At 73.9% G+C, this 229,017-nt stretch carries 197 protein-coding genes and 4 pseudogenes (2 of these 201 running past the window's edge); 117 read left to right on the top strand and 84 right to left on the bottom strand.

Features of this window, described 5'->3' with window-relative positions:
- A protein-coding gene (locus ACSU53_RS05210; protein ID WP_437025033.1) for a BTAD domain-containing putative transcriptional regulator crosses the window boundary here: on the bottom strand, window positions 1-876 show its beginning. The gene continues 1,350 nt to the left of window position 1, outside the view; only the first 876 of its 2,226 coding nucleotides appear in the window; the start codon lies at window positions 874-876; its stop codon lies beyond the left edge, outside the window.
- Window positions 877-1,485: 609 nt separating this feature from the next.
- Complete coding sequence (locus tag ACSU53_RS05205) at window positions 1,486-1,656, bottom strand: thiazolylpeptide-type bacteriocin (RefSeq protein WP_437025031.1); 171 nt, start codon at window positions 1,654-1,656, stop codon at window positions 1,486-1,488.
- A 262-nt stretch (window positions 1,657-1,918) separates the two neighbouring features.
- On the opposite strand from ACSU53_RS05205, the gene ACSU53_RS05200 reads away from it, so the two are divergent.
- Window positions 1,919-2,833 carry a HipA family kinase gene (locus ACSU53_RS05200; RefSeq protein ID WP_437025029.1) on the top strand — a complete coding sequence of 305 codons (915 nt, stop codon included), beginning with the start codon at window positions 1,919-1,921 and terminating at the stop codon, window positions 2,831-2,833.
- An 11-nt stretch (window positions 2,834-2,844) separates the two neighbouring features.
- Here the strand turns inward: ACSU53_RS05200 and aceB are convergent, their stop codons facing one another.
- Together aceB and ACSU53_RS05190 are read right to left on the bottom strand one after the other, a co-directional pair.
- Window positions 2,845-4,470, bottom strand: coding sequence for a malate synthase A (gene aceB, locus ACSU53_RS05195; RefSeq protein ID WP_437025027.1), 1,626 nt, complete (start codon window positions 4,468-4,470; stop codon window positions 2,845-2,847).
- Window positions 4,471-4,656: 186 nt separating this feature from the next.
- Window positions 4,657-5,271: a nucleotidyltransferase family protein gene (locus tag ACSU53_RS05190; protein WP_437025026.1), complete on the bottom strand. Its 615-nt coding sequence runs from the start codon at window positions 5,269-5,271 to the stop codon at window positions 4,657-4,659.
- Between the two features lie 228 nt (window positions 5,272-5,499).
- Here ACSU53_RS05190 and ACSU53_RS05185 point away from each other — a divergent pair, with 228 nt between their 5' ends.
- Window positions 5,500-5,817: a DUF5955 family protein gene (locus ACSU53_RS05185; protein ID WP_437025024.1), complete on the top strand. Its 318-nt coding sequence runs from the start codon at window positions 5,500-5,502 to the stop codon at window positions 5,815-5,817.
- Window positions 5,818-5,937: 120 nt separating this feature from the next.
- Here the strand turns inward: ACSU53_RS05185 and ACSU53_RS05180 are convergent, their stop codons facing one another.
- Window positions 5,938-6,747 carry an IclR family transcriptional regulator gene (locus ACSU53_RS05180; RefSeq protein WP_437025023.1) on the bottom strand — a complete coding sequence of 270 codons (810 nt, stop codon included), beginning with the start codon at window positions 6,745-6,747 and terminating at the stop codon, window positions 5,938-5,940.
- Window positions 6,748-7,314: 567 nt separating this feature from the next.
- Here ACSU53_RS05180 and allB point away from each other — a divergent pair.
- From allB to ACSU53_RS05165, 3 genes and pseudogenes are all read left to right on the top strand, one after another.
- A complete protein-coding gene (gene allB, locus ACSU53_RS05175) occupies window positions 7,315-8,655 on the top strand; it encodes an allantoinase AllB (protein ID WP_437025022.1) in 1,341 nt (446 codons plus the stop codon).
- Between the two features lie 39 nt (window positions 8,656-8,694).
- Window positions 8,695-9,810, top strand: coding sequence for an allantoicase (alc, locus tag ACSU53_RS05170; RefSeq protein ID WP_437025020.1), 1,116 nt, complete (start codon window positions 8,695-8,697; stop codon window positions 9,808-9,810).
- Window positions 9,811-9,840: 30 nt separating this feature from the next.
- Window positions 9,841-10,260, top strand: a pseudogene (locus tag ACSU53_RS05165) (dihydrofolate reductase family protein); the annotation flags it as partial.
- A gap of 99 nt (window positions 10,261-10,359) precedes the next feature.
- On the opposite strand, the gene ACSU53_RS05160 reads toward ACSU53_RS05165, so the two are convergent.
- Complete coding sequence (locus ACSU53_RS05160; protein WP_437025019.1) at window positions 10,360-10,560, bottom strand: hypothetical protein; 201 nt, start codon at window positions 10,558-10,560, stop codon at window positions 10,360-10,362.
- Between the two features lie 180 nt (window positions 10,561-10,740).
- On the opposite strand from ACSU53_RS05160, the gene ACSU53_RS05155 reads away from it, so the two are divergent.
- Together ACSU53_RS05155 and ACSU53_RS05150 are read left to right on the top strand one after the other, a co-directional pair.
- On the top strand, window positions 10,741-11,991 hold the full coding sequence (locus ACSU53_RS05155; RefSeq protein ID WP_437025017.1) for a histidine kinase: 1,251 nt from the start codon (window positions 10,741-10,743) through the stop codon (window positions 11,989-11,991).
- 163 nt (window positions 11,992-12,154) lie between these two features.
- Window positions 12,155-12,832, top strand: coding sequence for a response regulator transcription factor (locus ACSU53_RS05150; RefSeq protein ID WP_437025015.1), 678 nt, complete (start codon window positions 12,155-12,157; stop codon window positions 12,830-12,832).
- A gap of 214 nt (window positions 12,833-13,046) precedes the next feature.
- On the opposite strand, the gene ACSU53_RS05145 is transcribed toward ACSU53_RS05150, so the two are convergent.
- Window positions 13,047-14,069: a Gfo/Idh/MocA family protein gene (locus ACSU53_RS05145; protein WP_437025013.1), complete on the bottom strand. Its 1,023-nt coding sequence runs from the start codon at window positions 14,067-14,069 to the stop codon at window positions 13,047-13,049.
- A 116-nt stretch (window positions 14,070-14,185) separates the two neighbouring features.
- On the opposite strand from ACSU53_RS05145, the gene ACSU53_RS05140 reads away from it, so the two are divergent.
- The 5 genes and pseudogenes from ACSU53_RS05140 to ACSU53_RS05120 all read left to right on the top strand — a co-directional run.
- Window positions 14,186-14,935, top strand: coding sequence for a GntR family transcriptional regulator (locus ACSU53_RS05140; RefSeq protein WP_437033031.1), 750 nt, complete (start codon window positions 14,186-14,188; stop codon window positions 14,933-14,935).
- A gap of 217 nt (window positions 14,936-15,152) precedes the next feature.
- The gene (locus ACSU53_RS05135) at window positions 15,153-16,301 is read left to right on the top strand and encodes an ROK family glucokinase (RefSeq protein WP_437025011.1); all 1,149 of its coding nucleotides are present in this window, start codon (window positions 15,153-15,155) and stop codon (window positions 16,299-16,301) included.
- Window positions 16,298-16,876, top strand: coding sequence for a sugar kinase (locus tag ACSU53_RS05130; protein ID WP_437025009.1), 579 nt, complete (start codon window positions 16,298-16,300; stop codon window positions 16,874-16,876). Before ACSU53_RS05135 ends, ACSU53_RS05130 begins: the two co-directional genes overlap by 4 nt.
- Window positions 16,877-17,206: 330 nt before the next feature.
- Window positions 17,207-20,128 (top strand): DEAD/DEAH box helicase, encoded by a 2,922-nt coding sequence (locus tag ACSU53_RS05125; protein ID WP_437025007.1) that lies wholly within the window; start codon window positions 17,207-17,209, stop codon window positions 20,126-20,128.
- Window positions 20,129-21,168: 1,040 nt separating this feature from the next.
- Window positions 21,169-22,923 (top strand): annotated as a pseudogene (locus ACSU53_RS05120) (SWIM zinc finger family protein); the annotation flags it as partial.
- Window positions 22,924-23,062: 139 nt separating this feature from the next.
- Here ACSU53_RS05120 and icmF read toward each other — a convergent pair.
- Window positions 23,063-26,290: a fused isobutyryl-CoA mutase/GTPase IcmF gene (gene icmF / locus ACSU53_RS05115; RefSeq protein ID WP_437025005.1), complete on the bottom strand. Its 3,228-nt coding sequence runs from the start codon at window positions 26,288-26,290 to the stop codon at window positions 23,063-23,065.
- Between the two features lie 295 nt (window positions 26,291-26,585).
- On the opposite strand from icmF, the gene ACSU53_RS05110 reads away from it, so the two are divergent.
- A complete protein-coding gene (locus ACSU53_RS05110; RefSeq protein ID WP_437025003.1) occupies window positions 26,586-28,511 on the top strand; it encodes an ABC transporter ATP-binding protein in 1,926 nt (641 codons plus the stop codon).
- Window positions 28,512-28,670: 159 nt separating this feature from the next.
- A complete protein-coding gene (locus tag ACSU53_RS05105) occupies window positions 28,671-29,276 on the top strand; it encodes a response regulator transcription factor (RefSeq protein ID WP_437025001.1) in 606 nt (201 codons plus the stop codon).
- A 7-nt stretch (window positions 29,277-29,283) separates the two neighbouring features.
- On the opposite strand, the gene ACSU53_RS05100 is transcribed toward ACSU53_RS05105, so the two are convergent.
- The 4 genes from ACSU53_RS05100 to ACSU53_RS05085 form a co-directional block, all read right to left on the bottom strand.
- Window positions 29,284-30,516 carry a sensor histidine kinase gene (locus ACSU53_RS05100; protein WP_437024999.1) on the bottom strand — a complete coding sequence of 411 codons (1,233 nt, stop codon included), beginning with the start codon at window positions 30,514-30,516 and terminating at the stop codon, window positions 29,284-29,286.
- Window positions 30,517-30,608: 92 nt separating this feature from the next.
- Window positions 30,609-32,252: a SagB/ThcOx family dehydrogenase gene (locus ACSU53_RS05095; protein WP_437024997.1), complete on the bottom strand. Its 1,644-nt coding sequence runs from the start codon at window positions 32,250-32,252 to the stop codon at window positions 30,609-30,611.
- Window positions 32,253-32,275: 23 nt separating this feature from the next.
- Window positions 32,276-34,582, bottom strand: a complete 2,307-nt coding sequence (locus ACSU53_RS05090) for a TOMM precursor leader peptide-binding protein (RefSeq protein WP_437024995.1) — start codon at window positions 34,580-34,582, stop codon at window positions 32,276-32,278.
- A gap of 134 nt (window positions 34,583-34,716) precedes the next feature.
- Window positions 34,717-34,866 carry a hypothetical protein gene (locus ACSU53_RS05085; protein ID WP_362094981.1) on the bottom strand — a complete coding sequence of 50 codons (150 nt, stop codon included), beginning with the start codon at window positions 34,864-34,866 and terminating at the stop codon, window positions 34,717-34,719.
- Window positions 34,867-35,077: 211 nt separating this feature from the next.
- On the opposite strand from ACSU53_RS05085, the gene ACSU53_RS05080 reads away from it, so the two are divergent.
- Together ACSU53_RS05080 and ACSU53_RS05075 are read left to right on the top strand one after the other, a co-directional pair.
- On the top strand, window positions 35,078-35,899 hold the full coding sequence (locus tag ACSU53_RS05080) for an AfsR/SARP family transcriptional regulator (protein ID WP_362094978.1): 822 nt from the start codon (window positions 35,078-35,080) through the stop codon (window positions 35,897-35,899).
- Window positions 35,900-35,903: 4 nt separating this feature from the next.
- Complete coding sequence (locus ACSU53_RS05075; RefSeq protein WP_437024993.1) at window positions 35,904-36,548, top strand: ScbR family autoregulator-binding transcription factor; 645 nt, start codon at window positions 35,904-35,906, stop codon at window positions 36,546-36,548.
- 26 nt (window positions 36,549-36,574) lie between these two features.
- Here the strand turns inward: ACSU53_RS05075 and ACSU53_RS05070 are convergent, their stop codons facing one another.
- The 4 genes from ACSU53_RS05070 to ACSU53_RS05055 form a co-directional block, all read right to left on the bottom strand.
- Window positions 36,575-36,757, bottom strand: coding sequence for a hypothetical protein (locus ACSU53_RS05070; protein ID WP_437024991.1), 183 nt, complete (start codon window positions 36,755-36,757; stop codon window positions 36,575-36,577).
- A 13-nt stretch (window positions 36,758-36,770) separates the two neighbouring features.
- The gene (locus ACSU53_RS05065) at window positions 36,771-37,220 is read right to left on the bottom strand and encodes a hypothetical protein (RefSeq protein WP_362094970.1); all 450 of its coding nucleotides are present in this window, start codon (window positions 37,218-37,220) and stop codon (window positions 36,771-36,773) included.
- 87 nt (window positions 37,221-37,307) lie between these two features.
- Window positions 37,308-38,552, bottom strand: coding sequence for an MFS transporter (locus tag ACSU53_RS05060; RefSeq protein WP_437024989.1), 1,245 nt, complete (start codon window positions 38,550-38,552; stop codon window positions 37,308-37,310).
- A complete protein-coding gene (locus ACSU53_RS05055; protein ID WP_362094965.1) occupies window positions 38,549-39,640 on the bottom strand; it encodes an LLM class flavin-dependent oxidoreductase in 1,092 nt (363 codons plus the stop codon). Before ACSU53_RS05055 ends, ACSU53_RS05060 begins: the two co-directional genes overlap by 4 nt.
- 241 nt (window positions 39,641-39,881) lie before the next feature.
- Between ACSU53_RS05055 and ACSU53_RS05050 the strand changes: the two genes are divergently transcribed.
- The 6 genes from ACSU53_RS05050 (at window position 39,882) to ACSU53_RS05025 (ending at window position 45,266) form a co-directional block, all read left to right on the top strand.
- Entirely contained in the window at window positions 39,882-40,640 is a 759-nt protein-coding gene (locus ACSU53_RS05050) for an SDR family NAD(P)-dependent oxidoreductase (RefSeq protein WP_362094963.1), read from the top strand.
- 30 nt (window positions 40,641-40,670) lie between these two features.
- Complete coding sequence (locus ACSU53_RS05045) at window positions 40,671-41,423, top strand: SDR family NAD(P)-dependent oxidoreductase (protein ID WP_437024986.1); 753 nt, start codon at window positions 40,671-40,673, stop codon at window positions 41,421-41,423.
- Window positions 41,424-41,493: 70 nt separating this feature from the next.
- Window positions 41,494-42,417 carry a zinc-binding dehydrogenase gene (locus tag ACSU53_RS05040; protein ID WP_437024984.1) on the top strand — a complete coding sequence of 308 codons (924 nt, stop codon included), beginning with the start codon at window positions 41,494-41,496 and terminating at the stop codon, window positions 42,415-42,417.
- Window positions 42,418-42,490: 73 nt separating this feature from the next.
- Complete coding sequence (gene cysC, locus ACSU53_RS05035) at window positions 42,491-43,072, top strand: adenylyl-sulfate kinase (protein WP_437024982.1); 582 nt, start codon at window positions 42,491-42,493, stop codon at window positions 43,070-43,072.
- Entirely contained in the window at window positions 43,069-44,025 is a 957-nt protein-coding gene (gene cysD / locus ACSU53_RS05030) for a sulfate adenylyltransferase subunit CysD (RefSeq protein ID WP_437024980.1), read from the top strand. Before cysC ends, cysD begins: the two co-directional genes overlap by 4 nt.
- Complete coding sequence (locus tag ACSU53_RS05025; RefSeq protein WP_437024978.1) at window positions 44,025-45,266, top strand: sulfate adenylyltransferase subunit 1; 1,242 nt, start codon at window positions 44,025-44,027, stop codon at window positions 45,264-45,266. The genes cysD and ACSU53_RS05025 overlap by 1 nt, the downstream gene beginning before the upstream one ends.
- Window positions 45,267-45,280: 14 nt before the next feature.
- Here the strand turns inward: ACSU53_RS05025 and ACSU53_RS05020 are convergent, their stop codons facing one another.
- The 4 genes from ACSU53_RS05020 to ACSU53_RS05005 all read right to left on the bottom strand — a co-directional run bounded on the left by ACSU53_RS05020 (window position 45,281) and on the right by ACSU53_RS05005 (window position 48,970).
- Complete coding sequence (locus ACSU53_RS05020; protein ID WP_437024976.1) at window positions 45,281-46,423, bottom strand: LLM class flavin-dependent oxidoreductase; 1,143 nt, start codon at window positions 46,421-46,423, stop codon at window positions 45,281-45,283.
- Window positions 46,424-46,438: 15 nt separating this feature from the next.
- Complete coding sequence (locus ACSU53_RS05015) at window positions 46,439-46,945, bottom strand: flavin reductase family protein (RefSeq protein ID WP_362094944.1); 507 nt, start codon at window positions 46,943-46,945, stop codon at window positions 46,439-46,441.
- Between the two features lie 61 nt (window positions 46,946-47,006).
- Window positions 47,007-48,116: a phosphotransferase family protein gene (locus tag ACSU53_RS05010; protein WP_437024973.1), complete on the bottom strand. Its 1,110-nt coding sequence runs from the start codon at window positions 48,114-48,116 to the stop codon at window positions 47,007-47,009.
- Window positions 48,113-48,970 (bottom strand): AfsR/SARP family transcriptional regulator, encoded by an 858-nt coding sequence (locus tag ACSU53_RS05005; RefSeq protein ID WP_437024971.1) that lies wholly within the window; start codon window positions 48,968-48,970, stop codon window positions 48,113-48,115. The genes ACSU53_RS05010 and ACSU53_RS05005 overlap by 4 nt, the downstream gene beginning before the upstream one ends.
- A gap of 309 nt (window positions 48,971-49,279) precedes the next feature.
- Here ACSU53_RS05005 and ACSU53_RS05000 point away from each other — a divergent pair, with 309 nt between their 5' ends.
- Together ACSU53_RS05000 and ACSU53_RS04995 are read left to right on the top strand one after the other, a co-directional pair.
- Window positions 49,280-49,570 (top strand): antibiotic biosynthesis monooxygenase family protein, encoded by a 291-nt coding sequence (locus tag ACSU53_RS05000; protein WP_234352229.1) that lies wholly within the window; start codon window positions 49,280-49,282, stop codon window positions 49,568-49,570.
- On the top strand, window positions 49,563-50,471 hold the full coding sequence (locus tag ACSU53_RS04995; RefSeq protein WP_362094937.1) for an MBL fold metallo-hydrolase: 909 nt from the start codon (window positions 49,563-49,565) through the stop codon (window positions 50,469-50,471). The genes ACSU53_RS05000 and ACSU53_RS04995 overlap by 8 nt, the downstream gene beginning before the upstream one ends.
- Before the next feature lie 79 nt (window positions 50,472-50,550).
- Here the strand turns inward: ACSU53_RS04995 and ACSU53_RS04990 are convergent, their stop codons facing one another.
- The 4 genes from ACSU53_RS04990 to ACSU53_RS04975 are packed head-to-tail and all read right to left on the bottom strand — an operon-like array spanning window position 50,551 to window position 53,834.
- Window positions 50,551-51,027, bottom strand: coding sequence for a nuclear transport factor 2 family protein (locus ACSU53_RS04990; RefSeq protein WP_437024969.1), 477 nt, complete (start codon window positions 51,025-51,027; stop codon window positions 50,551-50,553).
- Window positions 51,024-52,004, bottom strand: a complete 981-nt coding sequence (locus tag ACSU53_RS04985) for an aromatase/cyclase (RefSeq protein WP_362094932.1) — start codon at window positions 52,002-52,004, stop codon at window positions 51,024-51,026. The genes ACSU53_RS04990 and ACSU53_RS04985 overlap by 4 nt, the downstream gene beginning before the upstream one ends.
- A gap of 31 nt (window positions 52,005-52,035) precedes the next feature.
- A complete protein-coding gene (locus ACSU53_RS04980; RefSeq protein ID WP_362094929.1) occupies window positions 52,036-52,821 on the bottom strand; it encodes an SDR family NAD(P)-dependent oxidoreductase in 786 nt (261 codons plus the stop codon).
- 41 nt (window positions 52,822-52,862) lie between these two features.
- A complete protein-coding gene (locus ACSU53_RS04975) occupies window positions 52,863-53,834 on the bottom strand; it encodes a quinone oxidoreductase family protein (protein ID WP_437024966.1) in 972 nt (323 codons plus the stop codon).
- A gap of 180 nt (window positions 53,835-54,014) precedes the next feature.
- Here ACSU53_RS04975 and ACSU53_RS04970 point away from each other — a divergent pair, with 180 nt between their 5' ends.
- From ACSU53_RS04970 to ACSU53_RS04960, 3 genes are read left to right on the top strand one after another with little or no spacing between them, the layout of a single operon-like run.
- Entirely contained in the window at window positions 54,015-55,295 is a 1,281-nt protein-coding gene (locus tag ACSU53_RS04970; protein ID WP_362094924.1) for a beta-ketoacyl-[acyl-carrier-protein] synthase family protein, read from the top strand.
- Window positions 55,292-56,539, top strand: coding sequence for a ketosynthase chain-length factor (locus ACSU53_RS04965; RefSeq protein ID WP_437024963.1), 1,248 nt, complete (start codon window positions 55,292-55,294; stop codon window positions 56,537-56,539). The genes ACSU53_RS04970 and ACSU53_RS04965 overlap by 4 nt, the downstream gene beginning before the upstream one ends.
- 53 nt (window positions 56,540-56,592) lie before the next feature.
- Window positions 56,593-56,871 carry an acyl carrier protein gene (locus tag ACSU53_RS04960; RefSeq protein WP_362094918.1) on the top strand — a complete coding sequence of 93 codons (279 nt, stop codon included), beginning with the start codon at window positions 56,593-56,595 and terminating at the stop codon, window positions 56,869-56,871.
- Between the two features lie 194 nt (window positions 56,872-57,065).
- Here ACSU53_RS04960 and ACSU53_RS04955 read toward each other — a convergent pair whose 3' ends face one another.
- On the bottom strand, window positions 57,066-58,277 hold the full coding sequence (locus tag ACSU53_RS04955; protein WP_437024961.1) for a cytochrome P450: 1,212 nt from the start codon (window positions 58,275-58,277) through the stop codon (window positions 57,066-57,068).
- 204 nt (window positions 58,278-58,481) lie between these two features.
- Between ACSU53_RS04955 and ACSU53_RS04950 the strand changes: the two genes are divergently transcribed.
- The 7 genes from ACSU53_RS04950 to ACSU53_RS04920 all read left to right on the top strand — a co-directional run bounded on the left by ACSU53_RS04950 (window position 58,482) and on the right by ACSU53_RS04920 (window position 68,861).
- Complete coding sequence (locus tag ACSU53_RS04950) at window positions 58,482-59,753, top strand: DegT/DnrJ/EryC1/StrS family aminotransferase (protein WP_437024959.1); 1,272 nt, start codon at window positions 58,482-58,484, stop codon at window positions 59,751-59,753.
- A complete protein-coding gene (locus ACSU53_RS04945) occupies window positions 59,750-60,922 on the top strand; it encodes an FAD-dependent oxidoreductase (protein WP_437024957.1) in 1,173 nt (390 codons plus the stop codon). The genes ACSU53_RS04950 and ACSU53_RS04945 overlap by 4 nt, the downstream gene beginning before the upstream one ends.
- A gap of 41 nt (window positions 60,923-60,963) precedes the next feature.
- Window positions 60,964-61,968 carry an ornithine cyclodeaminase family protein gene (locus ACSU53_RS04940; protein ID WP_437024955.1) on the top strand — a complete coding sequence of 335 codons (1,005 nt, stop codon included), beginning with the start codon at window positions 60,964-60,966 and terminating at the stop codon, window positions 61,966-61,968.
- A 47-nt stretch (window positions 61,969-62,015) separates the two neighbouring features.
- A complete protein-coding gene (locus ACSU53_RS04935) occupies window positions 62,016-62,228 on the top strand; it encodes an MbtH family protein (protein ID WP_362094903.1) in 213 nt (70 codons plus the stop codon).
- Between the two features lie 193 nt (window positions 62,229-62,421).
- Complete coding sequence (locus ACSU53_RS04930) at window positions 62,422-63,714, top strand: MFS transporter (protein WP_362094900.1); 1,293 nt, start codon at window positions 62,422-62,424, stop codon at window positions 63,712-63,714.
- Window positions 63,715-63,867: 153 nt separating this feature from the next.
- On the top strand, window positions 63,868-67,245 hold the full coding sequence (locus ACSU53_RS04925) for a condensation domain-containing protein (protein WP_437024952.1): 3,378 nt from the start codon (window positions 63,868-63,870) through the stop codon (window positions 67,243-67,245).
- Entirely contained in the window at window positions 67,242-68,861 is a 1,620-nt protein-coding gene (locus ACSU53_RS04920; RefSeq protein WP_437024950.1) for an amino acid adenylation domain-containing protein, read from the top strand. The genes ACSU53_RS04925 and ACSU53_RS04920 overlap by 4 nt, the downstream gene beginning before the upstream one ends.
- A 399-nt stretch (window positions 68,862-69,260) precedes the next feature.
- Here the strand turns inward: ACSU53_RS04920 and ACSU53_RS04915 are convergent, their stop codons facing one another.
- The gene (locus ACSU53_RS04915; protein WP_362094891.1) at window positions 69,261-69,911 is read right to left on the bottom strand and encodes a 4'-phosphopantetheinyl transferase family protein; all 651 of its coding nucleotides are present in this window, start codon (window positions 69,909-69,911) and stop codon (window positions 69,261-69,263) included.
- 77 nt (window positions 69,912-69,988) lie between these two features.
- Here ACSU53_RS04915 and ACSU53_RS04910 point away from each other — a divergent pair, with 77 nt between their 5' ends.
- A complete protein-coding gene (locus tag ACSU53_RS04910) occupies window positions 69,989-70,744 on the top strand; it encodes a thioesterase II family protein (RefSeq protein ID WP_362094888.1) in 756 nt (251 codons plus the stop codon).
- Between the two features lie 69 nt (window positions 70,745-70,813).
- On the opposite strand, the gene ACSU53_RS04905 is transcribed toward ACSU53_RS04910, so the two are convergent.
- Complete coding sequence (locus tag ACSU53_RS04905) at window positions 70,814-71,836, bottom strand: acyl-CoA dehydrogenase family protein (RefSeq protein ID WP_437024947.1); 1,023 nt, start codon at window positions 71,834-71,836, stop codon at window positions 70,814-70,816.
- Between the two features lie 2 nt (window positions 71,837-71,838).
- Window positions 71,839-73,032 (bottom strand): acyl-CoA dehydrogenase family protein, encoded by a 1,194-nt coding sequence (locus tag ACSU53_RS04900; RefSeq protein ID WP_362094883.1) that lies wholly within the window; start codon window positions 73,030-73,032, stop codon window positions 71,839-71,841.
- 104 nt (window positions 73,033-73,136) lie between these two features.
- On the opposite strand from ACSU53_RS04900, the gene ACSU53_RS04895 reads away from it, so the two are divergent.
- The 4 genes from ACSU53_RS04895 to ACSU53_RS04880 are packed head-to-tail and all read left to right on the top strand — an operon-like array spanning window position 73,137 to window position 84,050.
- Window positions 73,137-76,502 (top strand): non-ribosomal peptide synthetase, encoded by a 3,366-nt coding sequence (locus tag ACSU53_RS04895; protein ID WP_437024945.1) that lies wholly within the window; start codon window positions 73,137-73,139, stop codon window positions 76,500-76,502.
- A complete protein-coding gene (locus tag ACSU53_RS04890; protein WP_437024943.1) occupies window positions 76,499-79,744 on the top strand; it encodes an AMP-binding protein in 3,246 nt (1,081 codons plus the stop codon). The genes ACSU53_RS04895 and ACSU53_RS04890 overlap by 4 nt, the downstream gene beginning before the upstream one ends.
- Window positions 79,741-80,574 (top strand): thioesterase II family protein, encoded by an 834-nt coding sequence (locus ACSU53_RS04885; protein WP_437024941.1) that lies wholly within the window; start codon window positions 79,741-79,743, stop codon window positions 80,572-80,574. Before ACSU53_RS04890 ends, ACSU53_RS04885 begins: the two co-directional genes overlap by 4 nt.
- Entirely contained in the window at window positions 80,571-84,050 is a 3,480-nt protein-coding gene (locus tag ACSU53_RS04880; RefSeq protein ID WP_437024939.1) for an SDR family NAD(P)-dependent oxidoreductase, read from the top strand. Before ACSU53_RS04885 ends, ACSU53_RS04880 begins: the two co-directional genes overlap by 4 nt.
- A gap of 128 nt (window positions 84,051-84,178) precedes the next feature.
- On the opposite strand, the gene ACSU53_RS04875 is transcribed toward ACSU53_RS04880, so the two are convergent.
- The 9 genes from ACSU53_RS04875 to ACSU53_RS04835 all read right to left on the bottom strand — a co-directional run bounded on the left by ACSU53_RS04875 (window position 84,179) and on the right by ACSU53_RS04835 (window position 92,495).
- On the bottom strand, window positions 84,179-84,916 hold the full coding sequence (locus ACSU53_RS04875; protein WP_437024937.1) for a sulfotransferase family protein: 738 nt from the start codon (window positions 84,914-84,916) through the stop codon (window positions 84,179-84,181).
- A complete protein-coding gene (locus ACSU53_RS04870) occupies window positions 84,913-85,695 on the bottom strand; it encodes a thioesterase II family protein (RefSeq protein WP_362094865.1) in 783 nt (260 codons plus the stop codon). The genes ACSU53_RS04875 and ACSU53_RS04870 overlap by 4 nt, the downstream gene beginning before the upstream one ends.
- The gene (locus ACSU53_RS04865) at window positions 85,692-86,990 is read right to left on the bottom strand and encodes a cytochrome P450 (RefSeq protein ID WP_437024935.1); all 1,299 of its coding nucleotides are present in this window, start codon (window positions 86,988-86,990) and stop codon (window positions 85,692-85,694) included. Before ACSU53_RS04865 ends, ACSU53_RS04870 begins: the two co-directional genes overlap by 4 nt.
- A gap of 35 nt (window positions 86,991-87,025) precedes the next feature.
- Complete coding sequence (locus ACSU53_RS04860; protein WP_437024933.1) at window positions 87,026-87,286, bottom strand: acyl carrier protein; 261 nt, start codon at window positions 87,284-87,286, stop codon at window positions 87,026-87,028.
- A complete protein-coding gene (locus ACSU53_RS04855) occupies window positions 87,283-88,599 on the bottom strand; it encodes a transketolase C-terminal domain-containing protein (RefSeq protein ID WP_437024931.1) in 1,317 nt (438 codons plus the stop codon). Before ACSU53_RS04855 ends, ACSU53_RS04860 begins: the two co-directional genes overlap by 4 nt.
- Window positions 88,596-89,456 carry a transketolase gene (locus ACSU53_RS04850; protein ID WP_437024929.1) on the bottom strand — a complete coding sequence of 287 codons (861 nt, stop codon included), beginning with the start codon at window positions 89,454-89,456 and terminating at the stop codon, window positions 88,596-88,598. The genes ACSU53_RS04855 and ACSU53_RS04850 overlap by 4 nt, the downstream gene beginning before the upstream one ends.
- On the bottom strand, window positions 89,453-90,748 hold the full coding sequence (locus ACSU53_RS04845) for a DegT/DnrJ/EryC1/StrS family aminotransferase (RefSeq protein WP_437024927.1): 1,296 nt from the start codon (window positions 90,746-90,748) through the stop codon (window positions 89,453-89,455). Before ACSU53_RS04845 ends, ACSU53_RS04850 begins: the two co-directional genes overlap by 4 nt.
- 62 nt (window positions 90,749-90,810) lie before the next feature.
- Window positions 90,811-91,893, bottom strand: coding sequence for a BtrH N-terminal domain-containing protein (locus ACSU53_RS04840; RefSeq protein WP_437024925.1), 1,083 nt, complete (start codon window positions 91,891-91,893; stop codon window positions 90,811-90,813).
- Complete coding sequence (locus tag ACSU53_RS04835) at window positions 91,890-92,495, bottom strand: hypothetical protein (protein WP_362094844.1); 606 nt, start codon at window positions 92,493-92,495, stop codon at window positions 91,890-91,892. Before ACSU53_RS04835 ends, ACSU53_RS04840 begins: the two co-directional genes overlap by 4 nt.
- A gap of 144 nt (window positions 92,496-92,639) precedes the next feature.
- Between ACSU53_RS04835 and lysW the strand changes: the two genes are divergently transcribed.
- The 8 genes from lysW to ACSU53_RS04795 all read left to right on the top strand — a co-directional run bounded on the left by lysW (window position 92,640) and on the right by ACSU53_RS04795 (window position 104,514).
- A complete protein-coding gene (lysW, locus tag ACSU53_RS04830; protein ID WP_437024922.1) occupies window positions 92,640-92,828 on the top strand; it encodes a lysine biosynthesis protein LysW in 189 nt (62 codons plus the stop codon).
- Window positions 92,821-93,801, top strand: coding sequence for a RimK family alpha-L-glutamate ligase (locus ACSU53_RS04825; protein ID WP_437024921.1), 981 nt, complete (start codon window positions 92,821-92,823; stop codon window positions 93,799-93,801). The genes lysW and ACSU53_RS04825 overlap by 8 nt, the downstream gene beginning before the upstream one ends.
- Entirely contained in the window at window positions 93,798-94,817 is a 1,020-nt protein-coding gene (gene argC / locus ACSU53_RS04820) for an N-acetyl-gamma-glutamyl-phosphate reductase (protein ID WP_437024920.1), read from the top strand. Before ACSU53_RS04825 ends, argC begins: the two co-directional genes overlap by 4 nt.
- Before the next feature lie 56 nt (window positions 94,818-94,873).
- A complete protein-coding gene (argB, locus tag ACSU53_RS04815; RefSeq protein ID WP_437024919.1) occupies window positions 94,874-95,710 on the top strand; it encodes an acetylglutamate kinase in 837 nt (278 codons plus the stop codon).
- Window positions 95,711-95,927: 217 nt separating this feature from the next.
- Window positions 95,928-97,022 carry a [LysW]-lysine hydrolase gene (locus tag ACSU53_RS04810; RefSeq protein WP_437024918.1) on the top strand — a complete coding sequence of 365 codons (1,095 nt, stop codon included), beginning with the start codon at window positions 95,928-95,930 and terminating at the stop codon, window positions 97,020-97,022.
- 61 nt (window positions 97,023-97,083) lie between these two features.
- Entirely contained in the window at window positions 97,084-97,908 is an 825-nt protein-coding gene (locus tag ACSU53_RS04805) for an SDR family oxidoreductase (RefSeq protein ID WP_362094828.1), read from the top strand.
- 68 nt (window positions 97,909-97,976) lie between these two features.
- The gene (locus ACSU53_RS04800; RefSeq protein ID WP_437024917.1) at window positions 97,977-101,375 is read left to right on the top strand and encodes an amino acid adenylation domain-containing protein; all 3,399 of its coding nucleotides are present in this window, start codon (window positions 97,977-97,979) and stop codon (window positions 101,373-101,375) included.
- Window positions 101,376-101,433: 58 nt separating this feature from the next.
- Window positions 101,434-104,514 carry a condensation domain-containing protein gene (locus tag ACSU53_RS04795; RefSeq protein ID WP_437024916.1) on the top strand — a complete coding sequence of 1,027 codons (3,081 nt, stop codon included), beginning with the start codon at window positions 101,434-101,436 and terminating at the stop codon, window positions 104,512-104,514.
- Window positions 104,515-104,641: 127 nt separating this feature from the next.
- On the opposite strand, the gene ACSU53_RS04790 is transcribed toward ACSU53_RS04795, so the two are convergent.
- From ACSU53_RS04790 to ACSU53_RS04770, 5 genes and pseudogenes are all read right to left on the bottom strand, one after another.
- Entirely contained in the window at window positions 104,642-105,757 is a 1,116-nt protein-coding gene (locus tag ACSU53_RS04790) for a winged helix DNA-binding domain-containing protein (protein WP_437024915.1), read from the bottom strand.
- A 264-nt stretch (window positions 105,758-106,021) separates the two neighbouring features.
- On the bottom strand, window positions 106,022-107,113 hold the full coding sequence (locus ACSU53_RS04785; RefSeq protein ID WP_437024914.1) for a terpene synthase family protein: 1,092 nt from the start codon (window positions 107,111-107,113) through the stop codon (window positions 106,022-106,024).
- A 946-nt stretch (window positions 107,114-108,059) separates the two neighbouring features.
- Window positions 108,060-108,239, bottom strand: a pseudogene (locus tag ACSU53_RS04780) (NAD(P)-binding domain-containing protein); the annotation flags it as partial.
- A 335-nt stretch (window positions 108,240-108,574) separates the two neighbouring features.
- Window positions 108,575-109,186 carry a hemerythrin domain-containing protein gene (locus ACSU53_RS04775; RefSeq protein WP_437024913.1) on the bottom strand — a complete coding sequence of 204 codons (612 nt, stop codon included), beginning with the start codon at window positions 109,184-109,186 and terminating at the stop codon, window positions 108,575-108,577.
- A 432-nt stretch (window positions 109,187-109,618) separates the two neighbouring features.
- Window positions 109,619-109,786, bottom strand: a complete 168-nt coding sequence (locus tag ACSU53_RS04770; protein WP_437024912.1) for a hypothetical protein — start codon at window positions 109,784-109,786, stop codon at window positions 109,619-109,621.
- Between the two features lie 572 nt (window positions 109,787-110,358).
- Between ACSU53_RS04770 and ACSU53_RS04765 the strand changes: the two genes are divergently transcribed.
- From ACSU53_RS04765 to ACSU53_RS04715, 11 genes are all read left to right on the top strand, one after another.
- Entirely contained in the window at window positions 110,359-110,832 is a 474-nt protein-coding gene (locus tag ACSU53_RS04765; RefSeq protein WP_437024911.1) for a hypothetical protein, read from the top strand.
- Entirely contained in the window at window positions 110,829-112,004 is a 1,176-nt protein-coding gene (locus ACSU53_RS04760) for a zinc-dependent alcohol dehydrogenase (protein ID WP_437024910.1), read from the top strand. The genes ACSU53_RS04765 and ACSU53_RS04760 overlap by 4 nt, the downstream gene beginning before the upstream one ends.
- Window positions 112,005-112,076: 72 nt before the next feature.
- Complete coding sequence (locus tag ACSU53_RS04755; RefSeq protein ID WP_437033028.1) at window positions 112,077-113,015, top strand: Rieske 2Fe-2S domain-containing protein; 939 nt, start codon at window positions 112,077-112,079, stop codon at window positions 113,013-113,015.
- On the top strand, window positions 112,999-113,541 hold the full coding sequence (locus tag ACSU53_RS04750) for a DUF1360 domain-containing protein (RefSeq protein ID WP_437024909.1): 543 nt from the start codon (window positions 112,999-113,001) through the stop codon (window positions 113,539-113,541). Before ACSU53_RS04755 ends, ACSU53_RS04750 begins: the two co-directional genes overlap by 17 nt.
- A gap of 262 nt (window positions 113,542-113,803) precedes the next feature.
- Window positions 113,804-114,349 (top strand): hypothetical protein, encoded by a 546-nt coding sequence (locus ACSU53_RS04745; RefSeq protein ID WP_437024908.1) that lies wholly within the window; start codon window positions 113,804-113,806, stop codon window positions 114,347-114,349.
- A gap of 313 nt (window positions 114,350-114,662) precedes the next feature.
- Window positions 114,663-114,896, top strand: coding sequence for a transposase (locus tag ACSU53_RS04740; protein ID WP_437024907.1), 234 nt, complete (start codon window positions 114,663-114,665; stop codon window positions 114,894-114,896).
- A gap of 149 nt (window positions 114,897-115,045) precedes the next feature.
- A complete protein-coding gene (gene pcaDC / locus ACSU53_RS04735) occupies window positions 115,046-116,368 on the top strand; it encodes a bifunctional 3-oxoadipate enol-lactonase/4-carboxymuconolactone decarboxylase PcaDC (RefSeq protein ID WP_437024906.1) in 1,323 nt (440 codons plus the stop codon).
- Window positions 116,369-116,632: 264 nt separating this feature from the next.
- Window positions 116,633-117,268 (top strand): MBL fold metallo-hydrolase, encoded by a 636-nt coding sequence (locus tag ACSU53_RS04730; RefSeq protein ID WP_362094813.1) that lies wholly within the window; start codon window positions 116,633-116,635, stop codon window positions 117,266-117,268.
- A gap of 51 nt (window positions 117,269-117,319) precedes the next feature.
- Window positions 117,320-118,123 carry an exodeoxyribonuclease III gene (locus ACSU53_RS04725; RefSeq protein ID WP_437024905.1) on the top strand — a complete coding sequence of 268 codons (804 nt, stop codon included), beginning with the start codon at window positions 117,320-117,322 and terminating at the stop codon, window positions 118,121-118,123.
- Between the two features lie 191 nt (window positions 118,124-118,314).
- Window positions 118,315-118,722, top strand: coding sequence for a DUF6278 family protein (locus ACSU53_RS04720; RefSeq protein ID WP_437024904.1), 408 nt, complete (start codon window positions 118,315-118,317; stop codon window positions 118,720-118,722).
- Window positions 118,723-118,872: 150 nt separating this feature from the next.
- A complete protein-coding gene (locus ACSU53_RS04715; RefSeq protein ID WP_437024903.1) occupies window positions 118,873-119,616 on the top strand; it encodes an amino acid ABC transporter ATP-binding protein in 744 nt (247 codons plus the stop codon).
- 177 nt (window positions 119,617-119,793) lie between these two features.
- Here ACSU53_RS04715 and ACSU53_RS04710 read toward each other — a convergent pair whose 3' ends face one another.
- Window positions 119,794-121,362 carry a CocE/NonD family hydrolase gene (locus ACSU53_RS04710; RefSeq protein WP_437024902.1) on the bottom strand — a complete coding sequence of 523 codons (1,569 nt, stop codon included), beginning with the start codon at window positions 121,360-121,362 and terminating at the stop codon, window positions 119,794-119,796.
- Between the two features lie 114 nt (window positions 121,363-121,476).
- Window positions 121,477-122,235: a hypothetical protein gene (locus ACSU53_RS04705; RefSeq protein WP_437024901.1), complete on the bottom strand. Its 759-nt coding sequence runs from the start codon at window positions 122,233-122,235 to the stop codon at window positions 121,477-121,479.
- Between the two features lie 483 nt (window positions 122,236-122,718).
- On the opposite strand from ACSU53_RS04705, the gene ggt reads away from it, so the two are divergent.
- On the top strand, window positions 122,719-124,527 hold the full coding sequence (gene ggt, locus ACSU53_RS04700; protein ID WP_437024900.1) for a gamma-glutamyltransferase: 1,809 nt from the start codon (window positions 122,719-122,721) through the stop codon (window positions 124,525-124,527).
- 144 nt (window positions 124,528-124,671) lie between these two features.
- Here ggt and ACSU53_RS04695 read toward each other — a convergent pair whose 3' ends face one another.
- Entirely contained in the window at window positions 124,672-127,212 is a 2,541-nt protein-coding gene (locus ACSU53_RS04695) for an ATP-dependent Clp protease ATP-binding subunit (RefSeq protein WP_437024899.1), read from the bottom strand.
- 266 nt (window positions 127,213-127,478) lie between these two features.
- Window positions 127,479-128,246: a type I methionyl aminopeptidase gene (gene map, locus ACSU53_RS04690; RefSeq protein ID WP_437024898.1), complete on the bottom strand. Its 768-nt coding sequence runs from the start codon at window positions 128,244-128,246 to the stop codon at window positions 127,479-127,481.
- A 33-nt stretch (window positions 128,247-128,279) separates the two neighbouring features.
- On the opposite strand from map, the gene ACSU53_RS04685 reads away from it, so the two are divergent.
- From ACSU53_RS04685 to ACSU53_RS04650, 8 genes are all read left to right on the top strand, one after another.
- Entirely contained in the window at window positions 128,280-128,540 is a 261-nt protein-coding gene (locus ACSU53_RS04685; protein ID WP_437024897.1) for a helix-turn-helix domain-containing protein, read from the top strand.
- A gap of 214 nt (window positions 128,541-128,754) precedes the next feature.
- A complete protein-coding gene (locus ACSU53_RS04680; RefSeq protein WP_437024896.1) occupies window positions 128,755-129,429 on the top strand; it encodes a hypothetical protein in 675 nt (224 codons plus the stop codon).
- A gap of 228 nt (window positions 129,430-129,657) precedes the next feature.
- Window positions 129,658-130,500: a nitrilase-related carbon-nitrogen hydrolase gene (locus tag ACSU53_RS04675; protein ID WP_437024895.1), complete on the top strand. Its 843-nt coding sequence runs from the start codon at window positions 129,658-129,660 to the stop codon at window positions 130,498-130,500.
- Window positions 130,497-131,783, top strand: coding sequence for an aspartate aminotransferase family protein (locus ACSU53_RS04670; protein WP_437024894.1), 1,287 nt, complete (start codon window positions 130,497-130,499; stop codon window positions 131,781-131,783). The genes ACSU53_RS04675 and ACSU53_RS04670 overlap by 4 nt, the downstream gene beginning before the upstream one ends.
- A gap of 162 nt (window positions 131,784-131,945) precedes the next feature.
- Entirely contained in the window at window positions 131,946-133,517 is a 1,572-nt protein-coding gene (locus tag ACSU53_RS04665) for a PucR family transcriptional regulator (RefSeq protein ID WP_437024893.1), read from the top strand.
- Window positions 133,518-133,674: 157 nt separating this feature from the next.
- Window positions 133,675-134,517, top strand: coding sequence for a nitrilase-related carbon-nitrogen hydrolase (locus tag ACSU53_RS04660; protein WP_437024892.1), 843 nt, complete (start codon window positions 133,675-133,677; stop codon window positions 134,515-134,517).
- 121 nt (window positions 134,518-134,638) lie between these two features.
- Complete coding sequence (gene hydA, locus ACSU53_RS04655) at window positions 134,639-136,039, top strand: dihydropyrimidinase (protein WP_437024891.1); 1,401 nt, start codon at window positions 134,639-134,641, stop codon at window positions 136,037-136,039.
- A gap of 11 nt (window positions 136,040-136,050) precedes the next feature.
- Window positions 136,051-137,073 (top strand): TIGR03842 family LLM class F420-dependent oxidoreductase, encoded by a 1,023-nt coding sequence (locus ACSU53_RS04650; RefSeq protein ID WP_437024890.1) that lies wholly within the window; start codon window positions 136,051-136,053, stop codon window positions 137,071-137,073.
- Between the two features lie 68 nt (window positions 137,074-137,141).
- On the opposite strand, the gene ACSU53_RS04645 is transcribed toward ACSU53_RS04650, so the two are convergent.
- From ACSU53_RS04645 to ACSU53_RS04630, 4 genes are all read right to left on the bottom strand, one after another.
- Window positions 137,142-137,816: a hypothetical protein gene (locus tag ACSU53_RS04645; protein WP_437024889.1), complete on the bottom strand. Its 675-nt coding sequence runs from the start codon at window positions 137,814-137,816 to the stop codon at window positions 137,142-137,144.
- A gap of 202 nt (window positions 137,817-138,018) precedes the next feature.
- Window positions 138,019-139,083 carry a lipoate--protein ligase family protein gene (locus ACSU53_RS04640; RefSeq protein WP_437024888.1) on the bottom strand — a complete coding sequence of 355 codons (1,065 nt, stop codon included), beginning with the start codon at window positions 139,081-139,083 and terminating at the stop codon, window positions 138,019-138,021.
- 168 nt (window positions 139,084-139,251) lie between these two features.
- Window positions 139,252-139,611 carry a hypothetical protein gene (locus ACSU53_RS04635; protein ID WP_437024887.1) on the bottom strand — a complete coding sequence of 120 codons (360 nt, stop codon included), beginning with the start codon at window positions 139,609-139,611 and terminating at the stop codon, window positions 139,252-139,254.
- A gap of 78 nt (window positions 139,612-139,689) precedes the next feature.
- Window positions 139,690-140,457 carry an SDR family oxidoreductase gene (locus ACSU53_RS04630; RefSeq protein ID WP_437024886.1) on the bottom strand — a complete coding sequence of 256 codons (768 nt, stop codon included), beginning with the start codon at window positions 140,455-140,457 and terminating at the stop codon, window positions 139,690-139,692.
- A gap of 93 nt (window positions 140,458-140,550) precedes the next feature.
- On the opposite strand from ACSU53_RS04630, the gene ACSU53_RS04625 reads away from it, so the two are divergent.
- Window positions 140,551-141,159 (top strand): TetR/AcrR family transcriptional regulator, encoded by a 609-nt coding sequence (locus ACSU53_RS04625; RefSeq protein ID WP_437024885.1) that lies wholly within the window; start codon window positions 140,551-140,553, stop codon window positions 141,157-141,159.
- A 164-nt stretch (window positions 141,160-141,323) separates the two neighbouring features.
- On the opposite strand, the gene ACSU53_RS04620 is transcribed toward ACSU53_RS04625, so the two are convergent.
- From ACSU53_RS04620 to ACSU53_RS04595, 6 genes are all read right to left on the bottom strand, one after another.
- Window positions 141,324-141,824 (bottom strand): MarR family winged helix-turn-helix transcriptional regulator, encoded by a 501-nt coding sequence (locus tag ACSU53_RS04620; RefSeq protein WP_437024884.1) that lies wholly within the window; start codon window positions 141,822-141,824, stop codon window positions 141,324-141,326.
- Between the two features lie 40 nt (window positions 141,825-141,864).
- Complete coding sequence (locus ACSU53_RS04615; protein WP_437024883.1) at window positions 141,865-142,773, bottom strand: NADP-dependent oxidoreductase; 909 nt, start codon at window positions 142,771-142,773, stop codon at window positions 141,865-141,867.
- Between the two features lie 59 nt (window positions 142,774-142,832).
- On the bottom strand, window positions 142,833-143,231 hold the full coding sequence (locus ACSU53_RS04610; protein WP_437024882.1) for a hypothetical protein: 399 nt from the start codon (window positions 143,229-143,231) through the stop codon (window positions 142,833-142,835).
- Window positions 143,228-144,019: a cupin domain-containing protein gene (locus tag ACSU53_RS04605; RefSeq protein WP_437024881.1), complete on the bottom strand. Its 792-nt coding sequence runs from the start codon at window positions 144,017-144,019 to the stop codon at window positions 143,228-143,230. The genes ACSU53_RS04610 and ACSU53_RS04605 overlap by 4 nt, the downstream gene beginning before the upstream one ends.
- Window positions 144,016-145,272 (bottom strand): sedoheptulose 7-phosphate cyclase, encoded by a 1,257-nt coding sequence (locus ACSU53_RS04600; RefSeq protein WP_437024880.1) that lies wholly within the window; start codon window positions 145,270-145,272, stop codon window positions 144,016-144,018. The genes ACSU53_RS04605 and ACSU53_RS04600 overlap by 4 nt, the downstream gene beginning before the upstream one ends.
- A 415-nt stretch (window positions 145,273-145,687) precedes the next feature.
- Window positions 145,688-146,131 carry a MarR family winged helix-turn-helix transcriptional regulator gene (locus tag ACSU53_RS04595; protein WP_362094743.1) on the bottom strand — a complete coding sequence of 148 codons (444 nt, stop codon included), beginning with the start codon at window positions 146,129-146,131 and terminating at the stop codon, window positions 145,688-145,690.
- A gap of 420 nt (window positions 146,132-146,551) precedes the next feature.
- On the opposite strand from ACSU53_RS04595, the gene ACSU53_RS04590 reads away from it, so the two are divergent.
- The 5 genes from ACSU53_RS04590 (at window position 146,552) to ACSU53_RS04570 (ending at window position 153,093) form a co-directional block, all read left to right on the top strand.
- Window positions 146,552-147,613, top strand: coding sequence for a VOC family protein (locus ACSU53_RS04590; protein WP_437024879.1), 1,062 nt, complete (start codon window positions 146,552-146,554; stop codon window positions 147,611-147,613).
- Between the two features lie 373 nt (window positions 147,614-147,986).
- Complete coding sequence (locus ACSU53_RS04585; protein WP_437024878.1) at window positions 147,987-148,547, top strand: hypothetical protein; 561 nt, start codon at window positions 147,987-147,989, stop codon at window positions 148,545-148,547.
- Between the two features lie 112 nt (window positions 148,548-148,659).
- Window positions 148,660-150,363 (top strand): FAD-binding oxidoreductase, encoded by a 1,704-nt coding sequence (locus tag ACSU53_RS04580; RefSeq protein ID WP_437024877.1) that lies wholly within the window; start codon window positions 148,660-148,662, stop codon window positions 150,361-150,363.
- Window positions 150,364-150,438: 75 nt separating this feature from the next.
- Window positions 150,439-151,644: an acyltransferase family protein gene (locus ACSU53_RS04575; protein ID WP_437024876.1), complete on the top strand. Its 1,206-nt coding sequence runs from the start codon at window positions 150,439-150,441 to the stop codon at window positions 151,642-151,644.
- Between the two features lie 150 nt (window positions 151,645-151,794).
- Window positions 151,795-153,093 (top strand): MFS transporter, encoded by a 1,299-nt coding sequence (locus ACSU53_RS04570; RefSeq protein ID WP_437024875.1) that lies wholly within the window; start codon window positions 151,795-151,797, stop codon window positions 153,091-153,093.
- A gap of 166 nt (window positions 153,094-153,259) precedes the next feature.
- Here ACSU53_RS04570 and ACSU53_RS04565 read toward each other — a convergent pair whose 3' ends face one another.
- On the bottom strand, window positions 153,260-154,072 hold the full coding sequence (locus ACSU53_RS04565) for an SAM-dependent methyltransferase (protein WP_437024874.1): 813 nt from the start codon (window positions 154,070-154,072) through the stop codon (window positions 153,260-153,262).
- Between the two features lie 246 nt (window positions 154,073-154,318).
- Between ACSU53_RS04565 and ACSU53_RS04560 the strand changes: the two genes are divergently transcribed.
- The 5 genes from ACSU53_RS04560 (at window position 154,319) to ACSU53_RS04540 (ending at window position 159,682) form a co-directional block, all read left to right on the top strand.
- Window positions 154,319-156,142, top strand: coding sequence for a gamma-glutamyltransferase family protein (locus ACSU53_RS04560; RefSeq protein ID WP_437024873.1), 1,824 nt, complete (start codon window positions 154,319-154,321; stop codon window positions 156,140-156,142).
- 101 nt (window positions 156,143-156,243) lie between these two features.
- On the top strand, window positions 156,244-157,089 hold the full coding sequence (locus ACSU53_RS04555) for an inositol monophosphatase family protein (protein WP_437024872.1): 846 nt from the start codon (window positions 156,244-156,246) through the stop codon (window positions 157,087-157,089).
- Window positions 157,090-157,211: 122 nt separating this feature from the next.
- Window positions 157,212-158,621, top strand: a complete 1,410-nt coding sequence (locus tag ACSU53_RS04550) for a phytoene desaturase family protein (protein WP_437024871.1) — start codon at window positions 157,212-157,214, stop codon at window positions 158,619-158,621.
- The gene (locus ACSU53_RS04545; RefSeq protein ID WP_437024870.1) at window positions 158,618-159,130 is read left to right on the top strand and encodes an O-acetyl-ADP-ribose deacetylase; all 513 of its coding nucleotides are present in this window, start codon (window positions 158,618-158,620) and stop codon (window positions 159,128-159,130) included. The genes ACSU53_RS04550 and ACSU53_RS04545 overlap by 4 nt, the downstream gene beginning before the upstream one ends.
- A gap of 75 nt (window positions 159,131-159,205) precedes the next feature.
- Window positions 159,206-159,682, top strand: a complete 477-nt coding sequence (locus ACSU53_RS04540) for a VOC family protein (protein WP_437024869.1) — start codon at window positions 159,206-159,208, stop codon at window positions 159,680-159,682.
- Window positions 159,683-159,730: 48 nt separating this feature from the next.
- Here ACSU53_RS04540 and ACSU53_RS04535 read toward each other — a convergent pair whose 3' ends face one another.
- Window positions 159,731-161,074 (bottom strand): BTAD domain-containing putative transcriptional regulator, encoded by a 1,344-nt coding sequence (locus ACSU53_RS04535; protein WP_437024868.1) that lies wholly within the window; start codon window positions 161,072-161,074, stop codon window positions 159,731-159,733.
- 118 nt (window positions 161,075-161,192) lie between these two features.
- Here ACSU53_RS04535 and ACSU53_RS04530 point away from each other — a divergent pair, with 118 nt between their 5' ends.
- The 3 genes from ACSU53_RS04530 to ACSU53_RS04520 all read left to right on the top strand — a co-directional run bounded on the left by ACSU53_RS04530 (window position 161,193) and on the right by ACSU53_RS04520 (window position 163,965).
- Window positions 161,193-161,693 (top strand): hypothetical protein, encoded by a 501-nt coding sequence (locus tag ACSU53_RS04530; protein WP_437024867.1) that lies wholly within the window; start codon window positions 161,193-161,195, stop codon window positions 161,691-161,693.
- A 218-nt stretch (window positions 161,694-161,911) separates the two neighbouring features.
- Complete coding sequence (locus ACSU53_RS04525; protein WP_437024866.1) at window positions 161,912-163,435, top strand: AlkA N-terminal domain-containing protein; 1,524 nt, start codon at window positions 161,912-161,914, stop codon at window positions 163,433-163,435.
- 44 nt (window positions 163,436-163,479) lie between these two features.
- On the top strand, window positions 163,480-163,965 hold the full coding sequence (locus ACSU53_RS04520) for a methylated-DNA--[protein]-cysteine S-methyltransferase (protein ID WP_437033026.1): 486 nt from the start codon (window positions 163,480-163,482) through the stop codon (window positions 163,963-163,965).
- A 24-nt stretch (window positions 163,966-163,989) separates the two neighbouring features.
- On the opposite strand, the gene ACSU53_RS04515 is transcribed toward ACSU53_RS04520, so the two are convergent.
- The 3 genes from ACSU53_RS04515 to ACSU53_RS04505 form a co-directional block, all read right to left on the bottom strand.
- Window positions 163,990-164,733, bottom strand: a complete 744-nt coding sequence (locus ACSU53_RS04515) for an SIR2 family NAD-dependent protein deacylase (protein ID WP_437024865.1) — start codon at window positions 164,731-164,733, stop codon at window positions 163,990-163,992.
- A 70-nt stretch (window positions 164,734-164,803) separates the two neighbouring features.
- Complete coding sequence (locus tag ACSU53_RS04510; protein WP_437024864.1) at window positions 164,804-165,307, bottom strand: NUDIX domain-containing protein; 504 nt, start codon at window positions 165,305-165,307, stop codon at window positions 164,804-164,806.
- Between the two features lie 175 nt (window positions 165,308-165,482).
- A complete protein-coding gene (locus ACSU53_RS04505; protein ID WP_437024863.1) occupies window positions 165,483-166,580 on the bottom strand; it encodes an ADP-ribosylglycohydrolase family protein in 1,098 nt (365 codons plus the stop codon).
- A gap of 168 nt (window positions 166,581-166,748) precedes the next feature.
- Between ACSU53_RS04505 and ACSU53_RS04500 the strand changes: the two genes are divergently transcribed.
- Window positions 166,749-167,918, top strand: coding sequence for a glycerate kinase (locus tag ACSU53_RS04500; RefSeq protein ID WP_437024862.1), 1,170 nt, complete (start codon window positions 166,749-166,751; stop codon window positions 167,916-167,918).
- A gap of 642 nt (window positions 167,919-168,560) precedes the next feature.
- Here ACSU53_RS04500 and pssA read toward each other — a convergent pair.
- From pssA to ACSU53_RS04455, 9 genes are all read right to left on the bottom strand, one after another.
- A complete protein-coding gene (gene pssA / locus ACSU53_RS04495; protein ID WP_164337458.1) occupies window positions 168,561-169,379 on the bottom strand; it encodes a CDP-diacylglycerol--serine O-phosphatidyltransferase in 819 nt (272 codons plus the stop codon).
- 22 nt (window positions 169,380-169,401) lie between these two features.
- Window positions 169,402-170,058 (bottom strand): phosphatidylserine decarboxylase, encoded by a 657-nt coding sequence (locus ACSU53_RS04490; RefSeq protein ID WP_362094693.1) that lies wholly within the window; start codon window positions 170,056-170,058, stop codon window positions 169,402-169,404.
- Between the two features lie 171 nt (window positions 170,059-170,229).
- A complete protein-coding gene (locus tag ACSU53_RS04485) occupies window positions 170,230-171,444 on the bottom strand; it encodes an acyl-CoA dehydrogenase family protein (RefSeq protein ID WP_437024861.1) in 1,215 nt (404 codons plus the stop codon).
- 3 nt (window positions 171,445-171,447) lie between these two features.
- Window positions 171,448-171,960: a MaoC family dehydratase gene (locus tag ACSU53_RS04480; RefSeq protein ID WP_365791088.1), complete on the bottom strand. Its 513-nt coding sequence runs from the start codon at window positions 171,958-171,960 to the stop codon at window positions 171,448-171,450.
- Window positions 171,961-171,965: 5 nt separating this feature from the next.
- The gene (locus ACSU53_RS04475) at window positions 171,966-172,940 is read right to left on the bottom strand and encodes an HpcH/HpaI aldolase/citrate lyase family protein (protein WP_437024860.1); all 975 of its coding nucleotides are present in this window, start codon (window positions 172,938-172,940) and stop codon (window positions 171,966-171,968) included.
- Window positions 172,937-174,985 (bottom strand): protein meaA, encoded by a 2,049-nt coding sequence (locus ACSU53_RS04470; protein ID WP_437024859.1) that lies wholly within the window; start codon window positions 174,983-174,985, stop codon window positions 172,937-172,939. The genes ACSU53_RS04475 and ACSU53_RS04470 overlap by 4 nt, the downstream gene beginning before the upstream one ends.
- A gap of 8 nt (window positions 174,986-174,993) precedes the next feature.
- Window positions 174,994-176,337 carry a crotonyl-CoA carboxylase/reductase gene (ccrA, locus tag ACSU53_RS04465; protein ID WP_360594219.1) on the bottom strand — a complete coding sequence of 448 codons (1,344 nt, stop codon included), beginning with the start codon at window positions 176,335-176,337 and terminating at the stop codon, window positions 174,994-174,996.
- Window positions 176,338-176,968: 631 nt separating this feature from the next.
- Complete coding sequence (locus ACSU53_RS04460) at window positions 176,969-177,784, bottom strand: TetR family transcriptional regulator (protein ID WP_437024858.1); 816 nt, start codon at window positions 177,782-177,784, stop codon at window positions 176,969-176,971.
- A gap of 163 nt (window positions 177,785-177,947) precedes the next feature.
- Window positions 177,948-179,753, bottom strand: a complete 1,806-nt coding sequence (locus ACSU53_RS04455; protein ID WP_437024857.1) for a 3-hydroxyacyl-CoA dehydrogenase family protein — start codon at window positions 179,751-179,753, stop codon at window positions 177,948-177,950.
- 381 nt (window positions 179,754-180,134) lie between these two features.
- On the opposite strand from ACSU53_RS04455, the gene ACSU53_RS04450 reads away from it, so the two are divergent.
- The gene (locus tag ACSU53_RS04450) at window positions 180,135-180,746 is read left to right on the top strand and encodes an adenylosuccinate lyase (protein ID WP_437024856.1); all 612 of its coding nucleotides are present in this window, start codon (window positions 180,135-180,137) and stop codon (window positions 180,744-180,746) included.
- 213 nt (window positions 180,747-180,959) lie between these two features.
- Here ACSU53_RS04450 and ACSU53_RS04445 read toward each other — a convergent pair whose 3' ends face one another.
- Entirely contained in the window at window positions 180,960-182,555 is a 1,596-nt protein-coding gene (locus ACSU53_RS04445) for an alpha/beta hydrolase (protein WP_437024855.1), read from the bottom strand.
- A gap of 250 nt (window positions 182,556-182,805) precedes the next feature.
- Window positions 182,806-183,858, bottom strand: a complete 1,053-nt coding sequence (locus ACSU53_RS04440; protein WP_437024854.1) for an Rv2578c family radical SAM protein — start codon at window positions 183,856-183,858, stop codon at window positions 182,806-182,808.
- Between the two features lie 172 nt (window positions 183,859-184,030).
- Between ACSU53_RS04440 and ACSU53_RS04435 the strand changes: the two genes are divergently transcribed.
- From ACSU53_RS04435 to ACSU53_RS04405, 7 genes are all read left to right on the top strand, one after another.
- Window positions 184,031-184,474 carry an SRPBCC family protein gene (locus tag ACSU53_RS04435; RefSeq protein WP_437024853.1) on the top strand — a complete coding sequence of 148 codons (444 nt, stop codon included), beginning with the start codon at window positions 184,031-184,033 and terminating at the stop codon, window positions 184,472-184,474.
- Between the two features lie 210 nt (window positions 184,475-184,684).
- A complete protein-coding gene (locus tag ACSU53_RS04430) occupies window positions 184,685-187,129 on the top strand; it encodes an MFS transporter (protein ID WP_437024852.1) in 2,445 nt (814 codons plus the stop codon).
- 479 nt (window positions 187,130-187,608) lie between these two features.
- Window positions 187,609-188,442, top strand: a complete 834-nt coding sequence (locus tag ACSU53_RS04425) for a M55 family metallopeptidase (protein WP_437024851.1) — start codon at window positions 187,609-187,611, stop codon at window positions 188,440-188,442.
- Window positions 188,435-189,739: a M20/M25/M40 family metallo-hydrolase gene (locus ACSU53_RS04420; protein ID WP_437024850.1), complete on the top strand. Its 1,305-nt coding sequence runs from the start codon at window positions 188,435-188,437 to the stop codon at window positions 189,737-189,739. Before ACSU53_RS04425 ends, ACSU53_RS04420 begins: the two co-directional genes overlap by 8 nt.
- A gap of 3 nt (window positions 189,740-189,742) precedes the next feature.
- On the top strand, window positions 189,743-191,707 hold the full coding sequence (locus ACSU53_RS04415; RefSeq protein ID WP_437024849.1) for a prolyl oligopeptidase family serine peptidase: 1,965 nt from the start codon (window positions 189,743-189,745) through the stop codon (window positions 191,705-191,707).
- Complete coding sequence (locus tag ACSU53_RS04410) at window positions 191,704-192,636, top strand: S66 peptidase family protein (protein ID WP_437024848.1); 933 nt, start codon at window positions 191,704-191,706, stop codon at window positions 192,634-192,636. The genes ACSU53_RS04415 and ACSU53_RS04410 overlap by 4 nt, the downstream gene beginning before the upstream one ends.
- A 229-nt stretch (window positions 192,637-192,865) precedes the next feature.
- Window positions 192,866-193,417, top strand: a complete 552-nt coding sequence (locus tag ACSU53_RS04405) for a GNAT family N-acetyltransferase (protein WP_437024847.1) — start codon at window positions 192,866-192,868, stop codon at window positions 193,415-193,417.
- A gap of 177 nt (window positions 193,418-193,594) precedes the next feature.
- Here the strand turns inward: ACSU53_RS04405 and ACSU53_RS04400 are convergent, their stop codons facing one another.
- Complete coding sequence (locus ACSU53_RS04400; RefSeq protein ID WP_437024846.1) at window positions 193,595-193,942, bottom strand: VOC family protein; 348 nt, start codon at window positions 193,940-193,942, stop codon at window positions 193,595-193,597.
- Between the two features lie 121 nt (window positions 193,943-194,063).
- Between ACSU53_RS04400 and ACSU53_RS04395 the strand changes: the two genes are divergently transcribed.
- A complete protein-coding gene (locus ACSU53_RS04395; RefSeq protein ID WP_437024845.1) occupies window positions 194,064-194,627 on the top strand; it encodes a phage holin family protein in 564 nt (187 codons plus the stop codon).
- 257 nt (window positions 194,628-194,884) lie between these two features.
- Here ACSU53_RS04395 and ACSU53_RS04390 read toward each other — a convergent pair whose 3' ends face one another.
- Window positions 194,885-195,838 (bottom strand): TIGR03557 family F420-dependent LLM class oxidoreductase, encoded by a 954-nt coding sequence (locus ACSU53_RS04390; RefSeq protein ID WP_437024844.1) that lies wholly within the window; start codon window positions 195,836-195,838, stop codon window positions 194,885-194,887.
- Window positions 195,839-195,982: 144 nt separating this feature from the next.
- Here ACSU53_RS04390 and ACSU53_RS04385 point away from each other — a divergent pair, with 144 nt between their 5' ends.
- The 13 genes and pseudogenes from ACSU53_RS04385 to ACSU53_RS04325 all read left to right on the top strand — a co-directional run bounded on the left by ACSU53_RS04385 (window position 195,983) and on the right by ACSU53_RS04325 (window position 206,435).
- Window positions 195,983-197,563, top strand: coding sequence for an FAD-dependent oxidoreductase (locus ACSU53_RS04385; protein WP_437024843.1), 1,581 nt, complete (start codon window positions 195,983-195,985; stop codon window positions 197,561-197,563).
- On the top strand, window positions 197,560-199,407 hold the full coding sequence (locus ACSU53_RS04380; RefSeq protein WP_437024842.1) for a transketolase: 1,848 nt from the start codon (window positions 197,560-197,562) through the stop codon (window positions 199,405-199,407). Before ACSU53_RS04385 ends, ACSU53_RS04380 begins: the two co-directional genes overlap by 4 nt.
- Window positions 199,404-200,396: a non-homologous end-joining DNA ligase gene (gene ligD / locus ACSU53_RS04375; protein ID WP_437024841.1), complete on the top strand. Its 993-nt coding sequence runs from the start codon at window positions 199,404-199,406 to the stop codon at window positions 200,394-200,396. The genes ACSU53_RS04380 and ligD overlap by 4 nt, the downstream gene beginning before the upstream one ends.
- A gap of 613 nt (window positions 200,397-201,009) precedes the next feature.
- Window positions 201,010-201,381 (top strand): annotated as a pseudogene (locus ACSU53_RS04370) (gas vesicle protein); the annotation flags it as partial.
- A gap of 53 nt (window positions 201,382-201,434) precedes the next feature.
- Complete coding sequence (locus tag ACSU53_RS04365) at window positions 201,435-201,863, top strand: gas vesicle structural protein GvpA (protein WP_437024840.1); 429 nt, start codon at window positions 201,435-201,437, stop codon at window positions 201,861-201,863.
- Window positions 201,860-202,633, top strand: a complete 774-nt coding sequence (locus ACSU53_RS04360) for a GvpL/GvpF family gas vesicle protein (protein ID WP_437024839.1) — start codon at window positions 201,860-201,862, stop codon at window positions 202,631-202,633. Before ACSU53_RS04365 ends, ACSU53_RS04360 begins: the two co-directional genes overlap by 4 nt.
- Window positions 202,634-202,637: 4 nt before the next feature.
- Window positions 202,638-202,904, top strand: coding sequence for a gas vesicle protein GvpG (locus ACSU53_RS04355; protein WP_437024838.1), 267 nt, complete (start codon window positions 202,638-202,640; stop codon window positions 202,902-202,904).
- Window positions 202,901-203,539: a DNA primase gene (locus ACSU53_RS04350; protein ID WP_437024837.1), complete on the top strand. Its 639-nt coding sequence runs from the start codon at window positions 202,901-202,903 to the stop codon at window positions 203,537-203,539. The genes ACSU53_RS04355 and ACSU53_RS04350 overlap by 4 nt, the downstream gene beginning before the upstream one ends.
- Entirely contained in the window at window positions 203,536-204,819 is a 1,284-nt protein-coding gene (locus tag ACSU53_RS04345; protein ID WP_437024836.1) for an SRPBCC family protein, read from the top strand. The genes ACSU53_RS04350 and ACSU53_RS04345 overlap by 4 nt, the downstream gene beginning before the upstream one ends.
- Window positions 204,816-205,154, top strand: a complete 339-nt coding sequence (locus ACSU53_RS04340) for a gas vesicle protein (RefSeq protein ID WP_437024835.1) — start codon at window positions 204,816-204,818, stop codon at window positions 205,152-205,154. Before ACSU53_RS04345 ends, ACSU53_RS04340 begins: the two co-directional genes overlap by 4 nt.
- Window positions 205,151-205,927 carry a GvpL/GvpF family gas vesicle protein gene (locus tag ACSU53_RS04335; protein WP_437024834.1) on the top strand — a complete coding sequence of 259 codons (777 nt, stop codon included), beginning with the start codon at window positions 205,151-205,153 and terminating at the stop codon, window positions 205,925-205,927. The genes ACSU53_RS04340 and ACSU53_RS04335 overlap by 4 nt, the downstream gene beginning before the upstream one ends.
- Window positions 205,924-206,112 (top strand): gas vesicle protein, encoded by a 189-nt coding sequence (locus tag ACSU53_RS04330; RefSeq protein ID WP_164338050.1) that lies wholly within the window; start codon window positions 205,924-205,926, stop codon window positions 206,110-206,112. The genes ACSU53_RS04335 and ACSU53_RS04330 overlap by 4 nt, the downstream gene beginning before the upstream one ends.
- Before the next feature lie 59 nt (window positions 206,113-206,171).
- Window positions 206,172-206,435 carry a gas vesicle protein K gene (locus tag ACSU53_RS04325; RefSeq protein WP_437033024.1) on the top strand — a complete coding sequence of 88 codons (264 nt, stop codon included), beginning with the start codon at window positions 206,172-206,174 and terminating at the stop codon, window positions 206,433-206,435.
- A gap of 26 nt (window positions 206,436-206,461) precedes the next feature.
- Here the strand turns inward: ACSU53_RS04325 and ACSU53_RS04320 are convergent, their stop codons facing one another.
- Both ACSU53_RS04320 and ACSU53_RS04315 read right to left on the bottom strand, forming a co-directional pair.
- Window positions 206,462-206,632: a hydrophobic protein gene (locus ACSU53_RS04320; RefSeq protein ID WP_164338052.1), complete on the bottom strand. Its 171-nt coding sequence runs from the start codon at window positions 206,630-206,632 to the stop codon at window positions 206,462-206,464.
- Window positions 206,633-206,678: 46 nt separating this feature from the next.
- Entirely contained in the window at window positions 206,679-207,509 is an 831-nt protein-coding gene (locus ACSU53_RS04315) for a methyltransferase domain-containing protein (protein ID WP_437024833.1), read from the bottom strand.
- Window positions 207,510-207,875: 366 nt separating this feature from the next.
- Here ACSU53_RS04315 and ACSU53_RS04310 point away from each other — a divergent pair, with 366 nt between their 5' ends.
- Window positions 207,876-209,495, top strand: coding sequence for an ABC-F family ATP-binding cassette domain-containing protein (locus ACSU53_RS04310; protein WP_437024832.1), 1,620 nt, complete (start codon window positions 207,876-207,878; stop codon window positions 209,493-209,495).
- Window positions 209,496-209,658: 163 nt separating this feature from the next.
- Here ACSU53_RS04310 and ACSU53_RS04305 read toward each other — a convergent pair whose 3' ends face one another.
- On the bottom strand, window positions 209,659-210,855 hold the full coding sequence (locus tag ACSU53_RS04305; protein ID WP_437024831.1) for a Vms1/Ankzf1 family peptidyl-tRNA hydrolase: 1,197 nt from the start codon (window positions 210,853-210,855) through the stop codon (window positions 209,659-209,661).
- A gap of 61 nt (window positions 210,856-210,916) precedes the next feature.
- On the opposite strand from ACSU53_RS04305, the gene ACSU53_RS04300 reads away from it, so the two are divergent.
- Window positions 210,917-211,204, top strand: coding sequence for a DUF6158 family protein (locus ACSU53_RS04300; protein WP_437024830.1), 288 nt, complete (start codon window positions 210,917-210,919; stop codon window positions 211,202-211,204).
- Window positions 211,205-211,580: 376 nt separating this feature from the next.
- Here the strand turns inward: ACSU53_RS04300 and ACSU53_RS04295 are convergent, their stop codons facing one another.
- The 3 genes from ACSU53_RS04295 to ACSU53_RS04285 form a co-directional block, all read right to left on the bottom strand.
- Window positions 211,581-212,132, bottom strand: coding sequence for a type 1 glutamine amidotransferase domain-containing protein (locus tag ACSU53_RS04295; RefSeq protein ID WP_437024829.1), 552 nt, complete (start codon window positions 212,130-212,132; stop codon window positions 211,581-211,583).
- Between the two features lie 80 nt (window positions 212,133-212,212).
- Complete coding sequence (locus tag ACSU53_RS04290) at window positions 212,213-212,641, bottom strand: CBS domain-containing protein (protein ID WP_437024828.1); 429 nt, start codon at window positions 212,639-212,641, stop codon at window positions 212,213-212,215.
- A gap of 84 nt (window positions 212,642-212,725) precedes the next feature.
- Window positions 212,726-213,118 (bottom strand): DUF2795 domain-containing protein, encoded by a 393-nt coding sequence (locus ACSU53_RS04285; protein WP_437024827.1) that lies wholly within the window; start codon window positions 213,116-213,118, stop codon window positions 212,726-212,728.
- A 201-nt stretch (window positions 213,119-213,319) separates the two neighbouring features.
- Between ACSU53_RS04285 and ACSU53_RS04280 the strand changes: the two genes are divergently transcribed.
- From ACSU53_RS04280 to ACSU53_RS04260, 5 genes are all read left to right on the top strand, one after another.
- Window positions 213,320-213,469 (top strand): hypothetical protein, encoded by a 150-nt coding sequence (locus ACSU53_RS04280; RefSeq protein WP_437024826.1) that lies wholly within the window; start codon window positions 213,320-213,322, stop codon window positions 213,467-213,469.
- Window positions 213,470-213,702: 233 nt separating this feature from the next.
- Window positions 213,703-214,503, top strand: coding sequence for an RNA polymerase sigma factor SigF (locus tag ACSU53_RS04275; RefSeq protein WP_437024825.1), 801 nt, complete (start codon window positions 213,703-213,705; stop codon window positions 214,501-214,503).
- Window positions 214,504-215,438: 935 nt separating this feature from the next.
- Window positions 215,439-216,383 (top strand): hypothetical protein, encoded by a 945-nt coding sequence (locus ACSU53_RS04270; RefSeq protein ID WP_437024824.1) that lies wholly within the window; start codon window positions 215,439-215,441, stop codon window positions 216,381-216,383.
- 282 nt (window positions 216,384-216,665) lie between these two features.
- Window positions 216,666-217,913, top strand: coding sequence for an aminotransferase class I/II-fold pyridoxal phosphate-dependent enzyme (locus tag ACSU53_RS04265; protein WP_437024823.1), 1,248 nt, complete (start codon window positions 216,666-216,668; stop codon window positions 217,911-217,913).
- Entirely contained in the window at window positions 217,910-219,214 is a 1,305-nt protein-coding gene (locus tag ACSU53_RS04260) for an MBL fold metallo-hydrolase (protein ID WP_437024822.1), read from the top strand. Before ACSU53_RS04265 ends, ACSU53_RS04260 begins: the two co-directional genes overlap by 4 nt.
- A 36-nt stretch (window positions 219,215-219,250) precedes the next feature.
- Here the strand turns inward: ACSU53_RS04260 and ACSU53_RS04255 are convergent, their stop codons facing one another.
- Both ACSU53_RS04255 and ACSU53_RS04250 read right to left on the bottom strand, forming a co-directional pair.
- Window positions 219,251-219,868 (bottom strand): DedA family protein, encoded by a 618-nt coding sequence (locus tag ACSU53_RS04255; protein ID WP_437033022.1) that lies wholly within the window; start codon window positions 219,866-219,868, stop codon window positions 219,251-219,253.
- The gene (locus tag ACSU53_RS04250) at window positions 219,868-220,641 is read right to left on the bottom strand and encodes an MBL fold metallo-hydrolase (protein ID WP_437024821.1); all 774 of its coding nucleotides are present in this window, start codon (window positions 220,639-220,641) and stop codon (window positions 219,868-219,870) included. Before ACSU53_RS04250 ends, ACSU53_RS04255 begins: the two co-directional genes overlap by 1 nt.
- An 83-nt stretch (window positions 220,642-220,724) precedes the next feature.
- Between ACSU53_RS04250 and ACSU53_RS04245 the strand changes: the two genes are divergently transcribed.
- The 5 genes from ACSU53_RS04245 (at window position 220,725) to dnaK (ending at window position 227,005) form a co-directional block, all read left to right on the top strand.
- On the top strand, window positions 220,725-221,126 hold the full coding sequence (locus ACSU53_RS04245) for a hypothetical protein (protein WP_437024820.1): 402 nt from the start codon (window positions 220,725-220,727) through the stop codon (window positions 221,124-221,126).
- A 312-nt stretch (window positions 221,127-221,438) separates the two neighbouring features.
- Window positions 221,439-223,553, top strand: a complete 2,115-nt coding sequence (locus ACSU53_RS04240; protein ID WP_437024819.1) for a phage holin family protein — start codon at window positions 221,439-221,441, stop codon at window positions 223,551-223,553.
- Between the two features lie 165 nt (window positions 223,554-223,718).
- Window positions 223,719-224,147: an OsmC family protein gene (locus ACSU53_RS04235; RefSeq protein WP_437024818.1), complete on the top strand. Its 429-nt coding sequence runs from the start codon at window positions 223,719-223,721 to the stop codon at window positions 224,145-224,147.
- Between the two features lie 83 nt (window positions 224,148-224,230).
- On the top strand, window positions 224,231-224,971 hold the full coding sequence (locus tag ACSU53_RS04230; RefSeq protein WP_437024817.1) for a glycerophosphodiester phosphodiesterase family protein: 741 nt from the start codon (window positions 224,231-224,233) through the stop codon (window positions 224,969-224,971).
- Between the two features lie 114 nt (window positions 224,972-225,085).
- Entirely contained in the window at window positions 225,086-227,005 is a 1,920-nt protein-coding gene (gene dnaK / locus ACSU53_RS04225; protein WP_437024816.1) for a molecular chaperone DnaK, read from the top strand.
- Between the two features lie 99 nt (window positions 227,006-227,104).
- On the opposite strand, the gene ACSU53_RS04220 is transcribed toward dnaK, so the two are convergent.
- Complete coding sequence (locus tag ACSU53_RS04220; protein ID WP_437024815.1) at window positions 227,105-227,968, bottom strand: helix-turn-helix domain-containing protein; 864 nt, start codon at window positions 227,966-227,968, stop codon at window positions 227,105-227,107.
- A 249-nt stretch (window positions 227,969-228,217) separates the two neighbouring features.
- Here ACSU53_RS04220 and ACSU53_RS04215 point away from each other — a divergent pair, with 249 nt between their 5' ends.
- Complete coding sequence (locus ACSU53_RS04215; protein WP_437024814.1) at window positions 228,218-228,643, top strand: hypothetical protein; 426 nt, start codon at window positions 228,218-228,220, stop codon at window positions 228,641-228,643.
- Here the strand turns inward: ACSU53_RS04215 and ACSU53_RS04210 are convergent.
- Window positions 228,625-229,017, bottom strand: partial view of a helix-turn-helix domain-containing protein gene (locus ACSU53_RS04210; protein ID WP_437024813.1) — the 3' end only. 459 nt of this gene lie beyond the right edge of the window; only the last 393 of its 852 coding nucleotides appear in the window; its start codon lies off the right edge, out of view — the gene reads right to left on this strand; it ends in the stop codon at window positions 228,625-228,627. The two genes, ACSU53_RS04215 and ACSU53_RS04210, sit on opposite strands and share 19 nt — an antisense overlap.

Genomic DNA, 229,017 nt, shown 5'->3' with positions numbered 1-229,017 from the left:
GGGGAGACCCGGACCGCCGCAGAACGCGTGGACGTCGGAAGGGCAAACAGTGCCGGGAGCGCCGAAAGTGCCGGGAGCGCCGGGGGTGGCGCCGGGAGCGCCGGGAGCGCCGGGCGTGGCGCCGGGCGGTGCGCTGCCTGCGGCCGCCGCGGAAGCCGCGGCGGGGGCGGCGGCCTCGCCGCGCGGAAGACCACGCAGCTCCTCGCCCCGCAGGATGGCCAGTTCCAGGGCTTGCAGCGGAGGGCCGGGGTCGATCCCGAGTTCCTCACGGAGCCGGCCGCGGATCCGGCGGTACTCGGCCAGCGCCTCGTTCTGCCGTCCCGCTCCGTACAGGGCCCGCATCAGCTGCGCCGACAGCCCCTCGTGCTGGGGGTAGGCCCCCGTGGCCTCCCAGAGGTCCACGAGGACCTCACGGCATCGGCCCTGCGCCAGATGCAGCTCGCAGACCCGCTCCAGCACGCGCAGCCGCTGCTCGGCGAGCCGGGGCACCTCGTCGCGGTGCAGCAGCTCCGAGGGGACGTTGGCCAGGAGCGGCCCGCGCCACAGCCCCAGGGCGGTGCGCAGCAGCGGCAGTTCGGCCTCGCCCGCACCGGACGCCTCGGCCGTCAGGCGGCGGAAGTGCAGCAGGTCCAGGGTGTCGGCGTCGGCCGCGAGGCGGTAGCCGCCGGCGACCGCGACCACCATCCGTTCCGCGATGCCGTACTTGGCGAGCAGACGGCGCAGGCGCAGCACACAGCTCTGCAGCGCGGACTTCGCGGTGGCCGGCTGCTTCTCCCCCCAGACCGCTTCCAGGAGGCGGTCCGTGGGGACCACCTCGCCGGGCCGGAGCAGCAGCGCCGCGAGCAGCGACGTCGGCTTCGCCGGTGGCAGGACCACCGCGTCACACCCGTCCGTCACGCTCAGCGGGCCGAGCAACTGAAAACGCACAGCCTTCCCCCGTTGACCCTCGAACTCCTGCCGCATCGGCCGGCAACCGGCTCCTCGCGGAGCGGTGGTCCTGCCGCCGTGCCTGACCCACCGGGGAGCGGTGGCTCATTCGTGTTCCGTTCTTCTCGCCCCCGGCGGGGGTGAGGCGGAAGTTGTGAAGCGGTTGCGTGTATCCGCCTTCGTTCTTGTGGCAGTCGTGAGTGTCTACCGGCGTAGAACGGGGGTCAAGGGGTGGTCGTGGAATCACTTGTGGACGAGTTCCGGCCGCTGACGCCTCGTCAACTCGGTTGTCTGTCAGCATCGTTACAGGTGGACGCACTGGCGACGGTCCGGGTCCGAGGCGTCGAGGAGGCGTCCGCCGTGTGAAAAGCAAGCGCGGACGCGGCCCGGCGTTCGCCGAACCGTGCCGAGGAGTTCACCCCGCGTCTGTCGGCGTCTGTCGGCGTCCCGTCGGCGCCCCGGCACCGGCGGACGGCCCGCGTCCGGGCACGCCTGACACCCGGCCCGCCCCGTCCTCGGCGAGGACGGCGCGAACCGGGTGTCACCGCACCGCCGGGGTCAGGCGGAGCAGGAGGTGGTGCTGCAGGTGGAGCTGGACGTCGAGGTGGAGCTGGTGCTGGTGCAGCCGGCCAGCACGACCTCGCTGGCGTCCGAGTAGTCGGAGATCTCGAAGGTCTCGGCCTCGAGCTCGAGGATCTCGTCGGCGAGGGTGCTGAGGTTGTTGTCCATGACGTCTCCCGAAGGGTCGGGGCGGACCCGTGACCGGGCCGCCGTGGCTACCTCGCCCAGTCCAGCGGACCCCGCTCACCGTTCGGCATGCCTCCCGCTGTCATACCGCTGGCACGCCGCGCCAGCGCGAGCGGACACCGGAGCCGTGCCGGCGGGAGCGGCCCCGCGCGCCGCCGCCGACGGCGACCTTGCGCACCCTCCCCCGGGGCGCGGGGGTGCCCGGTCCGGGCGCCGGGGCCGGGGCGTCGCGTAGCCTGGCGGGATGCTCACCGAGGTCACCGCCACCCGCTACCTCACGCACCTGCGGGAGGGCGGATCCGTGCCCGGGCTCGTCGAGGCCGACGACCTCGGGACGTACGTCGTGAAGTTCACCGCGTCCGCGCAGGGCCGCAAGGCGCTGGTCGCCGAGGTGATCGTCGGTGAGCTGGCGCGGGCCCTCGGGCTGCGGTTCCCGGAGCTGGTGCTGGTGCGCTTCGACCCGGCGATCGCCGCCGGCGAGCCGCACCAGGAGGTGCGGGAGCTGCACGCGGCCAGCGCCGGGGTGAACCTCGGCATGGACTACCTGCCCGGCGCGCGGGACTTCACCCCGGAGGTGGCGGAGGTCTTCCCGGTCGATCCGCTGGAGGCCGGCCGGATCGTCTGGCTCGACGCGCTCACCGTGAACGTCGACCGCACCGTGCACAGCTCCAACCTGATGGTCTGGCCGACCCTCGGCACGGTGCCGCCGCGCCTGTGGCTCATCGACCACGGCGCCGCGCTGGTGTTCCACCACCGCTGGGACGGGCTCGACCCGCGCAAGCGCTACGACTTCCGGCACCACGCGCTCGGCTCCTACGGCCCCGACGTGCGCGCCGCCGACGCCGAACTGGCGCCCCGGGTGACCGAGGAACTGCTGCGCGCCGTCGCCGCCGAGGTGCCCGACGCCTGGCTGGCCGACGATCCCGCGTTCGCCACGCCGGACGCGGCCCGGGACGCCTACGTGCGGTACCTCCTGGCCCGGGTGCGGGCGTCCGGGGAGTGGCTGCCCACGGACTTCCCGAGCGCCGGGGAACTCGCGGAGGAGAACGCCCGGCGCGCCGCCCGCACCCGGCAGGGGCGGCCCGACTGGCTCAAGCAGGTCCCCGACCTGCACGGCAAGCCCGCCGCCCGCCAGGACTGGTCGGTGCACCTCGGCTGACGCGCGGGGCCTCAGCCCCGGAGCTGCTGGTAGGCGGGCAGGGTGAGGAAGTCGGTGTAGTCCTCGTCGAGGGAGACCCGCAGCAGCAGGTCGTGGGCCTGCTGCCAGGCGCCCGCCGCGAACGCCTCCTCGCCCGCCTCGGCGCGCAGGGACGCCAGTTCCCCGGCGGCCACCTCGCGGACCAGGTCGGCGGTGACCCGCTCGCCGGTGTCGAGGACGACGCCCGCGTTGATCCACTGCCAGATCTGGGAGCGGGAGATCTCGGCGGTCGCCGCGTCCTCCATCAGGTTGAAGATGGCGACCGCGCCGAGCCCGCGCAGCCACGCCTCGATGTAGCGGATGCCGACCTGGACGGCGTTGACCAGACCGGCGTGCGTCGGCCTGGCGTCCAGCGAGTCCACGGCGATGAGGTCCTCGGCGCGCACGTCGACGTCCTCGCGCAGCCGGTCCTTCTGGTGCGGCCGGTCGCCGAGCACCCGGTCGAAGGACTCCAGGGCGATCGGCACCAGGTCGGGGTGGGCGACCCAGGAGCCGTCGAAGCCGTCGCCGGCCTCCCGGTCCTTGTCGGCCCGCACCTTCTCGAAGGCCACCCTGTTGACCTCCGGGTCCCGGCGGGACGGGATGAACGCGGCCATGCCGCCGATCGCGTGCGCGCCGCGCCGGTGGCAGGTGCGCACCAGCAGTTCGGTGTACGCGCGCATGAACGGCGCGGTCATCGTCACCGCGTTGCGGTCCGGGAGGACGAACCGGGGCCCGGCGTCACGGAAGTTCTTGATGATGGAGAACAGGTAGTCCCAGCGCCCGGCGTTCAACCCCGAGGCGTGGTCGCGCAGTTCGTAGAGGATCTCGTCCATCTCGTACGCGGCCGTGATCGTCTCGATGAGGACGGTGGCCCGGATGGTGCCCTGCGGGATGCCGAGGTGGTCCTGGGCGAAGACGAACACCTCGTTCCACAGGCGGGCCTCCAGGTGCGACTCGGTCTTCGGCAGGTAGAAGTACGGGCCCTTGCCGAGATCGAGCAGCCGCCGGGCGTTGTGGAAGAAGTACAGGCCGAAGTCCACCAGCGCCCCGGGCACCGGGGTGCCGTCCGCGTCGGTGAGGTGGCGCTCGTCCAGGTGCCAGCCGCGGGGGCGCACGACGACCGTCGCCAGTTCCTCCGCGGGGCGCAGGGCGTAGGACTTGCCGGACACCGGGTCGGTGAAGTCGATGGTCCGGGTGAAGGCGGCGGTCAGGTTCAGCTGGCCGGTGACCACGTTCTCCCAGGTGGGCGCGGAGGCGTCCTCGAAGTCGGCGAGCCAGACGCGCGCCCCCGAGTTGAGCGCGTTGATGGTCATCTTGCGGTCGGTGGGCCCGGTGATCTCCACCCGGCGGTCGTTCAGGGCCTCGGGGGCGGGGGCGACCCGCCAGGAGTCGTCCGCGCGGATCGCGGCCGTCTCCGGGAGGAAGTCCAGGGTGGCGGTCCGGGCGATCTCGGCGCGGCGTTCCGCGCGGCGGGCCAGGAGTTCGTCACGCCGGGGGGTGAACCGCCGGTGCAGCTCGGCCACGAAGGCGAGCGCGGCCTCGGTGAGGACCTCGTCCTGCCGGGGCAGCTCGGGGGCGTCGACGACGGCCAGCGGGGACGGCGCTGGTGCGGACATGTGCTGTCACTTCCTTCGCGAGCGTGGCACCGGGTGCCGGGCGACCCGGGGTGGGGCGGGAGCGCCCGGAACGCACGCCGGACGCTTCTGAGCAGTGGATAGTAGTTTCCTCATAGTGGAAGTTCAATGTTTTGTTGATGCCGTCCCGTGCGGCCGGGCGGAGGCTGGCTCTCCGTGCCACCCCGCTCACTCGAGGTGTGCGAGGTCCGCCTCGGTGTCGATGTCGTACGCCGCCGCCACGTCCCCGCACTCGACCGTCACCAACTCGCCGGCGTGCTGCCGCAGATGGGCGCGCGCCCCCTGGTCCCCGGTCGCGGTCGTGGCGATGCCCGCCCAGTGCCCGTCGCCGAACAGCACCGGGTGGCCGCGTACACCGTCGTAGGCGGCCGAGACCAGCGAGGCGCCCAAGCGGTGCGCGTCGAGGACCCGGGTGACCGCCTCCGGCCCGATGCCCGGCTGGTCCACCAGCAGCACCAGGGCCGCCCGCGCTCCCGTGCCGGCCAGCGAGTCCAGCCCGGCCCGCAGGGACGTGCCCATGCCGCGCTCCCACTCCGGGTTGTCCACCAGGACGCAGCCGGTCAGCTCGGCGCGGGCGCGCACCTCCTGCGCGGCGGCGCCGAGCACCACGTGCACCCGCGCGCAGCCCCCGGCGCGCAGCACCCCTGCCGCGTGCTCCACCAGGGGCCGGCCCCGGTGGGTCAGCAGCGCCTTGGGCCGCCCGCCGAGCCGCCGCCCGCCCCCCGCCGCCAGCAGCAGACCCGCCACCGCCGGTACGTCCTCGCCCTCGCGCAACTCCGTCATGAGCCCTGCATACCGCACCCGCCGGGGCGTGCGCGGGCGGCGCGAGCGGGGCGCGGGCGCGGCGCGCGCCGATGGGTGCCCCGGGCCACGGTGTCACGCTGCGGAGCAACTCGATGACGCAGCGGGCTGGCGCAACGGGCCCGGGGTGGCGTTTACTGGCGCGCACCGGCCGGGCGCGACGCCGGGCCGGGCAGGGGAGGCGCACACCGGCGTGCGAGGGGGAGGACCGTGTTGCGGAGCGTCGAGCAGAGGCGGGTGGCAACAGAGGGCCGCGAGGATCCGCGGGTGACGGGGCTGCGCACCGCCGTCGCCCGATTGCGCCGCCAACTCGCCGCCCATCCAGCGGAGTTCCCCGACCGGAGCATCGCGGAGGAGGAACTCGCCACCCTCGACGCCCTGGCCGCCGACGGCGGCCGGGACCTGCCCCGGATGCGGCGCTCGCTGCTGCTGGTCGCCGGGGCGATCGGCTCGATGAGCGCCCTGCGGCGGGGCGTCCAGGACGTGCGGGCCGCCGTCGAACTCCTCGCCGCGCCCCCGCGCGGCTGATCCCGCCGGGCAGCCTGTCGCGGCCCCGACTGCCACCGACTGCCGCCTTCCGCCGTCGAGTCAACGGACGGGCGTGGGGCGTCCGTCGCGCCGGGGAGCCCGCCGCCTCGGATGCCGCCGTCAGCCGGTGGTGGTGCCGCCCGCCGCGGTCAGGACCTCCGAGAGCTCCGCCGCCACCTGCTGCAGCACCGGCACGATCCGCTCCGTCGCCGACTCCGTGACGCGGCCGGCCGGCCCGGAGATGGAGATCGCCGCCGCGGTGGGGGAGTCGGGCACCGGCACGGCGAGGCAGCGCACGCCGATCTCCTGCTCGTTGTCGTCGATCGCGTACCCCTGGCGGCGCACGTCCTCGAGCGCCGCGAGGAAGCCCTCCGGCGTCGTGATGGTGCGCTCCGTCGCGGCCGGCATCCCGGTCCGGCCGAGCAGCGCCCGCACCTCCTCGGGCGGGAACCCGGCGAGCAGCGCCTTGCCCACACCGGTGGAGTGCGGCAGCACCCGCCGCCCGACCTCGGTGAACATCCGCATCGAGTGCTTCGACGGCACCTGCGCCACATAGACGACCTCGTCGCCGTCCAGCAGCGCCATGTTGGCCGTCTCGCCGGTGACCTCCACCAGGCGGGCCAGATGCGGGCGCGCCCACGTGCCCAGCAGCCGGGCCGCGGACTCGCCGAGCCGGATCAGCCGCGGACCGAGCGCGTAACGGCGGTTGGGCTGCTGGCGCACGTAACCGCACGCCACGAGGGTGCGCATCAGCCGGTGGATGGTCGGCAGGGGCAGGCCGCTGCTCGCGGACAGCTCGCTGAGGCCGACCTCGCCGCCCGCGTCCGCCATGCGTTCCAGCAGGTCGAAGGCCCGCTCGAGGGACTGGACGCCACCGCTGGGGGCGGACGGCCGGGCGGACTCGTGGGTGCTGGCGCTGGACGACGGCACGACGCGTTCCTTTCGGGGCGGACGGGCAGGCACGCGGGAAGCTAGAAGCCTACCCGGCGGCCGGACGGCCGCCCGCTCGTACGGAGGCACGTTCTGGGTGGTGGAAGTCTAATTCCGATGAGTGGAAACATCCAGAGTCGCGGATGCGGACGGCTCCGGTCGTCCGTGACTCTTGACGGTGAGCGGGCGGGAGTGAAGACTCCTTCAACAGAATGTTGAATCCGCCGTCGGTATCACGGCCGCCGGTATCCGGCCTTCGGTATGCGGCCTTCGACGTTCGGCAATCGGCAGGTGGCCGAGGAGCCGAGGAGCCGAGGGGCCGACGGACCGCCCCCGCCGGCCCGTGGGCGACCCGCGCGCCGACGTCGAACACGGGTCACGGCGGGCGCCCGTCGCCGGAGTCGGTGCCCGGCGCCGGTGCCCGGTGTCCGACGCCACGCGCCGGACACCGGGCCGCCGCCACCGGGCGCCGGATGCCGGATGCCGGGGGCGGCGTGCACGACGCCACCGAAGCACCACGGCCAGACCATCGCGGTAGCAGGGAATCGACCGAATCAGGGGGTCCGGGTGTCCGACACCGAACTGGTGCTGCGCTCGACGCGCGTCATCACACCGCAGGGCCGGCGTGCCGCCTCGGTCGCCGTCGCCGGCGGCACGATCACCGCCGTCCTGCCGCACGACGCCCCCGTCCCCCGGGGAGCGCGCCTGGAGGACGTCGGCGACGACGTCGTGCTGCCCGGCCTGGTCGACACCCACGTGCACGTCAACGACCCCGGCCGCACCGAGTGGGAGGGCTTCTGGACCGCCACCCGCGCCGCGGCGGCCGGCGGCATCACCACGCTCGTCGACATGCCCCTGAACTCCCTGCCGCCCACCACGACGGTGGACCACCTGCGGACCAAGCAGCGGGCCGCCGCCGGACAGGCGCACGTGGACGTCGGCTTCTGGGGCGGCGCGCTGCCGGACAACCTCAAGGACCTGCGCCCGCTCCACGAAGCGGGGGTGTTCGGCTTCAAGGCGTTCCTGTCACCCTCCGGGGTCGAGGAGTTCCCGCACCTCGACCAGGACGGGCTGGCCCGCGTCCTGGCCGAGATCGCCGCCTTCGACGGTCTGCTGATCGTGCACGCCGAGGACCCCCGCCACCTCGACGCCGCCCCGCCCTGCAGCGGTCCCCGGTACGCCGACTTCCTCGCCTCCCGCCCCAGGGACGCCGAGGACAGCGCGATCGCGCACCTCCTGGACCAGGCCCGCCGGTCCGGCACGCGCGTGCACATCCTGCACCTGTCCTCCGCGGACGCCCTCCCCCTGATCGCCGAGGCCCGGGCCGACGGGGTGCGCGTCACCGCCGAGACCTGCCCCCACTACCTGACCCTGACCGCGGAGGAGGTCCCGGACGGCGCCAGCGAGTTCAAGTGCTGCCCGCCCATCCGGGAGGCCGCCAACCAGGACCTGCTCTGGCAGGCCCTGGCGGACGGCACCGTGGACTGCGTGGTCACCGACCACTCCCCGTCCACCGCCGACCTGAAGACCGCCGACTTCGGCACCGCCTGGGGCGGCATCTCCGGTCTCCAGCTCAGTCTGTCCGCGGTCTGGACCGAGGCCCGCCGGCGCGGCCACGGCCTGGAGGACGTGGTCCGCTGGATGGCGGAGGGCACCTCCCGGCTGGCCGGCCTCGACGACCGCAAGGGCGCGATCGCCCCGGGCCGGGACGCCGACTTCGCCGTCCTCGACCCCGACGCGGCGTTCACCGTCGACCCGGCGGCACTCCAGCACCGCAACCGCGTGACCGCCTACGCGGGCCGGACCCTCCACGGCGTCGTCCGGTCCGCCTGGCTGCGCGGCCGGCGCATCACGGCCGACGGCGATTTCACCGCACCGGAAGGCCGCCTGCTCACCCGACACCCCTGACCCCGGCACCCGACTCCCGAAAGGCAGGACCCGATCCCCGTGACGGCGAATCTGAGCTTCACCGGCGACGCGCACCCCTACAGCGGCGGCGACCCGTACGCGGACTACCGCACGGCCGACCTCCCCTTCCGCAGGCTCACCGACCTCGCCGACCGGCGGCTCGGGGCCGGTGTCATCGCCGCCAACGACGAGTTCTTCGCCCAGCGCGAGAACCTGATCCGGCCGGAGCGCGCCGAGTTCGACCCCGAGCACTTCGGCCACAAGGGCAAGGTCATGGACGGCTGGGAGACCCGCCGACGCCGCGGCACCTCCGCCGACCACCCCTGGCCCGCGGACGACGACCACGACTGGGCGCTGATCCGGCTCGGCGTGCCCGGCATCGTCCGCGGCATCGTCGTGGACACCGCCCACTTCCGCGGCAACTATCCGCAGGCCGTGTCCGTGGAGGGCACCTCGGTGGGGGGCTCCCCGTCCCCCGAGGACCTGCTCTCCGACCACGTGAAGTGGACGACGCTCGTGCCGCGCACCCCGGTGGGCGGCCACGCGGCCAACGGCTTCACGGTCTCCGCCGAGCAGCGCTTCACCCACCTGCGCCTCAGGCAGTACCCCGACGGGGGCATCGCCCGGCTGCGGGTGCACGGCGAGGTCGTCCCGGACCCGGCCTGGCTGACGGCACTGGGCACCTTCGACGCCGTCGCCCTGGAGAACGGCGGCCGGGTCGAGGACGCCTCCGACCGCTTCTACTCGCCCGCCGACCACACCATCCAGCCCGGCCGCTCCCGCAAGATGGACGACGGCTGGGAGACCCGGCGCCGCCGCGACCAGGGGCACGACTGGATCCGCTACGCGCTGACCGGCCAGGTGGCGGTCCGCGCCCTGGAGATCGACACCGCCTACCTGCTCGGCAACAGCGCGGGCTGGGCCTCGGTGTCGGTCAAGGACGGCGACGACGGCGACTGGCGGGAGATCCTGCCCCGCACCCCGCTCCAGCCCGACACCAACCACCGTTTCGTCCTCCCGGACACCGCCGTCGGCACCCACGCGCGCGTGGACGTCTACCCCGACGGCGGCATCTCCCGCCTGCGCCTCTTCGGCTCCCTGACCGAGCAGGGCACGGCCGCCCTCACCGCCCGCCACCAGGAACTGGGCGGCTGACCGACGGCGACCGCGCGGACCGGACCGGACCGGCGTGAACGGCAGCCGGCGGACCCCGCCCACCCGATCGCGGGGCCGCTCAACACGCTGCCGAAGTACGTCGTCTCCAGCACCCTCACCGACCCGGACTGGTCCCCGACGACCGTGCTCACCGGTGAGCTCGTCGAGGAGGTGGCGGCGGTCAAGGAGCGCACCCAGGGGGAGCTTCAGGTGCACGGCAGCGCGGCCCTCGCCCGGTCGCTGTTCGCCCTCGACCTGGTCGACGCCCTGCACCTGGTCACCTTCCCCGTCGTGCTGGGCGCCGGGCGCCGTCTGTTCGAGGAGGGCTTCCTGCCGACCGCCTTCCGCCGCACCGGCGGCAGCGTCACCGGCACCGGCGTCTCCATCCAGACCTACGCCCCGGCCGGCCGCCCCGAGTACGGCGCGTTCGAGCTCCCGGAGGACGCCTGACCGGACCTGACCGGTCCGGACCGGCCCTGACCGGTCCGGACCGGTCAGGGCACCGGCTCCCGGCGGGCTCCCGGCCGGGAGCCGTTCAGCACGCCGCGGTCAGCCGGACGCCCGGCTCTCCGCGGCGGCGAACAGGGCACCGCCCAGCACCAGCAGGGCGATGCTCGCGTAGAGCTCGTGGCCGTCGAGGAAGCCGAGGCGCTGCACCACCCCCCAGCGCCAGTTGGTGAACTCGCTCACGAGACCGGCCAGCCCCTGCACCACGGCGAGAAAACCCAGGACCTCCAGCGTCTGCTTCATGCCGTCGACCCTCGCGCGGTCGCGCCCCCGCCCGGATCGGCCGGGGGACGGTCCCGGGGCGACGAAGGATCATGATCCGCGGCGGCCGGTGCGACGAAAGTCCGTGCCGCCGCGACTTCGGTATCCGATACCGCCCGGGAGGCGGCGCGCCGCCCGGCCCGCTGCGTAGATTTGTCGACCGTGACTGGTGACAAGGCGGCGCAGACCGCCCCGGTGTTCACGGGGCGCCGGTGGTTCTTCCCGTCCGCGCTCCTGCACGAACTCGACCCCGGCGCCGGCCCCTCCGGGCGCCGTCCCCGGCGCACCGTGCGGGACTGGATCGTCGACTTCGCGGCCTTCCTGCTGGCCGTGCTCGTGGGCCTGCTGGGCGCCGAGACGCTGATGCACAGCCACGACATCCCGCCCGCGCTGATCGCCGTCGACCAACTGCTCGGCGCGCTCTCCTGCGCCGCCGTCTGGCTGCGCCGCCGGTGGCCGCTGGGCCTCGCCGTCGCCATGGTCCCGGTCAGCTTCGTCTCCGAGACCTCCGGCGGGGCGGCCATGATCGCCCTGTTCAGCCTGGCCGTGCACCGGCCCTTCCGCTCCGTGGCCTGGGTGAGCGCCGCCCTGCTGGCGCTCGTCCCGCTGTACTTCTGGTGGCGCCCCGACCCGGACCTGCCCTACACCGCCTCGCTCGTCCTCCTCGTGGTGCTGACGGGCGCCGTCGTCGGCTGGGGCATGTTCGTCCGGTCCAAGCGGCAGCTCCTGCTGAGCCTGCGGGACCGGGCCCGGCGGGCGGAGACCGAGGCCCGGCTGCGCGCGGAACAGGCCCAGCAGCTGGCCCGGGAGGCCATCGCCCGCGAGATGCACGACGTCCTCGCGCACCGGCTGACGCTGCTGAGCGTGCACGCCGGCGCGCTGGAGTTCCGTCCCGACGCCCCGCGCGAGGAGATCGCGCGGGCGGCGGGCGTGATCCGGGAGAGCGCCCACGAGGCCCTGCAGGACCTGCGGGAGATCATCGGGGTGCTGCGGGCCGGGGAACAGGAGGAGGGCGGCCGGCCGCAGCCCACGCTCGCGGCACTGGACGCACTCGTGACCGAGTCCCGCCAGGCCGGGACGAAGGTCGTCCTGGCGCTCCACGTCCGCGAGAGCGACACCGTGCCGGCCGTCGTCGGCCGCACCGCCTACCGCATCGCCCAGGAGTGCCTGACGAACGCCCGCAAGCACGCCCCCGGCACCGAGGTCACGGTGACCGTCACCGGCGGCCCGGGGGAGGGGCTCACCGTGTCCGTCACCAATCCCCCTCCCGGCGACGACGTACCGCCCGTCCCCGGCGCCGGGCAGGGGCTGATCGGCCTGACCGAACGCGCGACGCTGGCCGGCGGCACCCTGGAGCACGGGCCCACCCCCGGCGGCGGGTTCGAGGTACGGGCCCGGCTGCCGTGGCCGTGACCACCGGCCGGCCGGTCACCGGCGCGGCCGGCCCGCGGCGGACGGGCGCCGGGGCCCGCCCCGGCGTGGCATGCGGCGGTCCGCGGCCCGCCGCACGCCTGTGCCGGTCCGGCCGGGGGCACCTCGTGTTCCGGCCCCGCCGCCCCGTGATTACGTACCGCCCATGACTGCGATCAGAGTGCTCCTGGTGGACGACGACCCGCTGGTACGGGCGGGGCTGTCCTTCATGCTGGGCGGCGCCGACGACATCGACATCGTCGGGGAGGCCGCCGACGGCCGGGAGGTGGCCGCCCTCGTCGACCGCACCCGGCCCGACGTCGTCCTGATGGACATCCGGATGCCGACGGTGGACGGCCTCGCCGCGACCGAGGAGCTGCGCAGCCGCTCCGAAGCCCCGCAGGTCGTCCTGCTCACCACCTTCCACGCCGACGAGCAGGTGCTGCGGGCGCTGCGCGCCGGGGCCGCCGGGTTCGTCCTCAAGGACACCCCGCCCGCCGAGATCGTCGCCGCCGTGCGCCGCGTCGCGGCCGGTGAGCCCGTGCTGTCGCCCGCGGTCACCCGGCAGCTGATGGCCCACGCGGCCGGGACCGCCGCCGACACCCGCCGCGACCGGGCCCGCGACCGGATGGCGGTCCTCAACGAGCGGGAGCGCGAGGTCGCCGTCGCCGTCGGCCGGGGCCTCGCCAACGCGGAGATCGCGGCGGAGCTGTACATGAGCGTGGCCACCGTCAAGACCCACGTCTCCCGCATCCTGGCCAAGCTGGACCTGAACAACCGGGTGCAGATCGCCCTGCTGGCCTACGACGCGGACCTGCCGGAGGACCCGCCCCGGCGGTCGTAGCACCCGCCCGCCGGACCACCGGATCGCGGACCGCCGGACCGCCGGACCGCCGGACCCTCGGCCCTCGCTTCGCTTCACCACCGACCCTCGCTCCGCTCCCCCCTCCGACCGACCGCCGCGGGGGCGGGCCGGTCCGGCGGGCCAGGCCGGCGGGCCGGGACGGGCGCGGCCGGGGCCGCCGCCCCGCCCCGGCCGGGGACGGCCGTCCCCGGCCTCAGCCGAAGGCCGCCTCCGCCCCGCCGGGGATCTCCGCCGGCCGGACCGCCCGGCGCTCCCGCCGGGACAGCTCGCACGCCTCCGCGATGCGCAGCGCCTGAAGGGCCTCCCGTCCGTCGCAGGGGTTGGCCCGCTCACCGCGCACCACCTCCACGAAGGCGATCAGTTCCGCCTCGTAGGCCGGGGCGAACCGCTCCAGGAACCCGGTCCACGGCTTGTCCGCGGCCGGGGGCCCGGTCGGCTCCGTGGACGCGATCGGCGTGCGGTCGTCCAGCCCCACCACGATCTGGTCCCGCTCCCCGGCCAGCTCCATCCGCACGTCGTACCCGGCACCGTTCATGCGCGTCGCCGTGACGGCGGCCAGGGTGCCGTCGTCGAGGGTGAGGAGCACCGCCCCGGTGTCGACGTCGCCCGCCTCCCGGAACACCGCGGGCCCGGCGTCCGACCCGGCCGCGTAGACGTCGACGACCTCCCGGCCGGTCACCCAGCGCAGGACGTCGAAGTCGTGGATCAGCGTGTCCCGGTACAGGCCGCCGGACTGCGCCAGGTACCCGGCGGGCGGCGGCTCCGCGTCGCTGGTCATCGCCCGCACCGTGTGCAGGCGGCCGAGCCGTCCGGACCGCACGGCCTCGCGCGCGCCGGTGTAGCCCGCGTCGAACCGGCGCTGGAACCCCATCTGCAGGACCGTCCCCGCCGACTCCACCTCCGCGATGGCCTGTAACGTCCCCGCCAGGTCCAGGGCGATGGGCTTCTCGCAGAACACCGGCAGGCCCGCGCGGGCCGCCCGGCCGATCAGTTCGGCGTGGGCCGGCGTGGCGGTCGTGATCACCACGGCGTCCACGCCCCAGGTGTAGATTTCGTCCACCCCGGGCGCCGCCGTCTCCCCGAGCCGGTGCGCGAGCGCCTGCGCGCGCGCCGGGTCGGCATCCGTGAGGATCAGCGAGCCGACGTCGCGGTGCCTGCTGAGCGTGTGGGCGTGAATGGTGCCGATGCGGCCTGTACCGATGACCCCGATGCGCATGGAATCAAGGTGCGGCCCCCGACCCTCCCTGTCAATCCGTATGTCCGGACAACCGAACTACACTACTTCCCGTCAACCACCAGCGGGGCTACGCTCGGGCCGTGCCGAAACCAGGAGTGGACCCGACCGGCCGGCTGGAGCTGCGCGTCGACCGCAGTTCCCCCGTCCCGTTGTACTTCCAGCTGTCCCAGCAGCTCGAAGCGGCCATCGAGCACGGCGCACTGACCCCGGGCAGCCTGCTGGGCAACGAGATCGAGCTGGCGGCACGGCTGGGGCTGTCCCGGCCCACCGTCCGCCAGGCCATCCAGTCCCTGGTCGACAAGGGGCTCCTGGTGCGGCGCCGGGGCGTGGGCACCCAGGTGGTGCACAGCCAGGTCAAGCGCCCGCTCGAACTGAGCAGCCTCTACGACGACTTGGAGGCCGCGGGGCAGCGCCCGGCGACCCGGGTCCTGGTCAACACGGTGGTGACGGCCTCCGCCGAGATCGCCGCCGCGCTGGGTGTGCCCGAGGCGGTCGACGTGCACCGCGTCGAACGGCTCCGGCTGGCGCACGGCGAACCGATGGCGTACCTGTGCAACTACCTGCCCTGCGGCCTTCTCGACCTGGACACCGGGCAGTTGGAGGCGACGGGGCTCTACCGTCTGATGCGGGCGGCCGGCATCACCCTGCACAGCGCCCGTCAGACCATCGGGGCCCGCGCCGCCACCGCCACCGAGGCCGAGCGGCTCGGTGAGGAGACCGGCGACCCGCTGCTCACCATGCAGCGCGTCACCTTCGACGACACCGGCCGCGCGGTCGAGTACGGCACCCACACCTACCGGCCCGACCGCTACTCCTTCGAGTTCCAGCTGCTCGTCCGGTCCTGACCCCCGGGCCGCCGCACCCTGTCGGCCCGGCGCCCGGCGGCGAGCGGTCATATTGTCCGGACAAGGGGGTGTGAGGCCCCGCGGCGCGCTCCGGGCGGGGTCCCGTGACGCTCCGTACCGCACCGGGCAACCGACGGTCCGCGGCGGAAAATGATCCGCACCACCCTGACCTTTCGCGTACCGCAATCGGGCCACGCGTGCGGCAGAATCGCACCCGATGAGCACCTACCGCGACCTCACCGCCCCCATCGGCTCCCGCCGTGCCCCGGTCCTGAGAACCGTCGGCACCCGGGAGCGACGCTCACACCTGTCGGCGCCCCGGGTGCCGACCGTGGGCATCGACATCGGCGGCACGAAAGTCATGGCGGGTGTCGTCGACGCCGACGGCAACATCCTGGAGAAGCTGCGCACGGAGACGCCGGACAAGTCCAAGAGCCCCAAAGTGGTCGAGGACACCATCGTGGAACTGGTGCTGGACCTGTCCGACCGGCACGACGTGCACGCCGTCGGCATCGGCGCGGCCGGCTGGGTCGACGCCGACCGCAACCGGGTGCTCTTCGCCCCCCACCTGTCCTGGCGCAACGAGCCGCTCAGAGACCGCCTCGCCGGCCGTCTCGCCGTCCCCGTCCTGGTCGACAACGACGCCAACTCCGCCGCCTGGGCCGAGTGGCGCTTCGGCGCCGGGCGCGGCGAGGACCACCTCGTGATGATCACGCTGGGCACCGGCATCGGCGGTGCGATCCTGGAGGAGGGCCAGGTCAAGCGCGGCAAGTACGGCGTCGCCGGCGAGTTCGGGCACATGCAGGTCGTGCCCGGCGGCCACCGCTGCCCGTGCGGCAACCGCGGCTGCTGGGAGCAGTACAGCTCCGGCAACGCCCTGGTCCGCGAGGCGCGCGAACTGGCCGCCGCCGACTCGCCGGTCGCCTACGGGATCATCGAGCACGTCAAAGGGAACATCGCCGAGATCAGCGGTCCGATGATCACCGAGCTGGCCCGGGACGGCGACGCGATGTGCGTCGAGCTGCTCCAGGACATCGGCCAGTGGCTCGGCGTCGGCATCGCCAACCTCGCCGCCGCCCTCGACCCCTCCTGCTTCGTCGTCGGCGGCGGCGTCTCGGCCGCCGACGACCTGCTCATCGGCCCCGCGCGGGACGCCTTCAAGCGTCATCTCACCGGGCGCGGGTACCGTCCCGAGGCGCACATCGTCCGCGCCCAGCTCGGCCCCGAGGCCGGCATGGTCGGCGCCGCCGACCTCGCGCGCCTGGTCGCCCGCCGCTTCCGCCGCGCCAAGCGCCGCCGGGTCGAGCGGTACGAGCGCTACGAGCGGTACGTGGAGGCGCGCCGTACCGCGAAGGAGGCCATGTGACCGGCGACCTTCCCCTCCGGAGCGGTCCGCCCGGCAGGCCCCGGCCGCCCGAGGACCGGCGGCACATGATCCGTCGCCGGGCCCTCACCCTGCTCATCATCGTGCTGCTGATCGGCATCCCCGCCGGGTACCTGGTGGTCTCCGGCGCCCAGAGCCGTGCCAGCGGCAAGGACAAGGCGGCCAAGTACGCGGCCACCGGCCTGACCGAGGGCTGGCCGTCGAAGGTGCAGCGCCGCATCTACCAGGTGCCCATCCCGCACCCGGCGTCGTGGGTGGCGTACTACGAGACCAACAACTGGAAGACCAGCCGCCTCTACGTCGAGTTCGAGACCACCGACGCGGGGCTGAACACCTTCCTGACCAGCCTCGGCGCCACCGTGGACGACCTCGGCGAGGGCAAGATCCCGATCAACGAGCGGGACCGCGGGATCACCGGCTGGCGGTTCGACGGCCCCGGCGCCTGGTCGGGCCTCACCCGCGAGCGGAAGGACCCGGCGCCCTCGCACGACATCGTGGTCAACCGGTCCAAGCCCGGCCTGCCCCGGGTGTACGTCGTCGCGGAGACGGTGCCCTGATCCGCTGACGGACGGTCGAGCGGTCCCTGGGCCCCCACCTCCGGCCCGTGACCGGGGCTCCGGTCCGGCGGCGGCCCGAGCGGCCCGAGCGGCCCGGGCGGTCTGTGCGGCCCGGGCGGCCCGAACGACTCGAGCGGCCTGTGCGGCCGTCGCCGCAGCGGGCGGGCCGGGCCGTGGCCCGGCACCCCGCGCCCCGGCCCGGTGGCCGCCCGCCCCCGTTGTCGGACCCCGCCCGTAGAGTCGAGGACGGGTGAACCGGTACGCGGCCCACGTGCCGACAGGGCCCACGTGGAGGAGCGGGGCACACGAGGGCGGGAGGTGACAGGAGCGATGAGCGGCGACAGTGCACGGGCCGGCAGCAGGGCGAGGACCGGCACCGGGGCGACGGACGCCCCCGGGGGCGAGGCCCCGGTTCCGGTGCGGCTCGCGGCCGTCTTCCTGCCCGCGCCGGTGCCGCGCGAGGGCCGCGTCGCCTTCTGGGACCCGCACCTCACGCACGGCGCGGCCGGCCCGGAGGCAGCCGGCCCGGAGGGCGCCGACGCCACCGCCCTCACCGTCGTCCGCCCGCACGGCTCAGGCGTACGGCGTCGCACCGCACCCGCCCGCACCCTCCCCCTCGACGAGGCCCTGCCGCTGCTGGTCGCCGCGCGCCACGACCCCGCCGCCCACCCCGCCACCGCCTGCTGGGGCGCCGCCGCCCTGCACGCGCTGCGGCTCACCGCACGCGGGCGGCTCCTGCCCGGCCTCACCGCCGACGGCCACGACGCCTGGCGCGCGGGCCCCCTCGACCCGGACGACGTGGCCCACCTGCGCGCGGTGGCCGCCGCCCTGCCCCCGGAGGGACACGCCGTCCCGCTGCCCGGCCCCGGACCGATCCGGCTGCCCGGCCCGGAAGCCCTCGTCCGCGCCTTCCTGGACGCCGTGGCCGACCTCCTGCCCCGCTCCCCGGCGGCGGCCCACGCGTGCGGACCGGCGTTCGCCGCCCGGGAGCCCCGGCGCCTGCCCGATGCCCGCGACTGGGCCGCCGAGGTCGCCGCCGGGATGGACGCGGGCGTCCGCGTCTCGCTGCGCCTGGACCTGTCGGCGTACGACCTGTTCGACGGCTCCGGCGACACGGCGGGTGAGGGGGAGGGCCGCCGCGCCTCCCGGCACGCGGGCGCGGCGGTCGTGCAGGTGCACAGCCTGGCCGACCCGACCCTGGTCGCCGACGCGGCGTCCCTGTGGGCGGGCGAGGCCGAGGGCGCCTTCGGACCGCGGGCCCGGGTGGACGCCGCCCTCGCCGTCCGCCGCGCGGCCCGCGTCTGGCCGCCGCTGGACCGGCTGTCCGACCAGGACGTCCCCGACGTACTGGCCCTGTCCGAGGACGAGTTGACCGACCTGCTGGGAGTCGCCGCGACCCGGCTCGCCGCGGCCGGCGTCGCCGTGCACTGGCCCCGGGACCTCGCGCAGGACCTCACCGCCACCGCCGTCGTCCGCCCGGCCCCCGGCTCCGCGACCGATGGCAGCGCCTTCTTGGAGAGCGAACACCTGCTGACCTTCGGCTGGCAGGTCGCGCTGCGCGGCGACCCGCTCACCGAGGCCGAGATGGACGTCCTGGCCGAGGCCCACCGCCCGGTGGTGCGGCTGCGCGACCAGTGGGTGCTCGTCGACCCCGCCCTCGTCCGCAAGGCCCGCAAACGGGATCTGGGCCTGCTCGACCCGGTCGACGGGCTGTCCGTCGCCCTCACCGGCAGCGCCGAGGTCGACGGCGAGACCGTCGAGGCCGTCCCGGCCGGCGCGCTCGCCGTCCTCCGCGACCGCCTGACCGCGGGCGTCCGCCCCGCCGAACCACCCCCCGGCCTCGCCGCCACCCTGCGCGACTACCAACTGCGCGGCCTGGCCTGGCTGGAGCTCATGACCTCCCTCGGACTCGGCGGCTGCCTGGCCGACGACATGGGCCTGGGCAAGACCGTCACCCTCATCGCCCTCCACCTCGAGCGGGCCCGCCCCGAGCCGACGCTGGTCGTCTGCCCGGCCTCCCTGCTCGGCAACTGGCAGCGGGAGATCACCCGCTTCGCGCCGGGCGTCCCCGTACGCCGTTTCCACGGCCCCGACCGCAGCCTGGACGGCCTGGCCGGCGGCTTCGTCCTCACCACCTACGGCACCATGCGCTCGGCCGCCCCCGCCCTGGCCGAGCGGAGCTGGGGCATGGTCGTCGCCGACGAGGCCCAGCACGTCAAGAACCCGCACTCGGCCACCGCCAAGGCCCTGCGCACCATCCCGGCGCCCGCCCGCGTCGCCCTGACCGGCACCCCCGTCGAGAACAACCTCTCCGAACTGTGGGCCCTGCTCGACTGGACGACCCCCGGCCTCCTCGGCCCCCTGAAGTCCTTCCGCGCCCGGCACGCGCGCGCCGTGGAGAGCGGCGAGGACGACGAGGCCGCCCAGCGGCTGGCCCGCCTGGTGCGCCCCTTCCTGCTGCGGCGCAAGAAGTCCGACCCGGGCATCGTGCCCGAACTCCCGCCCAAGACCGAGACCGACCACCCCGTGCCCCTCACCCGCGAACAGGCCGCGCTGTACGAGGCGGTGGTGCGCGAGTCGATGCTCGCCATCGAGACCGCCCGGGGCATGGGGCGCCGCGGCCTGGTGCTGAAGCTGCTGACCTCGCTCAAACAGATCTGCGACCACCCGGCCCTGTACCTCAAGGAGGACCACGCGGCGGCGGACGACGGCCGGCTCGCCCAGCGCTCGGGCAAACTGGCCCTGCTGGACGAGCTGTTGGACACCGTCCTCGCCGAGGACGGCTCGGCCCTGGTGTTCACCCAGTACGTCGGGATGGCCCGTCTGATCACCACGCACCTCACCGGGCGCGCGGTGCCCGTCGAACTCCTCCACGGCGGTACGCCGGTGGCCGAGCGCGAGCGGATGGTGGACCGCTTCCAGAGCGGAGCCACCCCCGTCCTCGTCCTCTCGCTGAAGGCGGCCGGCACCGGCCTGAACCTCACCCGGGCGGGCCACGTCGTCCACGTCGACCGCTGGTGGAACCCGGCCGTCGAGGAACAGGCCACCGACCGCGCCTACCGCATCGGCCAGACCCAGCCCGTCCAGGTGCACCGCCTGGTCACGGAGGGCACGGTGGAGGACCGCATCGCCGAGATGCTGGAGGCCAAGCGCGCCCTCGCCGACGCGATCCTCGGCTCCGGGGAGTCCGCGCTGACCGAACTGACCGACCGTGAGCTGACCGATCTGGTCTCCCTGAGGAGGCCGTCATGACCCCGCCCTCCGCAGCCGACGCCCCCCGCCCGTCGGACCGGGCCCGCGAGGCCCTCCGGGCGGCCCGCGCGGCGATGCGGGCACGCGAGGAGGCGGGCTCGTTCCCCGACGCGGACGCCCCTGCCGACGTGGCCGGCGCGGCGGCGGACACCGGCGCCGTGGACCCGCCCTCCCCGGAGCCGGCCGGTCCCGCCCACCGGGCTGCGGAGGCCGCCGACTCGAGGGCTCCGGCCCCGGCCTCGAACACCGGTACGCCGGGCGCGGGGGGACCGCGCGGGCGGGAGGAGGACCGTCGGGAGCCCGGCCGGGCCACGGCCGCACACCCCGCGGCACACCCCGTCGGCAGCACCGCAGCGCCGGGGCCCGCCCGCGGCGACAGCCGGCCGGCGGACGTCGCCCGCGAGGCACTGCGCCGCGCCAGGAGTGCCCGGCGGACGGCCGGGCCGGGTACGGAGGCCGAGCCGCGCCCCGGGGCCGCGGAGCACGGCGCCACCGCCGTGCCGGCGGCCTCCGGCACCCGCGAGGCGCCGGCGGACCGGGCCGGCACGGTGCCCCGCCCGGGCACCGCGTCCGGCTCCGCCGACGGAACGCCCGGCACCGCCGGCACGGCATCCCGGGCTGCCGCCGAGACGCCCGGTGCTGCCGCCGAGGCGCCCGGGGCCGCCGCCGAGGCGCCCGCGGCTGCCCCCCGGGCCTCCGGAGACGACCCCGCGTCCGAAGCCCCGCCGGCGGAGCGGACCGGGGCCGGACACCGGGCGGAGGGGGAGCAGCGGCCCCCCACACCCGCCCCCGGCCCTACCGCCCCCGGCCCCGCCGACGCCCCTGCCCCCGGCCCCGCCGACGCCCCTGCCCCCGGCCCCGCCGACGCCCCTGCCCCCGGCCCCGCCGACGCCCCTGCCCCCGGCCCCGCCGATGCCCCTGCCCCCGGCGCCCCCGCGTCCCACGGGGCGCCTCCCGGCCGGACCGCCTCCGGCCCCACCGCATCGGACGGCCCGGCAGCTCCGCCTCCGCCCGCCCCCGACGCCGCCGAGGACGAGGCCCCGGCCGGGCGCACCGGCGGGGCGGCCCCGGAGCGACGCCCCGCCGACATCGCGCGCGAGGCGCTGCGTTCGGCCCGTCAGGAGGCGCTGCACGCCCGCGCGGAGGCCGGGCGCCACGGCGACCGTCCGGCGCCCCGTCGCGCGGGAGCCGCACCCGCCCCGGCCTCCCGGCTGCCCCGTTCCTCGCGCGGTGACCGGGTGGCCGACGCGCGGGCCCGGGCGGTGCGGGAGGCGCTCGCGGACGCCTTCCGCATGCCGTCGGATCCGGACGCAGCCCCGGACCCGGACCAGCTCTCGGCTCCGGACGGGCCCTCGGTTCCGTACGCGCCCCCGGCTCCTGAACCGCGCCCGGGGGACGCAGCCGCCGGAGCCTCCCGGGTCCCGCCACCGGACGAGGGCGCCCCCGGTACCCCGGTGCCCACCGGGCGGCAGCCGTCCGCCGGGACGGCGGCCCCGATGGGTGCGCCCGCCCCGGGCGCGGAGCCCCGCACGCCCCGTTCCATGGCCGCCCCCGACCGCGACGGCGACCACCGCCGCACCTTCCCGGCGTTCCCGCCCCGCGAGAGCGGCGCGGACGGCATCGCCGACACCTGGTGGGGCAACGCCTGGGTGACCGCGCTGGAGGAGGGCGCGCTGGACGCCGCGCGACTGGCGCGGGGACGGGCGTACGCGCAGCGCGGACACGTCGACGCGATCACCGTGACGCCGGGCCTCGTCCTCGCGTACGTCCGGGGCAGCCGCCCGCGGCCGTACCGCGTGCAGGTGCGGCTGCGGACGTTCTCGGACACCGAGTGGGACAGGTTCCTGGACGCGGCCGCCGACCGGCCCGGTCACATCGCCGCCCTGCTGGACAAGGTGATGCCCCAGTCCCTCGCCGACTGCGGCGTCCCGCTGCTGCCGGGCCCCGGCGACCTCGCCCCGAGGTGCAGCTGCCCGGACTCCGGTCACCCCTGCAAGCACGCCGCCGCGCTCTGCTACGTGACCGCGCGTCTCCTCGACGCCGACCCGTTCGTCCTGCTCCTCCTGCGCGGCAGGGGCGAACGCGAGGTGGTCGACGACCTGTCCCGGCGCAGCGCCGCGCGGGCGGCCCGGGACACGCGGCCCGAACCGCTCCCCGGAGTCCGCGCCACCGAGGTCCTCGCCCGGCGCGACCGGCCGCCGCTCCCCGCGCCGCTGCCGCCGCTCCCGCACCCGGAACAGCCGCCGGTGTACCCGGGGGTGCCGGGCGGGCCGGACGCGTTCGCGCTGGACCAGCTGGCCACCGACGCCGCCGCGCGCGCCCACGCCCTGCTGAGCACCGGCCGCGACCCGGTGGGCGGTCTCACGCTGTGGCAGGACGCGGTGCGGCTCGCCGCGGCCCGCCCCGGTTCCGGGCTCACCGCGGCGACCCGCTCCCTGTACGCGTCCCTCGCCACCGCCGCCGGACGCAGCCCCGCCGATCTGGCCCGCGCGGTCGCCGCCTGGCGCCAGGGCGGTCCGGCGGGACTCGACGCGCTGGAGGAGCCCTGGGACCCGCCGGCCGGGCGGTTCGACCGGGCCCGCCCGCTGCTCCTGGCCGCCGACCTGCCCGCGTTCCGCCCGTGGCGCAACCGTCTCACCCACCCGCGCGGCCATGTCCAGCTCCGCCTCGGACGCGACCACCTCTGGTACGCCTACGAGTCCGAGCCCGGCCGCGACGACTGGTGGCCGCGCGGCACCCCCGACCCCGACCCGGTCGGAGCCCTGACGGGGATGGACACCCCGGGCCCGTTGTAGGCACCCCCGGGCAGCGGCGAGCGGGACGCGGCGAGCCACCGGCCCGCGGCGGGACGCCGAGGACCACCGGTCCGCCCTCCCCGACGAGGGGCGCCGCGCCGGCACGGGGACGGCGCCCCCGCGGCCTGCCGGCCGGCCGTCAGACGTTGCGCCGGTACTGCCCCCCGACCTCGAAGAACGCCTCGGTCACCTGCTGCAGCGAGCAGACCCGCGCGGCGTCCATGAGCACCTCGAAGACGTTGTCCCCGTTGATCGCGGCCTCCTTGAGCCGGGCGATCGCCCGCTCCGCCTCCTCCGCGTGCGTGGTCCGGAACTCGTGGACCCGCTTGAGCTGGGACTCCTTCTCCCGCTCGGTGGCGCGGGCCAGTTCGAGCTCCTGGGGCTCGGCGTCGCCGCCGGGCCGGCGGAAGGTGTTCACGCCGATGATGGGCAGCGAGCCGTCGTGCTTGCGCTGCTCGTAGAGCATCGACTCGTCCTGGATGCGGCCGCGCTGGTAACCGGTCTCCATGGCGCCGAGCACACCGCCGCGCTCGTTGATCCGGTCGAACTCGGCGAGCACGGCCTCCTCGACCAGATCGGTGAGCTGGTCGATGATGAACGAGCCCTGCAGCGGGTTCTCGTTCATCGCGAGCCCCCACTCCCGGTTGATGATCAGCTGGATCGCCAGCGCACGGCGCACCGACTCGGCGGACGGGGTCGTGACGGCCTCGTCGTAGGCGTTGGTGTGCAGCGAGTTGGCGTTGTCGTAGATGGCGATCAGCGCCTGCAGCGTGGTGCGGATGTCGTTGAAGTCCATCTCCTGGGCGTGCAGGGAACGTCCGGAGGTCTGGACGTGGTACTTCAGCTTCTGGCTGCGCTCGTTGGCGCCGTACTTCTCCTTCATCGCGATGGCCCAGATGCGCCGGGCGACCCGGCCGAGGACCGAGTACTCGGGGTCCATGCCGTTGGAGAAGAAGAACGACAGGTTCGGGGCGAAGTCGTCGATGTGCATGCCGCGCGCCAGGTACGCCTCGACGTAGGTGAACCCGTTGGCGAGGGTGAACGCGAGCTGGCTGATGGGGTTCGCGCCGGCCTCGGCGATGTGGTAGCCGGAGATCGACACCGAGTAGAAGTTGCGGACCCGCTGCCGGATGAACCACTCCTGGATGTCGGCCATCATCCGCAGGGAGAACTCGGTGGAGAACAGGCAGGTGTTCTGGCCCTGGTCCTCCTTGAGGATGTCGGCCTGCACGGTGCCGCGCACGGTGGCCAGGGCGTGCGCGCGCAGTTCCTCCGCCTCCGACGGCGAGGGGTCGCGGCCCTCGGCGGCGCGGAACCGTTCGATCTGCTGGTCGACGACCGCGTTGAGGAAGAAGGCCAGCACCGTGGGCGCCGGGCCGTTGATGGTCATCGACACCGAGGTGGTGGGCGCGACCAGGTCGAAGCCGTCGTACAGCGCCTTCATGTCGTCCAGCGTCGCGACGGAGACACCGGAGGTGCCGACCTTGCCGTAGATGTCCGGGCGCGGGTCGGGGTCCCGCCCGTACAGGGTCACCGAGTCGAAGGCGGTGGACAGCCGGGTGGCGGGCTGGTCCTCGGACAGCAGCTTGAACCGCCGGTTGGTGCGGAACGGGTCGCCCTCGCCGGCGAACATCCGGGCCGGGTCCTCGCCGTCGCGCTTGAACGGGAACACCCCGGCGGTGAACGGGAAGCGGCCCGGCAGGTTCTCCCGCCGCCAGAACCGCACCAGCTCCCCGTGGTCGGTGAACGCGGGCAGCGCGACCCGCGGCACCTTGTTGCCCGACAGGGACTCCCGGGTCAGCCTGGTGCGGATCTCCTTGTCCCGGATCGTCACGACCTGCTCGTCACCCGAATAGGACTCCACGACGGCGGGCCAGTCGGCGATCTGCTGCGCGACCTCGTGCGGGAGCTGCCTGCGCGCGCCCTCCAGCAGCGACTCCACGTCCCCGCCGTCGGACCCGGCCCGGACCAGTTCGCCGTGCACGAGGTCCAGGCGCTGCACCCGCCGGGCCGCCTCGGCGAGCCGTTCCGTCTCGGCGTGGTAGGCGCGCACCGTCTCGGTGATCTCGGAGAGGTAGCGCACCCGCTCGGCGGGCACCACCTGCCGGATGCCGGAGGAGTGCCGCACGTCGACGGCCGGCAGGGTCCCCTCGGTCAGCGGGAGCCCCTTGGCGCCCAGGGCGTCCCGCAGGTGCTGGTAGAGGGCGGTCACGCCGTCGTCGTTGAAGGTGGCCGCCGCGGTGCCGAACACCGGCATGTCCTCGGGCCGCTTGTCGAACGCCTCACGGTTGCGGACGAGTTGGCGGGCCACGTCGCGCAGGGCGTCCTTGGCGCCGCGCCGCTCGAACTTGTTGATCGCCACGACCTCGGCGAAGTCGAGCATGTCGATCTTCTCGAGCTGCGAGGCGGCGCCGAACTCCGGCGTCATCACGTACATCGGGATGTCCACGAACGGCACGATCGCCGCGTCGCCCTGGCCGATGCCCGGGGTCTCCACGACCACCAGGTCGAACCCGGCGGCCTTGACGACGTCGATGACCTCCGCCAGGTGCTCGGGCAGTTCGTGGCTGCCGCGGGTGGCGAGGCTGCGGAAGAAGATCCGGTCCCCGTCGAGGGAGTTCATCCGGATCCGGTCGCCGAGCAGCGCGCCGCCGCCGCGCCGGCGGGTCGGGTCGACGGCGATCACCGCGATCCGCAGCCGGTCCCGCTGGTCGACCCGGAACCGGCGCACCAGCTCGTCCGTCAGGGAGGACTTGCCGGAGCCGCCGGTCCCGGTGATCCCGAGCACGGGCACGACCCGTCCGGCCGCCGCGGCACGCAGTCGCCCGAGGAAGTCCGCGGGCAGCTTGCCGAGTTCGGCGCCCGTGATGGCCCGGGCGATCGCGAACCGGTCGCCGGCCAGGACGGCGTCGGCGTCGGCCGCCCCGCTCTCCCACAGGTCGGTGTCGCAGTCCCGGATCACGGAGTTGACCATTCCGGCCAGGCCCATCCGCTGGCCGTCCTCCGGGGAAAAGATGGTCACGCCGCTGCCGCGCAGCCGGTCGATCTCCTCGGGCACGATCACGCCCCCGCCGCCGCCGACCACCCGGATGTGGCCCGCGCCCCGCTCGCGCAGCGACTGAACGAGGTACTCGAAGTACTCGACGTGCCCGCCCTGGTAGGACGAGACCGCCACGCCGTGCACGTCCTCCTCCAGCGCGGCGTCCACGACCTCCCGCACCGACCGGTTGTGTCCGAGGTGGATCACCTCGGCGCCCTGGGACTGGAAGATCCGCCGCATGATGTTGATCGACGCGTCGTGCCCGTCGAACAGCGCCGAAGCGGTGACCAGGCGGACGGGGTGCACGGGGCGGTGCAGAGCGTTCATCGGTGCCTTCCCGGACAGGACGGGGGGAGTGGTGGCCGAAGAGATACTAGGACGTCCTAGTAAATTGCCGAAGGTGAGAGGGGTGTGACGGCGAGCACAGGCGAGCGGAGGCCGGCGCGTGCGGGCGCCCGGGCGACCCGGTCGTGCGCCCTCTTCGCGGGGTCACCACCTGATACTTCCCCTGCAATCCCCTGCGCTCCGCTATGTCCATTTCTGGCCGGTGCGCCATAAATGCGTGGACCGTCACCTCGCCCCGAGGAGACACTGCCTCCTTTCACGAACCCCGGGGAGAGTGATGGCAACCACACAGACACCAGGGCCCGCGCCGGGCCGGAGCGCGGTCCTCCTGGCGCTGCGCCTCTACGGCCGGGAACTGAAGCGCTTACGGCGGTTCGCCGCGCCCGCACTGCTGCTGCCGGCCGTGGGCAACATCGGCATCCACTACGTCGCCCCCCTGCTCATCGCCAAACTGGCGGGGCGGGCCGCCGCCGACGGCGGTCTCACCCTCGCCTCGGCGGCGCCCTACGTGCTCGGGTTCGGCGTGACGCTGCTGCTCGCCGAGGCCGTCTGGCGGGTGGGGCTGCACTGCCTCAACCGGGTGGACGCGCTCGGCATGGAGCACCTGTACGTGCGCGGCATGGACGAACTCCTGGCGAAGGACGCGACGTTCTTCCACGACAACTTCGCCGGCTCCCTCACCAAGCGGGTGCTGAGCTTCGGCAAGCGCTTCGAGGACTTCGTCGACACCCTCACCTTCCGGATCGTGGGCAGTCTCGTCCCGCTGGTGTTCGGCGCGGTCGTGCTGTGGAGCTACCAGCCGATGCTGGTCGCCGGCCTCCTGCTGATGATCACGATCACGGTCGTGGCCGTCGTTCCGTTGATCCGCCGGCGGCAGCGGCTCGTCAACAGCCGCGAGGCCGCCCTCGCGCGCGTTTCCGGCCATGTCGCCGACAGCCTCATGAACATGGAGACCATCCGGGCGTTCGCCGCCGAGGAGCGGGAGGCCGACGAACACCGCGGCCGGGTCGCGCACGCCCGGCGCCTGACGCTGAAGTCGTGGGACTACGGCAACCTGCGCGTCGACGTCCTGATCGCCCCCATGTCCGTGCTGACCAACGTGCTGGGCCTGCTGGTCGCCGTGGCCTTCGGCGGCTCCGGGCAGGGCGTGGAGGAGGTCGTGGTGGCGTTCACGTACTACTCCAACGCCACCCGGATCATGTTCGAGTTCAACCAGATCTACCGCCGCCTGGAGAGCTCGATGACCGAGGCCGCCCAGTTCACCGAGCTGCTGCTGGACCCGCCCACGGTGCTCGACCCGGCGGACCCCGAGCCGCTCGCACCCCGCGACAGCGGCATCGGCTTCGAGGCCGTCACCTTCGCCCACGAGGGAGAGCGTCCGATCTTCGAGAAGCTCGACCTGGACGTTCCCCCCGGCACCAGGATCGGCCTGGTCGGCAGGTCCGGCGGCGGCAAGACCACCCTCACCCGGCTCCTGCTGCGGATGTCCGACCTGGACGGCGGACGCATCCTCGTCGGCGGACAGGACATCAGCCGCCTGCGCCAGAGCGACCTGCGCTCGCTGATCGCCTACGTCCCGCAGGAACCGGCCATGTTCCACCGCAGCCTGCGCGACAACATCGCCTTCGCCCGGCCCGGCGCCACCGACGAGGAGATCCACGCGGCGGCGGACGCCGCCCACGTCACGGAGTTCGCGAACCGGCTCCCCGACGGTTTCGCCACCCTGGTGGGGGAGCGGGGCGTCAAACTCTCGGGCGGCCAGCGCCAGCGCGTCGCGCTCGCCCGGGCCATCCTGCGCGACGCCCCGATCCTGCTCCTCGACGAGGCGACCAGCGCGCTCGACTCGGAGAGCGAGATCCTCGTCCAGGACGCCCTGTGGCGCCTGATGGAGGGCCGCACCGCCCTCGTCGTCGCCCACCGCCTGAGCACCGTCGCCGGCATGGACCGCCTCGTCGTGCTCGACCGCGGCACCGTCGTCGAACAGGGCAGCCACGACCAGCTCCTCGCCGCCGAAGGCCCCTACGCCCGGCTCTGGCGCCACCAGTCGGGCGGTTTCCTCGGCGCGACCGAGGAGAGTGCCGGCGACGAGGCGGACGGCACCGGGCCGGGGCACCGGGAGCCGGGCGGTTCCGCGCCCCGGGCCGCGATGGTGCCGACCGGAGCCGGGCAGGACGGCGCCGGCCCGGCGGCCACCGGCCCGTGAACGGCCGGGCACGGTCCTGTGCACGACCCCGGAGTGCCGTCCCGGGGCGGACCGTGCCCGGCACCCTGCCGCACGGTCCTTCGGGGGAGTTCTCCTCGCGCCACTAGGATCAGCCGACATCGAAGGGATCGCCCGCTTACGTGGCGTCATGGGGGGACAATGGTCAGAATCCTGCTTGCCGAGGACATGCTCATGCTGCGCAGAGCGCTGGTGGCCCTGCTGGAGCTGGAGCCCGACCTGGAAGTGGTGGCCGAGGTGGACGCGGGGGACAAGGTCGTTCCCGTGGCGCTCGACGTACGGCCCGACGTGGCGGTGCTCGACATCGACCTGCCGGGGATGGACGGGATACGCGCCGCCGGTCTCCTGCACGAGCGGCTGCCCGAGTGCCGGACCGTGATCCTGACCAGCCTGGGGCGGCCCGGCAACCTCATGCGGGCCCTCCAGGCGCACGCCTCGGGGTTCATGCTCAAGGACGCCGATCCGAACCAACTGGCCGCGGCCATACGGGCCGTGGTGGCCGGACAGCAGGTCATCGATCCGCAGCTGGCGGTCGCCGCGCTGCAGGCCGGCGACAATCCGCTGAGCGCACGGGAGACCGAGGTGCTGCGGCTCGCCGCGGAGGGGGAGAACGTGCCGGAGATCGCGCGGCGGCTGTTCCTGTCCGCCGGAACGGTGCGGAACTACCTGACGACCATCGTCACCAAGCTCAACGCCCGCAACCGTATGGACGCGGTCCGCATCGCCCGCGACCTCGGCTGGCTCTGAGGGCGCCTCAGTGGTCCGGGAGCGCGGCCGCGTCCTGTCCGCCGTCCGGGGGCGCGCCGCCGCCGGGCCGCAGCGGTGCCTCCGCGGTGAGCTGGAACCAGCCGTCCTCCCGCACCCCCGCCGTGAGCCGGCCGCCCAGCGCCCCGACCCGGGTGATCAGATTGTTCAGGCCGCTGCCGCCGCCCCCCGGCCGGACCGGGTGCAGGATCGAACGCTGCGCTCCCACCCCGTCGTTGGCGACGGTGATCCGCACGCGGTCGTCGGTCGTGGTCGCCTCGATCACGCAGTGCTGGGCCTTGCTGTGCTGAAGCAGGTTGGTGATGCCCTCACGGAGGACCGTCGCCAGGGTGGTGTCCACGTTCCCCGCCGGCAGGTCGGCGTCGACGCGTATGTCGGTCCGGATGCCGACCGTCTGCAGCAGGGTCTCCGCGGAGGCGACCTCCCGGCGCAGGCTCATGTGCAGGTAGCTGCTGGCCACGGCGCGGACATCGGCCAGTGCCTGGCGGGCCGTCCCAAGGATCTCCGTGATCTCGGTCTCCGCGCGCTTCGGGTCCAACGAGACCAGCCGATAGGTGAGTTCGCACTTCAGCGTGATGGTCGAGAGGCTGTAGCCGAGCAGGTCGTGCAGATCGCGGGCGAAGCGTAAACGTTCCTGCGTGATGGCCAGGCGGGCGAGCTCCTCACGCGCGGTCTGCACCTCCCGGATGAGGTCGGCCAGCCGGCTCAACCCGTAGACGACCAGACCGGTGAGGCTGGTGGCGACACAGTTGTACGCCAGTTCCCCCATGCCGAAGCCGACCGTGAACTGGATCAGTCCGGTGCTCGCCACGATGGCGCCGAAGGCGAGCCAGCCCAGTGCGGTGCGCAGCACGAGCAGCGAGGACGCCGCCAGGAACCCGGGCATGCCCAGCCAGGCGGCGCCGAAGACGGGGAACGGCGCGTAGGTGAGCAGCGCCTGGGCGGCGAGGGTCCAGCGGCTGTGCCGGGCCACCGCCCGTGGCATCGACGAGGGGAAGGAGTGACACAACTGCAGGCCCAGCAGCAGCAGTTGCAGCGCGAAGCAGAGCACCAGGCTGAGCGTGGTGTGCGGAGCCTGCAGCACATAGGTGACGGCGACCGCGAAGAAGCCGCAGATGACCACGGTCGTGATGGCGACGGCGACCCGTGGCGCCATGTCGGCCCCGGGGGCCGGTCCTTCCTCCGGGGGAGTGCCACGGGAGACCGATGCCGTCCGACGCATGAAGGCTCCTCACCTGACGTGATGCGGGTGCGCACAGGATAAGTGCAGACCCGGACTCCCAGTGGCCGGAAGGAAGCGTTCCTCGGACGGGGTCAGTCGGTGCTGTGAGCCAGGGCGCGCCGCAGTTCCTCCGTGCAACGGATGTGCCAGTCGTGGCCGTTCACCTCCACGGCGTCCGTCGGCGGGTGGCCGGCGTCCGGCTGCGACGGCGGCGTGCCCAGGACGAACTCGCCCACGGCCGACTCCGTCCGCCAGTCCAGGCCGAGCGCGCGGGCGGACAGGTCGCTGTCGCCGAACGCCAGGGCGCACGGCCCCAGACCCATCGCCGTGCAGACCAGGTACAGGGTCTGCTGGAGCACGCCCACGTCCTTGAGCAGCCCGCTGTACGCGAGTCCGCTGTATCGCAGCGTCATGCGGCGGAACCGGGCCGTCATGGTGATCAGGACGTGCGGCTCGGCCCGCAGGCCGGCCGTCGACTGCGCCTCGGCGAGCAGTTCGTCCAGGCTCTCGGCGGCCACGTCCACCGGGACCAGGGCGTGCGCGACCGGGTCGTAGTGGTACGTGCCCCGCGCCAGGTCCGCGCAGTGGGTCACCGTGACGTACAACTCCAGCGCGTACGTGCCGCCCGTGCTCGGGTACGGGCGGCTGGTGGGCACCGGCGCGCCCTCGCCGCCCCCGAGGCCGCCCATGGACCGCACCCGGGCGCAGCGGTAGAGCAGCTCCCCCAACTGGGCGAGGTCCAGCGGTCGTCCGCCGTGGTCGCGCACCGAGCGGCGCGCCTCCAGGGCGACCGTGAGGGGCGGATCGCGGTCGAGGACGTCGTCCAGGTCGGGGACGGGCAGCGGCACCCGGGCCGGCCCGTGCCGGTCCGGGGCGAACGGGGGCTCCGCGGCCAGCTCGCCCGAGAAGTCGTCCGTCGCACCCAACGGGCCGTCGTGGCGGCCCTGCCGGCTGCGGGCGTGCAGCATCAGGTCGTGGGGCGACCACGGCAGGAGCGCCGGATCCCGGTCCTCGGCGAAGGCGTACTTCTCCTTCGGCCCGCTCTCCTGCCCGCCCGCCGCGGGCGGAGTCCCCCGGACCAGCATGCCGGACGCCTCCAGATACGCCACGACCCGGCGCACGTCGTCCACCGGCATGCGCAGCCGCTTCGCGGCCTCCCGCGGCGTGGAGGGGCGGGCGAAACAGCTCACCAGCCAGGCGGAGCGGTGCTGGACCAGGACCACGCGCTGCCCGGAGAGCGGCGATTCCGCGCACAGCCCCTCCTCATGGGTGCGCAGGACGGTGAAGCGGGAGAGCCGCAGCACGGCGTCGGCGGGCGTGGCCGGGGGCCGGAAGCGGGCGTACCGGGAGATCGGGACCACCGACAGCAGCGTCCTGCCGTCCGTGGTGGCCAGCGAGCGTACGAGGACGTTCTCCAACGACCGCAGGAGGGGCGCCAGGGCCTCCCGCTCGGGGCTCCCCGGCCCGTCCGGCACACTGATGCCGGCCACCACGTTGTCCAGCGACACCGGACCGTACGACAGACGCTCCAGCGCGCGGAGGACCACCGGGTCCGTGATCGGCAGCCGCGTCTCGCCCCAACGGGACGACAGCAGCGCCGCCCCGTCGGGGGAACCGGCCGCCGCCGGGGCCGCGGTGGTCTCGTCCGGCAGTTCCAGCAGGGTGTCCTGACGCAGTGACCACAGCTCGACCAGACCGGCTTGCGGCCCGGTGAGGGACGAGGGAGGAGCGGGCACGGCACAGGACCTTTCTGACGACGTCAAAGAAACAGCGGAACCGGATTGAGGTCCTCGTAACGGGTGGGCGCGGACAGCCGGCCGAGCCGTACCGGGACGTCGTAGAGCCGTCCGGGCCCGAACCGCGTCCACAACGTCCGCAGCCCCGGCACGATCACCTTCACCACGGGCAGGGCGACATCGGGACGCGTCTGGTCGAGGACGAGCAGTTCCATGCCGTGCGCGGAGACGAGGTCCTCGATCGCCGCGACGTCCTCCCGCAGATCGCCGCGGCGGACCGGCACGTAGGAGCCGGGGACGGTGACCGGCAGCGCCGGACCGGGGAGCAGATAGGGCTGGTTCGCCGTGGTGGCGCCCTGCCACCAGGCCAGCGCGGCGGGGTCGTCGCAGGCGTATCCGCTGCCGTCGGTTCGCACCCGGGCGACCGGCGGCAGCATCTGGTTCACTTCCGCCAGCGCCCGGCGCAGCGCCGTCCGCGGGTCGAAGTGCGCGCCGAACCCCAGGGTGATGTCCTGCGCCGGCTTGTCCGTGCGCCGTGAGAGGGCCGCGAAGACCGGGATCCCGAGATCGCTGGTGAGGTCCAGGACCCACAGCTCCCGATGCAGGGCGGCGTGGCCCTCCCGCACCTCCCGCACCCACGGGTCGTCGAACGCGTCTAGGTCGACCGCCGCCTGCCGGGTGCGGTTGTACCACCACAGACCGACGGCGTCCCGCTCGACCAGCTCGAGGAAGCCCTGGACGATGGCGTCCTCGACGCAGCTGCCGGCGGCCGAGCCGTTGGAGTTGGCCGAGCAGAAGCGGCTCCCCGGTGTGCGGGGTGCGTTGTAGTACAGCATCGAGGTCGGCAGCAGCCGGTGGCGGCGAGCGGTCAGCGACCACGTCGGCGTCCAGTCCAGCGGCACCCCCTCGTCGAAGGGCTCGCAGATCCGGTGCGCCGGCCCGTGGGAGGCGTTCCACGCCTCGCGGTCCTCGAACTGCCGCGGGTGGAAGAGCTGCACCTCGTCCGGGTGCACGGCGCGGTCGGCGACCTCCCGGTAGCTGGCCCGCACCGTCGGTTCGTCGCCCTGGAAGAAGCCGCTGTGCCGCTCGACCGCCTCGCACAGCGCGCTGACCCGGGCGTTGAGCGCCGTGGTGCCCTTGCCGGAACTGGTGCTGCGCAGCCCTGCCCGCACGGAGGCCAGGCCGTCCGGCGAGTGCACCGGATTGTGCCCGGCGTGGAAGCAGTTGAGGAACTCCGGTCCGCGGGTGTCGCGTCGCAGCTCCTTGACGACACCGGTCAGCGGATCCACCAGGTGACCGTACCGGTGGAGCGTCTCCCGGGGTGAGAGCCACCGGTCACCGCAGTCCGCCTCCGCCTCCGCCTTGCGGCGGCTGCGCACGACCAGCGGAGCGCCGACCCGGCGGGCGACGGCCCCGGGGTCCCCGCACACGGGGCACTGCGGGCGGCGGCGCACGGGGTGATGGCGGCCGGTCAGGGTGAGCGGGTCGAGCCGCCAGATGGCGTCCTGGCCGGGATGACGGTGCCCTGCGACCCACTTGACGGCCTCCAGCGCCGCCAGATGCAGCCCGGCGGCACGGCCGGCGGCCAGGGACGACGCAGGGGTGACGGCACGCCGGCCCAGTGCCCGGTCCAGATAGGTCTCGGCCGGACGGTTGCGCCGCAGCGCGTCCCTGAGACAGGTCCAGCAGGCACCCTCACCCGGCTGGAACACCGGCCCGATCCAGGGCTGGTCGCCCACGAACCGGGCCGGCAGCCACGGCACTCCCGACTCCCGGTGGGCGGCGTCGATGTCGCCGAGCGCCGGGTCGGTGTAGTCGTCGCAGACGGCGAGGGTGAAGCCGGCGGGCTCGACGGGTACCGCCGCGCCGGCGTCTCCGGCCGGCGGACGGTACAGCCGCAGGCCGGCCGCCCGGAGCGCGTCGGACAGCTCCGCGACGCTCGAACGGCTCCTCTCCCCGACGCCGACGACCTCCACCGGGGTGCCGCGGACCCGCCGCATCGCGGTCGCACCGTCGATCCCGGCCAGTTCCCAGAACGCCAGATCGGCGGAGTCCGCCGCCGACGGTGCCCGGTCGTCGACCAGACCGGCCGCCCGCAGCCGGGACACGACCGCCTCCACCTGCCGGGCGGGGACGGTCCGCTCCGCGTCCGCGACCAGCCGGTCGAGGCTGCGGGAACCGTCGAGCAGGGGCGCGAGCGCGGTGACACCCGGCCCGCGCAGGGCCGTCACACCGCGTTCCGAGACGAGATAGACCCCTTCACCGGGGACGACCTCCGCTGTGAGATGGGGCTTGAAGGCGAGACCCGGTCTGCTCGGCTGTGCATCCATCACTGTCTCCCCCTGTGACGTGGACGGGACTTCGCTTCGGTGTGCGTGCCGCGCGCCCGGGCCGTCCGGCCGGCGGCTGCGGAACGGCCGGCGGGCGCGCGGCGGTGATGCGTCTGCGGGAGTGGACCCGGGCCTCAGTCGCTGTAGACGTCGATCCAGCAGATGCAGGTACCCGGCTGGGCCTGCTCGGCGTTCTGCCAGACCAGCTCCTCGACGACCAGGTCCTCGCACCCGGCGGGAGCGGCGGCGGAGGCGACGGCGACGACTGCGTGCGTGAGGTTCATGCATCCCCCTTGGACGGATGGCCCGGCCGCACCTTGCGGCGGTGACCAGGAGTCTGACCCCGGCCACGGGGGTGTGGGCAGTGTCTGGCTCACGAGCCTCGTATGAAGTTCTCATGGTCGTTCCGGGTGTGCTTCATCCCCGCCTGAGGAGCCCTGCACTGGCCCTGGAGAACGCCTTTTGGAAGCCTCCATGGGGTGGAGAGGAGAAGCGATGGACCTGAAGGTTCTCGGCATGTTCGACGTGAGCGTGAACGGGGTTCCGGTGGCGCCGTCCGCGCCGAAACCGCGTCAGCTGCTGGCCACGCTGGCGGTGCACTCCGGCCAGGTCGTGCCCGTGGCGGCGCTGATCGGTGAGCTGTGGGGCGCGAAGCCGCCGCGGAGCGCGCAGGCCACGCTGCAGACGTACGTGATGCAGTTGCGGGGTGCCGTCGGCGCGGCACTCCAGGCCGACGGCCGGCCCGGCGGGGACGCGAAGCGGATCCTGGCGACGCGTGCCGGCGGGTACCTGCTCGACCGGGGTGAGGGCACCAGCGACGCCCAGGAGTTCGAACGGCTGTCCGGCCTGGCCTTCCAGGCGCTCGCCGACCACGACACGGACACGGCGGCGCGGACCCTGCGGGCGGCGCTCGCCCTGTGGAGGGGGCCCGCCTTCGGCGACGTCCAGGCCGGACCGCTCCTCGCTCTGGAGGCCAGGCGGCTGGAGGAGGCACGCCTGTGCGTGCAGGAGCACCGCATCGAACTGGACCTGCGGCAGGGGCGCCACCGTGAACTGATCGGGGAACTCAGCGTGCTGGTGCAGCAGCACCGCACGCACGAGAATCTGCACGCGCATCTGATGCTCGCGCTGTACCGGTCCAGCCGGCGCACCGAGGCGCTCGACGTGTACCAGCGGCTGCGGGGCACGCTGGTCCGCGAACTCGGTCTGGAACCCTCGGACCAGCTCCGTGAGCTGCAGCACGCGGTCCTCACCGCCTCGCCGAAGCTGCTCGACGGACCGGAGGCGGACGACCGACGGCTCGTGCGGGCGGGGTGAGGGCGTGCAGGAGCGATCCGAGCGCACCCGCACCCGTCTCGTCGAGGCCGCGGCAGAACTCTTCGACCGGTACGGATACGCCGAGACCAGTCTGGGGGCCATCAGCCGGGCCGCCGGAGTGACCAAGGGGGCCCTGTACTTCCATTTCGCCAGCAAGCGGGAACTGGCCGTCGCGGTCCAGGAGAGCGGCTGCCGACTCCTGGAGGACACGGTCCTGGCCCTCGGCCGCGGCGGACAGCCGGCCCTGCAGTCGCTGATCGACACCACCCACGCCCTGGCCGCGTGGGCGTCGGCGGACCCGGTCGTGCGGGCCAGTTTCCGCGTCGGACGCGAGCGGGCCGGCGGCGAACACCCGGTGCTGGACTTCCACCTGGTGTGCGTGGCCGCGACGGGGCGGCTGCTCGTGCGGGCCGCGGCCGAGGGTGCACTGCGACGCGGCGTGGCGGAGGACGCCGCGCGGGCGCTCGTCGCGGCGGTGGTCTCCGGTGTCGAGGCGGCCGCGTGGAGCGGGGCGCCGTACCCGGAGCTCGCCGCTCAACTGGGCAAGACCTGGGCACTGGTGCTCCGGGCGGTCGCGGAGGAGCATGCGGCGCGGGGGCTGCGCACCACGGCGCCCGCCGTTTGCCGCCCGGCACCGGCCGCCGGCTGAGGAGGGGCACCCGGGGGCGGTGGCCCTCACGGGGAGGGGGCGGTCTGCCTCCTGCGCTGCGGCAGCCGCCCGGCCCGATAGGTGATCACGACCGGCGCGTCCTCGGGCTCCGTCGTCCGGAGCAGGCCGGCGAGCAGGGCGGTCTTCTCCGTGCGCCCGGAGGCCGAGGCGATCTCCCGGGAGGTCCGTGCGAGGTCGGAGAGTCTCACGAGGAATGCCCTCTCAGTCGATGTGGCCCTGCTTGCGCAACCGGCCCACCCACGCCTGCGCGGTGTGCCGCGGCACACCGAACCGCTTGGCGACCGCCCCGACGCTGCCGCCGAGTTCCTGGTAGGCGGCCACCACGACCTCGGTGTCCGGCATCTTGCGGTAGGGGCGCGGCCGGTCCTCGCCGGGCGTCGCAGGGGTGACCGGGGCGAGGGGGACGGGGGCGGGAGCCACCGACTCCGGCTGCGGGGCGGACGGACCGGGACTGATGGCACGGACCAGCAGATCGAAGTCGATCAGCGGAAGCGCGCGGTTGTGCAGGCCCTTGCCGCCCGCCGCGCGCACGGTGAGTTCGACGATGCGCGGCCCGTCCGTGGTGTCGACCCGCACGGTGGTCTGAGGCCCGGTGGGATCCGGTTTCCCGTCACTGCCGGTGGGAGTGATGTCGATGACGTATTCGCTCACTTCGTGCCTCCTCGAGAGATCTTCAGTCTACTCTCGATGGAGACTGTGGTGGGTCCCGTCACTCCGCCGGGACCCACCGGGCGGACGTCAGTGCGGACCGCCGCGCAGGCGCGGCGCGTCCACGAGCACGGCCACCAGAACGGACGCCGCGGCGATCAGCACTCCCGCTGTCACCGCCGCCGCCCGGGCGTCGAGCGCCAGCATCAGGGGTACCCCGACGGCTCCGCCGAGCTGCGTGGTGATGTTCACCATCCCGCCCGCCGTCGCCATGTCCCGGGGCTCGGTCCGCTGGGCGAGGGTGCCGTTCGCCGAGATCATGATCCAGGTGATGCCGAAGCCCATCAGGAGGACGGAGGGCAGCACACCCGCGGCGTACGGCGTGCCCGGTGCGGCCACGGCGAGCCACGCGGTGCCCGCCGCGACCAGCGCCGTTCCCGAGGCCAGCAGGGCCTTGGGAGTGAGCGTGCGGAGCAGGTGGGGGGCGGCGAGGACCGAGTTGGCCACGACCACCGCGGCCAGCGGCAGGATGGCCAGACCCGCTCCGGTGGGGCTCCAGCCGGCGCCCTCCTGCAGGGTGTAGCTGATCACGGTGAACCCGCCGAAGGTACCGATGTTGGCGGTGAACACGGCCAGGAAGACCCCGGCCCGGGTGCGGTCGCGCAGCACCCGCAGCGGCAGCAGCGGGCCCGTGGTGCGGTGCTCGGCCGGGGTGTCGGCGGGGATGGCGTACAGCGCCACGCCGACCGCGAACGCGGCGAGCGGCGCGAGCCCGTACATGCACCACCGCCAGCTCGCGTGGTCGGTCAGCAGGCCGCCGAACAGGACACCGAGCCCGCCCCCGCCGCCCGCGACCGCGGTGAACACCCCGATGGCGGTGCCCCGTTCGCGCGGATCCGGGAACGTCCTGGCCACCAGTGCCATGCTCGCGGGAGCCAGGGCCAGGGCTCCGAAGGCGCCCTGCACGGCGCGCAGGGCGAGCAGGTGGCCGGGGCCGTCCGCCGTGCCGGTCAGCAGGGAGGCGGCGCCGAAGCCGGCCAGGCCCACGACGAAGGCGCGGCGCCGGCCCAGGCGTTCCGAGAGGCGGCCGGCGGGCAGGAACAGCAGGCCGAAGGCCACGGTGTAGACGGAGACCACCAGCGCCCGCTCCGCGCCGGTCAGTCCGAGGTCCCGCTGGACCGAGGGGAGGGCCACCGGCACCAGGTTCATCTCCATCACGACGGTGAGCTGGGCGGCGGCCAGGGCGGCCAGGGCCCACCAGCGCAGGGGAGAGGCGGCCGGGGGCGTCCCGGGGGGCTGCGCCTGCGCGGCGGGGGCAGGACGGGCCGTGGTCATCGGTCCTCCCTGATCAGCCGGGCGAACGGCAGCCGGGGGGCGACGTCCTCGGCGAAGAGGGTGAGCGAGCGGGCGGATTCCTCGTAGGGAAGGTGCCCGGAGTGGGTGGTGAGCGTCAGGTCGACGTCCTCGCCGTACCAGCCGGCGATCCGTTCGATCTGCGCGGCCACCTCGGCCGGGCTGCCGGCGAGCACCCGGCCCGCCTCGACCCGGTCGTCGAAGTCGGCGGAGCCGCGGGTGGCGGCGTCCGCGAGCTTCTCGTACCCCGGATAGGCGGAGCTGTGGGTGTCCGCCCAGGACAGCGTGGCCGCGGAGATCTTCTCGCCGTACCGGCCCTCCACGAAGCGTCCCGTGGCTCGGGCGGCGTCGCCGTCCTCGGCCACGTAGCAGGGGTAACTGAGCTCGATCCGGCCGGTGTCCGGCTCCAGGCCCGCCTCCACCCGGCCCTTGCGGTAGGCCGCGATCAGTCCCTGCACCCGCTCGGTGGGGGAGACCGCCGCGATGATCTGCAGTCCCCGGCCCGCGCGCCCGGCCGCGGCGCAGGACTCGACGCTGGTGGTCACCGCGGAGAACACCGGCGGGTGCGGCCGCTGGGCGGGGCGGGGCAGCAGGGTGACCGGGCCGAAGCGGTGGAAGCTGCCGTCGACGACGACGTCCTCCTCCGCCCACAGGCGGACGCAGGCCTCGACGCCCTCCTCGAACCGTTCGCGGCTCTCGTCCATGGGGATGCCGAAGGCGGCGAACTCGTCGGGGAGGAAACCGCGGCCGAAGCCCACGTCGAGCCGGCCGTGGGAGATGTTGTCCAGCATGGCCAGCTGACCCGCCAGCTTGACGGGGTGCGCGAAGGCCGGGATCACGGCACCGGTCCCGAGCCGGATGCGCGTGGTGCGCGCGGCCGCCGCGGCGAGGAACGTGGTGGGGGAGGGGCTGTAGCCGCCGTAGTCGAAGAAGTGGTGCTCCACCACCTTCAGCTGGAAGTAGCCGAGTTCCTCGGCGAGCCGGACCAGGCGCAGTCCCTCGTCGTAGTACTCGGCCGGGTTCTTCTCCCCGGGGCCTGTCGTCGGGAAGTACAGGATGCCGAACCTCATACCGCTCCTCGTTCCGTCCGCCGGTGTCGGGTCTGGTGTGTCGTTCCGAGGCTGCCAAGCCCCGCTGGACGGGATGTCGACGCGGGAGCGGGGCGTGCTGGGGTCTCGCTGGAAACACTTCACGTATTTGGTGTTGTGTGTGCAGAGTTTGAGTGTAGCCTTTGGTGTGTTCTCGCGCTGGAGGACCGCTGGGGGACCGCGACTCGAGACTCGGAGGAGTGCACCTGTGGGAGTGACACCTGTGGGAGAGACCGGGAACGACCGCCGCTCGGTGGTGATCACCGGTGGGGGCACCGGCATCGGCCGGGCCGCCGCGCACGCCTTCGCCGACGAGGGCCACGACGTACTGATCGTCGGCCGGGACGGGACGGCCCTGAAGGAAGCCGCCCGCGGCCGGCCCGCCGTCCGCCACCTGGCGCTCGACATCACCGCACCGGGCGCTCCCGAGGAGATCGTGCGCACCGCCGTCGCCGAGTGCGGCGGCATCGACGTCCTCGTCAACAACGCGGCCGTGGTCCGACGACAGCCGCTGGAGGACATCGACCGGCGGATCGCCGAGGAACAGATCGCGACCAACCTGCTGGCCCCGCTGCTGCTCACCCAGGCCGCGCTGCCCCACCTGCGCACCAGCGGCGGCGTCGTCGTCAACGTCAGCGCCTCCGCGGCCGTCCGCGGCTGGGCGGGCAGTTCGGTGTACGGCGCCACGAAGGCCGGTCTGGACTTCCTCACCCGCACCTGGGCCGTCGAGCAGGCCCCGCACGGAGTCCGGGTCGTCTCGGTCTCCCCGGGCCCGGTGGAGACCGGCATCGCCAAGGCGTCCGGACTGGACGACGAGCAGATCGCCCGGCTGCGCGCGGCCCAGAAGGCCGGTGTGCCGATGGGCCGCATCGGCACACCCGAGGAGATCGCCTGGTGGATCGTCACCATGGCCCGCCCCGAGGGCGCCTTCGCGACCGGTGTGGTGCTGCCGGTCGACGGCGGGGCCGCGACCAAGCTCTGACCGGCTCACGACCTCGCTGAGGAGACAGGCATGAGATTCACCGGACCGCGCCTCGACGGCCGTGTCGCCGTCGTCACCGGCGCCGGCCGCGGCCTCGGGCGGCGCATCGCCGAGGCGTTCACGGCCCAGGGCTGCCGGGTGGTGGCCTCCGCCCGCACCGTCGAGCAGCTGAAGGACTGGGTGGAGGCCCACCCCGGCCGGGCCGCGGCCGTGACCGCCGACGTCCGCGACCCCGAGGCGGTGGACGCCCTCATGCGGACCGCCCGCGAGCGCTTCGGCGGCCTGGACATCGTGGTGGCCAACGCCGGCGTCAGCAGGCCCGGGCCGGCGGCGGCGCTCGCCCCGGAGCACTGGGACGAGGTACTGGGCACCAACATCGGCGGCGTCGTCAACTGCACCCGCGCCGCCGTGCCCCACCTGCGGGACTCACCCGCCGGCCGGATCATCAACCTCTCCTCCGTGCTCGCCTCCCGGCCCGTCGCGGGCGGAGCCGCCTACTGCGCCTCCAAGGCCGCGGTGGAGGCGTACACCAAGGTCTGCGCGCTCGAACTGGCCGGCCACGGCATCACGGCCAACTGCCTCGCCCCCGGCTTCATCGACGAGGGCATGGGCCGTGCACTGCGCGCCAACGAGGACGTGTGGGCGCGCTACCGCGGCAAGCTCGCCGCCGGACGGATGGGAACGGGTGACGAGGTCGCCGGCGCCGCGGTGTTCCTCGCCGGCGGTGACAGCGGCTACGTCAACGGCCACGTCCTCGAAGTCAACGGAGGCCTGTCGTGGTAGCCGGGCCCCTCCCCACGGTCCCGCCCGGCCGTCCCGCGCTATGCCGCCCCGACCGTCAGGAGACCCCCCGATGAAGACACTGATCACCACCGGCGAGGGCCCGTTCGGCCTGCGGCACGCGCAGGCTCCGGACCCGGTACCGGCTCCGGACGAGGCGCTCGTCCGCGTCCGGGCCGTCTCCGTCAACCGCGGCGAACTGGCGCTCGCCGCGGTCTCCCCGGCCGGTACCCGGCTGGGGTGGGACGTCGCCGGTACGGTCGTCGAGGCCGCCGCCGACGGCTCCGGCCCGCCGCCCGGCACCCGGGTCGCCGGCCTCGCCGACGGCGGCGGCTGGGCGGAACATGTCGCCCTGCCGGTGTCCCGGCTGGCGGAGATACCCGGCACCGTCACCGACGAACAGGCCGCCGCCCTGCCCGTGGCCGCGCTCACCGCCTGGTACGGACTGCGCAAGGCGGGCCCTCTGCTCGGCCGCACCGTCCTGGTGACGGGGGCCGGCGGCGGTGTCGGCCGGATGGCGGTGCAGCTGGCCGCGGGGGCCGGCGCGCGGGTCGTCGCGTGGACCGGCTCCCCCGGCCGGGGGCAGGGTCTCGCCGGACTCGGGGCGGAGGTCGTCTCCACCTACGAGCAGGCGGAGGGCGGCGCCTCGGACGTGGTGTTCGACAGCGTCGGCGGAGAGGTGCTGACCCGCGCCTTCGTCACCCTCCGGCCCGGCGGGGCGGCCGTCGTGTACGGGAACACCACCCGCTCCGCACTGGTGCTGCCGGCCGACTGGGGGCGGGCCCGGCCGGGGGTCTGCCTGCACCACCTGTTCCTCTTCGACGAGATCGGACGCCAGGACCCCGCGGCCGACCTGGCGACCCTGCTCCGGCTCTGTGCGGACGGCCGGCTCGATCCGCAGGTCGCTCTCACGTCCTCCTGGGACGACCCGGCCGAGGCGCTGAAACGCCTGGAGGGCCGAGCCGTCAACGGGAAGGTCGTCCTCCTGCTGACCTGACCCCCCGCGTGACCCGAGTGACCCACGAGTCAGCGGCCCGCCCCGAGCGGCGGGCCGCCGAGGAGCTGAAGCCATGGTTGTGACGGCAGACCGTCCCGCCCCCGCCTGCACCTGCCCCCGGACCCGCGGAGCCACGATCTGGCTCACCGGTCTGCCGAGCGCCGGCAAGACGACGATCGCGCGCGAAGTGGCCGGCCGGCTGCGCGGAGAGGGGCACCGGGCCGAGGTGCTCGACGGCGACGAGATCCGGTCCTTCCTCTCGGCGGGACTGGGGTTCGGCCGCGAGGACCGCGACACCCACGTACGGCGGGTCGGCCTGGCCGCCGAGGTCCTGGCCCGCAACGGGGTGAAGGTCCTGGTGCCGGTCATCGCTCCCTACGCCGCCGGCCGTGCCGCCGTGCGTGGACGCCACCGCGCCGTCGGCGTCCCGTTCCTGGAGGTGCACGTCGCCGCCCCGGTGGAGGTGTGCTCCGTACGGGACGTGAAGGGCCTGTACGCCAAGCAGGCCGCCGGCGAACTCACCGGGCTGACCGGCGTGGACGACCCCTACGAGGAGCCTTCGGCGCCCGACCTGCGCATCGAGTCCCACCGCGAGAGCGTGCGGGAGTCCGCGGCGTCGCTCCACGCGCTTCTCGCCGAGAGGCGCCTGCTGTGACCGCCGCCGTCAGCACCGCCGAGCCCGCGTCCGCCGGCACCGTCCCCGCCCGGAACCCGTTCACGCTGTCGCACCTGGACACGCTCGAGTCCGAGGCCGTGCACATCCTGCGTGAGGTGGCGGGGGAGTTCGAGCGGCCGGTGATCCTGTTCTCCGGCGGCAAGGACTCCGCCGTGATGCTGCACCTGGCGCTCAAGGCGTTCGCCCCGGCGCCGGTCCCCTTCCCCCTGCTGCACGTCGACACCGGGCACAACTTCCCCGAGGTCCTCGACTACCGCGACCGCACGGTCGCCCGGCACGGGCTGCGGCTGCACGTCGCGTCCGTGCAGGAGTACATCGACGCCGGAAAGCTGCGGGAGCGACCCGACGGGACGCGCAACCCGCTGCAGACGCTGCCGCTGACCGACGCGATCCGCCGGCACCGGTTCGACGCCGTGTTCGGCGGCGGACGGCGCGACGAGGAGAAGGCCCGCGCGAAGGAGCGGGTGTTCAGTCTGCGGGACGAGTTCTCGCAGTGGGACCCGCGCCACCAGCGCCCCGAGCTGTGGCAGCTCTACAACGGCCGTCACGCGCCGGGCCAGCACGTGCGGGTGTTCCCGCTGTCGAACTGGACGGAGCTGGACGTCTGGCTGTACATCGCCCGGGAGGGCATCGGCCTGCCGGAGATCTACTTCGCCCACGAGCGCGAGGTGTTCGCCCGCGACGGCATGTGGCTGACGGCCGGCGCGTGGGGCGGCCCGCGGGACGACGAACCGGTGGAGAAGCGGACCGTGCGGTACCGGACCGTGGGCGACATGTCCTGCACCGGCGCCGTCGACTCCGGCGCCGACACCATCGAGAAGGTGATCACCGAGATCGCCGCCTCCCGGCTCACCGAGCGCGGCGCCACCCGCGCCGACGACAGGCTCTCCGAGGCCGCGATGGAAGACCGCAAGCGTGAAGGGTACTTCTGATGACTGTCGACACACTGCGTCTCGCGACCGCCGGCTCGGTGGACGACGGCAAGTCCACCCTGGTGGGCCGCCTCCTCCACGACTCCAAGTCGGTCCTCGCCGACCAGCTGGAGGCCGTGGAGCGGGCGTCGGCGAGCCGCGGGCAGGAGGCGCCCGACCTGGCGCTGCTCACCGACGGCCTGCGGGCCGAGCGGGAGCAGGGCATCACCATCGACGTGGCCCACCGCTACTTCGCCACGCCCCGCCGGCGGTTCATCCTCGCCGACACCCCGGGCCACGTGCAGTACACCCGCAACATGGTCACCGGCGCCTCCACCGCCGACCTGGCCGTCGTGCTCGTCGACGCCCGCAAGGGCGTCGTCGAACAGACCCGCCGGCACGCCGCCGTCGCCGCCCTGCTGCGCGTCCCCCACGTCGTCCTCGCCGTCAACAAGATGGACCTCGTCGACTACGCGGAGCACGTGTTCGCCGCCGTCGCCGAGGAGTTCACCGCGTACGCGACCGAACTGGGCGTGCCCGAGGTCACCGCCATCCCGGTCTCGGCCCTCCGGGGCGACAACGTCGTGGAAGCGTCCGCCCGGATGGACTGGTACGGCGGACCCACCGTCCTGGCGCATCTCGAGAACGTCCCCGTGGGAGCCGATCCGTCCCTCGTCCCGGCCCGCCTGCCGGTGCAGTGCGTGATCCGTCCGCGGACGGCCGACCGGCCCGACTACCGGGGCTACGCCGGCCGGATCGCCGCCGGCGTCCTGCGGGTGGGCGACAGGGTCAGCGTGCTGCCCTCCGGCCGGACCACGCGCATCACCGGGATCGACCTGCTCGGCCGGGCCGTGGACACCGCGTGGGCACCCCAGTCCGTGACGGTGCTGCTCGCCGACGACATCGACGTCTCCCGCGGCGACCTGATCGCTCCCGCCGACGCCGCACCGGCCGTCACCCGGCACATCGAGGCCACCGTCTGCCACCTCCACGAACGGCCGCTCGGCCCCGGCGACCGGGTCCTGGTCAAGCATGGCACCCGGACCGTCCACGCCGTGGTCGAGGACCTGCCGCCCGGCACGGGCCGGTCCGGCCGGCCCGGCAGGCCGGACCGGCTCGGCGTCAACGACATCGGCCCGGTGGTGCTGCGCGCCTTCGAGCCGCTGCCGCTGGACCCGTACGCACGCTCCCGTGCCACCGGCGCCTTCCTGCTGATCGACCCGGCCGACGGCGCCACGCTCGCCGCCGGCATGGCCGGCTGAGCCGCGGGTCCGGCTCAGCCGGTGAGCACCGTGCCGGACGCCGACGCCGGGGAGGCGGGGGCGGCCCCGGCGTCCGCGGCCTGCGCGGTGCCCGGCTCCGGTACGGTGAACCCGGGCATCACCTCACGCGCGAACAGCCGCATGGTGCGCGCCGACTCCTCGTACGGCATGTTGCCGGAGATCACCTGGAGGCTGACCGTGCAGTCGCCGTACCACTCCCGGACCTGCCGCAGCTGCGCCCGCACCTGCTCGGGCGAGCCGACCAGCGCCTTGCCCTCGTCGACCTGCTTGTCGAAGTTGGCGCTGTTCACCTTGGCCACGATGCGCTGGTAGCCGTCGTAGTCCCCGCTGCGGGTGTGGGCCCAGGCGGACACCGCCTCCACCATCTTGGCGTTGGTGTACGCCGAGTAGCGGCGGCCGCGTTCCCGGGCGGTGCCCGCGTCCTCGTGCAGGTAGCTGCTGTAGCTGAGGTGGACCTCCCCGGCGTCCGGGTCGTGGCCGGCCTCCGCGCGGGACCGCCGGTACAGATCGATCATCTCCCGGGTGCGCTCGGGCTTGTTGATCGAGGGCACCAGCATCAGCCCGCGGCCGGCCCGGCCGGCGGCCGCGCAGGACTCCGGGGTGATGGACGCGGCGACCAGCACCTTGGGGTACGGGCGCTGCGCCGGGCGCGGCAGGAGGGTGACCGGGCCGAAACGGTGGAAGCGGCCGCTGAAGACGACGTCCTCGCCCGCCCAGAGGCGCTCGCAGGCCTCCACGCCCTCCTCGAACCGCTCCCGGCTCTCGTCCATGGGTATCCCGAACGCGGCGAACTCGTCCGGCAGGAAGCCCCGGGCGAAGCCCACGTCGAGGCGGCCGTGCGAGAGGTTGTCCAGCATCGCCAACTGCCCGGCCAGCTTCACCGGATGGGTGAAGGCGGGGATCACCGCACCCGTGACCAGCCGGATGCGCCGGGTCCGGGCGGCGGCCGCGGCGAGGAAGGTCACCGGGTCGGGACTGTAGCCGCCGTAGTCGAAGAAGTAGTGCTCCACCGTCTTCACGTGATGGAAGCCCAGTTCCTCGGCGAGGACCGCCAGGCGCAGCGCGTCGTCGAAGTGGTCGACCGCGCTCTTGTCGGCGGGCCCGATGGTGGGGAACAGGTTGATTCCGAACTTCATGGCGTCTCCGGGGCCTCAGGGAGTGGTGACGAGTCGGGGCGCGGACGGGGCGTCGTACGCCCGCCGGTAGTACGTCAGGGGGGCGGCGTCCGGTGTGTGACGGCCGTGCTCGATGCTGCCGACGACGATCCAGTGGTCGCCCACGAGGTCGGCGGAGCGCAGCCGGCACTCGGCGACCGCCACGGTGTCCCCGGTCAGGACCGGGGCGTCGCACGCGTGCGGTGAGGGCGTCCACGCCGTCCCGGTGAACTTGTGCGCGTCGGACGACGCGAAGCGGTCGGCCAGGGCACCGCGGCCCGCGGCGAGGAAGTTCACCGCGAAGCCCTGGGAGGCGAGGATGGCGGGCAGGGTGCGGGAACCGCTGTCCGCGCACACCAGCAGCAGGGGCGGGTTCTTCGACACCGCGGTCACCGCGGTGCAGGTGAACCCCTTCGGGCCGTCGGCGCCCGCCGTGGTGATCACGGCGACGGAACTGGAGAGTGCTCCGAAGATCTTCCGGAACTGTTCGGCTTCGACAGGCATGGACGCTCGCCCCCAGTGGTGGCCTGAGATCTGGACAGGGTGACTGGACCCGTTCAGCGTGTCAGGGGCGGCTGGAGCGCAGGTCGAGGGCGGCTGGCCGTGATCCCGAGGAGCCGGTGACCCTGGCCAGCGCACGTTCCAGCTGCGCCTTGGCGTTGGCGTGCAGGACGAGGGGCACACCCGGCGGCATCACGCGCGCCGCCAGCACGACCCGCTCCACCCGGCTGGTGACGAGGGCGAAGCGGAAGCCGGCCAGGATCTCGTAGAACGGCAGGGGGGCGAGGGGGCGGCCGAGGAGTTCACCGTGGCGCAGCGCGGTCTCCTCGTGCCCGGGCAGCCCGGCGAGCCGTTCCGCGCCGATGCCCTCGCTCAGGAACCGGTCCATCCACAGGAACCACCCGAGGTCCACCTCGGCCGGTCCGAATCCGGTCATCTCCCAGTCGAGCAGGGCCGCGGGACGCAGGTCCTGCCCGTAGACGATGTTGCCGAGCCGCGCGTCGCCCCACAGCAGTCCCGGCGGGCCGGGTTCCGCGGGCAGGTGGGCGCGCAGCCAGGCCAGCACCGACGTCAGCAGGGGGTCACCGGCGCAGCCGAAGAACTCCATGTGCCGCGCGTAGTGTTCGAGCTGTCGGCCGGTCGGGGACGGCCCGCCGTCCGGCGGTGCCGCGAGTCGGGGACCGAGCCGCCGGGTGTCGACCCGGTGCACCCGGCTCATCGCCTCCAGCGACGCCCACCACAGGCGCGCCCGGTCCTCGGCCGGCAACTCGGCGATCCAGCCCTGCCGGTGGTACGAGGGGAAGTCCGAAGGGACCCGGCCGGGAATCAGGTCCATGACGAAGAAGGGGCCGCCGAGCAGGCTCCCGGAGGGTTCGCAGTGGTGGACCGCCGGGACCGGGACACCGGTGTCCCGGCCCAGGACGCGCAGCAGTTCGTACTGTTCGGCGATCCGCGGCTCCGGGTAGACCCGGGTGTCCCGCGGCGCCCCCTTCACCACGAACCTCCGCTCGGTGCCGTCGGGTTCCTCGGCCGTCACGAACAGGGTCAGGCCGGCGAAGCCGGTGGCCGTGGGCCGCTCGGCGCCGGTGATGCGCAGGCGGTCGAAGGGAGGCACCCCGGCCAGTGCCCCGACGTACGCGGAGCCCGGCGCGGCGTGCTGTGCCCCGGCGGTCACCGCCGGACCGCTTCCAGGTGCCCCGGGGCCCCGTGCGGGGCGAGGAGGTCCAGGGAGAGGGCCGCGTCACGGGTGGTCTCCACGCTGAGCGCGGGGTGGGCGGCGAGCATCGCCGTCTGCAGGTGGCGCAACCGGGGCGAGGGCTCCAGGCCCAGCTCGTCGTTGAGCTTCTCGCGCAGCGTGTGGTAGACGTCCAGGGCCTGGGCCACCCGGCCCGAGCGGTACAGCGCGAGCATGTACTGGGCGTGCAGGTTCTCGTGCGTGGGGTGGTCGGCCGTCAGCGCGCGCAGCTCGCCGAGCAGCCCGTGGTGCAGGCCGAGGCGCAACTCCGCCTCGGCGCAGCGCTCGAACGTGGTCAGCCTGGTCTCCTCCAGGCCCGCGATCCGCGCCTCCAGGCGCGGCCCGGCCGGCACGTCGACCAGCGTCGGTCCCCGCCACACCGCGAGCGCCGCGCGCAGCGCGGTGGCCAGCCGCTGGTCGTCGCCGGATGCCTGGGCGGCGCGGGCGTCGCTCATGTGCCGCTCGTAGTGGTGCAGATCGAGGCTGCCCGGGGCGACGTCCATCAGGTAACCCTGGTGTCTGGTGACGAGGATCTGCTTGGGCTGTTCGGGAGTCATGACCGAGGGGCAGCCGGCCAGCGCCCGCCGGATGTGCAGCACGTAGGTGTGCAGTGTCTGGACCGCGCTGCGCGGCGCCCGCGTCCCCCACAGCTCCTCGATGCACACCGAGGCCGGTACGGGCGTATTCGCGTTGAGCAGCAGCAGGGCGAGGAGCTGGCGCGTCTTCGGCGCGGACGGAAGATGCGAAACTCCGCCGTCGTTCATGACGACAGGACCGAGAACTCCGAATTCCACGAGGTCTCCTCTGGAAGGTGTTGTCCGGTGCATCCGAGAACGACCGCGACGCTAGCAATCGGCTCGGACGGATGTCCATGGTCGAACTAATGCTTCGGGCAGGGCTTTTTCGCCCACGCCGACCTACCGGCCGGCCGGATTTGTCGCGGCTCTTGATGAAATCCCAGGTGAGGTGAGATGGAGGCGGACTGGCGCATGTGGAATGACCAGATCTTTTCCATGTGTTCTCACCTGGCCTTCCAGTGGCTTCTCCTAGCGTTTCCGGAGTCGGACACCCTCCGGATGGGAGTTACTTCTGTGGTTGTTTTCATGAACCGTCTCACGATGATCGGGGAGCCCTCGGAGTTCGAGAGGATCTACGCGGAGATCGGCAAAATAATGAGCGCCCGCCCGGGCCTCATCCGATTCCGGCTCGTGCGTTCCACCAAGGAGGCGGACGTCTACTTCAACATCGCGGAATGGGAGTCCGAGGAGGCGTTCCAGGACGCCCTCAGGACCCCCGAGTTCCGTGCCCAGTTCGAGCAGCTGCTGCCGATCATCAAGGGTGACCCGCACGTCTGCGAGGTCGTCCAGGAGGGTCTGCCGGCCGTTCATGCCTGACCTCGGCATGGAGCGGGTCGCCGACGGCGTGCACGCGTGGGTCCAGCCCGATGGCGGCTGGTGCCTGAACAACGCGGGTGTCGTCGTCGGCGACCGTTCCGTTCTCCTCGTCGACACGGCGGCCACCCGGGCCCGGGCCGAACGGCTCCGCGACAGCGTGCGCCGGCTGACCCGGCTCCCGGTACGGACCGTCGTCAACACCCACCACCACGGCGACCACACCCACGGGAACCTCGTGTTCTCCGACGGTGCGGTCGTCGTCTCGCATGAGCGGACCCGCGCCGAGATGGCGGAGCGCGGGCTGGCCCTGACCCACGTGTGGCCCGAGGCGGACTGGGGCGACCTCAGCGTCGTCCTGCCGGACCTCACCTACACCGGGTCCCTGTCCGTGCACCTCGGTGCGGGCCGGACCGCCGAGCTGCTGCACCCGGGCGTGGCCCACACCACCAACGACACCGCGGTGTGGCTGCCCGACACCCGGGTGCTGTTCGCCGGCGACCTGCTGATGTCGGACTGCACCCCGTTCGCCCTGATGGGCTCCGTGCGCGGGCTGGTGCGGGCCGTCGGCCGGCTGCGCGCACTGGGGGCCCGCAGCATCGTCTGCGGTCACGGACCGGTGTGCGGGCCGGAGGTGTTCGAGCTGACCGAGGCGTATCTCGCCCGGGTCCTCGACCTCGCCGCGTACGGAGTGCGGCGGGGCAGGGACCCGCTGACCGTCGCCCGCGACGCGGGCTACGGCGAGTTCGCGGAACTCCGCGACCCCGAGCGGCTGGTGGCCAACCTGCACCGGGCCTACGCCGAACTGGAGGGGGCGCCCGAAGGGGCGTACCTCCCCTCGGCACCGGTGTTCCGCGAGATGGTGACGCTCAACGGCGGACGCCCCCTGACCTGCCTCGCCTGAGGCAGGCCGGGGGCGTCCCCCTGGCCACCGCCGCGCCGGAGCACCGTCGCTCCGCCGCCGCGTGTCACCGGGCCGTACGTCACACCGCGCCGTCGTGCTCCACCAGGCGGTGCCGGATCCGCAGCCGGCCGTCCTCCCCGCGGACCAGCAGGTCCTCACCGGGGGCGCTCAGGTGCGGCCGCGGATCGCCGCCGTCGGGGATCTCGAACACCAGGGCGTAGAACCGGCAGCGCCAGGTGCCGGGCTCCTCGCCCTCGTCGACGATCAGCATGCCGAGCCAGTGGCGACGGGTCACCGGGCGCGCCGCGAGCCGCTCCAGACCGGCTCGCATCCGGGCCACGATCTCCTGGCGGCCGCGCCAGGGTTCCGGCTTGACGTTCTGCTCGAAGACACCGTCCCGGGTGAAGGTCTCGGCCCACTCCTCGGCCCGGCCCTCGTCGAGCAGCCGCATCTGCCGGGCGTAGAAGTCCTGGACCTCCACCTGGATCTCCGGCGGCGCCGGCCGCCGGTACCCGGCGGCTCCCGCGGGCGCGTCCGTCCGCGCGGGCGCGCTCACGACGCGTCCACCAGGGCGGCGCGGGACTCGGCGTACGACTTGGCCAGGGCCAGCGTGGCCAGGCTGTTGGTGCCCAGCGCCTTGCGGACGTACGCCTTGGCGTCGGCGAGCGTGCGGTCCGCGCCGAGCACGGCCGTCACCGTCTCGGGCCGGACGGTCACCGTGTGCCGGGACGTCGCGACGACCCCGCCGTCGGTCTCGGTGAACGTCCACCGGCCGGTGTGCGCGGCCAGCATCCGGGGCAGGACCAGCTGCTTGTACACGATGCGGTCCGGCGCGAGGCTCAGCCGGACCGAGCGGGTGGTGTGGACCGAGCCGTCCGGAGCCCGGGTGTCCATCTCCAGGATCTGCACCCCGCCCGGCTGCTCGGTGAAGTCGACGCGGGCCACGTGCGGAAGGCGCTCGGACCAGGCGTCCGCCCGGTCCACGAAGGAGAACAGGTCGGCGACCGAGCCGGCCACCGTGACCGAGTCCTCGAACGAGAAGGTGACGGGCTCGCCGCCGGACACGGCGTTCTCCACGACGTCCTTGAGCCGGGCGAGCTCGGCGGTGCTGTTGTCCTCGACGGCACGCGCGATCCACCGCTGGTGCTCGGGGGAGTCGTCCACGGCACGGTAGTCGTGCGTCAGACGGACGAGCGTGCCACCGTCACCGGAGGGCTCGACGAACCAGTCACCGCCCATCGCCGCCACCGGATGGGCGCTGAGCCGCTGGCGGAAGCCGACCCGGAGGTTCTGCGGATCGAGGGTGCGGCGCGACGTCCAGTCCTTCACCTCGCCGTTGGCCTGCGCCCACAGGTGGATCAGTTCCTCGCTCGTCCCGTCGTCGTGCGCGGTGCTCTCCAGCACCTCCGCGTGCACGGTCGGGGTGAACGCCGCCGGCCACCGGGTCACATCGGCGATCACCGCGTAGACCTCGGACGGCGGCGCGTCGATCAGGACGGTGTGCTCGGTGTGATGCTCCACTGCTGCTGCCATCTGCTGCTTGTCCTCTCTCTCCTCGGCGCGGTCAGTAGTTGCCGAGTCCGCCGCAGACGTTGAGCGCCTGTGCGGTGATGGAGGCCGCGACGTCGCCGGCCAGGTAGCGGACCAGGCCCGCCACCTCCTCCGGCGTGGAGTAACGGCCCATGGGGATCTTGGCGTTGAAGCGTTCCTGCACGTCCTCGACCGTGGTGTCCCAGGCGGCGGCGTACCCCTGCCGGACCCGTTCGGCCATCGGGGTCTCGACATAGCCGGGGCACACGGCGTTCACGGTGATCCCGGTCTTCGCCAGCTCCAGACCCACCGCCTTGGTGAAGCCGACCACCCCGTGCTTCGACGCCGAGTACGGTGCGCCGAGCACCACGCCCTGCTTGCCCCCGGTGGAGGCGATGTTGATGATCCGGCCGCGGCCGCTCTCCCGCATCCCGCCGGTGCCGAGCACCTCGCGGGTCGCCCAGAAGACGCTGTTGAGGTTGGTCGCCATGACGTCGAGCCACAGGTCGTCGGCGATGTCGGCGGTGACGCCGCCGCCGCTGCGCCCGGCGTTGTTGACCAGCACGCCGACGGGGCCGTGGCGTTCGGCGGCGGTACGGACGAAGGCGTGCACCGACGCGGGGTCCCGCACGTCCGCGGCGACGCCGTCCGCGTCGATCCCCTCGTCGAGCAGTGTCTTGACGGTGGCGTCGACGTTCTCCTGGGTCCTGGCGCACAGGAACACCCGGTGGCCGTCCTGGCCGAGGCCGCGTGCGACCGCCAGTCCGATGCCGCTGGTGGCACCGGTGACCAGGGCGAGACGCTGAACCGTTTCGGGCATGATGGTCCTTCCGTTCGAGGTACGGACGTCGGCGGGCCGGGTCACGGCCGGAGCAGGATGCGGCCGAGCTGGGCGCGGTCCTCGATGATCCGGTGGGCCGCGGCGGCCTCGGTGAGCGGCAGTTCGGCGTGCACGTGCACCTTCAGCCGGCCTTCGGTGACATGGCCGATCAGCTCCTGCAGACCGGTCCGGATGTCGTCCGGGCGGTGCTGCCACCACTGGTCGAGGCCGCAGCCCACGACGTGCTTCATCGGGATGAGCCGCATGGCCGGCACCTGGGGCAGGGTGCCGCCGGCGGCGCCGTAGAAGACGAGCCGGCCGAACGGCTTGAGCACGTCCAGGCCGGCGAGCAGGATGTCGCCGCCGACACTGTCGAGGATGACGTCGGCGCCCTCGCCGTCGGTGGCCTTGAGGACGTCGTCGGTCCAGCCCTGCGTGCTGTAGTCCACGACGATGTCGGTGCCGTGCTCCCGCGCGAAGGCGGCCTTCGCGGGCGACCCGACCGTGCCGATCACCCGGCCCGCCCCGTAGTGGCGGACCAGCTGCGTCATCAGGTGCCCGATCGCCCCGGCCGCCGCGTGCACGAGCACGGTGTCGCCGGGCCGGATGCGCGCGGTCTTCAGGACGCACAGGGCGGTCTGCGCGGGGGAGGCCAGGATGCTGGCCTGAGCCGTGTCGATGCCGTCCGGCAGGGGGGCGAGGAACGTGGCGTCCGCCAGGACGAAGTCCGCGTAGGCGCCGCCCATCACCGGTGCCGCCACGCGGTCGCCGACGGCGACGGTGGTGACCTCGGCCCCCACCTGCTCGACCCGTCCGACGACATCACCGTTCGGGGTGGCCGGCAGCGGCGGCGGGAACGGGCCGGTGCCCCGGCGGCGCTGGGTCTCGACGAAGTTCACCCCGATCGCCTCGGACCTGATCAGGACCTGTCCGGGACCGGGGGACGGCACCGGTACCTCCTCGACGGTGAGGACGTCCGGGTTCCCGTAGTCGTGGTAGCGGATCGACCGCATGCTTGGCCTCCCTGGGTGGTCTGCGGGCTTCACCGGACCGTAGGCGGGCCTGCTGGAGGCTCGCTCGCCGTCCCATGGAGGACGGCGGGCGGCGACGACGTGCAGCCTCTCTCCAGTCCGGCTCCATGACCCGGTGCCACCGTCGAAGCACCAACGACGGGTACAACGGGAGGAGTACGGATGACTCGACGAGTCGTCATCACGGGGCTGGGGGTCGTCGCCCCAGGCGGAATCGGCGCCAAGGCGTACTGGGACGTGCTGGCGAACGGCCGTACCGCCACCCGCGCGATCAGCTCCTTCGACGCCTCCCGGTACCGGTCGAGGATCGCCGCCGAGTGCGACTTCCACCCGGAGGAGGCGGGCCTGACCCCGCAGGAGATCCGGCGGATGGACCGCTCCGCCCAGTTCGCGGCCGTCGCCGCGGACGAAGCCGTGGCCGACAGCGGTCTGCTCTTCGCGGAGCTGCCCCCGCACCGCACGGGCGTGTCCATCGGCACCGCGGTCGGCTGCACCACCAGCCTGGAGGAGGAGTACGTCGTCGTCAGCGACGGCGGCCGCCAGACCCTCACCGACCACCGCTACGGCGTGCCCCACCTCTACGACTACCTGGTGCCCAGCTCGGTCGCCGCCGAGGTCGCGTGGCGGGTGGGCGCGGAGGGACCGGTCGGCACCGTCTCCACCGGGTGCACCTCCGGTCTGGACGCCGTCGGTCACGCCGCGGCGCTGATCCGGGAGGGCTCGGCGGACGTCGTGGTGGGCGGCGCCACCGACGCCCCGATCTCGCCCATCACGGTGGCCTGCTTCGACGCGATCCGGGCGACCTCGCCGCGCAACGACGACCCGGCCCACGCCTCTCGCCCGTTCGACCGGAGCCGCAACGGCTTCGTCCTCGGCGAGGGAGCGGCCGTCTTCGTCTTCGAGGAACTGGAGCACGCGATGCGCCGCGGCGCGCACATCCACGCCGAGGTCGCCGGCTTCGCGACCCGCAGCAACGCCTACCACATGACCGGTCTGCGCCCGGACGGCGCCGAACTGGCCCAGGCCGTCACCGCGGCACTCGCCCAGGCCCGGGTCGCACCCGGGGACCTCGACTACGTCAACGCGCACGGATCGGGGACCAAGCAGAACGACCTGCACGAGACGGCCGCCATCAAGGCCAGCCTCGGCGCGCACGCACGGACCACACCGGTCAGCTCGATCAAGTCGATGATCGGCCACTCACTGGGCGCGATCGGTTCCCTGGAGGTGGCCGCCTGTCTGCTGGCCATGCGGCACGGCCTGGTACCGCCCACGGCCAACCTGCACGACCCCGACCCGAGCTGCGACCTGGACCACGTGCCGCTGACCGCGCGGGAGACGCCGGTCCGCTCGGTGCTCAGCACCGGAAGCGGTTTCGGAGGGTTCCAGAGCGCCGTGGTCCTGACCGGCAACGGCACCGAGAAGGGGGGACTCGCCCCGTGAGCGGAACCGCAGGCACGACGGTCGTCACCGGTCTCGGCGTGGTGGCCCCCAACGGCCTGGGCACCGAGGAGTACTGGGCGGCGACCCTGCGCGGCGAGAGCGGCATCCGCCGCCTCACCCGCTTCGACCCCGCTCAGTACCCCTCCCGGCTGGCCGGCGAGATCACCGGCTTCGACCCGGCGGCACACCTGCCCGACCGCCTGCTGCCGCAGACCGACCACATGACCCGGCTCGCCCTGACCGCAGCGGACCTGGCGGTCCTCGACGCGGGGGCGGGCCCCGGGGAACTGCACACCCTGGAGGCGGGCGTGGTCACCGCGAGCGCCTCCGGAGGGTTCGAGTTCGGCCAGCGCGAGCTGGAGAACCTGTGGAGCAAGGGCAACGAGTACGTCAGCGCGTACCAGTCCTTCGCCTGGTTCTACGCCGTCAACACCGGTCAGATCTCCATCCGCAACGGGATGCGCGGGCCGAGCGGGGTGCTCGTCGCCGACCAGGCCGGCGGACTCGACGCGGTGGCGCACGCCCGCAGGCAACTGCGCGGCGGGGCCCGCCTGATGGTCACCGGGGGCGTGGACTCGGCGCTGTGCCCCTGGGGGTGGACCGCGCAGATCGCCACCGGGCTGCTCAGCACCTCGCAGGACCCGGCCCGCGCCTACACCCCCTTCGCCGACACCGCGAACGGCTACGTGGCGGGAGAGGGCGGGGCCATCCTCGTCCTCGAACCGGAGGAGTCGGCGCGCGCCCGGGGAGCACGCCCCTACGGGTCGGTCGCCGGACACGCCGCCACGTTCGATCCACCCCCCGGCAGCTCCCGCGGGCCCGCCCTGCGGGCGGCGATCCTGGGGGCACTCGCCGATGCCGGGTGCACGCCCGGTGACATCGACGTGGTGTACGCCGACGCGGCCGGCCTTCCCGACAAGGACGCCGCCGAGGCCGCGGCGCTGTGCGCGGTCTTCGGACCCCACGGCGTCCCGGTCACGGCGCCCAAGACGATGACCGGGCGGCTGTACTCGGGCGGCGGGCCGCTCGACCTGGCCGCCGCGCTGCTCGGTTTCCGGGACGGCGTGATCCCGCCGACCGTCAACGTGGCCCTGCCCGACCCCGCCCACCGCATCGACCTCGTCACCGGCCGGCCGCGCGCCGTGCCCACCCGCACCGCGCTCGTCCTGGCCCGGGGACACGGCGGCTTCAACTCCGCGATGGTGCTGCGCGCCCCGACCGCCCGCCGCACCCCGTCCCAGTGAACCTCCCTCCGCGCCGGAGGGGCCAGTTGCCACAACTCACCGGAGGAAATGCCATGGCAGTACAGGAGTCCATCACCCTTCAGGCCGTCGTCCGCGCCCTGCGCACCGCAGCGGGGGCGGGGGACGGAGTCGACCTGGACGGGGACATCGCGGACGTGACCTTCAGCGAGCTGGGGTACGACTCGATCGCGGTTCTGGAGACCGTCGGCGCGCTGGAGCGCGAGTACGGGTTCAGCCTGGGGGACGAGGCCGTCCATGAGGCGCAGACGCCGGGTCAGCTGCTCCGGCTCGTGGCCGAGGCCGCGGGAGAGGCCACCGGTCTGGCGGCCTGACCGCGGTGAGGGACGGGGGGCGGCCCGCACGACGTGGTGTCGTGCGGGCCGCCCCTGTTCCGCGCCCCCTGTTCCGCGCCCCGGCCGGGTCACGTGGGCGGGGCACGTGGACGGGTCACCCGGGCGGAGACACACGGAAGCCCGTGGCCCACGGGGGTGTTCCCATGGGCCACGGGCCGGGCGGGGCGGGTGGGTCACCAGGTGACCGGTACCTCGGTGAACCCCTCCACGAGCACTCCGGTGTGACGGGTCAGCTCGTGCGCCGGGACCGTCAGCCGCAGGTCCGGGTAGCGCCGGAGCAGGGTGCCGATCGCCGTCTGGAGCTCCATCCGGGCCAGCGCCGAGCCGGCGCAGAAGTGCGGGCCGGCGCTGAACGACAGGTGCTTGTTGTCGTCGCGCTCCACCCGCAGCGCCTCGGGCTCCTTGAAGACCTCCTCGTCACGGTTGGCGGACTCCAGGGCGAGGAAGACGGCGGAGCCCGCCGGGATCGTCGTCCCGCCCACCTCGATCTCGGCGGAGGTGTACCGGACGGCGGCCAGCTGCGAGAAGAGCACCTGGTAGCGCAGGAGTTCCTCCACCGCCGCCGGCACCAGCGAGGGGTCCCGGCGCACCTTCGCCAGTTCCTCCGGGTGCGCGAGCAGGGTGACGACGGCGGCGGACAGGTGGTTGGCGGTGGACTCGTACCCGCCCATCAGCAGCCCCTGCACCCAGTACAGGAGTTCGTACTCGCTGAGCCGGCTCTCGTCCTCGTCCCGGACCGCGATGAGGGAGCTGATCAGGTCGTCCCCCGGCTGCTCGCGCTTGGCCGCGACCAGACGCTGGATGTAGCCGAACAGTTCACCGCGGTACCGGGCGACCTCCTCCGCGGTGTAGCGGTTGACCGACAGATAGGCGTCGGTCCACAGCCGGAAGTCCTTCTGGTCCTCCGGCGGGACCCCCAGCAGTCCGCACAGGGTGCGGATGCCGAGCGGGAAGGCCAGCGCCTCGGCGAGATCGGCGGTGGGCCCGGCGGCCTCCATCGCGTCGAGCAACTCGTCGACCAGCGCCTGCACATGCGGCCGCATCTTCTCGACCCGGGCGGCGCTCAGGGCCTTGGTGACCAGCCGGCGCATCCGCGGGTGCTCCGGCGGGTCCAGGCTCACGTTCGGATCCTGGAACATCGAGTTGTCCTTGGTGATCCGCGGCAGGTCCTCGCTGGTGCGGTCGCGGTGCAGCCGCGGGTCGGAGAGCAGGACGCGGATGTCCTCGTACCGCGTGACGACCCATCCGGGGTCCCCGCTGGGCAGGGTGACCCGGACGACGGGCCGTTCGCGCAGACCGCGCAGTTCCAGGGGGGCGTCGAGCACCGACGGGCGGTTGCCGAACGGGTAGGCCGGGGGACTCTCGTGCATCGGGCAGGTCGTCAAGGCGGCGTCCTCTCCTCAGGGTGAACCACACTGCCCGCAGGGTCGCAGCGGCCTCTGGAGAGACAACGGAACCACACTGGAGACTTTCTAGATTTCGGTGCTTTGCTTGAAGTCTCTCGTGTAGCGTGTTTGTTTAGTGGTTGCCATTGTGTTGTGTCGCCGGTCCAGAGGTCGACACAGGTCCATCAGACGATGCGGGGAATCATGGAAAGAGCACCATCCGCAGTCGTTCCGCTCGGCTCCCACACCAGACCGACCCGGGGGAGCATCCTCGGCGACGACGAGCTGGCCGTGATCGAAGAACTGTTGCGGTCCGGCAGCCCCCTCTCCGGGGGCGTCTGGCGGGAGCGCTTCGAGGAAGCGTTCCGCGACCACCTCGGCGCCACGCACGCGCTGTCGGTCACCAGCGGGACCACCGCCCTCCGGCTGGCCTTCCACCTGCTCGACCTGCGCCCCGGCGACGAGGTCATCGCCACCCCCCAGACCTATCTCGCCACCGTGCAGCCGCTGCTGGACTACGGCGTACGGGTCCGCTTCTGCGACGTGGAGCCCGACTCGCTCAACATCGACGCCTCGCGCATCGAGGAGTTGATCACCGCGCGCACCCGGGCCGTCGTCCTGGTCCACTACGGCGGCCGGGCCGCTGACATGCCGCGCATCATGGCGCTGGCCGACCGGTACGGCCTGACGGTCGTCGAGGACGCGGCGCACGCCATCGGCGGCTCGCTGCACGGCCGCCCGCTCGGCTCGTTCGGGCACTTCGGGATCTTCAGCTTCCACTCGTCCAAGAACATCACCACGCTGGGCGAGGGCGGCATGCTTGTCGTGCGCGACGACGACCACGCCGCGCGGGCGGCCGCCCTGCGGGACAACGCGGTCGACGCCGTCTACGTGCCCTCCCGGCACACCTTCGCCGCCACCCGGCGCCCGCCCCCCGGAGCCATGTTCCCGGCCGGCTCCTACACCGCCGACTGCCTGATGCTCCGGGGAACGGGCATCAACGGGACGCTCGCCGAGCCGGCCGCCGCGGTCGGGTTCGTGCAGCTCGGCAGGCTGCCCGAACTGCAGGCCAGGCGCCGGGAGCTGGCCCGGCAGTACACCGAGCGCCTCGCCGGCGTCCCCGGCGTGTACGTGCCGCCGGTGCCGGAGGGCACCGACCACCCGTACCACCTGTTCACCGCGTTCGTGGATCCCGGACTGATCGACCGGGACGCGGTGCTGAGCGCCATGGACGAGGCCGGCGCGCAACTGCCGCTGCGCTACTTCCCCCTGCACCTCATGCCGGAGTGGCGGGCCCACGGTCACCGCGAGGGCGAGTGCCCCGTGGCCGAGCGCCGCTGGTTCCGGGAAATGATCAACATCCCCTGCCAGCCCGGCATCGACGACGACCAGGCCGCCCAGCTGATGGACTTGCTGGAGCGCGCGATCAGCCGGTCGTGGCGACGCGGGCGGACCCCTCTCGGGAGGACCGCATGACCGCACCCCGCACCCCGCACCCCTCCTACGACCTGGTCGTGGTCGGCGGCGGCGCCGTCGGACTCAGCACCGCCTGGTACGCCGCGCGCCGCGGCGCCTCGGTCCTCGTCCTGGAGAGCACCGACGGGCCGGAGAACACCGGCAGCAGCGCCGGCGCCGAACGCCAGTGGCGCGTCCAGTACAGCCAGCGCGACCTCACCGAACTGACGGTGCGCGCCCTGCCCCTGTGGCGCGGCATCGAGGAGGCGTGCGGCCGACGGCTGGTGCACCACACCGGCAGCCTGTGGTTCGGCGAGACCAAGGAGTCCACCAACGAGGGTCAGATAGCCGCCGCGGCCCAGGTCCTCGACGACGCCGGCCTGCCCTACGAGTGGCTCACCGCGGCCGCCATCGAGGAGCGCTTCGGCTTCACCGGACTGCCGGCCCACTACGAGGGCTTCCACCAGCCGGACGGCGGCGTGGTCGACGTCCGCGGCACCCTGTGGTCCCTGGCCCACCTCGCCCGCTCGGCAGGGGCGAGGATCCACACCGGCCGGCGTGTCCTCGCCCTGGAGCCGCACCCGGAGCGCGTCGAGGTCGTCACCGACGACGCCCGCATCACCGCCGGCAAGGTCGTCGTCACCGCCGGCCCCTGGACCAACGAGCTGACCGGCCCGCTCGGCGTCCGTCTCGACGTCGAGGTGTACGAGATGGCCACGGCGTACTTCCGGCTGCGCGACCCGGCCCGTGACCTGCCCACCTGGTTCGCCTTCCAGACCCCCACGGACACCGACTCCAACCTGTTCTACGGATTCGGCGTCAACCCCTGGAGCCCCGGCCGACTGGTGCGCGTCGCACCGGACTTCGAGAGCGACCCCGCCACCGAACCGCCCGCGTCGCGCCCCGGGCCCGACCCGCACCAGCTGCGCCGCACCGCGGACTTCGTCGCCCGGCACCTGCCGATGCTCGACCCGGAGCCCGTGCAGCCGGGGTCGTGCCTGATCGCCCTGCCCCGGGACCACGAGCGCCAGTTCTACCTCGGTGCGCTGCCGCCCGGCGGGGGCCGCGACCGGGTGCTCGTCCACGCGGCCGGGTGGGCCTTCAAGTTCGTCCCCGTCTTCGGCAGCGCCCTCGCCGGCCTCGCCCTCGACGGCAGCACCGAGTACCCCCTCGGGCGCTTTAGCCCGTGACCGGTCACCACCACCCGACACCGCCATCCGAGGAGAAGCCGGTGGGACACCTGCATGTGATCGACGCAGCCGCGGTACGCAAGCTGCTCACCTACGACGACGCGATCCCCGCCATGGAGGACACCATGGTCAGGGCGTCCCGGCGCGAGCTCTACGAGCACCCGCGGGTGACCGTCGAGCCGCCCGGTCACGGCGGCATGGTGCTGCTCATGCCCGCCGTCGGCGGCCCCGCCGAGGAGCCGGTGCTCGGCCTGAAGATGCTCAGCATGTTCCCGCGCGCCGTCGAGCGGGAACTGCCCAGCGTCCAGGGCCTGGTCATCCTGGTCGACGCGGTCCACGGGCAGCCGCTCGCCCTGGTGGACGCCGGAGCCCTCACCGAGATCCGTACCGCGGCGGTCACCGCGGTGGCCACCCGCGCGCTGGCCCGTGCCGACGCCCGTGAACTCACCGTCATCGGCGCCGGTGTGCAGGCGCGCGGCCATCTGGAGGCGCTGTCCCGGATACGCGAGTGGGACCGGGTGCGCATCCACAGCCGCACCCGCGCCACCGCCGAGGAACTGGCCCGCTGGGCCGAGGGGTTCTACCCGCGCGCCGAGGTGTGCGACTCCACCGCGCAGGCCCTGACCGGCTGCGACGTCCTGTGCACCGCCACGTCCGTGGCCGGCGACGAGCCGGTGTTCGACGCGGCGGAGCTGCCCGTCGGCCGCGGCGTCCACATCAACGCGATCGGCGCGTTCGGCCCCGGCTGCCGTGAGCTGCCGACCGAGACGGTCGCCTCCGCACGGCTGATCGTCGACAACCGCGAAGCGGCGCTGCGGGAGGCCGGGGACATCCTGCTGCCGATCGCGGAGGGGGCCCTCACCGAGGACGCCGTCGCCGCCGAGATCGGCGAGGTGCTGGCCGGCACCCGGTCCGGCCGCCTCGACGCCACCTCGACCACCGTCTTCGAGACCCTCGGCCTGCCCGTGCAGGACGCGGTCGCCGCCGCCCTCGTATACCGGCGTGCCCTGGAGCACGGCATCGGCGAGCGCATTTCCTTCCCCTGACCCCGGCCGACCGGCCCGGTGACCCGGACGACAAGGAGCTGACACCCATGAGCAACGACGATGGCCGCACCTACCTGGTCGTGGTCAACCACGAGGAGCAGTACTCGATCTGGGCCGAGGGCCGCGCCGTCCCGCTCGGCTGGACCGCGACCGGGTTCTCCGGCCCGAAGGACGCCTGCCTGGCCCACATAGCGGAGGTGTGGACCGACATGCGCCCGCTGAGCCTGCGACGCCGCCTCGCCGCGGCCGAGTCCCGCTGACCGGACCCGGCCACGCCGACCGGCAGACCGGCGAACCGACAGACCGGCAGACCGGCGAACCGGCAGACCGGCAGACCGACAGACCGACAGACCGACCGACCGAGCACGACACGGCCGCCCACGGACCGCTGCCGCCCCCGGTCCCCCGCACCACCCCGACCCCCGTCCCCTCACCGCAGAGAGGTACTACCTGATGACCACCCAGGAGCAGCCTGGAAGGGCGGCCGAAGCCCCGCGCAGGCCCGGGCTCACCCGCAACAGCGACTTCATGAAGCTGTGGACCGGCGAGTCCGTGAGCCTGCTGGGCAGCGAGGTCTCCCTGATCGCGCTGCCCTCCATGGCAGTCCTCGCATTCGGCGCGTCCGCCGGGTCCGTCGGTCTGCTGATCGCCCTGCAGTGGATCCCCTTCGTGGTCCTCGGCCCCGCGGTCGGCGTGCTCACCGACCGGATGCGGCGCCGGCCCCTGATGATCGTCGCCAACCTCGGCCGTGCCGTCGCCCTCGGATCGCTGCCGCTGGTCGCGGTCCTGGGCTCGGTGAGCATGGCGCACCTGTACGTGGTGGCCGTGGTCAAGGGCGCCCTCGACGTGGTCTTCCAGCTCGCCTACCAGGCGCACTTCCCGGCGCTGATCGAGCGCGAGGACCTGGCCGAGGCCAACGCCAAGACACAGATGAGCCGTTCGCTCGCCGCGGTCTTCGGCCGCAGCATCGGCGGCGTGCTCGTCGGCGCGCTCGGCGCGGCCAAGGCCGTGGCCGTCGACGCCCTGTCGTACGTGGTGTCGACCTTCACGATCTGGGCCATCCGCAAGCCGGAGCCCGCCCCGCAGCCCAACGGCAAGGGCGTCGGCGCGGCCGTCACCGACCTCAGGCACGGCTTCACCACGCTGGTCGGCAACCGGCTGCTGCGGAACCTGACCCTGATGGGCTTCTTCGGCAACCTGGCCGTCTCCATGACCATGGCCATGCTGGTCGTGTACGCCTACGACGACCTGGGCTTCAGCCCCGCACAGCTCGGGTTCGTCATGAGCGCGGGCGGGGCCGCCTTTGTCATCGGCGCGATCTTCTCCCGCAAGGCCCTGCACCACCTGGGCATGGGACGGACGCTGATCGTCACGCACGCCCTGCTCGGTCTCGCCGTGCTCCTGATGGTGCCGGCCGGCAAGGGCACGGCGGGCGTCGTGGTGGTGGGACTCTCGCAGTTCCTCGCCTCCCTCACCACGCCGATCGCCAACGTCGGCATCATGACCATGGTGCAGAAGGCCACCCCGCTGCACCTCATGGGCCGGGTCGGCGGCGTCTCCCTCCCGCTGGTCTGGGGTGCCAACGCGCTCGGCCCCGTCCTCGGCGCCGCCGCGGCCTCCGTGTGGGGGAACGCCGCGGCGTTCGCCCTGGCCGCGGTGCTCGCCTGGGCCGCCATCGGCTGGCTGGTGGCCGGCTCGGTGCACGGCATCAAGGACGAGGTCCCGGCGGAACTGCAGGCCGCCTAGGACCCGGCCCTCCGACCGGCCCCTCCGACCGCACGAGGTCCGGCCGCACCAACCCCCCCGTCGGCCGGACCTCGTGCTTCCCCACGCATCACCGCGCTGCTCCAGAGCGCCCCACCCATTGGCCCGACGGCGACGAGGAAGACGGGTAGGCCCGTGACCGACCAGATATCGACCGATGCCCTGGAAGACAAGCGGCGCCGGCTGGCCAGGCTGCTCGCCGAGCGCGGCCGCGACGAGGAGACCCGGACGGGACCCGTCTCCTTCGCCCAGCGGCGGCTGTGGATCCTCGACCGGCTCGTCCCCGGCAGCTGCGCGTACAACATCCCCATCGTGCTGCGCACCCCCACGGCCCCCGACGGCCGGGCGCTGGCCCGCGCCCTCGCCCGGGTCGTGCGGCGCCACGAGGTGCTCAGGACCGTGTTCCCCGCACCCGACGGCATGCCGGTCCAGCAGGTGCAGCCGCCTTTCGAACCGGCGGTCGAGGCGGTCGACGTCTCCACCGCAGGCGATCCCGCGGCGGCCGCCGAGGACTGCGTCAGGCAGTGGTCGGGGCAGCCCTTCGACCTCGCGACCGGTCCCCTCCTGCGCGTCATGACCGTCCGGGTCTCCGCCGACGAGCACCTGATCGCGCTCTGCGTGCACCACATCGTCTGCGACGGCTGGTCGGTGGGCACCCTCTTCCGTGAACTCGACGCCTACTACCACGAGTTCACCGGAGGCCGGGCCGCCTCGCTGCCCGAGCTGCCGCAGCAGTACATCGACTACGCGATCTGGCAGCGCGGCCGCCTCACCGGCGAGCGCGAGAAGGAACTCACCGCGTACTGGCGCGAACGGCTCAGCGGCGCCCCGGGCATCCTCCAGCTGCCGATGGACCGTGCCAGGCCCACCGGCCACCGGGTCAACGGCGGCAACGAGGAGTTCGAGTTCTCCGAGGACCTGGCGCGCGCCGTCCACGACTTCGCCCTGCGGGAGCGGACCACCCCGTTCACCGTCCTGCTCACCTGCTTCTCCGCCCTGATGGGGCGCTACAGCGGCCAGGAGGACGTCCTTCTGGGCGTACCGGTCGCCGGACAGAGCCACCAGGAGCTGGAGGGGCTGATCGGCTTCTTCGTCAACACCCTGGTGGTCCGGTCCGACCTGACCGGGGCGCCCACGCTGCGGGAGGCCGTGGGGCGCGCCAAGGACGCCGTGCTCGGCGCCTTCGCCCACCAGGACATGCCCTTCGAGAAGCTCGTCATCGACTTCCAGCCGGACCGCAACCCCACCGTCAGTCCCGTCTTCCAGGTGCTGTTCAACTACCAGACCGCGGGCGACGAACGGGTACGCCTGCCGCACCTCGGTGCGGACCTCGTGCCGTTCGACAGCGGCATCGTCCGCTTCGACCTCGAACTGAACCTGTACGCGCACGAACGGCGCCTCGGCGGCTCCTGGGTGTACAACGCGGAACTCTTCGACTCCGCCGTGATGCACCGCATGAGCCGGACGTTCGGACGCCTGCTGACCCGGGCGCTCGCCGAACCCGACCGGCCGCTCGGGGAGATCCCCCTGCTCGACGAGGCCGACCTGGCCGAACTCGCCCGGCTGGCCGCCCCCGCGACGGACGCCGTGGAGCCGGCGGTCCGCGCCGAGGAGGTCCTCGACGCGGGCGCCGACGTGCGTGCCGTGCTCGACGCGCTCGCCACCGACGCGCCCGGGGCCGGCGCGATCACCGAACTGCGCATCCGCCCGGGCCTGCTGCACCAGTTCGTCGCCGCGATCGAGGACGGCGCCGCCGTACGGGCCCCCCGGCGGATCGTCTGCTCCGGCGAACCCCTGCCGCTCACCCTGGAACGGCGCTGCCTGGCGGCCCTGCCGGCCACGGAGCTGCACACCCGTTACACCAGCCCCGCGGCCGGTGAGATCGCCGGCCGCCGCTGCGCCGGTGACGTGCCGGCCGGCCACGACATCGCGGGCCGCCCGCTGGCCGGACGCCGCGTCCGGGTGCTCGACGACCACGGCAACCCGGTGCCCGTCGGCGTGCCCGGCCGCGTCCACGTCTCCGGGCCGGCCACCGACGGCGGCCCGGAGATTGACACCGGCGACCTCGGGCGCTTCCGCGAGGACGGCGCCCTGGAGATCCTCGGCCGCCGCGACGAGCAGGTCCACCTCAAGCAGGTCAGGGTGCCGCGCGCCGAGATCGAGGCCGTGCTCCTCACCCACGAGGGCGTCGGCGACGCCCGGGTCGACGCCCGCCTCGACGACACCGGGAACCTGGTGCTGGTGGCGTACCTCGTCCCGCACCGTCCGCACCGCCCCGGCTCCGAGGAGACCGGCCGGCTGTGCGAGGAGCTGCGCGCCCACTGCCAGCGCCTGCTGCCCGAGGTCCTGCTGCCCACCTCCTACGTCGTCCTCGAGGCGTTCCCGCTCACCCCCGACGGCCGGGTGGACCGCGCCGCCCTGCCCGCCCCCGCCGCGGAGCGGCCCGGCGCCGCACCCGTGCACACCGAGCCGTCCACCCCGCTGGAGGAGACCCTCGCCGGGATCTGGCGCTCCGTCCTCGGTCTGCCGTCGGTGGGCGTGCACGACAACTTCTTCCTGCTCGGCGGCCATTCGCTGCTCGCCGTGCAGGTGATGTCCCGGCTGCGCCGCGCGACCGGTGTGGACCTGCCGGTCAGCGTCCTGTTCCGCTACCGCACCATCGCCGATCTGGCGGTGCGGATCGGCTCACTGGGCGCGGGCGCCCAGGAGCGGCCCGGGGCCCTGGCCCGCATCCAGTCCGGCACCGCCGCGCCCGCGCTGGCCCTGGTGCACCCGGCGGGCGGCAGCGTCTTCTGCTACGCCTCCCTGGCCACGGCGCTCACCAACCGCACCGTCTACGCCTTCGAGGGAGGACAGGAGGCACCCTCGCACGAGGCCCGCGCCGCCGCGTACCTGGCCGAACTGGAGGCCGCCGACCCGGGACCGTACCTGCTGGGCGGCTGGTCGCTGGGCGGCACCCTCGCCTTCGAGATGGCGCGCCGGCTGCACGCGCGGGGCCAGGATCCCGGACCGGTCGTCCTCATCGACTCCTTCCTGTACGACGGCGACCCCGACAGCCCGGACACCCACGCCTACCTGCTGCACAGCTTCCTGCGGGACCTCACCGCCGACCTCGGCATGCCGGTCCCGGCCCTCCCACCGGGCAGCGAACTGCTCACCGTACGGCGCCTGTTCGCCGACGTCCTGGACGGCTGGGGCGACGCGGTGCCCGCCGGACTGGACCTCGACGAGGTGGTGCGGCGGTACGGCATCTACCGGGACAACATGCTCGGCCTCGCCGCCTACCGGCCGACCGGCCCCCGCTACCCGGGTGAGGTGCACCTGGTGCAGGCGGAGCGGTCCCCGGAGGCGGTCGAGGGCTGGCGGGCGGTCGCCGAGAACATCGTGGTCCACCGGGTGCCCGGCGACCACTACAGCATCATGCGCAATCCCGAACTGACCCGCGTGGCCCGGATACTGGACGGCGTGCTGGGTGCCGCCGGCCGCATGACGGAGGAGGCGCACCGCCGATGAGCATCGACATCCGACTTCCCGCCGCACCCGCGCCGGCCGCCGGGCGGACCCGCGCCGGCGGCGCGCCGAGCGTGCTGCACCTGGTGGCCGACGCGGTGGCCCGCCACCCCGACGCCCCCGCCCTCGCCGGACACGGCGCCACCGTCACCTACCGGGACATGTGGCTGCGGGCGGGCGCGGTCGCCGCCCGCCTGCGGGCGGAGGGCATCGGGCCCGGGGACGTGGTGGGGCTGGCCGCGCTGCGGTCCACCGAGCTGATCGTCGCCCTGATCGGAGTGCTGCGCTCGGGCGCGGCGTTCCTGCCGCTGGACTCCGGCTACCCCCGGGCCAGGCTGGAGCACATGCTCGACGACGCGCGGGTGGGCGTGGTCCTCGGCCATCGGGAGACGGCGGAGCGGTTCGCCACCGCGGACCGCACGGTGCTGCTGCTCGACGAGGATCCCGCCGCGCGCACCCGGACCCCGGCCCGGGGCGCCGCCGGAACCGCCGGGCAGCCCCTGCTCCCCGAGCTGCCGGCCGCGGGGGACCTGGCGTATGTCCTGTACACCTCGGGCACCACCGGAGCCCCCAAGGGCATCGCCATGCCGCACGGCGCGCTCGCCAACATCGTGGAGTGGCAGACCGGTGCCTCCGAGGCGTCCGTCGGCAGCCGCACCCTGCAGTTCTCGGCGATCTCTTTCGACGTCGCGTTCCAGGAGATCTTCGCCTCGCTCGCGGTCGGCGGCACCGTGGTGTGCGTGAGCGACGAGGAACGGCGGGACCCGCTGCGCCTGTGGGAGGCGGCGGCACGCGAGCGGGTGGACCGGCTGTTCCTCCCGTACGTGGCGCTCCAGGCGCTGGTCCTGGTGGCCGAACCGGGGGCGCCCGGCGCGCCGCCGCTGCGCGAGATCGTCACCGCCGGCGAGCAGTTGCAGTGCTCCCGGGCCCTGCGCGCCCTGCTGGCCGCACTGCCGGGCTGCCGCCTGATCAACCAGTACGGGCCCTCGGAGGCCCACGTGGTCACCTGGCACTCCCTGGAGGGCGACCCGGACGGCTGGCCCGCCCTGCCGCCGATCGGTCTGCCGGTGCCCGGCAACCGGGTGTACGTCCTCGACCCGATGGGCGAGGAGGTGCCGCCCGGCGGCATCGGCGACATCCACGTCGGGGGAGTGCAGGTCGCGTACGGCTACTGGAACCGCCCGGACCTGACGGCGGACCGCTTCCTCCCCGAGCCGGGGCACCGGGGGAGCCGCATGTACCGCACCGGAGACCTGGCCCGGCGGCGGCCCGACGGCTTGCTGGACTACCTCGGCCGGGCCGACGACCAGGTGAAGATCCGCGGCTTCCGGCTCGAGATCCCCGAGGTGGAACGGGTGCTGGGTGATCTGCCGGGGGTCTCCTCGTGCGCGGTGGCGGTGCGGGGCGAGGACGGCATCGAGAAGTCGCTGGTCGCCTTCGTCGTGCTGGAACCGGGGCTGGGCCCGTCCGCCCTCGCCTCCCTGCGCGCGGACCTCGCGGACCTGCTGCCGGACTACATGGTCCCGGGCCGGTTCCGCGCGGTGACCGGCCTCCCCGCCATGCCGAACGGAAAACTGGACCGTCCGCGCCTGCGGGCGATGGCGGAGAACGCGGAGTGAGAACCCCGGTGCGCGGCGGGGCCCACCGCGCGGGCCGTCCGCCCGTGGCATCGCGGGGCGTTCGGGGCGGCCGGGGAGCCGTGGCGCCCCGGGGCTCCGCGGACGTCCGGTGCGTCGGGCGGCCCCCGGTCCCGGGCCGCGCGGCTCCGGCCGGCTCCCTCCGCGACCGGCTCCGGCCGCTCCCTCCGGGGGCGGCCGGGACCAGGAGGTGAGGTGCGTGCACGGTCTCCGGCCGGGAGGCGTCCGCCGCTGCTGTGGACGGCCCTCCGCGCGCACACCGGGCGGCGGGGCGGCGGCTCGGCGTTCCCGGGGCCGCGGGACGTGCCGCGGCGCGCGTACGCCGGCGGGGCGGGCAGCCCGGTCCGCCGCCCGCCCCGCCGGCGTCACCGCGCCGGACGCTCAGGGCGCCGTGACGACCACCACCGTGCGGACCAGGCCGGGGGAGACCGCGAACCGGCCGTGCAGCACCTGTGGTGCCGGGCCCGGGCGGCCGCGGGCGCCCAGGACGCGGGCGGTGAAAGTGCCGTCGCGCGGATCGGGTTCGACGCGGACGTCGTGGAAGCCGAGCCGGCCGCCGGCCAGGGGGAACCAGGCCTTGTACACGGACTCCTTGGCGCTGAAGAAGACGGTCGGCCAGTGGGGGGCACCGCCCCCCGGACCGTGCCACCAGTCCTCTTCCTCCGGGCGGCAGACCAGGCGCCGGGTGGACGCGTCCAGGCACATGCTGTCCTCGGCGTCGATGCCGATGGACCGGAAGCGGTCCGCACGGGCCGTCGCCGCCGCGCAGTAGTTCCCGGTGTGCGAGATGCTGCCGACCACCCGCGGCGGCCAGACCGGTGCCCGGTCCCGGCCCGCGGGTACGGGCACCGCGGGCAGGCCCAGGGCCGCCAGGGCGCGACGCGCACACGCACGGCCGGCCCCGAACTCCCGCCGCCGGGCGGGGACCGCTCGCTCACCGAGCGTCGCGGCCTCCTCGGGCAGCGGTTCCTCGGCCCAGTCCGAGGCGTCCGCCACCGCCACGGCCACGGCTCCGGGAAGCAGGTCACGCATGCACATCACCCCGGCATTCCACTGTGCCTACGGTTGACTTCTCCACAGTCTCTATAGTGCTTATGTAGTATGTGGTCATGAATACTGCAAAGTCAACGTCGTCCCCCTGGTTCCTCACCCCGCCCTCCGAGGACGCGGAGGTGCGGCTGTTCTGCTTCCCCTACTCCGGCTGCGGCGCCTCCATGTTCCGCAACTGGCCCACCCGCATCGGCCCGGCCGAGGTCGTCCCGCTGCAGCTCCCCGGCCGGGAGAACCGCACCCGGGAACCGCACTTCGGCACCTACGAGGAGCTCGCCGACCACCTCGTGGCCGGCATCGCCGGGCACCTGGACCGCCCCTACGCGGTGTTCGGGCACTGCGGAGGCGCGCTGCCGGCCTTCGAGAGCGTCGTGCGGATCGTGGAGCGCGGACTGCGGCCGCCCGAGCGGGTCTTCGTCTCCTCCCAGGTCGCCCCACAGGACGGCCCCTACGGGCGGTTCCTGGGACTGGACGAGAAGGGGCTGCGCGCGGAGCTCGTCGCCCTGCTCCGCGCCCTCGGGGCGGCCGAGCCGCCGGAGGAGATCCTCGACCTGTACCTGGAGGTCCTCGTCGCGGATGTCGAGGCCAACAGGAAGTACCGCAAGGACGCGGCCGGTTCGCTGCCGTGTGCCGTCACCGGGATCGGCTGGGACGCCGACGTCGAGGTCCCGCACACCCTGATGGGCGGCTGGGCCGACTGGGTCCCCGAGGGCGCGGCCCGCAAGGAGGTCCTCGGCGGCACGCACTACACCTTCCTGGACGCCCCCGCCGACCTGGTGGCCTGTCTGGCCCGGGACCTGACCGCCATGGCCTGACGTCCCGCGGCCCGGGTACGGACGAGGCCCCGCCGGCGCCCGGCGGGGCCTCGTCCGTACCCGGGCCGCTCAGCTCCCCGTGGCGGCCAGCCTCCCGCGTCCCGCGTCCAGCCAGAGACCGGCCGGCGGACCGAGCCGTACCGCTTCCACCGTCGCCAGCCGGTAGGCCGTCGCCGGGACCGAGTGCGCCAGCATGCCCCGCACGCCGTGCAGCTGGAGCGAGAGCCGCGCGGCCTTCAGCGCGTGCTCCGCCGCCGCCGCGAGGATCTGCGGTGCCGCGGCGGGCGCCCCGGCGTCCCGGTCGTGCGCCCAGGCCGTCTCGTTGAGCAGCAGGTTCCAGCCGTCCGCCTCGCCGAGCAGCGTGGTGATGCGGTGGCTCACGGTCTGGAACTCCAGCAGCGGCTTGCCGAACTGCAGGCGCCGGCCCACATGCGCCCGGGCCGTGTCCAGGGCCCGGCCCGCGATCCCCAGGAGCAGCGCGGCCTGCCGCACCCGGGCCGCGGCGACCGCCCGCCGCCGCTGCGCCTCCACGACCGGCACGGGCTGGCCGGCCGCCGCTTCGAACCGCCAGCGCGCCGCCGGAGTGCCGAGCAGCCTGGCCTCCTCGCGCCGCACGGTCGCCGGGTCCGGCCGCACCAGCAGCCAGCGGTGACCACCGCCGTCCGTCGCGGCCCGTACCAGGGCGACGTCCCAGTCGGCCGCGGGCAGTGCCCCGCTGGTGCCCCACAGCAGCCCGTCACCGTCCAGGCGCACGGTCGTCGGTCCGTGCAGGCCGATGCCGACGGCGGAGCCCACGCCCTCGTGGATGCGGGCGAGCACGTCCTCCAGGCCGTCGACGCCGGCATCGGCGAGCAGTTCCAGGCACAGCACGGTCTCGCGCAGCTCCGGAACGGTCTCCAGGGCGCGGCCGAGTTCCAGGTGGACCGCGATGTCGGCGGTCAGTCCGAGGCCCATGCCCCCGAGGGAGAGCGGCAGCCCGACGGACGGCACGCCGACCGCGGCCAGTTCGCGCCGCGCCCGACCGGTGTGGGTGAGGGCGAGCGCGACGGCGTCGGCGATCCGGCTCTGGATCGGATCCTGATGCAGGTCCATGGTCAGCGCCGCCCCCCGCCGGCCCGGAGGGGTCCGGGGTCGGATTCGTGGTGCAGGCGGGCGCCCGCCACGATCTCCAGCAACACCTCGGAGGCACCGCCCGAGATGGTCATGCCGGCCGCCTCGCGGTAGGCGGCCTCCAGCACCTCGGTGGGCGAGGACGGCGGTCCGCCCGCCGCGACCGGCAGGCCGAGGCGTTCCAGCGACCACCACGCGATCCGCTGCGCGGTGTCGGAGTTGTGCCACTTGGCCAGCGACGCCTCGGCGATGTCCGGCTCGCGCTCCTGCAGGCGCTGCAGCGCCCGGCTGGTGAGCAGCCGCCCGGCGTCGAGCCGCGCCCAGTGCCGGGCCAGCTCCGAGATCTCGTCCTCACCCGCCTGCCGGCCGCTCGCCGTCAACTGCTCCTCGGCGAGCCGCAGCCAGTGCAGGCCGCGGGCGTAGTAGTCGACGCCGCTGCGCTCCGCCGAGAACATCCCGGTGATCAGGGACCACCCCTCGCCCGGTGCGCCCAGCAGGGCGTCGGCCTCCAGCCGGACCCCGTCCAGCAGCACGTCGTGGAACTGCTCGTCGGCCAGGCTGGGCAGCGGACGGACCGTCACCCCGGACGCGGACAGCGGGGCGAGGAAGAGGCTGATGCCCTCGTACTGGCTGACCGAGTCGTCGGTGCGGGCGGCGATCAGCGCCACGTCCGCGTAGGCCGTCTTGAGGTTGTACTTCTTGCGGCCGTGCACCGTCCACACACCGGTACGGGGGTGCTGCTCGGCGCGCGTGACGACTCCCGCGAGGTCGGATCCGTTGTCCGGTTCGGTGAACAGGATGCACGCCGCGAGGTCGCCGGAGGCGAGCCGGGGCAGCAGATCGCGCTTCTGCTCCTCCGTCCCGGACTGGAGGATGAGCGACCCCACGATCTGAACGGAAATGAAGTAGAGACTCTGTGGAACACCACGCCGTACGAGTTCCTCCATCAGGACGACGGTCTCGGTGAAGTCACCGTCCCGGCCGCCGTACCGCGAGGGCCAGGCCGGGGCCAGCACCCCGTGCTTGCCCAAGTGGCGGTAGAGCTCACGGGCATCGCCGTCCATGCCGTCCGCCCGCAACGCGACCGCGTTGAGCAGGTCGTCGACCGCGGGCGAGTACAGCACCTCGCGCAGCTCACGGCGAAACTCGTCTGTTGTCCGCAGAATGCTGAAGTCCATGGCCTCACCCTTGTCGAGACTTTCCTCACCGTACTAGAGTCAACATAATCAACGAAGACTGTTGATGGAAGTCGACATGACACCCGAGTTGGGGGAAGACCGCGATGACACAAGAGAGCGAGCTCCTGCGCCGGTTGCGGAGTCTGCCCGCCGAACGACGAGAGCAGTTCCTCCGGGGAATCGGCACGGTGGAGCGCGGGACCAGGGTGTCGCCCCTCACCTTCCGCCAGGAGCAGTTGTGGGTCTTCGACAAGGTGTCACCGGGCGACAGCCGGTACGCCCTCGCCTTCGCCTACACCCTCAACGGTGACCTGGACCGGGACGCGCTCTCCGCCGCCCTCGACGAGGTGTTCGACCGGCACACGGTGCTCCGCTCGGTGTTCCCGCACGACCACCCCACCGGCGAGCAGATCGTCAGGGGGAGGCCGAGCGTCCGGCTCACCGCCGAGACGGTCGGTGAGGAACGGCTGCCCGAACGCTGTGAGGCCCTGGTCCGTGAGGAACTGCGGCACGGCTTCGACCTGGACGGCGGGCCGATGATCCGGCTGAGGCTGCTGAAGGTCGCCGAGGACCGGCACGTCCTGCTGTGGTTCGCCCACCACCTGGTCTTCGATCCCCGGTCCGCCGGCGTCGTCCTGCGCGACCTCGCCGCCGCCTACGCCGACCGCACCGCCGGCCCTTCCGCCGGACGTCCAGAAGCCCGCGGACACGGCGCCCAGCGGCCCCAGTTCGGCGCCTACGCCGCCTGGCAGCGGGACTGGGCGACCTCCGAGGAGGCGGCCGGCCACCGGAACTGGTGGCGCGCAGCCCTCTCCGGCTGGGAGAGCACCGAGATCACCCCCGACCGGCCGCGCGGGCTCGTCCTCGACCTCACCGCGGGCACCGTGCAGCGCACCCTGGACGAACCGCTCGCCCGCTCGGTCGGCGCACTGGCCCGCCGGCTGGGCGTACCGGACCAGGACGTGCTGCTCGCCGCCTGCTTCGCGCTGGTGAGCCGCCTCACCTCACGCACCGATCTGCTCATCGGGGTGCCCGGTGACGTCTTCGGTGCCTTCGACCCCGACCTGCTGGTCGGCGACTGCGGTGAGCTGCTGCCCGTGCGCGTCGACACCGACGGCGCCACCTCCTTCTCGGACCTGGTCCGCCACGCCCACGAGGCCCGCACCGCCGCCGCCGACCACGGCGGCCTGCCCTTCAAGGAGTTGCTGGCCGCCGCCGGGGTCGAACCGGACCAGGGCAGGCTGCCGCTGGTCCAGCTCGGTTTCGAGGTGACCCCGCCCGCGGTCCGGCGGGCCGATGCCGGGGACCTCACGATCACCCTGGAGCAGCTGGACACCGGCAGCTCCCCGTTCGAGTTCGCCCTCTCCGCCGAACTCGGCTCCGCCGCACCCGTCCTGCGGGTCCGGTACGCCACCAGCCTCTACACCCCCGAGACGGCCCGGCTCTTCCTGGACCGCTACCTGGGGCAGCTGCGCACCCTCTGCGACGCCCCCGAGGAGCCGTTCACCCGTGCCCCGCTGGCCACCGAGGACGAGCGGCGCGCCATTCTGACCCGGTGGAACGTCCCCGCCGGTGACACGGACACCCCGGGAGACCCGGACGGGGCGGAGACCGTGCACGAGGCGTTCGCCCGCACGGCCGCCGGCCACCCCGACCGCACGGCGGTCACCGGCCCGCACGGCACCCTGACCTACCGTGAGCTCGACCGGCGGGCCAACGCCCTCGCCCACCGCCTGGCCGACATGGGCACCGCCCCCGGGGAGCTCGTCGGCGTGGCCATGCGGCGCACCCCGCGGCTCGTCGAAGCCGTCCTCGCGGTCCTCAAGTGCGGTGCCGCCTACGTGCCGCTCGACCTGGGCAACCCGGCCGCCCGCAACGAGGCCGTCCTCACGGACGCCGGGGTGCGCGTGGTCCTGGGGGACGCCGCGACCGCGGGGGAGCTGCCCGACGGCCCCTGGCAGCTGATCGACGTCGAGACCCTCGGCGCGCAGGAGCGGCAGTCCCCGCCGGCCGTCGCGGCCCACCCGGCCGACCTGGCCTACTCGATCTTCACCTCGGGCTCCACGGGCCGCCCCAAGGGCGTCCTCGTCGAGCACCGCAACGTCACCAACTTCATCCGCACCACCCAGGAGATGTTCGGCCTCACCGCCGACGACCGCTTCCTCGCCTTCGCCTCCACCGGCTTCGACGTCTCCGTGTTCGAACTCTTCGGGGCGCTCCTCACCGGCGCGAGCGTCTACCTGGCCGACGAGGACCAACGCCGGGACATCTCCGCACTGGACCGCATCCTCGCCGACCAGCGCATCACCGTGATCGACCTCCCCCCGGCGATCATGGACCTGCTCACCCCGGAGAACTACCCCGAGCTGCGGGTCTGCTTCGTGGGCGGGGAGGCCTTCAGCGGCGAGCTCACCACCCGCTGGGCGGCCGGCGGCCGGGCCTTCTGGAACGGCTACGGGCCGACGGAGACCACCGTCACCGTCATCGCCAAGCGCTGCGAGGGAACCTGGCACGCCTCTCCGCCGATCGGGCGGGCCATGCGCAACCACCGGGCGTACGTCCTCGACGAGAAGCTGGACCTGCTGCCGCCGTCGGCCTGCGGCCAGCTCGCCGTCGCCGGCGCCGGCCTCGGCCGCGGCTACCTCGGACGCCCCGACCAGACCGCCGAGCGCTTCCGGCCCGACCCCTACGGGCCGCCCGGTTCCCGGATGTACCTCACCGGCGACCTCGCCGGCTGGCAGAGCGACGGCGACCTCGTCTTCCGCGGGCGGATCGACCGCCAGGTCAAGGTCCGCGGCGTGCGCATCGAACTGGGCGAGGTCGAGGCGGCGCTGCTCGCCGTGCCCGAGATCGGACAGGCCGTGGCCCACGTGGTGACCGGCCCGCGCGGCGACAACCTCCTGGTCGCCTACGTCACGGGGGCACCGGAGAGCCCGCTGCACCTGGACTCCGTGCGGACCAACCTGGCCGACCGGCTGCCGCCGACCATGGTCCCCACCTTCCTGGTGCCACTGGACGACATCCCGCTCACCGCCAGTGGCAAGGTCGACCGCAAGGCGCTGCCCGCCGTCGAATTCGCGCCGGTGGACGACGACACCGACGACGGCGAGCGCACCGAGACCGAACGGCTCCTCGTGGACGAGGTGTTCAAGCCGCTGCTCGGCACCCCCCGGGTCGGCGACCACGACAACTTCTTCGCCCTCGGCGGCACCAGCCTCCAGGCGATCCGCATCGCCCCCAGGATCAAGGCCGTCTTCGGCGTCGAACTCCCCATCGCCGACTTCTTCCGCAACCCGACCGTGTCCGGCACCGCCCTGGCGGTGGACGCGCTCCTGGCGCGGACCCGCAGCCATCGGCAGAGCGTCCTCGACGTGCTCGCGATGGTGGAGAGCCGCGACGACGAGGAGGTCGCCGCGCTGCTCGGAGCGGGTGACGCCGCCGGAGCGACGACGAAGGGAGTGACCCCGTGAGTGACCGAGGGACCGTGTTCCCGGCCGCCGCCAGGACGGCGGTGGACCCCGCGCTCGACCGGTTCCGCACCGTCGCGCGGACCTCGCGGGTGCGCAGGCTCGCCCTGCGTCTCGCACCGCCCGCGCACATCGGCGAGGAACGCCTCGACGCGGCACTGCACGCGCTGGCCGCGCGGTACCCGCACAGTTTCGCGGCGACCCTGCGGCGGCCCGACGGGTCGCTCACGGTCGATCCCGACGCGGCGGGCATCACCGTCCGCCGGGTGCACCTGCCCGAGGACGCCGCCGCGCTCCTCCTGGAACGGTTCGAGAGCGAGCCGGAGGAGCACGAGGCCCCGGCCGGCAGCGGGCCCTCCCTGGCGCGCGCCCTGATCGCCACCACCCCGGCCGGCCTCCGCCTCTCCCTGGTCCTCGACCGCATGCTCGTCGACCACGCGGACGCGGCCCTGCTGCTGTCCCGGCTCGCGGAGCTGTGCGGGCAACCCGAGGACGGGACCCGCCCCGGGCCGGCAACGGCCGGGACGCCTGCGCCTGCGACCGCGACCGGCCCGGACCCGGTGCCGGGCCCGTCGCCGGCTCCCGCCGAGGACCCGCCCCCCGCCCCGACGGACGAGCAGGTCGGGCGGTTGCGCAAGGAACTGCTCGGCGTGCCGTTCGACCACGCGCTGCCGCGCCTCCCCGCCGTCGGTGACTCCACGCGGGTCCCGGCCTGGTCGCGCCACTCCTTCGCTCTCCCCGCGGACCTCCTCACCGCTGCCGCGCGCCTCGCCGCACCCGGCGGGGACGGTTCCGCCGCCCCGCTCGCCGGCGGCCCCGCCGTCCCCGTGACCGGCGGCGAGGTGCTCGTGGCCGCGTGGGCGCTGGTGCTGCAACGCTGGTCGCGGCTGGAGGAACTGGCGGTCGGCGTGGAGACCGACCGGACCCGGCCGGGGCGGCGGCCCCGGGGGGCCGTCGCCGAGGTGCTGCCCGTGGTGACCCGCACGGGCGCACTGCGGACGGTCGCCGGTCAGGTGGCGGACGCGGTGCGCCGCGGGCTCGACGAGGCGACGCTGCCCGTCCCGCTCCTCGCCCAGCTCGCCGGACGGCCGCTCTCCGAGGAGAGCCCCAGCCCGTACGCCTCCGTGGTCGCCCTGCGCCCCGCACTGCCCGCCGAGTGGCACGCGACGGAGGCCACCGACCCGGCCACGGAGACCGAACTCGAACTGGTGATCACATCCGGCGGTGCCGCCGAGATCCGCTACCGCCGCGACGTGTTCACCCGGCGCACGGTCACCGCACTGGCCCGCCACTTCGTCCGGCTGCTGCGCTCCGGACTCGACGCCCCCGACGCACCGCACCACCGGCTGGCCATGCTGGACGAGCAGGACACCCGGGAACTGCTCCACGAGTTCAGCGACCTGCCCGACCGCTGGGAGCCGCGCGCCGCCCTGCACACGCTCGTGGAGCGGCACGCCCGGCTCTCGCCCGGCACACCCGCCGTGGTGCGGGGCGCCGAGCGGATCACCTACGCGGAGCTGAACGCCCGCGCCAACCGGCTCGCCCACCACCTGACCGCCCGGGGCCTGCGCCGCGGCGACGTCGTCGCCCTCAGTCTGCCCCGCTCGGCCGAGTGGATCGAGGCACTCCTCGCCGTCCACAAGACGGGCGGTGTGGTCCTCCCGGTCGATCCGTCGGCACCGGCCGCCCGGCTGGCGAGCGTCTTCGCCAAGGTGCCGCCCCGGCTGGTGATCACCACCACCGCGGCCCCCGCGGCCGGGCTCCTGCCCGACGGCACCCTGCTCAGGGACACCCTCGACGGTGAACTGGCCGGTCTGCCCGACCTCGACCCGGGGCTGGACGTCCGCCCGGACGACCTGGCCTACGTCATGCAGACGTCCGGCTCCACCGGCGAACCCAAGGCCGTGTACGGCCAGCACCGGGTGATCGTCCACGCCGGCGCCTCGTTCGCCGACGCGACGCTCCTCGGGCCGGGGGACCGCGGCAGCTGGACGACCCCCACCGGGTTCGGCACCACCATGGCCGAGGTCGCCCGGATGCTCGTCGTCGGCGCCACCGTCCACGTGGCCGAGCCCGGCACCGTCGCCGACCCGCCCGCCTTCCGGGACTGGGTCGTCGCGAGCGGCATCCACTCCGTGTTCGTCGTCACCTCCGTCGGCAACAGCCTCCAGAACCTGCCCTGGCCGCCGGACACCGCCGTCCGGGTCCTCATCATGGGCGGCGAGAAACTGCACCGATGGGGGCCCTCCGGCCTCCCGTTCGAGGTGGCCGTCGGCTACGGCTGCCACGAGGCGCTGTTCGTGGCCAGCCCGCTCCAGCCCTGGGAGAAGCGCCTGACCGCGTCGACCGCCACCGCCCGGGACCGGCTCACCCCGCCGCCCATCGGGCGGCCCAACCCCGGGGTCCGGATGCGGATCCTCGACGACGAGGGCGAACTCCTCCCGGCCGGTGCCCTCGGCGAGATCTGGTTCGGCAGCCCCGAGGCCGCCCTGGGCTACTGGGGGGACCCCGCACTCACCGCGGACCGGTTCCGCCCCGACGCGCACGGCCCCGCGGGCAGCCGCCTCTACCGGTCCGGCGACCTCGGCCGCTACCGCCCCGACGGACTGCTCGAACACCACGGCAGGACCGACGACATGGTCAAGGTCCGCGGCTGCCGTGTCGAACTCGGCGACGTCGAGACCGCGCTGCTGACCCACCCCGGCACGGCGGAGGCGGCCGTGGTCCCCGTGCGCTCGGCGGCCGGTGACCTCCAGCTGGTCGCCTGCCTGGTGACCAGGCCCGGCCACGACGGGCTCGACGGCACCGAGCTGCGGGACTTCCTCGCCGAGCGGCTGCCCGACTACATGATCCCGGTCGCCTTCGTCCGCCTCCCGGAACTTCCCCGCAACGCCAACCGGAAGGTCGACCGGCGCGCGCTGCCCCCCGAGGACTGGCCGCTGTGGCGGGTCCGCGCCCCCTACCGCGAGCCCGCCGAAGGACTGGAGGCGACGATCGCCGGACTGTGGGCCGAGGTCCTCGGCGAGATCCGCTACGGGGCCGACGACGACTTCATGGACCTCGGCGGCGGCTCCCTCGACGCCGGACGCATGCTGGTCAGACTGCGACAGCGGGTGCCGCAGGAGGTGTCCCTGCAGGACCTGTTCCTCTTCCCGACGCCCGCGGCGCTCGCCCACCTGCTGTCGGGCCGCGCGGCCGCCTCCGCACCCGCCCTGCCGGCCATCACCCGCAGGCGGGCCTCATGACCGCGCCCGCCCCCGCGCCCGGGGCTCCCGCACCCTCCGTGTTCACCGCCGAGTCGCCCTGGGTGCGCCGCGCCGCGCGCCCGGGGCGGCCCCGGCTGCGACTGCTGTGCTTCCCGTACGCCGGCATGGGCGCGTCCCTCTACCGGTCCTGGCCGGCGTTGCTGCCCGAGGACATCGAGATCGTCGCCGTCCAGCCGCCCGGCCGGGAGGACCGCGCGCGCGACCCGCTGCCCTCGGGCGTCCCGGCCCTCGCCCGCGCGTGCGCCTTCGCCCTGCGCCCGTACACCACCGTGCCGTACGCGGTGTACGGGCACTGCGCGGGCGCCGTACTGGGCGCGGAGACCGCCCGGGAACTGGTGCGCCGCGGCGCCGCACCGCCCCGGCTGCTGATCGCCGCCGGACACCGGGCCCCGCACCTGCCGGCCCGCGCGAAACCCCTGCACACCCTGCCCGACGCGGACTTCCTCGACGGGGTCCGTGCCCTCGGCGGCATCCCCGGACGACTGCTCGGCAACGCCGCCTTCATGGAGTTCCTGCTGCCCCTGCTGCGCGCCGACTTCGCCCTGTGGGAGACCCACCGGCACGCGCCCGGCGCACCCCCGTTGCCGTTCCCCGTCCTGCCGGTGCGGGGCGACGCGGACACCGTCGTCACCGAGGCCGAGGCCGCCGCCTGGCGCGAGCACACCACCGCGCCGCCACGGGACGTCGCCCAGGTGCCCGGAGGCCACTACTTCGTCAACGACATGACGCCGCAGGCCGTGGCGGTCCTGGTCGCGGCACTGGAGACCACCCGGCTCCACCCGCCCGCCGAGTTGGAGGAAGCCTCATGACCCAAGCCCCGCCGCGGCCCGCTCTGGTCGTGGGACCCGAACCCGTGGTGCCGCCCGGTGCCGCGCGCACCCTGCAGGAGGCGCTCCTCAAGGCGGCCGCCGACGCCGGCGGACGCGGAACGGTCTACGTGCGTGCCGACGGCACGTGCGAGCGGCAGACCTACGCCGAACTCCTCGACGAGGGTCTGCGCGTCCTGGGCGGCCTGCAGGAGCTCGGCCTGCGCCCCGGCGACTCCGTGCTGCTCCAGTGCCACGACAACCGCGCCTTCGTCACCGGCTTCTGGGCCTGCGTGCTGGGCGGCTTCCTGCCCACTCCGGTGGGCGAGGCCCGTGACTACACGCGGGAGAACGCCGTCACCCGCAAACTCCACGCCGCCTGGACCCTGCTCGAACGGCCCGTCGTCCTCACCGACCGCGCACTGCGCGAGCCGGTCCGCTCGCTCGCCGCGCAGTGGGGCGAACCGGCGATCCGGGCCCACGCCGTCGAGGACCTGATGGCCCACGCGCCCGGCCGCGTCGAACCGGTCACCCCCGGCCAGGATGTGCTGAACCTGCTCACCTCGGGAAGCACCGGCGTCCCCAAGTGCGTCCGGCACGCCAACCGCTCCCTGGTGGCCCGCACCTACGCGGCCATCGACGCGGGCGGCTTCACCGAACACGACGTCGCCCTCAACTGGATGCCTCTCGACCACGTCGGCGGCATCGTCATGTTCAACGTCCGGGACGTCTTCCTGCGCTGCGAGCACATCAACGCCCGCACCGAGAGCGTCGTCGGCCGCCCGCTGACCTGGCTCGACCTGATCGACCGGTTCAAGGCGACCAACACCTGGGCGCCGAACTTCGCCTTCTCCCTGGTGAACGAGCACGCCGACGCCATCGAGCGGGGCAGCTGGGACCTGTCCTCCCTGCGCGACATCTGCAACGCCGGCGAGGCCGTGGTCGCCCGCACCGCCCGCCGCTTCGTCCGGCTGCTGCGCCCCCACGGCCTGCCCGCCGACGCCATGGTGCCCTGCTGGGGCATGTCGGAGACCTCCTCCGGAGTCACCTACTCCCGGCTCGACCCCGACGACCCGGCCGTCGGCACCTTCAGCGTCGACTCCGCGACCCTCGACACCCGCCTCGTCGAGGTGCCCCACGACTCCGAGCGCGCCGTCACCTTCACCGACGTCGGCGCACCCGTCGCCGGGGTCCGCCTGCGCATCGTCGACGAGGACGGCCGGCTGCTGCCGGAGGGGCACGTCGGACGGCTGCACGTCTCCGGCACGACCCTGTTGCGCGAGTACCACGGCAACCCCGCCGCCAACGCGTCCTCCTTCACCGAGGACGGCTGGTTCGACACCGGTGACCTGGGCTTCCTGCTCAACGGCCGGCTGGCGCTCACCGGGCGGAGCAAGGACATGCTCATCGTCAACGGCGCCAACTACCCCTCCCACGAGGTCGAGGCCGTCGTCGAGTCCGTCCCCGGCGTCCGCGCCACCTGGGCGGCGGCCTGCCCCGTGCGGGACGGCGACACGGACGGTGTGGTCGTCTTCCACGTACCGGCCGAGCACGCGCCCGACACCCTGGAGCAGGACATCGCCTCCACCCTGGCGCGGGACATCGGCCTGCACCCGCGCGCCGTCGTCGCCCTGTCGGAGGACGAGTTCCCGAAGACCGCCAGCGGCAAGATCCAGCGGGCCGAACTGGCCACGGCGTACGCGCAGGGACGCTACGACCGCCACCCGGACGACGAGGCCGACAGCTGGCTCCTCGAACCCGTCTGGGAGCCCGCGCCGCGGGCCGGGGGCGGCACCGGGCAGGACGTCCCCGCCCGCCCCCCGGCCGAACCCCTGCTCGTCTACGCGCCCGAGGGCAGCGCCCTGCCGGTCGCCCTCGCCGACGACACGACGGGACCGGGATGCCCGATCGCCGTCGTCCGGGCGGGCGCGCCCGGCTCCCCGTTCCTCACCGACGGCGCGCTGAGCGTCACCATCGACCCGCTGGACGCCGGTCAGCACGCCCGCGCGCTCGACCACGTCGCCGCCGGTCTCGGACGCGTGCCCGAACACGTCCTGCACGCCTGGGAGTACACCGCGGACGTCCCCGGCGTCCCCGATCCGCAAGGTGCCGTGACCGGGGTCCTGCTGGCGCTGCGCGCGCTGGCGGCCGGCTGCCCGCACGCCAAGGTCACCGTACTGACCCGCCACGCCGCCGCCGTCGGCGACGGCGACACCGTCGACCCGGGCCGGGCCGCGCTCGGCGCCCTGGTGCGCACGGCACGCGCCGAGCGGACCGTCGCCGCCGTACGCCTGGTCGACATCGCCGCGGACGCCGACGACACGGCGGCCGTCGCCGCCGTGCGCGGCGCGCCCGCCGAGGACGTCAGCGCCGTGCGCGCGGGCTCCGTCGTCCATGTGCAGCGCCTGCGGCCCGTGCCCGAACCCGGCACGCTCGCCGTCCCCCGCGAGATCCTGCCCCCCGGCGGCACCGCGCTGGTCACCGGCGGGCTCGGCGGGATCGGGCGCGAGGTGGCCGGCCACCTGCTGTCCGCGCTCGGTGCCCGGCTGCTGCTCACCGGCCGTACCCCGGAGGCGGAGCTCACCGGCGAACGCCGGGCGGCACTGGAGGAGTTCAGGGAGCTCGGTGACGTCGCGTACGCCGCCGTGGACGTGGCCGACGGCGCCGCGCTGGAGGCCGCGGTGGCCGCCGCCGAACGACGCTGGGGCCGTGCCGTGGACGTCGTGCTGCACCTGGCCGGGGCCGACGTGCGCGGGCAGTGGGACGCGCTCGACGCCCACACCCTGACCGCGCAGACCACGGACGGCCTCGCCGCCATGATGCGGCCCAAGGCGGGCGGCGCCCAGGCCGTCGAGCAGCTCATCGCGGGCCGGCCCGGCACGGCGGTGGTGCTCTTCTCCTCCGTCAACGGCTTCTTCGGAGGCAGCTCCTTCGGCGCGTACGCGGCGGCCAACGCGGCGCTCGACGGCTACGCGGCACGCTGGGCGGCCCGGGGCCGGACCGTGCGCTGCGTCGCCTGGAGCATGTGGGACGGCACCGGCATGAACGAGGGCAGCCCGCTGGCGGCCGCCGCCCGCCACCGCGGGCTGCGGGGCATCGACCCGGCGCGGGGCGTGCAGCTCCTGCTGGCCGCTCTCGCACGGCCGGAGACCTGTCTGCTCGCCGGGCCCGACCCGGCCAACGAGCACATCGCGCCCTACACCACCGGTGTGCGCGGGCGCGGCCCGGCGGGGCCGGCCCGGGCCGCGTACAGTCCCCCCGAGGGCGAACTCGAGCGCGAGATCGCCGCGGTGTGGGCGGACGTCCTGGGTGTCGACCGCGTCGGCCGCGACGACACGTTCTTCGTCCTGGGCGGCGACTCCCTGCGCGTCATGCGGATGATCGGACGGCTGAACGAACGCTTCGCCGCGTCCCTCCCGGTCTCCGCCGTCTACGACCACCCCACGGTCCGCGTCCTCGCGAGCGCCCTGGCGGCCTGAACCGCGCCCCTCCCGGCGACGGCGGCACCCACCCCCGGGTGCCGCCGTCGCCTTCGTGCGCGGCGGCAGGGCGACGCCCCCGGCGGCGGACGCTGCCGGGGGCGGGTGCGGTGCGGGGTGGCGTGCCGTCAGCCGACGCGCAGCCGCCGCTGCCACAGGTGCTCGTAGTGCGGGAGGTGGTGCAGATAGAACGGGCCGAGCACCGGATGGCGCGGGACGTCCAGCGCCGGGCGGCTGGTGACGGCGGGACTGATCGTGCCGCTGGCGCTCGCGTCGCGGTGCCAGCGGGCGGTCTTGCGCCAGCCGGGCAGTCCGCCCGGGCGCCACGTCAGGGCGTGCTCCAGGAACGGGACACCGATCGCCGCGCAGTACGCCCGCAGCGTGTCCGCCGGCGCGGCGACCAGGTCCGCCGCGTCGACGACGGCCGGCTCGGTGCCCGTCACCGCGACGACCCGGTCGTGGATCTCGCGGAGCCACGCGAAGCCGATCTCGTCCCGCCCGAGCCCGGGGTTGAGCCCGTAGTGGGAGGCGATCGCCTCCCGTGGGTCGCGCACGATGAAGGTGTGCCGCGCCTCCGTCAGGAACCGGGTGTCCGCCAGCACGCCCGGGAAGCGGAAGTCGGTGGTGTCCTTGACGAACACCCGGCGCTCCCGGCCCAGCGCGAGCAGCCGCGCGATCACCTCCGCCTCCGTCCGGCACTCCACGCCCTCGATCTCCTCCCGGCCGAAGTCCGCCAGGTGCGAGAACGGCTCGTGCAGGACGAGGAAGTCACCGCGCTCGGCGATGCTGCGCGAGAACACGGTGGACCGGCAGCGCGGCGCGCTCCACAGGACGACCAGCCGGCCGTCGCCGTCGCGGCCGTTCACCGGCCCGCCCCCCGCAGCAGCTCGTGCACGGCGGACACGATCCGCGTCCGGTGCTCGGTGAGGAAGAAGTGACCGCCGGAGAGCACCTCCAGCGCGAACGGGCCCGACGTCTCACGTCCCCACCGCGCCATCAGCTCCGGCGGCACCTCCGGGTCCCGGTCTCCGCACCAGGCCGACACCGGGCAGGTCAGCGGGGGCGGCGAACCGATCTCCGGCTCGTACCGGTAGTTCTCGATGAGGTGGAAGTCCGCGCGGATCATCGGCAGCAGCACGTCCAGGAGTTCGTCGTGGCACAGCACTTCCTCCGGCGCCGCCCCGTAGTCCCGCAGCATGTCCACGAACCGCTCGCGCGGCAGGTCGCTCACCCGCGACGGCGGACGCACCACGGTCGGGCACGGCCGCCCGGACACGAACAGGTGCTGCACGGGATGCCCGCGGCGCTCCAGCCGCCGCGCCGTCTCGAAGGCCAGCACGGCACCCATGCTGTGGCCGAACAGGGCGGCCGGCACGGGCGAGCGGGCGATGGCCGCCGCCGCCAGGTCGGCGGCCACGGCCATGCTCGGCACCGGCTTCTCGGCCATCAGGGTCCCCCGGCCCGGCAGTTGCACGGGCACCAGTTCCACGTCGGACCGGAACTCCTCGGCCCAGGCGTGGTAGTACGCGGCGGAGCCCCCTGCGAACGGGAAGCAGTACAGCGCCACCCGGGGCGGGGCACCGGCCGCCCGGTGCCTGCGCTCCAGCCAGCTCGCGGACGTGGGGGACGGGACCGTGACGCTCATGCGACCGCCCCCGCCGCGGCGCGGGAGCGTGCCGGAGCCGTCCGGGCGCGGGGCGTCAGCCGTACCGGCAGGTGCTTGAAGCCGGCCACGAAGTTCGACGCCAGGTGCACCGGCTCGCCGGCCGTCTCGACCGATTCGACCCGCTCGGCCAGCTCGTCGAGGAACACCCGCAGGGCGAGGCGGGCGAGGCCGGAACCGATGCAGTAGTGCGGCCCGACCCCGAACGCGATGTGCCGGTTGGGCCGACGGGCGATGTCGAAGGTGAACGGGTCCTTGAAGACGCGCTCGTCACGGTTGGCCGAGCCCAGCCAGACGCTGACCGGGTCGCCCGCCCGGATCGTCCGCCCGCCCAGTTCCACGTCGGCCGTGGCGTACCGCATGAAATGGCTAGCGGGCGAGGACCAGCGCAGCAGCTCCTCCAGGGCGGTGCCGCGCAGCTGCGGGTTCTGCTGCAGCGCCCGGAACTGCTCCGGGTGCTGGGCCATGGTCAGGGCGGTGGTGGAGACCACGTGGGGCGTGGTCACGTTGGCGCCGAGGAGCAGGCTGTAGCAGTTGAGCATGATCTGCCGCTCGGTCAGCGGCTCGCCCTCCAGGTTCATCCGCAGCAGGATGCCGATCAGGTCGTCGCCGGGGTCCGTGCGGTCCCGGCGGGCGATCTCGTCGCTGAAGAAGGAGAACAGCTCGTGGTGCGCCTGGCGCAGGGTGGGCTTGGGCGCCTTCTCCATGTAGTCGGGGTCGTCGTAGGCGATGGTCATCGTGGTCAGCCTCGACATGCGGTCCCAGGTCTCGCGGGGGAGGCCCATCATGGAACCGGTGAACGCCATGGGGAACATCAGCGCGGCCTGCGCCAGGTCGAACACCTCACCGTCCAGGGCGGGTTCGAGCATCTCGCGGACGATGCCGCGGATCGAGTCCTCCTGGGCGGCGACGGCACGGGGCGTCATCACGCGGTTGAGCGGGTCGCGCAGCTGGCCGTGCCGGGGCGGGTCGGTGTCCGGCATCATCTGGTCGGAGGCGATGTCCGGCATGGACAGGTCGATGATGCAGAGCATGGTCCCGCGCCGGGAGGAGAAGACCGTGTGGTCCTTGAGCACCCGGCTGACGTCCGCGTGCCGGGTGACCACCCAGAAGGGCTCCCGGCCGTCGGAGGGCGTGAAGTGGTGGACCGGGTCGTGGGCCCGCAGGTGGGTCCACAGCGCGTGCGGGTCGCCCTCGGTGTAGTACGTCGAGGCGAGGAAGTCCACGTCCGTCACATCGGTGTCCGCCGGGGCGAACGGCGGTGTCGAAAGGCGCATTGCTTGTCTCCTCCGGGAAGGGCCGGACGGCCGGGTCAGGCCGAGGTGTCGGACAGCTGATCGAGGGTGGCGGCGAGTTCGGCGACGGACGTGCCGCGGTAGAAGTCGCGGACGGGCAGCCGCACTCCGCGCTCCTGCTCGATCAGTGCGATCAGGTCCATCGCCGACAGCGAGGTCCCGCCGAGGACGAAGAAGTCGTCGTCGGGACCGGGGGTGCCGACGCCGAGCAGCCGGGCGAACAGGGCGGCGACGTAGTCCTGCGACGCCGGGCCGGCGGACGTGGTCTGCGTGCTCATGAGGGCCTGCTTTCCGAGGGGGTTGCGGACGTGATCGGTGTGGCCGGACGGGTACGGTCCGGGGCTGCGGACGGCTGTGCGCGACGCCCGGGCGCCGGAGAACCCGGCGTCCCGCGGTAGGGCGTCCCGTACGGCTCACCGCACGGGTTCGGGTGGGGGGCCGGGCGGACCGGACGCGGGAGCGGGTCCGCGTCGGACGCCCGGCCGGCTGCCGGCTCCGGTCGCGGGGCCGGGGGAGGGCCGGTCCGGTGCGGCGCGGGCACCCCGGGGGCCCCTCCGGCGGGCCGGGGCCGCACCGGACGGCCGGCGGGCCGGCGGTCGTCGGCGGGCGGGGCGAGGGCCAGCGCCCGCAGCGCGGCGTCGTGGACGGCCTGCGCGCTCACCCCGGTGCCGGCGAGCAGCCCCGCGTGGTCGTCGACGAGCCCGGGCAGCGGGCCCGTCACCGCGACCCGCAGTACGGGCCGGGGGGCGTGGGCGGCGACGACGTGCGTGACGGCGTCCCCGAGACCGCCCTGCGGCCGGTGCTCCTCCACCGTGACGAGCGCGGCGGTCCCGGCGGCCGCCGCCGCGACCGCCGCCTCGTCGAACGGGGCCAGGGTGTGGACCTGCAGCACCCGGGCCGTCACCCCGTCCCCGGCGAGCCGGTCGGCGGCGGTCAGCGCGAAGTGCACGGGGAGCGGGCCGCACGCCACCAGCGTGACGTCGTCACCGGCCCGCAGGGTCACGGCCTCGCCGATCCGGAACGGCGGGACCGGCCCGCCGTGGACGGCAGGGGTCGCCGACCGTCCCAGCCGGAGGTAGGAGGGCCCGTCCAGCTGGTGCAGTGCCGCCAGGGCGGGGCCGATCTCCCGGACGTCGGCGGGCACGACGACGGTCAGCCCGTGCAGCGCCCGGGTGACGGCGAGGTCCTCCAGGCAGTAGTGCGTGCTGCCGAAGTGCGCCGCGGACAGGCCGGCGTGGGTGGCCACCACGCGGACCGGCAGGCCGGTGCCGACGATGTCGAGCTTCAGCTGCTCGGCCGCCCGGGTCGCGGCGAACGTGGCCATGGTGTGGGCGTACGGGCGCAGTCCGCGGGCGGCGAGTCCCGCCGACACGGTGAACAGGTTCGCCTCGGCGATGCCGGTGCTGACGTAGCGCTCGGGGAACCGGCTGCCGAAGGAGGTGTCCAGGCCGCCCAGGTCGGAGTCGAGGCAGAGCACGCGCTCGTCGTGGGCGGCGAGGGCCGTCAGGGCCTCCCGGTACACCTCCCGGGGACCGGAGGGCGCCGGCCGCGGCCCGGCGGGCGTGGACGGGCCGGTGGCCGGGGCGGTCACCGGGCCACCTGCCCCGCTGCGCGCAGCGCGGCGAGCGCCCGCCGGTGCAGTGCCGGGCTCAGCGTCACGTAGTGACTCGCCACCCGGCGCTCCAGGAACGGGATGCCGCGTCCCTTGACGGTGCGGGCGACCACGGCGACCGGCCGTCCGCTCCCGGAGGGGGTGGCGAGTGCGGTGCGCAGTGCGGTGTGGTCGTGGCCGTCGGTCTCCCGGACCTCCCAGCCGAACGACCGCAGCCGGTCCCCGAGCGGCTCCAGGGACACCGACCCCTCCGTCGCCGCGGCCTGCTGCAGGCCGTTGCGGTCGACGATCGCGGTGAGGCGGGACAGCCGGCGGTGGCCGGCGAACATCAGGGACTCCCACACGGAGCCCTCCTGCAGCTCCCCGTCCCCCATCAGGACGAAGACCCGTTCCCCGGTGTCGCGCCCCAGCTGCCCGGCGAGCGCCAGACCGCAGCCGAGTGCCAGACCGTGTCCGAGCGAGCCGGTCGCGAACTCCACACCGGGCAGGCCGCGGGACGGGTGCCCGAACAGCCGGCTGCCGGGCGAGGCGTACCCGTCCAGTTCGGCCGCGTCGAGCAGTCCGCGGGCGGCGAGCGCCGCGTACAGGGCCGGTGCCGCGTGGCCCTTGCTCAGCACGAAGGAGTCCCCGGGCAGGTCGAGCACGTCGAAGTAGAGGACGGCCAGGATGTCCGCGCAGGACAGGCTGCCCCCGAGATGGGCGCCCTGGCGGCCGGCGGCCATGCCGACGATGCCGCGGCGGATGCGCAGCGCGGCCTCCTCGGTGGCCCGGCGCGCGGCCCTGTCCGGCGCTTCCGCGGGGGCCGGCGGGTGCCCGGTGGCGGTGGGGGAGGTCATGCGGTGCTCACCTCCCGCCTGCCGCGAGCGGCCGGGGAGGCGGAGCGCACCATCCGGCGGATCAGCCCCAGGTGCTGCCAGACCTTCTCGAAGCCGTCGGCGTACGCCGCGAGCACCGGGCCGGAGCCGGGGTCGAGGTGGCGCCGCTGCAGGCACAGCGAGTCCGTGAGCACGGCGCGGGCCACGGGGAACCGCGCGCCGGCCGGGACGTACGGGGCGAAGGCGGGGTGCGCCGGCAGCGGCTCCTCCTGGTAGCGCGACACCGGTACGCCCTCGGCGCGCAGCGCCCGGTGCAGGGCCCGGCGCAGGTCCGCCGCGTCCCCGTCCGCCAGCCCCAGCGCCCGCGGCTCCAGCCGGAACCGCAGAATGTGCCAGACGTGGACCGAGCCCTCGGGCACCGTCGGTACCCGCAGGCCGGGCAGCCGGGCGAGCCGGTCGAGGAAGGCCAGGATCCCGGGCGTCCGGAGGCGGCAGTACTCGTCGAGACGGGTGAGCTGACTGCGCGCGAACGCCGCCTCCACCGGCCCGATGCGGTGGTTCCATCCGGCGACGTGGGACACATAGCTGCGGGTGCGCCCAGGACGCGGGTCCTCACCGAACTGCCGCAGCCGCAGGACGCGTTCGTGCAGCTCCGGGTCGTCGGTGGTGAGCAGGCCGCCCTCGCCGCAGGTGGGCAGGTTCTTGCTGGGGTGCAGACTGAAGCAGCCCACGGTGCCCAGTGAGCCGGTGCGCCGGCCCCGGTGGACGGCTCCGTGCGACTGGGCGGCGTCCTCCACGACCGCGGCGCCGAGTCCCGCGGCGACCGTCCGCAGGGCGTCCATGTCGGCGGGCAGCCCGTGCAGGTGGACCGGGAGCAGCGCCCGGGTGCGCGGACCCGCCACGGCGCGCACGGCGTCCGGGTCCATGGTGTACGTCCGCGGGTCGATGTCCGCGAAGACCGGCCGGGCTCCCTGCTGGACCACGGCCAGGGCGGTGGCGTTCATCGAGACGGCGGGCACCACCACCTCGTCGCCGGGGCCCACGCCGATCGCGGCGAGGGCCAGCTGCAGCGCCGCGGTGCCGGAGCCGACGGCCGCGCAGTGCGCGGTGCCGGTGTAGGCGGCCCACTCCCGTTCCAGGCCCGGCACCTCCTCCTCGCCCTCGGCCGTGGCGGTGAGCCGTCCGCCGCGCAGGACCCGGCCCACGGCCTCTTCGTCGTCCCGGGTGACCACCGGCCACCGGGGGGCCGCGGTCTCCGGCGGGACCGCGCGGGGTCCGCCGAGCATCGCGAGCTGGTGCGGTCGCTCCGTCATGCCTGTCGGTCCGCCTCTCTCGGTTCCCTCGGTCATGGGGGTGTGCGTCGGGCGTGCGGCGGTCACGGCCGGTCCAGCGCGGACTCGACCGCCTGCAGCGAGGCCTCGTAACCGCGCAACAGGGCGTGGGCGTGTTCGGTGACCTGGCGGACCGCCTCGCGGGGGTTCTCCTCGCCGTGCGCCGCGCTGATCCGGACGCCGGTCCAGGCGTGGGAGACCAGATCGACGGCACGGCCCGCCTCGGCGAGGCGGAAGCGGCCCAGCCGCCGGGCGGTCGCGGCGAGGAACCGGGCGTGCAGCCCGGCCTCGGCCTGCGCGGGCCAGCCGACGCGGTAGGTCCGCAGCAACGGGCCCGCCCCCTCGGCGGCGACGGCGCCGGGCAGGGCGTCGAAGTAGGCGGCGAGGGCGGGCAGGCCGTCGCCCTCCGCGCCGCGCAGGGAACGCACGTTGGTCTCCAGCGCGGTCCGCACCCAGGACCAGGTCGGCTCCGGCTGCGGTCCTTCCGTGCGGACCTCCAGCCAGCGCCTGGCGGGCCCCGACCCGGCGAAGAAGGGGTCGCTGCCGTCGTCCGGGTTGGCGGACGAGCGGCTGCGTTCCAGGACCTCGCGGGGCAGCGGCCCGCGGTAGGCGGGCGGCATCGGGTCGAGCACCCGGTAGGTGCGGGTGTCCGCGTCGTAGCCGGTCACCATCAGGAGGTGTCCGGCGTGCACGTCGTGGTAGGCCGGGCGGAACGGCAGATGGTAGTTGTCGACCGAGACGATGGGGACGACGCCGTCGGCGAGCGCGGCGGCCACCTGGTCGTGGGCCTCGGCGTCGTCGGCGGGCCGGTGCCAGCGCAGGGTCAGCGGGTGGTAGAGGCCGAAGGAGGAGGCCAGGTCCTCTCCGGCGGGGTGGAAGAACTCGACGGGTTCGCACTCCTCGGGCACTTCCCGCAGCCGCCATCCGGTGCCCAGGGCCTGCAGCGGGTCCCAGCCGCCGAGCCGCAGCACGTGCATCAGGTCGACCTGGAGGCAGCTGCAGAGGTCGTCGTACCAGGCGGGGGAGGAGGTCACCGGCACCGCGCCCGTGTACGGCCCGGTGGGGGTCGTGCTGACGGGGCCCGGGGCGCCTCCCGCGACGGGGCCCGCACTCTCCAGGACGGTCATCGGACTCCCTCCACGGTCATGGCGAAGAGGTGCAGGGCGGCGTTGTCGGGCAGCCGCACGCTGCGCAGTGGTTCCCGGCGTACGGCCGGGACGCGCACCGACCAGACCTGACCGCCGAGGTCGGGCTGGATGTGGTGCGGGTAGTGCATGCCGGCCGAGCGGGCCGCGAGCACCTCGCCGAAGTGCCCGGTGGCCGGCCAGAAGTCCGACACCCGGATCCACTCGGGGTCCACGGCCCCGGAGGCGTAGTGCAGGTGGACGGTCTCCTCGCAGCGCCGCTCGGAGGTGATCAGCAGGTGCAGCCAGTCGGCGGCGGTGCCGTCCGGAAGGTGGACGAGCTGACCGGTGCAGCGCACGTTGTCGGGCGCGACGCCGTCGGGCGCGCAGACGTCGAACTCGACACCGGAGACCCGGATCCGGCCGGTCGGCAGGGTGCCGATGGGCAGGCTGTTGCCCCACACGTTGAGCCGGCCGTTGCCCAGGGTGTCGGGACCGGTGAAGGCGACGTTGTTGAACAGGTCGGTGAGCCGCAGCGGCAGTTGTATGTGCTCCTTCGCCTCCCTGCTTCTCGCGTCGGCCGGTTCGATGACTTGTAGCGTCACTTCGGTCCCCCTCCACGCACAGAGTGATACTGACCCCTGAACTCTACATAGAGTCTCGCTTGACTTTGAAGAGTCTGTAGCTTTTAGATGGAGTCAATCGCCCGGATCGGGCAAGATGCTTCATGAATCGATGTGGAGTGAGTGATGACTCTGGACACCATGACCGAGCGAGCCGCCTGCCCGGACTGCGGCGCGGAGGTCGGCCTGGCCGCGGACACCGAGGTCACCGAGATCGTCGTGTGCACCGGCTGCGCCGCGGAGCTGGAGGTCGTCGCGGTGGGGCCGGTCACCCTCGCGCTGGCCCCCGAGATCGAAGAGGACTGGGGTGAGTGACCCGACCCGGACCGGGGCGGAGCCCGGTACCGGCGACGGCGGGCCCGTCGCGCTGATCGCCTCCCGGGTGCGTTTCGAGGAGAAGCTCCTGCTCGAAGCGTTCCGCAGGCGCGGCGCGGCGGTCGTCGTGATCGACGACCGGACGCTCTGCCACCGGGTCGGCGACCCGGCGCCCGCCTGGCGGGCGGTGTGCAACCGCTCCCTCGCCGGCACCCGGCGCCTCGAAGTGAGCCGTCTGTGCGAGGCCCTGGGCATTCCGGTGACCAACTCGGCGTCCACCGTGGCCGTCTGCGACAACAAGATCCACAGCACCCTGGTCCTGCACCGCGCGGGACTGCCCGTCCCCGACACGGCCGTGGCCCTCACCCCGGCCGCCGGCGGGGAGGCGCTGCGCCGGGTCGGACTGCCCGCGGTGGTCAAGCCCGTCAACGGCTCCTGGGGCCGGGGACTGTGCAAGATCAACGACATCGACGCCGCCGAGGCCGTGCTCGCCCTCAAGGAGACACTGCCCTCGCCGCAGCAACAGCTCGTCTACGCCCAGGAGTTCGTCCGCACCCCGCAACGGGACATCCGGGTCGTCGTCGCCGGCGACCGCGCCGTGGCGGCCGTCCACCGGACGGGGGAGCACTGGATCGGCAACGTCTCACGGGGCGCCCGCACCAGCCGCTGCCCGCTCACCCCCGAGATCGAGGATCTCGCGCTGCGGGCCGCCAAGGCCGTCGGCGGCGGTCTGCTCGGGGTCGACCTGCTGGAGAGCGACGACGGGCGGCTGCTCGTCAACGAGGTCAACAGCGGCGTCGAGTTCCGGGGCGCGGCGGTCGGCGACGAGTCCACCGCCCGTGCCATCGCCGGGGCCTTCGCCGACCACGTGCTGAGCGGGGCACTGCCGGCCGGGGGCCCTCCCGGCGAGCAGGCGCGCAGCGCCGCCCCCGCGACCGGACCCGCACCGCGTCAGGAGGGCGACCAGCCATGAGAGCCAGCATCCTGGGAGGCGCCGGCTACGTCGGAGGCGAACTGGCCCGGCTCCTGCTCGGCCACCCCGTCCTCGACCTGGTGCAGGCGACGTCCCGGAGCCACACGGGCCGGCCCCTGCACACCGCCCACCCCAACCTCCGCGGCACGCACGGGCCGTCCTTCACCGATCCGGCCCGCCTGGAGCGCGTGGACGTCCTGTTCAGCGCCCTGCCGCGCGGGGAGTTCACCGCCCGGCTCGACGAACTGCGCGGCACGGCCGGACTCCTGGTCGACCTCAGCCCCGACTTCCGGCTCCACGACCCCGAGGCCGCCGAGCGGCACTACGGCGCGGGCTCCGCCGCGCGGGCCGCGGACGCCACCGCCTTCGTCCCCGGCCTGCCCGAGGTCTACCGGGACCGGCTGCGCACCGCGGACCGGATCGCGGTGCCCGGCTGCATGGCGACGGCGGCCGTCCTCGCCCTGCGCCCCCTCGCGGACGCCGCACTCGTGGAGGGGGACGTCCTGGTCGACGCCCGTACCGGCTCCAGCGGCTCGGGGCACACCCCCGGCGCCGCCGGACACCACCCCGAACGGGCCTCCGCCCTGCGGGTGTACGGGCCGGTCGGCCACCGGCACGAACCGGAGATCACCCAGCACACCGGCGTACGGGCCCGGATGACCGTCACGGCCGTACCCGCCGTGCGCGGCGTCCAGGTCGTCGCCCAGGTCCGTCCCGGCCGCACGGTCACCCGGGCCGAGGTCTGGTCCGCCTACCGCAAGGCGTACGCCGGCGAGCCGTTCGTGCGGCTCGTCGCACAGCGCCAGGGACTGCACCGGCTGCCGGAACCACGGGTGCTGCTCGGCTCCAACCACTGCGACATCGGCTTCGACCTCGACGACGACCGGATCGTCGCGGTCGCGGCACTCGACAACCTCGTCAAGGGCGCGGCGGGCGGAGCCGTGCAGAGCGCGAACATCGCCACCGGCCTGCCGGAGCGGTCGGGGCTGGACTTCCCCGGCCTGCACCCGCTGTGAACCGGCCCGGGGGCCGGCCACCCGGGACGGCCCGCCCGACGTGAAGGGAGGACAGGATGACACTCGTCGTGAAACTGGGCAGCGGCACCGACCGGGACGCCGTCCTCGACGACATCGCCGCACTCACCGTGCAGGGCACCCGGGTCGTGCTCGTCCACGGCGGCGGAGCGGAGGCCGACCGGCTGAGCGGCCAGCTGGGCCGCACCGTGGAACACCTGCGGTCGGCCGACGGCACCAGCGCCCGGCGCACCGACCCCGCGGCGCTCGACACGCTGACCATGGCCCTGCTCGGACGGGTCAAGCCCGCCCTGCTGAGCGGGCTGCGCCGGCGCGGCATCGCCGCCACCGGGCTGTCCGGCGCGGACGGCGGCACGCTGACCGCGGTCCGCAAGACGGCGCTGCGCGTGGACGACGGCGGCGGCCGGGTACGGATCGTCCGCGACGACCTCAGCGGCCGGGTCGACCGCGTGGACCCGGCCCTGCTGCGCGCCCTGCTCGCCGCGGGGCACCTGCCGGTGCTGTCGCCGCCCGCCGCGGCCGAGGACGGCACGCTGCTCAACGTCGACGCCGACCGCGCCGCGGCCGCCGTCGCCCGCGCGCTGGAGGCCACCGCCCTCGTGCTGCTCACCCGCGCCCCGGGAGTCCTCGGCGACGCCGGCCGCCCCGACACCCTGCTCCCCGACCTGGACGTGGGCCCGGCCGCACCGCTTCCGCCGTCCGTACACGGCCGGATGCGTCACAAACTGCGCTCCGCGGCGGACGCGCTGGCCGGCGGGGTGGAGCTGGTGGCCATCGCCCCCGGTCACGGCCCCGCCCCCGTCCGCGCGGCGCTGCAGGCCCGCTCGGGCACCCGACTGCACCTGACCGCCACGACGCACCGGAGACCCGCGTGAACACCCGCGAGCGTCCAGGCCGCGTCGTCCGCGGCGCGGACCGCACCGTCCCGCACGCCGGCCGCGTGGGACGCACCCGCCCCGGTTCGGCCCCGGCCGCCGGACCGGCGTCCGGCACCCGCGTACCGGGCCGCGTGCCGCCGCGCGGGCCCCTCCCGCCGGCCGGCCCCTGGGCCACGGTCCGGAGCCCGGCAGCGCGTGCGGGGAGGGGGACCGGGTGAGCGGCGGCGACATCTGTCCGACGCGGCTCCTGCGCGGACTCGTGGGGATCCCCTCCGTCTCCGGACGGGAGGAACGGGCCTCCGCGTACCTCGCCGGACAGATGGAACGGTTCGGCATGCGCGCCGGGGTGGACGCCGTGGGCAACGCCGTCGGGGAGATCGGCCCGCCCGACGGGCCCACCGTGCTGCTCCTGGGCCACATCGACACCGTTCCCGGCGACATCGCGGTCTGCCAGGTCGGCGATCTGCTCTACGGCCGCGGCACCGTCGACGCCAAGGGCCCGCTCGCCGCCATGACCTGCGCCGCCGTCCGCGCCGCGGCCGCCCGGCCGGGGCTGCGGATCGTCGTGGCTGGCGCCGTCGGTGAGGAGGTGCCCGGCTCACGGGGGGCCCGGCACCTGCTGCGCACCCTGCCCGCGCCGGACGCCGTCGTCATCGGCGAGCCCAGCGGCTGGGACGGGGTCTGCCTCGGCTACAAGGGCCGGGTCGGCGTCGAGTACGAGGTCAGCCGCCCGCCCATGCACACCTCCAGCCCCGAGGAGACCGCCGTCGAGGCGGCCGCCGCGTTCTGGCGCGGGGTCGACGCCTACATGCGGCGGGTCTCCGGCACGCACGAGGGCGTGTCCTTCGACGCGGCCGCCGCCACCCTGGTGCGGCTCGACGGCGACATCCGGGACGCCACCGCGTCCATCACCTGCCGGGTCCCGGCCGGATTCGACTTCGAAGACTTCCAGCGGTTCGTCCACGACACGGCCGTGCACGCCGCGGCGCGCCTGGACGAACGCGTGCCCGCCGTGCGACGCGACGTCTCCGACCCGGTGGCCCGCGCCCTGCGCAAGGCCATCAGGCAGCACGGCGGACACCCGGTCCTGCGCCTGAAGGCCGGCACCTCGGACATGAACGTCGTCGACCACCGGTGGCCCGTCCCGATGGTCGCCTACGGCCCCGGCGACGCCCACCTCGACCACACCGACGACGAACACATCGACCTCGGGGACCTCCACCGGTCCGTCGACGTCCTGACCCGGGCACTGACCGACCTGGCCGGCGTGCTGCGCCGCGCACCGGCCGCCGCCCTCACGCACGTCTAGCCGACACCCAGGCCCCGCGGGCACCCGCGCGGGCGGATCACATGCGAAGGAGCGCGTCACCATGGGGCGAGCCGACAACAAGACCGTCATGATCACCGGTGCGGCCCGTGCCCTGGGCCGCTCGCACGCCCTGCTGTTCGCCGAGGAGGGCGCGGACCTGGTGCTCGTCGACCTCGGCCGGGAGGACGGCGGGCCGTACGCGATGCCGGGCCGCAAGCTCCTGGAGGAGACCGCACGGGACTGCCGCCGTCTCGGCAGCCGCGTGGTCACCGCGGTCGCCGACGTCCGGGACCAGGCCCAGGTCGACGCGGCGGCGGCCGCCGGGATCGAGGAGTTCGGCGCCGTCGACGTCCTCGTCAACAACGCCGGACTGCTCGCCCCCGGCGGCGTCATGTCGCACGAACTGTCCGAGGAGGACTGGCAGCTCGTCATCGACGTCAACCTCAACGGCACCTGGCGCTGCGCCCGCGCGGTGCTCCCGCACATGGCGGCGCGGCGCAGCGGCGTCATCGTCAACACCGCCTCCACCGGAGGGCTCGTCGGCTTCGAGATGTTCTCCAGCTACGTCGCCTCCAAGCACGCCGTCGTCGGCCTGACGAAGGCCCTCGCCCTGGAGTACGGCCGGCTCGGCATCCGCGTCAACGCCGTCTGCCCGACCACCGTCGAGGCCGATCCGGCGCTGCGCACGGAGAGCACCACGGCCGTCGCGGCCTCCATCGGCAGCTCCCTGGAGGACTACGAACGCAGTTCCGCCTCCTACCACGCACTGCGCCGGCTGGTCACCGCCCGCGAGGTCTCCGAAGCCGTCCTCTGGCTCGCCGCCGACAGCGCCGGCGGCGTCACCGGCACCTGCCTCGTCGTCGACGGCGGCTTCACCGCCCGCTGACCGCCGGGACGCGCCCCGCCGGCCGTCCCGCCCCACCTCGAAGACCGGTTCACCCGATGGAGCCCGCCATGACCGACCTGGCCCTGCCCCTGGACGACGACGTCGCGCGACGCCTCGCCGCCCTCGATCCGCAACGACGCGACCTCGCCCTGCGGATGCTCGCCGAGACCGCCGCGGGACGCCCGGAGCGGGGGATCGGACGGCGGCCCGGCGACGTCACCGAGCCGCCCCTGTCCTACGAGCAGGAACGCCTGTGGTTCATGGACCGGCTGGTGCCCTTCCGCGAGGTCTTCCACGTGCCGACCGCCCTGCGGCTGCACGGGCCGCTCGACCCGGACGCCCTGCGGCGCGCCCTGCGGCGCACCGTGCAGCGGCACGAGTCGCTGCGGACCGTGTTCACCGAGACCGCGCGGGGCCCCGTGCAGACCGTGCTCGACCGGGTCGACGTCCCGATGACCGTCGACGACCTGACCGGCCGCCCCGACGCCCGCCGGCTGGCGGAGCAGCGCGCCGCCGACGCCGTCCTGGAACCCTTCGACCTGGAACGCGGCCCGCTCCTGCGCGTCCGTCTCCACCGCACCGCCGCCCAGGAGTGGCTGCTGCTGATCGTGCAGCACCACATCGTCTCCGACTACTGGTCCCTCGGCATCCTGCTCGACGAGATCGGGGCCCTGTACGCCGCGGAGCGCGACGGCACCCCCGCCCCCGCCGCACCGCCGCTCCACTACCCCGACTTCGCGCACTGGCAGCGGCAGACCCTCACCGGCGAGAACCTGCGGCGCGAACTGGACTTCTGGCGGGACACCCTGGCCGACGCCCCCGAACTCCTCGAACTGCCCGTCGACCGCCCCCGCACCGCGGAGCGCCGCACCCGGGGCCGCTTCCACCCCGTGCGCTTCGCCCCCGCCCTGACCCGCTCCGTGCGCGACCTCGCCGCCGCCGAGGGCGCCACCCTCCACCAGGCCTTCCTCACCGCCTACTTCGCGGCCCTGTCCCGGCACGTGCGCCAGGACGACATCGTGGTCGGCGTCCCCGTCGCCGGACGCAGCCGCCCCGAAGTGCAGTCGATGATCGGCTACTTCCTCAACTGGCTGCCCATCCGCGTCCGGTTCGGCGACCGGCCCTCGTTCCGCGAACTGCTGCACCGGGTCACCCGGGCGTCGAACGAGGCCTTCGCCCACCAGGACCTGCCGTTCGAGATGCTGGTGCAGGCCCTCGGAACCCGCCGCGCCCCCGGCACCACGCCCGTCTTCCAGACCTCCTTCAGCCTGCGCGACGCCCCTCCCGCACCGCCGACGTTCCCCGGCACCACCGTCGAGTACGCCGACCTCGGCGGCGGCGCGACGCACTACGACATGATGGCCGAGCTGTGGGCCGAGGGCGGCACCGTCACCGGCTACCTCCCCTACAACGACGAACTGTTCGACGACAGCACCATCGGATCGTTCTTCGACCGCATGCACCGCCTGCTCGAGGACGCCGTCCGGCGCCCCGACACCCCCGTCGCCGGCCTCGACCTCCTCGGCGTCCGGGAACGCGCCCGGCTCCTCGCCCCACCCGCGGCCCCGCCGTCCGGCGCCGGCACCACCCTCCACGACCGGTTCACCGCCACCGCGGCCCGCTGCGCCGACCGCACCGCCGTCACCTTCGAGGACGAACACCTCACCTACGCGGACCTGGACCGCCGCTCCAACCGCTTCGCCCACGCGCTGCGCGCCCTCGGCGCCGGCCCCGGCCGCAACGTCGGCGTCCACCTCGACCGGTGCGCCGACCTGCCGGCCGCCCTCCTCGGCGTGCTCAAGACCGGCGCCGCGTACGTCCCCGTCGACGCCGACAACCCGCCCGAGCGGACTGCCGTCCAGTTCGCCGACGCGCACTGCGCGGCCGTCGTCACCACCTCCGACCTGGCCGCCCGGTACCCGGACTCCACCCCGCCCGCCCTGCTGCTCGACGACGACGGCGACCCCCTCGCCGGCTTCCCCGACACCCCCGTGGCCGTCCCCGCGACGGACCCGGGCGCACCGGCGTACATCATCTACACCTCCGGCTCCACCGGCGTGCCCAAGGGAGTCGTCGTCAGCCACGCCAACGCGCTGCGCCTGTTCACCGCGGCCGAGGAACACTTCGACGTCGGCCCCGACGACGTCTGGACGATGTTCCACTCCCACGCGTTCGACTTCTCGGTGTGGGAACTGTGGGGCGCCCTCCTGCACGGCGGCCGTCTCGTCGTCGTGCCCCACTGGGTGACCCGCGCCGCCGACGAGTTCGCCGCACTCGTCGCCGCAGAAGGCGTCACCGTCCTCAACCAGACACCCTCCTCCTTCTCCCAGTTCAGCCGGATGGTCCTGGAACGCAGGCCGGAACTCTCCCTGCGGTACGTGGTGTTCGGCGGCGAGGCCCTCGACCCGACCGCCCTCGCCGCCTGGTTCGCCGCCTACGGCGACAGCGCGCCGTCGCTCGTCAACATGTACGGCATCACGGAGACCACCGTCCACGTCACCCACCGGCGCGTCACGGCGGCCGACGCGGCCGGGACCGACTCGGTCATCGGCGACCCCCTGCGCGACCTCGCCCTGTACGTCCTCGACGACGACCTGAACCCCGTCCCGCCCGGCGTCCCGGGGGAGATCTTCGTCGGCGGAGCGGGCGTCGCCCTCGGTTACCTCGGCCGGCCCGGCCTCACCGCCGACCGGATGCTCCCCGACCCCTTCGGCACCGAACCCGGCGCCCGGATGTACCGCAGCGGCGACCTCGCCCGGCGCACGCCCGGCGGTGACCTGTGCTACCTGGGACGCGCCGACGGCCAGGTCAAGATCCGCGGCCACCGGATCGAGCTGGGCGAGATCCGCTCGGCCCTGCTGGCGCTCCCCGGCATCGTCGACGCGGTGGTCGTCACCCGGGCCGACACCACCGGCGGCCGGCGGCTGATCGCCTACGTCGTCCCGTCCGACGGGAGCGAGGTCAACGGCCGCGAGCTGCGCCGGGCCCTCGGCCGCGGACTGCCCGAGTGGATGATCCCCACCGTCTACGAGCCCCTGGACGCCATCCCCCTCACCCGCAACGGCAAGGTCGACCAGCGGGCCCTGCCCGCGCCCGGAGCCGGCCCCGACGCGGCGGCCCGGGCCCACGTGCCGCCGCAGACCGACACCGAGAAGGCACTCGCCGCCATCTGGCAGGAGCTCCTCGGCGTCCCCCGGGTGGGCCTGGACGACGACTTCTTCCAGATCGGCGGCCACTCCCTGATGGTCGTCCAGCTGGTCTCCCGCATCCGCGAACGGCTCGGCCGCGAAGTGCCGATCGCCGGCATGTTCCAGCACCCCGGCCTGCGCGAGATGGCCACCGAGATCGACGCGGGCGCGGGTTCCCACGACGCGGGCGCCGCCATGGAAGCGGACCGCGAGACCGCCCTCGCCGGGATGAGCGAAGCCGAGATCGACGCCATGCTCGCCGCCCTCGACGACGCCTGAGCCCCGCCCCGCCGCAGACCACGGACGACCGACCCCAGACCGAGGAGAACCCCCTGCGATGCGCCCCGAAGACGAGCAGCTGCCCCTGACACCCGTCCAGGCCCAACTGTGGTTCGCCGAAACCATGGAGACGAGCCGCACCCTCTACACCGAGTCCGGCGGACTGCGGCTGACCGGCCCCGTCGACCGTGCGGCCCTGGGGCGGGCGGTGCTCGCCGCCGTCGCACGCCACGAGGCCCTGCGCACCGTGGTGCCCGCACCGGACGGCGTTCCCGTGATGAGGGTCCTGCCCCCGCCCGAGACGCCGCCCCTGACCTTCGCCAGCGTCCTCGGCATCCCGCCCGAACACCGGGACGAGGCCACGCGGGCCGCCGCCACCGACTTCGTGGAGCGCGCCGTGGACCTCGCCGAGGGGCCGCTCCTGCGCGCCCTGCTCATCGACGCCGACGAGGGCACGTCGGTGTTCGTCCTCGCCTGTCACCACGTGGTGTGCGACGCCACCTCCGCCGCCCTCGTCCTCGACGAGATCGTCCGCGACTACGAGGCGTTCACCGCGGGCCGGATCTCCTCCGTCCCCGAACCCGCCCTGCAGTTCGGCGACTTCGCCGTGTGGGAGCGCGACACCCGCGACGCGGCGGAGCCCGCGGAGCTGGCCCACTGGCGGGAGACCCTGCGGGACGCGCCGGACGTCCTGGACCTGGGGGCGGGCCGTCCGCGGCCCCCTCGGAAGGGCACCACCGGCACCCGGGTGGAGTTCCGCCTCGGCGACGATCTCGCCGACCGGCTGCTCGCCCTCGCCCGGAGGCACCGCACCTCCGGCTACGTCACGGCACTCGCCGCCTTCGCCGGGCTCGTCGCCCGCCGCACCGGCCGCGACGACTTCCTCCTCGGCACCATGGTGCCGGGCCGGGACCTGCCCGAACTCGAACAGGTCGTCGGCCAGTTCGCCAACACCGTCCCCGTCCGCCTGGACGCCTCCGCGGACCCGGACTTCGAGGAGCTGATCCGCCGCACGGGCCGCGCCGTGTCCGCCGCCGCCGGCCACGGACGGACCAGCCTCGGCAGGATCGTCGAGACGGCGCTCCCCGGCGGCAGCCGCTCCGACAGCCGCAACGCCCTCCTGCAGCACCTCTTCCTGCCCCGTCTCTCCCCGGTGTCCACACCACGCTTCGGAGCCGCGGCCGCCGAGCCCTTCGAGGTGGACCGCACCCGCGGCCGCCTCGACACCATCACCGAGATCGACCTGAGTCCCGGACGGCTGCGCGCCTGGGTCGAATACGACACCGAACTGTTCACCGCGGACGAGATCGGCCTGCTGTTCACCGAGTACGCGGCCGTGCTCCGCGCCTGGGCCGAGGACCCCGCCGTCGCGCTGTCCGCCCTCCCCGTCACCGCCGTCGAGCCGGTCGGCGAGGACACCCGGCCCGAGGAGGAGGGCGGCGCCCGGACACCGTCGGCCGACTCGGTGCTGCTCTCCCTGGTCCGCGAGGTCTGGGCACGGGAACTGGGCCTGCCCGACGTCGGCCCCGACGACGACTTCTTCGTCATGGGCGGGCACTCCATGCTCTCCGCGAAGCTCGTCGGCCGGCTGGGGGAGACCTTCGCGGTGCGCCTGCCGCTGCGCACCCTCTTCGAGAACCCCACGCCCGCGCTGCTCACCGCCGAGATCCAGCGCATGTACCCCGAGATCGACGAACTGGTCCGCAGCGTCGCCCAGCTGACCGGCAGCCTCGCCGACACCGAGCCCGCGGCGGACGCGGAGGGGACGGCCGGGACCGGACCGGCCGGGGACGCCGCCGAGCGGCTCGTCCCGCTCGCCGCCTCACAGCTCCAGATCTGGCTGGCCGAGCAGAAGAACCCCGGGACGCTCACCCACACCGTGCCGATGCTGCTCACCCTGAACGGCCCGCTCGACACGGCTGCCCTCCGGGGCGCGGTCGCGGACGTCGTCGCCCGGCAGGAGGCCCTGCGCAGCACCTTCGTCGAGGTCGACGCCGAACCCCGCCAGCGCATCGTCCCGCACCTGGACGTGCCCGTCCCGCTGATCGACCTGTCCGGGACGCCCTCCCGGACGGAACGCGCGCGGGAAGCCGCCAGGCTGCGCCAGGAGACCGCCCACACCCCCCTCGACCTGGAGAACGGACCCCTGCTGAAGGTCCGCCTGGTCCGGCTGGGCGAGGAGGAGCACGTACTGCACCTGCTGTTCCACCACCTCGTCACCGACGAGGTGTCGATGACGCTGTTCATGCGGGAGCTGTCCGAGTTCTACCGGGCCCGCACCGAAGGACGCGCCCACCGCCTGCCGCCCCTGACCACCGGCATGGCCGACATCGTCGCGGACGAGCGCGCCATGCTCGCCGGACCGGAGGGCGAACGCCTGCGCCGCTACTGGGTGCGGCGGCTGACCGGGGCCCGCGAACTGCGCCTCGACACCGACCGGCCGCGCACGGCGGACATCGGCCAGGTGGGTGAGTTCCTCCAGGGCTGGGCACCGGGCGACCTGCTCACCCGCATGTCCGAGGCGGCCAGGGAGCGGCAGAGCACCGTCTTCACGGTGTTCCTCACCGCCGTCCTCACCGTGCTGCACCGGCTCAGCGGCGAGAACGACATCGTCATCGGCGTCCCGTGCGAGAACCGCACCCAGCCCGGTGCCGACCGGCTCATGGGGTGCTTCCTCAACGTGCTCCCGTTGCGCGTCGACTGCTCGGGGGACCCGACGTTCGCCGAATTCCAGCGCCGCGTCGGCGAACGGCTCCTCGACGCCTACGACCACCAGCGGCTCCCCGTCGCCGACATCGTGGACGCCCTGCGGCCGGTCCGCTCGGGCGACCGCCAGCCCCTGTTCCAGGTCACCTGCGAACTCCAGCTCGCTCTGTGGATGCCGCTGGACCTGCCGGACATCACGGTCGAGTACGAACTCGTCTCGCACGGCACCGCCCGCTACGAGATGTCCTTCCACGGCCAGGCCCGGCCCGACCGGCTGAGCGTGGCCCTGGAACTCAACACCGGCCTGTGGTCCCGGGAGACGGGGCTCGCACGCATCGACGACGTCCTGACGGTGCTGCGGCAGGCGACGGCCGAGGGCGGCGGCACGACCCCGCTGTCGGCCTTCCTGCCGGGCCGGCCCCTGGCTCGCTGACCGGCGAGAACCGTACGACGGGCAAGCCCGGTGCCACCGCGCCCGGCTGCCTCAGGGGCCCGGCACGGCGGCGGGGAGGAGGCGGCGATCCCGCTCCCTCCCGCCGCCGTGGGACCCGGTACGGGCGTCAGACGGTCCGCACCGACATCGTGTACGACTGGCCGTGGCACGTCTCCAGGTGCGCGACCTCCGCCTCCAGCGCCTCCTTCGGCACCTCGGCGCTCTCGGAGAACAGCTGCACGTCCACGGTCCCGTCGGAGACCTCCCACACCCCGGCGACCCGCCCCCGGTGCACCACCACGGGCGTGATCCAGCCGGACGTGCGGCTCACCGCCTTGCGCCGCTCCGACCGCAGGACGCGCGTGTCGGCCGTGCCCGGACCCAGGACGTACTGGTCGAACCCGGCCAGCAGCCGCACCTCCTCGGACGGCTCGGTGGCCGCCAGCGCGTCCACGTCCTCGGCACGCAGGTAGCACGCCGTCCCGTCCACCTCCACCTGCGCCAGCTCCTCACCGAGCGAGGCGAACCAGCCGCGGACCGCGGTCTTGCGGTGCGCGTTGCGCGTGAGCCAGGCGTCGAAGGTCTCCGGTGTCGCCGGCCCGTGCGCCCCGAGATACGCGGGGATCACGATGCGGGCCGCCTCCTCCGGCTCCATCGTCCCGGACCAGCCGGGCACCCGGTCGCGCGGTGAGGCGAAGGTGATGCGGTTGCCCTGGTTCGGTCCGTGACACAGCTTCCCCGTCCAGGCCAGCGGCTTGAGCACCGTCCCCCACCCGGAGGTCAGCTGCCCCTCCAGGGACGCGAACTCCTTCTGGGCGACCAGTGCCTCGGTGAGTTCCTGACGGGTGAGGGACCGGCCGGCGAGGAGCTCGTCGACGGCTTCGCCCAGGGCCGTCATCTGCTCCGGCGTGACCCCGAAGGTCCGCTGCCAGGCGGGCTTCTCCCAGGTCTTGGCCGCCGCCATCAACGACAGGTAGGCCGCCACGTGTTCCACCGCCACGAGGTGCAGCGTGCCCCGCATGACCCAGGTCTTGACGACCTCGCGAGCGTCGAGCGCCTGCTGGACGGCGTCGGCCTTCGGCTTCCGCTGCCGGAGGGCGAGGGCGAGCTCCGCCGACGAGGCCACCTGCGCCTGAACGCCCGCCAGTTCCCGCACGAGAGTGGCGACGGACGACGTCCCCCGCGGGGCCAGGCTCTGCTGTCGCAGCCGCCAGGCGAGCACCTGGTCATGGGTCACGTGCATGAGCGCTCCTCGGTATAGGTCGCGGATCGCCTGCCATCCTGCCCGAACGGCGCCCCGGGACGCGTCCCATCCACTGGAGAACGGCTGGAGTCGCGCTGGGCCGGGCAGGCCCGCGGGCCGCGGTCGCCACGCTGCCGGAATCCGCCCGTGGTTCCCGGTGGGACAGCCGTCCATCACCGCGGCAGCCGGTTCCGGGGGCAGGAGGGACGGGGGGACGGGGGGAAGGAGGCGGGGCTGGGCAGAAGGGCCGGCCGGAGCGTTGGGTCATTCGGCGAGGTGCTGCCAGAGCCATGCGAGGTCGGGGTACGGCGGTGGAGTCAGGTCGGTTGCGTCGGTCAGGAGGGGTGTGTCGCGTGTGGTGATGGTCGGGATGGTGATCTTCGCGGTGGTTCCCGCACGGTTGAGGGCGAGGAAACGCAGGCTTGTTGCTGTCCAGTGGAGGTTGGCGGCCACCCACTGCGGGAGCTCGCGAGCGTAGCGGGCGACGGCGGGGCGCGGGTCGGACAGGAGCTGTTGCTGCAGCCGGAGCATGAGGGCAACCAGCCGTTCGTAGAGTTCTCCCGCCTTGATCAGGGCCTCGGTGGTGCTCAGGTCGTGCTCAGCGGCCAGGACGGAGACAAGGTTGACGTGGGCTTGGCCTGCCGCTCGTTCCTTGAATACGCTGGCCAGGTCGTTGAAGATGGTGCAGGGCAGTAGGACGGTGTGACTGAAGGCCCGCACGACGGGGTCGTACAGCTCGGCGGGGGACATGGGATACCCGGCACCGGGAGCGGTAAAGGCAGCGAGGACGCCACAGCCGGCTTTGACCCAGCGCATGCGCAGGTATTCGCCCAGGCCGGGCGGGGTGCTGCGCTGCTGGAGGGCGGCCTTCCACAGTTGGCCGCCACTCCAGTGCGCGTGTTCGCTGCGCATGATGTTCCAGCCGTCCGGGTGCAGGCAGCTCTCCAACTGGTGCCGCACTTCGCGCAGGCTGCTCAGGAAGTGGTTGGCGGGCACCGGGTGGGTGACTGGCTCGTACAGGACCCGGTTGGCTTCCGAGGTCAGGGCGACCGCCTTGCCTAAGCCGCCAGGGAGGGTGTCCAGGGCGTCGTCCCAGGCGAACGTCCAGTAGGCGTAGCAGGTCATCGCCCTGGCTGCGTCGGTGGTGATGAACGGCATTCCGGCGGCGATGAACTCGCCGACATCGGTGTGGGCGAGTACGGAGTCAGGGCTGCACAAACCGTGGCGGATCGCCCAGCGGCGGGCCGGCTCGTCGATCGCCGAACCGCCGGCCGGATGCAGGCGCAACGGGACGGGGCACCAGACGTCGAATTGGTCGACAGGAAGGTCCGGTGCCTGGCCGGATGACGCGGGCATGGATGCTCCAAGGGGGTGATGGGTGGCCAGGGGGAAGGAAGGGACGCTCAGGAGAGGCGGTCGCGGGTGTGCCGGCGAGGGCTGTCAGGGTGGCGGCCGCAGTGGGCTGGGGGCCGTGCGGTGCAGTTCGCCCAGCGCGGCCTCGATATGACGCTGTGCCTCCTTGGGTGGCCCGGTCGCGGCCTCCGGCAGCTTCGGCCAGTGCGGCGACACATGCGGCTTGGTGCTGATCAAGCGGGTCGGATGCTCCAGGTGTCGTGGTACTCGCTCTCGATCAGCTCCTGCACCGCATGAGTCCCGGCCGCGACACCGGCTGTGGCCCTTTCGCCTGGGCTGGGGCAGGGCGGGCTTTCGGTGGTCCTCCTTACCAGAGTCCGCGATACCGCCGCACCGGTGATCATGCTTAAGCATGAAGAGGTTCACCTGGTTGAGTCAGGAATCTCCTGTCCGCCGGGGAGGGCTCGACCCGATCTGTGAGAGTCCGGCTGAGCAAGCCAGTCGAGGGAGGGGTTCGGGTGCTGGTGCGACGCTGGCTCGACGCGGCCGGAATCACTGATCCGGTGCTGCGGGAGTGTTACACCCTCTGTGTCCGCCGGAGTGTGAGAGGCCGCTCCGGTGTCGGCTGGGTGGTGACGAACATGGCGCCGCCACAGGGGCGCGTGGGCACCGCCGCCGTGAGCGGCCTGCAAAGCAATGGACGCAAACAGCCTTCGCAGGGTCCGTCTGTGCGATGCTCGGGCATCTTGCCTCACGTCTCTGGCCGACAACGGGGTGCCGGATCACTTGCTCGCCAGGTGGGCCGGGCACACCAACGTGAAGACGACGAAGAACTGGTACGTGAAGCCGGACGGGGCGGACCTGCTTCCCGCGGCGGAGGCATGGGGAGGTCTCGCGGGGGCGTGCGACAGATCATGACAGATGAAGGTGTGAACCCATGACCGAAGGCACAACCGAGACGCTGGCGGCACATGGGGGCGAGCAGCGGGCGGACGGTGTCCCGGGTGGCCGGGTCGCCGGCCAGCATCGCGACCAGTTGCCCCTGCTCGGCGGGCACACGGGAGCCGGACACCGGCGCCTCGGCGTACGCGCCGCCCGCCGCGCGGACGTCCGCCTCCAGGCCCCATGAGACGAAGATGCACCGGAGTGCTCCGGTGCATCTTCGTCTTGACCTCAAACTGTGCTGGCACGCATGAGACGTCGTGCTGCTCATTCAGTTCGTGGTCCTCGCTGCTCTGGGGGACGCCGGATTCGCGATCGCAGCCGCCAGGACGGGTCCACGAGGCGACAAGGCCCCGCGGGAAGCCGGGCGGGTTGTGTCGTGAGGTGGTTGACGCGGTGCGCCCTGCTCCGACGGTCCAGTGGTATGCCGCCTGCCCGGGGATATGTGGCGTCGTGGCCACCTCGCGCCTGCGAGCGGAAGGCAGCATTGTCATGAGTGTGGGAGATCCGGCGACCGGCCCGTCACCGGTTGGATCGACCGCTGCGCTGGAGAAAGCCCGTCGTGAACACATCGCGTATCCGGTCGTAGAGGCTCAGCGGTACGCCCAGCATCGCGTTGGCCGGCGGCCGCCGGGGGACGACGGGGTGAGGACGGGTCGGCGCGGTTCGCCGTACCGCCTCCCATGCGATGCCCAGGCGCTGGAGCTGCGCGGTGTCCGTCGCGTCCTGCAGTTTCGGCAGCAGGAGGTCTTCCTCGTCCCTGATGTCCTGCCGGACCAGGGCGAACGCCCGCTGCACCTTGTCCTCGCGTTCCGTATCGCCGGGAGGGAGGCGTTCGATGTCGGACACGAGATCGTTGATCTGCTGGTGTTCCTCCTCGACCCGGGCGGTGAGCTCCTCCCCGTCCGGTACCCAGCGCCGGACAGCCGGCCAGAGCACGGTCTCCTCAGCGAAAGCGTGGCTGAAGACCAGCTGAATGACGTCTTTCAACGCTTGCTGGCGTCCTCGGCCGGTACCGGTGCGGTAACGGTCCATGAGGCGGTCGATCTCCGCGTGATCACGGCGCTGCCGCGCCAGTACGCTGCCGTGGCCGCCCAGCTGCTCGAGTGTCTGGTCCTTGATGCTTGTCGGCATGGTCGCTCCTCGACCGGATTGATCATGGACGCGAAGATCCGGTGGTCGTCCGTGCGGAACGTCCCCTCTGACAGCCCCGGCGCCGTCACCGTTCAGCGTCACGGACCCACCCGAAGGCTGTCACCGCAGGCTTTGCTGTATCACCGGCATCAGCCCGCGGTCACCTCGGGACAACCCACCGTGTCACGGCAAACGGCAGGAGCGCCTCGCTGCCGGGAACGGGGATCCCGAGCCGGACCACGGGCGTGGGGCTGCGGCCCCGGCGGCTCCTGCGCTTGCACCAGGACCGGAGGCCCGCCGGTGGAGACAGACCACAATCCCCGTCGCCAGGACTTCTCTCGCGGCCATGCCAAGCCGGCGAACTCGGGCAGGGAGGGCGAAGGACAGCGGGACAGGAGCGCCGACGGGCGCTGACTGCTGCTCCCCGCGGTGTCAGCCGGGACCCTCCTCGGACTCTGCTCGTTCCTTCAGGGTCTGGTCGGTGGCCCCGCCGGACGTGTCGGGCTCGGGGCGTCCTTCCTCCTCCGGGTGGACGTCCCGCTCGTCCGTCTCCTGCTCCAAAGGCGACGTGTGTTCGCGCTCTTCTCCGGAACTGCTCATGGCTGCCTCCCTCGGGGCGCCGCTGGGACGTACCGGGTTCCCCGGTCCATGGCGTGAAACGAGGCAGGCCGAGGCTGAGGGAAGCTGGATGTTGGTCTTGCGTGGTAGGAGAACCGTCCGACATGCTCTGCGGTCCGTACGCCGGATCCTCGCGGTGGTGGGGCAGGCGACGCCTGGTCCTGGGTACGCGTGGCGGCAGTGGCCGGGTGACGGGTCGGGCGACGCACGTCCTCATGGTGGGGCACGTTCGCGGCCGAGGGTCGGCGGGCTGAACGCGGTCGCGGAAGCACATACCGCCTGGTGGAACCGCCGCCTCATGGCGACAGCACGGTGTGGCAGCGAACGGCGCGTCCGGCACCCCCGACTGATCGAGGCCACTGGGTGACGGCTCACGGCCGGCCGACTTCTTCGCAGATCCGCCAGTACCGCGCGGCGACTCTCCGATGAGCCACGCCCGCACGCCGGGCAGATAGCGGAAAGGAGTGGGGGTACTCGCCGCGCACAGGCGCTCGCCCTCCCGCATGGTGCGCGCTCACCCGTACGACTTCCGCCTCTCGAGGATGTGACCGCGCATGAGTGCCGCTGGGAAATCGCTGACGGTGGCCACCGCCGGGCTGGCCGCCGGGGTCTTCGTCGCCATACGGCGAGCGAAGGCACGGCCGCCCCGCGCAGCCGCCGGGGAGCGCTGGCTGACGGTGACGGTCAACCGCGCGCCGCACGACGTGCAGGCCGACAAGCTGCCGTCGCCGCTGCAGGAGTACGCCGACCGTATCGAGACGCGCATCCGTCCGGCGCCCGGCGACCGAGGCACGGAGCTGGGTGTGCGGCTGAAAGAAGCCGAGCCGGATGCCGCACACTCGGTGCCCGCGCGGCTCGCCGGCGCCGACCCGCGCCAGGATCTGCGCCGTGCCCTGCGCGACGCGAAGGCGCTGCTGGAGGCGGGAGAAGTGCTGCAGCCCGACGCACCGCCCACCACGCACGACACCCCGGGCGGCAAGCTCGTGGGTCTGCTCAGCCGCCGCGCCGGTGGGGAGGGAGTGCTGTGAAGGCCCTGTGCTGGGAAGGCGTCAACAAGCTCTCCGTGGAGCAGGTCCCGGACCCCGCGCTGCGCAACGACCAGGACGTGATCGTACGGCTCATCGCCGGCACCACCTGCGGCTCGGATCTCCATCTCATCGGCGGCTACATCCCGTTCATGCGCGCCGGGGACGTCATCGGCCACGAGTTCCTCGGCGAGGTCGTCGAAGTCGGTCCGGCCGTGCGCCGGCACAAGGTGGGCGACCGGGTGGTGGTCTGCTCGTTCGTCGGCTGCGGCCGCTGCTGGTACTGCGCCCACGACCTGTGGTCCCTGTGCGACAACACCAACACCAACCCCGGCATCGGGCAGACCCTCTTCGGCGCCGACACCGGCGGCATCTTCGGCTACTCCCACGCCATGGGCGGGCTTCGCGGCAGTCACGCCGAGTACGTGCGCGTCCCCTTCGCCGACTACGGAGCCTTCCCCGTCCCGGAGGGCGTCGACGACACAAGCGCCCTGTTCGTGTCCGACTCGGTGCCCACGGGCTGGATGGGCGCCGATCTGGCAGGGATGAAGCCCGGCGACGTGGTCGCCGTATGGGGCTGCGGGGCCGTCGGCCAGATGGCGGCGCGCGCAGCGATCCTGATGGGCGCGGAACGTGTGATCTCCATCGACCGGATCCCCGAACGCCTTCAGATGACCGAGCGGCACATCGGCAGCGAGGTCATCGACTACACGAGCACCGACGTCGGGGCGGAGCTGCGCGAGCGCACCGGCGGCCGCGGCCCCGACGTGTGCATCGAGGCCGTCGGCATGGAGGCCCACAGCGACAGCCCCGTGCACCTCTACGACCAGGTCAAGCAGCAGCTGCGGCTCCAGACCGACCGTCCCACCGCCGTACGGCAGGCCATCCACGCCTGCCGCAAGGGCGGTACGGTCTTCATTCTGGGGGTGTTCGCCGGCGCCGTCGACACGTTCCCCCTCGGCGCGGTGATCAACAAGGGCCTGACCGTGCGGGGTGCCCAGCAGCAGGGTCAGCGCTACCTTCCGATGCTGCTGGACCGGCTGGCGGCCGGAGAGCTGAGCACGGCGCACCTGGCGACCCACACCGTGTCCCTGGAGGAGGCGCCGAGGGCCTACGAGATGTTCAAGGAGAAGGAGGACGGCTGCGTGCGCGCGGTGATCCGGCCGGGCGACTGACCGCTCCGTTTGCCGTCCGCGCGGGTGGGGACCCGGCCGACCATGAGCACTACGCCACTCCGCCGCCCCCGGATGCGGCAGAGCCGCCTTCTGTGGCTGCTGGACCGCTTGGAGCGGGAGCCCAGGGCCGACGCGGTGATCGACGCGGTCCGCAAGGGGGTGCGGGCCCTGCCGCTCGGCGAGGGGCGGGACTTCCTGCACGGCAGGTGGCTGGGGCACCCGGTACATCCGTTGCTGGTGCAGGTACCGGTCGGCAGCTGGCTGTCGGCGGCGGTACTGGACCTGTACCCCGGCCGCTCCCGCGAGGCGGGCCTGCTGGTCGGCGTCGGCCTGGCCTCCGCCGCGCCCGCCGCCCTGGCGGGCTGGGTCGACTGGGCGGAGCTGCACCGCCGGCAGCAGCGCGTCGGACTGGTGCACGCCCTGGCCAACTCCACGGCTGTCGGCCTCTACGCCGCCTCGCTCACCTGCCGCGTCAAGGGCCGGCACGCCACGGCCCGGGCCTACGGCTTCCTCGGCCTGACGGCGGTCGCGCTCGGCGGCATGCTGGGCGGTCACCTGGCCTACCGCCAGGCGTCCGGCGCCAACCACGCCGAAGAGGTCCCGCACGTCGTCACCCAGGGCTGGCACCGGATCGGAGCCGTGGCCGAGTTCCCGGTCGACCGGCCGGTGCGGCGCAGCGTGGACGACGTCCCGATCCTGATCGTCCGGGAGACCGGCGGGGCGATCCACGCCCTGGCCGAGCGGTGCAGCCACCTCGCCGGACCGCTCTCCGAAGGAGAGGTCAGCGACGGCTGCGTCCAATGCCCCTGGCACGGCAGCGTCTTCCGGCTCTCGGACGGCTGGAACGTCCGCGGCCCGGCCACCGCACCCCAGCCCTCCTTCGACACCCGGATCACCGACGGCCACGTCGAGATACGCCTGCGCGAACAGCTCCGGGACGGGCAGGCGCCGGACGAGGCCGGCGAGGGACAACAGCGTACTGAGACGGGAACCCATGAACACCGCAGCTGACGGCCGCCTCGCAGGACGTCTGCACGGCCTGCTGCGGCGGACCGGCAGGCGGTACGCGGCAGGGCACGACCGACCGCTGGGCGGCTACCTCGCGGCCATGGCGGGCTTCGCCACGTACACGACGGCCTGGGCGACCGCCGTACGGCTGCGCGGTCGGCCGCTGCCCGAGCGGCCCGAGCCGTGGGACGTGGTCCTGACTTCGGTCGCCACGTTCCGGCTCAGCCGGCTGCTGACGAAGGCGTCGGTCACCAGCCCGCTGCGCGCGCCCTTCACCCGGTACGTCGCCGCGCAGGGCCCGGCCGAACTGCACGAGGAAGCACAGTCCGAGGATGCCAGGCACACCGTCGGAGAATTGGCCACCTGCCCCTTCTGCATGAGCGTCTGGGTGGCCTCCACCCTGACCGCCGGCCAACTGCTCTGGCCGCGCGGGACACGCACCGCCATGGGCGCGCTCGCCGCTCTGGCCGGCGCGGACACGCTGCAACTGGCCTACAGCGCGCTCATCGAGAAGACGACCGGCGAGTGACCCGGCAGCGGACCGCGGTGGGTCTGCACTTCTCGCCCCGGAGCTGGGCCGCGGACGGACGTGCGGGAGCGGCAGGCGCGCCCGCCCGCTGCGGGCCGCGTGGACGGTCGGCGCCACACCGACGAGAGGCAGATCGGGGCGTGGGCAAAATCCCCCGGGCAGAGGCGGCCCGCGACCGAGGCCGACTGGCTCTTCTGGGCGTCCGCTTGGTGCGGGGCACCGACCACGGGTGAAGGCGGTCGCAGCGGGTACTCGCCGGGGCATGCTCAAGCGCGCACTGTGGCAGGGACTGCTCGCCGGCACCGCCGGGGGAGCCGTGATGACCTTGGGTGAGAAGATCGAGCAGGCCGTCACCGGCCGCCCCGACTCCCATGTGCCCGCACGGGTTCTCCAGCGGCTGACCGGCCTGCCCGAACGTTCCGGCAGACAGCCGGTGCCGGTCAACTGGGCCATGCACTACGGCCAGGCGGCCCTTCTCGGAGTCCTGCGGTCGGTCATGGCGCAGACCGGACTGCGCGGACCGATCGCGTCCGCCAAGTTCACCGTCGTCCGCCTCACCAACGACCAGATCCTGGAGAACGCGACCGGCGTCGGCGCCCCACCGGCCACCTGGCCCCGCCGGGAGCTCGCCGTGGACCTTCTCCACAAGGCCGTCTACGCCTTCACCACCGGCGCCGTCGCCGACGCCCTCGCCGCCCTCGGCGGGCCCGGCCCCGGGCAGCGCCACGCTGCCGCCCACCCCGGCCGCCATGCCGACGTCGGCCCCCTGCCGCGCGGACACGCCTACGGAGCAGACGGCGGAAAGTGAGTGGGCGTCGAGTGTGTCCACCGTCGCCCGAGCAGTACCTGCCAGACGCCAGGGGGCCGCGGCCGGTCCGGGCATGCTCCCGGCGGTGATCAGATCGGTGACGGCGGGCACGCCGCCGTGGGTCAAGGGGGCGCGTTGCCGGTCGGCGCCGGTGACGGCCCTGCAGCAGCCGGTGGACCAGGGCCGCTCCACGGACACGACCGGGCGTTCATGTCGCCGCCGTGCGCTCTTGGGCCGGTGAGGTACTCGGCAGGGCCACCACCTTCGTGATCACGATGACTGACGACCCGGACGGGGACAGCTGCTCGACGGAGTGGGCATCGGTCCGGACACGGCCGTCACTGTGCTGATCACGATCGGGGACGACCCGGAACGCCTGGGCAGTGAGGCGTCCTTGGCGGCGCTGTGCGGGGTCGGCCCGTCGAGCGCTCCTCGGGCAGTCGGCAGTACCGGCGTCTCAACCGCGGCGGCGACCGGCAAGCGAACGCGGCCCTGCACCGAGTGTGCAGACCCGCCTGCGCGTCGACCCGCGCACCCAGAAGTATGACGAACGCCCCAGCAAGGAGGGAAGACCCGGCGCGAGACAGTCCGCAGCCTCGAGCGCTACGCGGCCCCGAAGGTCTTCCACCTGGTCAGACTTGTGCAGTCGCAACCTCCGTTATAGGGGCAGTCGTGAGACGTGAGAAGGTCTGGTGCGTGAGCGAGACACCACCGAACACCCTGCAATACCGCTGTGACGGGCCGGAAGACGCCCCGGTCCTGATCCTCGGACCCTCCCTGGGCACGACGTGGCACATGTGGGACCGCCAGGTGCCCGAACTCGCCCAGCAGTGGCGCGTGTTCCGGTTCGATCTGCCCGGGCACGGCGGCGCTCCCGCCCGGCCGGCGGACTCCGTGGGCGAGCTCGCCACCCGGCTGCTGGCCACCCTCGAAGGGCTCGGGGTGCAGCGGTTCGGGTACGCCGGGTGCGCGCTCGGCGGCGCGGTGGGCATCGAGTTGGCGTTGCGCCACCCCGAACGCCTCGCCTCCCTCGCGCTGATCGCGGCCTCACCGCGCTTCGGTTCGGCCGACGAGTTCCGGCGGCGCGGGGTGATCGTCCGGACCAACGGGCTCGACCCGATGGCGCGCAGTGCGCCCGAGCGCTGGTTCACCGGCGGGTTCGCGGCGGCGCAGCCCGCCATCACCGAGTGGGCCGTGCAGATGGTGCGCACGACCGACCCCGGCTGCTACATCGCCGCCTGCGAGGCCCTCGCCTCCTTCGACGTGCGGGCCGGGCTCGGCAGCGTCGGTGTGCCCACGCTCGTCCTGGTCGGTTCCGAGGACCAGGTCACCGGGCCGGCCGAGGCGCGCAACCTGGTCGCCGGGATCCCGGACGCCCGGCTCGCCGTCGTCCCCGGCGCCTCCCACCTGGTGCCGGTCGAGCAGCCCGCCGCCGTGACCGATCTGCTGGTGCGGCACTTCTCGACCGCCTGGCAGCCGGCCTACGACAGCAGCACCGGGCAGGTCGCCCTGCCCACCGGCGCCGTCGCCCGCCCGGTCCCCGCCCCGGCGGCCGCCCCCGTCCCGCATCCGGCGCCCGCCGCGCCGGTCGCCGAGATCGCCCCGGCCGTCGCCCCCCAGCAGCCCGCCCACGGCCCCGCGGACGCGTACGACGCGGGGATGAAGGTCCGCCGGGACGTGCTGGGGGACGCGCACGTCGACCGCGTGCTGGCACAGGCCGACGACTTCTCGGCCGACTTCCAGGAGTTCGTCACCCGCTACGCCTGGGGCGGTGTCTGGGACCGGCCCGGCCTGGACCGGCGCACCCGCAGCTGCGTCACGCTGACCGCCCTGGTCGCCGGCGGTCACCTGGAGGAGCTGGCCTCCCACACCCGCGCGGCCCTGCGCAACGGCCTGACCCCCGACGAGATCAAGGAGGTCCTGCTCCAGGCGGCCGTGTACTGCGGCATCCCGGCCGCGGGCAGCGCCTTCCGCGTGGCCCAGCAGGTCATCCGGGAGGAGACCACACCGCAGGAGTGAGCAGGGGGAGCACGGGAGCGAGCGGGAGGCCCGGATCCGGGCCCGGCGGCCGGCGGAGCCCTGCACGACGGCCCGGCGGCGCGGGGAGGAGCAGCCGCGTGGACTCGTCGCCCCGCCCGGTCGCCGGGAGCCCCCGCCCGCCCGGCGGCAGCGATCCCTCCCCTCGGCCGGTGGCACCGACCGCTCGCCCCGGCCCGACCGCCCCCCCCTCGCCCCGGCCCGGCGTCCCGGCCGCGCTCCGCGTGGCGGGGGCAGGATGGAGACATGAAGCTCACCAAGATGTCGCACTCCTGCGTCCGTCTGGAACGGGACGGCCGTGCCCTGGTCATCGACCCCGGCGGGTTCACCGAGCCGGACGCCGCCGTCGGCGCGGAGGCCGTGCTGGTCACGCACGAGCACCCCGACCACTTCGACGAGGGACGGCTGCGAGCGGCCCTGGAGGCCGACCCGGCGACCGAGATCTGGACCCTGCGGGCGGTCGCCGAGCAGCTCACCGCGGCCTTCCCCGGGCGCGTGCACACCGTCGGGCACGGTGACACCTTCACGGCCGCCGGCTTCGACGTCGAGGTGCACGGCGAGCTGCACGCCGTGATCCACCCTGACATCCCGCGCATCACCAACGTCGGCTACCTCGTCGACGGCGGCGCGGTCTTCCACCCCGGCGACGCCCTGACCGTCCCCGGCCGTCCCGTGGAGACGCTGATGCTCCCGGTCATGGCCCCCTGGAACAAGATCGCCGAGGTCATCGACTACGTCCGCGAGGTGCGCCCGGAACGCGCCTACGACATCCACGACGCCCTGCTCACCGATCTCGCCCGCCCGATCTACGACCGGCAGATCGGGGCCCTCGGCGGCACCGATCACCTGCGGCTGGAGCCCCGGGCGTCGGTCGAGCTGTGAGCGAGCGGCGGCGGATCCGGGTTGTCACAGGTGCCGGGTAGGTTGGGGGGCATGCGCATCGCGACCTGGAACGTGAACTCGATCACCGCCCGCCTGCCGAGGCTCCTGGCCTGGCTGGAGAGCAGCGGCACGGACGTGCTGTGCCTCCAGGAGGCCAAGGTCGCCGAGGAGCAGTTCCCCGTGGAGCCCCTGCGCGAGCTGGGGTACGAGGCGGCGGTGCACGCCACCGGCCGGTGGAACGGCGTGGCGGTGCTCTCCCGCGTCGGCCTCGAGGACGTCGTCAAGGGGCTGCCCGGCGACCCGGGGTACGAGGGCTCCGTGGAGCCCCGCGCGGTCTCCGCCACCTGCGGCCCGGTCCGCGTCTGGTCCGTGTACGTGCCCAACGGCCGTGAGGTGGAGCACCCGCACTACGCCTACAAGCTCCAGTGGCTGGAGGCGCTGCGGGCCGCCGTCGCGGGGGACGCGGAGGGCAGCCGCCCGTTCGCCGTGATGGGCGACTACAACGTGGCGCCGACCGACGACGACGTCTACGACCGGGCGGCGTTCGAGGGTTCCACCCACGTCACCCCCGCCGAGCGGGCCGCCCTCGCGTCCCTGCGCGGCGCCGGGCTGACCGACGTGGTGCCGCGTCCGCTGAAGTACGACCACCCGTTCACGTACTGGGACTACCGCCAGCTGTGCTTCCCGAAGAACCGGGGCATGCGCATCGACCTGGTGTACGGCAACGCGGCGTTCGCCAAGGCGGTCACCGACTCCTACGTGGACCGCGAGGAGCGCAAGGGCAAGGGCGCCTCCGACCACGCACCCGTCGTCGTCGACCTGGACGTCCCCGTGGACACCGCCCCGGACGCCTGAGCCGCGTCCAGCCCCCTGCCCCTGTCCCTGCCCCGGCTCCCGGCTCCCGCCGCCCCGGCCCGCCCACCCGCCGGGGCGGTGCCGTGGCCGCGCCTCGCCGGGCCCCGCCCGTCGCGCCGGGAGGTCGCGCACGCCTCCGGGGCCCGCGCGCCCTGTGGTGCACCACGCGGTACGAATGCCAGGCTGGAGGTATGAACTTCCCCTTCCTGGGCAGCCGGCGCCGGAAGCCGGGGTTCCCCGATGCCGAGGGCCTCGCGGACCCCCTGGCCGAGTGCGAGCTGCTGCGCTCCCAGGCGTCCCGGGCCGGCGTCCGACTGGACGACTCCCCGGCCTCGTTGGAGGCGCTGGACCAACTGGTGCCGGGCTGGCGGGACGACGAGGACACCCTGAACTGGCTGGGCAACGACGCCGGTCTCTACCTCGGCACGGTGATCGTGCGGACCGTGCCGGGTGCCCGCTGGGAGATCCGCGGCGACGGGCAGCCCGTCGTACGGCTCGCCTCCGGCCGCGAGTTCGACGTCGTGGAGTCGGGGCACGCGTGGGCGTCGAGCGGAGCGCCCGAACTGTCCCAGCTCTATGCCGAGGTCGCGGAGGCGTGACACCCTGACCGCCCGGCCCGCCGTGGAGGGCGGTGAGGCAAAGGGCGGTAAATACGGCTATTGGCCGGAAAGTGCGTGTCGCGCCCTCCGTGCGATCTTGCCTGGATACGTTGCGGCAGCACCACACGGCTGAGAACGAGTAGGGGCGGTATGGCCGTCGATCCGCTGATCGAGCTGCAGGACGTCAACAAGTACTTCGGTGACCTGCACGTCTTGCAGGACATCGATCTCACCGTGAACCGGGGGGAGATGGTCGTCGTCATCGGCCCCTCGGGCTCGGGGAAGTCGACCCTGTGCCGGGTGATCAACCGGCTGGAGACCATCCAGTCCGGCACCGTCCGGCTCGACGGCCGGCCGCTGCCGGACGAGGGGAAGGAACTGGCGCGGCTGCGGGCCGACGTCGGCATGGTGTTCCAGTCGTTCAACCTCTTCGCGCACCGCACGGTCCTGCAGAACGTCTCGCTGGGCCAGATCAAGGTCCGCGGCCGCAAGAAGGAGGAGGCGGACCGGCGTTCCCGTGAGCTGCTCGACCGGGTGGGCGTCGCCGACCAGGCCGACAAGTACCCGGCGCAGCTCTCCGGCGGGCAGCAGCAACGGGTGGCGATCGCGCGGGCGCTGGCGATGGACCCCAAGGCGATGCTGTTCGACGAGCCCACCTCCGCCCTGGACCCGGAGATGATCACGGAGGTGCTGGAGGCCATGAAGGCCCTGGCCGCGGACGGCATGACGATGATCGTCGTCACCCACGAGATGGGCTTCGCCCGTTCCGCCGCCCACCGCGTCGTGTTCATGGCCGACGGCCGGATCGTCGAGGACCGCGCGCCCGACGACTTCTTCGCCCGCCCGAGCAGCGACCGGGCCAAGGACTTCCTCTCCAAGATCCTCAAGCACTGAGCAGGGTGGCGCCGAGCCGTCCGCCCGTCCGGACCTCGACTACGATGGCTCCTCCGCCCCGGTGGAGGAGGGGACTTCACGCCGGAAGCGGGGACGCCGCCGCAGGGAGGGGCCCACCGCACCCCGCCCGTCGGGCGGCGGCCACATCGGCCAGTCCCGTCCGGCCGCAGCCGGAGATCACTGCTCGCCCAGCGGCACCGACACGTACGACGGGTCGTGGGCCGGCGAGGAGAAGGTCAGCTGCGCGCCGGACGGGTTGTGCTCGATGTAGAGCGGATCGACGGTGTCGACGACGAGGGCGAGCCGGTGGCCGGCCGGCACGTCGTAGGCCGTCGCGAACAACTCCAGGTCGACGCCGAACGCCCGGCCGGGAGTGCGGCCGTGGAAGGTGTACGGCGCGCTGCTGACCAGTCGGCCGACCCCGAGCGGCCCCACGTCGTACAGGTAGGCGATGAAGGTGCCGCTGCCGGCGGTCGGGGTGAGGGTGGTGTGCAGCGTCGGCGTGCCGCGCACCGTGCGGGCCGTCGGGTACCGCTCCGACTGCCACACGGCCGCCCAGCGGCGGGGCAGCAGCGGCACCCACGCCATCGGGGGCAGCCGGGCCACCTGGTCGAGGATGCTCGACAGGAAGACGACGCCGCCGTCCGCACCGGAGTTGACGTTCGTGCGGAGGGTGGTGGAGCCCGCCAGCTCGATCTTTCGGGTGGTCGCGGCCACCGACTTCCAGTCCGGGTAGGTCTCGTAGCGCCCGGAGGACCGGGACGCGAGCCGGACCGGCTGCTCCTCGCCGACCCCGTTGGCGACGCCCCGCAGATGGTGGTCGAACCAGCGCCGGGTGTCGCTCCACACGTCGTTGGGCAGCCCGAGCAGGCCGGTCACCTCCGGGGTGGCGTGGTCGCCGGGACGCAGCTGGAGGCGCTTGGGACCGGACAGCTTCTCGTACAGGTCGGCGTACTGGTTGGGCGGGAACACGGTGTCGCCCCAGGCGCCCGCGAGCATGACGGCCACGCCGCTGTCGTTGAGCCGGTCGACGTACGTCGCGGGGGAGCGGACCTTCCCCCAGGCGATCATCTCCTGCTCCCGGGAGAGGTCGGAGGCGTAGAGGGCGTCGAAGATGCGGCGGAGTTCGGGGCTCGGGCGGCCGGTCAGGCGCCCCACGCCGTCCAGCATGGCGGCGGCCTGCACGTGCTGGGTCCGCTCGGAGTAGACCGACTCGATCAGGTCGGCCCAGCCGCTGAGCGCGGCGACCGCCCTGACCCGCCGGTCGTGGGCGGCGGCCAGCAGGCTGATCCCGGCGCCGTAGGAGACGCCCGCCATGCCGACGCGGTCGCCGTCCGCCGGTGTGTGCGCGAGGGCCCAGTCGATCACCCGGGAGGCGTCGGCGGTGTCGGCCGGCCCGGCGACCTCGATCTGCCCGCCGGACTGCCAGAAACCGCGCACGTTGTACGACAGCACCACGTAACCCGAGTCGGCGAGCCGCTGGGCCTGGGCCAGGTACTCGGCCTGCGGGAAGCCCCAGCTGGTGGGCAGCACGACGAGCGGGTACCGGCGGCCGGCCTGGGTGCGGGCCGGGGTGACGACGTTGGCCTTGAGCACAGTGCCGCCCTCCCCGGCGATGTCGACGAAGCGGACCGGGTGCGGCGCCGCGTGGGCGGCGGGGGCGGCACCGAGTGCGCTTCCGGCGATCAGGGTCGCCGAGGCGGCCCCCACGGCGGTGGTGCGCAGAGCCCTGCGAGGTCGTCGCACGGTCACTCCTCACTCGTGTCAGTGCAAAGTGACCAGACGGTAACCTCGGGCGCCGACCCGAGGTAACCCGTCGGTAAGTTACGTGCCAGTAAAGAATGTTGAGAGGTGGAGGGGTCAGGGCGCCCGGTGCGCCCCGCGTTCGGCCGGCACCGGCAGCGGAGCCTGCGCGGCCCGCGTCACGTCGCCGACCAGCTCGACCACGTCGGGCCCGTACGCCTGGGAGTTGACCACCTTCAGCAGCAGGACGAAGGGGCTCTGGCCGTGCTTGCGGGCCAGCCGCTCGTGATGGCGCGCGAGATACCGGGTCGCCGCCTGGTTGGTGATCGCCCGCTGCCCGCAGAACAGGAACACCGGCCGCGCCTCCTGCCGGTCCCCGGCCGTCAGCCGCGCCAGCAGCACGTACTCGGTGACCCCCGGCTCCATCCGGTAGCGCTCGCCGCCGATCTGGAACGCGCCCCGGTCCGGGCCCGGTTCCGGACCGACGTTCACCCGCACCCCCGGCAGCATGGCCGCCATGTGCGCCACCATCCGGCGGTTCGTCCCCGGGCCGCCGATGCAGAACTCCGTGCGCTCACCGAAGCCCTGATGGGCCGTGTCCTGCGTCACCACCTGCACGTTCGCCCCGCACTCCTTGATCAGCGCGGAGAGTTCGAGCAGCGAGAACACGTCGAAGCGGTGCACCGCCGGTTCCGCCGTCGCCGGGTCCCGGTTGACGACGAGCAGCGACTCGGCGTTCTCCGGCAGCCCGAAGAACGCCTGCTTGCGCCGGAGCCTGCGCCGGTACAGATACGTGCGGGCCATCCAGCCCAGCGCGGCGCCGACCACGGCGGCGACCACCACACCCAGCACCACGTTGCGTATGTCGTCCGTCATGGGCGCGCATGCTAGCGGGCCCCGGCAAACCGGTGTTCGACCCACCCGCTCCGGCCGGTCCCGATCCACCGGCCGAAGCGACGATCGTGGGGCGCCGGGACACCCCTCGGTCACCACCGCCGTCCGCCTGCCGAGCCGGGCTGCCGTTGTGCGGGATACAGGGACAGCAGGAGCCTGGAGGTGATGGCCCACGCCTTTCAGGGCGGGCTGAAGGTCGGTGACGCGGTCGGCATGGGGGGGCGCGCTTCAGGACATCCGGCGGCTGAGAGACCTCGGCGGCCTCACCTGTTGACCGGCCCCGTCGAACGGCCGGGGGAACACCCGCCGAACGCCTGCGGAACGCCTGCCGAAGCCCTGGCTTGTTGCCCGCCGCCGGACGCCCGGGGGAACCGGCCGGCGCCACCGCATCGCCCGGCGAGGCGTTCCTGACGGGGGCATGGCGAGGACGTAGGCTGCGCCAACGGTCCCTCACCGGAGGTGCGCATGCGTCGTCCCGTCGCACGGAATCTGGCCGTCCTCGCGGTCTGTGCCGTCGTGGTCCCGTTGACCGCGGCCGCGCCGCCCGCCGGCCCCCACGACCCCGGTCCGCCGCCCGCCAAGGTCCCGGTGGCCGTCGGACACGGCGGCGCCGTCTCCAGCGTCGACGCCGACGCCTCCGCGGCCGGCATCGAGGTCCTGCGCAAGGGCGGCAACGCCGTCGACGCGGCCGTCGCCACGGCAGCCGCCCTCGGCGTCACCGAGCCCTACTCGGCCGGCATCGGCGGCGGGGGCTACTTCGTGTACTACGACGCCCGGACCCGCTCCGTGCACACCCTCGACGGCCGGGAGACCGCGCCGCTGACCGCCGGCCGTGACCTGTTCCTGGAGGACGGCGAGCCGATCCCGTTCGCCGAGGCCGTCAGCAGCGGCCTCGCCGTCGGCACCCCCGGCACCCCCGCCACCTGGCAGCGGGCGCTGGACGCATGGGGCCGCAAGGGACTCGGGACGGTGCTGAAGCCCGCCGAGCGGCTGGCCCGCGACGGCTTCACCGTCGACGCCACCTTCCGCTCCCAGACCGCCGCCAACGAGACCCGCTTCCGGTACTTCCCCGACACGGCCGAACTGTTCCTGCCCGGCGGCGACCTCCCGGCCGTCGGCTCCACCTTCAAGAACCCCGACCTCGCCCGCACCTACGCCGAGTTGCGCCGCAAGGGCGTCGACGCCCTCTACCGGGGCGGCATCGGACGGGACATCGTCGACACGGTCAACAAGCCCCCGGTGGACCCGGATTCCGGCTGGCACGCCCGCCCCGGCGACCTGTCCGCCCGCGACCTCGCCGCCTACCGCGCGAAGTTCCAGCCGCCCACGAAGACCTCGTACCGCGGCCTGGAGGTCCACTCCATCGCGCCGTCGTCCTCCGGCGGCACCACGGTCGGCGAGGCACTCAACATCCTGGAGCGCACCGGCCTCTCCGAGGCGAGCGACGTCCGGTACCTGCACCGGTTCATCGAGGCGAGCCGCATCGCGTTCGCGGACCGGGGACGCTGGGTCGGCGACCCGGCCTTCGAGGACGTACCGACCCGCGCCCTGCTCTCCCAGCGGTTCGCCGACAGCCGGGCCTGCCTCATCCGGGACGACGCCGTCCTCACCAGCCCGCTCGCCCCCGGCGACCCGCGCGATCCGGAGCCCTGCGCGACGCGCGGCACGCCCGCCCCGACGACGTACGAGGGGGAGAGCACCACCCACCTCACCACCGCCGACCGCTGGGGCAACGTCGTCGCCTACACCCTCACCATCGAGCAGACCGGCGGCAGCGGCATCACCGTGCCGGGCCGGGGCTTCCTGCTCAACAACGAGCTGACCGACTTCTCCTTCGCCCCCGCTGACCCCGCCGTCCACGACCCGAACCTGCCCGGCCCCGGCAAGCGGCCCCGGTCCTCGATCTCCCCGACGATCGTGCTCGACCGCCACGACCGGCCCGTGGTGGCGCTCGGCTCACCCGGCGGCTCCACCATCATCACGACCGTGCTGCAGACCCTCACCGGCTTCCTGGACCGCGGCCTGCCGCTGGCCGACGCGATCGCCGCGCCGCGCGCCAGCCAGCGCAACACCGCCCGCACCGACCTCGAACCTGGCCTGTACGACGACGCCGTCCGGCAGCGGCTGGAGGCGATCGGGCACTCCTTCACCCGGAACCCCGAGATCGGCGCCGTCACGGCCGTGCAACGCCTCCCGGGAGGCGCGTGGCTCGCCGCCGCCGAACCCGAGCGCCGCGGCGGCGGCTCCGCGATGGTGGTCCGCCCCTCGCGCTGACGGCCCCCGCACGAACGCCGACGGAGCCCGGGCCCGCCCCCGCCCCGTACGCCCCGCCGCACGGGCGTGCGGGGCGCGGGGCGTCCGTGCGCCTCGGTCCCGCACCTCCGTGCCGGCCGCCGGGCCCCCGGCCGGCGGTGCCGCTCAGAGTTCCGGCGCCGGCGTCTGCGCCACGCGGAAGGCCAGGCGTCCGTCCTCCGTCGCCACCGTGACCCGGCCGCCCTCCCGGAGCGTGCCGTCCAGGAGCAGCCGGGACAGCTCGTTGTCGACCTCCCGCTGGATGGTGCGGCGCAGCGGCCGGGCCCCGTACTCCGGCTGGTAGCCGCGCCGGGCCAGCCAGTCCACGGCGTCCTCGGTGAACTCCACGCCGATGCCCTGCCCCTTGAGGCCGCGACGGGTTCCCTCCAGCAGCAGGTCGGTGATCCGGCGCAGCTCCTCGGGGGTCAGCTGGCGGAAGACCACCACCTCGTCGATCCGGTTGAGGAACTCGGGGCGGAAGTGGTCCCGCAGCGGGCGCAAAATCTGTTCGCGCCGCGCCTCCTCGTCCGCCTCCGTGCCGCCCGTCGCGAAGCCGAGGGTGGCACCCCGGCGGGTGATCACGTCCGAGCCGAGGTTGCTGGTCATCACGATGACGGTGTGGGTGAAGTCCACCGTCCTGCCCTGCGCGTCGGTCAGCCGGCCGTCGTCGAGCACCTGCAGCAGGATGTTGAAGACGTCGGGGTGGGCCTTCTCCACCTCGTCGAGCAGCAGCAGCGAGTACGGGTGCCGCCGCACCACCTCGGTCAGCTGGCCGGCCTCCTCGTGACCGACGTATCCGGGCGGGGCGCCGACCAGGCGGCTGACCGTGTGCCGCTCCTGGTACTCGCTCATGTCGAGCCGGACCATCCGGTCGTCGCTGCCGAACAGGGCCTCGGCGAGCGCGCGGGCCAGTTCCGTCTTGCCGACGCCGGTCGGTCCGAGGAAGAGGAAGCTGCCGATCGGCCGGTCCGGGCTGGCGAGCCCGGCCCGTGAGCGCAGGACCGCGTCCGAGACGACCCGTACGGCCTCGTCCTGGCCGACGACCCGCTGGTGCAGGTTCTGCTCCAGGCCCAGCAGCCGGGACTTCTCCTCCTCGGTGAGCCGGCTGACCGGGATCCCGGTCCGGCGGGACACCACCTCGGCGATCGCCTCCGTGTCCACCACCAGGCTCTGGCCCTCGTCCACCTCGCCGCCGCCCCCGGCCTCCTCGATGCGGCGCTTCAGGTCCGCGATCCGGTCCCGCAGCTCGGTGGCCCGCTCGTACTGCTCGTCCGCGACCGCCTGGTCCTTGTCGCAGGTCAGCTGCTCGGCCTCGCGCTCCAGGGCCCGCACGTCGGTGCCCTTGGTCCGGGCCCGCAGCCGCACCCGGGCGCCGGCCTGGTCGATGAGGTCGATGGCCTTGTCGGGCAGCCGGCGCTCGCTGATGTAGCGGTCGGACAGTTCCACGGCCGACACCAGCGCCTCGTCGGTGTACCGCACCTGGTGGTGCGCCTCGTACCGGTCGCGCAGACCGCGCAGGATCTCGATCGCGTCCGCGGGGGCGGGCTCCGGCACCAGGATGGGCTGGAAGCGCCGGGCGAGCGCGGCGTCCTTCTCGATCCTGCGGTACTCCTCCAGCGTGGTCGCGCCCACGATGTGCAGCTCGCCCCGGGCCAGGGCCGGCTTGAGGATGTTCCCGGCGTCCATCGACCCGCCCTCGCCGCCGCCACCGGCGCCGACGACGGTGTGCAGTTCGTCGATGAAGACGATCAGCCGGTCGGAGTGGCCGCGGATCTCGTCGACGATGGCCGTCATCCGTTCCTCGAAGTCGCCCCGGTAGCGGGTGCCGGCGACCACGGCCGTCAGGTCGAGGGCGACCACCCGCCGCCCGAGCAGCACGTCGGGCACGTCGCCGTCGGCGATGCGCAGGGCGAGCCCCTCCACGACGGCCGTCTTGCCGACGCCCGCGTCCCCGATGAGGACCGGGTTGTTCTTGCCGCGCCGGGAGAGCACCTCGACGGTCTGCTCGATCTCCTCCTCCCGGCCGATCACCGGGTCGACGCGGCCCTCGCGGGCCAGCTCCGTCAGGTCGCGCCCGTACTTGTCCAGGGTCGGCGTACCGGTGGCGGGGCGCGGGCGCTCGGCGCGCGGCGCCGGGCCCTCCGGCGTCTCGGAGGGCGCCGGGGACGGGGTGTAGCGGGCCGCGCTGAGGATGTGTCCCGCGGCCGAGTCGGGGTTCGCGGCCAGGGCGCTGAGCACGTGCTCCGGGCCGATGTAGCCGGCGCCGCCGGCCCGCGCCATCTCGTGCGCGTCCAGCAGGGCGCGCTTGACGGCCGGGGTCAGGGACAGGGAGGTCGGCGGGGGAGCGGAGTCGGGCGCGTGCTGGGCCGGGCCGGACCGCTCGTCGATCTGGGACGCCAGCGCGTCGGGGTCCGCGCCCGCCCGGCTCAGCAGGCCGCGGGTCGGCTCACTGGCGAGGGCGGCCCGCAGCAGGTGCTGCGTGTCCAGGTCCCGGCTGCCGTGCTCGGCGGCGTACTGGGCCGCGCCGCGCACGAGTTCCCGGGCCGGCCGGCTCAGCAGCCGCCCGATGTCTATCTGCCGGGGGCGCGGCCCGCCGAAGAAACGTGCGAGGAATTCTCCGAAGGGGTCCGAGCCGTAGCCCTGCGGACCTGTGAACCCGCTGGTCATGGCGATCCGTTCCGGCGCCTCGCGGGATCCCCCTGGCGGGCGGAGCCGGGACCGGAGGACCCCGGGGCGCGCTCACTGCTCGACGTACCGGTCCGGACGCGGGTGCCCGGCCGGTTCCCGGTTACACGCGTGCGGGTCGTGCGGGTCGTGCGGGTCACGCGTGTCCCTGCGGCGCCCCGAGGGCGCCCACCCCGTCACCTTCGCACGATCGCCCCCGGGCGGCACCCCGGGCGGGCGGGGCGGCCCCCCGGGGCGGGCGGCGGTCGTCAGCGGGCGGTGAGGATCCGCGGGCCGTCCTCCGTGACCGCCACCGTGTGCTCCGCGTGCGCCGCGCGGGAGCCGTCCTCGGTGCGCAGCGTCCAGCCGTCGGGATCGGCGCGGTACCCGTCGGTGCCGCCGCCGATGACCATCGGCTCGATGGCGAGGACCAGGCCGGCCCGCAGCCGGAGCCCCCGGCCCGGCCGCCCCTCGTTCGGCACCGACGGCTCCTCGTGCATGCGCCGTCCGATGCCGTGCCCGCCGAAGTCCTGCGGGACGCCGAGGCCCGCTTCCCGGCACACGGTGCCGATGGCGTGCGCGATGTCGCCGATGCGGTTGCCGACCACGGCGGCCTCGATGCCGGCCGCGAGCGCCCGCTCCGCGGTCTCGATCAGCCGCAGGTCCGCCGGGCGCGGGGTGCCCACGACGAAGCTGAGCGCCGAGTTGCCCGCCCAGCCGCCGAGCTCCGCCCCGAAGTCGACGGACACCAGGTCGCCGTCGCGCAGCCGGTAGCCGGTCGGGATCCCGTGCACGATCGCGTCGTTGACCGAGGTGCACAGGACGGCCGGGAAGGGGGTCGGCGCGAACGACGGCCGGTAGCCCAGGAACGGGGAGCCGGCGCCCGCCGCCCGCAGCGCGTCGTGCGCGACCTCGTTCAGCTCCAGCAGCGACACGCCGACGTCGGCAAACGCGCGCACGGCGGTCAGCGCACCCGCGACGACCTGGCCGGTCTCGTACATGGCATCGATCGATGCCGGGGTCTTGAGCTCCATCATTCCAATTACTATACCGGTATTAGAATGGGTTCCATGGTGCGCACTCCTCTGACCCCGGAAGAACGCAGGCGCGGTGAACGGCTCGGCCGGCTGCTCCGCGAGGCGCGGGGCGACCGCAGCATGGCCGACGTCGCGGCCGGCGCCGGCCTCTCTCCCGAGACCCTCCGCAAGATCGAGACCGGACGGGCACCGACACCGGCGTTCTTCACGGTGGCGGCGCTGGCCGGGGAACTGGGGTTGTCCCTGGACGACCTGCTGCGGCGGTGCCCGCCGGAGGTCCCGCTCGCCGCCTGACCCCGCGCGCCCGGCCGCCTGACCCCGCGCGCCCGGTCCCGGACCGCCCGCCCCGGCCCCTCGCCCGGCCGGCCCCGGCGCCCGCACCGCGCCGGCCGCCGCCTCCGCGCCCGCCCCCGGCGTCCCGGCCCCCGACCGGCCGCGCAGGCGGCGCCGCGGCAGTGCGCGGTTCGCCGGGGACGGCAGCGCCGGCGAGGGGGCCGCCCCCGCCGCCGTGCCGCCGGGGGCCGAGGCGTGGCTCGCACCGCCCGCACCCGCCCCGGGACGCGGCCCGCGCGGCGCCCGGTTCGCCGGAGCCGCCGACGACGAGGACGCGCGGCCCGGCCCGCCCCGGACCTCGGTGCCGCCCGCCGACGCGGGGGACCTGGAGGCGGTCGCCCGCACCGTGCGGACCCTGGCCCGGCTGCGGGCCGCGGGGCGCAGCGGTGCGGCCCACGCCCTGCTGGCGGAGGCGGTGCGGGGTCCCGCCGCGCGCTTCCCGCTGCTCGCGGCCGGACTGCGGGAGGCGGGGCTGGGGGCCGACTGGACGACCCTGCTCTGGGAGGCCGCCGCCCTGCCCCTCGGCCGGCTGGCCGCCGCGGCCGACGCCCTGACCGCGGCGGGCCGCGCCGACGACGCGCGGGAGATCCTCCGCCAGGGCGTCGTGCGGCCCGCCGAGGCCCTCGGCCGCGAGGTCCTCGCCCTCGCCGCCGACGGCCGCCACCGGGAGGCCGGTGCCGTCCTCGACGCCTACGTCCGGGTGCGCACCCCCCCCAGGAGGCCGCCCGCAGCGCCGCTCACGACCCGCCCCGCCTGGTGCCGCTGCTGCTGGCCGCCGCCCGCGGCGTCTCGAACGAACGGCACGCGGACGTCCTGCACGCCCTCCGCGTCACCGGGATTCACCGCCTGACCGGCCCTCCGGCCCTCCGGCCGGCCCTCCCCGCCCGGCCGGTCCCGTGGCCCACCGCCGCCCCCGCTCCCCGCCCCCGCCGGCTCACCCACCGGAGTGCGAAACGCCAGGACACCCCGGCCTGCACGACGATGGTCTTGGCAAGGGCGTCCGAGAGGCTTACGTTCGTCCCTCTACGGCCGTTTCTACGGGCGTAGAGGCGCTGACCCCGCGTCGAAGGAGCAGCTCATGGCCAACGTCGTACGCGCCGCTCTGGTCCAGGCGACCTGGACCGGCGACACCGAGTCCATGCTGGCGAAACACGAGGAGCACGCCCGGGAGGCGGCCCGGCGGGGCGCGCGGATCATCGGGTTCCAGGAAGTCTTCAACGCCCCCTACTTCTGCCAGGTCCAGGACCCGGAGCACTACCGCTGGGCGGAGCCGGTGCCCGACGGGCCGACCACCCGCCGCATGCGGGAGCTGGCCCGGGAGACCGGCATGGTGATCGTGGTGCCGGTGTTCGAGGTGGAGCAGACGGGCTTCTACTACAACACCGCCGCCGTGATCGACGCCGACGGCACCGTCCTCGGCAAGTACCGCAAGCACCACATCCCGCAGGTCAAGGGCTTCTGGGAGAAGTTCTACTTCAAGCCCGGCAACCTCGGCTGGCCCGTCTTCGACACCGCCGTCGGCAAGGTCGGCGTCTACATCTGCTACGACCGGCACTTCCCCGAAGGCTGGCGCCAACTCGGCCTCAACGGAGCCCAGTTGGTCTACAACCCGTCGGCCACGCACCGCGGTCTGTCGTCCTACCTCTGGCAGTTGGAGCAGCCGGCCGCCGCCGTCGCCAACGAGTACTTCGTCGCCGCCATCAACCGTGTCGGCCAGGAGGAGTACGGGGACAACGACTTCTACGGCACCTCGTACTTCGTCGACCCGCGGGGGCAGTTCGTCGGGGACGTCGCCAGCGACAGCAAAGAGGAACTCGTGGTCCGCGACCTGGACTTCGACCTCATCGAGGAGGTGCGGCAGCAGTGGGCCTTCTACCGCGACCGCCGCCCCGACGCCTACGAAGGGCTGGTGCTGCCGTGAACGACGACCTGCTGGGCCGCCACCGCGCGGTGCTCCCCGACTGGCTGGCCCTCTACTACGACGAGCCCCTGGAGATCACCCACGGCGAGGGACGCCACGTCTGGGACGCCGCCGGCAACCGCTACCTCGACTTCTTCGGCGGCATCCTCACCACCATGACCGCGCACGCCCTGCCCGAGGTGACCAAGGCGGTCGCCGACCAGGCCGGGCGGATCGTGCACTCCTCCACCCTCTACCTCAACCGGCCGATGGTGGAACTCGCCGAACGCATCGCCAAGCTGAGCGGCATCCCGGACGCCCGGGTGTTCTTCACGACCTCCGGGACGGAGGCCAACGACGCCGCCCTGCTGCTGGCCACCACCTACCGGCGCAGCAACACGGTCCTCGCGATGCGCAACAGCTACCACGGCCGTTCCTTCAGTGCCGTAGGCATCACCGGCAACCGCGGCTGGTCCCCGACGTCGATGTCCCCGCTGCAGACGCTGTACGTGCACGGCGGCGTCCGCGGCCGGGGGCCGTTCGCCGCGCTGGACGACTACGACTTCGTCGCCGCCTGCGTCGACGACCTGAAGGACCTGCTCGGCCACACCCGCCCGCCCGCCGCCCTGATCGCCGAACCGATCCAGGGCGTCGGCGGCTTCACCTCACCGCCCGACGGGCTGTACGCGGCGTTCCGCGAGGTGCTGGACCGGCACGGCATCCTGTGGATCTCCGACGAGGTGCAGACCGGCTGGGGCCGCACCGGGGAGCACTTCTGGGGCTGGCAGGCCCACGGCCGCAGCGGCCCGCCGGACATGCTGACCTTCGCCAAGGGCATCGGCAACGGCATGTCCATCGGCGGCGTCGTCGCCCGCGCCGAGATCATGAACTGCCTGGACGCCAACAGCATCTCGACGTTCGGCGGCACCCAGATCACCATGGCCGCCGGCCTCGCCAACCTCACCTACCACCTCGAACACGACCTCCAGGGCAACGCCCGGCGGGTCGGCGGACTGCTCATCGAACGGCTGCGCGCCGCCGCGGCCCACGTGCCGCACGTCCGCGAGGTGCGCGGCCGCGGGCTGATGATCGGCATCGAACTGACCCGGCCCGGCACCGACGAGGCGGACCCGCAGGCCGCGTCCACCGTGCTGGAGGCGGCCCGGGCAGGCGGGCTGCTCATCGGCAAGGGCGGCGGTCACGACACGAGTTGCCTGCGCGTCGCGCCGCCGCTGTCCCTGAACGTCGCGGAGGCCGAGGAGGGCGCCGCCATCCTGGAGACCGCCCTGCGCAGCCTCCTGTAGCCCGCCCGGCCCCGGCTCACGCCCCGGCCCCCGGCCCCCGGCCTCTCCCCTCACCGCCCCGCGCCCCCACGACGTCCTCCGCCCCGCGCCCCCACGACGCCCTCCGCACCCACGATCACGCGGCACACCGATCAGCGGCACACCGATCAAGGGAAACCCGCCATGACCACCGCCTCGCAGTCCTGGGAAGCACCGGCGCCGGCCCTGTCGGTCCGGCAGGTCCTCGCGCTGGAACGGGTGCTCGCCGGGGAGCCCGAGGTGGTGGCCGGGGCGGGCCTGCTGGACCGGCCGGTGCGCTGGGTGCACGTCGCCGAGGCCGCCGACGTGGGGGTCATGCTCAGCGGCGGCGAAATGGTCCTCACCACCGGCGTGCTCCTCGCCGGGGACCAGGAGAAGCAGGCCGAGTACGTGCGGTCCATGCACCGCGCCGAGGCCGCCGCCGTGGTGCTGGGGCTCGGCCGTGCCTTCCCCTCCCCGCCGGACGTGATGCGCCGGGTCGCCGAACGCTGCGGGATCCCGCTGGTCGTGCTCCACCGGCCCTCCCCCTTCGCCCAGCTGACCGAGGAGGTCCAGTCCCGGCTGGTGCGGCGCAAGTTCGCCGCCGTCAGCCTCTCCGAGACCGTCCGCACCGACCTCACCGCGCTGATCACCGCCGGCGCCCCCCTGCAGCGCCTGCTCGACGAGGTCGCCCGGCACAGCGGCTGCCCGGTCGTCGTCGCCAACCTCGCCCACCGGGTCCTGGGCACCGCGGGCGAACGGGCCGCCGTCGACGACGTGCTGCGCGACTGGGAACGCGTCGCCCGGCAGGCCGGCGGCGGCGAGGGCGGCGGCTGGATCCGCGCCGAACTCGGCGGGCGCGGCGAACGGTGGGGCCGGATCGTGCTGTGCGGCTACCGCGGCGACACCGCCACCGGACGGCTGCTCGCCGACCGGGCCGCCGAGGCGCTCGTCCTGCACCGCATGCTCGGCGGCACCACCGACTGCTCCTGGGAGGAGCAGTCGGCGCAGAGTCTGCTCACCGACCTGGTCAGCGGGGTCGTACCGGCCCGGCAGCTGCTGCCCCGGGCCCGCGCGGCCGGGCTGCCGGTCAACCGCCGCACCTTCGTGCCGCTCGTCGTGCGCGGCCTCACGCCCACCCGGCTGGACCGGGTCCTGCGCCTGCTGGGGCTCTCCGGGATCGTCGCCGAACTGACCGACGGCACCAGCGCGGTGCTGCTCAGCCTCGCCCGCGACCAGGACGCCGACGCGCTCACCACCCACTTCGCGGCCCGGCTGCGCACCGAGGGCCCGGCCCCGGCCGTGGTGGCGGCGGCCGGGGCGCGCACCGCCTTCGACGACGTCCCCGCCGGGCTGCGGGAGGCGCGGCACGTCGCCGACGCCGTCGCCGGGTCCGCCGCCGCGCTCGACCTGCCGCCCGTGGTCCGGCTGCGCGACGTGCACCTGCGGGGTCTCGTCCGGCTGCTGCGGGACGACCCCGAGGTGCAGTCGTTCGCGGAACGGGAACTGGACGGCCTGCTGCGCGACCCCGACGAGGACCTGCTGTCGGTGCTGCGGACGTACCTCGCCACCGGCCGCAACAAGTCCCGCACCGCCCAGCTGCACCACGTGTCCCGGCCCGCGCTCTACCGGCGGCTGGAGGCGATACAGGCCCGCCTCGGCGCGGACCTGGACGACTTCGAGCAGGCCGCCTCCGTGCACATCGCGCTCCTCGCGCACGATGCGCAACAGCAGTGACCGGACGGGACGACGGACGACAACGGCGGTGCGGCCATGGGCAGTCGGGAAGGTGACACAGTGGTACGCGGAGGCGCCGCAGACGTGACACGGTGCCACTCACCGCGCACGCGGCGCGTTCCTAGGCTCACCGGACACCGAGCGACCGGAGGTCCCGATGAGCCCAGTGATCCGTGCCGCCGTCTTCCAGACCGCGTGGACCGGCGACAAGGAGTCGATGATCCAGGTCCACGAGCAGGCCGCCCGCGACGCCGCCGCGCAGGGCGCCTCGGTGCTGTGCTTCCAGGAGCTGTTCTACGGGCCGTACTTCTGCCAGGTGCAGGACCCCGCGTTCTACGAGTACGCCGAGCGGATCCCCGACGGACCGGTGGTGCGCCGCTTCCAGGCCCTCGCCCGGGAACTGGGGATCGTCCTCGTCCTGCCCATGTACGAGGAGGAACAGCCGGGCGTTTTGTACAACACGGCCGCCGTCATCGACGCGGACGGCACCTACCTCGGCAAGTACCGCAAGCACCACATCCCGCAGGTGAAGGGCTTCTGGGAGAAGTTCTACTTCCGCCCCGGCAACGGCGGCTGGCCCGTGTTCGACACCAAGGCGGGCCGTATCGGCGTCTACATCTGCTACGACCGCCACTTCCCCGAGGGCTGGCGGGCGCTCGGACTCGCGGGTGCCGAGATCGTGTTCAACCCCTCCGCCACCTCCCGGGGACTGTCCGCCTACCTCTGGCAGCTGGAGCAGCCGGCGGCGGCGGTCGCCAACGAGTACTTCGTCGGCGCGATCAACCGGGTCGGGGTGGAGGAACTCGGCGACAACGACTTCTACGGGACGTCGTACTTCGCCGACCCCGAGGGGCAGTTCGTGGGCGAGGTGGCGAGCGACAAGGAGAGCGAACTCGTCGTCCGCGACCTGGACCTGGCCAAGCTGCGCGAGGTGCGCGACCGCTGGCAGTTCTACCGCGACCGCCGCCCCGACGCCTACCCCCCGCTCACCGCGCCCTGACCGTCCTCCCGGCCCCCCGCGCCCGCGGGCGCGACACCACCCGCCCGCGGGCGCGGGGGAGCGCGCCGGCCGCCCCCGGCGCACTGCACCGTCCGACCACGACCCAGCGGAGCGTGCACGCATGAGCCGTACCGTCATCCGGGGTGGACTCGTCATCACCGCCTCCGACGAGATCCACGCCGACGTCCTGATCGAGGACGGCCGCATCGCCGCCCTCGCCGCCTCCGGCACCCCGGCCGCCGAGGCGTTCACCGCCGACCGCACCCTCGACGCCACCGGGAAGTACGTGCTCCCGGGCGGGGTGGACGCCCACACCCACATGGAGCTGCCGTTCGGCGGCACCTTCGCCTCCGACACCTTCGAGACCGGTACCCGGGCCGCCGCCTGGGGCGGCACCACCACCGTCGTCGACTTCGCGGTGCAGAGCGTCGGCCGCTCCCTGCGCGAGGGGCTCGACGCCTGGCACGCCAAGGCCGAGGGCAACTGCGCCGTCGACTACGGCTTCCACATGATCGTCTCCGACGTCACCGACGAGACGCTCAAGGAGATGGACCTGCTGGTGGGGGAGGGCGTCACCAGTTTCAAGCAGTTCATGGCCTACCCGGGCGTCTTCTACAGCGACGACGGCCAGATCCTGCGCGCCATGCAGCGCTCCGCCGACAACGGCGGCCTGATCATGATGCACGCCGAGAACGGCATCGCCATCGACGTCCTGGTCGAGCAGGCCCTGGCCCGCGGGGAGACCGACCCCCGCTACCACGGCGAGGTCCGCAAGGCGCTGCTGGAGGCCGAGGCCACCCACCGCGCCATCCGGCTCGCCCAGGTCGCCGGCGCCCCGCTGTACGTGGTGCACGTCTCGGCGGCCGAGGCGGTCGCCGAACTGACCCGGGCCCGCGACGAGGGACTGAACGTCTTCGGCGAGACCTGCCCGCAGTACCTGTTCCTGTCCACCGACAACCTCGCCGAACCGGACTTCGAGGGCGCCAAGTACGTGTGCAGCACCCCGCTGCGGCCCAGGGAGCACCAGGCGGCCCTGTGGCGGGGCCTGCGCGGCAACGACCTCCAGGTGGTCTCCACCGACCACTGCCCTTTCTGCTTCGTCGGCCAGAAGGAGCTCGGCCGCGGCGACTTCTCCAAGATCCCCAACGGGCTGCCGGGCGTGGAACACCGCATGGACCTGCTGCACCAGGCCGTGGTCGACGGGCACATCTCCCGCCGCCGCTGGATCGAGATCGCCTGCGCCGCCCCGGCCCGGATGTTCGGCCTGTACCCGAAGAAGGGCACCCTCGCCCCGGGCACCGACGCCGACGTCGTCATCTACGACCCGCACGCCGAGCAGGTGCTGTCCGCCGAGACGCACCACATGAACGTCGACTACTCGGCGTACGAGGGCAAGCGGATCACCGGCCGCGTCGAGACCGTCCTCTCGCGCGGGGTGCCCGTCATCACCGAGCGGGAGTACACCGGGCGCGCCGGGCACGGCGCCTACACCCCGCGTTCCACCTGCCAGTACCTCACCTAGGAGTGGTGCGCATGGACTTCGGACTCGTCCTGCAGACCGACCCGCCGGCCTCGCGGGTCGTCGACCTGATGCAGCGCGCCGAGCGCAACGGCTTCAGCCACGGCTGGACCTTCGACTCCGCGGTACTGTGGCAGGAACCCTTCGTGATCCACAGCCAGATCCTCGCGAACACCTCGACCCTGACGGTCGGCCCGATGGTCACCAACCCCGGCACCCGCACCTGGGAGGTGACCGCCTCCACCTTCGCCACCCTCAACGACATGTTCGGCAACCGCACCGTCTGCGGCATCGGCCGCGGTGACTCCGCGATGCGGGTCGCCGGACGCGCCCCCAACACCCTCGCCCGCATCAGCGACGCCATGAAGGTGATCCGCACCCTCGCGAGCGGCGGCGAGGCCGATCTCGGCGGCGGCACCGTCGTCCGCTTCCCCTGGATCGGCCCGGACGCCCGCCTCCCGGTGTGGATGGCCGCCTACGGTCCCAAGGCACTGCGGATGACCGGCGAGGAGGCCGACGGGTTCATCCTGCAGCTCGCCGACCTCTACCTCACCGAGTACATGGTCAAGGCCGTCAAGGACGCGGCCGTCGCCGCGGGACGCGACCCCGCCGAGGTCACCGTCTGCGTCGCCGCCCCGGCCTACGTCACCGCCGACGACTCGCCCGAGGCGCTCGCCCACGCCCGCGAGCAGTGCCGCTGGTTCGGCGGCATGGTCGGCAACCACGTCGCCGACCTGGTCTCCAAGTACGGCGCCGACGGCAGCGTCGTCCCGCACGAACTCACCGACTACATCAAGGCCCGCCAGGGTTACGACTACTCCCACCACGGGCGCAGCGGGAACCCGGACACGCGGTTCGTGCCGGACGAGATCGTCGACCGGTTCTGTCTCATCGGCCCGCCCGAGAAGCACATCGAGAAGCTGAAGGCCCTGCGCGCGCTGGGCGTCGACCAGTTCGCCCTCTACGACATGCACGACGCGCAGGAAGCCGTGATCGACGCCTACGGCGAGCGGATCATCCCGGCGCTGACCGGCTGACGGGCGTAACGGGCCGACCGGGCGCCCCACGGAGGGCCGGGTGCCCGGGCCGGCCAAGGCCGGCGGGATCAGCCTCCGGTGCCCTTCTGCAGGGCGGCCATCGCCTCCTTGGCGGCCTTGATGGCGCCCTTGTTGATCTCGTCCGTGCCCGGCGCCTTCTTCGACTCGAAGTCACTGCCGTTGTACGTGACGACCACCAGGGCGTTGGAGGCGCGGGCCAGCACCACGCCCTCCCGCGTCTCCTGCTTGTCCTCGGTGGTCAGATTGACCACGGAGTAGGCCTCGTCGCCCAGCCCGGGGACGGCGCCGCCGCCGCTCTTCTCCTCCACGCGGCCCGCGTAACTGCGCTCCGCCGCCTCGTCGGACGCCAGCACCTCGTAGGACACGTCCAGCCAGCGGTACTCGTAGCCCTTGAGCGCGTTCCAGGAACAGGTGCGGCGCAGCTTGGAGTCGGTGGACGCGATCTCCTTGCCGGCCGTCTTGGCGCCCGGCACGAGGGACTTGACGCTCTTGGCGGCCAGGGACTCGCAGGGCGAGGGCGCGGCGTCGTACGTCCTCGACTCCTGGGTCGTCGACGGGCCCGGCTCGGACCGGCTCTGGGTCCGGGTCTCTTCGACCGGCTTGTTCTCGGCGGCCTGCGGTGCCGCCAGAGGACCGGACGACAGCGCCCAGCCCGCCGCGGCGAGGACGACCACCGGGGACAGACGTGCGGTGAGGGCGAGCGGCAGAGGCAAGGAACGCACGGCGCACTTCTCGTGGGGGACGGTGCGGAAGGGTCCCGCACTGCGGACGGGACGGCCAGTCTCACACGAGTCCCGGTGGGGCGGAAGGGCGAACTCGCTCCGTAGGGACGCGGTGACGGCAACGGACCGAAGGGCGCCCCCATTCGTCCCGTTCGGTCCTGATAGCAGTCGTTCCGTCCCTCTGCCGTCCCTCGCCGGCCGGTCAGGGCACCCGGGCGGTCCACTCCGGGGAGGAGAACTTCGTCCGGGCCAGCTCCTCGGCGCGCGCCATTTCCTCGTCGGTCACCTTGTCCGCGCCGAGGCCGTACCGCTCCCGGAAGGAAGCGATCATCCGCTCGATGACGGCCTCGCGGGGCAGCCCGGTCTGCCGGCGCAGCGGGTCCACCCGCTTCTTCGCGCTGCCGGTGCCCTTGTCGGACAGCTTCTCCTTCCCGATGCGCAGCACGTCGGTCATCTTGTCCGCGTCGATGTCGTAGGCCATCGTCACGTGGTGCAGCACCGCGCCCGGACCGCCGCCCGGCCCCACCAGGCGCTTCTGCGCGGCGCCGGCGATCTTGCCCTGGTCGGTCGCGATGTCGTTCAGCGGCTGGTACCACGCCCGGATCCCCATGTCACCGAGGGCGCCCAGCACCCAGTCGTCGAGATAGGCGTAGCTGTCCTGGAACGACAGCCCCTGCACCAGCGACTCCGGCACCGACAACGAGTAGGTGATCGTGTTGCCCGGCTCCACGAACATCGCGCCGCCGCCGGAGATCCGGCGCACCACCTCGATGCCGTGCCGCCGCGCGCCCTCGGGGTCCACCTCGTTGCGCAGGGACTGGAAACTGCCGATGATCACCGCCGGGCGGCCCCACTCCCACACGCGCAGCGTCGGCGGGCGCTTCCCCGCCGCGACCTGGGCGGTCAGCACCTCGTCCAGGGCCATGTGCAGCGCCGGGTCCTGCGGGCCGTCGTGGATCAGCTGCCAGTCGTAGTCGGTCCAGTCGGTGGCGTGGGCGAGCGCCCGGCGCACGGCGATGCCGACGCCCTCCGAGGTCAGCCCGTACATCACCGTGCCCGCGGGCAGCGCCGCGTCGATCCGTGCCGCCAGCCCGGGCGCGTCCGTCCCCGCCGGCGCGCCCTCCAGCGCGCCGTTCACGGCGTCGAGCGCCTCGTCCGGCTCCAGGAAGAAGTCACCGGCCACACGCACCCGGCGCAGCACTCCGTCCTCGACATCGACGTCCACGACGACCAGTTTGCCGCCGGGGACCTTGTATTCACCGTGCACGCTCGACGCCTTTCCCTCCGGTCCGCTCGCGGCCCCTCGGGCCCCGCCGTCCAGGTCAACGCCGGACGCCGGCGCCCTGTTCCCGGCGGCCTCCACGGCCACGGGGGCCGGCGTCGTGGTGACGCCGGCCCCCGATGCGCCCGGGTGCCGGTGGGCGGCCCCGGTCCGTCAGGCGTGGAGCAGCAGGTCCAGCTCCGCCGGGAGGTCCGTCACGTCCTCGTGCCGCGGTGCCGCGTCGGGCAGCTCGAAAGACCATCGATGGGCGGGAGCGCAGCCGAACGCACTGTCGAACAGCGTCCCAAGGGAGAGTTCGGCACTGTGCGCCGAATCCCACACCAGCGCGAGCCCGCTCAGGCCGGCGGCGGGGTCCGTGATCCACCGGCCGGTCCGCAGACCGGGAAAGGGGAACTCCGGGACGAACGGGCGCTGTTGTGCCGACCGGGCCCGGGCACTCCGGGAGCGGTGCGGCCGGACGGCGTCGGCCGGGGCGGTGCGCCGCTCGTCCCACCAGGCGATGACGACGTGCATGGGGCCTCCAGTGCAACCAGCGTGTACGGGGTCGGGGTGTCGCCGTTGACACCGTGGCGTGCGGGCGGTCCCGCGAGGTCAGAGCTGGGATCCGCCGGTGGCGTCGATGACCTGTCCCGTCACCCAGCGGGCGTCGTCGGAGGCGAGGAAGGCGACCACGTCGGCCACGTCCTCGGGACGCCCGACCCTGCCGAGCGCCGACAGGTCCGCCGCGGACTTCTGGGCGGCCTCGTTGCCGCGCAGCCAGGTGGCGTTCATGTCGGTGTCGATGATGCCGGGCGCGACCGCGTTGACCGTGATGCCGCGGGGACCGAGCGTCTTGGCCAGGGTGAGGGTGAAGGCGTCCACGGCGCCCTTCGTCATGGCGTACGCGATGATGTCGGTGAGCGCGATCCGGGTCGCCCCGGAGGAGATGTTGATGATCCGCCCGCCGTCGTGCAGGCGCTTGAGCCCCTGCTGGGTGAGGAAGAACGGCGCGCGCATGTTGACGGCGACGGCCGCGTCGAACGCTTCGGCCGTGGTCTCCTCGATCTCCCCGCGCGGGGTGATGCCGGCGTTGTTGACCAGGATGTCGAGGCCGGCGCCGTCCGCGTGCTCCAGGACCTGCCGGTCGTAGCCCTCCCAGAGGGCCGCCACGCCCTCGGGTCCGCTCAGGTCGGCCCGCACGGCGAACGCCTTCCCGCCCCCGGCGCGGACGCTGCCGACGACCTCGTCGGCGGCAGCGGCGTCGCGCCCGTAGTGCACCGCCACCAGCGCGCCCTGGGCGCCGAGGCGCTCGGCGACCGCGCGCCCGATCCCCCGGCTGCCGCCCGTGACCAGTGCCGTCCGGCCCGTCAGAGCACCCATGACCTCTCCTCTTCGTGTCGCGTCAGCAATGTGTAGCGATCGCTACGCAATGAGGTTACACCAATTTCCTAGCGATCGCTGTAAAATTCAGGGATGACCACGACGAAACGCGGCAGACCGCGGAGTTTCGACCGGGAGGCGGCCCTCCGTCAGGCCACGCTCCTGTTCTGGCAGCACGGCTACGAAGGCACGTCCGTCGCGGACCTGACCGCCGCGATGGGCATCTCGCCGCCGAGCCTCTACGCGGCCTTCGGCGACAAGCGCACCCTGTTCAACGAGGTCGTCGAGCGCTACGGCGGCAGCTTCGGCGCCTTCATGGACCGGGCGCTGGACCAGGAGAGCGACCCGCGCACCGGCTTCGCCAGAATGCTGGACGAAGCGGCGGTGTCCTACACCGCACCGGACCATCCCGCGGGCTGTCTGATCATCACCGCGGCGGCCAACTACTCGCCCCAGACGGCCGACGTCGAGCAGGACCTGCGCGCCCGCAGAGTGGCCAACGTCCGGGCCTTCGAGGAGCGGCTGGCGCGCGCGAGGGACCGCGGGGCGCTCGCCGAGGAGGCCGACGTGCGTGCGCTGGCGGTCTACTTCGCCGCAGTGATCCAGGGCATGTCGCAGCAGGCCCGCGACGGGGCGACCACGGAGGAACTCCGGCGCACGGCCGCCTACGCCATGGCGGCCTGGCCCGAGCCGCACGCCTGAGCCGCATGCCCGAGCTGCACGCCTGAGCCGCATGCCTGAGCCGCATGCCTGAGCGGCATGCCCGAGCCGCACGCCTGAGCAGCGGCCGGGCCCGCCGGCCGCGGGGGCCCGCCTGCGGGACGTCCCCACGGCGGCCGTGTGCGCGGGGGAGAGCGGCCGCGGCCTCAGGGCGCGGGCGGCTCGTCCTCCGCCCGGCACAGGCGTGCCGCCACATGCGCGTATCTCTCGTCGAAGCGCAGGGTCCGGAACGCGGCCGACAGTTCGCGGTCGAGCGTGCGGCTGGCCTGGGTCCACAGGCGGGAACCGGCCTCGGTGGCCGTGACCCGGCCGGCCCGGCGGTCGCACGGCCAGGCCACCCGGACCGCGCGGCCCTGCTCCTCCAGCCGGGCGAGCACCCGGCTCGCGGCCGAGACGCTCACCCCGAGCCGTCCGGCGACTCCGCTCACCGACAAGGGCGCGGGCGAGCTCTTCACGAGCAGCCCGAGCGCCATCAGCGGCCCCAGGCCGATGCCATGACGGTGCGCCAGCACCCGGTCCAGTCTCCCCTCCAGCAGGGAGTACATGGGCACGATCCGCTCCCACAACCGCGAAATGCCATCGACGCCCGCGTCGGGAGCGCCCTCGTCGTGCGACTCGGTCACGTGGGACTGGTCTCGGTTCGTCACGTCCGCGCCCCGGTGGGGCTCTGCTGCACCGGGCATGGCGTCAGGGCAGCAGGACGAGCTTGCCCCGCACGCCCCCGGCCGCCAGCAGCCGGTGGGCCTCGGCCGCGTCCGCGAAGCCGAGCCGGCGTGCCGTGCGCAGCCGCAGCTCTCCGCTGTCCACCAGGGCGCAGAGCGTGGCGAGGTCGGCGCCGCTCTGCTCGACGTAGGAGACCGCGACCTCGATGTCGCGCTCCGGCGCGGGCACCCGGGTCGGGACGATCGAGACGGCGCGTCCGCCGTCCCGCACGGCGGTGATCGCGTGGGGCAGACCGGCTGTCTCCAGCAGGCCGTCGACGCCGGCCTCCGGGAGCTGCCGGGCGTCCACCACCCGCTCGGCACCCAGAGCGCGCGCCTGCTCCGTCTCGCGGGCGGACCGGACGTGGGCCAGCACCGTCAGGCCACGCCGTCGGGCGAGCTGGACGGCGAGACCGCCGACCGACCCGAGAGCGCCGGTGATCAGCACCGAGGCCCCCTCGGGCAGGGCCAGGAGGTCGAGGGCCTGCCAGGCGGTCAGACCGGCCAGGGGCAGTCCGGCCGCGTCGGACAGCGGGACCGAGGCGGGAGCACGGGCGACCGTGCTCGCCGGCAGCGCCACGCTCTCGGCGTGGGTCCCCCGTCCCGTGGCCAGCTGGGCGGACATGGCCACGACGGGGTCGCCCACGGCGAAACCGGTGACCGCCTCGCCCACGGCGGTGACGGTGCCGGCCAGGTCCCAGCCGAGGATCATGGGCGGGCCGCTCGGGGTGCGCTCGGCGTGGAGGCCGGCCCGGGTCTGGAGGTCGACGGGGTTGACCGCGACGGCGGCGCTCCGGACGAGGACGCCGTCCGGCTCCGGGCCGTCGGGCTCCGGGACCTCGCGGACCGTCAGGACCTCCGGCCCGCCGTACGTGGTCAGGACCACGGCGCGCATGTGTCTGCTCGCTTTCGTAGGGGGTGCGGCGCGCCGCCGTGACGGCGCGCCGCCTTCTTTCAGGAGCGGGTCAGCTCGGGCACCCGGGGCGGCAGCCGGTCGGTCACGGAGGCGGTGAGCCCCCGGACGGAGACCAGACGCGCCGTGTGGGAGTCCGCCGTGATCCGGGCCCGGCATTCCCGCGGCACCAGGGCCAGTTGGCCCGCGCGGAGGGTGTGCTCGTGGGAGGGCGTGGTCAGTCGCAGCACGCCCTCCAGGACGAGCAGCGCCTCCTCCACCCCGTGTTCGGGGTTCGTGGTGAGGACCGAGCCGCGCGGGAGCAGCCAGTGCTCCGCCGCCTCGCACTCGCTGTGCAGCATGCCCCTGCGCACCAGGCAGGTCCAGGCCGCCTCGGCCTCGCCTCCCGCCGCGGTGTCCACCGTGGCACGTACCGCCTCGGACGTCGTCGTGAGGATCACGCGACCTCCTCGGCGCGTTCGGGGACGGCCAGCGTCACGATCAGCAGACGCAGCGGAGCCGTTGCCTCGACGGCGGTCGAGGTGGCCGCGCCCAGGGTCAGGCAGGTGTCGGCCACCAGCTCGGCCGCGTCTGCTCCCGAGGTGGCCCGGCCCTCGCCGCTGTGCACGAACACGGCGAGTTCCGCGTCGGGCGAGCCCAGCACCGTGCGTTGGCCGGCGTCGAGTTCGAGCACCTCCACCCGGCGCAGCGGCCCGCTGAAGACACCGTCGGTGGAGACGGTCCGCTCCTTGAACAGGTCGTGGATGACGACATCGCCCATGGGGGGAACTCCTGGATGACTGTGACCGGTCGAGGACAGCACGGCACGGGTGCCGGGTGCGAGGGTTTCGATGACCCACCAGTCGAGGTCGGCCTCGCCCGTGTTGCGCAGCCCGTGCACGTTCCCGGGGGCGGTCAGCGCGAGGGACCCCGGCCCCACCCGATGGGCGACGCCGTTGAAGAGGAACTCCCCTCGCCCGTGCAGCACGAGGTAGATCTCCTCGGTACGGGTGTGACGGTGTTCCCCGCTCAGGCCGCCCGGCGGGACGGACGCCCACTCCACGGCCTCGGAGGCGGAGTCGAGCTGGCGGCGGCCGGCGAAGCACTTCCAGCGGGTGCGCCCGGCGGCACCGTGCACTCCGTGGACCGTGGCGGCACCGTGCACGGTACCGATCGAGCGGAAGGCGCGGGGCGGTGCGCCGACCGGGGCGGCGACCGTCCCGGGTCGCGCGAGGGACGCCGACGTCATCGCGCGACCCCGGCGGCGAGCCCGGCGAGCGCCTCGGCCGCCGCCTTGAGTTCGGCTTCGGTGACGTCGTTGACGAACACGGCGCTGCCGATCCCCACCGGCAGCGGCAGCCGCTGCTTGCCGTCGCGGTGGCGCACGGTGTCGCGCAGGGCGTCCGTGAGCACCTCGGCCGTGCACAGGGGATGCCAGGCCGGCAGTCCCAGCCGTTCCATCACGGCGAGCACGCGTTCCCGCTGATAGGCGCTCACCAGGCCGCGCTGCTCGGCCATCACCGTGGTGAGCGCCATGTCGACGGCCACGGCCTCCCCGTGCAGCAGGGCGGGAAGGGCGTGCATCTCGATGGTCGGGCTGAACGTGTGGCCGTAGTCGACGACGCGTTCCAGCACCTTCTCCCAGAGGTTCGGCTGGAGCTCCTCCAGCATCCCGTGGATGGCGCGCTCGGTCACCTCCGTCGCAGGGTCGAGGTGCAGGCCTCGGGCCGCGAGTCGCTGCTCCACCGGGGCGTCGGCGGGGGTGGGGCCCACGTTCCCGGGGCTCTGCAGCTTGGTGCGCAGGAGGTCGGCTCCGTGCTGCTCCAGCAGGTCGAACAGTCGCGCGTCCTTGATCAGGGCGATCTTCAGGATCTCGGACAGTCCGTTGCTGATGTGCCGGGTGTCGAGGGTGGCCAGGAAGGAGCGGTCCAGCAGGGTGCGGTCCGCGGGGAAGTACGTGCCCAGCCGGTTCTTGTGTCCGTTGTGGTTGACCCCGGTCTTCGCCCCGACGCCGGCGTCCACGAGGCCGATCAGGGTGGTGGGGATGCGGATGAACGGTGTGGAGCGCCGGTAGAGGCTGGCGGCGAAACCGACGATGTCCATGAGGACGCCCCCGCCGATGGCGATGACGGGCTCACGGCGGCGGTCGACGCCGAAGTCGTCGAGTGCCTCGGCGACCCGCAGCACGGCGTCCATCGACTTGTGCGTCTCGCCGTCGTCCAGCACGAGCAGGCGGTGGTCGACGCCGTGGTGATCGAAGTAGGCGCGGATCCGCTCACCGTACAGGGACGCGACGACCCGGTCGGTGACGACGAAGCGGCGCCGGGGCACGGTGCCCGAAGTCCCTTCCAGGATCGCGGTGTTCGCCGGGTCCAGCAGGTTGTCGCAGGCCTGGATCTCGTACTGCACCGGATTGCTGGTCTGCACCGACCAGTGGGTGACCGGGCTGCCCACGGCGAAGAGGCCGTCGTTGGTCGTTGTGGTCTGGGTTCGCTGCTGCATCAGGCTTCTGCCTCCGGCGAAGAGTCTCGATCCGGGTGCTCGGGGCATCCGGTCGGGGCAGTTCTCTCGTGTCCGCGTCGCGGCCCTTCGGGTCGTCCGCGCGGACTTCGGTCACCGTGTCGTGACCCGCCCCCGTTGTCGGCAGTGACCCTGACACAGGAATCATTGCGTACGCAAGAACATCTCGCCGTGGGTGGGGTGAGTGGTGGCTGAATCCGGGCACCTTCCGCACGGTGAGGCGGCCTGATCTGCTGGTTCACAACATGGACGGCCTTCAGGGATGTCCGGAAGGTGGTTTCGATGCATGCCTGCGCAAGGACGTCCGGCCTGTTTTCCGCTGTGCCCAGCCCGTGCGGAGGGGTGGGGGCGACGACGCCCCCGCCGAGGGGCGGGGGCGTGGGCGGGGCGGCCGGGGTCAGCGGTCGAGGGTGGGGGCGTACCGCAACCGGGCGACGACGGAACTGGTCCGGCTGTCCATGGAGGCGACCTCGAGCGCCATGCCCACCTCCCGCCGGAAGAGGCCCCCTATGTCCGCGACCAGGTCGCGGCCTGCGTCGGTGACGCGGACCACCACGCCCCGGCGGTCCGTCGCGTGTGCCGCCTTCTCGACCAGGCTGCGGCCCTCGAGCCGTTGGACGGCACGGGTGGCGGACGACTGATTGAGGCCGAGGAGTTGGGCGAGTTCGCTCATGCGGATGCCGGCCGGGTCACCGTTGCTCAGTGCCCGCAGGGCCAGGAAGTCGGTGAGGCCCAGTTCGAAGTCCTCGGACAGCCGTCTGTCCAGCGCGGTCCCGACCTCCGCGACGAGAACCGATAGTTGGCTCCACAGCTCGACACTGTCTTCCTTGCGCGTTCGCATGATGCCGCCTTCTTCAGGATGCCCCGGGATCCGCCGGCCGTCGGGGGAACCCTTCCGGGCGCGGTGGGGGGAAACGGGCTCGGCACGCGACAGCCGGCACGGCCGGTCCATGCCCAGAATACGAGACCGTGGAGGCCGGGGAAACCCCCGGTCAGCACGAGGTTTACATGCCCGGACAAGCAGATCCGCAGGTCCTTGAATTCGGTGACGATTCAAGCAACGTCTACAAGTGGTCCAATGACCAGCTCAGGGCTGCTGCGTGGGTCCACCTCCGGAGTGCCCGTCGGGAAGCAGTCCTTGCGTGCGCAATGACATTGTCGTACTGTCCCCTCGGTCGGTCCCGGTCGTCGGCATGTTCCGGCGTCGGGGCATCGATGTGTCGTGGTGTCCATCACTCGCCGCACGACATCAGGGGGAGACATGCTCAACGCCGCCGCCGCGTCGCCGGGGCTCTTAGGCCTGCCCACCGCACGGGCCGTCGACCACTACGCCTTCACGGTGCCGCGACTGGAGGAGGCCATCGCCTTCTTCACCGGCGTCCTCGGAGGGCGACTCTGCTACCGGGAAGGGCCGGTGGAGGACACCACCGGCGACTGGATGCGCCGGAAGCTCGGGGTTCACCCGAGGGCCCGAGCCCACGTCGCCCTCGTCCGGCTCGACGCCTTCACCAATCTCGAACTCTTCGAGTACGACGCGCCGGACCAGCGCACCTCGCCACCCGGCCCGAACGACGTCGGCGGACACCATCTCGCCCTGACGGTGAGCGACCTGGAGACGGCCGAGCAGCAGCTGGGCCGGGCCGGTGCCGTCCGGCTGGGTCCCTCGGGGCCCGCCGACGGGAGCCGCCGCTGGTTCGCGACCCCCGTGGGTCTGCTGCTCTCCCTGAGCGCCCCCGGCCGGCGGGACGGCCGGCTCTTCGCCCCCGGCCCCGCGGCGGGTGACGCTGCCGCCCGGCACGGCCTGGGACCGTTCTGCGTCGAGTACGCCAGTTACACCGTCGCCGACCTCGACGCCGCCACGGCGTTCTTCACCACGGTGCTGGGTGCCGAACTCGTGGCGAGCCACGGGGGCGCCCCCGAGCCGGACGGCGGGCACTGGCCCCCCGGTGCCGAGAGGTGCCGCCGGGTCATGCTGCGCCTGGGGCCCACGGCCAATTGCCAGCTGACCCAGAGCGCCGAGGGCGCCCTGCGGACCCGCCCCCCGCGCAACAGCGACGTCGGCGGTCACCACCTGGCGCTCTACGTCGACGACGTGGACGCCGCCGCGGCCCGTCTCCGGGAGCAGGAGGGTGTGACGCTGATGGGCGAACCGGAGACGATCCGCACGGGGCCCATCGCCGGTGACCGCTGGCTGTACTTCACCACACCGGCCGGTATCCAGATGGAGATCATCAACATGCCGGACGGCGCACTGCCGTACGAGAGCCGGACCGAGGCCCGTCGTGCCACTCCCGGCGCCCTGCGCTGGCAGGACCGCCCCTGAGCGGCGCCGGCACCGGTCCCTCCTGCCTGAACGTTTCCTCGCCGTATCCCGAGCCCTGTCACCCGGGCCGCTCACGCCTGCACCGGCGCCCCGCGACCGGGAGGTCCGGCGTCCCGGCGTGACGGCCCACACCCCTGAGGCAGCCTCCATGCATACGCTCCTTCCGCCGGCGGCCCGACCTTCCGGACGACCGGCCCGATCCTCCGTACCGCCGTGCGGGGCAACGGCCGGCACCGGGCTCTGGCTCGACTGTCGGCACCTCGCACCGGATGCGGTGGCCGAGGCGCACGCGGCGGCACCGCACGCCGTCGATGACGTTCTGCCGCCCGCGACGGGGCAGGCAACCCCCGAGTACCGGTCGCGGGGTGGTGTCGTGATCACGGGCCCCGTGCACGGGCCCGCCGCGGCCCGACGGCTCCTGCGGAGACTGCTGACCGCGCAGGCGACCGCGGGCCCGGCCCCTCGGTACCTCGTGGAATATCCGGCTCCCGCGGTCGACGCCCTGGTCAACGCCGGTCTCGACCGGATCGGCGGGTGGGAGGCCAAGGCCATGCGTGACCGGGCCGGTGTCGCCGGAGCCCACCTGCTGCACGACGCGCTGCGTCGCGAACTGGACTCGCCGCAGTGGCTGCGGGCCCTCGACCGCGGATGGCCCGCTCCCGGCCTGCTGGTGTCCACCCGGCCGATGGCCGGCCCCGACCGGGGCGCCGGGTACGCGCGGCAGTGCCTGCTTCCCGGGACGGCCGTCGCCCTGGCCCCCGGAGCGCTGCGGAGCTTCACGGACGACGACAGCGCCGTACTGCGGCCCTCCGTCGACCTGGTGGAAGCCCGGCGCGTCGTGCGGGTCCTCGACTGGTTCGGCATCCGTCTCGACGCACTGCACGCTCCGGCAGCCCCGGCGGCCTCGTCCCGCTGTTCCTGCTCGTCCCGCTGACCTTCCGGGCGCGCCCCGGACGGGTTCCGAGGACGAACCCCGGATCGGCGTCCACCGCACCTTCCGCGTCCTTCCTCATTCCCTTTCATCCCGTTACCCGAGGAATGCACTCATGCCTTCATCAGCTACCCAGCCCTCCATGCCCGCCTCCCCGTCTCCCGCGACCGCCCCGGACCGGCGAGCCGGAACCGCCGGCGGGGTACGCGTGCAGCGCAGAACCTTCCTGTCCGGCACGGCCGCCGCGGGCGGCGCCCTCGCGGTCACCGCGGCCGGCCTGAGCCCCGCCCTCGCGGCCGAACCGGTCCGGCGCCCCGGCACCCGGGGCGCCGGACCCGTCACCGTCCGCCCGGACGACCGGCGCTACGCCGATCTCCGGCGCGGCACCAACCAGCGATGGGTCGGCAGCCCGGAGAAGATCGTCCTCGCCGAGACCACCGCCGATGTCGTCGCGGCCGTGCAACGGGCCGTCGACTCCGGCAGACGACTGGCCGTGCGCAGTGGCGGCCACTGCTACGAGGACTTCACCACCAGCCGGGACATCGAGGTCGTCCTCGATCTGTCCCGCATGGACGACATCTCCTACGATCGCGACCGCCGGGCCTTCTCCGTCCAGCCCGGCGCGCCCCTCGGCCGGGTCTACGACCGCCTCTACAAGGGCTGGGGCGTGTACCTCCCGGCCGGCAACTGCCCCACGGTCGCGGCGGGAGGCCACATCCAGGGCGGCGGCTACGGGTCCATGAGCCGGCGCGACGGCCTCGCCGTCGACCATCTGTACGGCATCGAGATCGTGGTCGTCCGGGCGGACGGCACCGCCCGCACCGTCGTGGCCACGCGCGAGCCCGACGACCCCCACCGGGAGCTGTGGTGGGCGCACACCGGAGGGGGCGGGGGGAACTTCGGTGTCGTCACCCGGTACTGGCTGCGTTCGCCCGGAGCGACGGGGAACGATCCGGCCGCACAGCTTCCCACTCCACCGCGCGAGGTGTGGCTGAGCGAGGTCGCCTGGCCGTGGGACCGGCTGTCCGAGGCACGCTTCACGCGGCTGATGCGCAACCACGGCGACTGGCACACCCGCAACAGCGGGCCTGACTCCCCTTACACCGCGCTGTTCAGCCAGCTCAAACCGTTCCACAGGTCGGCCGGAGCGGTCGTGCTCGACTCGCTGGTGGACGCCGGCGCCCCCGACGCCGAGGGGATGCTGCGACGCTACGTCGCCGCGGTCGGGGAAGGGCTCGGGATCCGGCCCCAGGTCCGCCAGTACCGGCGGATGCCGTGGCTGCACGCCACGCACTGGTCCGGGTTCACCGGCCCCGATCCGACGATCCGGTTCAAGGGCAAGTCCGTGTACGCGCGCAGCACCTACACGGACGCGCACATCGCGGCCGCCTACCGCCACCTGACGCGTGACGACTTCGACAACCCCGGCGCGCTTCTCATGATCGCGTCGTACGGGGGAGCGGTGAACCGCGTCGCCCCCGATGCCACCGCGGTGCCGCAGCGGGACTCCGTGCTCAAGTACCAGGTCGTCTCGCTGTGGGACGACGCGGCCGACGACGCGGCCAACATCGCCTGGGTGCGGGAGTGCTACCGCGACATGTTCGCCGCCACCGGCGGCGTGCCGGTGCCGAACCGGACCACCGACGGCTGCTTCGTCAACTACGCCGACGCCGACCTGGGCGACCCGCGCTGGAACAGCTCGGGAGTGCCCTGGCACGACCTCTACTACAAGGACGGCTACCGGCGGCTGCAGCAGGTCAAGGCCGCTTGGGATCCCACCGGATTCTTCCGCCACGCCCAGTCCGTCCGTCCCGCGTGACCTCCGGCCGGCACCGCCGGCCGACCTGCCACACGGGGCCACGCCGCCCCACCGACCCCTGCCGAGGTGATCTTCGTGTCCACTGCTCCGGCCGCGCCGGAACGCTCCTCCAGGCTGCCCTCACTGACGGGACTGCGCTTCTTCGCAGCCTTCCTCGTCTTCCTGTTCCACCTTTCGCTGCTCGACGCCTACTCCACCGACGGGGAGGGCAACGGGCCGTTCGCGTCCGCCCTCCGCAACGGCGGATGGGCCGGTGTCACCTTCTTCTTCATCCTGAGCGGATTCGTCCTGACCTGGTCCGTCCGCGACGGCGACACCACCCGCGCCTTCTGGGGACGCCGCCTGGCCAAGATCCTCCCCAACCACGTCGTGACCTTCTTCCTCGCCCTGGCCTCCTACGCCTACGTGTCGGCCACCTGGGGCCAGGGCATCCCCAACTTCCTGCTGTTACAGGCGTGGATACCCCGCGACGACGTCTTCTTCAGCATCAACAACCCCAGTTGGTCGCTCTCCTGCGAACTGGTCTTCTACCTGCTGTTCCCGGCCCTGCACCGGCGGGTGTCCCGCATCCGCGCCGACCGGCTGTGGTGGTGGGCCGCGGGGACGGCGGCGGTCATCGTCCTGCTCCCCCTCGCCGCCCAACTGCTGCCCACAGGGGAGAGGTTCGGTCCGAACCACGCCAACTCTCCGCTGTACGGCCACTCGATCACCCAGATGTGGTTCGTCTACATCTTCCCGCCCATCCGGGTGCTCGACTTCCTGCTCGGCATCCTGATGGCGCGCATCGTGCTGTCCGGCCGGTGGATCGGCCTCGGCGCCCGGCCCGCACTGGCCCTCACGGCCGCCGCGTACGCGGTGAGCCTCGGCGTCCCCTTCCTCTTCTCCCTCAACGCCGTCGTCGTCGTCCCGTTCGCCCTGTTCATCGCGGCCGTGGCGGCCCGCGACGCCCGGGGCCGGCCCACCGCGGTGAGCGGGCGGGTCTGTGTGTGGCTCGGTGAGGTGTCGTTCGCCTTCTACCTCGTCCACCAGATCCTGCTGTCCGTCACGCAGGAACGGTTCGGGTTCCGGGAGGCGGACTCGCTCGGCGAGGCCGTCGGCGTGGCGGTGCTGGCCGCCGCCGTGAGCCTCCTGCTGGCCTGGCTGCTCTACATCGGCGTCGAACGGCCCGTCATGCGGGCGTGGGGACGCCGGAGCCGGACGCCTCGTGAGACCAAGCGGCCGGAGCCCGCCCGTCCGATGCCGGACGACACCGACCGTCCCGTCACCGTGGGCACGACCTGAGACATCCGTCGCGGCGTCGCCCCCGACGGGGCCCCGACGCCCGCGGGCACGGGTTCGGCGCCCCACGACAGGCGCCGTACCGTGCCCGCGGGCCACCGGGACAGCCCCTCGCCGGGCGGGGCCACCGGGGCGACGACGAAGGAGATCCCCATGCCCCTGCCCGTCTTCGCGATGATGGCCTGCACCTTCTGCATCGGCACCGCCGAGAGCGTCATCGCCGGCATCCTCCCGTCCATCGCGCGGGAGGTCGGCGTCTCCCTCCCCGCGGTCGGCCTGCTGATCAGCGCATACGCGCTCGCGGTCGTTCTCGCCGGCCCGCTGGTCACGGCGGCCACGGCAGGCCTCCGCCGTGCCGTGCTCATGCCCGCCCTGATGCTCGTGTTCGTCGTGGGCAACGTGCAGGCGGCGCTGGCCCCCGGGTTCGGCTGGCTGATGTCGGGCAGAGTGGTGAGCGCCGTCGTCCACTCCACCCTCATCGCGGTCTTCGTGGCCACGGCGCGCGACATGGCGCCCCCGGAGCACAGGGCGGCCTGGGGGGCCAAGGTCACCCTGGGCATCGGCCTGTCGAGCGTGGCCGGTGTTCCCGTCGGAACCCTGGTGGGGGAGGCCTTCGGATGGCGCGCCACGTTCTGGTCGCTCGCCGGGCTGAGCCTGGCCGCCACCGTGCTGCTCACCCGGTGCACCGTGCCCGAGGCCGTGCCGCTGACGGTGCCGCGCCGGCCGGAGGCGCCCGGCGCGGACCGACGGCGCGCACCGGCCCTGCCGGGCCCCGTCCTCCTCGTCGCGCTGGTGATCACGCTGGGCACGGGAGGGGTGTTCGCCCTCTACACCTACGCCTCGCCCTACCTCACACAAGCGGTGGGTCTCGACCCGCGCGCCGTCACCGTGCTGTTGCTGCTCTACGGGGCGGGCGGCGTCGTCGGCAACTCGCTCGGCGGCCGGGCGGCGGACCGCTTCCCCCACGCGGCGGTGCCCGTGACCCTGGGCACGGCCACCGCGGGGCTCCTCCTGCTGGCGCTGCCGCCCGGCAACGGGTGGGTCGTCGCCGCGCTGTTCTGCCTGCTGGGAGCGGCCTACTTCGCCGGCATCCCGGCACTCAACACGCGCATCGTGGCCGCGGCGGGGCCCTCGTCCCCCACGATGGCCCTGACCGTCAACAACTCGGCCTTCTGCGTCGGCATCGCGCTGGGGAGCTGGCTCGGCGGCCTGCTGCTCTCCCATGGCCACGGCCTTCCGTCCGTCGCCGCCGCAGGCGCGGCACTGACCGCGACGGCCTGGGGGCTCTCCCTCGCGCGTCCCGGTCACGGGGCTGGACGGAGGACGACGCGGGTCACGGCCGTCGGCACGACCGCCGGCCTTCCCGACCCCTTCCCCGCGGGCGGAGACCGCCCCCGCACCACCGGCCGGCGGGAGCACGAGGTGCACACACGGACGCCCCCGCCGACGTAGTTCCGGCGTTGCCCCGGTCGGCCGGTCCGCCGGTCCGTGCGTCGCCCGCCCCGGCAGGCTGCCGTCGCGAGCCCCCGGCCGTCACCCGCCACCGGGCACGACGAAGCCCCGGTCCGCCTCCCCGCGGGGCCCGGCGGGCCGGGGCTTCGTCGTGCCCGTCAGGGCCTCACGGCTTGCGGGCCAGGCCCCCGTGCTCGCCGATCAGCTCCGGGGCGGGGCCGTCCGGGTCCGGGCGCCACTCGGTCACCGGGACCACACCGGGCTCGACCAGCTCCAGACCGTCGAAGAACGCCGTGATCTCGTCCACGGTCCGCAGGATGTACGGGGCGGCCCCGCTGTTGTTGTACGCGTCCTGCGCCTGCTCGAACTCCGGGTCGATGCCCCGCGATCCGTCGTTGATCGACAGGTAACTGCCCGACGGCAGCCCGGCCATGAGCCGGGTGACGATCGCACGCGCCTGGTCGTAGTCCGGGATGTGCCCCAGGATGTTGCTCAGGATCAGCGCCGTGGGACGGCTGAAGTCCAGCGTCCTCGCCGCCGCCTCCAGCACCCGCTCCGGGTCGCGCACGTCCGAGTCGACGTAGGCGGTCGCCCCCTCGGGCGTCGAGTACAGCAGCGCGCGGGCGTGCGCCAGCACCATCGGGTCGTTGTCGACGTAGACGATGCGGGCCTCCGGGGCCAGGCGCTGCGCGACCTCGTGCGTGTTGTCGGCCGTCGGCAGACCCGTGCCGACGTCGAGGAACTGCCGGATGCCCGCCTCCTCGACCAGGTACGTGATGTTGCGGCGCAGGAACGCGCGGCTGCTGCGGGCGATGGTGACGATGCCGGGGAACACGGCGGTGTAGGCGTCACCGGCCTGCTCGTCCACCGGGTAGTTGTCCTTGCCGCCCAGCCAGTAGTTCCAGATGCGGGCCGAGTGCGGCACCGACGTGTCGATGTTCTGCTGCGAAGGTCCGGGCGGGGTAGCGGGGTCGCTCATGGGTACGGTCCATCTCTCAGCCGAGGCACGGGTGATCCAGCACAACCTATGCCCCAACGGGGAGAGTGCGCACTTCAGTTCGCACACTCCGCGGGTCGCGTCGTCCGGCCTGCGCGCCGCCCGGCTCCCGCGCCGCCCGGCTCCCGCGCCGCCCGGCTCCCGCGCCGCCCGGCTCCCGCGCCGCCCGGTCCCGGCCGGCCCGCGGGCGGGTGCCCGCCCCCGGCGGGTGATCGGTACCCTGCCGGCATGTTCACGACCCGCCCCACCCTTCAGGGCACCTTCGGCATGGTGTCGAGCACCCACTGGCTCGCCTCGCAGTCGGCGATGGCGGTCCTGGAGGACGGCGGGAACGCCTACGACGCGGCCGTGGCGGGGGCCTTCGTGCTGCACGTCGTCGAGCCCCACCTCAACGGTCCCGCCGGAGAGGTGCCCATCCTCCTCGCCCCGGCCGGCGGCCCGGTGCGGGTGCTGTGCGGGCAGGGCGTCGCCCCGGCCGGGGCGAGTGCCGCCCACTACCGCGGCCTCGGCCTGGACCTCGTCCCCGGCACCGGACCGCTCGCCGCGGCCGTGCCCGGCGCCTTCGACGCCTGGATGCTGCTGCTGCGCGACCACGGCACCAAGCCGCTCGCCGACGTCCTGAAGTACGCCATCGGCTACGCCGAGCACGGGCACCCCCCGGTGGAGAACGTCGGCGCCACCGTCGAGACCGTGCGCCACCTGTTCGAGACCGAGTGGACGTCCTCGGCCGAGGTCTACCTGCCCGGCGGCCGCTCCCCGCGCCCCGGCACCCCGCTGCGCAACCCGGCCCTCGCCGCCACCTGGCGCCGCCTGCTCATCGAAGTCGGCGGCGCCGGGGACCGCGAGGCGCAGATCGAGGCGGCCCGCGCGGTCTGGCGCACCGGCTTCATCGCCGACGCCCTGGTCCGGCAGGCCGCCCGGCCCACCCTGGACACCAGCGGCGAACGCCACCGCTCCACCCTCACCGGAGACGACCTCGCCTCCTGGTCGGCGACCTACGAGGACCCGGTCACGTACGACCACGACGGCTGGACCGTCTGCAAGGCCGGACCTTGGAGCCAGGGGCCGGTCCTGCTGCAGCAGCTCGCCCTGCTCCCGTCCGCCCTGCCGCCCCACGGCTCCGCCGAGTACACCCACCTGCTGATCGAGGGCTGCAAGCTGGCCATGGCCGACCGGGAGGCCTGGTACGGCGACGCCGCCGAGGTGCCGCTCGGCGACCTGCTCTCCGACGCGTACAACGCCGAACGCCGGACCCTCGTCGGTCACCGCGCCTCGCACGCACTGCGCCCCGGCAGCCCCGGCGGACGCACCCCGCGGCTCGCCGCCCACGCCCGGGATGCCGCCGTCGGCCCCGGCGGCACCGCGCCCGGCGCCGGCGAACCCACCGTCGCCAAGCACCCGACGTCGCCCGTGCCCGGCGAACCCGAGGTCGGCGGGGACGGCGCCACCCGCGGCGACACCTGCCACCTGGACATCGTCGACCGCTGGGGCAACATGATCGCGGCCACCCCCAGCGGCGGCTGGCTCCAGTCGAACCCGGTCGTCCCCGAACTCGGCTTCCCCCTCGGCACCCGGCTGCAGATGACCTGGCTGGAGGACGGCCTGCCGAACACCCTCACCCCCGGCCGCCGCCCCCGCACCACCCTCAGCCCCAGCATCGCCCTGCGCGACGGGCGGCCCGTCCTCGCCTTCGGCACGCCGGGCGGGGACCAGCAGGACCAGTGGCAGCTGCACTTCTTCCTCGGCGTCGCGCTGCGCCCGCCGGTGCGCGGCGGGCTCGACCTGCAGGGCGCGATCGACGCCCCGAACTGGCACAACGACAGCTTCCCCGGCTCGTTCCACCCGCGCGGCATGCGCCCCGGCAGCGTCACCGTCGAATCCCGCACCGACCCGGCGGTCGTCCGCGAACTGCGGCGCCGCGGCCACCACGTCACCGTCTCGGACGCCTGGTCGGAGGGCCGGCTGTGCGCGGTCGCCCGCGACCCGGCCACCGGCGTGCTCTCCGCCGCCGCGAACCCGCGCGGCATGCAGGGCTACGCGGTGGGCCGCTGAGCCCATACCCCCGCGGTCCGACAGCCCATTTTTCCCCGGGCCGTCGCCGCTAGCACACCGGGCCGCTGGGGTTTGTCAAGCGGGCATGGTCTCATGGAGGAATGATCGAGGACAACGAAACCATCGAGGAGTTTCTCGCCCGGCACGCCGACGACGTGGAGGAATCCGTCCGGAAGGCCGCCGCGCAGGAAATCATGCCGCGCTGGCGCCGACTCACCGAACACGAGGTGGACCGCAAGAGCGGCCCGCACGACCTCGTCACCGACGCCGACCGCCAGGCCGAGCTGTACCTGACGGACGCCCTGCGCGCCCTGCTGCCCGGCTCCGCCGTCGTCGGCGAGGAGGCGGTGCACGACAACCCCGGCATCTACGGCGCGCTGCGCGAGGACGCACCCGTCTGGATCGTCGACCCCGTCGACGGCACCCGGCAGTTCGTGCACGGCGACACCGGGTTCTGCACCCTGGTCGCCCTCGCCCACCGCGGCGTCGTGCACGCCTCCTGGACCTACGCCCCCGCCCGTGACCAGATCGCCACCGCCGTCCGCGGCCAGGGCGCCTTCCTGGACGGTGAGCGCCTCGACGCCGGCTCCCCGGAGCCCGGCCGCGACCTGCGGGTGGCCACCTCCCACCCGGACTTCACCACCGACGAGCAGAAGCGCGCCCTGCTCGGCCTGAACACCGAGGGCGTCGCGCCCCGCTCCTGCGGTTCGGCCGGACTGGAGTACCTGGACATCGCGCGCGGCGCCTGCGACGCCACCGCCTTCTGCTGGGAGGCAGCCTGGGACCACGCCGCGGGCCTGCTCCTGGTCGAGGAGGCGGGCGGCGCCCACCTGACCCGCGCCGGCGTCCCCTTCCGTATCACCGGGGACAACGTCCTGCCCTTCACCACGGCCCGCGACGAGGCCACCGCCCGCCGGGTCGTGGACCTGCTGTCGGCCGGCGCCTGACCGGCACCCACGCCCCGCCCCCGCCCCAACTGCCCGCCGCCCGCGGCAGGTGGGGCGGCGCGGCCCCGCCTATGCTGATCCCCCTGGCCGTCGGCTGACGAAGGAGTCCGAAGGTGCCGTCGATGCTCGATGCGGTCGTCGTGGGTGCGGGACCGAACGGCCTGACCGCCGCCGTGGAGCTGGCCCGGCGCGGCTTCTCCGTCGCCCTGTTCGAGGCGAAGGAGACGGTGGGCGGCGGCGCCCGCACCGAGGAACTGACCCTGCCCGGCTTCCGCCACGACCCCTGTTCCGCCGCGCACCCCCTCGGCATCAACTCGCCCGCCTTCCGGGCCCTCCCGCTGCAGCGGTACGGGCTCGAGTGGCTGCACGCCGACCTGCCCATGGCCCACCCCTTCCCGGACGGCACGGCGGCCGTGCTGTCCCGGTCGGTCGCCGAGACCGCGGCCTCCTTCGGCCCCCGCGACGCCGGCACCTACCGCCGTCTGGTGTCGCCCTTCCTGCCCCGGTGGGACACCCTCGTCCGCGACTTCATGTCCCTGCCGGCGACCGCGCTGCCCCGCGACCCCGTCACCCTCGCCCGCTTCGGCCTGGCCGGCCTCCCCCCGTACAGCTGGCTGATGCGCCGTTTCCGCGACGAGCCGGCCCGCACCCTGCTCGCCGGCCTCGTCGCCCACGTGATGGCCCCGCTGGGCGGCTTCGCCACCAGCGCCGTCGGCCTCGTGTTCGCCCTCGCCGCGCACGCCCGCGGCTGGCCGGTCGCCCGCGGCGGCTCCCAGTCCCTCTCCGACGCCCTCGCCGCCCACCTCAAGGACCTCGGCGGCCTGATCCACACCGACTACGAGGTCAAACGCCTCGACGACCTGCCCCCGGCCCGCGCCTACGTCTTCGACACCTCGCCCACCGCACTGGCCCGCATCGCCGGCCTCGGCACCGCCTACGCGGGCTACCGCTACGGCCCCGGCGTCTTCAAGATCGACTACGCGCTGGACGGCCCCGTCCCGTGGACCGCCCCCGAGGCCCGGGCCGCCGGAACCGTGCAGATCGGCGCCGACAGCACCGAGATCGCCACCGCCCTGCGCTCCGCCGCCCGCCAGGACCGCGCCCCCGACGCGCCGTTCCTGATCACCGTCCAGCCCAGCGTCGCCGACCCCACCCGCGCTCCCGAGGGCAAGCACGTCTTCTGGGCCTACGGCCACGTCCCGCACGGCTGGACCGGCGACCTCACCGACGCCATCGAACGCCAACTGGAGCGCTACGCCCCGGGGTTCCGCGACCTCGTCCTCGCCCGCGCCACCGCCGGGCCCCCCGAACTGGCCGCCCGCAACGCCAACTACGTCGGCGGCGACATCGGCACCGGCGCCGCCTCCGGGCTCCGGCTGCTGCTGCGCCCGAAGCCCACGCTGTTCCCGTACGCCACCCGGCACCCCGCCGTGTACCTGTGCTCGTCGGCCACCCCGCCCGGCCCGGGCGTGCACGGCATGTCGGGCCACAACGCGGCGAAGGCGGTATGGAGGAGGCTCCGCCGGACATGAGCGCCACCCTCACCCTCGTCCAGGGCGACATCACCCGCCTGCGGGTCGACGCCATCGTCAACGCGGCGAACTCCTCACTGCTCGGCGGCGGGGGAGTGGACGGCGCGATCCACCGCCGGGGCGGCCCGGAGATCCTCGCCGAATGCCGCGCCCTGCGCGCCTCCCGCCTCGGCAAGGGCCTGCCCACCGGCCGCGCGGTCGCCACCACCGCGGGCCGCCTGGACGCCCGTTGGGTGATCCACACCGTCGGCCCGGTGTTCAGCGCGGACGAGGACCGCTCGCACCTGCTGGCGTCCTGCCACCGGGAGGCGCTCCGCGTCGCCGACGAACTCGGCGCCCGCACGGTGGCGTTCCCCGCCATCTCCACCGGCGTCTACGGCTGGCCGCTCGACGACGCCGCCCGCATCGCGGTGGACACCGTACGGGCCACGAGCACCGAGGTGGAGGAGATCACCTTCGCCCTCTTCGACGAGCGCGCGTACGAGGCGTTCGCGGCCCGGGCGGGCTGAGCCCCGCCCGCCCCCGGAATGATCCACCCGGGCCCCGGGTTCATGTCTGGTACCGACGATCTCCGAGGAGCCGACATGTCCGACGCGCCCGCGGTCCGCGAACTCCGCCTGGTGGTCACCGCACCCGACTACGACGAGGCACTGCGCTTCTACCGGGACGTCCTCGGTCTCACCGAGCGCGCCGCGTTCAGCTCCGCCGACGGCCGCGTCACCATCCTCGAGGCCGGCCGGGCCACGCTGGAGCTGACCGACCCGAACCACGCCGCCTTCATCGACGAGGTCGAGGTGGGCCGCCGGGTGGCCGGACACGTGCGGGTCGCCTTCGAGGTGGACGACTCCACCGCCGTCACGGCCCGACTGGCCGCCGCCGGCGCCGAGGTGATCGCCGAGCCGGCCCGCACCCCCTGGAACTCCCTCAACTCCCGCCTGGAGGCCCCGGGCGCCCTCCAGTTGACCCTGTTCACGGAGCTGGACGGGACGGAGGAACGAGATGCCGACGGGACGGAGGTCCCAGACGTCGACGGGAGGGAGGAACGGGAAGGGGACGCCTAGGCTCGGCACGGGCACCGGACAGGGACGGTTCCCCACGACGCCTCGGCGTCAGCACGCCTCCGCGTCCCGCCCGGCCCCGCAGGTCCCCAGGCTGCACCACCTCCGCCGTCCGTCCTCGTCGAGGAACAGCCAGCCGCAGTCCGGGCTCGGACAGGTGCGGACGGTGAACCGGCGGGGATCGGCGAGCAGATCGCCCGCGCGCAGGGCGACGGCGCGCAGGGGCAGGTGCAGTCCCGACGACGGGGACGGCTGCCAGCGCCCCAGACCGTCCTCGCGCCGGACGAACACGGACGACCGGGCGGCCCGCTGCACCTCCTCGGCGACCGCACGGAAGGCGCGGCCGTCCCGCGGGTCCCTCAGGCAGGCGCGCAGTTCGCCGCGGAAGCGCCGGGCCTCGTCGAGCGCGGCGGCGGCCTCCTCCGGCCGCCGGTCCGCCTGCTCGCGCAGCACGGCCACCTGCCGGGCGTCGATCAGGTTCAGGTGCCCGGCCCACACGGCGAGCGTGGCGTGGTCCCGCAGCCATTCCGATCCGGGCCGTGGATCCCCGCCCCAGCCGGCGTAGGTGTTGCAGAACTCCAGCGCCGGGTGCCCGCCCGTGCTCCACGGCAGCCACCGGCCGTCGACCCGCACCGCGTGGACGGGCCCCGGCGGCCGGTCCAGCCGGGGGTCGGCGCGCAGCACGCGCTCGTGCAGGGTGCGCAGCCCGGGGTGGGGTGCGACGCCGAGTTCCGCCGCCAGCAGGCGGCGGGTGCGGTCGTACAGCTGGAGCGCCTCGGCCTGGCGTCCCGCGCGGTACAGGGCGGTCATGCCGGCGGCGACCAGGGACTCGCGGGTGGGGTGCTCCGCGACCACCGGGAGCAGGTCCACGACCACCCGGTCGTGCATCCCCATGTCGAGCCGGTCCTGCGCCCGGTGCTCCACGGCGGACAACCGCAGCTCGGTGAGGCGCACCCCGAGGCCGCCGCGCAGCCGGTCGTCCGCGACATCGGCGAGCAGCGGGCCCCGCCACAGTGCCAGGGCCGCGTCGTAGTCGCGGATCCGCTCCACCGGATCGGTGGCCGCGGCCGCCTTCCCGGCGAGCGCGGTGAACTCCCGCACGTCGGTCGAGTAGGGCCCCGGCTCCACGACGTACCCGTCATGCCGGGTGCCGACCTGCACCCCGTACGGATCCAGCGCGGCACGCAGCCTGCCCACGTAGGTGTGGACGGTCGCCCGGGCCGACGCGGGCGGTGCGGCGTCCCACAGCAGCGCGATGAGGCGTTCGGTCGTCACGACGCGCCCCGCGTGCAGCAACAGCACCCCCAGCAGGCACCGTTCCTGCCGGCGGTTTCCCAGTGCCACCGGCTGTCCGTCGTGGCGGGCGGCGAACGGGCCGAGCAGCTGGAACTCCATGGTGGGCCCGGAGCCTAGCAGCGCGGTGCGCCGGGCAGGATGGTCAGCTCTTGGTCAGGGCCCGGGGGAAGACTGCGACGTGCCACCCCCTCCGAGCCCCGACACCAGGGAGAACCCCATGCGACGAGCCGCCCTCGCCCCGCTGGCGCTGACCGCCGTACTCCTCGGCGCGACCCCGGCGAACGCCGGGACGGACACCGGCTGGGAACCGGCCCCCTCCGCCCCCTGGGACGTCGCCGCCGGCGCGCGCTGCGACTTCCCCGTCCACGGCGAGCCGGTGGTCGACGAGGTGGTGCAGCGGGTGCTGAGCACCCACCCCGACGGCTCCCCGAAGCGGGTCGCGTACCAGGGCGACCTGGTCGTACGGGTCACCAACACCGACACCGGCGCCCACCACGACGCCGACGTGAGCGGCTCCGCCCTGGTCGAGTACCGGCCCGACGGCTCCCAGTTCTGGGCCGTGCACGGTCCGGTCCTGGTCGGCGTGGGCGAGGGCAGCCTGCCGCGCGGGCTGTACGTCGTCGACGGGGTCTACACGATGGACATCAGCGCCACCGGCCACAAGGACGTCCACCTCCTCCACGGGACCACCGACGACCTCTGCGCACGCATCGGCTGACGGCGTCCGGGCCACCCGCCCGCGCCCATGGGCGCGGGCGGAGCGGCCCGGGCGGTGACGCGGGTCCGGGGACGCCGGCGCGTGGATGCGGGCGGCCGGACGCGGACGAGTGGATTCGCCGGGACGGTCCGGCAGGCGATCCGCCCCGGCGCAGGACCGCCGACGTCCATGTCGGATTTCCGCCGGAACCGGGCCGCCCCATGCCGGATCCTTGAGGCATGCGGAAGGGCATGCACACCGACACCGAGCGCTGCGTGCGCGCCGTGCGGTCCAAGGACGCGCGGTTCGACGGCTGGTTCTACACCGCCGTCCTGACCACCGGCATCTACTGCCGGCCCAGCTGCCCGGTGGTGCCGCCGAAGGCCGAGAACATGGTCTTCCACCCCAGCGCGGCGGCCTGCCAGCAGGCCGGCTTCCGCGCCTGCAAGCGCTGCCGGCCCGACACCAGCCCCGGCTCCCCGGAATGGAACCACCGGGCCGACGCGGTCGCCCGCGCCATGCGGCTGATCACCGACGGGGTGGTGGACCGCGAGGGCGTGCCCGGGCTCGCCGCCCGGCTCGGCTACAGCACCCGGCAGGTCGAACGCCAGCTGCTCGCCGAGCTCGGCGCGGGCCCCCTGGCCCTCGCCCGCGCCCAGCGCGCCCAGACCGCCCGCCTGCTCATCGAGACCACGACGCTGCCCATGGCGGAGATCGCCTTCGCCGCAGGGTTCTCGTCCGTGCGGACCTTCAACGACACGGTGCGCGAGGTCTTCGCGCTCTCCCCGAGCGGCCTGCGCGCCCGGGCGCCCCGCCAGGACGCCCGCCACACCGCCGGCGCGCTGTCCCTGCGGCTGCCGTTCCGGACCCCGCTCCACCCCGACAACCTCTTCGGCCACCTCGCCGCGACCGCCGTACCGGGCGTGGAGGAATGGATCCCCCACAGCCTTGAGGGCGTGGGAGGTGCCCCCAACGGCGCCTACCGCCGCACCCTGCGCCTGCCCTACGGGCACGGCATCGTCGCCCTCGCCCCGCGCGCCGACCACATCGCGTGCCGCCTCACCCTCAGCGACCTGCGCGACCTGCCCGTCGCCATCAGCCGCTGCCGCCGCCTGCTCGACCTGGACGCCGACCCCGTCGCCGTCGACGGCCACCTGCGCACGGACCCCGTCCTCGCGCCCCTCGTCGACCAGGCCCCCGGCCGGCGCGTGCCGCGCACGGTCGACGCGGCGGAGTTCGCGATCCGCGCGGTCCTCGGCCAGCAGGTCTCCACGGCCGCCGCCCGCACCCACGCCGCCCGCCTGGTCAGCGCCCACGGCGAACCGGTCCACGACCCCGAGGGCGGCCTCACCCACCTCTTCCCGACACCGGGCGCCCTGGCCGCGCTCGACCCCGACGCCCTGGCCCTGCCACGCGCCCGCCGCACCACCCTCACCACCCTGGTCCGCGCCCTCGCGGACGGCGACCTCCCCCTGGGCGTGGACAGCGACTGGCCCGAGACCCGCGCGCGGCTCCTCGCCCTGCCCGGCTTCGGCCCGTGGACCGCCGACGTCATCGCCATGCGCGCCCTCGGCGACCCCGACGCCTTCCTGCCCACCGACCTCGGCATCCGCCGTGCCGCCCGCGGCCTGGGCCTGCCCTCCACACCCGCCGCCCTCACCGCCCGCGCGGCGGCCTGGCGGCCCTGGCGGGCCTACGCGGTGCAGTACCTGTGGGCGACGGACAGCCACCCGATCAACGTCCTCCCGGCACGAGAAGCCTGAGAAGCCCCTACGAGCCCGGCATGAGCACTGGAGAATCGAAGCCCATGAAGCAGCACACCGTGATCGACAGCCCCTACGGCCCGCTGACCCTCGTCGCCGACGACGACGGCGTCCTGTGCGGCCTCTACATGACCGGGCAGCGCCACCGCCCGCCCGAGGAGACCTTCGGCGACCGCGACGACACGCCCTTCGCCGAGGCGCGCGAGCAGCTGTCGGCGTACTTCGCGGGCGAGCTGAAGGAGTTCACCCTCCCGCTGCGCCCGCACGGCACCCCGTTCCAGCGCCGCGTCTGGGACGAGCTGAGGCGCATCCCCTACGGCGAGACCCGTTCCTACGGCCGGCTCGCCGAGGCCCTCGGCAGCCCCAAGGCGTCCCGCGCCGTCGGCCTCGCCAACGGCCGCAACCCCATCGGCATCGTCATCCCCTGCCACCGCGTCATCGGCGCCTCCGGCGGCCTCACCGGCTACGGCGGCGGCCTGGAGCGCAAGCAGCGCCTGCTGGACTTCGAACGGGGCGCGGGCCTGTTCTGACCGGCGGGGCCGGTGCCGCCGGTGTCAGCCGGTCCCGCCCTCGGCGCCGATCCGGTGCAGCAGTGCCGGCAGCGCCGTGCCGATGGGTTCGCGGACCACCTCGTCGGCGATCTCGTCGTACGGGGTCGGTTCCGCGTTGACGATGATCAGCCGGGCCCCGTGGTCGGCCGCGACGCCGGCGAGACCGGCGGCGGGCTGGACCTGGAGGCTGGTGCCGACGGCGAGGAACACCGAGCAGCCCTTGGCGATCGCGAGGGCATCCGCCAGCACGGCGGGATCGAGCCGCTCGCCGAACATCACCGTCGCGGACTTCAGGATGCCGCCGCATTCCCGGCACGGCGGATCCGGCTCCCCGGCCTCCACCCGCGCCAGCGCGTCCGCCATCGGCCCCCGCGCGGAGCAGTCGGTGCACACCACCTCGCGGACGGTGCCGTGCAGCTCCAGCACCTTGCGGGCGGGCATCCCGGCGAGCTGGTGCAGACCGTCGACGTTCTGCGTGATCACCCGCACCGCCGCCGCCCCGGACCGTTCCAGCTCGGCCACGGCACGGTGCGCGGCGTTCGGCTCGGCGGTCAGCGCGTCGTTCTTCCGTCGCAGCTGCCAGGACCGGCGCCGGATGTCCGGGTCACCCATGTAGTACTCGTAGGTCACCAGCTTCTCGGCCTCGGGGTCGCGACGCCAGACACCGTTCGGCCCGCGGTAGTCCGGGATTCCGGAGTCGGTGCTGATCCCGGCACCGGTGAGGAGCGCGACAAGGGGCTTGCTCATGCGGCCGAGGGTAGGCGGCCGGGCCCCCGTCCGGCGACCGCATATCCGCAGGCCCGGCCCGGCCTCCCGCTCAGTGCACCCGGTGGCCGTCCTCCAGCTCCGCGGTGCCCGAGCCCTCGTCCAGGACGTCCAGCGCGGCCAGCACCCGGCGGCCCAGCGCGCCCGGCAGGTGGGAGGCCAGCTCCGCGCGGGGCACCAGCCGCCAGGACAGCAGCTCCTCCTCCTGCAGCCGGATCGCCCCCAGCTCCTCCTCGCCGAGCACCCCGCCGTCGTACAGGTACGCCACCAGCGGCGGCCGCCCCGCACCCCGCACCCAGTCCACCGCCAGCAGCCGCCCCAGCTCCCGGTCCAGCCCGATCTCCTCGGCCGTCTCGCGCCGCGCGCCCTCCCGGGGCGTCTCCCCGTCGTCGGACTCGATCGTGCCGCCGGGCAGCGCCCAGCCCTCCCGGTAGTTCGGCTCCACGAGCAGCACCCGCCCCGCCCCGTCCCGGAAGAGCGCACCGGCTCCGGCGAGGACACGGGGGAGGGAGGCGATGTAGGAGGCGAAGTCCTGGACGTCCTGCGTGGTGGTCATGCCGGGAAGGGTAACCAAACGGCCCGTCCGCATTCCGCACCACCGGAGGCCCCCGTCCCGGCGCACGGCAGCACGCGCGGGTCCCCGGCCGGCACGGGGCGGCGCACACGCGGGGCGCACGGGGGAGGGGCACGCGGGTGGGGCACGCGGATGGGCATCCTCCCCGTTCAGCGGATCAGCCGTCCGCTTCCCGCGCCTCGCGGGCCAACCGCACCGTGCGCTCCGCCAGTTCGGTGATGCTGACGCCGTCGCAGCCGAAGACCGCGCTGCGGACCGTGTCGGCCAGCGGCGCACGCCACTGCTCGGGCACGGCCGCCGCGCCGCACAGGACGCCGGCCACCGAGCCCGCCGTCGCGCCGTTGGAGTCGGTGTCCAGGCCGCCGCGGACGGTGAGGGCGAGGGTGCGGGTGAAGTCGCCGTCGCCGTAGAGCAGCCCGGCGGTGAGGACGGCGGCGTTCGGCACCGTGTGGATCCAGCCGAGACCGGCCGTCTCGCGTTCGAGCGTGGCGAGGGTGTCCTCCCAGGCCAGTCCCGTCCCGTGCAGGGAGGCCGCGCGGCGCACGGTGCGGGCCAGGCGGCTGCTCGCCGGGATGACGGTCAGCGACGCCTCCACCGCCTCGCGCACCGTGTCCGCCGTGAACGCCGCCGCGATCAGCGCCGCCGCCCACATCGCGCCGTACACCCCGTTGCCGGTGTGCGAGAGCACCGCGTCCCGGCGGGCCAGCGCGGCGGCGCGGCGCGGGGCGCCGGGGGAGGTCCAGCCGTGGATGTCGGCGCGGATGAGGGCGCCGATCCACTCCTGGTACGGGTTGTCGTACGTGGCCGTCAGCGGGGGCTTCAACCCGTTCGCCAGGTTCCGGTACGCCGCCCGCTCCGCGGTGAACGTCTGGAGGTACGGCAGCCGCAGCAGCCACAGGTCGCCGACCTGCTCCGTGGTGAAGGCGAAGCCGTGCGTCTCCAGCAGGTGCAGGCCGAGGATCGAGTAGTCGACGTCGTCGTCGCGGCAGCTGCCGTGCACCCGGCCGCGCACGCAGGCCCGCCACTCCGGCCGCAGCAGGGCGGCCTCGTTCTCGCCGGGCGGCTCGGGCAGGTAGTCGGTCAGCGGCAGCGCGTCGGCCGCCCGCAGGTACCGGTCGATGCGGTCCCGCGTCCACACCTCGCCCTGCTCGACCGGCTTGCCGAGCATGTTGCCCGCGATCCGGCCCAGCCAGCCCCCGAGGACGCGATCGGCCAGCGCCGGGTCCGTGCCCACATCCGTGCCCACAGCGGTCATGGGTCCGGTCTACCCGAATCCGGGCCCGGCCGCCCTGGTCACCACGCGGGTCACCCCGTTCCACCGGCTGGTCGCCGCATGACGGCGGACGCGCCGGGCGGTTAAGGTCGCAGCGGCGCGACTGGTCCCGGACGGATGTGCGGGACCCGGACAGCGAGGGGATGGCAAGTGGCGGACACTGCAGTGGGCGGCACTCGATCGGCACGGTCGATCCAGCGGGTGCTCGTCGCCGCGGACAAGTTCAAGGGCTCGCTGACGGCCGTGGAGGTCGCCGACCGCGTGACGGCCGGGCTGCGCAGCATCGCGCCGGGCCTGGAGGTCGAGGCCCTTCCGGTGGCCGACGGCGGCGACGGCACCGTGGCGGCGGCGGTCGCGGCCGGGTTCGACCGGCGGGAGGTACGGGTCCAGGGCCCGCTCGGCGACCCGGTGACGGCCGCGTTCGCGCTGCGCGGCGACACCGCCGTCGTGGAGATGGCCGAGGCCAGCGGACTCCAGCGGCTCCCGCAGGACACCTTCGCGCCGCTCACCGCGTCCACGTACGGCTCCGGCGAGCTGCTGCGGGCCGCGCTGGACGCGGGCGCGCGCACCATCGTGTTCGGGGTGGGCGGCAGCGCCACCACCGACGGCGGGGCGGGGATGCTGGCGGCGCTCGGCGCCCGTTTCCTGAAGGCCGACGGCGAGCCGGTGGCGCCCGGCGGGGGCGGACTGGCCGAGCTGGCGTCGGCCGACCTGGCCGGTCTCGACCCGCGGCTGGGCGACGTCGAGCTGGTCCTCGCCAGCGATGTCGACAATCCGCTGACCGGCCCGAAGGGCGCCCCCGCCGTCTACGGGCCGCAGAAGGGCGCCTCACCGGAGGACGTGGAACGGCTGGACACGGCCCTCGGCCACTTCGCGAAGGTCCTGGAGGGCGCCGTCGGCTCCCGCGCCACCGAGTACGCCGCCTCCCCGGGCGCGGGCGCGGCGGGCGGCATCGGTTTCGGCGCGATGCTCGTCGGTGCCCGGTTCCGGCCCGGCATCGAGGTCATGCTGGACGTGCTCGGCTTCGCGCCGGCTCTGGAGCGGGCCGACCTGGTGATCACGGGGGAGGGGTCGCTGGACCAGCAGACCCTGCACGGCAAGGCCCCGGCCGGTGTCGCCGCCGCGGCCCGCGCCGCGGACCGGGAGGTCGTGGCGGTGTGCGGCCGGCTGGCCCTGCCCCCGGAGGAACTCGGACGGGCCGGCATCCGCAGGGCGTACGCCCTCACGGACCTCGAACCGGACGTCACCCGGTGCATCGCCGAGGCGGGCCCCATCCTGGAACGCACGGCGGCGCGCATCGCCCGCGATTTCCTGACCTGAGTCCCGGGGCGGGGCGGGGCGGGGCGGGGCCGGGCCGGGGCCGGAATGACCCCGGTGCTGTACCTGAGCCGCGGGGGCCGGGCCTGCGGGCCGCCGGCGCCCGAGCCGGTGGAGCCCTCGCCCACCCGCCACTCGACTGGGCCGGCAGCCGGCGTCTCCTTGCCCGAGCTCGCCAGGACGGTGCACAGCCGTTCCGGCGGGCTCCGGCACAGCAAAGGGCGCGGAACCCAACAAGGGGCGGCGGAGGGCCAAGGCCGGACCGGCCCGGTGCTGCGCCTGCGCCGCGGCGGCCACGGCCCCTGGGCTCCTCCGGGCTCCGGGCTCCGGCCTCCGGGCTTCGCCCACCCACCCCCTCGACTCGACCGGCCGCTCGGCCCCCGACCCGAGCCCGCCCACGACCGTCGAGGAACCGCCCCGCCGTGTTCGGGCACAAGGGCCACGCCCCCCTGCCTTCGGGCCCCGGCCCTCCGGGCCAACCGGCAGCCGGCAGCCGGCAACCGGCCCCCGGCCCGAGCCGCCCGGAACCGTCGGAGAACCGCCCCACCGCGCTCGGGCACAGCAAAGGGCCCCCGAACCCAAAGGGTCCGGGGGCCCACAGCCACACCGGCCAAGCCGAGCCGGCCGCTCCGGCCGAGCGCAGCGCTACGGCATCTGCGCCGCCCGCGCCTCCCGCCGGTTGTCGCGGAAGTTGTTCACCCGGCGTGCCGTGGCGAACAGCGGGATGACCGCGCCCATCACCAACTGCAGCGCGCACCCCGTCTGGAGCAGCAGCTGGCCGCTGGGCGCGTCGAACGCCCATGCCGCGAGCAGGCCCATGGACAGGACGATCCACGACAGCATGGCCACGGCGAGGCGCCCGCGCGGCTTCGGGTACTCGACCCGGCTCACCATCAGCCAGGCGGTGCCCAGGATCGCCAGCAGCGTCGCCACGAACGGCAGCTCGAGGAGCACGATCGAGACGACGGTCAGCGCGCCGAACGGCGAGGGCATGCCCTGGAAGGTGCCGTCCTTGACGGTGACGCAGGAGAACCTCGCGAGCCGCAGCACCACCGCCAGCAGCACCACGATCGCCCCGACCGCCGCCACTCTCTGGTGCGCGTCGTCGGCGACCATGCCGTAGACGAGGACGAAGTACGCCGGCGCCAGGCCGAAGCTGATCAGGTCGGAGAGGTTGTCCAGCTCCGCGCCCATCGGCGAGGAGCGCAGCTTGCGCGCGACCAGGCCGTCGAAGAGGTCGAAGACCGCCGCGCACAGCATCAGGATGACGGCCGTGGCCGCGCTGTGGCGGGCCATGCCGGTCTCCTGGCTGCCCGTGAGGTGCGGGATCAGGATGCCGGTGGTGGTGAAGTACACCGCCATGAAGCCACAGGTGGCGTTGCCCAGGGTGAGGGTGTCCGCTATCGACAGGCGGAGCGAGAGCGGCATCTCCTCCTCGTCCTCGTCCTGGTCGGCCTCGGGCACCCACCCGGCCTGTGTGTCGGGATCAATCACGGTCAATGCGAGTCACCCCTGCCACGGTCTTCTGACCGACCTCGACCGCGACCTCCACGCCCTCGGGCAGGTAGAGGTCGACACGCGAGCCGAAGCGGATGAGACCGATCCGGTCGCCCTGCTCGACCTTGGTGCCCTGCGGCACGTAGGGGACGATGCGGCGGGCGACGGCGCCGGCGATCTGGATCATCTCGATGTCACCGAGCTCGGTGTCGAAGTGCCAGACGACGCGCTCGTTGTTCTCGCTCTCCTTGTTGAAGGCGGGAACGAAACCACCGGGGACGTGCTCGACCGACGTTACGGTGCCATCCAGCGGCGCGCGGTTGACGTGGACGTTGAGCGGGCTCATGAAGATCGCGACACGCGTGCGGCCGTCCTTCCACGGCATGATGCTCTGCACCACTCCGTCGGCGGGCGAGATGACCCGGCCCCGGGTGATCTCGCGCTCGGGGTCGCGGAAGAACCACAGCATCCCCGCCGCCAGGGCGGTGGCGGGGACGGCTACGGCCTTCGCGGCACCCGAGCGGCGGGCACGCAGCAGGCTGACGGCCGCCGTGGCCACGGTCGGCAGAAGCCACGGCGAGGCTCCGCGCGCGAGGCGTACGCCGGTGCGGCTGTCGCGGGGTGCAGAGGTTTGGCTGTGGGGCATGGATGACCTTCGTAGCGGATCGTGCCGCGCACTGACGGGGGACGGCGGCTTTCCGGCGATCGTAGCGGCTCCGGGCGGCAACTGGGTAAGCCAGGCAACCGAGTCGACAGCCGAGGAGTGCTGACGGGGTGTGATCCTGTTTTCCAAGAAAACACCCCGTATCCGGACAAGTCAGCCCTGGAATCGATACTCTTCGAGCAGTCGCCGGCCGATGATCATTTTCTGGATCTCGGCCGTCCCCTCACCGATCAGCAGCATCGGCGCCTCACGGTAGAGGCGCTCGATCTCGTACTCCTTGGAGAAGCCGTAGCCGCCGTGGATCCGGAAGGCGTCCTCCACGACCTCCTTGCAGTACTCGGAGGCGAGGTACTTCGCCATCCCTGCTTCAAGGTCGTTTCGTTCCCCGGAGTCCTTTTTGCGTGCTGCGTTCACCATCATCGCATGCGCCGCCTCCACCTTGGTAGCCATCTCCGCCAGCTTGAACTGGATGGCCTGGTGCTGGGCGATCGGCTTGCCGAACGTGTGACGCTGCTGGGCGTACTGGACGCCCAGTTCGAACGCACGCTGAGCGACGCCGCAGCCACGCGCGGCGACGTTCACGCGGCCGACCTCGACCCCGTCCATCATTTGGTAAAAACCTCGGCCGGTGACCCCGCCGAGCACCCGATCGGCGGGAACCCGCAGGCCGTCCATGATGAGCTCGGTCGTGTCGACGCCCTTGTAGCCCATCTTGTCGATCTTGCCCGGGATGGTGAGGCCGGGACGCACCTCACCGAAGCCCGGCTCCTTCTCGACCAGGAAGGTGGTCATCGACCTGTGCGGCGCCGTGGCTGTTTCCGCAGGGGAGTGTCCTTCGTCACTGCGGACCAGAACGGCCACCAGCGACGAGGTTCCGCCGTTCGTCAGCCACATCTTCTGGCCGTTCAGGACGTACTCCTCGCCGTCCTTCACCGCCTTGGAGGTGATCGCCGACACGTCCGAGCCGAGGCCCGGCTCCGACATGGAGAACGCGCCGCGGATGTCGCCGGCCGCCATCCGGGGCAGGAAGTGGTCCTTCTGCTCCTGCGTGCCGTGCTGCTTGAGCATGTACGCCACGATGAAGTGGGTGTTGATGATGCCGGACACCGACATCCAGCCGCGGGCGATCTCCTCCACGCACAGCGCGTAGGTGAGGAGCGACTCGCCCAGACCCCCGTACTCCTCGGGGATCATCAGACCGAACAGACCCAATTCCCTGAGCCCGTCGACGATCTGCTGCGGATACTCGTCACGGTGCTCCAGCTCGGTGGCGACCGGGATGATCTCCTTGTCCACGAAGTCGCGGACGGTGGAGAGGATCTCCTGCTGGACGTCGGTCAGACCGGCGGTCTGGGCGAGACGGGCCATCGCTTACTTCCCCTGTTCCTTCAGCTCGGGGCGGCCCGGCTGCTCGCCGCCGCGCTCCTTGATGTACGTCTCGGTCGGCACCATCACCTTGCGGCGGAACACGCAGACCAGCGTGCCGTCCTGTTTGTAGCCCTTGGTCTCCACGTACACGATCCCGCGGTCGTTCTTCGACTTCGACGGCCACTTGTCGAGCACGGTCGTCTGGCCGTAGACCGTGTCCCCGTGGAAGGTCGGCGCCACGTGCCGCAGCGACTCGATCTCCAGGTTGGCGATGGCCTTGCCGGAGATGTCCGGCACCGACATGCCGAGCAGCAGCGAGTAGATGTAGTTCCCGACGACGACGTTCTTGCCGAAGTCCGTCGTCTTCTCCGCATAGTTGGTGTCCATGTGGAGGGGGTGGTGGTTCATCGTGAGGAGGCAGAAGAGGTGGTCGTCGTACTCGGTGACCGTCTTGCCGGGCCAGTGCTTGTACGTCGCCCCGACCTCGAACTCCTCGTAGGTGCGTCCGAACTGCATGGCGCTCAGCCCTCCGGGATCTCGAACGTGCTGGTGCGCTGCATGCCGGCGGCGCGCCCCTTGCCGGAGATGACCAGGGCCATCTTGCGGCTGGCCTCGTCGATCATCTCGTCGCCGAGCATCGCGGAGCCCTTCTTGCCGCCCGCCTCGGAGGTGTAGTAGTCGTACGCGTCCAGGATCAGCTCGGCGTGGTCGAAGTCCTCCTGCGAGGGGGAGAACACCTCGTTGGCCGCGTCCACCTGACCCGGGTGCAGCACCCACTTGCCGTCGAAGCCGAGGGCGGCGGCCCGGTCGGCGACCGCGCGGAAGCCGTCGACGTTGCGGATCTGCAGGTAGGGGCCGTCGATCGCCTGGAGGTTGTTGGCGCGGGCGGCCATCAGGATCTTCATCAGGATGTAGTGGTAGGCGTCCGCCGGGTAGCCGGGCGGCTGCTCGCCCACGACCAGCGACTTCATGTTGATGGACGCCATGAAGTCGGCCGGGCCGAAGATGATGGTCTCGACGCGCGGGGAGGCCTGCGCGATCTCGTTGACGTTGTTCAGGCCCTGCGCGTTCTCGATCTGCGCCTCGATGCCGATCCGGCCGACCTCGAAGCCCATCGTCTTCTCGATCTGCGTCAGCAGCAGGTCCAGCGCGACGACCTGCTGCGCGTCCTGCACCTTCGGCAGCATGATGCAGTCGAGGTTCGGGCCGGCGCCCTCGACCACGGTCACCACGTCGCGGTAGGTCCACTCGGTGGTCCAGTCGTTGACCCGGACCACGCGCGTCTTGCCGGTCCAGTCGCCCTCGTTGAGGAACTTCACGATGGTGTGCCGCGCCTCGGGCTTGGCCAGCGGCGCGCACGCGTCCTCCAGGTCGAGGAAGACCTGGTCGGCGGGGAGGCCCTGGGCCTTCTCCAGGAAGCGCGGGTTGGAACCCGGCACCGCCAGACAGGAGCGCCGGGGGCGCAGACGGTTGACCTGGGGAGCGGGGCTGGTCATGCGGGGACCTCCAGGGGGTCGAGCTTGTTCGCTGTGCGGATCTCGTCGACGATGCGGCCGATGATCCCGGTGATGTCGAAGTCCTTCGGGGTGAAGACCGCGGCCACTCCCGCGGCCCGCAGCGCCTCGGCGTCTCCGGTGGGGATGATGCCACCGGCGATCACCGGTATATCTGTGGCACCGGCCACATGGAGGCGCTCCAGCACGTCCGGCACCAGCTGGGCGTGCGAGCCGGAGAGGATGGACAGGCCGACGGCGTGCACGTCCTCCGCGAGGGCGGCGTCCACGATCTGCTCCGGGGTGAGCCGGATGCCCTGGTAGACCACCTCGAACCCGGCGTCGCGAGCCCGCACGGCGATCTGCTCGGCGCCGTTGGAGTGACCGTCCAGGCCCGGCTTGCCGACCAGGAAGCGCAGCTTGCCGACGCCGAGGTCCTGGGCCGTCAGCTCCACCTTGCGGCGCACCCGGCCGAGCGCGGTGCCCTCCTCGGCAGTCACCGCGAGCGGCGCGGACGACACGCCGGTCGGCGCGCGGAACTCGCCGAACACCTCGCGCAGAGCCCCCGCCCACTCGCCGGTGGTCACGCCGGCCCGGGCGCACTCCAGGGTGGCCTCCATCAGGTTGTCCGTGCCCTTCGCGGCCTCCTTCAGCCGCTCCAGCGCCTTGCAGGGGCGCGGGTGGTTGAACGGCGGCTGGTAGCGGGTGTCCCGCCACTCCTGGAGGGCGGCGACGACCCGGGCCTCGACCGCGGGGTCGACCGTCTGGATCGCGGTGTCCAGATCGGCGGTCAGCGGGTTGGGCTCGGTGCCCTCGAAGGCGTTCACACCGACGATCTTCTCCTCGCCGGACTCGATCCGGGCGCGGCGCGCGGCGTGCGAGGCGACGAGCTGCGACTTGAGGTAGCCGGACTCGACGGCGGCCATCGCGCCGCCCATCTCCTCGATGCGTTCCATCTCGGCGAGGGAGTCCTCGACCAGCTGCGCGACCTTCGCCTCGACCACCTTCGAGCCCTCGAAGAGGTCGTCGTACTCCAGCAGGTCGCTCTCGTAGGCGAGGACCTGCTGGATGCGCAGCGACCACTGCTGGTCCCAGGGGCGGGGCAGGCCCAGCGCCTCGTTCCAGGCGGGCAGCTGCACGGCGCGGGCGCGGGCGTCCTTGGAGAGGGTGACGGCCAGCATCTCCAGCACGATCCGCTGGACGTTGTTCTCCGGCTGCGCCTCGGTCAGCCCGAGGGAGTTGACCTGCACGCCGTAGCGGAAGCGGCGGTGCTTGGGGTTCTCGATGCCGTACCGCTCGCGGGTGATCTGGTCCCAGATGCGGCCGAAGGCGCGCATCTTGCACATCTCCTCGACGAAGCGGACACCCGCGTTGACGAAGAAGGAGATGCGGCCGACCACGTCGCCCATGCGTTCCTGCGGCACCTGGCCGCTGTCGCGCACCGCGTCGAGCACGGCGACGGCGGTGGACATCGCGTACGCGATCTCCTGCACCGGCGTGGCCCCGGCCTCCTGCAGGTGGTAGCTGCAGATGTTGATCGGGTTCCACTTCGGGATGTGGGAGACCGTGTACGCGATCATGTCCGTCGTCAGGCGCAGGCTCGGCCCGGGCGGGAACACGTGGGTGCCGCGGGACAGGTACTCCTTGACGATGTCGTTCTGCGTCGTGCCCTGGAGCTTGGTGATGTCCGCGCCCTGCTCCTCGGCGACGACCTGGTAGAGCGCCAGCAGCCACATGGCGGTGGCGTTGATCGTCATCGAGGTGTTCATCTGCTCCAGGGGGATGTCCTGGAACAGCCGGCGCATGTCACCGAGGTGGGAGACCGGCACCCCGACCCGGCCGACCTCGCCGCGGGCGAGGACGTGGTCGGGGTCGTAGCCGGTCTGGGTCGGCAGGTCGAAGGCGACCGACAGACCCGTCTGCCCCTTGGCGAGGTTGCGCCGGTACAGCTCGTTGGACGCCTCGGCGGTGGAGTGGCCGGCGTACGTCCGCATGAGCCACGGCCGGTCCCGTTCCCTGGGCGCCTGCGGCGCCTGACGCTCTGTCATGTCCGACCTCAGATGTTCCGGAAGCGGTTGATGGCGTCGATGTGCTGGGCGCGCTTGGCGTGGTCGCGCACGCCCAGGCCCTCCTCGGGCGCCATGCACAGCACGCCGACCTTGCCCTGGTGCAGGTTGCGGTGGACGTCGTAGGCGGCCTGCCCGGTGTCCTCCAGGGAGTAGGTCTTCGACAGGGTGGGGTGGATCTTGCCCTTGGCGATGAGGCGGTTGGCCTCCCACGCCTCGCGGTAGTTGGCGAAGTGCGAGCCGATGATGCGCTTCAGCGACATCCACAGGTAGCGGTTGTCGTACTCGTGCATGTAGCCCGAGGTGGAGGCGCAGGTGGTGATGGTGCCGCCCTTGCGGGTGACGAAGACGGAGGCGCCGAAGGTCTCGCGGCCGGGGTGCTCGAAGACGATGTCGATGTCCTCGCCGCCGGTGAGCTCGCGGATGCGCTTGCCGAAGCGCTTCCACTCCTTGGGGTCCTGGGTGTTCTCGTCCTTCCAGAACCTGTAGCCCTCGGCGTTGCGGTCGATGATCGCCTCGGCGCCCATCTTCCGGCAGATGTCCGCCTTCTGGTCGCTGGAGACGACACAGATCGGGGTGGCGCCGCCGGCCAGCGCGAACTGCGTGGCGTAGGAGCCGAGTCCGCCGCTGGCGCCCCAGATGAGGACGTTGTCGCCCTGCTTCATGCCGGCGCCGTTGCGGGACACCAGCTGCCGGTAGGCGGTGGAGTTGACCAGGCCGGGGGCGGCGGCCTCCTCCCAGGTGAGGTGGTCCGGCTTGGGCATCAGCTGGTTGGACTTCACCAGCGCGATCTCGGCGAGGCCGCCGAAGTTGGTCTCGAAGCCCCAGATGCGCTGCTCGGGGTCGAGCATGGTGTCGTTGTGCCCGTCGGACGACTCCAGCTCGACGGACAGGCAGTGGGCGACGACCTCGTCACCGGGGCGCCAAGCGTTGACGCCGGGGCCCGTGCGCAGCACGACGCCGGCGAGGTCGGAACCGATGATGTGGTACGGCAGGTCGTGGCGCCTGGTGAGCTCGCTGAGCCGGCCGTAGCGCTCCAGGAAGCCGAAGGTGGGCAGCGGCTCGAAGATCGAGGTCCACACGGAGTTGTAGTTGACCGAGGAGGCCATGACGGCCACCAGGGCCTCGCCGGGGCCGAGTTCGGGCAGCGGCACGTCGTCGAGGTGGAGCGACTTGCGCGGGTCCTTGTCGCGGGTCTCGAGGCCGGCGAACATCTCCGTCTCGTCCTTGTGCACGGTGATCGCGCGGTACGACTCGGGCAGCGGCAGGGCGGCGAAGTCCTCCGACGTGGAGTCGGGCGACTGGATCGCGGCCAGGATGTCCTTGACGGTCACGGTGTTGCCTCCGGCGGTGAGCGCCCTGAGGGAGGGGCGCTGAGGGTTACGTCGGTGTGCTGCTGGGGGTTTCGAGGGTGTGCCGTCGGTTCGGCGGTGGTGCTTCGGCAGCGCTGGTGGCGCGGGAGGTGCCTGTGACGCAGGCGTCCGGGCGGGCAGGCCGGGGGATCCGGCTTGCTGGGACAGCCGGCGCGCGATCGGTCTCTGCGCGCCGGCCGCCCGGACTTCCTTCAACGTATGGCACGCCGTGTCATCCGGCAAGGCACTGCGTGCCAGAACTTGCTCTCAGATGAAATCTTTACGTGACACATGAGCGATGATCGATCGAACGGGGTCCGCGAGGCGCCAGAAAAGGGCCCCTGACATGCCAAAACGGCCACCCCGTGGGGTGGCCGTCATCACAGGCGCTCCGCCGCGTCGTCTGCTCGCTGTGGGCTGTGCCGCGAGGTTCCCAGCGTCTGGTCCGGCGCCGTCCCGGCCTCTTCTCAGCGGCTCTCGGTGTCTCTCGCTGCCTCTCGCTGCCTCTCAGCGGCTCTCGGGGTTCTCCCGGCCGCACCGGCGCCCGCGCGCCCCCGCGCCGTCCGTCGTGAGGGGCGCCCGGTGGTTCCGGCGTGCCCGGGCGGGCTCGCGGTCAACGCTCCTTGAGTGCCTGCTCGATGGTCCGCATGACCTCGTCCAGCGGGGCGTCGGTCCGGGTGACCGTCACCAGCACCTCGCCCTGATCAACCGCCGGCGCCGCCGGACGCGGCTGCGGAGCGGTGCGGCCGCGGCCCGCCATGATGCCGCTGCCGAAGGTCTTGCGGACGATGGCGAAGGCGTGGTCGAGCTGGGCCTCGACGTCCCCCCGGCCGCCGGCCCGCAGCCAGCGCCGCAGCACGTGGTTGTGGGCGGTCACCACGGCGGACGCGGCGACCTCCGCCAGCAGCGGGTCGTCGTTGCCCGCGTCGTGGTGCGCGTGCTCGTCGAAGTGACCGAGCAGGTAGCGGGTGAAGAGACGTTCGTAGCGGGCCACCGACGCGATCTCCGCCTCGCGCAGGGTGGGCACCTCACGCGTGAGCTGGTAGCGGGCGACCGAGATCTCCGGGTGCGCCGCGTACATCTTCATGACCTCTTTGATGCCGCGGCACACCGTGTCGAGCGGATGCTCGTGGGCCGGCGCGGCGTTGAGCACCGCCTCGGCGCGGACCAGGGTGTCGTCGTGGTCCGGGAAGATCGCCTCCTCCTTGGACCGGAAGTGCCGGAAGAAGGTGCGGCGCGCGACCCCGGCCGCGGCGGCGATCTCGTCGACGGTGGTCGCCTCGTACCCCTTGGACGCGAACAGCTCCATCGCGGCGGCCGCCAGTTCCCGGCGCATTTTCAGCCGCTGGGCTGCGGCACGGGACCCTGCTGTGCTCTCCGGCGCCTCGGTCGTGGCGGGTGGACGTACGGACTTGGCGGGCTGGGACATGCCCCGAACGTACTGCATGGGCGCAGCTCGGTGCGCGTGGCCGGGGGCTCCCCCGCCCTCCTCGGGCGGGGGAGACGTGCCGTTCGCGGACGGCGGGGACCGGTCGGGACCGAGCAGCCCGCCCCATTCCGCCCCGGCCCCGGACCAGTCGCCGGGGCGATGCTCAGCGCTTGGCATATTCGCGGAAGCCACGGCCGGTCTTGCGGCCGAGGCAGCCCGCGGCCACCAGGTGCTCCAGCAGCGGCGCCGGGGCCAGACCCGGGTCGCGGAACTCGCGGTGCAGCACCTTCTCGATGGCCAGCGACACGTCCAGCCCGACCACGTCCAGCAGCTCGAACGGTCCCATCGGGTAGCCGCCGCCCAGCTTCATCGCGGTGTCGATGTCGTCCAGCGACGCGTAGTGCTCCTCGACCATCTTGATCGCGTTGTTCAGGTACGGGAACAGCAGCGCGTTGACGATGAACCCGGCCCGGTCGCCGCAGTCGACGGCGTGCTTGCGGATCGTCCCGCACACCTCGCGCACGGTCGCGTGGACGTCGTCGGCGGTCAGCACGGTCCGCACGACCTCCACCAGCTTCATGGCCGGCGCCGGGTTGAAGAAGTGCATCCCGATCACGTCCTGCGGGCGCGAGGTGGCCCGCGCACAGGCGATGACGGGCAGCGAGGAGGTGGTCGTGGCGAGCACCGCGCCCGGCTTGCAGACCTTGTCCAGCGCGGTGAACAGCTGCCGCTTGACCTCCAGGTCCTCGGCGACCGCCTCCAGCGCCAGGTCGACGTCCGCGAAGTCGTCGTAGGTGCCGGTCGGGGTGATGCGCTCCAGCGCCTCGGCGGCGGCCTCGGCGGTCATCCGGCCCTTGTCGACCGAGCGGGCCAGCGACTTGCCGATGCGGGCCTTCGCGGCCTGGGCCTTCTCCTCGCTGCGGGCGGCGAGGACCACGTCGTAGCCGCCCTTGGCGAACACCTCGGCGATGCCGGAGGCCATGGTGCCCGAGCCCGCGACACCCACCGAGCGGACCGTCCGGCCGCCGGTGCCGGCGCCGTCCTCGCGCGGGGTGAGCGCGTCCGGCACGACCGTGCCGCTGCCCGGCGCCTCGTACGTGTAGAAACCGCGGCCCGCCTTGCGGCCCGTCAGTCCCGCCTCGCTGAGCTGCCGCAGGATCGGGGCGGGCGCGTGCAGCCGGTCCTGCGATGCCGCGTACATGGCCTCCAGGACGGTGCGGGCGGTGTCGATGCCGATCAGGTCCAGCAGCGCCAGCGGTCCCATGGGCAGACCACAGCCCAGGCGCATCGCCGCGTCGATGTCCTCGCGGGAGGCGTAGTGCGACTCGTACATCGCCGCGGCCTGGTTGAGGTAGCCGAACAGCAGACCGTCGGCGACGAATCCGGGCCGGTCGCCGACCGCGACGGGCTCCTTGCCCAGGTCCAGGGCGAGATCGGTGACCGCGGAGACGGCCCCCGGGGCGGTCAGCACCGAGGAGACCACCTCCACCAGCTTCATGGCCGGCGCCGGGTTGAAGAAGTGCAGCCCCAGCACGCGCTCCGGCCGCGCCGACTCCGCGGCGAGCCGGGTCACGGACAGCGCGTTGGTGCCGGTCGCCAGGATCGCCTCGGGCCGCACGACGGCGTCGAGCTCACGGAACACCTGCTGCTTGACCTCGTACGACTCCGGCACCACCTCGATGACCAGGTCGGCGTCGGCCGCGAGGGTCAGGTCGGTGGAGACGCGCACCCGGGCGAGCAGGGCGGTGCGCTCCTCCTCGGTCAGCCGGCCGCGTCGCACGGCGCGGGCGGTGGAGGCCTCCAGGGCGGCGAGGCACCCGGCGGCCTGGGCCTCGCTGATGTCGATGCCGACGACCTCGCGGCCGGCCCGGGCCAGGACCTCGGTGATGCCGGTGCCCATGGTGCCGAGGCCGACGACGGCGACGGTCCGCAGCGCGGAGGGAGGAGTGTGGGACAGGGGAGTGGCCATCGCGGGACTCCAGGAATGAGGGTGACGACGGAAGACGCCGCCCGGGTACGTCCGTAGGACGCACCGGGGCCTGCGTGCGGAGTGCGGGTGGTGGTGCCGGGCTGCGAGCGCACACGCCCGGTGCCGGTGCGGGAAGGGCGTGCACACGCCCCGCCCGGCGGCGGATCCGGCCGGCCCTGTCCCGGGGCCGGGCCGTACTGCGGTACACGGAGTACCGAACCGACTGCGACTCGCGGCGGCTGCGTCACCAAACCGCCACGAGGAGGGTCTGCGAGTGGGTAACTCGCTCGTCTGAGCTTAACCGGCCGGTAACGAGCGCGCCAGCCCCCACCTTTGTGATCTGGCTCCCGAACGCCCCGGCGCACACCTAACCTCGGGACCATGGACGAGGAGTGGCGACAGCTCACGCAGCGCTTACGGACCGAGGCCGGCGGCTCGACGGCCTTCGACGACCTCGTGGCGACCCAGGACCCCGACACCCTCGCGGGCGTCCTCACCGCACCCGGTCAGCCCCTGTGGGCCCGCGAACTGGCCGCCGTCCGGCTCGGCCTGGCCGGTGACCGGCGGGCCTTCGAGTCCCTGGTGCTGTTCCTCAACCACCGCGACCCGCCGCGCTGCGCCGCGGCCGCCCTCGCGCTCGCCCGCCTCGGCGACCCGCGCACCGCCCGTGCCGCCGCGGCGCTGGCCACCAACGAACTCCGCGTCGCCTACGCCCTGCATCCGGTCCGCCTGCTGACCGCGCTGCGCGCCCCCGAGGCGGTCCCCGCCCTCATCACCACGCTGCGCCGCCGTCTCGGCCCCGAGGACCCCCACCGCCACGTCGCGCTCGCCTGCGTCGAGGGACTGGGTGAACTCGGCGATCCCCGCGCTCAGTCCGTACTGCACGAGGCCCTGGCCCACCCGGCGCTGACGGAGGCCGCGAGCCGGGCCCTGGCCCGCATCCCGCGCCAAGGGGGCGCGCACGGGCGGATCCCGGGCCAGCGGTGGAGGTGACGGGCAGTCACCCTGTGCCCCGCACCCTGGCCCTTCACCTCGGCCCGTCACCCCGGCCCGTCGCCTCGCTTTGTCACCCCGGCCCGTCACCTCGGCGCGGGCCCCCGGCGGCCGGTGGCTCCGGTCCCCGAGGGCCGGACTCCCCGCGGTGTGCCGACGGCCGGCCGCGGATGCCGGGCAGGCCGTGACGGGGCGCCGGCGGGGTGACGGCGGTCAGCCGCGGGAGCCGAGCAGGCCGTGCAGGATCGTGCCGCGGGACGTGGCCGGGGCGGCCTTCGACGTCGGGGGTTCCGGGTCCGGCAGGGCCTCGCACACCGCGTCGGCCACCCCCGCACCGCCGCCGCGCGGCACCGTGCCGTCGGCCAGGTAGGCCGCCAGGTGCCGGTCCAGGCAGGCGTTGCCGCTCAGCGTGATGCCGTGGTTGCCGCCGCCCCGCTCGACGACCAGGCTGGAGCGCGCCAGCAGGCGGTGGACCGTGACGGCGCCCCGGTAGGGGGTGGCCGCGTCGCCGGTCGCCTGGAACAGCAGGGCGGGCGGGATCAGCCCGTTGGCGACGGACGGCGGACGCAGCGACCGCGTCGGCCAGAACGCGCACGGTGCGTTGTACCAGGCGTTGTTCCAGGTCATGAACGGCGCCTCGGCGTGGACCGCCGCGTTGTCCTTGCGCCACTGCCGCCAGTCGCGCGGCCAGGACGCGTCCCGGCACTCGACCGCCGTGTAGACGCTGTAGCCGTTGCCGGCGCCGGGCTCGGCGGCGCCGAAGTTCTCGTAGACGGTGAGCAGCGGCCCGGTCTCGTCGTCGTTCACGTACGCCGCGAACGCCTCGGCGAGATAGGGCCAGTACCCGTTGTAGTAGCCGCCCGGGATGAAGGTGTCCTCCAGCTCCGCCGCGCCGACCCTGCCGCCGGCCGGCTCCTCGGCCAGTGCTGCCCGCATCGCGTACCAGCGGGCCTCGACCCGCTCCGGGTCGGTGCCGAGCCCGTACGTCGCGTCGTGCTCGGCGATCCAGGCCATCAGGGCCCGGTGCCGCTCGTCGAAGGCCCGGTTCTGGTGCAGGTTGGCCTCGTACCAGACCTCGTTCGGGTCGACCACCGAGTCCAGCACCAGGCGCCGCACCCGCTCCGGGAAGAGCTTCGCGTACACCGCGCCGAGGTAGGTGCCGTAGGAGTAGCCGAAGTAGCTGATCCGGTCGGCGCCGAGGGCCTCCCGGACGACGTCCAGGTCGCGCGCCGTGCTGGTGGTGTCGATGAACGGCAGCAGATCGGCGTACTTGGCCCGGCAGGCGTCGGCGAAGGACTTCACGCGGGCCAGGTTGGCCTCCTCCACCGCCTCACCGGCGGGTACGGAGTCCGGCCGCACCGGGTCGAAGTGGTCCGGCGCGCAGTCCAGCGCGGGGCTGCTCGCCCCCACGCCGCGCGGGTCGAAGCCGATGACGTCGTACTGCGCCGCCACCTCCCGCGGCAGCGAGGCGGCGACGAACCCGGCGAGCGTCCGCCCGCTGCCGCCGGGGCCGCCCGGGTTGACCAGCAGCGGCCCCTGGTACGTCGACGCGGTGTGCGGGACCCGGGACAGCGCGAGCGTGATCGTGCGCCCGCCGGGATCGGCGTGGTCCAGCGGCACCTCGACGCTCGCGCACTGCAGCGTCGGGTAGTGCTCGGTGGGGCACTTCTTCCAGGCGGGCGCGGCGGGGGTGGCTGCGGCCGGGGCGGATCCGGCGGCCGACGGGGTGCCGGCCGAGGCGGGCAGGGCCGTCAGGCTTCCGGCCACGACGGCGGCGGCACCGCACAGCACGGCTGCGCGCTTCCTCATGAGGAGCTCCCGGGACGGAGGGTCGGCGGGCCGCACGGCGCACGGCCCTCGCCGGATCGTCCCGGGTCCCGGGCCCCGGACCAACGCGTTCCGCCGGTACGTGACCCGAACGGGTCGCGGATGCGCTCCAACGTGCCCAACGCGGTGGTGCGTCCGAGCGCCGGCGCGGCGACCCTGCTACGGAAACGGGCGCCCGCGGCGGAGCGCCCGCGTGGCCTTGGACCTCGCCGGCCCTTTCACCCCCGCGCGGCTACAGCAGCGTCAGCTGAGTCGGCTCCGGGTGTGCGGACTCCACGGACCCTGTGGCCGTAGGGGCGGCCGGGCCGATCCGGCGGGGCAGGCCGGGCGCCGCGGGGCCGATGCCGTGGGCGCGGGCCAGCTCGTGCACCTGGCGGGTGATGCGGCGCTGGTACCACTTCGGGGCGTAGGCGCCCTCCGCGTACAGCCGTTCGTAGCGGCTCACCAGGTGCGGGTGGTGCCGGCCGAGCCAGGACATGAACCACTCGCGCGCCCCCGGGCGCAGATGCAGCACGAGCGGTGTGACGGACGTGGCTCCCGACGCGGCGATGGCCCGTACGGTGGCGCGCAGTTGGTCCGGGCGGTCGCCGAGGAACGGGATGACCGGGGCCATCAGCACCCCGCAGCCGATGCCGTGCCCGGCCAGCGTGCGGACGACGTCGAGGCGCCGCTCGGGGGCGGGTGTGCCCGGCTCCACGGTGCGCCACAGCGACTCGTCGACGAAGCCCACGGAGACCGAGACGCCGACGTCGGTCACCTCGGACGCCTGCTTGAGCAGCTCCAGGTCCCGCAGGATCAGCGTGCCCTTGGTCAGGATCGAGAAGGGGTTGGCGTGGTCGCGCAGGGCGGCGATGATGCCCGGCATCAGACGGTAGCGGCCCTCGGCGCGCTGGTAGCAGTCCACGTTGGTGCCCATGGCGATGTGCTCGCCCTGCCAGCGGACGGAGGCGAGCCGGTGGCGCAGCAGTTCGGGCGCGTTCACCTTGACCACGATCTGGGTGTCGAAGTCCAGGCCGGAGTCGAGGTCCAGATAGCCGTGGGTCTTGCGGGCGAAGCAGTACACGCAGGCGTGCGAGCAGCCGCGATAGGGGTTCACGGTCCATTCGAACGGCATCCGGGAGGCACCCGGCACCCGGTTGACGATCGAGCGGGCGCGGATCTCGTGGAAGGTGATCCCGCGGAATTCGGGCGTGTCGACGGTCCGTGTCGTGACGGCGTCCGCGCCGAACAGCGCGGCGTCGGCCCGGCTGTGGCCGTCCCCGGTCGAGAGGTTCTCCCAGCGCATGACGCCTCCTCGGTAGTGCAGGACCACAGAATAGAACAAGTGTTCCCTTGATCGTGCGGGTGACAGGTTCGATCACGCTTCCGATCAGTTGTGGACTCCCGATTTGGGTGGCCGGGTGCGGGGGTGGTTGGCTTGGCCGGACCCCCGACACACCAGGTCCTGGAGGAAAGTCATGGCGCAGGTCGAGGCCACTACGGAGCGGATCGTCGCGGCGGACGCGGAGACGGTGTTCGACGCCCTCGCCGACTACAGCGGAACCCGGGCCAAGGTGCTGCCCGAGCACTTCAGCGAGTACGAGGTCCGCGAGGGCGGCGACGGCGAGGGCACCCTCGTCCACTGGAAGCTCCAGGCCACCAGCAAGCGCGTGCGGGACTGCCTCCTGGAGGTGACCGAGCCCAGTGACGGCGAACTGGTGGAGAAGGACCGCAACTCCTCCATGGTCACCGTCTGGCGCGTCACCCCGGCCGGTGAGGGACGCTCACGGGTGGTCGTGACCACCACCTGGCAGGGCGCCGGAGGCATCGGCGGCTTCTTCGAGAGGACCTTCGCGCCCAAGGGTCTGGCCCGCATCTACGATGCGCTGCTCGCCAAGCTGGCCGCCGAGGTCGAGAAGTAGCCCCGTCCGTCGGGCACTTCCGTCGTCCCCCGGCTCAAGGAGCCGCTCCACGGGGGGACATGGTGAGGGCGGCCGGCCCCGATGTCGGCCGCCCTCACCGGTTCGGGTGATCTCCGGCCGACCTCTCCGTACGCCGTAACTCGCCGTGCTTGCTCGTAGTTGTCGCTTTTACGCGGGAATGGTGCGGCAGGGCGACGAGGGGAGCGGTACGTGGGCGGGATCACTCTGACGAAGGACGAACCGGCGGTCGCGGCTCCGCCGGTCCCGGACCCGCCCCCGGCGTCCGGCGGCCCCGCCGGGCTGAGCCCGCGCCGGGTCCGCCTGGTCTTCGTCGCGCTCATGCTGGCGCTGCTGCTGGCCGCCCTCGAGCAGATGATCGTCGCCACCGCGCTGCCCCGGATCGTCGGTGACCTGCACGGCCTGGACCGCATGTCCTGGGCGATCACCGCCTACCTGCTCACCTCCACCATCGGGCTGCCCGTCTACGGCAAGCTGGGCGACCTGCTCGGCCGCAAGGGCGTCTTCCAGTTCGCCATCGTGGTCTTCGTCGTCGGATCCGCACTGGCCGGCCGGGCCCAGACCATGGACCAGCTGATCGCCTACCGGGCGGTGCAGGGGGTCGGTGCGGGCGGACTGATGATCGGCGTCCAGGCGATCATCGCGGACATCGTCCCGGCGCGGGAACGGGGCCGCTTCATGGGCCTGATCGGCGCCGCCTTCGGTCTCGCCTCCGTCGCGGGGCCGCTGCTCGGCGGGTACTTCACCGACCACCTGTCGTGGCGCTGGTGCTTCTACATCAATGTGCCGTTCGGGATCGTCACCCTGATCGTGGTCGCCCTGGTGCTGAAACTGCCCCGGCCCGCCGCCCGCCCCCGCCTCGACGTCCTCGGCACGCTCCTGCTGGCCGCCGCCTCCACCTGCCTGGTGCTGCTCACCAGCTGGGGCGGCACCGAGTACGCGTGGGACTCGCGCGTGGTGCTCGGCCTCGGCGCCGGCGCCCTCGTGGCCACCGTCCTCTTCCTGGCCGCCGAACGCTTCGCCGCCGAACCCCTCATCCCGCTCCGGCTGTTCCGGGACTCGGTCTTCAACATCACCGGTCTGGTCGGCCTGGTGATCGGCGTGGCCCTCTTCGGCGCCGCGAGCTACCTGCCGACCTACCTCCAGATGGTCGACGGGGCCACGGCCACCGAGTCCGGGCTGCTGATGCTGCCCATGATGGCCGGAATCGTCGGTGCCTCGGTCATCTCCGGTCAGCTCATCAGTAGGTCCGGCCGATACCGGTCGCATCCGATCATCGGGTCCGCGCTCTCGGTCGTCGGCATGGCGCTGCTGTCCCGCCTGGAGACCGGTACGCCCCGGCTGCACTACAGCATCTGGATGGCCGTCCTCGGTGCCGGCATCGGCATGGTGATGCCGGTGCTCGTCCTGGCCGTGCAGAACTCCGTGCGCCCCGCCGACCTCGGCACCGCCACCAGCGCCAACAACTACTTCCGCCAGATCGGCGGCAGCGTCGGCGCCGCCGTCTTCGGCACCCTGTTCGCCTCCCGCCTCACCGACGCCCTGGCCGACCGCCTGCCCGCGTCCGGGGGCGGAGGTGCCCTGCCCGACGCCGAGTCCATCACCCCGCAGGCCGTGCACGCGCTGCCGCCCGCCCTGCGCGACGCCTACATCCAGGCCTACGCCGACGCCATGCCGCGCATCTTCCTCTTCCTGGTGCCGGTCCTCGTCCTCGGCCTGCTGCTCGCCTTCTTCCTCAAGGAGAAACCCCTGGTGTCCCACAACGCCCCCGCCGCAGCCCCGGCCCCGGACGCGTCCTACGCCCCCGGCACCGTCCCGCAGGCCCGCCTGCACGCCGCCGGCGCGGCGCACACCGCCGCGGCCCGGCCCCCGCACGCCGGGGGCGTCCCGGTGTGCGGCACCGTCCAGCATCCCGACGGCACCGTCGTGCCGCGGGCCGCGCTCACCCTGATCGACGTCGGCGGACGGCAGATCGGGCGGGGCGCCAGCGGCGACGACGGGCGCTACGCCCTGGCCACCCCGGGCTCGGGGTCGTACGTCCTGATCGCCGCCGCGGGCGGCCACCAGCCGCAGGCCGTCTCGGTCACCGTCGGCGAACGCCCCGTCGAACTGGACGTGGTCCTCGGCGGCGCGGGCCGCCTCGCCGGTTCCGTCCTCACCGCCGACGGCACCCCGGTGCGCGACGCCGCCGTCACGCTCACCAACGTCCACGGCGAGGTCGTCGCCACCACCCGCAGCGGCCGCGAGGGCGGCTACGTCATCACCGAGCTGGTCGCCGGGGAGTACACCCTCGCCGCCAGCGCACCCGCCTTCCGTCCCGCCGCCCTCCCCGTCACCGTCCAGGCGGCGCGCGAGACCCGCCAGGACGTCGAACTCGCCGGCGGCGCCGTGCTGCGCGGCACCGTCCGGGGGAGCGGGGGGCGCGCCGTGGAGGACGCCCGGGTGACCCTGCTGGACGCGGCGGGCAACGTCGTGGACACCCTCACCACCGGCGCCGACGGGATCTTCCGCTTCGTCGACCTGTCCTCCGGCGAGTACACCGTGATCGCCGCCGGGTACCCGCCGGTGGCCACGGTGCTGCAGATGGCCGGAGGGGGCCGCACCGAACGCGACCTCCAGCTCGGACACGAGGACTGAGGCCGCCCGCCGGGGGCGCGGCGGGCCGGCCCGGCGCCGGATGTGCCGTGCGCCGGTGCCCCGGGCCGGGGATGTGCCGTGCGCCGGTGCCCCGGAGTCGCCTGCGCGCGGTCCGTGCGGTGATCGTCGGCTTCCGGGCCGCGCGTCGGGCAGGCTCTCCGGCACGGTTTCTACAGTGCAGAACGTGGCGATCGACTGTGCGGACGCCCACGGACTCGCCCGCTTTCTGGAGCGGGGTGACCGGCCGCCCGGTCGACCCGCAGGACCGGCGACGGGGGCGCGCGGGCCGCTCGCCACCGCGGGTGCCCGCGCACCTCCGGCCGGTCGGCGTTCCCGGTCGTTCCCCTGCTCGCGTGGCACCCCGGCGACGGTGCTCCGGGCCGTCCCGGCGAGGCCGCGGCGCGTCCCGCGGGGCCGGTGCGGTGAGAGTTTTCCACAGGCCTGGCCGTGGTTCGTGCCGAGCACGTAGCGTGCCAGGCATGAAGATCCTCATCAGCGCCGACATGGAGGGCGCCACGGGCGTCACCTGGCCGGCCGACGTGCTGCCGGGGACACCGCAGTGGGAACGCTGCCGCTCCCTGTTCACCTCGGACGTCAACGCGGCCGTGCTCGGCTTCTTCGACGGCGGCGCGGACGAGGTGCTGATCAACGAGGCCCACTGGACCATGCGCAACCTCCTGCTGGAGGAACTGGACGAGCGGGCCACGATGCTCACCGGGCGGCACAAGGCGCTGTCCATGGTCGAGGGCGTACAGCACGGCGACGTGGACGGCATCGCGTTCGTCGGCTACCACGCGGGCGCCGGCATGGAGGGCGTCCTCGCCCACACCTACCTCGCCAACTCCGTCACCGGGGTGTGGCTGAACGGGGAGCGCGCCAGCGAGGGCCTGCTCAACGCGCACGTCGTCGCGGAGTACGGGGTGCCGGTGGTCCTGGTCACCGGGGACGACGTGGCTTGCGAGGACGCCCTCGGCTACGCGCCCGGCGCGCTGAAGGTCGCCGTCAAGGACCACGTGTCGCGGTACGCGGCGGTGTGCCGCACACCCGGCAGAACGGCGGCCGACATCCGGGCCGCGGCGAAGGAGGCGGCGGGACTGGCGGTGCGTCAGCCGCCCGCCGACGCCGGGCCGTTCACCGTGGAGGTGGAGTTCGACGCCGCGCACCTCGCCATGGCGGCCACCGTGGTGCCCGGAGTGCGCCACACCGGGGAGCGGAAGGTGGCGTACACGAGCGCCACGATGTACGACGGGATCCGCGTCTTCAAGGCGGTCACCACGATCGCCTCGGCCGCGGTGGAGGAGCAGTATGGCTGACCGGCAGGCACGGGAAGAGGTCGTGACGTTCACGTCCGACCTGATCAGGATCGACACCACCAACCGCGGCGGCGGGGACTGCCGGGAGCGTCCCGCCGCCGAGTACGCCGCCGCGCGGCTGGCCGAGGCGGGCCTCGAACCCACCCTCCTGGAGCGCACGGCGGGCCGCACCAACGTGGTCGCCCGCATCGAGGGCACCGACCCGTCGGCGGACGCCCTGCTGGTGCACGGCCACCTGGACGTGGTGCCCGCCGAGCCCGGCGACTGGAGCGTGCACCCCTTCTCGGGGGAGATCCGCGACGGGGTCGTCTGGGGGCGGGGCGCCGTCGACATGAAGAACATGGACGCGATGATCCTCGCCGTGGTGAGGTCCTGGGCCCGGGAGGGCGTCCGGCCCCGCCGGGACGTCGTCGTCGCGTTCACCGCCGACGAGGAGGCGAGTGCCGTGGACGGCTCCGGATTCCTCGCCGACCGGCACCCCGGACTGTTCGAGGGCTGCACCGAGGGCGTCAGTGAATCCGGAGCGTTCACCTTCCACGACGGCGCCGGACGGCAGATCTACCCGATCGCGGCCGGGGAGCGCGGCACCGCCTGGCTGCGGCTCACCGCGCGCGGCCGGGCGGGACACGGCTCCAAGGTGAACCGGGAGAACGCGGTGACCCGCCTCGCCGCCGCGATCACCCGCATCGGCGAGTACGAGTGGCCGCTGCGCCCCACCCCCACCGTGCGGGCTGCCCTCCGTGAACTGGCCGCGCTGTACGGCCTGGAGACCGACCTCACCGACATCGACACGCTGCTGGACAAGTTGGGACCGGCCGCGAAGCTGGTCGAGGCCACCGTCCGCAACAGCGCCAACCCGACCATGCTGGACGCCGGATACAAGGTCAACGTGATCCCCGGAGCGGCCGTGGCGCAGGTCGACGGACGCTTCCTGCCGGGCACCGAGGACGAGTTCCGCGCCACCCTCGACCGCCTCACCGGGCCGGACGTCGACTGGGAGTACGAGCACCGGGAGGTCGCCCTCCAGGCACCGGTCGACTCGCCGACGTTCGCCGCCATGCGCGCCGCGATCGAGGAGTTCGCGCCCGAGGGGCACGTCGTGCCGTACTGCATGTCGGGCGGGACGGACGCCAAGCAGTTCTCCCGGCTCGGCATCACCGGGTACGGCTTCGCACCGCTGAAGCTGCCCGAGGGCATCGACTACCAGGCCATGTTCCACGGAGTGGACGAGCGCGTGCCCGTCGAGGCACTGCACTTCGGCGTCCACGTCCTCGACCGGTTCCTGCGGACGGCCTGACGAGTGGGGGAGACAGTGCGGACACTGGAGTACGGGGCGTGGCCCTCGCCCATCGACGCGGCCACCGCCGCCGCGCAGGACGGCAGCCCCGAGTACGCGGGCTTCGTCGGCGACGAGGTGTGGTGGACCGAACCCCGGCCCGCCGAGGGCGGCCGGCGCACCCTGGTCCGGCGGCACCCGGACGGCCGGGAGGAGAGCGTCCTGCCCGCACCGTGGAACGTGCGCAGCCGCGTCCACGAGTACGGCGGGCTGCCCTGGGCCGGCGTCATGACGGACACCGGACCGCTGGTGGTCTTCGTCAACTTCACGGATCAGCGCCTGTACCGCTGGGAGCCGGGCACCACGCCCCGCCCGCTCACCCCCGTCTCCCCTGTCGGGCAGGGCCTGCGCTGGGTCGAACCGGTCTGCAGGGCGGACCGCGGGGAGGTGTGGTGCGTCCTGGAGGAGTTCACCGGGGACGGGCCCGGCGACGTGCGCCGACTCCTGGCCGCCGTCCCGCTGGACGGCTCCGCCGCCGGCGACCGGGACGCGGTGCGTGAACTCACCGACGACCGGCACCGGTTCGTCACCGGACCGCGTCCCTCGCCCGACGGCCGGCGCGTCGCCTGGCTGGCCTGGGACCACCCGCGCATGCCGTGGGACGGCACCGAACTCCTCGTCGCCGACGTCGCCCCCGACGGCACCTTCGGCGAGCCGCGGACCGTGGCCGGGGGGCCCGAGGAGTCCGTCGCCCAGGCCGACTGGACCCCCGACGGCCGGCTGCTCCACACCAGCGACCGCACCGGCTGGTGGAACCTGTACCGGGACGGCGAGCCCGTCTGCCCGCGCGAGGAGGAGTTCGGCGGTCCCCTGTGGCGGCCCGGCTCACGCTGGTTCGCCCCGCTGGACAGCGGGCTCGTCGCCGTGCTGCACGGCCGCGGCGCCGCGGTGCTCGGAATCCTCGACCCCGACACCGGCGAGGTCGTCGACGCGGCCGGACCCTGGACCGAGTACGCCTCCTTCCTCGCCGCCCACGGCGAACGCGTCGTCGCCGTGGCGGGCAGTCCGCGCAGCGCTCCGGAGGTCGTCGAACTGGACACCCGCACCGGCAGGTCCCGGGTCGTCGGCGCCGAACACCGGGACCTCGTGGACCCCGCCCACTACCCCGAACCGCACCTGCGCACCTTCACCGGCCCGGACGGCCGCGAGATCCACGCCCGCGTGTACCCGCCGCACCACCCCGGCTGCACCGCGCCCGGCGACCGCCTGCCCCCGTACGTCATCCGGGCGCACGGCGGCCCCACCGGCCGGGCGCCGCTCGTCCTCGACCTGGAGATCGCCTACTTCACCTCCCGCGGCATCGGCGTCGCCGAGGTCGACTACGGCGGCTCCACCGGCTACGGGCGCGCCTACCGCAACCGGCTCCGCGGACAGTGGGGCGTGGTCGACGTCGAGGACTGCGCCGCCGTCGCGCTGGCCCTCGCCGAGGAGGGCACCGCGGACCGCGACCGGCTGGCCCTGCGCGGCGGCAGCGCCGGCGGCTGGACCACGGCCGTCTCGCTGACCACCACCGACGTCTACGCCTGCGGCACCATCCTCTACCCGGTGCTCGACCTCACCGACTGGAGCACCGGCGGGACCCACGACTTCGAGTCCCACTACCTGGAGAGCCTGATCGGCCCCCGCGACGAGGTGCCCGCCCGGTACACCGAACGCTCGCCCGTCACGCACGCCGAGAAGCTCACCGTGCCGTTCCTGCTGCTCCAGGGCCTGGACGACGTGATCTGCCCGCCCGTGCAGTGCGAGCGCTTCCTGGCCCGGCTGGCCGGCCGCCGCGTGCCGCACGCCTACCTCACCTTCGAGGGCGAGGGCCACGGCTTCCGGCGCGCGGAGACCATGGTGCGCGCGCTGGAGGCGGAACTCGCCCTCTACGACCAGGTGTTCGGCCTGAACGCGCCGGACGTCGAACCGCTGGAGCTGACCGTATGAAGCGTGTGGAACCGCTGCGCAGGCCGCCCCGCCTCGCCCCCGGCGCGCGGGTGGCCGTCGTCGCCCCCAGCGGGCCGGTGCCGCAGGACCGGCTCCGGGCCGGTCTGGACGTCCTGCGCGGCTGGGGACTCGACCCCGTGGTGGCCCCGCACGTCCTGGACCGGCACGACCGGTTCGACTACCTGGCGGGCACCGACGCCGACCGGGCGGCGGACCTGCAGGCCGCCTGGTGCGACCCGGCCGTCGACGCGGTGATCTGCGCGCGCGGCGGCTACGGGGTGCAGCGGATGACCGAGCTGCTCGACTGGACCGCGATGCGCGCCGCCGGACCCAAGGTGTTCGTCGGCTTCAGCGACATCACCGCGCTGCACGAGGCGTTCGCCACCCGGCTGGGCCTCGTCACCCTGCACGGACCGATGGCCGCCGGGTTCGACTTCATCAAGAGCACCCGCGCCCAGGACCACCTCAGGGCAACGCTCTTCGCGCCGGAGACGGTCCGGGTGCTGGCCACCAGAGGGACCGCGCTCGTGCCGGGCCGGGCACGCGGGGTCACCCTCGGCGGCTGCCTCGCCCTGCTCGCCGCCGAGCTGGGCACCCCGCACGCCCGGACCTCCGCGCGCGGCGGACTGCTGTGCCTGGAGGACGTGGGGGAGGAGACGTACCGGCTCGACCGCTCCCTCACCCAGCTGCTGCGCGCCGGGCTGCTGGACGGGGTCGCCGGGGTGCTGCTGGGCTCCTGGGCGGACTGCGGTCCCCCGGACGAACTGCGCGCCCTGTTCGCCGACCGGCTCAGCGGCCTGGGTGTGCCGGTGGCCGGGGAGTTCGGCTTCGGGCATTGCGACGGGGCGATGACCGTGCCCTTCGGCGTTCCGGCGGAACTCGACGCAGGGGCGGGCACCCTGACCCTGGAGCATCCGGCGCTGAGCTGATCGGGGGCCCGGACGGGGGCCGGGCCGGGGCCGGGCGACGGGGTGTTGCCGCTGCCGGGGCGGCTTCGCTCCCCGGCAGTCGGTGCGCGCGGGCGTGGGGGACACGGGCACCCCGCAGGAGACGTGCCGCCGGCGGATCGGGCAGAGCGGGAGCGTTGTGGCGGGGGCGTGGTGGCGGGCGGTGCCCATGGCCGGAGCGGGGGCGGTGGGCCCGTCGTAGGGTGGCAGAGTGCCGCCTTCCGTTCCTTCCCCCTACCTCGCCGAGGGCCCCCGCGTGGGGTTGCGCCCGTTCACGTTCGAGGACGGTGCCGAGTTCACCGCCCGCGCGCGGGAGAGCAGGGACCTGCACCACCCCTGGCTCTTCCCGCCGGACACCGCCGGCGCCTACCGGGCGTACGCGAAGCGCCTGATCGACGATCCGGCCAGGGCTGGTTTCCTGATCTGCGAGAAGGACGACGGCGGCGCCATCGCCGGGTTCGTCAACATCAACAACATCGTCCGGGACGGCTTCCAGAGCGGCGCGCTCGGCTACGGCGCCTTCGCGCACGCCGCCGGGCGGGGACTGATGAGCGAGGGCCTGGACCTCGTCGTGCGGCACGCCTTCGGACCGATGCGCCTGCACCGGCTGGAGATCAACGTGCAGCCCGGCAACGCCGCCTCGATCGCGCTGGCCCGTCGGTGCGGCTTCCACCTGGAGGGGTTCTCGCCCCGGATGCTCCACATCGACGGGGCCTGGCGCGACCACCAACGCTGGGCGCTCACCCGCGAGATGCTCCGCTGACGCTCGGCGCTCGGCGCTCGGCGCTCGGCGCTCGGCGCTCGGCGCTTGGCGCGCGGCAGCAGGCGGCAGGCGGCAGGCGGCAGGGGGCAGGAGGCAGGGGGTCGGCGGCCGGCCGGGGGCCGGTGACCGCTCACCTGGGGCGGTACGCGGTCAGCGCCGCCGGCGCCGTTCGCCTCGTCAGGAGCGGCGGTCGGCGTACTCGTAGATCGCGCCGTCCGGGTGACGCACGATCAGGTTGCGGCCCACCGGGGTGGGGACCGGGCCGGCGATGATGTCGGCGCCCATCGAGGTCAGCACCTCGTGGGCCTCCTCCACGTCCTTCACCGCGATCGTCGCCGCGACCTTCCGCAACACCTCCAACTCGGCCGCGGGGCCGCTCATCAGCAGGAAGCAGCCCACTGCGGCGACGTGGACGCCACCCCGCTCGAAGCGGAGGGCCGGACCGCCCGCCAGCCGCTCGTAGAAGGGGATCGCGGTCTCGATGTCCTCGACGCAGACACGCAGTGTGGCACCCATAATCTCCATGGGCACGAGCCTAGTTGCGCCCGCCCGGCGCCGGGAGCGGACGGTGGGTTCCGAATGGCCGACCTCGGGCGGCCGGTTGAGGCGGCGTTACGCGACCGCCCGGACGGGTACCCGGCCCGCCATGCAGCGTTTGGAGCACTTGCAGCACTTGGACAAGCACCTGGTCGACGAACTGGCCCAGGTGGCACGTGAGACGGTGCGGGACGAACTGCGGGAGCAGACGCGCAAGCAGCGCCGCAAGGCGGCCCTGTACGCGGCCTCCGGCGCGACCGCCCTCTACGCGGGCGCCGCACTGGCGCTCGCGGTGGGGCTCGCGCTCGCCCTGGTCCTGCCGGACTGGGCGGCGGCACTGATCACCGCCGTGCTCCTGGCCGCCGCGGCCTACGCCCTGCGGGGCGCGGCCCGCCCGGCGCCCGCCGGTGGCCCGTCGCACGGTACGCCGGCCGCGCCGACCGTCCCCGGTCAGGCGGGCGCGTCGGGTCCGTCGAGTCCGTCAGGTTCATCCGGTCCGTTCGGTCCGTCCGGTCCGTCCGGTCCGTCCGGCGGTCACGGTGTTCCCGTGCCGCCGGCCACTCCGCCGACCACGGGTCAGGTTCCGCCCGTCCCGCCCGCTCCGCCGACGGCGGGCGCCGAACGGCCGCAGTTCCGTGACGCCGGACCCGGTACGCACGATCCCCGGGCGTGATCCGTCCCGGCACCCGCAACACCCCACCGGCAGGACCGTTGCCCCTGGTCCCGCCGGTGGGGTGTTCTGCTGAGGCTGAGGCGGCTCACACGGACGGCGCCTGTCATGTCCGGCTCCGGCCATGTCCCGCTCGACGATCCGCGGCGCGGTCTCGCCGTAAGAGCCGTAAGAGCCGTGAAGCCGTGAAGCCGTCACAGCCCCCAGAGCCGTGACCACGGGACCGCGCCGCCCCCACCGCCCCGCCCGTGACACCGCCGTCACTGCAGCTGAGGCAGCACCTTCGTGCGGTAGAAGTCGAAGAAGCCCCGCAGGTCGGGCCCGATCTGGCTGACGTAGACCCGGTCGAAGCCGGCGTCCGCGAACTGGCGCAGCTCCGCCACGTGCTGGTCCACGTCGTCGCCGCACACCCGGTTGTCCCGCACCATGTCCTCGGTCACCAGCGTCTGGGCCTGCTCGAAGTGCTTCGGTGAGGGCAGCACCTGCCCCAGCTCACCCGGCAGCTGTTCGTTGGCCCACAGCCGGTGGACGGTGCGCACGCACTCCTCGCGGTCGATGCCGTAGCAGACCTTGGTGCCGCCGCTCACCGGTTTCCCGCCGCCCCCGCCCTTGCGGTACTGCTCCACCATGGAGGTGTCCGGCATCATCGTGATGTAGCCGTCGCCGACCCGGGCGGCCAGCTTGGTGGCGGCCGGCCCGAAGCCGGAGATGTCGATGGGCACGGGCTCGTCCGGCACCGTGTAGAGGCGGGCGTTCTCCACCGTGTAGTGCGTGCCGTGGTGGTTGACCTCCTCGCCGGAGAACAGCCGCCGCATGATCTGCACGGCCTCCTCCAGCATGTCCAGGCGGATGTGGGCGGGCGGCCAGGGGGCGCCCAGGATGTGCTCGTTGAGCAGCTCCCCGGTGCCGACGCCCAGCCGGAACCGGCCGTCCGCCATCACCGCGGCCGTCGCGGCGGCCTGCGCCACCACCGCGGGATGCGTCCGCACGGTGGGGCAGGTCACCGCCGTGCCGACCGGCAGCGACACCGCCTCGGAGAGGGCGCCGATCACGGACCACACGAAGGGGCTCTGCCCCTGCGCGTCGTTCCAGGGGTGGTAGTGGTCGGAGATCCACAGGGACTCGAATCCGGCCTGTTCGGCCATCCGGGCCTGCTCGATCAGCTCCGCCGGGCCGTACTGCTCGCACGAGAGGAAGTAGCCGTACTCGGGCATGGGGGGTGCCTTCCGCGACGAGGGCGGGTCGGTTCCGGACCCGGGTACCCGGGGCCCCGGGCGGAAACCGGGCGACGTTTGGCCCTCGCGGCCAGGGGGACGCGGAAGTCTCCCGAGGTACGCCGACAGCGCCGGAGGACCACCGTGAGCCGACCCTCGAGCCGACCCCGCATCCTGATCGTCGGAGCGGGCTTCGCCGGGTACCGCACCGCACAGACCCTGTCCCGGCTGGCCCGGGGCCGGGCCGAGATCACCCTGTTGAACCCGACCGACTACTTCCTCTACCTGCCCCTGCTGCCCCAGGTCGCGGCGGGCATCCTCGAGCCGCGCCGCGTCACGGTCTCCCTGTCCGGCACGCTGCCGCAGGTCCGCCTGGTGCTGGGCGAAGCCGGCCGCATCGACCTCGACGGGCGCACGGTGCACTACACGGACCCGGAGGGCGGGGAGGGCAGCCTCTCCTACGACCGGCTGGTGCTGGCCGCCGGCAGCGTCAACAAGCTGCTGCCCATCCCCGGCGTCGCCGAGCACGCCCACGGCTTCCGCGGCCTCCCGGAGGCCCTGTACCTGCGGGACCACGTCACCCGGCAGGTGGAGCTCGCGGCCGCCACGGACGACCCGGCCCAGTGCTCCAGCCGCTGCACCTTCGTCGTGGTCGGTGCGGGCTACACGGGCACCGAGGTGGCCGCGCACGGCCAGCTGTTCACCGACGCGCAGGTCCGCAAGCAGCCCCTGCGCACCGGGATGCGCCCGCGCTGGATGCTGCTGGACATCGCCGACCGGGTCCTGCCCGAACTGGACGAACGGCTCTCCCGCACCGCCGACCGGGTGCTGCGCGAACGCGGGGTGGACGTGCGGATGGGCACCTCGGTGAAGGAGGCCACGCCCGAGGGGGTGCTGCTCACGGACGGCGAGTTCGTCGACACCCGCACCCTGGTGTGGTGCGTGGGCGTGCGCCCCGACCCGCTCGCCGAGTCGCTCGGCCTGCCCATGGAACGCGGCCGGCTGCTCGTCGACCCGCACCTGCAGGTGCCGGGCCACCCCGAGGTGTTCGCCTGCGGCGACGCGGCCGCCGTCCCGGACCTGGAGAACCCCGGGCAGTACACCCCGATGACCGCGCAGCACGCCTGGCGGCAGGGCAAGGTGTGCGCGCAGAACATCGCGGCCTCCCTCGGGGACGGCGAGCGCCGCGCCTACCGTCACAAGGACCTGGGGTTCGTGGTGGACCTCGGCGGCACCCAGGCAGCGGCCGACCCGCTGGGCGTTCCGCTGTCCGGACCGCTGGCCGGGCTGGTCACCCGCGGCTATCACCTCGCGGCGATGCCCGGCAACCGGGTGCGGGTGGCCGCCGACTGGCTGCTGGACGCCGTACTGCCGCGCCAGGCCGTCCAGTTGGGCCTGGTGCGGTCCTGGTCGGTGCCGCTGGACACGGCGTCGCCGGAGCTGGCCCGCCTGCCGGGCGGCCCCCAGGACGAACCGTCCGCCGGCGCCCCGCCGGAGCAGGACGGGACGAAGGGCGGGGAACCCGCGAGCCGGCAGCCGGGCGGGGAACCCGCGAGGCAGCGGCCGGGCGGCGAGCCCGCGAAGCAGCAGCCGGGCGGGGAGGCGGCGAAGCACCCGCCCGCGGGGTCCCGCCCGCCGGACGCGCCGCCCCTCGGGCCGCACGACGCCCCCGGCCCCGTCAAGCGCACCGACAACCCCGGCGACCGCGCCGAAGGAGACTCATGAACACCGGCGAACTCACCGAACTCGGACAGCAGTTGCGCGTGGACAGCGTGCGGGCGGCGGATGCCGCGGGCTCCGGGCACCCCACGTCCTCGATGTCCGCGGCCGACATCATGGCCGTCCTGTTCGCCCACCACTTCCGCTACGACTTCGACCGGCCCGAGCATCCGGGCAACGACCGCCTCATCCTGTCCAAGGGCCACGCCTCCCCGCTGATGTACGCGGCCTACAAGGCGGCCGGGGCGATCGACGACGACGAACTGCTCACCTTCCGCAAGGCGGGCAGCCGCCTCGAAGGGCACCCCACGCCCCGCCGGCTGCCGTGGGTCGAGACGGCCACCGGGTCGCTCGGCCAGGGGCTTCCGGTCGGCGTCGGCATCGCGCTGGCCGGGAAGCGGCTGGACCGCACCGGCTACCGGGTGTGGGTGCTGTGCGGGGACAGCGAGATGGCCGAGGGCTCGGTGTGGGAGGCCGCGGAACACGCCGGCCACGAGGGCCTGGACAACCTCACCGTCATCGTGGATGTCAACCGGCTCGGCCAGCGCGGCCCCACCCGGCACGGCCACGACCTCGACGCCTACGCCCGCCGCTTCCAGGCGTTCGGCTGGCACACCACCGAGGTGGACGGCCATGACGTGGACGCCCTCGACCGCGCCTTCGGGGAGGCCGTCTCCACCTCGCGCGGGCCGACCGCGATCCTCGCCCGCACCCTCAAGGGCAAGGGCGTCGCCGCGGTGGAGGACCAGGAGGGCCGGCACGGCAAGCCGCTGGCCGAGGCCGACGACGCCGTCGCCGAACTGGGCGGCTCCCGCGACCTGCGCGTGCGGCTGCCGGAACCGGTCTCCGCCCGCGCCCTGCACGCCGTGTCCACCGGGGACGCCGAGCTGCCGCGCTGGGAGCGGGGCGAGGAGGTCGCCACGCGCAACGCCTTCGGTGAGGCGCTCACCGCGCTCGGCACCGCGCGCGGCGACGTCGTGGCCCTCGACGGCGAGGTCGGCGACTCCACCCGCGCCGAGTTCTTCGCCAAGGAACATCCCGAGCGCTACTTCGAGTGCTACATCGCCGAGCAGCAGATGGTCGCCGCGGCGGTCGGCATGGCGGCCCGCGGCTGGGTGCCGTACGCGTCCACGTTCGCCGCGTTCCTGACCCGCGCCCACGACTTCATCCGCATGGCGTCGATCAGCGGTTCCTGCATCAACCTGGTCGGCTCGCACGCGGGCGTGGCCATCGGGGAGGACGGGCCCAGCCAGATGGGCCTGGAGGACCTGGCGATGATGCGGGCGGTGCACGGCTCCACGGTCCTGTACCCGTGCGACGCCAACCAGACGGCCCGGCTGGTGGCCGCGATGGCGGGCATCGACGGCATCCGCTACCTGCGCACCTCGCGCGGGGAGAGCCCCGTGATCTACGGACCGGACGAGGAGTTCCCGGTCGGCGGCAGCAAGGTGCTGCGGGCCTCGGACCGGGACCGGCTCACCCTGGTCGCGGCCGGCGGCACGGTCTTCGAGGCCCTGGCGGCGGCCGACTCCCTGCACCAGGAGGGCATCGCGGCCCGGGTGGTCGACCTCTACTCCGTCAAGCCGGTCGACCGCGACACCCTGCGCCGGGCCGCCGAGGAGACCGGCTGCCTGGTCACCGTCGAGGACCACCACCCCGAGGGTGGGCTCGGCGACGCCGTCGCCGAGGCCTTCTCCGACGGCGGTCCGGTACCCCGCCTGGTGCGGCTCGCCGTGCGCACCATGCCCGGGTCGGCGTCCCCCGAGGAGCAGATGCGCGCCGCGGGCATCGACGCCGCGTCGATCGCGGCGGCCGGCCGGCTGCTGGTGGAGGAGGCGATCGTGCCGTGAGCGCGGGCGCGCGCACGGCGCGCACGGCGCGCACGGTCCGGGCCGGCCGCCGCACGGTGGAGATCAGCCGGCCGGACAAGGTCCTCTTCCCCGGCGGGCGCGGCATCCCCGAGTACACCAAGGGCGACCTGGCCGAGTACCACCGGGCCGTCGCGCCGCACCTGCTGCCGCACGTGCGCGGGCGTCCACTGATGCTGGACCGGCGTCCGGACGGTCTGGACGGGCCCGCCTTCATGCAGAAGAACACGCCCGGGCACTACCCCGACTGGATCACCCGGGTGGAGGTCGGCAAGGAGGGCGGCACGGTCACGCACACCGTGTGCGACGACACCGCCACGCTGCTGTACCTCGTCGACCAGGCGAGCATCACCCTGCACCGCTGGCTGTCCCGGGCCGACGCGCCCCGCTCCCGGCCGCGGGAGGACGGGGCGGACCCGGACCCCGTCGGCCGGCCCGACCGGCTGGTCTTCGACCTCGACCCCTCGGGGGACGGCCGCGACGCCTTCGAGACGGTCCGGGACACCGTGCGCCTGCTGGGGGAGCTGCTGGACGAGCTGCGCCTGCCCTCGGCCCTGATGACCACCGGCTCGCGCGGGCTGCACGTGATCGTGCCGCTCGACGGCCGGCAGGGCTTCGACGAGGTCCGCGCCTTCGCCCGCGACGTCGCCGACACCCTCGCCGCCGCCCACCCCGACCGGCTCACCACCGCGGCCCGGAAGAAGGAGCGCGGCGGCCGGCTGTACCTCGACGTCCAGCGCAACGCCTACGCGCAGACCGCGGTGGCCCCCTGGACCGTGCGCGCCCTGCCGGGCGCTCCCGTCGCGGCTCCCGTGTCCTGGGAGCAACTGGACGATCCGGAGCTGCACGCCGGCCGCTGGACCGTCGCCGACGCCGTCGAGCACGCCGGCACCGACCCCTGGCGCGGGCTGCTGCGCCGCGGCCGGGCGCTGGGCCCGGCCCGCCGCAGGCTGGACGCCCTCCGGGGCTGACGCCGGACCTGGGGGCAGCGGGGGAGGGGAGTGCGCGACGGTAGGGGGCGGAGTGAGGCGGACGGCGCGGAGCCGGGACGGCGCGGGCGGCGACGGTCAGGCGCGGTGGCGAGCGCCCCCGCACGTCCCGCACGCCCCGCACGCCCCGGAGGCGGCGGGGGTAGCCCGGGGTGGCCGCCCACAGCTCTGCCCGGCCAGGTCCGCCCGGCCAGGTCCGCCCGGCCAGGTCCGCCCGGCCGGCTCCGCCCGGCGGGGACCGGCTGTGCCGGCCCGGGCGGAGCCGCCGGGGCCTGCACCGGCAGCGCTCCACCGGGAGCCGGCCCGGAGGGCTCCGCGCTGTGCCGACCCCGTGGACGCACCGTGACCAGGTGCGCGACCCGGGTGGGGCAATCGGGTGAAGCGGTGGAGGTTTGACGAACAGACGAGCGGCCACACGGAGGGGGAGGTGGCCATGTCGAACGCTGAGAACGCCAAGAACGCCAAGAACGTCAAGAGCACCGAGAGCACCGACAGCACAGAGGAACCACAGGGTTCCGCAGAGGAAGAAGAACAGGAAACCGAAGAGGGGCAGGAGAAGCGGCAGCCCCGGAAGAAGGCCGGTGCCCCGAGCAGAACCCGGAAGACCGGGACGTCGACGGCACGACGGCAGTCCGGAGAGTCGGGCGAATCGGGTCCGTCCCGCGAGCCGGCCGAGTCCGGCACGACGACGACCCGGCGGATGAGTCCGATGGAAGTGCTGCGCCAGGCGCGCGAGCAGCTGGCGGAACTCACCGGCCGGGAGGCCGAGTCCGTGTCGTCCTTCGAGCGCACGGAGGAGGGCTGGGCCCTGGAGATCGAAGTGCTCGAACTGGAGCGCGTGCCCGACACGATGAGCCTGATGGCGAGCTACCAGGTGGAGCTGGACCCGGAGGGTCTGCTCACCGGTTACCGGCGCGTGCGGCGCTACGAGCGAGGGCGGTCCGACGCGCGCAAGGGCGGCCGCTGAGGCGCCGCCGAGGCCCCGACACACCCACTTACCACGAGGAGGAACGGCCGGAAATGACAGTCGTACCGGCACAGCAATCCGGCGGCGGAGGCGGCAGCAGCGGCCTCTACGACGTCCTTGAGCTCGTCCTGGACAGGGGGCTCGTCATCGACGCATTCGTGCGCGTGTCCCTGGTCGGCATCGAGATCCTCAAGATCGACGTACGGGTCGTCGTCGCCAGTGTGGACACCTACCTCCGCTTCGCCGAGGCGTGCAACCGGCTCGACCTGGAGGCCGGGCCGCGCAAGGACCCGGGTCTGCCCGACCTGGTCGGCGAGATGACGGAATCGGGCGCCCGGGGCAAGTCCAAGGGGGCGCTGTCCGGCGCCGCCGAAACCATCTCGGACGCGTTCCAGCAGGCGCGCGGCGAGTCGGAGAAGGAGAGCGAGTCCCGCCCGCGGGCCCGTAAGAGCACCTCCTCGCGCCGGAAGGAGGAGCAGTGAGCACCTACGTCTACGGCATCACGTCGAGCTCGCACCCCGGGCTGCCCGAGGGCATGGGCGGTGTCGGAGACCCGCCGCGCCCCGTCCGGCTGCTGACCGTGGGCGGTCTGACGGCGGTCGTCAGCGACGCCCCCGACGGGCTGCGCCCCAAGCGGCGGGAGCTGCTCGCGCACCAGAACGTGCTCAGCGAGACCGGTGCCGCCGGCTGCGTCCTGCCGATGCGCTTCGGCTCGGTCGCCGAGGACGACGACGCGGTGACGGCGGTGCTCGCCGAGCGCGCCGGCCACTACGAGGAGCGCCTGCGGGCCCTCGACGGATGCGTCGAGTACAACGTCAAGGCCAATCACGTCGAGGAGGCCGTGCTGCACCACGTGATGGCCGGCAACCCCGAGATCCGCGCCCTCGCGGAGGCTAACCGTCAGGCCGGCGGCGGCAGTTACGAGGACAAGATCCACCTCGGGGAGATGGTCGCCCAGGCGGTGCAGGCGCAGGAGGCCGAGGACGGCGCCGCCGTGCAGCAGGCCCTGGAGCCGGCCGCGGACGCGGTCAGCGTGGGGCCCGAGTCCTCGGGCTGGCTCGCCAACGTCTCCTTCCTGGTGAAGCGGGACTCGGCCGAGGACTTCCTGGCCGCCGTGGAGCAGGTCCGCAAGGACATGCCCCACCTGGAGGTGCGGCTCAACGGTCCGCTCCCGCCGTACAGCTTCGTGGAGCCCGGTCCGGCCGAACCGGCGGCCACCACGGCGGGCGGGGCGGACGCCGGAGCGGGGTGACGTCATGGGTCTGATCTCGGAGGTCCTGCTGCTGCCGTTCGCCCCGGTGCGCGGCAGCGGCTGGGCCATCCGGCAGGTGCTCCGGGAGGCGGAGCGCATCTACTACGACCCTGCCACGATCCGTGCCGAACTGGCGCGGCTGGAAGAGCAGTTGGAGGCCGGAGAGATCACCGAGGAGGAGTTCGACCGACAGGAGGACGAACTTCTGGACCGGCTGGAGACCGCAACGCGCGCAGGCGCGGGTACAGGGGACGGGACGGCACCACAATGAATCGAACGGGACTCGGCCTCGCGATCGGGGCCGGCTATCTCCTCGGCCGGACGAAGAAGCTGAAGATGGCGCTCGCCGTCGGCGGCCTCGTCGCGGGGAAGAAACTGAACCTCAGTCCGCGTATGGTCGCGGACCTCGTCTCCCAGCAGCTGCGGGACAACCCGCAGTTCAAGGAGCTCGGGGACCAGCTCCGCGGCGACCTGCGGGGCGTCGGCAAGGCGGCCTCCGGCGCGATGATCGAGCGGCAGCTCGACTCCCTCGCCGACCGGCTGCACGGCCGGACCGCGCAGATGCGCGACCAGCTGGCGGGCGGCGGCGCCACGGACCGGGACCGTGACGACGAGGCCGAAGAGCGCGACGAGCGGGACGAGCGGGACGACGAGCCCGAGGACCGCGACGACGCCGAGGACACGGGCGAGGACACCGGGGAACCGGACCGCGAGCCCCGCCGGGCGGCGAAGGAAGCCGGCAAGGGGACCGCCAGGAAGGCGGCGAAGAAGGCACCGGCGAAGAAGGCGCCCGCGAAGAAGGCCGCGCCGGCCAAGAAGGCCGCCAAGAAGACCGCCGCCAAGAAGACGACGGCCGCCACGCGCGGCGCCGGCTCCCGGGCACGGAAGGGAGGCGGTGAGGAATGAGCGACACACTCGGCTCGGCCACCGACACCGCGCGCGAGGGGACGAAGCAGAACCCGCTCGCCGACGTCGCGCACAGCGAGGCCGCCGACCGCCTCAAGGCCGAGGTGCAGGAGTACCTCGCGGCGCAGGCCACCCGCCTGCTGACCGGAGTCGGCCGCAAGCTCGGGGAGACCACCAACAAGCTGAACGACATCGCCGAGGGCAACAGCCCCGGCTTCGCACAGCTCGCACTCGACGGGGGCCGGAAGATCGCCGAGGGCAAGAGCCCCCTGCGCAGCGCCGTCGAGGTGGGCGCCTCCCGCGCCAAGGACAACGTCATGGGTGCACTGAAGGGTCTGGGCGGTGGCGGAGGGAAGAGCAAGCGCAAGCGCTCCGCCGGCAAGAAGCCCACCGTCATCATCGAGCAGATCGACATCGGGGTGCCGGTGCGCACCGCCTATGACCAGTGGACGCAGTACCAGGACTTCAGCACCTTCGCCAAGGGCGTCAAGAGCGCCAACAAGTCCGACGACACCACCTCCGACTGGCAGGCCAAGGTCTGGTGGTCCAACCGCAGCTGGAAGGCCCAGACCACCGAGCAGGTCCCCGACGACCGCATCGCCTGGACCTCCGAGGGCGCCAAGGGCACCACGAAGGGCGTCGTCTCCTTCCACCACCTCGCCGAGAACCTCACCCGCGTGCTGCTGGTCATCGAGTACTACCCCTCGGGGTTCTTCGAGAAGACCGGCAACATCTGGCGCGCCCAGGGCCGCCGGGCCCGGCTCGACCTGAAGAACTTCGCGCGCTTCATCACCATCAAGGGCGAGGCGGAGGACAGCTGGCGCGGTGAGATCCGCGACGGCGAGGTCGTCCGCAGCCACGAGGACGCGATCGAGGAGGAGGAGCGGGAGGAGCAGGAACGGGACGGCACCCCCGAGGGCGAGGCCGGTGACGGGACCGACGGCGAGGAGGAGCCGCGGGACGGCACGGACGCGCGCGACGAGTCCGACGAGGCCGACGAGTACGACGAGGCCCCGGACGACGAGTCCGACGAAGCCCCGGACGACGAGTACGACGAGCCCGACGAGGAGCCCGCACGGGACGGGGAGCCCCGGTCCGACGAGGAGCCCGAGGACGACGAGCCGGACGACGAGTACGACGACGCCGGAGAGGCCGAGTACGACGACGAGCCGGAGGAGGGTGAGGACGACTACGAGGAGGCGGACGAGCCCGAGCAGGACGCCGAGGCCTACGAGGACGAGGACGAGTACGAGGACGCCGAGGGCGGGAGCCGGCGATGACCACCCCCCGTCGGGTACCCGAGCCGTACGCCGGCCAGGGCAGCGGTGCCAATCTGGCCGACATCCTGGAAAGGGTGCTCGACAAGGGGATCGTCATCGCGGGCGACATCCGCATCAATCTGCTCGACATCGAACTGCTCACCATCAAGCTGCGCCTCATCGTGGCCTCCGTCGACAAGGCGAAGGAGATGGGCATCGACTGGTGGGAGTCCGACCCGGCCCTGTCCTCGCGCGCACGGCGGGACGAACTGGCCCGGGAGAACGCCGAGTTGCGTGAACGTCTGGCCCGGCTCGAGGAACTGGAGCCCCGGCGCTCCCAGGAGGAGGCCCCGTGACCGGACTGCGGTACGTCTACGCCGTCTGCCGCCCCTTCGGCACTCCGCTCCAGGCCCAGCTGACCGGGGTGGCCGGTGCGCCGCCCCGGCTGCTGGGCCACCGCGACCTGGTGGCCGTGGTCAGTCACGTGCCGGAGGCGGACTTCGCCGAGGAGCCGCTGCACGCGCACCTGGAGGACCTGGACTGGCTCACCGCCGTCGCCCGCGCCCACCAGGGCGTCATCGACGCGCTGACGACCGTCACCACGCCGCTGCCGCTGCGTCTCGGAACCGTGTTCCGGGACGACAGCGGCGTCCGCACGATGCTGGAGACGCGCGAGGAGGGATTCCTGCGCACCCTGGACCGGCTCGCGGGCCGCGTGGAGTGGGGCGTGAAGGTGTACGTGGAGGAGGAACCCCCGCCGGCGACGGCGGCGCCCGCGGTGAAGCCCGCGTCCGGCCGCGACTACCTCCGGCAGCGCCGCGCGCAGACCCGGTCGCGCGAGGACGTGTGGCGGAAGGCCGAGACCTTCGCCGCCCGGCTCCACGAGACGCTGGGGGACCACGCCGAGGATTCCCGGCTGCTCGCACCCCAGAATTCCACCCTGTCCGGCGCCTCCGGACGGAATGTGCTCAACGCGGCCTATCTGGTCCCGCGGGCGGATTCCGAGGCGTTCGTCGAAAGGGTGGAACGGGTGAAGGACGGTATGCCCGGAATTCGAGTGGAACTCACCGGGCCGTGGGCCGCCTATTCGTTCGCCGGTGAGGAGTCCGCCGTCGGGGAGGGGCCGTGACCGTCGTCGAACACCGGGAGATCGCCCTGGTGGACCTGCTCGACCGGCTGCTGGCCGGCGGCGTCGTCATCACCGGCGACATCACCCTGCGCATCGCCGACGTCGATCTCGTGCGCATCGACCTGAACGCCCTCATCAGCTCCGTCAACGAGAACGTCCCGTCCCCCTTCGAGGAGTTGCGGTGACCCCGGGACCGCACGAGGACCACCACGGCCGCCGGTCGCACCGCGGCCACCGCCACCACATGGACCTGGAGCCCGACACGGTCGAGCGTGACCTGGTCAAACTGGTGCTCACGGTCGTGGAACTGCTGCGTCAGCTCATGGAACGCCAGGCCCTGCGCCGCTTCGACGCGGGGGACCTGACCGAGGAGCAGGAGGAGCGCGTCGGGCTCACCCTGATGCTGCTCGAGGAGCGCATGACGGAACTGCGCGAGCGCTACGGACTGCGGCCCGAGGACCTGAATCTGGACCTCGGGCCGCTCGGACCGCTGCTGCCCCGGGAATGAGGTCCCGGGGCCCGTTCAGCGGTGTCTCACCACCGGTACCAGCGGCCCCTGCCCCCGCCCGCCGTCGTGCTGCGCATCACGAATCCCAGCAGCCATACGACCAGCACCGCCACCGCTATCCACCAAAGAGCCTTGACCGCGAATCCCGCACCGAAAAGGATGAGGGCCAGCAGAAGAACGAGCAGAATCGGAACCATAGTGTCATCAACCTCCTGACAACTCTGATTGCCGCGAATTCTGATTTCAGGCTTCCCGGCGGCAGAGAATTTCGCCGTGCAGCACGGCGAACCATCCGTCGTCCCGCGCTCCCCACTCCCGCCAGGCGTCCGCCACCGCCCGCAGACCGGCGCGGGTGGTGAAACCGCCGTCGACCGCCCGCCCGGCGTACGACGACGCCACGGTGCGCTCCGCCCACAGTCCGCTCCACCACGCGCGCTCGTCCGCCGTCGAGAAGGTCCAGGTGGACGAGGTGGCGGTCACGTCGGTCAGCCCGGCCGCGAGCGCCCAGGACCTCAGCCGCCGTCCCGCGTCGGGTTCGCCCCCGTTGGCGCGGGCCACCCGCGGGTACAGGTCCAGCCAGTCGTCCAGGCCGGGGGAGGACGGGTACCAGGTCATCGCGGCGTAGTCGGAGTCCCGTACGGCGATCAGCCCGCCGGGCCGCGTCACCCGCCGCATCTCGTGCAGCGCCCCGACCGGGTCACCGACGTGCTGCAGCACCTGGTGCGCGTGCACCACGTCGAAGGCGCCGTCGGGGAAGCCCAGGGCGTGCACGTCTCCCACGGCGAAACCGACGTTCGTCAGCCCCCGTTCGCCGGCCGTGGCCCGTGCCTGCGCCAGGATCCCGGGCGCCCGGTCCAGACCCGTGACGTGCCCGCCGGGGACCCGCTCCGCCAGGTCCGCGGTGATGGTGCCGGGGCCGCAGCCCACGTCCAGGACCCGCATGCCGGGCCGCAGCGCGCCCAGCAGGTACGCCGCCGAGTTCTCCGCCGTGCGCCAGGTGTGCGACCTGAGGACCGACTCGTGGTGCCCGTGCGTGTAGACGGCACGGTCGGCACTGGCCCGCTGTACGGACATCGTGCTCCTCCCCTTCCGGTGGGAGCTGCCGGGAACGGCAAGCTCGTCGGGCCCCGTCCGTAGGCCGTGGTCCGCGCCCGCGCGGGGGTCCCGCGGTGCTCACCACCGTACGCCCGTCAGCCGCATGCTGAGACAGTTGTCTTGGGATGTGGACGATCGTTCGTTCCGCCGGCTCGCGGTCGCGGTCATGTGGGTGCGGCGGGCCCCCTCGTGCCGACCCGTTCCTCGTCCTGACCGGTCCCACCATGCCGACCGGTCCCTCGTGCCGACCGGTGCCACCATGCCGACCGGTCCCTCGTGCCGACCGGTGCCACCGGCCCGTAAAGCGTTTGCCCCCCGCCCGCGCTCCCCGGACAATCGCCTTCCATGGGTCACCTGGAAGCCGCACACCTGGAGTACTACCTCCCCGACGGGAGGCCGCTCCTCGGCGACGTCTCCTTCCGAGTGGGGGAGGGCGCCGTCATGGCCCTCGTGGGCCCGAACGGAGCGGGCAAGACGACCCTGCTGCGCCTGCTGGCCGGTGAGCTGAAGCCGCACGGCGGGTCCGTCACCGTCTCCGGCGGGCTCGGCGTCATGCGCCAGTTCGTCGGCTCCGTGCGGGACGAGAGCACGGTCCGTGACCTCCTCGTCTCGGTCGCCGCCCCCCGGATCCGCGAGGCGGCGCGCGCCGTCGACCGGGCCGAGCACGCCCTCATGACCGTCGACGACGAGGCCGCGCAGCTCGACTACGCCCAGGCGCTCGCCGACTGGGCCGAGGCCCGCGGCTACGAGGCGGAGACCCTGTGGGACATCTGCACCACGGCCGCCCTGGGCATGCCGTACGACCGCGCCCAGTGGCGCCAGGTGCGCACCCTCTCCGGCGGTGAGCAGAAGCGTCTCGTGCTGGAGGCCCTGCTGCGCGGCACCGACCAGGTGCTGCTCCTCGACGAGCCCGACAACTACCTCGACGTGCCGGGCAAGCGCTGGCTGGAGGAGCGGCTCGAGGAGACCCGCAAGACCGTGCTGTTCGTGTCCCACGACCGCGAACTCCTCGCCCGCACCGCCCAGCGCCTCGTGTCGCTGGAGCCGAGCCCCACCGGCGCCGACGCCTGGGTGCACGGCGGCGGCTTCGCCACCTACCACCAGGCCCGCCGGGAACGCTTCGCCCGCTTCGAGGAACTGCGCAGGCGCTGGGACGAGAAGCACGCCCAGCTGAAGAAGCTGGTGCTGAACCTCCGTCAGGCCGCCTCCATCAGTCCCGACATGGCCTCCCGGTACCAGGCGGCACAGACCAGGCTGCGCAAGTTCGAGGAGGCGGGGCCGCCCCCGGAGCCGCCCCGCGAGCAGGACATCACCATGCGCCTCAAGGGAGGCCGGACCGGTGTCCGCGCGGTGACCTGCGAACGGCTCGAACTGACCGGTCTGATGCAGCCCTTCGACCTGGAGGTCTTCTACGGCGAGCGGGTCGCGGTGCTGGGCTCCAACGGATCCGGCAAGTCGCACTTCCTGCGCCTGCTCGCCGGGGACGAGGTCCGGCACACCGGTGACTGGCGGCTCGGTGCCCGCGTCGTTCCCGGCCACTTCGCCCAGACGCACGCGCATCCCGAACTGGAGGGCCGCACGCTGCTGGACATCCTGTGGAAGGAGCACGCGCAGGACCGCGGAGCCGCCATGTCCCGCCTGCGCCGCTACGAACTCACCGGCCAGGCCGAGCAGACCTTCGACCGGCTCTCCGGCGGGCAGCAGGCCCGCTTCCAGATCCTCCTGCTGGAACTCCAGGGTGTCACCGCACTGCTCCTGGACGAGCCGACCGACAACCTCGACCTGGAGTCGGCCGAGGCGCTCCAGGAGGGACTGGAGGCGTTCGAGGGCACGGTCCTCGCCGTCACCCACGACCGGTGGTTCGCCCGCTCCTTCGACCGCTTCCTGGTCTTCGGCAGCGACGGCCGGGTCAGGGAGACGCCGGAGCCCGTCTGGGACGAACGCCGGGTGGAACGCGTCCGCTGAGGAAGCCGCCGCACGACACGACACGGCACGACACGGCACGGGCACGACAGGGGCGCGACATGGAGGAGCCCCCACGGTCGACGCCGTGGGGGCTCCTCCCCTTCTCACCGGTCCCGCCGCGGCCGGTCCCGCCGGGCGTTGCCGGTTCCGCCGGGGCCGTCGCTCACTTCCAGCGCAGCAGGGCCCCCAGTCCGCCCACCGGCGCGTCCGTGGACGACGGGTCGGCCGTCGGCCGGCCGTCCTCGCCGTCGCCGCGGCCGGCGTCCCGGTCGGTGTCGAGGTCCCCGCTCGGGTCCCGGTCCAGGTCCGCGCCCACGACCAGCGCGGAGGCGTCCGACATGGCGGCCGACCGGATCAGCGCGTCGTCGGCCCGGGCCGCCCAGGACTGCTGCTCGCCCAGGACCTTCAGCTCCGTGCGGCGCACCGCGACCTGGTCCGGGTCCTCCCCGATCCACACCTCGCGGCGCCCGTCCGGCGCGTCGGGACGGATCAGCAGTTCGTCGATGCGGTGCTCGCGCGCCGCCTCCACCAGGGCCGGGACGCCTTCGACGGCCGCCGCCCGCCCCTCGTCGTCCGGGGCCCGCGCGGCCAGGAACCGTTCCAGCTCCGCCGTCTCCCGCTCCCGCACGTGCGCGGTGCGCAGCCGTTCCACGTCGTCGTCCAGCAGCCGGCTCCCGCTGCCGTGCGACGCCTCCGCCACCATGCCGTGCAGCCGCTGCGGCAGCCGTTCGCGCACCGCCCGCCGCTCACGGTCGTCCCCCACCAGGATCAGCAGGTCGGCGCCGCTCTCCTCCTGGCACACGGCCAGCGCGTCGGCGATCTCCGCCGCGTTGTGCTCCCAGGTGTTCTCCACCCGCAGCTGGAAGTGCCGCTCCGACCAGTCGGCGGTGGCGGTCCGGTGCACCGGCCACTGGCGTCCGGTGACCCCGCCGGCGTCGTCCCGGCCGAGGACACTGCGCAGTTCGAAGTCCGCGCCCTTGCGGTCGACGTAGGCCACCACCGCCACGGGGTCCTCGCCGGCCAGCTCCAGCAGCGGCGCGACCCGCGGCAGGGCCGTCCACCCGGCCCAGTCCCCGCCCTGCGGGGGCCGGGCGAGCGGTGCCTCCAGCACCACCTCGCCGTCCCGGGCGAACAGCACCCGGCCGTCCGGTCCGGAAAAGCGCGGGGCGCCGTCCACGGCTTCCAGCACGGCACGGCACGTGGCCTCGTCCGCACCCTGCTCGGCCAGGTCCCGGGCCATCGCCCGGGCCGTCAGGTGCCGCTGGTGCGCCGCGTCCTCCGTGTGCCGGGAGGTGTCGACGTACACGGAGGCCCAGGGGCCGGGACGTTCGTAGAGTGGGTGCAGAAACGCGAGATCCATGGGTTCCTCCCGGAAACCGCTCGGGGTAGTGCTCGTGCTGCCGGGCGGGTACCCGGACACCATGGACGAACACGACGAGCGGGGCACCCCCATGACCGGTATCGAGCCCGACCGCCTGGACGACCAGCAGCTCATGAAGGAGCTGGAGACGATCCACCGCACGCGTCACGACACCCTGCTGTACGGATCCGACGACGCCCTGCGCACGCACAACGAACGCATGGCCCAGCTGGAGGGCGAGTACCTGCGCCGCAATCCGCGCCGTCCGGTGGCTCCGGGCCGCACCCGTGAGGGCGCGCGGGAACGCACCGGCTCGGACGCGGCGGCCCCGTCGACCCCGGGTACCTGACGGCCCCGCGGCCGAGCCGCTGAGGCAGGGCGCGCGAGGGCCGGTGAGGCCCGCCCCCGCACGCCGGGCCCGACTTCCGGGCCGGGCGGGTTCCGGGCCGGCCGACTCCCGGGCCGGGCGGGGACCGGCCCTCCTGCGGGTCAGGGTGCCGGCGGGACTCACGTTCCCGTCCCGTCCCACCCTCCCGTTCCGCCTTCCCGGGCAGTCCCGCCCGCCCGGGCACCCTGCGGGACATGACCGAGGGGCCCGCTCACGAACGGGCCCCTCGGCCAAGGGCTGTGCCCACCGCGACCGGCCGCCGCCCGTCGGGGCGGGTGCCCGGACCCGGCCCGGACCCGACGGGGTCCTGGCCGCGCGGGCGCGTCCTCGCGCGGACTCAGGCGGCCGCCTGAGTCTCGCGCGCGAAGACCTCGATGTAGGTCTCGCAGAACGCCTTCAGGTCGTCCGGCTTGCGGCTGGTCACCAGCTTGGCGGGTGCGTGGTCGCACACCTTCACCTGCTCGTCCACCCACGTGGCGCCCGCGTTGCGCAGATCCGTCTGCAGGCTCGGCCAGCTGGTGAGCACCCTGCCGCGCACCACGTCCGCCTCGATCAGGGTCCAGGGAGCGTGACAGATCGCCGCCACCGGGCGGCCCTGCTCGAAGAAGTCCCGGACGAAGGCGACGGCCTTGTCGTCCATGCGCAGGAAGTCGGGGTTGGCCACCCCGCCCGGCAGCACCAGGCCGCCGAAGGAGTCCGCCGACGTCTCGCCGACCACCTCCTGCACGGGGAACGTGTCCGCCTTGTCGAGGTGGTTGAACGCCTGGATGCGGCCGGACTGCGTGGACACCAGCACGGGCTCGTGCCCGGCGTCCACCGCGGCCTGCCACGGCTCGGTCAGTTCGACCTGCTCCACGCCCTCGGGCGCGGTCAGAAATGCGATACGCATCGTGTTCCTACGTCCTTCCTCACGTGTTCTCTCGTTCACCGGTCCGTGCGTCGCCGGCCACCCGCGTGCCCGTCACGCGGTCACGCCCGCTCGTCGGGTTCGGCGCGGCGGCTGATGCCGGCGAGCGCGGACTCGGGGTCGCGGGCCTCGGCGAGGTCGCCCAGGCTCACCACCCCCACCGGAAGCCCGTCCTCCACGACCGGGATCCGCCGTACGGCCTGGTCGCGCATCAGCCGGGCGGCCGTGGACACCGGGTCGTCGGGGGCCAGGATCAACGGGTCCGGGGTGCACACCGACGCGGCACTCACCGCCTGCGGATGCCGCCCGTCGGCGACCGCCCGGACCGTGATGTCCCGGTCGGTGAGCACGCCGACGATCCGTTCGCCGTCGGCCACCACCACGTCGCCGATGTCCTGGGTGCGCATGAGCTGCGCGGCCTCCGCGATCGAGGCGTCCGGGCGCACGGCGACGACACCCGGGGTCATCACGTCCTTGACGTACTGCGTCATGACGGGGTTTCTCCTCCGCATCCCCGGCGTTCCGGGACACCGCGGGCCGGTCCGGCCGGCCGCCGTGCCCCGGAACACCGGCCGCTAGGCGTTCTCCGTCTCCGGTGACCGGGTCAGCGCCTCGGCCAGCTCCTGGACGTTGGCGTACCGGGCCTGCCGCGGCAGGCGTTCCAGCGCCTCGACCAGGGCGTCGGGGGCGTGCCGCCGGGTCAGGGCGCGCATCAGCTCCCGCGGACCCGCGGGGAACGACCCCCGCCCCAGGATCCTGGCCAGCTCCAGCCGCACCGACTCCATCGACGTGGGCGCCCGGCTCGGTGTCACCGGGCCGTACGCGACCTCCGGGTCGTCCTCGGCGGACGGCTCCGGGTCGTGCCACTCCTCGGCCCGGGTCGGGTGACCCGAGCGGAGCAGCCCCTGCAGTTCGTGCTTCATCTCGTCGTCGCGGTGGACGCTGAGCCGGTCACTGCCTCGCTGCATGTCTCCCTCCAGCTCCTTCGGGGGTCCGCACCGCGTACCCGCCGGGCGGAGGCCGACACCGTGTTCCGGGCGGCGGATCGGCACATCCCGGGCGGCGGCGGAGGGAGCGGGACGTGCGGATCCGACGCCCCCCGGTTTGCGCCCGGCGGTGGCGGTGACCCGGCACCACGGCCCCCCACGAGCCTTCTGGAAGGACTGGCCATGGCGGTGCTCGCCGTGCTCATACCGGTGCTCATGCTCGGCATGCTCCTGATGATGGGGCGTTACGAGGACCTCGTGCTGCCGCGCGAGGCCGATCCCGACGCCGTTCCGGATCCGGACGCGGCGACCGCCGCGGCCCTCAAACCCTGACCCGCCGGCCCGCGCCCGGCCGCGGACGGGAACACGACGCCGGCGAGCCCGTCACAGGGTTTCGGCGTCGCTGGGGTTTGCCGGGGACGGGGACGGGCAGGCGCACTCACAGTGCTTCGGACAGGAGGCACGTCCGTGATGCGGCTCCGCCCGCCCGGCGCGCCTGTCCCGAAGAGGGCGTGCTGCACGGTGACCATCCGTCCCCGAGCACTCCTAGGGAGTTGCGACGCACCATGCCGACCCGTTCGAACACCAGGGCACACCCCCACGACGACGCTCCTGACACCTCGGCGGCCTTCCGGCGGCTGGCCGGTCTGTCTCCCGGCCCGGAACGCGACGCGCTCCGCGACGAGATCGTCGAGGCATGGCTCCCCATGGCCGACCGCCTCGCCGGACGCTTCCGCAGCCGCGGCGAGAGCTACGACGACCTGCGCCAGGTCGCCGCGCTCGGCCTCGTCAAGGCCGTCGACCGGTACGACCCCGACCTGGGGAACGCCTTCGAGAGCTACGCCGTCCCCACCATCACCGGCGAGATCAAGCGGCACTTCCGCGACCACATGTGGACCCTCCACGTGCCGCGCCGCGTGCAGGACCTGCGCAACCGCGTCCGCCACGCCACGCAGGACCTCTCCGGGACGATCCCGGGCCGCCGGCCCACCGTGGCCGAGATCGCCGAGCAGGCCCATCTGAGCGAGGAGGACGTGCGCGTCGGCCAGGAAGCGCTGGAGAGCTTCACCGCGCTGTCCCTGGACGCGGAACTCCCCGGCAGCGACGACGGCTACTCCCTCGGGGACGCCCTCGGCGGCCCCGACCCGGCGCTCGACGTCGTGGTCGACCGCGAGGCCGTCAAGGACCGGCTGGCCGCCCTCCCCGAGCGCGAGCGGGCCATCCTGTACATGCGGTTCTTCGACGACATGACCCAGAGCCGCATCGCCGAGCAGTTGGGCATCTCCCAGATGCACGTCTCCCGCCTGATCAGCCGCTGCTGCGGCCGGGTCCGCGAGGAGGTGCTGCGCGACGGCGGCCAGGGCTGACGCCGACCGGGGCAGCGGCTCCGGGCCGGCGACCGCCCCCGTCGTCCGGTGACCTGTCGTCTTCGGTGCCCCCGTCCGTTGACCCTTCGTCCGGTGACCCCCACCGATGGCCGTCGTCCGGTGACCACCGTCCCGTGACCGCCGGCCCCCCGAGCGCCGGCCCCCGAGCGTCGGCCCCCGAGCGCCGGTCGTCGTGGCACCCGCCACGGCGACCGGCGCTCGCGCACGCCCGGACCCGGCGCCGGAGGCCCGCTTCCTACGGCTCCACGCCGAGTGGGACGGTTCCCGGCGGCTCCGGTGACCGAGCGGGCGGTGCCCCACGGCTCCGGTGGGTGAGCGGTCCGTCCTCGCCCCCGCCACCGGTCGGCTGGGCCGTCCCCGACCCGTCCGGCGGTGACGGGTCCGTCCACGGTCTCTCCACCGGCCGACCGGTCCGCTCCCTGCCCCGCCCCCGCCGGACGGGCCTTCGCGGTCGCCGAGTCGGCCGGACGGGCCTTCACGGTCGCCGAGTCGGCGGGACACGAGCCGCCGATCCGTCTCCGACCGCCTCCGCGGCCGACGGTCCCCGACGGTCCGCACCTCCCGCAGGAGTCCGGCCGGTCAGGGCCCGCTCCGTCCGTGTGCCGGCGTGCCTGTCCGAACCGGCACGGCCCGGACGGGCACGCCGACACGCGGACGGCGGGCGCGCCCTTCACCCGGTCGGACCCGGTCCGTCGCGCGAATGGGGTCCGGCCGCGCGCGCAGCGGCCGGTGCGGGGCTGTGATGGACCGCGGGGCGCGACCCCGCGCCCCGCGCCGACGCGGGACCATCCGCGCGCCCGCGGTCCACGCGGACCGCACCGGGCGCAGCGCCGCCCCACCGGGCGGGCGGGTGACCCCGCGGGGCCCCGGGCGCGGTCGCCGCGCCCCAGCCGCCGCTCGAAGGAGCCCCCACCATGCGCCGCACCGCCAGCGCCCTGACCGCCGCCGCCCTGGCCGGTACCGCCCTGGGCGTGCTCGGCGGCCTCGCGCCCGCCGCGTCCGCCGCCGATCCGCGCGCCGAGGTCAGCCCGGGCACCGCCCGGCCGGGCGGTACCGTCACCGTCACGGTCACCTGCGCACCGACCGGCGGGCCCGCCCCGCAGACCCTCCAGGCGGCCTCGGAGGCGTTCACGGGCGGTGCGCTCACCCTGACCAGGCTCCCCGGCGGGGAGGACGCCGGCCCCACCTACGAGGGCACGGCCACCCTCCCGGACGCCGCCCACTTCGCGGACGCGGGCGCTTCGGACACGGGCACCGGAACGGCGGGCGAGGTCCCCGGACCCCCGGGCGGCGAGATCCCGCCGCCGGACAGCGTGCCGGAGATCCCCGACGCCGAACCCGGGGCGGCGGACGAGCTCCTCGGCGCGTTCCCCGGCATCCCCGACGCGCCCCTGGAGGAGTCGGACGAGTCCGACACGTTCGACGACTTCTCCGACGACGTCTCCGCCGACTTCTCCGACGACGTTCCCGCCGACTTCGCCGAGGAGCTGTCCGAGGCCCCCGAAGCCCTCTCGGCGCCGGGCGGCGGTGTCCGGTGGACGGTCCACGGCACGTGCCCGGCGGCACCCGGCGGGAAGGGCACCCCCTGGAGCGTGACCTTCACCGTCACCGTGCACTCCGGCGGCACCCCCACCCACACCCCGACCCGTACACCCGCCCCCGTGCCGACCCCCTGCCCCGGCCACCGGGGCAGCCACTGCGGCGCGACCACCGCCCCGGGCGGGGTGCACGCGGGGGACGGCGGCGCCTTCACCGACTCCGTGCCCGCCCTGGCGGCCGGCGGGCTGCTGATCGCCGGGGCGTTCGGCGCCGCCGCCCACCGGGTGTACCGGGACCGGACCGCGCGCGAGGACGGCTGACCCCGGCCCCCGCTCCGGGGCGCCGCCCGGCGCGCACGCCGCCGCGCGACGCCCGCCCGCCGTACCCGGGGCCCGCCCCGGCACCCATGACCCGGCCGCCCCCTGGGTAACCGGCGGACCGGAGGGTACGAGAGCACCCGGACCCGGAACCCCGCGGCACCGGGACACACCGGACCGGGCCGCCCGTACGGGCCCGCCGGGCGGCGCGGTCGCCGCACGGCAGGCACCCACGGCAGCACGTCCCGGACCACGGCGGACACCAGGCACTGCGCGGAGGCAGGCATGCGACGGACGGACCCGCAGGGACACGGCCCCGTCCGCTTCGGACCGCCCATCCCCGAGGACGGGCTGCCCGTCCTGCCCGAGCTGGCCGCCGTGATCGCCGCGGCCGCGGCCCGTGCGGAGGCGGAGCCCGTCGGCGGGGGAGCGGCACTCCTCGACGCCGCCTGCGGCCACGCGGACCGCCGTGGCCTGCCCGCCACCCCCGACCGGGTCGCGGTCGCCCCCGGCGCGCCCGCGCTGCTGGTGGCACTGACGGCCGCCGTCGGCGGGGACGTCCTCGTGCCGAAGCCCTGCGCCGCCTGGTGGGTCCCGTACGCCCACCTGCTGGGGCGTCCCGCCTACCACGTCCCGACACCGGCCGAGAGCGGTGGCGTCCCCGACCCGTACGCCCTGCTGGAGACGGTCCGCAGGGTGCGCGACGAGGGCGGGGACCCGCGGCTCCTCGTGCTGTCCGTCGCCGACGACCCCACGGCCACCGTCGCCCCGCCGGAACTGCTGCACGCCACCCTGGAGGCGGCCGTCGGCGAGGGGCTGCACCTGGTCAGCGACGAGACCTGGCGGGACACCCTGCACGCGCCGCAGGACACCGTGCTGCTCAGCCCCGCCGAGATGCTGTCGGACCGGGTCACCGTCGTCACCGACCTGGCCGGGCCGCTGCTCCCGCCGGGCTGGCCCGCGGCGGTGGCCCGGTTCCCCGCGGGCACGGAGGGTGCCGCGCTGCGCGCGCGGGTGCTGGACGTGCTCACCGCCCTCGACGCGTCCGTGGCCGCCCCCGTCGCCGTGGCCGCCGGCTACGCGCTGTCCGAACCGGAAGCGGTCACCGCGCGCGCCGCCGCCGCGACCCGGCTGCACGCCCGGGTGGCCGCCGCCGCCCACGCGGCGCTCGTCGGCGCGGGCGCCCTGGTCCTCCCTCCGCAGGCCGGCCGGCACCTCTACGCCGACCTGACCGCACTGGGGCCCGCGCTCGCCGCCCGCGGCGTCGGTGACGCCCAGGAACTGGAGGACCACCTCTCCGCCCGGCTCGGCATGCCCGCCCCGGGCGGACACCGTTTCGGGGACGACCTGGAGGCACCGCGGGTGCGCCTGTCCACGGCGCCGCTGCTGGGCGACACCCCCGGCCGGCGGGCGGAGTGCCTCGACGCGCCCGACCCGCTGGACCTGCCGCAGGTGCGGCGCGCGCTGCACCGCCTCACCTCCGTCCTCGACGACCTCCGTGACGACGCCCGGCGATGGGAGACCCCGCGATGACGCGACAGTCCGAGTCGACCACGAGCCGCACGCCGACCGGCCGGGCCCCGACCGGTCAGGCGCCCCCCGGCCGGGCGGGCACCACCCCGCCGCCCCCCGGCCGGACGGCCACGAGCCGCACGGGCGCGGACCGGGCGGAGGCGGACGGCAGGGAGACGGACAGCAGCGAGGCGGAGGGCACGGAGGCGGGCCCGGCGGGGACGGTCCCGGCGGGGTCCGGTGCGGTGGACGGCGCACGCGACGCGGCGGCACGGTCCGTGCGTGCGCCCTCCGCCCCGTACCCGCCGCCTGCCGAACCCCGCCCCCTCGCCGAGCGGCGGCTGTGGCCACGCGCCTTCCACGACCGGCTCACCGCGCCCCTGCCCGGCCTCAAGGCCTTCGCCCGCTTCGCCCGCGAGGGCGCCGTGCGCCCGGACCGGGACGGCCTCGCCGACATCCCCCGGCTGCCCTACGCACCGGGCCCGCTGCCCCGGGCCGACGCCCGCACCGTCGCCGTCACCTGGGCGGGACACGCCAGCTGGGTCGTGCGCATCGGCGGGCTCACCGTCCTCACCGACCCGGTCTGGTCCCGCCGGATCCTCGGCACCCCGGCACGCATCACCCCCGTCGGGGTCGCCTGGGAGGCCCTGCCCCGCGTCGACGCCGTGGTCATCAGCCACAACCACTACGACCACCTGGACGCCCCCACCCTGCGGCGCCTGCCGCGCGACACCCCGGTCTTCGTCCCGGCCGGCCTCGGCCGCTGGTTCCACCGCCGCCGCTTCACCCGCGTCACCGAACTGGACTGGTGGGAGGGCGCCGAACTGCGGCCCCGCGACGACGGCCCCCCGGGCGGCGGAGACACCCCGACGGCCGGGGACCCGGTCCGCTTCGACTTCGTCCCGGCGCACCACTGGTCCAAGCGGACCCTCACCGACACCTGCCGCTCCCTGTGGGGCGGCTGGGTGCTCACCGCCCCCGACGGGCAGCGCGTCTACTTCGCCGGGGACACCGGCTACGGCCACTGGTTCTCCCGCATCGGCCGCCGCTACCCGGGCATCGACCTGGCCCTGCTGCCGATCGGCGCCTACGAGCCCCGCTGGTGGCTGCGCGACGTCCACTGCGACCCGGAGGAGGCCGTGCGGGCCGCCCAGGACCTGGGCGCGCGCCGCATGGCGCCGATGCACTGGGGCACCTTCGTGCTGTCCGCCGAACCGGTCCTGGAACCCCTCACCCGGGTCAGGGCGGCCTGGGCCCGCGCCGGGCTGCCCCGTGCCGACCTGTGGGACCTGCCGGTGGGCGCCTCCCGCGTCCTCACCTGAACCCGCCGCCGCCCCGGAGGGCCCGCGCGGGCCGGCTCACCCGGCCGTGTTACCCCGCAGCCGGCGCCACAGCGCCGGCGTCGCGCTGATCAGCAGCGTCAGCACGACCGCCGCCAGCACGCCCTCCCACGGCTCGGCGAACAGCGACCCTCCGAGGACGCCGATCAGCTGGTACGTCACCGCCCAGGCCAGGCAGGCCGGGAGGTTGCCGCGGGCGAAGCGGCGCATCGGCCAGCGGGCCAGCAGGCACGCCAGCATCACCGGCAGCCTCCCGGCCGGCATCAGCCGCGACAGCACCAGGACGGCCACCCCGTGCTCGCCCAGCTTCGCCTGGGCCTGCTCCAGCCGGTCCTCCGGCGCCCGCGCCCGGATCGCCTCCAGCCAGCGCGAGCCGCCCCGCGACCTCATCCCGCGCCGGCCCAGCCAGTACAGGGCCATGTCGCCCAGGAACGCCGCCAGCGCCGCCGTCACGAACACCAGGGCCATCGAGAACGGCGCCGTCTGGTGGAAGGCGACCACGGCCGCCGAACTCACCAGCGCACCCGTCGGCACCACCGGCACCAGCGCGCCGATCAGCACCAGCAGGAACAGCGACGGATAGCCGATCGCCTGCTGGGTGGACTCCGGCGCCACGGCCGGGACGACGGCCAGGATCACCGGGTGTCCTCCAGCCGCACGCTCTCCCCGTGACCGAGCCGGTGCACCGCCACCCGCGGCGCCCGGGCCGCGGCCAGCCGTACGAACTCGTCGCCCGGCGCGTGGAACTCGTGCGGGCGCACCGCGTCCATTCCGATCGGCCAGTACGTGCCGTAGTGCACGGGGATCGCGGCGCCCGCCCCGAGCAGGGTCAGCGCCTCGGCGGCCCCTCCGGCGTCCAGGTGCCCCTCCCCGAGGTACGGCCCCCAGCCGCCGACCGGCAGCAGCGCCACGTCCACCGGCCCGACCTCCTCGGCCATCGTCTCGAACAGCCCGGTGTCCCCGGCGAAGTAGGTGCGCGCCTCGCCCTCCACGACGTACCCGAGCGCGGGGCACCGGCGCCGTCCCACCGGCAGCCGCCGTCCGTCGTGCCGCGCGGGCACGGCCCGCACCACGAGGTCGCCGACCCGCAGCACGTCCCCGGGGGCCACCTCCCGCACCCGCAGGTGCGTGAGCCGGCGCAGTCCCGGCACCGCACGGAGCGCGCCCCGGGGCACGAGCAGGAGCGTGTCCTCCTCCAGCAGCGCCAGCGACGGCACGTGCAGGTGGTCGGCGTGCAGATGGGACACCAGGGCCACGTCGGCCCGCCGGGCGCCGGGCGGCGGCAGCGCACCACGGCGGCGCCGCAGATGGGCCAGGCGGCGGGCGAACAGCGGGTCGGTCAGCACGCGTGTGTGCGAATCCTCGACCGTGCAAGTGGCGTGACCCCACCAGGTGACCTCCACCGGCACTTCCCCGCCTCCTTCGCGCGCGACTCCCCGAAGCGTACGTGCAGGAGTAGGGTCGGCGGCGAAGCCGGAGGTGAGGGGGTGGCATGGGACCGGTCCGGGTGACGGCGATCGCGAGTCTGACGCCGCTGGAGGAGCTGGACGACGACCCCTTCCTGGTGGACTCCCGCAGCCAGCACGCCATGTGCGCCCGCTGGGCCGCCGAGCGCGGTTACGTGGTCGCCCGGGAGATGCTCGTGCGCGGGCTGCGTCCCGACCACGGCGCGCTCTGGGAGGGCGTGCGGCCCGGCACCGACGTGTTCGTCGCCCCCAGCCACCGGGTGCTGGCCAGCGCCCTGTCCTCCGTCGAGGAGTTCACCGCCGAGTGCGCGCGGCGGGGCGTGCGCGTGGAGACCGTCGGCCGGCCCGAGCCCTCCTACGACGCGGCGATGAAGGCCCGCGTCCACCGGAGACTGTCCATGCCGACCGCCGGCTACGACGGCCGCTGACGCCACGGCCCCCGCCGCGCTCCTCCGGGACCCGTGCCCGCCCCTTCGTGCGCCTTGGCACCCCTACGCACCTCTTCGCGCCACTTCGCGCCACTTCGCGTCCCTCCCGGTCTCTCCCTGCCCCTTTCCTGCTGCTCTCCTGTCGCTTTCCTGTCCCTTCCTGTCCCTTCCTGCCCCTTCCTGGCCCTCCTCGCGCCTCCCTGCCCCTGTCCGACGGGGACATAACGGCCCTTCCGGCCGTTGTGGCAGGGTGGGTACCGGTTTCGAAGGCCGGTCGGCGACGACGGGCGGGGACGCGAGGTGTGGCGGGGCGTGGGCGGCGTGCGGTGGCGACGGGTCGCCAGTCAGATCGGGCGGAGCGTCGCCGTGTGGGCGGTCTCCACCCTCACCATGCTGCTCCTCGCCGGCCTGCTCCCGGACTTCCGGCTGCGCTCGGCCGACGGCGGCAGCGCCACCGACATCACGGTGACCGCCGCGCTCGGCGCCGGTGCCTTCGGTCTGCTCTCGGCGCTGGTGTGGCCCCTGCTGGTGCGGCTGCTGCTGCTCGTGCCGGCGCTCGTCCTCGGTCTGCTGGTGTTCTTCCTCAACGGCGGGCTGCTCTGGCTGGCCCTGTGGCTGAACCCGGTCGAGCGGGGCTCCGCGGCCCCGGAGACCGCGGTCGTGGTCGCCGCGGTGATGTCCGCCGTCGCCTCCGCGACCGGCGCCGCCCTCGCCGTGCGCGACGACGACGCCTACCGCCGCCGCCTCTACCGGCTCGCCGACCGCCGCCGCCGCTCCACCGCCCCGGCCCCCGCCATCCCCGGCACCGTGTTCCTGCAACTGGACGGCGTCGGCCACGACGTGCTGCTGGACGCCGTGCACCGGGGGCTGATGCCCACCGTCGCCCGCTGGCTCGGCGCATCCCCCGGCGCACCCCCGGGAGCGGCGGACGGGGCGGGCCCCGCCCCCGGCGCCCGCCCCACCCACCGGCTCACCCCGTGGCGGACCGACTGGTCCAGCCAGACCGGCGCCACCCAGCTCGCCGTCCTGCACGGCAGCAACCACGACGTCCCCGCGTTCCGCTGGTACGAGAAGGAACGCCGGGAGGTCATGGTCTGCAACCGGCCCACCAGCGCCGCCGAACTCGAGCGCCGCGCCGCCGCCCACGCCGGACACCCCGGCCTGCTCGCCGACGACGGAGCCAGCCGCGGCAACCTGTTCGGCGGCGGCGCCGACCAGCAGGCCCTGGTGCTGTCCGTCGCCACCCGCCGCCGCGCCTCCGGCAGGCGCTCCCGCGCGGGCTACTTCGCCTACTTCTCCGACCCGGCCAACGCGGTGCGCACCGCCCTGTCCTTCGTCGCCGAGGTCGGGCGGGAGATCGTCCAGTCCACCCGGGCCCGCTGGTCCGGGCAGCTGCCGCGCGTCTCCCGCGGCGGCCTCTACCCGTTCGTGCGGGCCTTCGCGACCGTCGTCCAGCGGGACGTGGTGGTCGCCGCGGTGACCGGGGACCTGCTCGCCGGGCGCACCTCCGTCTACGCCGACCTGGTGGCCTACGACGAGGTCGCCCACCACTCCGGCCCCGCCGGCCGGGACACCGACAAGGTGCTTCAGCGCCTGGACCGCGCCCTCGCCCTGATCGAGAACGTGGCGGAGCACGCCCCCCGCCCCTACCGCATCGTCGTCCTGTCCGACCACGGGCAGAGCCCCGGCGAGACCTTCCGCGCCCGCTACGGCCTCACCCTCGGCGACCTGGTGCGGGCGGGCTGCGGCCTGCCGGTGCCGCGCCGGGCCCGCCGCACCCACAGCGGGGCCGAGGCCCGCGCGGCCGTCCGTGCCGCGCTGCGCCGGCCCGTCGAGGAGGGCGTCGAGCAGTACCGGCCCACCCGGCGCGACGAGCCGATCGTGCTGGCGTCCGGCAACCTCGGCCTGGTGTCCTTCCCGGACGTGCCGCACCGGATGAGCAAGGAGGAGATCGACGCCCGCTACCCCGCCCTGCTGCCGACCCTCGCCAACCACCCCGGCATCGGCTTCCTCCTGGTGCGCAGCGAACGCCACGGGGGCGTGGTCCTCGGCCCGCAGGGCGCCGAGGTTCCCCTCGACCGGCTCGACGACGACCCGGGCCCGCTGGCCGCCTTCGGCCCCGGCGCCGCCGACGTCGTGCGCCGCACCCACTCCTTCCCGCACACCGCCGACATCATGGTCAACTCCTTCCACGCCCCCGCCACCGGCGAGGTCCTGGCCTTCGAGGAGCAGATCGGCTCGCACGGCGGCCTCGGCGGCGCCCAGTCCCGGCCCTTCCTGCTGTCACCGCTGACGCTGACCCCGCCGGTGCCCGAGGGCACCGAACTGCGCGGCGCGGAGGAGGTCCACCGGGTGCTGCGCCGCTGGCTGGCGGAGGCCGGCGGCACTGCGTCACCGGCGGCGCCGGACCGGGAGCGCGCGGCCTGAGCCGCAGCCTCCCGGCGCCGGACCGGCCCGGGCGAAGCCATCAGGGGGCCCGTCCTGCGGGTGAGTTGGGCCGTGATGTGATCGGATGGGGGAGGGCACCCGGTGACGGGCGCCCGGACAGAGCACCACCGGACACACGGCAGGACATTCCGAAAGGATGGCGTCATGGCAGCCACGCGCTCCGCACACACCGTTTGGGAAGGCAACCTCTTCCAGGGCAGCGGTGTCGTCAGCTTCGACTCCTCCGGCAGCATCGCCGACCAGCCCGTGACCTGGGCGTCGCGCGCCGAGGAGGCGAACGGCAGGACCAGCCCCGAGGAACTCATCGCGGCCGCGCACGCCAGCTGCTTCTCGATGGCCTTCTCCAACATCCTCGACAAGGCCGGCAACCCGCCCACCCGCCTGACGACCTCCGCCGACGTCACCTTCGTGCCCGGCGAGGGCATCACCGCCATCCACCTCACCGTGGAGGGCACCGTCCCGGGCCTGGACGAGGCGGCCTTCCAGGCCTCCGCCGAGGACGCCAAGGTGAACTGCCCGGTCAGCCAGGCCCTGAAGGGCACCGAGATCAGCCTCACGGCGAAGCTGGCCTGACCGGACCGCCGCCGCACCGCACGCAGGCCGCCCCCACCGGGGCGGCCTGCGGCACGTCCCCCTGCCGGGAGCCCACCACCGCCATGCCGCCACGTCCCGCCGTCTCCGCCCACCGCGGCGGCAGCGAACGGGCCGCCCCCGCCACCCGGGCCGCCTACGAGGACGCCCTGCGCTCGGGCGCCGAGTACGTCGAGATCGACGTCCGGCGCACCGCGGACGGCGTCTTCGTCGTCCACCACGACGCCCGCGCCGGCGGCACCGGGCCCCCGGTCGCCGCCCTGACCCGCGCCCGGCTCGACGCCCTCACCGGCCGGCCCGTGCCCGTCCTCGACGACGTCCTGGCCCTGGTCGCCGGGCGGCTCGTGGCGCACCTCGACCTCAAGGAGACCGGCCACGAGCGGGAGATCCTGGACCGGGCGGTCGCCCTGCTCGGCGCGGACGGCTGCGTCGCCACCACGCTGGAGGACCGGTCCGTCGCCGCCGTCACCGGCGCCTTCCCCCGGGTGCGCACCCTGCTCTCCCTCGGCCGGGACGGCCGGGAGGTGGGCCGGCGCCGCCTGATGGCGACCCGGCTGAGCGAACTGCTGCCCATGCGCCGGGTCCGTGCCTGCGGCGCCCACGGGGTTGCCGTGCACCAGCGCCTGGCTCGCGCCACGGTGCTGCGGGAGGCCGCCCGTCACGGCCTGTTCACCATGGTGTGGACGGTCAACGACGACGCGCCGATGCGTGCCTTCCTCTCCGATCCGCGCGTCGACGTCCTCGTCACCGACCGCCCCCGCAGGGCCGTGGCACTGCGCGACGCCGCCCCCGCGCGACACCCCTGAACCGGACGCCCCGGCGCCCCTGGACCGGACGCCCCATTGACAAGGCCCTCCTCAGGTTTTGGGCTGGAGGGGGAGGAACCCGGACGGCAGGCGCTCCGACGGAAGGAAACGGCGATGGGACGTGCGGTCGGGATCGATCTGGGGACCACGAACTCGGTGGTGGCCGTCCTGGAGGGCGGTGAGCCCACCGTCGTCGCCAACGCGGAGGGCGCGCGCACCACCCCGTCCGTCGTGGCGTTCGCCAAGAACGGCGAGGTACTGGTCGGTGAGGTCGCCAAGCGGCAGGCCGTCACCAACGTGGAGCGCACCGCCCGCTCGGTCAAGCGGCACATGGGGGACCCGCAGTGGCGGTTCCCGCAGGAGGGCTCGGTCGACGGGTCCCGCTACCGGGCCCAGGAGCTGTCCGCCCGGGTGCTGCAGAAGCTCAAGCGGGACGCCGAGTCCTACCTCGGCGAGGACGTCACCGACGCCGTGATCACCGTGCCGGCGTACTTCGACGACACGCAGCGGCAGGCCACCAAGGAGGCCGGGGAGGTCGCCGGGCTGAAGGTCCTCAGGATCATCAACGAGCCCACCGCGGCCGCCCTCGCCTACGGCCTCGACAAGGAGAACGAGACCGTCCTCGTCTTCGACCTCGGCGGCGGCACCTTCGACGTGTCGCTGCTGGAGATGGGCGACGGCGTCATCGAGGTCAAGGCCACCAACGGCGACACCTCGCTCGGCGGCGACGACTGGGACCAGCGCCTCGTCGAACACCTCGCCAAGCGGTTCAAGGGCCAGTACGGCATCGACCTCCTGCAGGACAAGATGGCCGTGCAGCGGCTGCGGGAGGCCGCCGAGAAGGCCAAGATCGAGCTGTCCTCGTCCACCGAGACGACCATCAACCTGCCCTACGTCACGGCCTCCGCCGAGGGCCCCCTGCACCTGGACGAGAAGCTCACCCGCGCCCAGTTCCAGGAACTCACCGAGGACCTGCTGGAACGCTGCAAGACCCCCTTCCACCAGGCCGTCAAGGACGCCGGCGTCAAGCTCGGCGCCATCGACCACGTCATCCTGGTCGGCGGATCCACCCGGATGCCCGCCGTCACCGACCTGGTCCGCGAGCTCACCGGCAAGGACCCGCACAAGGGCGTCAACCCCGACGAGGTGGTCGCGGTCGGCGCGGCCCTCCAGGCGGGCGTGCTGCGCGGCGACGTCAAGGACGTCCTGCTGCTCGACGTCACTCCGCTGTCCCTGGGCATCGAGACCAAGGGCGGCATCATGACCAAGCTGATCGAACGCAACACCACGATCCCCACCCGGCGTTCGGAGATCTTCACCACGGCCGCCGACAACCAGCCCTCGGTCGGCATCCAGGTCTACCAGGGCGAACGCGAGATCGCCGCCTACAACAAGAAGCTCGGCGTCTTCGACCTCACCGGCCTGCCGCCCGCCCCGCGCGGCGTCCCGCAGATCGAGGTGGCGTTCGACATCGACGCCAACGGGATCATGCACGTCTCCGCCAAGGACCTCGCCACCGGCCGCGAGCAGAAGATGACCGTCACCGGCGGCTCCGCCCTGCCCAAGGACGACATCGACCGCATGATGCGCGAGGCCGAACAGCACGCCGAGGAGGACCGGGCCCGCCGCGAGGCCGCCGAGACCCGCAACCAGGCCGAGCAACTCGTCTACCAGACCGAGCGGTTCCTGAACGAGAACACCGACCGGGTGCCCGCCGAGACCAGGACCGACGTGGAGAGCGCGGTCGCCGACCTCAAACGGCAGCTGGAGGAGAACGCCGACACCGCCGCCCTGCGCACCGGCGTGGAGAAGCTCGCCGCCGTCAGCCAGCGCATGGGGCAGGCGATGTACGCCGGCGCCGAGCAGACCGGCGGTCCGGCGGGCCCGGGCGCCGCGGAGGAGGGCGCGCCCGGTACCGGCGCGGACGACGGTCCGTCGTCCCGGGACGACGACGGGGTGGTGGACGCCGAGCTCGTCGACGACGACACCGACGACACCGGGGCCGCCGACGACCGCCGGGGCGGCGCCGCCTGACCCCTGGGCCGTCCCCGCCCGCGGGCGGGGACGGCCGGCCGCGCGGGTGTGCGGCGCACGGCTCAGTGGCGCCGGCGGGAACGTGACGCGGTGGCGGGCTCAGTGGCGCTTGCGCCACACCCGCAGCAGTTCCTGGGTGCGTTCCGTCGTCGCGGCCCGCGCCGTCATGTGGTCCAGCACCTCCAGGTGCACCGCGACCTCGGTCCGCGAGTCCAGGTACAGCGCGCCGGTGAGGTACTCGGTGAACACCATGTCAGGCAACTCCGGCTCCGCGAACCGGAACAGGGAGAACGGCGCGTACGTCCCCGGATGCGGCCCGCCGGCGAACTCCAGCACCTGGAGGGTGATCCGGTCGCGCTCGGACAGCTCCAGCAGCCGGTCCAGCTGCTCACGCATCACCCGGCCGTCGACGCTGACCGGCCGCCGCAGCACCGTCTCGTCCATGATCACCCACAGGTGGGGCGGATCCGGCCGGTCCAGCAGCCGCTGGCGCTCCAGGCGCAGCGAGACGTGCCGCTCCACCGTCTCCGGCCCCTCCGTGCCGATGGTTCCCGCCTCCAGCACGGCGCGTGCGTAGTCCTCCGTCTGGAGCAGTCCCGGTACGAAGTGCGGCTCGTAGGAGCGGATGACGCGGGCCGCGCCCTCCAGGCTCACGTACAGGCTGAACCAGTCCGGCAGCACGTCGTGGAACCGCTGCCACCAGCCGGGCCGGTTCGCCTCCTCCACCAGCTCGACGAAGGTGACCGCCTCCTGCTCGGACACCCCGTAGGCGTCCAGCAGGATCTGGACGTACGGCACCTTCAGTGCCACGTCCGCCGTCTCCATCCGCCGCACGGTCGCCGGTGCCACCCGCAGCACCCGGGCCGCCTCGTCGCGTCCCAGACCGGCCGCTTCCCGCAATTCCTGAAGCCGCCTGCCCAGTACCACCTGGCCCACGGTGGGGGCGGCTCGCCGCTCACTCACGCCACGCCTCTCCCACGTGCCCACGCATGCGGTCAGTCTGTCACGTCCGGGCCGCACTCTCACGGCACCGGCCGACGGACGGGCCCGGCCGGGTGACGCGACCCCGCCCCGCCCCGGCCCCTTACCCCGCGGGTAATCGACCGGGGCGCCGCCCGGGCGCCATCGTGGACGCACCGGGTCCCGGGCCGGCGCACTCCGGCCCGGGGCCCGGCCCACCGGACACCGCCACCCGACGGAGAGTGATGCCCCATGTCCGCACCCCCGCTCGCCGCGCTCGCCCGTACCTCCGTGCCGCAGTCCGTGCTGCGCCGCTTCCTGGCCCTGGACGCGGCCGTCACCGGCGTCAACGCCCTCGCCTACCTGGCGCTGTCCGGCCCGGTCGGCCGCCTGCTCGGTGTCGACGCCCGACTCCTGCTCGCGGTGGGCGCGTTCCTCGCCGGGTACGCGGCCGCGGTCGGCCTGCTCGCGAGCCGGAACCACCCGCCGGCCCTCGGGGTGCGCGCCGTCGTGGAGGCCAACCTCGCCTGGTCCGCGGTGAGTCCGGCCGCACTCTTCCTGTGGCTCACCCCCACCACCGCGGGCGCCGTCTGGACCGTCCTGCAGGCGCTGGTCGTCGCCGGGTTCGCGGTGCTCCAGCACCTGGCGCTGAAAAGCCGTCAGTCCGCCTGCGACTGAAGGTATTTCGCCGTCGCCGGGTCGGCCGGGAGCAGGGTCTCCACGGCCAGCTCGGCGACGGTCACGTCCATCGGCGTGTTGAAGGTGGAGATCGACGACACGAACGACAACGTCCGGCCCCGGTGCTCGATCCGCATCGGCAGCGCGAAGTACGCCACCGCCTCCTCCGGCTCCGCGCACTCCCCGCCGGTGTCCGGCACCGGGTACGCCGCCACCTCCTCGTACAGGGCCCGCAGCGGCGCGGAACGGCGCAGCGCGATCTGCCGCTCCATCTGCCCCAGCAAGTGGCCCCGCCACTGGCGCAGGTTGCGGATGCGGGGCGCCAGGCCCTCCGGGTGCAGAGCCAGCCGCATGGCGTTCAGCGGCGGCTCCAG

This window comes from Streptomyces sp. enrichment culture (assembly GCF_964273255.1).
Lineage (GTDB): Bacteria > Actinomycetota > Actinomycetes > Streptomycetales > Streptomycetaceae > Streptomyces.
Note: the sequence above shows the minus strand (reverse complement) of the source record. Positions and strands in the feature narration are given on the sequence as shown.

Excerpts from the sequence above, each read along its gene's own strand:
- ACSU53_RS04320 (WP_164338052.1), bottom strand. The coding sequence starts at position 206,632 with ATGGTTCCGATTCTGCTCGTTCTTCTGCTGGCCCTCATCCTTTTCGGT.
- ACSU53_RS05160 (WP_437025019.1), bottom strand. The coding sequence starts at position 10,560 with ATGAAGCAGACGCTGGAGGTCCTGGGTTTTCTCGCCGTGGTGCAGGGG.
- ACSU53_RS04550 (WP_437024871.1), top strand. The coding sequence starts at position 157,212 with ATGCTCGATGCGGTCGTCGTGGGTGCGGGACCGAACGGCCTGACCGCC.
- ACSU53_RS05055 (WP_362094965.1), bottom strand. The coding sequence starts at position 39,640 with ATGAGGTTCGGCATCCTGTACTTCCCGACGACAGGCCCCGGGGAGAAG.
- ACSU53_RS04530 (WP_437024867.1), top strand. The coding sequence starts at position 161,193 with ATGCGACGAGCCGCCCTCGCCCCGCTGGCGCTGACCGCCGTACTCCTC.
- ACSU53_RS04930 (WP_362094900.1), top strand. The coding sequence starts at position 62,422 with ATGACCACCCAGGAGCAGCCTGGAAGGGCGGCCGAAGCCCCGCGCAGG.
- ACSU53_RS05060 (WP_437024989.1), bottom strand. The coding sequence starts at position 38,552 with ATGACCACGGCCCGTCCTGCCCCCGCCGCGCAGGCGCAGCCCCCCGGG.
- ACSU53_RS04595 (WP_362094743.1), bottom strand. The coding sequence starts at position 146,131 with ATGCGAACGCGCAAGGAAGACAGTGTCGAGCTGTGGAGCCAACTATCG.
- ACSU53_RS04260 (WP_437024822.1), top strand. The coding sequence starts at position 217,910 with ATGACGCGACAGTCCGAGTCGACCACGAGCCGCACGCCGACCGGCCGG.
- ACSU53_RS04235 (WP_437024818.1), top strand. The coding sequence starts at position 223,719 with ATGGCAGCCACGCGCTCCGCACACACCGTTTGGGAAGGCAACCTCTTC.
- ACSU53_RS04950 (WP_437024959.1), top strand. The coding sequence starts at position 58,482 with ATGGAAAGAGCACCATCCGCAGTCGTTCCGCTCGGCTCCCACACCAGA.
- ACSU53_RS05090 (WP_437024995.1), bottom strand. The coding sequence starts at position 34,582 with ATGGATGCACAGCCGAGCAGACCGGGTCTCGCCTTCAAGCCCCATCTC.
- ACSU53_RS04570 (WP_437024875.1), top strand. The coding sequence starts at position 151,795 with ATGCCCCTGCCCGTCTTCGCGATGATGGCCTGCACCTTCTGCATCGGC.
- ACSU53_RS05080 (WP_362094978.1), top strand. The coding sequence starts at position 35,078 with ATGGACCTGAAGGTTCTCGGCATGTTCGACGTGAGCGTGAACGGGGTT.
- ACSU53_RS04870 (WP_362094865.1), bottom strand. The coding sequence starts at position 85,695 with ATGAGCGTCACGGTCCCGTCCCCCACGTCCGCGAGCTGGCTGGAGCGC.
- ACSU53_RS04790 (WP_437024915.1), bottom strand. The coding sequence starts at position 105,757 with ATGCACGTGACCCATGACCAGGTGCTCGCCTGGCGGCTGCGACAGCAG.
- ACSU53_RS04845 (WP_437024927.1), bottom strand. The coding sequence starts at position 90,748 with ATGACGGAGCGACCGCACCAGCTCGCGATGCTCGGCGGACCCCGCGCG.
- ACSU53_RS04270 (WP_437024824.1), top strand. The coding sequence starts at position 215,439 with ATGCGCCGCACCGCCAGCGCCCTGACCGCCGCCGCCCTGGCCGGTACC.
- ACSU53_RS04900 (WP_362094883.1), bottom strand. The coding sequence starts at position 73,032 with ATGGACTTCAGCATTCTGCGGACAACAGACGAGTTTCGCCGTGAGCTG.
- ACSU53_RS04720 (WP_437024904.1), top strand. The coding sequence starts at position 118,315 with ATGAACTTCCCCTTCCTGGGCAGCCGGCGCCGGAAGCCGGGGTTCCCC.
- hydA (WP_437024891.1), top strand. The coding sequence starts at position 134,639 with ATGAGCCGTACCGTCATCCGGGGTGGACTCGTCATCACCGCCTCCGAC.
- ACSU53_RS04805 (WP_362094828.1), top strand. The coding sequence starts at position 97,084 with ATGGGGCGAGCCGACAACAAGACCGTCATGATCACCGGTGCGGCCCGT.
- ACSU53_RS04695 (WP_437024899.1), bottom strand. The coding sequence starts at position 127,212 with ATGACCAGCGGGTTCACAGGTCCGCAGGGCTACGGCTCGGACCCCTTC.
- ACSU53_RS05145 (WP_437025013.1), bottom strand. The coding sequence starts at position 14,069 with ATGCGCATCGGGGTCATCGGTACAGGCCGCATCGGCACCATTCACGCC.
- ACSU53_RS05110 (WP_437025003.1), top strand. The coding sequence starts at position 26,586 with ATGGCAACCACACAGACACCAGGGCCCGCGCCGGGCCGGAGCGCGGTC.
- argB (WP_437024919.1), top strand. The coding sequence starts at position 94,874 with ATGACACTCGTCGTGAAACTGGGCAGCGGCACCGACCGGGACGCCGTC.
- ACSU53_RS04770 (WP_437024912.1), bottom strand. The coding sequence starts at position 109,786 with ATGAGCAGTTCCGGAGAAGAGCGCGAACACACGTCGCCTTTGGAGCAG.
- ACSU53_RS04525 (WP_437024866.1), top strand. The coding sequence starts at position 161,912 with ATGCGGAAGGGCATGCACACCGACACCGAGCGCTGCGTGCGCGCCGTG.
- ACSU53_RS04485 (WP_437024861.1), bottom strand. The coding sequence starts at position 171,444 with ATGGCCCGTCTCGCCCAGACCGCCGGTCTGACCGACGTCCAGCAGGAG.
- ACSU53_RS04685 (WP_437024897.1), top strand. The coding sequence starts at position 128,280 with ATGGTGCGCACTCCTCTGACCCCGGAAGAACGCAGGCGCGGTGAACGG.
- ACSU53_RS04675 (WP_437024895.1), top strand. The coding sequence starts at position 129,658 with ATGGCCAACGTCGTACGCGCCGCTCTGGTCCAGGCGACCTGGACCGGC.
- ACSU53_RS05085 (WP_362094981.1), bottom strand. The coding sequence starts at position 34,866 with ATGAACCTCACGCACGCAGTCGTCGCCGTCGCCTCCGCCGCCGCTCCC.
- ACSU53_RS04600 (WP_437024880.1), bottom strand. The coding sequence starts at position 145,272 with ATGCAGCAGCGAACCCAGACCACAACGACCAACGACGGCCTCTTCGCC.
- ACSU53_RS04935 (WP_362094903.1), top strand. The coding sequence starts at position 62,016 with ATGAGCAACGACGATGGCCGCACCTACCTGGTCGTGGTCAACCACGAG.
- ACSU53_RS04615 (WP_437024883.1), bottom strand. The coding sequence starts at position 142,773 with ATGCGCGCCGTGGTCCTGACCACGTACGGCGGGCCGGAGGTCCTGACG.
- ACSU53_RS05190 (WP_437025026.1), bottom strand. The coding sequence starts at position 5,271 with ATGACGGAGTTGCGCGAGGGCGAGGACGTACCGGCGGTGGCGGGTCTG.
- ACSU53_RS04945 (WP_437024957.1), top strand. The coding sequence starts at position 59,750 with ATGACCGCACCCCGCACCCCGCACCCCTCCTACGACCTGGTCGTGGTC.
- ACSU53_RS04325 (WP_437033024.1), top strand. The coding sequence starts at position 206,172 with ATGGACCTGGAGCCCGACACGGTCGAGCGTGACCTGGTCAAACTGGTG.
- ACSU53_RS04265 (WP_437024823.1), top strand. The coding sequence starts at position 216,666 with ATGCGACGGACGGACCCGCAGGGACACGGCCCCGTCCGCTTCGGACCG.
- ACSU53_RS04285 (WP_437024827.1), bottom strand. The coding sequence starts at position 213,118 with ATGCAGCGAGGCAGTGACCGGCTCAGCGTCCACCGCGACGACGAGATG.
- ACSU53_RS04665 (WP_437024893.1), top strand. The coding sequence starts at position 131,946 with ATGACCACCGCCTCGCAGTCCTGGGAAGCACCGGCGCCGGCCCTGTCG.
- ACSU53_RS04635 (WP_437024887.1), bottom strand. The coding sequence starts at position 139,611 with ATGCACGTCGTCATCGCCTGGTGGGACGAGCGGCGCACCGCCCCGGCC.
- ACSU53_RS04470 (WP_437024859.1), bottom strand. The coding sequence starts at position 174,985 with ATGACAGAGCGTCAGGCGCCGCAGGCGCCCAGGGAACGGGACCGGCCG.
- ACSU53_RS04560 (WP_437024873.1), top strand. The coding sequence starts at position 154,319 with ATGTTCACGACCCGCCCCACCCTTCAGGGCACCTTCGGCATGGTGTCG.
- ACSU53_RS04865 (WP_437024935.1), bottom strand. The coding sequence starts at position 86,990 with ATGCGCCTTTCGACACCGCCGTTCGCCCCGGCGGACACCGATGTGACG.
- ACSU53_RS04245 (WP_437024820.1), top strand. The coding sequence starts at position 220,725 with ATGGGACCGGTCCGGGTGACGGCGATCGCGAGTCTGACGCCGCTGGAG.
- ACSU53_RS04520 (WP_437033026.1), top strand. The coding sequence starts at position 163,480 with ATGAAGCAGCACACCGTGATCGACAGCCCCTACGGCCCGCTGACCCTC.
- ACSU53_RS04540 (WP_437024869.1), top strand. The coding sequence starts at position 159,206 with ATGTCCGACGCGCCCGCGGTCCGCGAACTCCGCCTGGTGGTCACCGCA.
- ACSU53_RS04445 (WP_437024855.1), bottom strand. The coding sequence starts at position 182,555 with ATGAGGAAGCGCGCAGCCGTGCTGTGCGGTGCCGCCGCCGTCGTGGCC.
- ACSU53_RS04535 (WP_437024868.1), bottom strand. The coding sequence starts at position 161,074 with ATGGAGTTCCAGCTGCTCGGCCCGTTCGCCGCCCGCCACGACGGACAG.
- ACSU53_RS04380 (WP_437024842.1), top strand. The coding sequence starts at position 197,560 with ATGAACACCGGCGAACTCACCGAACTCGGACAGCAGTTGCGCGTGGAC.
- ACSU53_RS04390 (WP_437024844.1), bottom strand. The coding sequence starts at position 195,838 with ATGCCCGAGTACGGCTACTTCCTCTCGTGCGAGCAGTACGGCCCGGCG.
- ACSU53_RS04435 (WP_437024853.1), top strand. The coding sequence starts at position 184,031 with ATGGCGCAGGTCGAGGCCACTACGGAGCGGATCGTCGCGGCGGACGCG.
- ACSU53_RS04305 (WP_437024831.1), bottom strand. The coding sequence starts at position 210,855 with ATGGATCTCGCGTTTCTGCACCCACTCTACGAACGTCCCGGCCCCTGG.
- ACSU53_RS04420 (WP_437024850.1), top strand. The coding sequence starts at position 188,435 with ATGGCTGACCGGCAGGCACGGGAAGAGGTCGTGACGTTCACGTCCGAC.
- ACSU53_RS04460 (WP_437024858.1), bottom strand. The coding sequence starts at position 177,784 with ATGTCCCAGCCCGCCAAGTCCGTACGTCCACCCGCCACGACCGAGGCG.
- ACSU53_RS04730 (WP_362094813.1), top strand. The coding sequence starts at position 116,633 with ATGAAGCTCACCAAGATGTCGCACTCCTGCGTCCGTCTGGAACGGGAC.
- ACSU53_RS04230 (WP_437024817.1), top strand. The coding sequence starts at position 224,231 with ATGCCGCCACGTCCCGCCGTCTCCGCCCACCGCGGCGGCAGCGAACGG.
- ACSU53_RS04440 (WP_437024854.1), bottom strand. The coding sequence starts at position 183,858 with ATGCGCTGGGAGAACCTCTCGACCGGGGACGGCCACAGCCGGGCCGAC.
- ACSU53_RS04605 (WP_437024881.1), bottom strand. The coding sequence starts at position 144,019 with ATGACGTCGGCGTCCCTCGCGCGACCCGGGACGGTCGCCGCCCCGGTC.
- ACSU53_RS04745 (WP_437024908.1), top strand. The coding sequence starts at position 113,804 with ATGCTCAAGCGCGCACTGTGGCAGGGACTGCTCGCCGGCACCGCCGGG.
- ACSU53_RS04290 (WP_437024828.1), bottom strand. The coding sequence starts at position 212,641 with ATGACGCAGTACGTCAAGGACGTGATGACCCCGGGTGTCGTCGCCGTG.
- ACSU53_RS04960 (WP_362094918.1), top strand. The coding sequence starts at position 56,593 with ATGGCAGTACAGGAGTCCATCACCCTTCAGGCCGTCGTCCGCGCCCTG.
- ACSU53_RS04300 (WP_437024830.1), top strand. The coding sequence starts at position 210,917 with ATGGACGAACACGACGAGCGGGGCACCCCCATGACCGGTATCGAGCCC.
- ACSU53_RS04475 (WP_437024860.1), bottom strand. The coding sequence starts at position 172,940 with ATGACCAGCCCCGCTCCCCAGGTCAACCGTCTGCGCCCCCGGCGCTCC.
- ACSU53_RS04910 (WP_362094888.1), top strand. The coding sequence starts at position 69,989 with ATGAATACTGCAAAGTCAACGTCGTCCCCCTGGTTCCTCACCCCGCCC.
- ACSU53_RS04450 (WP_437024856.1), top strand. The coding sequence starts at position 180,135 with ATGGACGAGGAGTGGCGACAGCTCACGCAGCGCTTACGGACCGAGGCC.
- ACSU53_RS04555 (WP_437024872.1), top strand. The coding sequence starts at position 156,244 with ATGATCGAGGACAACGAAACCATCGAGGAGTTTCTCGCCCGGCACGCC.
- ACSU53_RS04215 (WP_437024814.1), top strand. The coding sequence starts at position 228,218 with ATGTCCGCACCCCCGCTCGCCGCGCTCGCCCGTACCTCCGTGCCGCAG.
- ACSU53_RS04920 (WP_437024950.1), top strand. The coding sequence starts at position 67,242 with ATGAGCATCGACATCCGACTTCCCGCCGCACCCGCGCCGGCCGCCGGG.
- ACSU53_RS04565 (WP_437024874.1), bottom strand. The coding sequence starts at position 154,072 with ATGAGCGACCCCGCTACCCCGCCCGGACCTTCGCAGCAGAACATCGAC.
- ACSU53_RS04715 (WP_437024903.1), top strand. The coding sequence starts at position 118,873 with ATGGCCGTCGATCCGCTGATCGAGCTGCAGGACGTCAACAAGTACTTC.
- ACSU53_RS04425 (WP_437024851.1), top strand. The coding sequence starts at position 187,609 with ATGAAGATCCTCATCAGCGCCGACATGGAGGGCGCCACGGGCGTCACC.
- ACSU53_RS04310 (WP_437024832.1), top strand. The coding sequence starts at position 207,876 with ATGGGTCACCTGGAAGCCGCACACCTGGAGTACTACCTCCCCGACGGG.
- ACSU53_RS04490 (WP_362094693.1), bottom strand. The coding sequence starts at position 170,058 with ATGCCCCACAGCCAAACCTCTGCACCCCGCGACAGCCGCACCGGCGTA.
- ACSU53_RS04340 (WP_437024835.1), top strand. The coding sequence starts at position 204,816 with ATGACCACCCCCCGTCGGGTACCCGAGCCGTACGCCGGCCAGGGCAGC.
- ACSU53_RS05100 (WP_437024999.1), bottom strand. The coding sequence starts at position 30,516 with ATGCGTCGGACGGCATCGGTCTCCCGTGGCACTCCCCCGGAGGAAGGA.
- ACSU53_RS04625 (WP_437024885.1), top strand. The coding sequence starts at position 140,551 with ATGACCACGACGAAACGCGGCAGACCGCGGAGTTTCGACCGGGAGGCG.
- ggt (WP_437024900.1), top strand. The coding sequence starts at position 122,719 with ATGCGTCGTCCCGTCGCACGGAATCTGGCCGTCCTCGCGGTCTGTGCC.
- dnaK (WP_437024816.1), top strand. The coding sequence starts at position 225,086 with ATGGGACGTGCGGTCGGGATCGATCTGGGGACCACGAACTCGGTGGTG.
- ACSU53_RS04895 (WP_437024945.1), top strand. The coding sequence starts at position 73,137 with ATGACACAAGAGAGCGAGCTCCTGCGCCGGTTGCGGAGTCTGCCCGCC.
- ACSU53_RS04970 (WP_362094924.1), top strand. The coding sequence starts at position 54,015 with ATGACTCGACGAGTCGTCATCACGGGGCTGGGGGTCGTCGCCCCAGGC.
- ACSU53_RS05040 (WP_437024984.1), top strand. The coding sequence starts at position 41,494 with ATGAAGACACTGATCACCACCGGCGAGGGCCCGTTCGGCCTGCGGCAC.
- ACSU53_RS04275 (WP_437024825.1), top strand. The coding sequence starts at position 213,703 with ATGCCGACCCGTTCGAACACCAGGGCACACCCCCACGACGACGCTCCT.
- ACSU53_RS04905 (WP_437024947.1), bottom strand. The coding sequence starts at position 71,836 with ATGGACCTGCATCAGGATCCGATCCAGAGCCGGATCGCCGACGCCGTC.
- cysC (WP_437024982.1), top strand. The coding sequence starts at position 42,491 with ATGGTTGTGACGGCAGACCGTCCCGCCCCCGCCTGCACCTGCCCCCGG.
- ACSU53_RS04985 (WP_362094932.1), bottom strand. The coding sequence starts at position 52,004 with ATGGCAGCAGCAGTGGAGCATCACACCGAGCACACCGTCCTGATCGAC.
- ACSU53_RS04545 (WP_437024870.1), top strand. The coding sequence starts at position 158,618 with ATGAGCGCCACCCTCACCCTCGTCCAGGGCGACATCACCCGCCTGCGG.
- ACSU53_RS04295 (WP_437024829.1), bottom strand. The coding sequence starts at position 212,132 with ATGCGTATCGCATTTCTGACCGCGCCCGAGGGCGTGGAGCAGGTCGAA.
- ACSU53_RS04355 (WP_437024838.1), top strand. The coding sequence starts at position 202,638 with ATGGGTCTGATCTCGGAGGTCCTGCTGCTGCCGTTCGCCCCGGTGCGC.
- ACSU53_RS04650 (WP_437024890.1), top strand. The coding sequence starts at position 136,051 with ATGGACTTCGGACTCGTCCTGCAGACCGACCCGCCGGCCTCGCGGGTC.
- ACSU53_RS04980 (WP_362094929.1), bottom strand. The coding sequence starts at position 52,821 with ATGCCCGAAACGGTTCAGCGTCTCGCCCTGGTCACCGGTGCCACCAGC.
- ACSU53_RS04365 (WP_437024840.1), top strand. The coding sequence starts at position 201,435 with ATGACAGTCGTACCGGCACAGCAATCCGGCGGCGGAGGCGGCAGCAGC.
- ACSU53_RS05105 (WP_437025001.1), top strand. The coding sequence starts at position 28,671 with ATGGTCAGAATCCTGCTTGCCGAGGACATGCTCATGCTGCGCAGAGCG.
- ACSU53_RS04630 (WP_437024886.1), bottom strand. The coding sequence starts at position 140,457 with ATGGGTGCTCTGACGGGCCGGACGGCACTGGTCACGGGCGGCAGCCGG.
- ACSU53_RS04750 (WP_437024909.1), top strand. The coding sequence starts at position 112,999 with ATGAACACCGCAGCTGACGGCCGCCTCGCAGGACGTCTGCACGGCCTG.
- ACSU53_RS04765 (WP_437024911.1), top strand. The coding sequence starts at position 110,359 with ATGAGTGCCGCTGGGAAATCGCTGACGGTGGCCACCGCCGGGCTGGCC.
- ACSU53_RS04480 (WP_365791088.1), bottom strand. The coding sequence starts at position 171,960 with ATGCAGTTCGGACGCACCTACGAGGAGTTCGAGGTCGGGGCGACGTAC.
- ACSU53_RS05150 (WP_437025015.1), top strand. The coding sequence starts at position 12,155 with ATGACTGCGATCAGAGTGCTCCTGGTGGACGACGACCCGCTGGTACGG.
- ACSU53_RS04885 (WP_437024941.1), top strand. The coding sequence starts at position 79,741 with ATGACCGCGCCCGCCCCCGCGCCCGGGGCTCCCGCACCCTCCGTGTTC.
- ACSU53_RS04840 (WP_437024925.1), bottom strand. The coding sequence starts at position 91,893 with ATGACCGTCCTGGAGAGTGCGGGCCCCGTCGCGGGAGGCGCCCCGGGC.
- ACSU53_RS04410 (WP_437024848.1), top strand. The coding sequence starts at position 191,704 with ATGAAGCGTGTGGAACCGCTGCGCAGGCCGCCCCGCCTCGCCCCCGGC.
- ACSU53_RS05135 (WP_437025011.1), top strand. The coding sequence starts at position 15,153 with ATGAGCACCTACCGCGACCTCACCGCCCCCATCGGCTCCCGCCGTGCC.
- ACSU53_RS05125 (WP_437025007.1), top strand. The coding sequence starts at position 17,207 with ATGAGCGGCGACAGTGCACGGGCCGGCAGCAGGGCGAGGACCGGCACC.
- ACSU53_RS04315 (WP_437024833.1), bottom strand. The coding sequence starts at position 207,509 with ATGTCCGTACAGCGGGCCAGTGCCGACCGTGCCGTCTACACGCACGGG.
- ACSU53_RS04455 (WP_437024857.1), bottom strand. The coding sequence starts at position 179,753 with ATGGCCACTCCCCTGTCCCACACTCCTCCCTCCGCGCTGCGGACCGTC.
- ACSU53_RS04280 (WP_437024826.1), top strand. The coding sequence starts at position 213,320 with ATGGCGGTGCTCGCCGTGCTCATACCGGTGCTCATGCTCGGCATGCTC.
- ACSU53_RS05025 (WP_437024978.1), top strand. The coding sequence starts at position 44,025 with ATGACTGTCGACACACTGCGTCTCGCGACCGCCGGCTCGGTGGACGAC.
- ACSU53_RS04400 (WP_437024846.1), bottom strand. The coding sequence starts at position 193,942 with ATGGAGATTATGGGTGCCACACTGCGTGTCTGCGTCGAGGACATCGAG.
- ACSU53_RS04395 (WP_437024845.1), top strand. The coding sequence starts at position 194,064 with ATGCAGCGTTTGGAGCACTTGCAGCACTTGGACAAGCACCTGGTCGAC.
- ACSU53_RS04995 (WP_362094937.1), top strand. The coding sequence starts at position 49,563 with ATGCCTGACCTCGGCATGGAGCGGGTCGCCGACGGCGTGCACGCGTGG.
- ACSU53_RS05205 (WP_437025031.1), bottom strand. The coding sequence starts at position 1,656 with ATGGACAACAACCTCAGCACCCTCGCCGACGAGATCCTCGAGCTCGAG.
- ACSU53_RS05045 (WP_437024986.1), top strand. The coding sequence starts at position 40,671 with ATGAGATTCACCGGACCGCGCCTCGACGGCCGTGTCGCCGTCGTCACC.
- map (WP_437024898.1), bottom strand. The coding sequence starts at position 128,246 with ATGATGGAGCTCAAGACCCCGGCATCGATCGATGCCATGTACGAGACC.
- ACSU53_RS04705 (WP_437024901.1), bottom strand. The coding sequence starts at position 122,235 with ATGACGGACGACATACGCAACGTGGTGCTGGGTGTGGTGGTCGCCGCC.
- ACSU53_RS04510 (WP_437024864.1), bottom strand. The coding sequence starts at position 165,307 with ATGACCACCACGCAGGACGTCCAGGACTTCGCCTCCTACATCGCCTCC.
- lysW (WP_437024922.1), top strand. The coding sequence starts at position 92,640 with ATGACTCTGGACACCATGACCGAGCGAGCCGCCTGCCCGGACTGCGGC.
- icmF (WP_437025005.1), bottom strand. The coding sequence starts at position 26,290 with ATGAACGCTCTGCACCGCCCCGTGCACCCCGTCCGCCTGGTCACCGCT.
- ACSU53_RS04795 (WP_437024916.1), top strand. The coding sequence starts at position 101,434 with ATGCGCCCCGAAGACGAGCAGCTGCCCCTGACACCCGTCCAGGCCCAA.
- ACSU53_RS05000 (WP_234352229.1), top strand. The coding sequence starts at position 49,280 with ATGAACCGTCTCACGATGATCGGGGAGCCCTCGGAGTTCGAGAGGATC.
- ACSU53_RS04850 (WP_437024929.1), bottom strand. The coding sequence starts at position 89,456 with ATGACCTCCCCCACCGCCACCGGGCACCCGCCGGCCCCCGCGGAAGCG.
- ACSU53_RS04660 (WP_437024892.1), top strand. The coding sequence starts at position 133,675 with ATGAGCCCAGTGATCCGTGCCGCCGTCTTCCAGACCGCGTGGACCGGC.
- aceB (WP_437025027.1), bottom strand. The coding sequence starts at position 4,470 with ATGTCCGCACCAGCGCCGTCCCCGCTGGCCGTCGTCGACGCCCCCGAG.
- ACSU53_RS04860 (WP_437024933.1), bottom strand. The coding sequence starts at position 87,286 with ATGAGCACGCAGACCACGTCCGCCGGCCCGGCGTCGCAGGACTACGTC.
- ACSU53_RS04590 (WP_437024879.1), top strand. The coding sequence starts at position 146,552 with ATGCTCAACGCCGCCGCCGCGTCGCCGGGGCTCTTAGGCCTGCCCACC.
- ACSU53_RS04880 (WP_437024939.1), top strand. The coding sequence starts at position 80,571 with ATGACCCAAGCCCCGCCGCGGCCCGCTCTGGTCGTGGGACCCGAACCC.
- ACSU53_RS04915 (WP_362094891.1), bottom strand. The coding sequence starts at position 69,911 with ATGCGTGACCTGCTTCCCGGAGCCGTGGCCGTGGCGGTGGCGGACGCC.
- ACSU53_RS04725 (WP_437024905.1), top strand. The coding sequence starts at position 117,320 with ATGCGCATCGCGACCTGGAACGTGAACTCGATCACCGCCCGCCTGCCG.
- ACSU53_RS04580 (WP_437024877.1), top strand. The coding sequence starts at position 148,660 with ATGCCTTCATCAGCTACCCAGCCCTCCATGCCCGCCTCCCCGTCTCCC.
- ACSU53_RS04755 (WP_437033028.1), top strand. The coding sequence starts at position 112,077 with ATGCGGCAGAGCCGCCTTCTGTGGCTGCTGGACCGCTTGGAGCGGGAG.
- ACSU53_RS04345 (WP_437024836.1), top strand. The coding sequence starts at position 203,536 with ATGAGCGACACACTCGGCTCGGCCACCGACACCGCGCGCGAGGGGACG.
- ACSU53_RS05200 (WP_437025029.1), top strand. The coding sequence starts at position 1,919 with ATGCTCACCGAGGTCACCGCCACCCGCTACCTCACGCACCTGCGGGAG.
- argC (WP_437024920.1), top strand. The coding sequence starts at position 93,798 with ATGAGAGCCAGCATCCTGGGAGGCGCCGGCTACGTCGGAGGCGAACTG.
- ACSU53_RS04785 (WP_437024914.1), bottom strand. The coding sequence starts at position 107,113 with ATGCCCGCGTCATCCGGCCAGGCACCGGACCTTCCTGTCGACCAATTC.
- ACSU53_RS05020 (WP_437024976.1), bottom strand. The coding sequence starts at position 46,423 with ATGAAGTTCGGAATCAACCTGTTCCCCACCATCGGGCCCGCCGACAAG.
- ACSU53_RS04515 (WP_437024865.1), bottom strand. The coding sequence starts at position 164,733 with ATGAGCAAGCCCCTTGTCGCGCTCCTCACCGGTGCCGGGATCAGCACC.
- ACSU53_RS04505 (WP_437024863.1), bottom strand. The coding sequence starts at position 166,580 with ATGACCGCTGTGGGCACGGATGTGGGCACGGACCCGGCGCTGGCCGAT.
- ACSU53_RS05015 (WP_362094944.1), bottom strand. The coding sequence starts at position 46,945 with ATGCCTGTCGAAGCCGAACAGTTCCGGAAGATCTTCGGAGCACTCTCC.
- ACSU53_RS04975 (WP_437024966.1), bottom strand. The coding sequence starts at position 53,834 with ATGCGGTCGATCCGCTACCACGACTACGGGAACCCGGACGTCCTCACC.
- ACSU53_RS04775 (WP_437024913.1), bottom strand. The coding sequence starts at position 109,186 with ATGCCGACAAGCATCAAGGACCAGACACTCGAGCAGCTGGGCGGCCAC.
- ACSU53_RS04800 (WP_437024917.1), top strand. The coding sequence starts at position 97,977 with ATGACCGACCTGGCCCTGCCCCTGGACGACGACGTCGCGCGACGCCTC.
- ACSU53_RS04350 (WP_437024837.1), top strand. The coding sequence starts at position 202,901 with ATGAATCGAACGGGACTCGGCCTCGCGATCGGGGCCGGCTATCTCCTC.